General features: G+C 69.7%; 217 protein-coding genes, 5 tRNA genes, 1 other RNA gene, 1 pseudogene and 1 riboswitch. Of the genes and pseudogenes, 87 read left to right on the top strand and 137 right to left on the bottom strand.

Translation table 11 applies throughout. The features are described 5' to 3' along the window. Positions 1-130 precede the first annotated feature (130 nt). From ABT304_RS15825 to hutI, 3 genes are read left to right on the top strand one after another with little or no spacing between them, the layout of a single operon-like run. Positions 131-1,354 (top strand): allantoate amidohydrolase, encoded by a 1,224-nt coding sequence (locus ABT304_RS15825; protein WP_350716453.1) that lies wholly within the window; start codon positions 131-133, stop codon positions 1,352-1,354. Next, the gene (locus ABT304_RS15820; protein ID WP_350716451.1) at positions 1,351-2,646 is read left to right on the top strand and encodes a formimidoylglutamate deiminase; all 1,296 of its coding nucleotides are present in this window, start codon (positions 1,351-1,353) and stop codon (positions 2,644-2,646) included. Before ABT304_RS15825 ends, ABT304_RS15820 begins: the two co-directional genes overlap by 4 nt. Next, complete coding sequence (gene hutI / locus ABT304_RS15815; RefSeq protein WP_350716449.1) at positions 2,643-3,788, top strand: imidazolonepropionase; 1,146 nt, start codon at positions 2,643-2,645, stop codon at positions 3,786-3,788. The genes ABT304_RS15820 and hutI overlap by 4 nt, the downstream gene beginning before the upstream one ends. 1 nt (position 3,789) lies before the next feature. Here hutI and ABT304_RS15810 read toward each other — a convergent pair whose 3' ends face one another. After that, the gene (locus ABT304_RS15810; protein ID WP_350716447.1) at positions 3,790-4,362 is read right to left on the bottom strand and encodes a helix-turn-helix domain-containing protein; all 573 of its coding nucleotides are present in this window, start codon (positions 4,360-4,362) and stop codon (positions 3,790-3,792) included. Positions 4,363-4,380: 18 nt separating this feature from the next. On the opposite strand from ABT304_RS15810, the gene ABT304_RS15805 reads away from it, so the two are divergent. Next, positions 4,381-4,920, top strand: coding sequence for an arsinothricin resistance N-acetyltransferase ArsN1 family B (locus tag ABT304_RS15805; RefSeq protein WP_350716445.1), 540 nt, complete (start codon positions 4,381-4,383; stop codon positions 4,918-4,920). A 21-nt stretch (positions 4,921-4,941) separates the two neighbouring features. Here ABT304_RS15805 and ABT304_RS15800 read toward each other — a convergent pair. The 6 genes from ABT304_RS15800 to ABT304_RS15775 all read right to left on the bottom strand — a co-directional run bounded on the left by ABT304_RS15800 (position 4,942) and on the right by ABT304_RS15775 (position 8,821). Further along, positions 4,942-5,014, bottom strand: a tRNA-Glu gene (locus tag ABT304_RS15800). 162 nt (positions 5,015-5,176) lie between these two features. After that, positions 5,177-5,252: transfer RNA gene (locus tag ABT304_RS15795), tRNA-Glu, on the bottom strand. Positions 5,253-5,315: 63 nt separating this feature from the next. Beyond that, a tRNA-Gln gene (locus ABT304_RS15790) sits at positions 5,316-5,387 on the bottom strand. Positions 5,388-5,521: 134 nt separating this feature from the next. Beyond that, positions 5,522-6,460, bottom strand: a complete 939-nt coding sequence (locus ABT304_RS15785) for a CPBP family intramembrane glutamic endopeptidase (protein ID WP_160024566.1) — start codon at positions 6,458-6,460, stop codon at positions 5,522-5,524. 10 nt (positions 6,461-6,470) lie between these two features. Beyond that, positions 6,471-7,997, bottom strand: coding sequence for a glutamate--tRNA ligase (gene gltX / locus ABT304_RS15780; RefSeq protein WP_350716443.1), 1,527 nt, complete (start codon positions 7,995-7,997; stop codon positions 6,471-6,473). An 11-nt stretch (positions 7,998-8,008) separates the two neighbouring features. After that, positions 8,009-8,821, bottom strand: coding sequence for a fumarylacetoacetate hydrolase family protein (locus ABT304_RS15775; protein WP_350716441.1), 813 nt, complete (start codon positions 8,819-8,821; stop codon positions 8,009-8,011). Positions 8,822-8,891: 70 nt separating this feature from the next. Here ABT304_RS15775 and ABT304_RS15770 point away from each other — a divergent pair, with 70 nt between their 5' ends. The 3 genes from ABT304_RS15770 to ABT304_RS15760 all read left to right on the top strand — a co-directional run bounded on the left by ABT304_RS15770 (position 8,892) and on the right by ABT304_RS15760 (position 11,549). Then, complete coding sequence (locus ABT304_RS15770) at positions 8,892-9,737, top strand: 3-methyladenine DNA glycosylase (RefSeq protein WP_350716439.1); 846 nt, start codon at positions 8,892-8,894, stop codon at positions 9,735-9,737. 67 nt (positions 9,738-9,804) lie between these two features. Beyond that, positions 9,805-10,893, top strand: a complete 1,089-nt coding sequence (locus tag ABT304_RS15765) for an alpha/beta fold hydrolase (RefSeq protein ID WP_160024570.1) — start codon at positions 9,805-9,807, stop codon at positions 10,891-10,893. 47 nt (positions 10,894-10,940) lie between these two features. After that, positions 10,941-11,549 (top strand): pentapeptide repeat-containing protein, encoded by a 609-nt coding sequence (locus ABT304_RS15760; protein WP_350716437.1) that lies wholly within the window; start codon positions 10,941-10,943, stop codon positions 11,547-11,549. 7 nt (positions 11,550-11,556) lie between these two features. Here the strand turns inward: ABT304_RS15760 and ABT304_RS15755 are convergent, their stop codons facing one another. Beyond that, positions 11,557-12,126, bottom strand: a complete 570-nt coding sequence (locus ABT304_RS15755) for a TetR/AcrR family transcriptional regulator C-terminal domain-containing protein (protein ID WP_160024572.1) — start codon at positions 12,124-12,126, stop codon at positions 11,557-11,559. 111 nt (positions 12,127-12,237) lie between these two features. On the opposite strand from ABT304_RS15755, the gene ABT304_RS15750 reads away from it, so the two are divergent. From ABT304_RS15750 to ABT304_RS15740, 3 genes are all read left to right on the top strand, one after another. Then, positions 12,238-12,849 carry a biotin transporter BioY gene (locus ABT304_RS15750; RefSeq protein ID WP_350716435.1) on the top strand — a complete coding sequence of 204 codons (612 nt, stop codon included), beginning with the start codon at positions 12,238-12,240 and terminating at the stop codon, positions 12,847-12,849. Beyond that, a complete protein-coding gene (locus tag ABT304_RS15745; protein ID WP_350716433.1) occupies positions 12,846-13,535 on the top strand; it encodes an energy-coupling factor ABC transporter ATP-binding protein in 690 nt (229 codons plus the stop codon). Before ABT304_RS15750 ends, ABT304_RS15745 begins: the two co-directional genes overlap by 4 nt. A gap of 169 nt (positions 13,536-13,704) precedes the next feature. Continuing rightward, positions 13,705-14,307 (top strand): energy-coupling factor transporter transmembrane component T family protein, encoded by a 603-nt coding sequence (locus tag ABT304_RS15740; protein ID WP_350716432.1) that lies wholly within the window; start codon positions 13,705-13,707, stop codon positions 14,305-14,307. A 165-nt stretch (positions 14,308-14,472) separates the two neighbouring features. Here the strand turns inward: ABT304_RS15740 and ABT304_RS15735 are convergent, their stop codons facing one another. The 8 genes from ABT304_RS15735 to ABT304_RS15700 all read right to left on the bottom strand — a co-directional run bounded on the left by ABT304_RS15735 (position 14,473) and on the right by ABT304_RS15700 (position 23,493). Continuing rightward, the gene (locus ABT304_RS15735) at positions 14,473-15,879 is read right to left on the bottom strand and encodes an amidase (RefSeq protein WP_350716430.1); all 1,407 of its coding nucleotides are present in this window, start codon (positions 15,877-15,879) and stop codon (positions 14,473-14,475) included. Between the two features lie 9 nt (positions 15,880-15,888). Then, on the bottom strand, positions 15,889-16,848 hold the full coding sequence (locus ABT304_RS15730; protein ID WP_350716429.1) for a GNAT family N-acetyltransferase: 960 nt from the start codon (positions 16,846-16,848) through the stop codon (positions 15,889-15,891). A gap of 105 nt (positions 16,849-16,953) precedes the next feature. Further along, positions 16,954-17,493 carry an NADPH-dependent FMN reductase gene (locus ABT304_RS15725; protein ID WP_350716427.1) on the bottom strand — a complete coding sequence of 180 codons (540 nt, stop codon included), beginning with the start codon at positions 17,491-17,493 and terminating at the stop codon, positions 16,954-16,956. Between the two features lie 64 nt (positions 17,494-17,557). Next, positions 17,558-19,168, bottom strand: a complete 1,611-nt coding sequence (cimA, locus tag ABT304_RS15720) for a citramalate synthase (protein ID WP_350716425.1) — start codon at positions 19,166-19,168, stop codon at positions 17,558-17,560. Between the two features lie 176 nt (positions 19,169-19,344). Next, positions 19,345-20,850 carry a protein kinase domain-containing protein gene (locus tag ABT304_RS15715; protein WP_350716423.1) on the bottom strand — a complete coding sequence of 502 codons (1,506 nt, stop codon included), beginning with the start codon at positions 20,848-20,850 and terminating at the stop codon, positions 19,345-19,347. Between the two features lie 224 nt (positions 20,851-21,074). After that, complete coding sequence (locus ABT304_RS15710; RefSeq protein ID WP_350716421.1) at positions 21,075-22,154, bottom strand: branched-chain amino acid aminotransferase; 1,080 nt, start codon at positions 22,152-22,154, stop codon at positions 21,075-21,077. A gap of 103 nt (positions 22,155-22,257) precedes the next feature. Next, positions 22,258-23,313: a 3-isopropylmalate dehydrogenase gene (locus ABT304_RS15705; protein ID WP_160024582.1), complete on the bottom strand. Its 1,056-nt coding sequence runs from the start codon at positions 23,311-23,313 to the stop codon at positions 22,258-22,260. Between the two features lie 9 nt (positions 23,314-23,322). After that, the gene (locus ABT304_RS15700) at positions 23,323-23,493 is read right to left on the bottom strand and encodes a hypothetical protein (protein ID WP_350716419.1); all 171 of its coding nucleotides are present in this window, start codon (positions 23,491-23,493) and stop codon (positions 23,323-23,325) included. A 267-nt stretch (positions 23,494-23,760) separates the two neighbouring features. On the opposite strand from ABT304_RS15700, the gene ABT304_RS15695 reads away from it, so the two are divergent. Further along, positions 23,761-24,330, top strand: a complete 570-nt coding sequence (locus tag ABT304_RS15695; protein ID WP_160024584.1) for an O-methyltransferase — start codon at positions 23,761-23,763, stop codon at positions 24,328-24,330. Between the two features lie 19 nt (positions 24,331-24,349). On the opposite strand, the gene ABT304_RS15690 is transcribed toward ABT304_RS15695, so the two are convergent. After that, positions 24,350-25,045, bottom strand: coding sequence for a DsbA family oxidoreductase (locus tag ABT304_RS15690; protein ID WP_350716417.1), 696 nt, complete (start codon positions 25,043-25,045; stop codon positions 24,350-24,352). A 148-nt stretch (positions 25,046-25,193) separates the two neighbouring features. Between ABT304_RS15690 and ABT304_RS15685 the strand changes: the two genes are divergently transcribed. Together ABT304_RS15685 and ABT304_RS15680 are read left to right on the top strand one after the other, a co-directional pair. Then, on the top strand, positions 25,194-26,111 hold the full coding sequence (locus ABT304_RS15685) for an ABC transporter ATP-binding protein (RefSeq protein WP_350716415.1): 918 nt from the start codon (positions 25,194-25,196) through the stop codon (positions 26,109-26,111). After that, positions 26,108-26,941, top strand: a complete 834-nt coding sequence (locus ABT304_RS15680) for an ABC transporter permease subunit (RefSeq protein WP_160024590.1) — start codon at positions 26,108-26,110, stop codon at positions 26,939-26,941. Before ABT304_RS15685 ends, ABT304_RS15680 begins: the two co-directional genes overlap by 4 nt. A 129-nt stretch (positions 26,942-27,070) precedes the next feature. Here the strand turns inward: ABT304_RS15680 and ilvC are convergent, their stop codons facing one another. Genes ilvC through ABT304_RS15665 form a run of 3 tightly spaced genes read right to left on the bottom strand, consistent with a single transcriptional unit; the run spans position 27,071 to position 30,445 of the window. Then, positions 27,071-28,096, bottom strand: coding sequence for a ketol-acid reductoisomerase (gene ilvC / locus ABT304_RS15675; protein ID WP_350716413.1), 1,026 nt, complete (start codon positions 28,094-28,096; stop codon positions 27,071-27,073). Positions 28,097-28,130: 34 nt separating this feature from the next. Then, positions 28,131-28,694, bottom strand: coding sequence for an acetolactate synthase small subunit (gene ilvN / locus ABT304_RS15670; protein ID WP_141792540.1), 564 nt, complete (start codon positions 28,692-28,694; stop codon positions 28,131-28,133). Further along, a complete protein-coding gene (locus ABT304_RS15665) occupies positions 28,694-30,445 on the bottom strand; it encodes an acetolactate synthase large subunit (protein WP_160024592.1) in 1,752 nt (583 codons plus the stop codon). The genes ilvN and ABT304_RS15665 overlap by 1 nt, the downstream gene beginning before the upstream one ends. Positions 30,446-30,807: 362 nt before the next feature. On the opposite strand from ABT304_RS15665, the gene ABT304_RS15660 reads away from it, so the two are divergent. Continuing rightward, on the top strand, positions 30,808-30,999 hold the full coding sequence (locus ABT304_RS15660; protein ID WP_350716411.1) for a hypothetical protein: 192 nt from the start codon (positions 30,808-30,810) through the stop codon (positions 30,997-30,999). Further along, complete coding sequence (locus ABT304_RS15655) at positions 30,996-31,334, top strand: nitroreductase/quinone reductase family protein (RefSeq protein WP_350716409.1); 339 nt, start codon at positions 30,996-30,998, stop codon at positions 31,332-31,334. The genes ABT304_RS15660 and ABT304_RS15655 overlap by 4 nt, the downstream gene beginning before the upstream one ends. On the opposite strand, the gene ABT304_RS15650 is transcribed toward ABT304_RS15655, so the two are convergent. Beyond that, complete coding sequence (locus ABT304_RS15650) at positions 31,275-33,395, bottom strand: prolyl oligopeptidase family serine peptidase (protein ID WP_350716407.1); 2,121 nt, start codon at positions 33,393-33,395, stop codon at positions 31,275-31,277. The genes ABT304_RS15655 and ABT304_RS15650 overlap by 60 nt on opposite strands. Positions 33,396-33,449: 54 nt before the next feature. Here ABT304_RS15650 and ABT304_RS15645 point away from each other — a divergent pair, with 54 nt between their 5' ends. After that, complete coding sequence (locus ABT304_RS15645) at positions 33,450-34,787, top strand: ABC1 kinase family protein (protein WP_350716406.1); 1,338 nt, start codon at positions 33,450-33,452, stop codon at positions 34,785-34,787. Positions 34,788-34,790: 3 nt separating this feature from the next. On the opposite strand, the gene ABT304_RS15640 is transcribed toward ABT304_RS15645, so the two are convergent. The 6 genes from ABT304_RS15640 to ilvD all read right to left on the bottom strand — a co-directional run bounded on the left by ABT304_RS15640 (position 34,791) and on the right by ilvD (position 40,143). Beyond that, positions 34,791-35,201, bottom strand: a complete 411-nt coding sequence (locus ABT304_RS15640) for a VOC family protein (protein ID WP_350716404.1) — start codon at positions 35,199-35,201, stop codon at positions 34,791-34,793. Positions 35,202-35,234: 33 nt separating this feature from the next. Beyond that, positions 35,235-35,549, bottom strand: coding sequence for an SHOCT domain-containing protein (locus ABT304_RS15635; protein ID WP_350716403.1), 315 nt, complete (start codon positions 35,547-35,549; stop codon positions 35,235-35,237). A 112-nt stretch (positions 35,550-35,661) separates the two neighbouring features. After that, the gene (locus ABT304_RS15630; RefSeq protein ID WP_350716401.1) at positions 35,662-36,357 is read right to left on the bottom strand and encodes a GNAT family N-acetyltransferase; all 696 of its coding nucleotides are present in this window, start codon (positions 36,355-36,357) and stop codon (positions 35,662-35,664) included. Positions 36,358-36,391: 34 nt separating this feature from the next. Further along, a complete protein-coding gene (locus tag ABT304_RS15625; protein ID WP_350716399.1) occupies positions 36,392-37,636 on the bottom strand; it encodes an MFS transporter in 1,245 nt (414 codons plus the stop codon). Positions 37,637-37,727: 91 nt separating this feature from the next. Then, a complete protein-coding gene (locus ABT304_RS15620) occupies positions 37,728-38,291 on the bottom strand; it encodes a pyridoxamine 5'-phosphate oxidase family protein (RefSeq protein ID WP_350716397.1) in 564 nt (187 codons plus the stop codon). A gap of 4 nt (positions 38,292-38,295) precedes the next feature. Further along, positions 38,296-40,143 carry a dihydroxy-acid dehydratase gene (gene ilvD, locus ABT304_RS15615; protein ID WP_350716395.1) on the bottom strand — a complete coding sequence of 616 codons (1,848 nt, stop codon included), beginning with the start codon at positions 40,141-40,143 and terminating at the stop codon, positions 38,296-38,298. A 213-nt stretch (positions 40,144-40,356) separates the two neighbouring features. Here ilvD and ABT304_RS15610 point away from each other — a divergent pair, with 213 nt between their 5' ends. Both ABT304_RS15610 and ABT304_RS15605 read left to right on the top strand, forming a co-directional pair. After that, complete coding sequence (locus ABT304_RS15610; protein WP_350716393.1) at positions 40,357-40,641, top strand: type II toxin-antitoxin system Phd/YefM family antitoxin; 285 nt, start codon at positions 40,357-40,359, stop codon at positions 40,639-40,641. Continuing rightward, on the top strand, positions 40,625-41,038 hold the full coding sequence (locus tag ABT304_RS15605) for a type II toxin-antitoxin system VapC family toxin (protein ID WP_350716391.1): 414 nt from the start codon (positions 40,625-40,627) through the stop codon (positions 41,036-41,038). Before ABT304_RS15610 ends, ABT304_RS15605 begins: the two co-directional genes overlap by 17 nt. On the opposite strand, the gene ABT304_RS15600 is transcribed toward ABT304_RS15605, so the two are convergent. Then, on the bottom strand, positions 41,039-42,106 hold the full coding sequence (locus ABT304_RS15600) for a WD40/YVTN/BNR-like repeat-containing protein (protein WP_350716389.1): 1,068 nt from the start codon (positions 42,104-42,106) through the stop codon (positions 41,039-41,041). A 128-nt stretch (positions 42,107-42,234) separates the two neighbouring features. Here ABT304_RS15600 and ABT304_RS15595 point away from each other — a divergent pair, with 128 nt between their 5' ends. From ABT304_RS15595 to ABT304_RS15575, 5 genes are all read left to right on the top strand, one after another. Beyond that, complete coding sequence (locus ABT304_RS15595) at positions 42,235-42,990, top strand: HAD family hydrolase (RefSeq protein WP_350716388.1); 756 nt, start codon at positions 42,235-42,237, stop codon at positions 42,988-42,990. Then, positions 42,987-45,632: a glycoside hydrolase family 65 protein gene (locus ABT304_RS15590; protein ID WP_350716386.1), complete on the top strand. Its 2,646-nt coding sequence runs from the start codon at positions 42,987-42,989 to the stop codon at positions 45,630-45,632. The genes ABT304_RS15595 and ABT304_RS15590 overlap by 4 nt, the downstream gene beginning before the upstream one ends. Before the next feature lie 29 nt (positions 45,633-45,661). Beyond that, entirely contained in the window at positions 45,662-46,561 is a 900-nt protein-coding gene (locus ABT304_RS15585) for an EamA family transporter (RefSeq protein ID WP_350716384.1), read from the top strand. Between the two features lie 117 nt (positions 46,562-46,678). Continuing rightward, positions 46,679-46,936, top strand: coding sequence for a hypothetical protein (locus tag ABT304_RS15580; RefSeq protein WP_350716383.1), 258 nt, complete (start codon positions 46,679-46,681; stop codon positions 46,934-46,936). Continuing rightward, positions 46,933-47,856 (top strand): alpha/beta fold hydrolase, encoded by a 924-nt coding sequence (locus ABT304_RS15575; protein ID WP_350716381.1) that lies wholly within the window; start codon positions 46,933-46,935, stop codon positions 47,854-47,856. Before ABT304_RS15580 ends, ABT304_RS15575 begins: the two co-directional genes overlap by 4 nt. Here the strand turns inward: ABT304_RS15575 and ABT304_RS15570 are convergent. Genes ABT304_RS15570 through ABT304_RS15550 form a run of 5 tightly spaced genes read right to left on the bottom strand, consistent with a single transcriptional unit; the run spans position 47,853 to position 53,026 of the window. Then, positions 47,853-48,635 carry an ECF transporter S component gene (locus ABT304_RS15570; RefSeq protein WP_350716379.1) on the bottom strand — a complete coding sequence of 261 codons (783 nt, stop codon included), beginning with the start codon at positions 48,633-48,635 and terminating at the stop codon, positions 47,853-47,855. The genes ABT304_RS15575 and ABT304_RS15570 overlap by 4 nt on opposite strands. Beyond that, the gene (locus tag ABT304_RS15565; protein WP_350716377.1) at positions 48,632-50,227 is read right to left on the bottom strand and encodes an ABC transporter ATP-binding protein; all 1,596 of its coding nucleotides are present in this window, start codon (positions 50,225-50,227) and stop codon (positions 48,632-48,634) included. The genes ABT304_RS15570 and ABT304_RS15565 overlap by 4 nt, the downstream gene beginning before the upstream one ends. Beyond that, positions 50,224-51,339, bottom strand: coding sequence for a CbiQ family ECF transporter T component (locus ABT304_RS15560; protein WP_350716376.1), 1,116 nt, complete (start codon positions 51,337-51,339; stop codon positions 50,224-50,226). Before ABT304_RS15560 ends, ABT304_RS15565 begins: the two co-directional genes overlap by 4 nt. Beyond that, positions 51,336-51,959, bottom strand: a complete 624-nt coding sequence (locus tag ABT304_RS15555) for a hypothetical protein (RefSeq protein ID WP_350716374.1) — start codon at positions 51,957-51,959, stop codon at positions 51,336-51,338. The genes ABT304_RS15560 and ABT304_RS15555 overlap by 4 nt, the downstream gene beginning before the upstream one ends. Continuing rightward, the gene (locus ABT304_RS15550; RefSeq protein WP_350716373.1) at positions 51,953-53,026 is read right to left on the bottom strand and encodes a prenyltransferase/squalene oxidase repeat-containing protein; all 1,074 of its coding nucleotides are present in this window, start codon (positions 53,024-53,026) and stop codon (positions 51,953-51,955) included. The genes ABT304_RS15555 and ABT304_RS15550 overlap by 7 nt, the downstream gene beginning before the upstream one ends. A gap of 255 nt (positions 53,027-53,281) precedes the next feature. Between ABT304_RS15550 and ABT304_RS15545 the strand changes: the two genes are divergently transcribed. Then, positions 53,282-53,929: a hypothetical protein gene (locus ABT304_RS15545; RefSeq protein WP_350716371.1), complete on the top strand. Its 648-nt coding sequence runs from the start codon at positions 53,282-53,284 to the stop codon at positions 53,927-53,929. Between the two features lie 10 nt (positions 53,930-53,939). On the opposite strand, the gene ABT304_RS15540 is transcribed toward ABT304_RS15545, so the two are convergent. The 4 genes from ABT304_RS15540 to gatC all read right to left on the bottom strand — a co-directional run bounded on the left by ABT304_RS15540 (position 53,940) and on the right by gatC (position 58,085). Next, a complete protein-coding gene (locus tag ABT304_RS15540) occupies positions 53,940-54,704 on the bottom strand; it encodes an NYN domain-containing protein (protein ID WP_350716369.1) in 765 nt (254 codons plus the stop codon). A 98-nt stretch (positions 54,705-54,802) separates the two neighbouring features. Beyond that, the gene (gatB, locus tag ABT304_RS15535; protein WP_350716367.1) at positions 54,803-56,296 is read right to left on the bottom strand and encodes an Asp-tRNA(Asn)/Glu-tRNA(Gln) amidotransferase subunit GatB; all 1,494 of its coding nucleotides are present in this window, start codon (positions 56,294-56,296) and stop codon (positions 54,803-54,805) included. Beyond that, positions 56,293-57,789, bottom strand: a complete 1,497-nt coding sequence (gene gatA / locus ABT304_RS15530) for an Asp-tRNA(Asn)/Glu-tRNA(Gln) amidotransferase subunit GatA (protein WP_350716365.1) — start codon at positions 57,787-57,789, stop codon at positions 56,293-56,295. The genes gatB and gatA overlap by 4 nt, the downstream gene beginning before the upstream one ends. Further along, on the bottom strand, positions 57,786-58,085 hold the full coding sequence (gene gatC, locus ABT304_RS15525; RefSeq protein WP_091049380.1) for an Asp-tRNA(Asn)/Glu-tRNA(Gln) amidotransferase subunit GatC: 300 nt from the start codon (positions 58,083-58,085) through the stop codon (positions 57,786-57,788). The genes gatA and gatC overlap by 4 nt, the downstream gene beginning before the upstream one ends. Before the next feature lie 142 nt (positions 58,086-58,227). Between gatC and ABT304_RS15520 the strand changes: the two genes are divergently transcribed. Together ABT304_RS15520 and ABT304_RS15515 are read left to right on the top strand one after the other, a co-directional pair. Continuing rightward, the gene (locus ABT304_RS15520; RefSeq protein ID WP_350716363.1) at positions 58,228-58,737 is read left to right on the top strand and encodes a SigE family RNA polymerase sigma factor; all 510 of its coding nucleotides are present in this window, start codon (positions 58,228-58,230) and stop codon (positions 58,735-58,737) included. Next, positions 58,734-59,852, top strand: coding sequence for a hypothetical protein (locus ABT304_RS15515; RefSeq protein WP_350716361.1), 1,119 nt, complete (start codon positions 58,734-58,736; stop codon positions 59,850-59,852). Before ABT304_RS15520 ends, ABT304_RS15515 begins: the two co-directional genes overlap by 4 nt. An 11-nt stretch (positions 59,853-59,863) precedes the next feature. On the opposite strand, the gene ABT304_RS15510 is transcribed toward ABT304_RS15515, so the two are convergent. Both ABT304_RS15510 and ligA read right to left on the bottom strand, forming a co-directional pair. Further along, positions 59,864-62,140, bottom strand: coding sequence for a glycosyltransferase (locus ABT304_RS15510; protein WP_350716360.1), 2,277 nt, complete (start codon positions 62,138-62,140; stop codon positions 59,864-59,866). Positions 62,141-62,165: 25 nt separating this feature from the next. Continuing rightward, on the bottom strand, positions 62,166-64,280 hold the full coding sequence (ligA, locus tag ABT304_RS15505; RefSeq protein WP_350716358.1) for an NAD-dependent DNA ligase LigA: 2,115 nt from the start codon (positions 64,278-64,280) through the stop codon (positions 62,166-62,168). A 234-nt stretch (positions 64,281-64,514) separates the two neighbouring features. Here ligA and ABT304_RS15500 point away from each other — a divergent pair, with 234 nt between their 5' ends. After that, positions 64,515-66,011, top strand: coding sequence for a hypothetical protein (locus ABT304_RS15500; RefSeq protein WP_350716356.1), 1,497 nt, complete (start codon positions 64,515-64,517; stop codon positions 66,009-66,011). A gap of 6 nt (positions 66,012-66,017) precedes the next feature. Here the strand turns inward: ABT304_RS15500 and ABT304_RS15495 are convergent, their stop codons facing one another. Genes ABT304_RS15495 through ABT304_RS15480 form a run of 4 tightly spaced genes read right to left on the bottom strand, consistent with a single transcriptional unit; the run spans position 66,018 to position 70,410 of the window. Further along, positions 66,018-67,115, bottom strand: coding sequence for a hypothetical protein (locus ABT304_RS15495; RefSeq protein WP_350716354.1), 1,098 nt, complete (start codon positions 67,113-67,115; stop codon positions 66,018-66,020). A gap of 9 nt (positions 67,116-67,124) precedes the next feature. Next, complete coding sequence (locus tag ABT304_RS15490) at positions 67,125-68,123, bottom strand: uroporphyrinogen decarboxylase/cobalamine-independent methonine synthase family protein (RefSeq protein WP_350716352.1); 999 nt, start codon at positions 68,121-68,123, stop codon at positions 67,125-67,127. After that, entirely contained in the window at positions 68,120-69,220 is a 1,101-nt protein-coding gene (gene mnmA, locus ABT304_RS15485; RefSeq protein ID WP_350716350.1) for a tRNA 2-thiouridine(34) synthase MnmA, read from the bottom strand. The genes ABT304_RS15490 and mnmA overlap by 4 nt, the downstream gene beginning before the upstream one ends. Next, a complete protein-coding gene (locus ABT304_RS15480; RefSeq protein WP_350716348.1) occupies positions 69,217-70,410 on the bottom strand; it encodes a cysteine desulfurase family protein in 1,194 nt (397 codons plus the stop codon). Before ABT304_RS15480 ends, mnmA begins: the two co-directional genes overlap by 4 nt. Before the next feature lie 109 nt (positions 70,411-70,519). On the opposite strand from ABT304_RS15480, the gene ppk2 reads away from it, so the two are divergent. Further along, positions 70,520-71,410 (top strand): polyphosphate kinase 2, encoded by an 891-nt coding sequence (gene ppk2, locus ABT304_RS15475; protein ID WP_350716347.1) that lies wholly within the window; start codon positions 70,520-70,522, stop codon positions 71,408-71,410. A 4-nt stretch (positions 71,411-71,414) separates the two neighbouring features. On the opposite strand, the gene ABT304_RS15470 is transcribed toward ppk2, so the two are convergent. After that, complete coding sequence (locus tag ABT304_RS15470; RefSeq protein ID WP_350716345.1) at positions 71,415-72,230, bottom strand: phosphotransferase enzyme family protein; 816 nt, start codon at positions 72,228-72,230, stop codon at positions 71,415-71,417. Between the two features lie 647 nt (positions 72,231-72,877). Continuing rightward, the gene (locus ABT304_RS15465) at positions 72,878-74,149 is read right to left on the bottom strand and encodes an HNH endonuclease signature motif containing protein (protein WP_350716344.1); all 1,272 of its coding nucleotides are present in this window, start codon (positions 74,147-74,149) and stop codon (positions 72,878-72,880) included. 450 nt (positions 74,150-74,599) lie between these two features. On the opposite strand from ABT304_RS15465, the gene ABT304_RS15460 reads away from it, so the two are divergent. Further along, positions 74,600-75,139, top strand: coding sequence for a GNAT family N-acetyltransferase (locus ABT304_RS15460; RefSeq protein WP_350716342.1), 540 nt, complete (start codon positions 74,600-74,602; stop codon positions 75,137-75,139). A 12-nt stretch (positions 75,140-75,151) separates the two neighbouring features. On the opposite strand, the gene ABT304_RS15455 is transcribed toward ABT304_RS15460, so the two are convergent. From ABT304_RS15455 to obgE, 3 genes are all read right to left on the bottom strand, one after another. Then, a complete protein-coding gene (locus ABT304_RS15455) occupies positions 75,152-76,126 on the bottom strand; it encodes an endonuclease/exonuclease/phosphatase family protein (protein WP_350716340.1) in 975 nt (324 codons plus the stop codon). A 79-nt stretch (positions 76,127-76,205) separates the two neighbouring features. After that, complete coding sequence (proB, locus tag ABT304_RS15450) at positions 76,206-77,318, bottom strand: glutamate 5-kinase (protein WP_350716338.1); 1,113 nt, start codon at positions 77,316-77,318, stop codon at positions 76,206-76,208. 97 nt (positions 77,319-77,415) lie between these two features. Continuing rightward, a complete protein-coding gene (gene obgE / locus ABT304_RS15445; RefSeq protein WP_350716336.1) occupies positions 77,416-78,966 on the bottom strand; it encodes a GTPase ObgE in 1,551 nt (516 codons plus the stop codon). A gap of 151 nt (positions 78,967-79,117) precedes the next feature. Between obgE and ABT304_RS15440 the strand changes: the two genes are divergently transcribed. Next, entirely contained in the window at positions 79,118-79,972 is an 855-nt protein-coding gene (locus ABT304_RS15440; RefSeq protein ID WP_350716334.1) for an LLM class flavin-dependent oxidoreductase, read from the top strand. A gap of 66 nt (positions 79,973-80,038) precedes the next feature. Here ABT304_RS15440 and rpmA read toward each other — a convergent pair whose 3' ends face one another. Together rpmA and rplU are read right to left on the bottom strand one after the other, a co-directional pair. After that, complete coding sequence (gene rpmA / locus ABT304_RS15435) at positions 80,039-80,296, bottom strand: 50S ribosomal protein L27 (RefSeq protein ID WP_141803598.1); 258 nt, start codon at positions 80,294-80,296, stop codon at positions 80,039-80,041. A 36-nt stretch (positions 80,297-80,332) separates the two neighbouring features. Continuing rightward, positions 80,333-80,635 carry a 50S ribosomal protein L21 gene (gene rplU, locus ABT304_RS15430; protein WP_160024636.1) on the bottom strand — a complete coding sequence of 101 codons (303 nt, stop codon included), beginning with the start codon at positions 80,633-80,635 and terminating at the stop codon, positions 80,333-80,335. Between the two features lie 298 nt (positions 80,636-80,933). Here rplU and ABT304_RS15425 point away from each other — a divergent pair, with 298 nt between their 5' ends. The 6 genes from ABT304_RS15425 (at position 80,934) to ABT304_RS15400 (ending at position 87,493) form a co-directional block, all read left to right on the top strand. Continuing rightward, positions 80,934-81,716: a DeoR/GlpR family DNA-binding transcription regulator gene (locus ABT304_RS15425; protein WP_350716332.1), complete on the top strand. Its 783-nt coding sequence runs from the start codon at positions 80,934-80,936 to the stop codon at positions 81,714-81,716. A 166-nt stretch (positions 81,717-81,882) separates the two neighbouring features. Then, positions 81,883-83,202, top strand: coding sequence for an ABC transporter substrate-binding protein (locus tag ABT304_RS15420; RefSeq protein ID WP_350716330.1), 1,320 nt, complete (start codon positions 81,883-81,885; stop codon positions 83,200-83,202). Further along, positions 83,202-84,161, top strand: coding sequence for a carbohydrate ABC transporter permease (locus ABT304_RS15415; protein WP_350716328.1), 960 nt, complete (start codon positions 83,202-83,204; stop codon positions 84,159-84,161). Before ABT304_RS15420 ends, ABT304_RS15415 begins: the two co-directional genes overlap by 1 nt. Then, positions 84,158-84,994: a carbohydrate ABC transporter permease gene (locus ABT304_RS15410; RefSeq protein WP_160024640.1), complete on the top strand. Its 837-nt coding sequence runs from the start codon at positions 84,158-84,160 to the stop codon at positions 84,992-84,994. Before ABT304_RS15415 ends, ABT304_RS15410 begins: the two co-directional genes overlap by 4 nt. Next, positions 84,991-86,466 carry a mannitol dehydrogenase family protein gene (locus tag ABT304_RS15405; RefSeq protein ID WP_350716326.1) on the top strand — a complete coding sequence of 492 codons (1,476 nt, stop codon included), beginning with the start codon at positions 84,991-84,993 and terminating at the stop codon, positions 86,464-86,466. Before ABT304_RS15410 ends, ABT304_RS15405 begins: the two co-directional genes overlap by 4 nt. A gap of 124 nt (positions 86,467-86,590) precedes the next feature. After that, a complete protein-coding gene (locus ABT304_RS15400; protein ID WP_350716324.1) occupies positions 86,591-87,493 on the top strand; it encodes a type IV toxin-antitoxin system AbiEi family antitoxin in 903 nt (300 codons plus the stop codon). A gap of 1,108 nt (positions 87,494-88,601) precedes the next feature. Here ABT304_RS15400 and ABT304_RS15395 read toward each other — a convergent pair. Continuing rightward, positions 88,602-91,125, bottom strand: a pseudogene (locus ABT304_RS15395) (Rne/Rng family ribonuclease); the annotation flags it as partial. 479 nt (positions 91,126-91,604) lie between these two features. On the opposite strand from ABT304_RS15395, the gene ABT304_RS15390 reads away from it, so the two are divergent. Together ABT304_RS15390 and ABT304_RS15385 are read left to right on the top strand one after the other, a co-directional pair. Beyond that, positions 91,605-92,501 (top strand): ABC transporter ATP-binding protein, encoded by an 897-nt coding sequence (locus ABT304_RS15390; protein ID WP_350716321.1) that lies wholly within the window; start codon positions 91,605-91,607, stop codon positions 92,499-92,501. After that, positions 92,498-93,223 carry an ABC transporter permease gene (locus ABT304_RS15385; protein WP_350716319.1) on the top strand — a complete coding sequence of 242 codons (726 nt, stop codon included), beginning with the start codon at positions 92,498-92,500 and terminating at the stop codon, positions 93,221-93,223. Before ABT304_RS15390 ends, ABT304_RS15385 begins: the two co-directional genes overlap by 4 nt. 26 nt (positions 93,224-93,249) lie before the next feature. Here ABT304_RS15385 and ABT304_RS15380 read toward each other — a convergent pair whose 3' ends face one another. Together ABT304_RS15380 and ABT304_RS15375 are read right to left on the bottom strand one after the other, a co-directional pair. Then, positions 93,250-94,446 (bottom strand): winged helix DNA-binding domain-containing protein, encoded by a 1,197-nt coding sequence (locus ABT304_RS15380; RefSeq protein ID WP_350716318.1) that lies wholly within the window; start codon positions 94,444-94,446, stop codon positions 93,250-93,252. Between the two features lie 24 nt (positions 94,447-94,470). After that, positions 94,471-95,277, bottom strand: a complete 807-nt coding sequence (locus ABT304_RS15375) for a TIGR03936 family radical SAM-associated protein (RefSeq protein ID WP_350716316.1) — start codon at positions 95,275-95,277, stop codon at positions 94,471-94,473. A gap of 100 nt (positions 95,278-95,377) precedes the next feature. On the opposite strand from ABT304_RS15375, the gene ABT304_RS15370 reads away from it, so the two are divergent. Then, a complete protein-coding gene (locus tag ABT304_RS15370) occupies positions 95,378-96,367 on the top strand; it encodes an endonuclease/exonuclease/phosphatase family protein (protein WP_350716314.1) in 990 nt (329 codons plus the stop codon). Between the two features lies 1 nt (position 96,368). On the opposite strand, the gene ABT304_RS15365 is transcribed toward ABT304_RS15370, so the two are convergent. After that, positions 96,369-96,737 carry a nuclear transport factor 2 family protein gene (locus ABT304_RS15365; RefSeq protein WP_350716312.1) on the bottom strand — a complete coding sequence of 123 codons (369 nt, stop codon included), beginning with the start codon at positions 96,735-96,737 and terminating at the stop codon, positions 96,369-96,371. A gap of 48 nt (positions 96,738-96,785) precedes the next feature. On the opposite strand from ABT304_RS15365, the gene ABT304_RS15360 reads away from it, so the two are divergent. Next, entirely contained in the window at positions 96,786-97,208 is a 423-nt protein-coding gene (locus tag ABT304_RS15360; protein ID WP_350716310.1) for a GNAT family N-acetyltransferase, read from the top strand. Positions 97,209-97,259: 51 nt separating this feature from the next. Next, the gene (locus tag ABT304_RS15355) at positions 97,260-97,643 is read left to right on the top strand and encodes a RidA family protein (RefSeq protein ID WP_160024650.1); all 384 of its coding nucleotides are present in this window, start codon (positions 97,260-97,262) and stop codon (positions 97,641-97,643) included. Between the two features lie 192 nt (positions 97,644-97,835). Here the strand turns inward: ABT304_RS15355 and ABT304_RS15350 are convergent, their stop codons facing one another. From ABT304_RS15350 to ndk, 10 genes are all read right to left on the bottom strand, one after another. Beyond that, the gene (locus tag ABT304_RS15350; protein WP_350716308.1) at positions 97,836-99,806 is read right to left on the bottom strand and encodes a TIGR03960 family B12-binding radical SAM protein; all 1,971 of its coding nucleotides are present in this window, start codon (positions 99,804-99,806) and stop codon (positions 97,836-97,838) included. A 114-nt stretch (positions 99,807-99,920) separates the two neighbouring features. Next, on the bottom strand, positions 99,921-100,274 hold the full coding sequence (locus tag ABT304_RS15345) for a hypothetical protein (protein ID WP_350716306.1): 354 nt from the start codon (positions 100,272-100,274) through the stop codon (positions 99,921-99,923). Positions 100,275-100,376: 102 nt separating this feature from the next. Then, complete coding sequence (locus ABT304_RS15340; RefSeq protein ID WP_350716304.1) at positions 100,377-101,594, bottom strand: S8 family peptidase; 1,218 nt, start codon at positions 101,592-101,594, stop codon at positions 100,377-100,379. Positions 101,595-101,956: 362 nt separating this feature from the next. Next, positions 101,957-103,639: a S8 family peptidase gene (locus tag ABT304_RS15335; RefSeq protein ID WP_350716303.1), complete on the bottom strand. Its 1,683-nt coding sequence runs from the start codon at positions 103,637-103,639 to the stop codon at positions 101,957-101,959. 93 nt (positions 103,640-103,732) lie between these two features. Beyond that, positions 103,733-104,956, bottom strand: coding sequence for a rod shape-determining protein RodA (gene rodA, locus ABT304_RS15330; protein WP_350716301.1), 1,224 nt, complete (start codon positions 104,954-104,956; stop codon positions 103,733-103,735). An 18-nt stretch (positions 104,957-104,974) separates the two neighbouring features. Beyond that, complete coding sequence (mrdA, locus tag ABT304_RS15325) at positions 104,975-107,062, bottom strand: penicillin-binding protein 2 (protein WP_350716299.1); 2,088 nt, start codon at positions 107,060-107,062, stop codon at positions 104,975-104,977. 1 nt (position 107,063) lies between these two features. After that, the gene (gene mreD / locus ABT304_RS15320; protein ID WP_350716298.1) at positions 107,064-107,618 is read right to left on the bottom strand and encodes a rod shape-determining protein MreD; all 555 of its coding nucleotides are present in this window, start codon (positions 107,616-107,618) and stop codon (positions 107,064-107,066) included. Beyond that, positions 107,615-108,640 carry a rod shape-determining protein MreC gene (gene mreC / locus ABT304_RS15315; RefSeq protein ID WP_350716296.1) on the bottom strand — a complete coding sequence of 342 codons (1,026 nt, stop codon included), beginning with the start codon at positions 108,638-108,640 and terminating at the stop codon, positions 107,615-107,617. Before mreC ends, mreD begins: the two co-directional genes overlap by 4 nt. Before the next feature lies 1 nt (position 108,641). Beyond that, complete coding sequence (locus ABT304_RS15310) at positions 108,642-109,667, bottom strand: rod shape-determining protein (protein ID WP_160024659.1); 1,026 nt, start codon at positions 109,665-109,667, stop codon at positions 108,642-108,644. 240 nt (positions 109,668-109,907) lie between these two features. Then, the gene (gene ndk, locus ABT304_RS15305; protein WP_008358543.1) at positions 109,908-110,312 is read right to left on the bottom strand and encodes a nucleoside-diphosphate kinase; all 405 of its coding nucleotides are present in this window, start codon (positions 110,310-110,312) and stop codon (positions 109,908-109,910) included. 102 nt (positions 110,313-110,414) lie between these two features. Here ndk and ABT304_RS15300 point away from each other — a divergent pair, with 102 nt between their 5' ends. After that, positions 110,415-112,841, top strand: a complete 2,427-nt coding sequence (locus ABT304_RS15300; protein ID WP_350716294.1) for a Tex family protein — start codon at positions 110,415-110,417, stop codon at positions 112,839-112,841. Positions 112,842-112,923: 82 nt separating this feature from the next. Next, a complete protein-coding gene (locus ABT304_RS15295) occupies positions 112,924-113,289 on the top strand; it encodes a hypothetical protein (RefSeq protein ID WP_350716292.1) in 366 nt (121 codons plus the stop codon). A gap of 53 nt (positions 113,290-113,342) precedes the next feature. Here ABT304_RS15295 and ABT304_RS15290 read toward each other — a convergent pair whose 3' ends face one another. Then, entirely contained in the window at positions 113,343-114,038 is a 696-nt protein-coding gene (locus ABT304_RS15290) for a pyridoxamine 5'-phosphate oxidase family protein (RefSeq protein ID WP_350716291.1), read from the bottom strand. Positions 114,039-114,111: 73 nt separating this feature from the next. On the opposite strand from ABT304_RS15290, the gene pdxR reads away from it, so the two are divergent. Continuing rightward, the gene (gene pdxR, locus ABT304_RS15285) at positions 114,112-115,560 is read left to right on the top strand and encodes a MocR-like pyridoxine biosynthesis transcription factor PdxR (RefSeq protein WP_350716289.1); all 1,449 of its coding nucleotides are present in this window, start codon (positions 114,112-114,114) and stop codon (positions 115,558-115,560) included. Here pdxR and ABT304_RS15280 read toward each other — a convergent pair. Genes ABT304_RS15280 through ABT304_RS15270 form a run of 3 tightly spaced genes read right to left on the bottom strand, consistent with a single transcriptional unit; the run spans position 115,557 to position 117,700 of the window. After that, entirely contained in the window at positions 115,557-115,826 is a 270-nt protein-coding gene (locus ABT304_RS15280) for a competence protein CoiA family protein (protein ID WP_160024663.1), read from the bottom strand. The genes pdxR and ABT304_RS15280 overlap by 4 nt on opposite strands. Positions 115,827-115,836: 10 nt before the next feature. After that, positions 115,837-116,268, bottom strand: coding sequence for a DUF4233 domain-containing protein (locus ABT304_RS15275; RefSeq protein WP_350716287.1), 432 nt, complete (start codon positions 116,266-116,268; stop codon positions 115,837-115,839). After that, a complete protein-coding gene (locus tag ABT304_RS15270) occupies positions 116,258-117,700 on the bottom strand; it encodes a bifunctional folylpolyglutamate synthase/dihydrofolate synthase (RefSeq protein WP_350716285.1) in 1,443 nt (480 codons plus the stop codon). Before ABT304_RS15270 ends, ABT304_RS15275 begins: the two co-directional genes overlap by 11 nt. 102 nt (positions 117,701-117,802) lie before the next feature. Here ABT304_RS15270 and ABT304_RS15265 point away from each other — a divergent pair, with 102 nt between their 5' ends. After that, positions 117,803-119,620 (top strand): M48 family metallopeptidase, encoded by a 1,818-nt coding sequence (locus ABT304_RS15265; RefSeq protein WP_350716283.1) that lies wholly within the window; start codon positions 117,803-117,805, stop codon positions 119,618-119,620. 101 nt (positions 119,621-119,721) lie between these two features. Here the strand turns inward: ABT304_RS15265 and ABT304_RS15260 are convergent, their stop codons facing one another. After that, entirely contained in the window at positions 119,722-120,591 is an 870-nt protein-coding gene (locus tag ABT304_RS15260; RefSeq protein ID WP_350716281.1) for a GNAT family N-acetyltransferase, read from the bottom strand. A 79-nt stretch (positions 120,592-120,670) separates the two neighbouring features. On the opposite strand from ABT304_RS15260, the gene valS reads away from it, so the two are divergent. Then, complete coding sequence (gene valS, locus ABT304_RS15255) at positions 120,671-123,298, top strand: valine--tRNA ligase (RefSeq protein ID WP_350716279.1); 2,628 nt, start codon at positions 120,671-120,673, stop codon at positions 123,296-123,298. 149 nt (positions 123,299-123,447) lie between these two features. Here the strand turns inward: valS and ABT304_RS15250 are convergent, their stop codons facing one another. The 5 genes from ABT304_RS15250 to ABT304_RS15230 form a co-directional block, all read right to left on the bottom strand. Then, complete coding sequence (locus ABT304_RS15250) at positions 123,448-124,368, bottom strand: prolipoprotein diacylglyceryl transferase (RefSeq protein WP_350716277.1); 921 nt, start codon at positions 124,366-124,368, stop codon at positions 123,448-123,450. 116 nt (positions 124,369-124,484) lie between these two features. Further along, entirely contained in the window at positions 124,485-125,777 is a 1,293-nt protein-coding gene (clpX, locus tag ABT304_RS15245) for an ATP-dependent Clp protease ATP-binding subunit ClpX (protein WP_160024669.1), read from the bottom strand. Positions 125,778-125,877: 100 nt separating this feature from the next. Then, the gene (locus ABT304_RS15240; RefSeq protein WP_091049270.1) at positions 125,878-126,483 is read right to left on the bottom strand and encodes an ATP-dependent Clp protease proteolytic subunit; all 606 of its coding nucleotides are present in this window, start codon (positions 126,481-126,483) and stop codon (positions 125,878-125,880) included. Positions 126,484-126,487: 4 nt separating this feature from the next. Beyond that, on the bottom strand, positions 126,488-127,096 hold the full coding sequence (locus ABT304_RS15235; protein ID WP_350716455.1) for an ATP-dependent Clp protease proteolytic subunit: 609 nt from the start codon (positions 127,094-127,096) through the stop codon (positions 126,488-126,490). Positions 127,097-127,271: 175 nt separating this feature from the next. Further along, positions 127,272-128,258 carry a lipase family protein gene (locus tag ABT304_RS15230; protein ID WP_350716276.1) on the bottom strand — a complete coding sequence of 329 codons (987 nt, stop codon included), beginning with the start codon at positions 128,256-128,258 and terminating at the stop codon, positions 127,272-127,274. 209 nt (positions 128,259-128,467) lie between these two features. Between ABT304_RS15230 and ABT304_RS15225 the strand changes: the two genes are divergently transcribed. Beyond that, complete coding sequence (locus ABT304_RS15225) at positions 128,468-129,235, top strand: hypothetical protein (RefSeq protein ID WP_350716274.1); 768 nt, start codon at positions 128,468-128,470, stop codon at positions 129,233-129,235. Positions 129,236-129,306: 71 nt separating this feature from the next. On the opposite strand, the gene tig is transcribed toward ABT304_RS15225, so the two are convergent. The 7 genes from tig to ABT304_RS15190 all read right to left on the bottom strand — a co-directional run bounded on the left by tig (position 129,307) and on the right by ABT304_RS15190 (position 135,464). Then, positions 129,307-130,695, bottom strand: a complete 1,389-nt coding sequence (gene tig / locus ABT304_RS15220; protein ID WP_350716272.1) for a trigger factor — start codon at positions 130,693-130,695, stop codon at positions 129,307-129,309. Positions 130,696-130,752: 57 nt separating this feature from the next. Next, a tRNA-Pro gene (locus ABT304_RS15215) sits at positions 130,753-130,825 on the bottom strand. Between the two features lie 35 nt (positions 130,826-130,860). Beyond that, positions 130,861-130,934, bottom strand: a tRNA-Gly gene (locus tag ABT304_RS15210). 105 nt (positions 130,935-131,039) lie between these two features. Further along, positions 131,040-132,116 carry a PP2C family protein-serine/threonine phosphatase gene (locus tag ABT304_RS15205; protein WP_350716270.1) on the bottom strand — a complete coding sequence of 359 codons (1,077 nt, stop codon included), beginning with the start codon at positions 132,114-132,116 and terminating at the stop codon, positions 131,040-131,042. Between the two features lie 66 nt (positions 132,117-132,182). Then, positions 132,183-133,025 carry an Fpg/Nei family DNA glycosylase gene (locus tag ABT304_RS15200; protein WP_350716269.1) on the bottom strand — a complete coding sequence of 281 codons (843 nt, stop codon included), beginning with the start codon at positions 133,023-133,025 and terminating at the stop codon, positions 132,183-132,185. Positions 133,026-133,032: 7 nt separating this feature from the next. Then, complete coding sequence (locus tag ABT304_RS15195) at positions 133,033-133,551, bottom strand: ribose-5-phosphate isomerase (protein WP_350716267.1); 519 nt, start codon at positions 133,549-133,551, stop codon at positions 133,033-133,035. A 641-nt stretch (positions 133,552-134,192) separates the two neighbouring features. Beyond that, complete coding sequence (locus ABT304_RS15190; protein ID WP_350716266.1) at positions 134,193-135,464, bottom strand: HNH endonuclease signature motif containing protein; 1,272 nt, start codon at positions 135,462-135,464, stop codon at positions 134,193-134,195. 595 nt (positions 135,465-136,059) lie between these two features. Between ABT304_RS15190 and ABT304_RS15185 the strand changes: the two genes are divergently transcribed. Further along, on the top strand, positions 136,060-137,106 hold the full coding sequence (locus ABT304_RS15185; protein ID WP_350716264.1) for an inositol monophosphatase family protein: 1,047 nt from the start codon (positions 136,060-136,062) through the stop codon (positions 137,104-137,106). A gap of 10 nt (positions 137,107-137,116) precedes the next feature. On the opposite strand, the gene ABT304_RS15180 is transcribed toward ABT304_RS15185, so the two are convergent. Genes ABT304_RS15180 through ABT304_RS15170 form a run of 3 tightly spaced genes read right to left on the bottom strand, consistent with a single transcriptional unit; the run spans position 137,117 to position 139,273 of the window. Next, positions 137,117-137,689 (bottom strand): LURP-one-related family protein, encoded by a 573-nt coding sequence (locus ABT304_RS15180; protein ID WP_160024677.1) that lies wholly within the window; start codon positions 137,687-137,689, stop codon positions 137,117-137,119. A 19-nt stretch (positions 137,690-137,708) separates the two neighbouring features. Further along, positions 137,709-138,353, bottom strand: a complete 645-nt coding sequence (locus ABT304_RS15175) for a class I SAM-dependent DNA methyltransferase (RefSeq protein ID WP_350716262.1) — start codon at positions 138,351-138,353, stop codon at positions 137,709-137,711. Further along, positions 138,350-139,273: an alpha/beta hydrolase gene (locus ABT304_RS15170; protein ID WP_350716260.1), complete on the bottom strand. Its 924-nt coding sequence runs from the start codon at positions 139,271-139,273 to the stop codon at positions 138,350-138,352. Before ABT304_RS15170 ends, ABT304_RS15175 begins: the two co-directional genes overlap by 4 nt. A gap of 45 nt (positions 139,274-139,318) precedes the next feature. On the opposite strand from ABT304_RS15170, the gene cls reads away from it, so the two are divergent. The 3 genes from cls to ABT304_RS15155 are packed head-to-tail and all read left to right on the top strand — an operon-like array spanning position 139,319 to position 142,022. Then, positions 139,319-140,767, top strand: a complete 1,449-nt coding sequence (gene cls, locus ABT304_RS15165; RefSeq protein WP_350716258.1) for a cardiolipin synthase — start codon at positions 139,319-139,321, stop codon at positions 140,765-140,767. A 50-nt stretch (positions 140,768-140,817) separates the two neighbouring features. Then, a complete protein-coding gene (locus ABT304_RS15160; RefSeq protein ID WP_350716256.1) occupies positions 140,818-141,291 on the top strand; it encodes a thioredoxin family protein in 474 nt (157 codons plus the stop codon). Next, positions 141,288-142,022 carry a cytochrome c biogenesis CcdA family protein gene (locus ABT304_RS15155; protein WP_350716254.1) on the top strand — a complete coding sequence of 245 codons (735 nt, stop codon included), beginning with the start codon at positions 141,288-141,290 and terminating at the stop codon, positions 142,020-142,022. The genes ABT304_RS15160 and ABT304_RS15155 overlap by 4 nt, the downstream gene beginning before the upstream one ends. Here ABT304_RS15155 and ABT304_RS15150 read toward each other — a convergent pair. From ABT304_RS15150 to ABT304_RS15115, 8 genes are all read right to left on the bottom strand, one after another. Further along, the gene (locus tag ABT304_RS15150) at positions 142,006-142,773 is read right to left on the bottom strand and encodes a 2-phosphosulfolactate phosphatase (RefSeq protein ID WP_350716252.1); all 768 of its coding nucleotides are present in this window, start codon (positions 142,771-142,773) and stop codon (positions 142,006-142,008) included. The two genes, ABT304_RS15155 and ABT304_RS15150, sit on opposite strands and share 17 nt — an antisense overlap. 61 nt (positions 142,774-142,834) lie before the next feature. Beyond that, entirely contained in the window at positions 142,835-143,266 is a 432-nt protein-coding gene (locus ABT304_RS15145) for a hypothetical protein (protein WP_350716250.1), read from the bottom strand. Position 143,267: 1 nt separating this feature from the next. Beyond that, positions 143,268-143,678 (bottom strand): RelB antitoxin-like protein, encoded by a 411-nt coding sequence (locus ABT304_RS15140; protein ID WP_350716248.1) that lies wholly within the window; start codon positions 143,676-143,678, stop codon positions 143,268-143,270. Between the two features lie 79 nt (positions 143,679-143,757). After that, on the bottom strand, positions 143,758-144,384 hold the full coding sequence (rdgB, locus tag ABT304_RS15135; RefSeq protein WP_350716246.1) for an RdgB/HAM1 family non-canonical purine NTP pyrophosphatase: 627 nt from the start codon (positions 144,382-144,384) through the stop codon (positions 143,758-143,760). Further along, positions 144,374-145,081: a ribonuclease PH gene (rph, locus tag ABT304_RS15130; RefSeq protein WP_350716244.1), complete on the bottom strand. Its 708-nt coding sequence runs from the start codon at positions 145,079-145,081 to the stop codon at positions 144,374-144,376. Before rph ends, rdgB begins: the two co-directional genes overlap by 11 nt. 9 nt (positions 145,082-145,090) lie before the next feature. After that, a complete protein-coding gene (locus tag ABT304_RS15125; RefSeq protein WP_350716242.1) occupies positions 145,091-145,849 on the bottom strand; it encodes an SGNH/GDSL hydrolase family protein in 759 nt (252 codons plus the stop codon). Between the two features lie 73 nt (positions 145,850-145,922). Further along, a complete protein-coding gene (locus tag ABT304_RS15120; protein ID WP_350716241.1) occupies positions 145,923-146,762 on the bottom strand; it encodes a hypothetical protein in 840 nt (279 codons plus the stop codon). After that, positions 146,759-147,688, bottom strand: a complete 930-nt coding sequence (locus ABT304_RS15115; RefSeq protein WP_201451081.1) for an ABC transporter ATP-binding protein — start codon at positions 147,686-147,688, stop codon at positions 146,759-146,761. Before ABT304_RS15115 ends, ABT304_RS15120 begins: the two co-directional genes overlap by 4 nt. A gap of 133 nt (positions 147,689-147,821) precedes the next feature. Here ABT304_RS15115 and ABT304_RS15110 point away from each other — a divergent pair, with 133 nt between their 5' ends. Together ABT304_RS15110 and ABT304_RS15105 are read left to right on the top strand one after the other, a co-directional pair. After that, entirely contained in the window at positions 147,822-148,982 is a 1,161-nt protein-coding gene (locus tag ABT304_RS15110; protein WP_350716239.1) for a sensor histidine kinase, read from the top strand. Further along, on the top strand, positions 148,979-149,665 hold the full coding sequence (locus ABT304_RS15105) for a response regulator (RefSeq protein WP_350716237.1): 687 nt from the start codon (positions 148,979-148,981) through the stop codon (positions 149,663-149,665). Before ABT304_RS15110 ends, ABT304_RS15105 begins: the two co-directional genes overlap by 4 nt. A 142-nt stretch (positions 149,666-149,807) precedes the next feature. Here the strand turns inward: ABT304_RS15105 and ABT304_RS15100 are convergent, their stop codons facing one another. Both ABT304_RS15100 and murI read right to left on the bottom strand, forming a co-directional pair. Further along, complete coding sequence (locus tag ABT304_RS15100) at positions 149,808-150,578, bottom strand: MBL fold metallo-hydrolase (RefSeq protein ID WP_350716235.1); 771 nt, start codon at positions 150,576-150,578, stop codon at positions 149,808-149,810. Next, complete coding sequence (murI, locus tag ABT304_RS15095) at positions 150,575-151,432, bottom strand: glutamate racemase (RefSeq protein WP_350716233.1); 858 nt, start codon at positions 151,430-151,432, stop codon at positions 150,575-150,577. The genes ABT304_RS15100 and murI overlap by 4 nt, the downstream gene beginning before the upstream one ends. Positions 151,433-151,550: 118 nt before the next feature. Between murI and ABT304_RS15090 the strand changes: the two genes are divergently transcribed. The 4 genes from ABT304_RS15090 (at position 151,551) to ABT304_RS15075 (ending at position 155,318) form a co-directional block, all read left to right on the top strand. Continuing rightward, positions 151,551-152,549, top strand: coding sequence for an alkaline phosphatase family protein (locus ABT304_RS15090; RefSeq protein WP_350716231.1), 999 nt, complete (start codon positions 151,551-151,553; stop codon positions 152,547-152,549). Positions 152,550-152,591: 42 nt separating this feature from the next. Continuing rightward, on the top strand, positions 152,592-153,641 hold the full coding sequence (locus ABT304_RS15085; protein WP_350716229.1) for an alkaline phosphatase family protein: 1,050 nt from the start codon (positions 152,592-152,594) through the stop codon (positions 153,639-153,641). Between the two features lie 75 nt (positions 153,642-153,716). Next, positions 153,717-154,943 (top strand): FAD-dependent monooxygenase, encoded by a 1,227-nt coding sequence (locus ABT304_RS15080; RefSeq protein ID WP_350716227.1) that lies wholly within the window; start codon positions 153,717-153,719, stop codon positions 154,941-154,943. Between the two features lie 30 nt (positions 154,944-154,973). Further along, a complete protein-coding gene (locus ABT304_RS15075) occupies positions 154,974-155,318 on the top strand; it encodes a hypothetical protein (RefSeq protein WP_350716226.1) in 345 nt (114 codons plus the stop codon). A 112-nt stretch (positions 155,319-155,430) separates the two neighbouring features. Here the strand turns inward: ABT304_RS15075 and ABT304_RS15070 are convergent, their stop codons facing one another. Beyond that, positions 155,431-156,378 carry a PLP-dependent cysteine synthase family protein gene (locus tag ABT304_RS15070; protein ID WP_350716224.1) on the bottom strand — a complete coding sequence of 316 codons (948 nt, stop codon included), beginning with the start codon at positions 156,376-156,378 and terminating at the stop codon, positions 155,431-155,433. 90 nt (positions 156,379-156,468) lie between these two features. On the opposite strand from ABT304_RS15070, the gene ABT304_RS15065 reads away from it, so the two are divergent. The 4 genes from ABT304_RS15065 (at position 156,469) to ABT304_RS15050 (ending at position 160,078) form a co-directional block, all read left to right on the top strand. Then, positions 156,469-157,407 (top strand): ABC transporter ATP-binding protein, encoded by a 939-nt coding sequence (locus ABT304_RS15065; protein WP_350716222.1) that lies wholly within the window; start codon positions 156,469-156,471, stop codon positions 157,405-157,407. Beyond that, a complete protein-coding gene (locus ABT304_RS15060; protein ID WP_350716220.1) occupies positions 157,404-158,147 on the top strand; it encodes an ABC transporter permease in 744 nt (247 codons plus the stop codon). The genes ABT304_RS15065 and ABT304_RS15060 overlap by 4 nt, the downstream gene beginning before the upstream one ends. A 13-nt stretch (positions 158,148-158,160) precedes the next feature. Further along, entirely contained in the window at positions 158,161-159,375 is a 1,215-nt protein-coding gene (locus tag ABT304_RS15055) for a sensor histidine kinase (RefSeq protein ID WP_350716219.1), read from the top strand. A 79-nt stretch (positions 159,376-159,454) separates the two neighbouring features. After that, positions 159,455-160,078 carry a response regulator gene (locus ABT304_RS15050; protein WP_141792431.1) on the top strand — a complete coding sequence of 208 codons (624 nt, stop codon included), beginning with the start codon at positions 159,455-159,457 and terminating at the stop codon, positions 160,076-160,078. A gap of 5 nt (positions 160,079-160,083) precedes the next feature. Here the strand turns inward: ABT304_RS15050 and ABT304_RS15045 are convergent, their stop codons facing one another. From ABT304_RS15045 to ABT304_RS15035, 3 genes are all read right to left on the bottom strand, one after another. Continuing rightward, positions 160,084-160,359: a MoaD family protein gene (locus tag ABT304_RS15045; protein ID WP_008358635.1), complete on the bottom strand. Its 276-nt coding sequence runs from the start codon at positions 160,357-160,359 to the stop codon at positions 160,084-160,086. A gap of 32 nt (positions 160,360-160,391) precedes the next feature. Continuing rightward, positions 160,392-160,820 (bottom strand): M67 family metallopeptidase, encoded by a 429-nt coding sequence (locus ABT304_RS15040; RefSeq protein WP_160024702.1) that lies wholly within the window; start codon positions 160,818-160,820, stop codon positions 160,392-160,394. Positions 160,821-160,903: 83 nt separating this feature from the next. Beyond that, positions 160,904-162,736 (bottom strand): ABC transporter ATP-binding protein, encoded by a 1,833-nt coding sequence (locus ABT304_RS15035; protein WP_350716217.1) that lies wholly within the window; start codon positions 162,734-162,736, stop codon positions 160,904-160,906. Between the two features lie 73 nt (positions 162,737-162,809). On the opposite strand from ABT304_RS15035, the gene ABT304_RS15030 reads away from it, so the two are divergent. Then, positions 162,810-163,238: a MarR family winged helix-turn-helix transcriptional regulator gene (locus ABT304_RS15030; RefSeq protein ID WP_350716216.1), complete on the top strand. Its 429-nt coding sequence runs from the start codon at positions 162,810-162,812 to the stop codon at positions 163,236-163,238. Here ABT304_RS15030 and ABT304_RS15025 read toward each other — a convergent pair whose 3' ends face one another. Both ABT304_RS15025 and clpS read right to left on the bottom strand, forming a co-directional pair. Then, on the bottom strand, positions 163,239-163,829 hold the full coding sequence (locus tag ABT304_RS15025) for a DUF2017 domain-containing protein (protein WP_091049194.1): 591 nt from the start codon (positions 163,827-163,829) through the stop codon (positions 163,239-163,241). After that, complete coding sequence (gene clpS, locus ABT304_RS15020) at positions 163,829-164,122, bottom strand: ATP-dependent Clp protease adapter ClpS (protein ID WP_201451084.1); 294 nt, start codon at positions 164,120-164,122, stop codon at positions 163,829-163,831. The genes ABT304_RS15025 and clpS overlap by 1 nt, the downstream gene beginning before the upstream one ends. Positions 164,123-164,148: 26 nt before the next feature. Between clpS and ABT304_RS15015 the strand changes: the two genes are divergently transcribed. From ABT304_RS15015 to ABT304_RS15005, 3 genes are read left to right on the top strand one after another with little or no spacing between them, the layout of a single operon-like run. Then, on the top strand, positions 164,149-165,453 hold the full coding sequence (locus ABT304_RS15015) for a nicotinate phosphoribosyltransferase (RefSeq protein ID WP_350716214.1): 1,305 nt from the start codon (positions 164,149-164,151) through the stop codon (positions 165,451-165,453). 45 nt (positions 165,454-165,498) lie between these two features. Continuing rightward, the gene (locus tag ABT304_RS15010) at positions 165,499-166,074 is read left to right on the top strand and encodes an isochorismatase family protein (protein WP_350716212.1); all 576 of its coding nucleotides are present in this window, start codon (positions 165,499-165,501) and stop codon (positions 166,072-166,074) included. Positions 166,075-166,129: 55 nt separating this feature from the next. After that, complete coding sequence (locus ABT304_RS15005; RefSeq protein ID WP_160024708.1) at positions 166,130-167,374, top strand: MFS transporter; 1,245 nt, start codon at positions 166,130-166,132, stop codon at positions 167,372-167,374. 13 nt (positions 167,375-167,387) lie between these two features. Here ABT304_RS15005 and ABT304_RS15000 read toward each other — a convergent pair whose 3' ends face one another. Then, the gene (locus tag ABT304_RS15000) at positions 167,388-167,990 is read right to left on the bottom strand and encodes a TetR/AcrR family transcriptional regulator (RefSeq protein WP_350716210.1); all 603 of its coding nucleotides are present in this window, start codon (positions 167,988-167,990) and stop codon (positions 167,388-167,390) included. A gap of 59 nt (positions 167,991-168,049) precedes the next feature. Between ABT304_RS15000 and ABT304_RS14995 the strand changes: the two genes are divergently transcribed. After that, positions 168,050-169,567: a flavin-containing monooxygenase gene (locus ABT304_RS14995; protein ID WP_350716208.1), complete on the top strand. Its 1,518-nt coding sequence runs from the start codon at positions 168,050-168,052 to the stop codon at positions 169,565-169,567. Positions 169,568-169,589: 22 nt separating this feature from the next. On the opposite strand, the gene ABT304_RS14990 is transcribed toward ABT304_RS14995, so the two are convergent. Then, entirely contained in the window at positions 169,590-170,129 is a 540-nt protein-coding gene (locus ABT304_RS14990) for a DUF1697 domain-containing protein (protein ID WP_350716206.1), read from the bottom strand. A gap of 58 nt (positions 170,130-170,187) precedes the next feature. On the opposite strand from ABT304_RS14990, the gene ABT304_RS14985 reads away from it, so the two are divergent. Beyond that, positions 170,188-170,661, top strand: coding sequence for a MarR family winged helix-turn-helix transcriptional regulator (locus ABT304_RS14985; protein ID WP_160024712.1), 474 nt, complete (start codon positions 170,188-170,190; stop codon positions 170,659-170,661). Here the strand turns inward: ABT304_RS14985 and ABT304_RS14980 are convergent. The 5 genes from ABT304_RS14980 to ABT304_RS14960 form a co-directional block, all read right to left on the bottom strand. Further along, a complete protein-coding gene (locus ABT304_RS14980; RefSeq protein WP_350716204.1) occupies positions 170,658-171,416 on the bottom strand; it encodes a copper homeostasis protein CutC in 759 nt (252 codons plus the stop codon). The genes ABT304_RS14985 and ABT304_RS14980 overlap by 4 nt on opposite strands. Before the next feature lie 104 nt (positions 171,417-171,520). Next, positions 171,521-173,302 (bottom strand): DEAD/DEAH box helicase, encoded by a 1,782-nt coding sequence (locus ABT304_RS14975; protein ID WP_160024714.1) that lies wholly within the window; start codon positions 173,300-173,302, stop codon positions 171,521-171,523. Further along, positions 173,299-173,577 (bottom strand): DUF3039 domain-containing protein, encoded by a 279-nt coding sequence (locus ABT304_RS14970; protein ID WP_160024715.1) that lies wholly within the window; start codon positions 173,575-173,577, stop codon positions 173,299-173,301. The genes ABT304_RS14975 and ABT304_RS14970 overlap by 4 nt, the downstream gene beginning before the upstream one ends. Before the next feature lie 21 nt (positions 173,578-173,598). Next, entirely contained in the window at positions 173,599-174,165 is a 567-nt protein-coding gene (locus ABT304_RS14965) for a YqgE/AlgH family protein (RefSeq protein WP_160024716.1), read from the bottom strand. A gap of 175 nt (positions 174,166-174,340) precedes the next feature. Continuing rightward, a complete protein-coding gene (locus ABT304_RS14960; protein ID WP_350716201.1) occupies positions 174,341-174,871 on the bottom strand; it encodes a hypothetical protein in 531 nt (176 codons plus the stop codon). A 125-nt stretch (positions 174,872-174,996) separates the two neighbouring features. Between ABT304_RS14960 and ABT304_RS14955 the strand changes: the two genes are divergently transcribed. Beyond that, the gene (locus ABT304_RS14955) at positions 174,997-175,686 is read left to right on the top strand and encodes a TetR/AcrR family transcriptional regulator (protein WP_350664140.1); all 690 of its coding nucleotides are present in this window, start codon (positions 174,997-174,999) and stop codon (positions 175,684-175,686) included. Between the two features lie 18 nt (positions 175,687-175,704). Here ABT304_RS14955 and ABT304_RS14950 read toward each other — a convergent pair whose 3' ends face one another. From ABT304_RS14950 to ftsE, 14 genes are all read right to left on the bottom strand, one after another. Then, the gene (locus ABT304_RS14950) at positions 175,705-176,745 is read right to left on the bottom strand and encodes a DUF3048 domain-containing protein (protein WP_350716200.1); all 1,041 of its coding nucleotides are present in this window, start codon (positions 176,743-176,745) and stop codon (positions 175,705-175,707) included. Between the two features lie 99 nt (positions 176,746-176,844). Then, a complete protein-coding gene (locus ABT304_RS14945) occupies positions 176,845-177,612 on the bottom strand; it encodes an SDR family NAD(P)-dependent oxidoreductase (protein ID WP_350716198.1) in 768 nt (255 codons plus the stop codon). 107 nt (positions 177,613-177,719) lie between these two features. Next, on the bottom strand, positions 177,720-178,871 hold the full coding sequence (locus ABT304_RS14940) for a glycerophosphodiester phosphodiesterase (protein ID WP_350716196.1): 1,152 nt from the start codon (positions 178,869-178,871) through the stop codon (positions 177,720-177,722). A 76-nt stretch (positions 178,872-178,947) separates the two neighbouring features. Then, the gene (locus tag ABT304_RS14935; RefSeq protein ID WP_350716195.1) at positions 178,948-179,859 is read right to left on the bottom strand and encodes a glycerophosphodiester phosphodiesterase; all 912 of its coding nucleotides are present in this window, start codon (positions 179,857-179,859) and stop codon (positions 178,948-178,950) included. Positions 179,860-180,087: 228 nt separating this feature from the next. Beyond that, positions 180,088-181,023 (bottom strand): YwqG family protein, encoded by a 936-nt coding sequence (locus ABT304_RS14930; protein ID WP_350716194.1) that lies wholly within the window; start codon positions 181,021-181,023, stop codon positions 180,088-180,090. Between the two features lie 18 nt (positions 181,024-181,041). After that, complete coding sequence (locus ABT304_RS14925; RefSeq protein WP_350716192.1) at positions 181,042-181,449, bottom strand: HIT family protein; 408 nt, start codon at positions 181,447-181,449, stop codon at positions 181,042-181,044. Next, positions 181,446-182,273: a hypothetical protein gene (locus ABT304_RS14920; RefSeq protein WP_350716191.1), complete on the bottom strand. Its 828-nt coding sequence runs from the start codon at positions 182,271-182,273 to the stop codon at positions 181,446-181,448. Before ABT304_RS14920 ends, ABT304_RS14925 begins: the two co-directional genes overlap by 4 nt. A 37-nt stretch (positions 182,274-182,310) precedes the next feature. Next, positions 182,311-183,192, bottom strand: coding sequence for a phenylalanine 4-monooxygenase (locus tag ABT304_RS14915; RefSeq protein WP_350716189.1), 882 nt, complete (start codon positions 183,190-183,192; stop codon positions 182,311-182,313). A 222-nt stretch (positions 183,193-183,414) separates the two neighbouring features. Then, positions 183,415-183,786: a transfer-messenger RNA gene (gene ssrA / locus ABT304_RS14910) on the bottom strand. 94 nt (positions 183,787-183,880) lie between these two features. After that, positions 183,881-184,360: an SsrA-binding protein SmpB gene (gene smpB, locus ABT304_RS14905; protein ID WP_350716188.1), complete on the bottom strand. Its 480-nt coding sequence runs from the start codon at positions 184,358-184,360 to the stop codon at positions 183,881-183,883. A 53-nt stretch (positions 184,361-184,413) separates the two neighbouring features. After that, positions 184,414-185,685, bottom strand: a complete 1,272-nt coding sequence (locus ABT304_RS14900) for a peptidoglycan DD-metalloendopeptidase family protein (RefSeq protein ID WP_350716186.1) — start codon at positions 185,683-185,685, stop codon at positions 184,414-184,416. A 76-nt stretch (positions 185,686-185,761) separates the two neighbouring features. Further along, a complete protein-coding gene (locus tag ABT304_RS14895) occupies positions 185,762-187,027 on the bottom strand; it encodes a murein hydrolase activator EnvC family protein (RefSeq protein WP_350716184.1) in 1,266 nt (421 codons plus the stop codon). A 23-nt stretch (positions 187,028-187,050) separates the two neighbouring features. After that, entirely contained in the window at positions 187,051-187,959 is a 909-nt protein-coding gene (gene ftsX / locus ABT304_RS14890) for a permease-like cell division protein FtsX (protein ID WP_160024728.1), read from the bottom strand. A gap of 61 nt (positions 187,960-188,020) precedes the next feature. Beyond that, positions 188,021-188,710, bottom strand: a complete 690-nt coding sequence (ftsE, locus tag ABT304_RS14885) for a cell division ATP-binding protein FtsE (protein WP_008358693.1) — start codon at positions 188,708-188,710, stop codon at positions 188,021-188,023. A gap of 74 nt (positions 188,711-188,784) precedes the next feature. Here ftsE and ABT304_RS14880 point away from each other — a divergent pair, with 74 nt between their 5' ends. Then, complete coding sequence (locus ABT304_RS14880) at positions 188,785-189,408, top strand: hypothetical protein (protein WP_350716182.1); 624 nt, start codon at positions 188,785-188,787, stop codon at positions 189,406-189,408. Between the two features lie 208 nt (positions 189,409-189,616). Here the strand turns inward: ABT304_RS14880 and ABT304_RS14875 are convergent, their stop codons facing one another. The 6 genes from ABT304_RS14875 to ABT304_RS14850 form a co-directional block, all read right to left on the bottom strand. After that, the gene (locus ABT304_RS14875; protein WP_350716180.1) at positions 189,617-190,318 is read right to left on the bottom strand and encodes an alpha/beta fold hydrolase; all 702 of its coding nucleotides are present in this window, start codon (positions 190,316-190,318) and stop codon (positions 189,617-189,619) included. Between the two features lie 4 nt (positions 190,319-190,322). Further along, positions 190,323-191,441: a peptide chain release factor 2 gene (prfB, locus tag ABT304_RS14870; protein ID WP_350716178.1), complete on the bottom strand. Its 1,119-nt coding sequence runs from the start codon at positions 191,439-191,441 to the stop codon at positions 190,323-190,325. Positions 191,442-191,595: 154 nt separating this feature from the next. Continuing rightward, positions 191,596-192,399: a C40 family peptidase gene (locus ABT304_RS14865; protein WP_350716176.1), complete on the bottom strand. Its 804-nt coding sequence runs from the start codon at positions 192,397-192,399 to the stop codon at positions 191,596-191,598. A gap of 2 nt (positions 192,400-192,401) precedes the next feature. Next, positions 192,402-192,564: riboswitch (cyclic di-AMP (ydaO/yuaA leader) on the bottom strand. Between the two features lie 227 nt (positions 192,565-192,791). Further along, positions 192,792-193,472: a response regulator transcription factor gene (locus tag ABT304_RS14860; RefSeq protein WP_176884042.1), complete on the bottom strand. Its 681-nt coding sequence runs from the start codon at positions 193,470-193,472 to the stop codon at positions 192,792-192,794. 14 nt (positions 193,473-193,486) lie between these two features. After that, positions 193,487-194,404, bottom strand: coding sequence for a non-homologous end-joining DNA ligase (gene ligD / locus ABT304_RS14855; RefSeq protein WP_350716174.1), 918 nt, complete (start codon positions 194,402-194,404; stop codon positions 193,487-193,489). Next, positions 194,404-195,372 (bottom strand): ATP-dependent DNA ligase, encoded by a 969-nt coding sequence (locus ABT304_RS14850; protein ID WP_350716173.1) that lies wholly within the window; start codon positions 195,370-195,372, stop codon positions 194,404-194,406. The genes ligD and ABT304_RS14850 overlap by 1 nt, the downstream gene beginning before the upstream one ends. Positions 195,373-195,482: 110 nt before the next feature. On the opposite strand from ABT304_RS14850, the gene ku reads away from it, so the two are divergent. From ku to kynA, 7 genes are all read left to right on the top strand, one after another. Further along, positions 195,483-196,337 (top strand): non-homologous end joining protein Ku, encoded by an 855-nt coding sequence (gene ku / locus ABT304_RS14845; RefSeq protein ID WP_350716171.1) that lies wholly within the window; start codon positions 195,483-195,485, stop codon positions 196,335-196,337. A gap of 110 nt (positions 196,338-196,447) precedes the next feature. Next, positions 196,448-196,807, top strand: a complete 360-nt coding sequence (locus ABT304_RS14840; protein ID WP_160024737.1) for a YciI family protein — start codon at positions 196,448-196,450, stop codon at positions 196,805-196,807. Next, positions 196,804-198,123, top strand: a complete 1,320-nt coding sequence (locus ABT304_RS14835) for an RNA polymerase sigma factor (RefSeq protein WP_350716169.1) — start codon at positions 196,804-196,806, stop codon at positions 198,121-198,123. Before ABT304_RS14840 ends, ABT304_RS14835 begins: the two co-directional genes overlap by 4 nt. A gap of 8 nt (positions 198,124-198,131) precedes the next feature. Continuing rightward, positions 198,132-198,947, top strand: a complete 816-nt coding sequence (locus ABT304_RS14830) for an alpha/beta fold hydrolase (RefSeq protein ID WP_350716168.1) — start codon at positions 198,132-198,134, stop codon at positions 198,945-198,947. A gap of 206 nt (positions 198,948-199,153) precedes the next feature. Then, entirely contained in the window at positions 199,154-199,786 is a 633-nt protein-coding gene (gene kynB / locus ABT304_RS14825; RefSeq protein ID WP_350716166.1) for an arylformamidase, read from the top strand. Beyond that, the gene (gene kynU, locus ABT304_RS14820) at positions 199,783-201,039 is read left to right on the top strand and encodes a kynureninase (protein WP_350716164.1); all 1,257 of its coding nucleotides are present in this window, start codon (positions 199,783-199,785) and stop codon (positions 201,037-201,039) included. The genes kynB and kynU overlap by 4 nt, the downstream gene beginning before the upstream one ends. Further along, positions 201,036-201,836, top strand: a complete 801-nt coding sequence (gene kynA / locus ABT304_RS14815; protein ID WP_350716162.1) for a tryptophan 2,3-dioxygenase — start codon at positions 201,036-201,038, stop codon at positions 201,834-201,836. Before kynU ends, kynA begins: the two co-directional genes overlap by 4 nt. Before the next feature lie 20 nt (positions 201,837-201,856). Here kynA and ABT304_RS14810 read toward each other — a convergent pair whose 3' ends face one another. From ABT304_RS14810 to ABT304_RS14800, 3 genes are all read right to left on the bottom strand, one after another. Next, complete coding sequence (locus ABT304_RS14810) at positions 201,857-202,777, bottom strand: methylenetetrahydrofolate reductase (RefSeq protein ID WP_350716160.1); 921 nt, start codon at positions 202,775-202,777, stop codon at positions 201,857-201,859. A 71-nt stretch (positions 202,778-202,848) separates the two neighbouring features. Beyond that, the gene (locus ABT304_RS14805) at positions 202,849-203,757 is read right to left on the bottom strand and encodes an HpcH/HpaI aldolase/citrate lyase family protein (protein ID WP_350716158.1); all 909 of its coding nucleotides are present in this window, start codon (positions 203,755-203,757) and stop codon (positions 202,849-202,851) included. A 113-nt stretch (positions 203,758-203,870) separates the two neighbouring features. Then, complete coding sequence (locus tag ABT304_RS14800; RefSeq protein ID WP_350716156.1) at positions 203,871-204,455, bottom strand: ArsR/SmtB family transcription factor; 585 nt, start codon at positions 204,453-204,455, stop codon at positions 203,871-203,873. Positions 204,456-204,522: 67 nt separating this feature from the next. Between ABT304_RS14800 and ABT304_RS14795 the strand changes: the two genes are divergently transcribed. Together ABT304_RS14795 and ABT304_RS14790 are read left to right on the top strand one after the other, a co-directional pair. Beyond that, on the top strand, positions 204,523-205,824 hold the full coding sequence (locus ABT304_RS14795) for an MFS transporter (protein ID WP_350716154.1): 1,302 nt from the start codon (positions 204,523-204,525) through the stop codon (positions 205,822-205,824). A 59-nt stretch (positions 205,825-205,883) separates the two neighbouring features. Next, a complete protein-coding gene (locus ABT304_RS14790; RefSeq protein ID WP_350716152.1) occupies positions 205,884-207,941 on the top strand; it encodes an MSCRAMM family protein in 2,058 nt (685 codons plus the stop codon). Here the strand turns inward: ABT304_RS14790 and ABT304_RS14785 are convergent. Further along, positions 207,901-211,851: an NAD-glutamate dehydrogenase gene (locus ABT304_RS14785; RefSeq protein ID WP_350716151.1), complete on the bottom strand. Its 3,951-nt coding sequence runs from the start codon at positions 211,849-211,851 to the stop codon at positions 207,901-207,903. The genes ABT304_RS14790 and ABT304_RS14785 overlap by 41 nt on opposite strands. Positions 211,852-212,035: 184 nt before the next feature. Between ABT304_RS14785 and ABT304_RS14780 the strand changes: the two genes are divergently transcribed. The 3 genes from ABT304_RS14780 to ABT304_RS14770 all read left to right on the top strand — a co-directional run bounded on the left by ABT304_RS14780 (position 212,036) and on the right by ABT304_RS14770 (position 214,754). Then, complete coding sequence (locus tag ABT304_RS14780; RefSeq protein WP_350716149.1) at positions 212,036-212,509, top strand: DUF2505 domain-containing protein; 474 nt, start codon at positions 212,036-212,038, stop codon at positions 212,507-212,509. 51 nt (positions 212,510-212,560) lie between these two features. Further along, positions 212,561-213,037 carry a DUF2505 domain-containing protein gene (locus ABT304_RS14775; RefSeq protein ID WP_160024749.1) on the top strand — a complete coding sequence of 159 codons (477 nt, stop codon included), beginning with the start codon at positions 212,561-212,563 and terminating at the stop codon, positions 213,035-213,037. 124 nt (positions 213,038-213,161) lie between these two features. Then, positions 213,162-214,754, top strand: a complete 1,593-nt coding sequence (locus tag ABT304_RS14770) for a lysyl oxidase family protein (protein WP_350716147.1) — start codon at positions 213,162-213,164, stop codon at positions 214,752-214,754. Between the two features lies 1 nt (position 214,755). Here the strand turns inward: ABT304_RS14770 and ABT304_RS14765 are convergent, their stop codons facing one another. Both ABT304_RS14765 and ABT304_RS14760 read right to left on the bottom strand, forming a co-directional pair. Then, a complete protein-coding gene (locus ABT304_RS14765) occupies positions 214,756-215,100 on the bottom strand; it encodes a DUF6912 family protein (protein WP_350716145.1) in 345 nt (114 codons plus the stop codon). Between the two features lie 15 nt (positions 215,101-215,115). Next, a complete protein-coding gene (locus tag ABT304_RS14760) occupies positions 215,116-216,570 on the bottom strand; it encodes a wax ester/triacylglycerol synthase family O-acyltransferase (RefSeq protein ID WP_201451087.1) in 1,455 nt (484 codons plus the stop codon). A gap of 92 nt (positions 216,571-216,662) precedes the next feature. Between ABT304_RS14760 and ABT304_RS14755 the strand changes: the two genes are divergently transcribed. The 3 genes from ABT304_RS14755 (at position 216,663) to ABT304_RS14745 (ending at position 218,761) form a co-directional block, all read left to right on the top strand. Then, on the top strand, positions 216,663-217,037 hold the full coding sequence (locus ABT304_RS14755; RefSeq protein ID WP_160024752.1) for a hypothetical protein: 375 nt from the start codon (positions 216,663-216,665) through the stop codon (positions 217,035-217,037). Next, a complete protein-coding gene (locus ABT304_RS14750; RefSeq protein WP_350716143.1) occupies positions 217,034-218,377 on the top strand; it encodes a hypothetical protein in 1,344 nt (447 codons plus the stop codon). The genes ABT304_RS14755 and ABT304_RS14750 overlap by 4 nt, the downstream gene beginning before the upstream one ends. 123 nt (positions 218,378-218,500) lie before the next feature. After that, positions 218,501-218,761, top strand: a complete 261-nt coding sequence (locus tag ABT304_RS14745; protein WP_091049065.1) for a helix-turn-helix domain-containing protein — start codon at positions 218,501-218,503, stop codon at positions 218,759-218,761. A gap of 91 nt (positions 218,762-218,852) precedes the next feature. Here ABT304_RS14745 and ABT304_RS14740 read toward each other — a convergent pair whose 3' ends face one another. After that, positions 218,853-219,341 (bottom strand): MarR family winged helix-turn-helix transcriptional regulator, encoded by a 489-nt coding sequence (locus tag ABT304_RS14740; RefSeq protein ID WP_350716141.1) that lies wholly within the window; start codon positions 219,339-219,341, stop codon positions 218,853-218,855. Positions 219,342-219,423: 82 nt separating this feature from the next. Between ABT304_RS14740 and ABT304_RS14735 the strand changes: the two genes are divergently transcribed. Then, positions 219,424-221,298: an FAD-binding protein gene (locus ABT304_RS14735; RefSeq protein ID WP_350716140.1), complete on the top strand. Its 1,875-nt coding sequence runs from the start codon at positions 219,424-219,426 to the stop codon at positions 221,296-221,298. Next, complete coding sequence (locus tag ABT304_RS14730; RefSeq protein WP_350716138.1) at positions 221,295-222,203, top strand: LLM class flavin-dependent oxidoreductase; 909 nt, start codon at positions 221,295-221,297, stop codon at positions 222,201-222,203. The genes ABT304_RS14735 and ABT304_RS14730 overlap by 4 nt, the downstream gene beginning before the upstream one ends. On the opposite strand, the gene ABT304_RS14725 is transcribed toward ABT304_RS14730, so the two are convergent. The 3 genes from ABT304_RS14725 to sigE form a co-directional block, all read right to left on the bottom strand. Then, positions 222,200-223,609, bottom strand: coding sequence for a S1C family serine protease (locus ABT304_RS14725; protein WP_350716136.1), 1,410 nt, complete (start codon positions 223,607-223,609; stop codon positions 222,200-222,202). The genes ABT304_RS14730 and ABT304_RS14725 overlap by 4 nt on opposite strands. 70 nt (positions 223,610-223,679) lie before the next feature. Further along, positions 223,680-224,147: an anti-sigma factor gene (locus ABT304_RS14720; RefSeq protein WP_160024758.1), complete on the bottom strand. Its 468-nt coding sequence runs from the start codon at positions 224,145-224,147 to the stop codon at positions 223,680-223,682. After that, positions 224,144-224,740 (bottom strand): RNA polymerase sigma factor SigE, encoded by a 597-nt coding sequence (gene sigE, locus ABT304_RS14715; protein WP_502890346.1) that lies wholly within the window; start codon positions 224,738-224,740, stop codon positions 224,144-224,146. Before sigE ends, ABT304_RS14720 begins: the two co-directional genes overlap by 4 nt. Positions 224,741-224,918: 178 nt before the next feature. On the opposite strand from sigE, the gene ABT304_RS14710 reads away from it, so the two are divergent. Beyond that, a complete protein-coding gene (locus ABT304_RS14710; RefSeq protein WP_160024760.1) occupies positions 224,919-225,554 on the top strand; it encodes an O-methyltransferase in 636 nt (211 codons plus the stop codon). The last annotated feature ends 146 nt before the right edge of the window (positions 225,555-225,700 follow it).

Raw genomic sequence — 225,700 nt, 5'->3', positions numbered from 1 at the left:
CGCTCGACGTAACGCGTGCGTGCGCCGGCGGTGGCCTGTCCCCCGCTGGTCGAGCCGCCGGAGCCGCTAGGCGGAGGCGTGTCGAGACCAACACGACTCCTTCTCTGAACGACCTGAACCAAGGACCTGAATGACTCTCGACGTCGTCACCCTGCTCGACGAGATCGCCGGGATCGGCCGCGATCCCGTACGCGGCGGCTACTCCCGGCATGTCTACGAGCCGGCCGAGCTGGAGCTGCGCGAGTGGTTCCGGCGTACGTCCGCAGGGCTCGGCCTCGAGGTCGAGACCGACCGCAACGGCAACATCTGGGCTCACTGGGGCGGCGGGGGCGGCGCGATCGCGATCGGCTCCCACCTCGACTCGGTTCCGGGCGGGGGCGCCTACGACGGCCCGCTCGGGGTCGCCTCGTCCCTGGCCGCGGTCTCGGCGCTGATGGAGGAGGGCTTCGTGCCGGCCCGGCCGGTGACGATCGCCGCGTTCGGCGAGGAGGAGGGCTCGCGGTTCGGCATCGCGTGCCTGGGCTCGAAACTGATGACCGGTGCGCTGTCCGGCGAGGCGGTGGCCGCGCTCACCGACGAGGCCGGGGTGACGTACGCCGAGGCCTGCGGAGCGGACGGGATCGACCCTGCCGGGCTCGGCCGCGACGAGGAGCGGCTGGCGAGCCTGGCCGCCTTCGTCGAGCTCCACGTGGAGCAGGGCATCGGGCTCGCCGATCTCGATTCCCCGGTCGCCGTGGCCTCGAGCATCCTCGCCCACGGCCGCTGGAAGCTGGTCTTCTCCGGTGAGGGCAACCACGCCGGCGCGACCCGGATGCGCGACCGGCGCGACCCCGTCGCCGCGATGGCCGCCGCGGTCCTGGCCGCCCAGCGCATCGCGTCGGCCCACGACGGTGCCGACTCCGCCCGGGCCACGATCGGCCGCCTCACCCCGATCCCGGGCGGCACCAACGTCATCGCCTCCCGGGTGGATGCCTGGCTCGACGTACGCGGCGACACCGACCCGCAGACCCGAGCCCTCCTCGAGGAGATCCTGGCTGCCTCGCACGCGGCCGCCGAGGAGCACGGTTGCACCCTGGAGGTGACCGAGGAGTCGTACGTCTCCACGGTCCATTTCGACTCTGACCTGCAACAACGCCTGGTCGGCGCGCTGGGCGGCGTGCCGGTGCTCGCCACCGGCGCCGGCCACGACGCTGGCATCCTCGCCGCCGAGATCCCCACCGCGATGCTCTTCACCCGCAACCCCACCGGCGTCTCCCACTCCCCCTACGAGACCGCCACCGACGACGACTGCCGGGCCGGGGCGAGGGCGCTCACGGACATCGTCCGACTGCTGGCGAGCGAGACCCGCGGATGACCCGGATCCATGCCGCGCGGGCGCTGGTCGAGGGCCGCGAGCTCACCGACCTCGTGATCGAGGTGACCGAGGGCCGGATCACCGCGATCACCCCCGGCGGGAGCGCCGAGACCGCCGACCTCCGCCTCGGCACCGTGCTCGCCGGCTCCGGCAACGCTCACTCCCATGCCTTCCACCGCGCGCTGCGCGGCCGGACGCACGACCAGGGTGGTGACTTCTGGCGCTGGCGCGAGCAGATGTACGCCGTCGCCGACCGCCTCACTCCCGACTCCTACGAGCGCCTGGCCGAGGCCGTCTTCGCCGAGATGCTGGTGACCGGCTGGACCACCGTCGCGGAGTTCCACTACGTCCACCACCGCCCGGACGGCACGCCCTACGTGGACCCCAACGCGTTCGGCACCGCGCTCACGAGGGCCGCGAGCAGCGTCGGCATCCGGCTGACGCTTCTCGACACCCTCTATCTGACCAGCGCCCCGGGCAAGCCGCTCCTCCCCGAGCAGAGCCGCTTCGGAGACGGCACCGCCGAGGCCTGGCTCGAGCGCTGGCAGCAGCTTCATCAGACGCACGCCGTCGGTGCGGCCATCCACTCGGTACGCGCCGTCTCCCCCGACGACATCGCCCTGGTCGCCGAGCGACTGCCCGCCGAGGTGCCCCTCCACGTCCACGTCTCCGAGCAGCCCGCGGAGAACGAGCAGTCGCTCGCCGCGTACGGACGGACGCCCACCCAGGTCCTCGCCGACGCCGACGCGCTCTCCCCGCGCACCTGGCTGGTCCACGCCACGCACCTGACCGACACCGACATCGCTCTCATCGCAGCCAGCGGCGCCGGGGTGGCGATGTGCCCGACCACCGAGGCCGACCTCGGCGACGGCATCGGACCCGCCCGCGAGCTGGCCGACGCAGGCGTACGCATCGCGCTCGGGTCCGACCAGAACGCGGTCATCGATCCCTGGCTCGAGGTGCGCGGCCTGGAAGCCGGCGAACGGCTGCACAGCCGGCAGCGCGGACGCTTCTCCCCCGCCGACCTCGAGACCACCCGCGCCGGCTCCGGCTACGCCGCCTCCGGCCTCCCGGGCGGCCTCCGGATCGGAGCCTGCGCCGACCTGGTGGAGATCGACCCCGATTCGGTACGCACCGCCGGAGCCGCCCTCGACCAGCTCGCCCTGGTGGCGACCGCCACCGACGTACGTCGCGTCGTGGTCGGCGGGCGTGTGGTGGCCCAGGACGGTCGCCTCGCGGACGGTCGCGACCCGGCCACCATGTTCACAGAAGCCTTGAAGGAGCTCGGATGAGCCTGTTGCTGACCAATGTCGGCGAGCTGACCACGCACACCGAGGAGCACGGCACCGTCCACGACGCCGCCGTGGTGATCGAGGACGGCCGGATCGCCTGGATCGGTCCGGCCGACCGCGCCCCGGCAGCGGACACGCGGGAGGATCTCGACGGTCGCGCGGTGCTCCCGGGCTGGGTCGACTCCCACACCCACCTGGTCTCGATGGGCGACCGCGCGGAGGAGTTCGTCGACCGGATGGCCGGCCGGCCCTACGAGGCCGGCGGGATCATGCGTACCGTCGAAGCCACCCGAGCCGCCTCCGACGACGACCTCCGCGCCCGGGCGCGCTGGCTGCGGGAGGAGGCCTACCGCGGCGGCACCACGACGATCGAGGCCAAGACCGGCTACGGCCTCGACGTCGAGACCGAGCAGCGCCTGGCCCGGATCAGCGCCGAGCACGCCGAGGTGGTCACCTACCTCGGCGCTCACGTCGTCCCCGCCGGCGTTGACCGTCGCGCCTACATCGACCTCGTGACCGGCCCGATGCTCGCTGCCGTCGCGCCCTATGCGACCTACATCGACGTCTTCTGCGAACAGGGCGCCTTCGACGTCGAGGAGTCCCGCGAGATCCTCGAGGCCGGCCGCGCCGCGGGGCTCGGCGTCAAGCTCCACGGCAACCAGCTCGGCGAGTCCGGCGGCGTCCGGCTGGCCGTCGAGCTGGGCGCGACGAGCGTCGACCACTGCAACCACCTGAGCCCGACCGACGTCGACGCCCTCGCCGGGTCGGACACCGTCGCCACGCTCCTTCCCGCCTGCGACCTCTCCACCCGCGAGCCCTTTCCCCCGGCGCGCGAGCTGGTCGACGCGGGCGTCACGATCGCGATCGCGTCCAACTGCAACCCCGGCTCGTCGTTCACGACCTCGATGGGGTTCTGCGTCGCCACCGCCGTGCTCCAGCAGCGCCTGACCTTCGAGGAGGCGCTCTGGGCCGCGACGGTCGGCGGCGCCACCGCGCTCGGGCTCGGCGACTCGGTGGGACGGATCAGCGTGGGCGGCCGCGCTGATCTGCAGGCTCTCGACGCGCCCTCCGCCAAGCATCTGGCCTACCGCCCCGGGGTTCCGCTCACCCACAAGGTCTGGAGCGGCGGCAACCCGGTCTGACTCACCCGCGCCGCTTGCCGATCACGACCAGGTAGCGGCACGGCTCGTCGGTCGGGTTGACGAAGACGCAGTCGGCAGGCGGCCCGAGCTGCAGGCAGTCACCCGCGTCGAGTTCGTGGACGAGGTCACCCTCGACGAACCGCAGATGCCCCGAGAGCACCCAGATCTGCTGCTCCTTGAAGTGGTACGCCGAGGCCGGCGAGGCCACCGACGCACCGGCCGGGAACTCCACCTCGACCAGCTCCAGGATCCCGTGCGCGGGCGGCGAGACGGCGCGGCGTACGTAGCCGGTCTCGGGGTCCGTCCACTCGGTCTGCTCCGCGCGCCGGGCCACGCGCACGGCATCCCCCTCGGCCCGCGCGATCAGCTCCGACAGCGTCAGTTCCAGCGCCCCGGAGAGCCGGGTGAGCAGGACCGCGGTCGGCTGCGCCTCGCCCCGCTCGATCTTCGAGATCATCGCCCGGGACACCCCGGACGCCTCCGCGAGCCCCGCGACGGTCATCCCGAGCGACTCCCGCGCCGACCTGATGTTGGACGCCAGGGCCTCACCGAACTTGTCACTATCGTCAGCCACGTGACTACTATAGGAGACATGTCTCCTGCCTGGACCATCCGCCACGCAACGACCGCGGATGCCGCCGCCTGCGCGGCGATCTACGAGCCGTACGTCCGCGACACCGTCATCTCCTTCGAGACCGAGCCGCCGACGGTCGAAGAGATGGCTCGCCGCATCGAGTCGTCCCTGGCCGAGCACGCCTGGCTGGTCCTGGAGACCGAGGGCGAGGCCGGTCCGGAGGTCCTCGGCTATGCGTACGCCACCCAGCACCGCACCCGCGCCGCCTACCGCTGGGCCTGCGACGTGTCCATCTACCTCGACCGCGACCGGCGTGGCAACGGCGCCGGCAAGGCCCTGTACGCAGCCCTCTTCCCCTACCTGAAGGAGCGCGGCTTCCACCGCGCGCTCGCCGGGATCGCCATCCCGAACGAGGCCAGCCTCGGGATCCACCGTTCCTTCGGCTTCACCGAGGTCGGGACGTACCGCAGGATCGGCTGGAAGTTCGACGCCTGGCACGACGTCACCTGGATGCAGCTCGACTTGGACCCGGAGAACCAAGAAGCCCCGAGTCAGTGACTCGGGGCTTCCCGTGCGTTGTACCCCCGACCGGATTTGAACCGGCGTTACCGCCGTGAGAGGGCGACGTCCTAGGCCGCTAGACGACGGGGGCTTGCACCTCCCGCGATGACCTTTCGGCCTCGCGGGCAGGAGAAACATTACCGGATGACCAGCCGATCCCCCACATCGGGACCCCTCCGCGCCGCGGCCATATCCGCGCCCCCGGCAGAAATGGCGAAGAGCCCCGAGTCAGTGACTCGGGGCTCTTCCTGCGTGGTACCCCCGACCGGATTTGAACCGGCGTTACCGCCGTGAGAGGGCGACGTCCTAGGCCGCTAGACGACGGGGGCTTGCAGCGGGTGAAACCTTAGCGAACCGCTTCGGTGACTCCCAAATCCTCCAGAGAGGATCCGCTGGGCTACTAGGACTCGAACCTAGAATAACTGGACCAGAACCAGTCGTGTTGCCAATTACACCATAGCCCATCGTCTTGATTGACTTAGCCTCAGAGGCCGCCAACAAGAGCGATCTGGCCCTCAGGATTTCTCCCTCGAACCGAGAGGAAACATTACCGGCGAGGGCCCCAGGCTACGAAATCGGCACGCCCCTGGCCCCATTTTCAGGCGCTCTTGGTCGTGGTCGAGAGGCCGGCCGATCGCGCGGCCCACACGGTCAGCGCCAGGAAGACGCCCGACTGGACCAGGGTGACCGGGATCCGCCACCACGACCCCTCGGTGGTGTTGAGCACCGTCGAGATGTCGCCGAAGGCCACGGCCATGCCGAGGCTGACGAAGTTGTTGAGGACATGCATCGCGATGCCCGCCTCGATGCCGCCGGTGGCGATCACGCAGATGCCGGCGACGATGCCGAAGGCGAACCGGTCCAGGAACAGCGGCAGATCCTGGGAGCCGTGGGCGAAGGCGAACAGCAGCGCGGTGATCGTCACCGAGACCGTCCGGGCGCCCATCATCCCGCCGAAGAGCGAGCCGAAGGTCTGGAAGATGTAGCCGCGGAACAGGTACTCCTCCCCCGCCGCCTGCAGCGGGGTGAGCAGCACGATCACGAGCACGAAGTCGCGCATCGTGCTGGTGTAGGGATTGAGCGTGCTGGGCCCGAGGTCGTCGCCGGGGATCGGCAGCCGGGAGGCGATGATGACCGTGACCACCATCGTGATCGCCGCGATCCCGAGGCACTGCAGCAGCCACGGCCAGCGGATCCGCCGCTCGACCGAGGCCAGCCACCCCGGCCGCAGGCCGTGCAGCGCCCAGCACAGCAGCATCGCCGCCGGGATCGCCCCGGCCAGCGAGAGCAGCAGGAAGGCCAGCGACTCCGGGGTGACGTTCTCCACGTCGGAGACGTTGGCCATGCCGGTGGCAACGTTGTCGCCGGTGAGCATGAAGAAGAGCTCGAACCCGACCAGCACCACCGCCGGCGAGACGAAGAAGACACACAGTCCGATCAGGATGAGTCCGATCAGGGGCCGCCCCCAGCCACTGCGCCCGCTGCGCTGTACCTGGTAGTACGCCAGTCCCGACGGCGGCTCCACGACCGTGCTCATCCTGTCCGACCTACTTCCCGAGAACCGCCTTCAGGCGCCCCAGCGTACGCTCCCGACCGAGCAGCTCCATGGATTCGAACAGTGGCGGGCTGATCCGCTTGCCCGTCACCGCGACGCGCACCGGGCCATAGGCCTTGCGCGGCTTGAGCCCGAGACCGTCGATCAGGGCCGCGGTCAGGGCGTCCTGGATCTCGGCCGTCGACCACGCGTGGAGACCCACGAGCGCGTCGTACGAAGCCCGGACGACACCCAGGCCCTCCTCGTCGAGCAGCTTGGCGGCGTCCTCCTCGTCGAGCGCGAAGTCGGCCTCCGGGACGAAGAGGAACCGCAGCATGTCGGAGGCCTCGCCCAGCTTGTTGATCCGCTCGGCGACCAGCGGCATCGCGGCCTCGAGCATCTGCGCGTCGGCATCGTTGACCGGGTCGCTGATGATCCCGTCGGCCTTGAGGTAGGGAATCACCCGGTGGGTGATGTCCTCGACCGGCAGCAGCCGCATGTGGGAGGCGTTGATCGCCTCCGCCTTCTTGATGTCGAAGCGGGCCGGGTTCTTGACCACGTCGTGGATCTCAAAGGCCTCGACCATCTCCTCCATGGTGAAGATGTCGCGGTCGGCCGCGATCGCCCAGCCGAGCAGCGCCACGTAGTTGAGCAGCCCCTCCGGCAGGAACCCCTCCTCGCGGTACTTCAGCGCGTGCGCCTCCGGGTCGCGCTTGGAGAGCTTCTTGTTGCCCTGGCCCATGACGTACGGCAGGTGGCCGTACTCCGGTGCCCGCTCGGCCAGGCCGACCTCGACGAATGCGTCGAAGAGCGCGATCTGCCGAGGGGTCGAGGACAGCAGGTCCTCGCCGCGGAAGACGTGGGTGATGTTCATGGTGGCGTCGTCGACCGGCGCGGTGAGCGTGTACAGCGGGTCGCCGTTGGCGCGCGCGAGCGCGTAGTCGGGGACATGCTTGGTCTCGAAGGTCACCTCGCCGCGGACGAGATCGTTGAAGGTGATCGAGCCGTCGGGCATGCGGAACCGCGGGACCGAGGAGCGGCCCTCCGCCTCGTACGCCTTGATCTGGTCCTCGCTCAGGTCACGGCAGTGGTTGTCGTAGCCCTGGGCCGGGGCCTCGCCCTTGATCCCCTCCGCCTTCGCGGCCTTGTAGGCGGCCAGGCGCTGCTCGTAGCGGGCGGTGGTCTCCTCGCCGGTGCAGTAGCACTCGTAGACGTGGGACGAGGCGCGCAGCCGGCCGAGCGCGTCGGCGTAGATCTCCGAGCGCTCCGACTGGCGGTAGGGGCCGTAGGGGCCGCCGACCTCGACGCCCTCGTCCCAGTCGAGGCCGAGCCAGCGCATCAGGTCGATGAGCCCGTCGTAGGACTCCTGGGTGTTGCGCGCCTTGTCGGTGTCCTCGATACGGAAGACGAAGGTGCCACCGTGGTGGCGGGCGAAGGCCCAGTTGAACAGGGCGGTGCGGACCAGGCCGACGTGGGGCGACCCCGTCGGTGAGGGCGCCATCCGGACCCGGTAGTCCTTGGGCTCGAGTGAGCCGGTCATTCCATTGCCAGTCAACGCTGTGCCACCTTGTTGGTCAGAGCTCCGAGCCCCTCGACGAAGATCTCGATCTCGTCGCCGGGCTCCATGGGGCCGACACCCTCGGGGGTGCCGGTGAGGATCACATCGCCCGGCAGCAGCGTCATCACGCTGCTGATGTGGGCGATCAGCTTCGGGATGTCGTGGACGAGGTCCTTCGTGGACCCGTCCTGGACGACGTCACCGTTGAGGAAGGTCTGGATGCGTACGCCGGCGGCGAGCTGCTCCAGCTCGACGTCGGTCTCGATCCAGGGGCCGAGCGGGCAGAAGGTGTCGTAGCCCTTCGCCTGGGAGAAGTGCTTGAGCCGCCGCTGGATGTCACGCGCGGTGACGTCGTTGGCGACCGTCATCCCGTAGATGACGTCCTTCACCTTCTCCACCGGTACGTCGCGGCAGATCCGGCCGATCACGATCGCGAGCTCGCCCTCGAAGTGGAGGTCTTCGACCCCTGCCGGCCGCTGGATCGCGTCACCGGGGCCGCAGACCGCGGTGTTGGGCTTGATGAAGAAGAGCGGCTCCTCCGGCACCTCGTTGCCGAGCTCGGCCGCGTGCTTGGCGTAGTTGCGGGCGACCGCGACCACCTTGCTGCGCGGGATCACCGGCGCGAGCAGCTTGACGTCTTCGAACTTGTGGACCTGGTCGGTGATGTTGACACCCGAGAACAGCGGGTCGCCCTGGAGCGCGACGACGGTCGCGTCCTCGCTGAGCTGGCCGTAGCCGTCGAGGTCCCCCATGACGACGCCGAACTGGGGCTCGCCACCCTTGGTCGTGAATCTGGCGATGCGCACGTGCTGAGCCTATCCGGACCAGTCGCCACGATTCACTTCACTATGCGCCGCCTTCGTAGGCTTGTACGTCGTGGAGGTGCTGTCGCGTTCGGAGTGGACCGCTCGCGCGGCCGCTCACCGCGCGCGCCTGGCGCCCTATGTCGAGCCGCATCTCGCCCGCCGCGGCGCCCGGGTCAAGCACCCGGTCAACGACTTCCTCTACACCTACTACTCCTACCGGCCCGCCCAGCTGCTGCGCTGGCACCCGGGGTTCGGGGTCGTCCTGGAGGATGCTGCGGAGTACGAGTCGCTGCGCGGCTACACCTCCGGCACGGTCTCCTCCGACTTCCTCGCCGACAAGCGCCTGCTCGTCGAGACCCTCCTCAAGCTGCTCCGCGCCACCGCCTCCCGCGACGCCAACTTCGGCTGCTTCGGCCTCCACGAGTGGGCGATGGTCTACCGGCTGACCCCGGAGCAGGTACGCCACGCCGACTGGCCGCTGCGGCTCGGCACCACCGGCACCGACCGCGTGGTCGAGTCCCACCGCATCGCGTGCAGCCACTTCGACGCGTACCGCTTCTTCACTCCCCCGGCTGCGCCGCTCAACACCCTCTCCCCGCGCTCCGACGACCGGGCGGCCTTCGAGCAGCCGGGCTGTCTGCACGGCAACATGGACCTCTACAAGCACGCCTTCCGGCTCTCACCGCTGGTCTCCTCCGACCTCGTCGCCGACTGCTTCGAGCTCGCCTGGGACATCCGCACGATGGACATGAAGGCCGCTCCGTACGACCTCGCCGAGCTCGACCTCGACCCGATCCGCATCGAGACGGCCGCCGGGAAGCAGGAGTACGCCGCCGCTCAGCGTGCCTTCGCCGAGCGCGCCGCCCCGCTCCGCGAGCGCCTGGTCACCGAGTGCGAGCGGCTCCTCGAGGGGTAACAGACGTCACACGCTGTGCGCGCTCCTCCCGGCGTGACCCGGGAAGGCGGGTTACGTTAAGCCCACAATGGCCATCCTCCCCCACCCCCGACAAGCTGCCGCCTCGATCGCCACCACGGTCGGCGCCGCCGCGGGGAACGTCGCGCACTCGCTGCTCTACGGCGGGCTCGCCGACCTCCGGCCGATGCCGCGTACGTTGATCGACGACGGCAACCGACGCGAGCTCTACCACTACCGGCCCGTGGCGGGGACGACGCCGGAGGGCGACCCGGTGCTGCTGGTGACGCCGCTGGCGGCGCCGGCGATCTGCTACGACCTGCGGCGCGGCTGCTCGGTCGTCGAGCATCTGGTGGGGACGGACCGGCCGACCTACCTGGTCGAGTACGGCGAGGTGAACTTCGCCGACCGCAGCCTCGGCATCGAGCACTGGATCGCGCACGTCGTGCCGGAGGCGATCCGGTCGGTCTCCGAGCACGCCGGCGGGCGGCCGGTACACGTGGTCGGCTGGTCGCTGGGCGGGATCTTCACGATGCTCGCCGCCGCGGACGCCCCCGACCTCCCGATCGCCTCGCTGGCGGTGCTCGGCTCGCCCTGCGACGTACGTCAGGTGCCGTTGATCGCGCCGCTGCGGCCGCTGCTCAACCTGCCGCCGGGCAACCTGGTCACCACTGCCTACCAGGCCTTCGGGGGTGCTCCGAAGCCGCTGGTCAGGTGGGCTTTTCAGATCTCCTCGGTCGACAAGATGTTCACCAAGCCGGTGGCGAAGCTGTCCAACCTGGCCGATCGCGAGTTCCTCGCCCAGCTCGAGGCGGTCGACCGGTTCACCGACAACATCATCGCCTACCCGGGGCGTACGTTCGGGCAGCTCTACCACCACTTCTTCCGCACCAACGCGCTGTTCAGCGGGCAGATCGACCTCAGCGACGAGCACTCCGTCTACCTGCGCGACGTCAAGCAGCCCACACTCGTCGTCGCCGGTGCCAACGACGGCATCGGTCCGGTCGCCTCGGTCAGGCCGCTGGTCGACCTGCTCACCGGCGCCGAGGAGCTCCGCTTCGAGATCGTCCCCGGCGGCCATCTCGGCCTGCTCACCGGCCGCGCCGCCCGGGACAACACCTGGCCGCTCCTCGACGAGTGGTTCACCCAGCACGACTGAGAGCTCGCGCAGCCGGAGTGTCGGTGGCGGGTGGCAGGGTGTGCGCCATGCCGAACCCACCCGCCGAGGCGAGCGACGAGCACTTCCGCAACGAGGACTGGTACGCAGCCGATCTCACCGGGGCCCGGTTCGTCGACTGCGTCTTCACCGATGTCGATCTGACCGAGGCGACGACGTCGGCGGCACTCTTCGAGAACTGCACCTTCCACGGCGGCCGGTTCAACGCCTCGACCCACGTCGGGTCGGCGTTCGTCGGCTGTGACTTCCGGCGTACGAACTTCTTCGACTCGACGTTCGAGGGCTGCAAGCTCAGCGGGAGCGAGTTCTCGAACTGCACCCTGCGGCCGCTGAAGGTCACCGGCGGCGTGTGGCGCGGGGTCTCGTTGCGCGGCGCGAACCTCGCCCGGCTCGACCTGTCCGGGCTGGACCTCCGCGACGCCGACCTGTCGCTGGCCGACCTCACCGGCGCGGTCCTGCGAGACACCCGGCTCGACGGAGCCACGCTCCAGGAGACGAAGCTGCACGGTGCCGACCTCCGCGGGGCCGGGCTCGACCGGGTCGACCTCACGGCCGCATCGCTGCGCGGCACGAAGCTCGACCTCGCCGGCGCCGTGATGCTCGCCGAGCAGCACGGCGCGGAGGTCGACGGGGTCTGAGCGCCCCTCAGCGGTCGGCCGAGGCCTCGCGGACGGCCTTGGCCATCGAGATGCCGGCGGCGATCAGGCCGAGGCCGGTGACGAAGTCGTCGGTGTCGCGTACGTCGTCCTCGATGGCGCCCGCGGCGGCGGCCTGGAGGTGGGTCTGCTCGTCGACGGCGTGACCGTAGACGAAGTGGAGCAGGGTGCGGGCGGCGACCGGGGCGAGATCGCCGAGGCCGCCGTCGCTCAGCGCCGCGACGAGGTCGTCGTGGGGCTGGGTCGCGCCCAGCCCGAAGGCCCAGACGGTGGCGACGACCTCGGCGCCGTCGCGGTAGGCCAGCAGCGAGTCGCGCAGGTCGGTGCAGATGCCGGTGACGCGTACGTCCCAGGCACCCGACGGTTCGTGCCGCCCCCGGAGCAGGATCTCGTCGGCCACCGCTGCCAGCAGGGACTGCTTGTTGGCGAAGTGGTGGTAGAGCGCGCTGGGGCGTACGCCGAGCTCGGTGCCGAGCCGACGCATCGTCAGGTCGGCGAGACCGTAGTCGTCGAGGACCTGCAGCGCGCGGGCGACGACGTCCTCACGGCGGTATCGCATGTTGCTCCCAGGGGCCGGGTGGTGGGACGAAGTGGACGAAGACGTACGTCGACCTTAACCTGAACACCGTTCACCTGACCAAGGTTCAGGTCTGAGTACGCAGGAGCGAGTATGACCGAGTCCCCCACCAGTGCGACGTCGACCCCGGAGGCCGACGAGTCGAAGCCGGCCCGTTTCACCACCACCGACATCGCCCTGATCGCCGCGTTCACCGGGCTGATCTGCGCCTCGACCCTGGTCGGCGACATTCCGACCGGCACCGCCGTGCCGATCACCCTGCAGACCTTCGCGGTCGCGCTCTCCGGCGCGCTGCTCGGTCCCCTGCGCGGGTTCCTGGCCGTCGCCCTCTACCTGCTGCTCGGCGGCATCGGGCTGCCGGTCTACGCCGACCACACCTCCGGCTTCGCGAAGTTCGCCGGGATCTCCGGCGGCTACCTGATCGCGTTCCCGCTGATGGCGGCGCTGGTCGGCTTCCTGGTCAAGTACGTCGCCGGGCCCGCCCGCACCCGCGCCGTCGTGGTGTTCCTGTGCTCGATCGCCGGCTCGATCCTGATCGTCCACCCCCTCGGCATCGCGGGGATGATGATCTACTCCGGCGAGCCGCTGAGCACCGTGTGGAAGTGGGACCTGCCGTTCTGGTTCGGCGACCTGGTCAAGACCGGGCTCGTGGCGATCGTCGCGGCCGAGGTGCACCGAGCCTTCCCGAACCTCCTGCGCCGATGATCGAGCTCGATGCCGCGGGGGTCGCGCTTCCGGAGGACGAGGGCGGCCGGGTGCTGCTCTCCCCCACCTCGCTGACGCTCACCGAGCGGCGGATCGCGATCATCGGCGGCAACGGCTCCGGGAAGTCGACGCTCGCCCGGCTGCTGAACGGCCTGGTGTCCACGACCTCGGGCCGCGTCCTGGTCGACGGCCTCGACGTCGCCCGCAAGGGCAAGGAAGTACGCCGCCGGGTCGGCTTCTGCTTCACCGACCCGGCCGCTCAGCTGGTCATGCCGACCTGCGTCGAGGACGTCGAGCTGTCGCTGCGGCGGCTGGTGCGCTCCTCGTCGGAGCGGCACGCCCGGGCTCTCGAGGTTCTGGCGCGGTTCGGGCTGGACGGGCTGGCAACGCAGTCGGTGCACACGTTGTCGGGCGGGCAGCGGCAGCTGCTCGCACTGGCTGGCGTGCTCGCCGCGGAGCCGTCGATCGTCGTCGCCGACGAGCCCACCACGCTGCTCGACCTCGCCAACACCCGGCTGGTCGCCGACGCGCTCTTCGGGCTCTCGCAGCAGCTCGTCCTGGTCACCCACGACCTCGACCTCGCCGCGCGGTGCGACCGCGCGCTGGTCGTCGCGGACGGGGCGGTCACCTTCGACGGATCGGCTCCGGATGCCGTCGCGCACTACACACAGTCGGTGGGTGTGTGATGGTCGCGGGCGCGGCGCACTTTCCCGCCATGGCGGGGTTGTGCGGGCGGGCGGCGGCCCGGCGGGCGGCAGAATCCCGCCATGGCGGGATTCTGCTGGCACCTGACGACCGCAGCCGCGGCATTTTCCCGCCATGGCGGGAAAATGCCGCCGCGGAACGGGGGCGGCGTTGAGCTACCTACTCGGCGCCTACCTGCCCGGCGACAGCCTCCTGCACCGGGCCCCCGCCGGTGCGAAGCTGCTGGGGCTGCTGGTGTTCAGCACCCTGCTCGTGGTACTCCACGGGCTGGTCGCCACCGGGGTGCTCTTCGGGATCGCGGTCGTGGTCACGCTCGTCGCCCGGCTGCCGATGCGGCAGGTGGGGCGGGCTGCCCGCGGCGTACTCCTGATCGCGCTCGTCCTCTCCGCGCTCCAGGGCTACGCCCACGGATGGCCGCGGGCGGTCGAGGCCGGCGTCGACCTGATCTCCCTCGCGCTCGGCGGTCTCATCCTCACCGCCACGACCGAGGTCAACGCGATGCTCGACCTGTTCACGCGGCTCATCACGCCGCTCAAGCCGATCGGCGTGAACCCGGACGGGGTCGCCCTCGTGATCGGCCTGGCCATCACCAGCATCCCGGCGAGCATCGCCCTCCTCCTCGAGACCCGCGACGCGGCTCGCGCTCGCGGGATCCGGCACCCCAGGGCGTACCTCTCCCCCTTCGTCATCCGCGTCGTCGCCCGCGCCCACGAGACCGGCGACGCCCTCAAGGCCCGCGGCCTCGGCGACTGACCCCTGCCGAAGCGTCACCCCGGTCGGCCGAAGCGTCGCTGACCCCTGCCGAAGCGTCACGTACGTCGGGCGAGACGGCACCATGTGCCATCTCGCCCGACCTAACTGACGTCTCGCCCGACGCAACTGACGTCTCGGCCGACCTAACTGACGTCTCGGCGCGGGTCACCAGCCGGGCGGGAGGCGGTGGTCCCAGAGGGCGGCGTCCTCGATCTGGGCCGCGAGGGAGAGCAGGAGGGGCTCCTCGGCGGGACGGGCGGCGAGCATGACGCCGACAGGAAGACCGGACGGGGTCCAGTGGAGGGGCAGGGAGATGGCGGGCATGCCGGTGACGTTCCAGGCGGAGGTCCAGGGGGTGAACGCCTTCTGAGCCTCGAAGTCGGCGGCGGGGTCGGCGTCGTCACGGATCGCACCGACCTTCGGCGGCGGGGTGGCCAGGGTCGGGGTGAGCACGGCGTCGTAGGGCGCCAGCGCCTCCAGGGCCATGGCGGCGTACCGTCGTAGCTCGGCGATCGCCAGCCCGAACTCCGGGCCGCTGAACGCCTCTCCTCGCTCGGTGAGCCAGCGGGTCAGCGGCCGGATCTGGGATCGCTGATCCGGGGTGAGGTTGACGACCGACATCGCGGTCCCGACCGCCCAGACCGTCTCGAAGACCGCGACCGCCTCGACCGGCAGCGGCCGCGGGATGTCGACGATCTCGTGGCCCAGCGATTCCAACAAGGCAGAGGCGTTCTCCCAGGCGGCGACGCACTCGGGATCGACCGAGGTCGGGGCGATCAGCGGCTCGATGAACCGGGCGATGCGCAGCCGCCCCGGCGGCCGCTCGCACGCGTCCAGGAACGGGAGCGGCTCCTCGGGAGCCCAGAAGGGATCACCAGTACGCCGCCCCGCGAGCACGTCGAGGAAGGCCGCCGCGTCGCGCACCGTCCGAGCGATCGGACCGGCGGTGGCGAGTCCGGCGGCGTCGCCGTACATGGGCGACGGGGAGATCCGTCCGCGCGTGGGCTTGAGGCCGACCAGCCCGCAGCACGAGGCCGGGATCCGGATCGAACCCCCGCCGTCGGAGCCCTGCGCGACCGGCACCAGCCCGGCGGCGACCGCGGCGGCAGCACCTCCGGAGGAGCCGCCGGCAATCCGCGTACGGTCCCAGGGCGTGACGGCGGGCGGCGCCACGTCCGGCTCGGTGTAGCAGGGCGAGCCGAACTCGGGAGTGTTGGTCTTCCCGAGCGAGATCATCCCGGCCGCCTCGATGGAGAGGGTGACGTTGTCGGAGATGTCGGGTACGAAGTCGGCGAAGGCAGCCGACCCGAAGGTCGTACGCACCCCGCGGGTGAGGTTGAGGTCCTTGATCGCGGTGGGTACGCCCCACAGCGGTGAGGCACCGACCGGCTTGACCACGAGCTCACGAGCGCAGGTCGAGATCCGCTCCTCGGCCACGGTGACGAAGGCGCCGACATCGTCGAGCCTCGCGATCCGGTCGAGGTAGTGCTCGGCGAGCTCTCCCGGGGAGACCTCGCATCGATGCAGCAGCTCTCCCTGTTCCAGGGCGGTCAGATCATGAAGCTCGGCCACCCCTGCAGACTAGTGGCCCGAGCGCCACTCGTCCTCGAGCATCGCGTAGTGCACCAGTGTCGTCCACTCGCCCTTGAACCACTCGGCCTCGCGCTCGACGGCTTCCTTCCGCATCCCGAGCCGCTCGACCACCCGCGCCGAGGCGGTGTTGCGCTCGTCGACCCGGGCGGTCACCCGGTGCAGGCCGAGCCCGTCGAACGCCAGCCCCAGCAGCGCCCGCGCGGTCTCCGTGGCGAAGCCGCGGCCGCTGAACTCGGGGTTGAAGGCATAGCCGATCTCCCCCGACCGCTGCTCCTTGCTGTGCCAGAAGAGCACCACGTCGCCGATCAGCCGGCCCTCGTGCTCGACGGCGAGGCAGAGCACCTCACCCTCGCGGCGCAGGACGGAGAGACGCCTCTCGGCTGCGTACGCCTTTCGCAGCTGCTCGCGGTCACGCGGAACCGGTGGGATGTAGCGGCACACCTCCTCGAGCGAGAGATAGGCGTGCAGATCGTCGAGGTCGCGCTCGACGTCGATCGGGCGCAACGCCAGCCGCTCGGTGGTGACCGGATAGTCCGGAGCCAGAACGGGCTCGGCGAGCTCCTGGAAGACACTCAGATGCAGCCCCGCCGGCCCGTCGAGACGGGCGTTGAGCGACTCCCACGGGGTGCGAGTGGGTGGCGCGACGAGGGTGGCGCCGCCATCGACGAGCCGGGAGGCGACGGTGGCGGAGTCCTCGACCTCGAACGCCACCCGGACGTGCCCGGCCGCCGGCTGCCCGACCTCGACCTCGTCGATGTAGGCGTGCTGGGCGGAGTTGGCGAGCTCGAGCGTGGCCAGGCCGGCGTCGAGGATCGTCACATGAGCCTCACCCGGGCCAGAGAAGGCGGCCTGCTCCGGCAGGCCGAGGGTGTCGCGGTAGAAGGCCACCGCCTGCTCGTAGTCCTTCGCCTCGACCACCAGTCGGAGCTGCTTCACGGGTCCACTCATGAGCGAAACGTACGGCCGAATCGCTGGTCACGCACGCGATAAATCACCAAGGGCAGGTCTCCCCCCGCAGAGACCTGCCCTCGTGGTGCGCTGCCTGGTTGGGGCTCAGGCGGCTGCAGGCTGGAAGCCCGCGAGCTTCTCGACGGCCTCACGGAAGCGGCCCTGGGCCTCGGCGTCGGTGAAGACGTCGATCTCGTGGACCGGCTGGGAGACGATGGCGTCCTCGACGACGACGGCGCCGCCGATGCCGGCCGAGCGGGCTGCGTCGGCGTGGGACCACTTGGCACCGTAGGGCGTCGGAGCGACGCCGACGACCGAGAGGATCTTGCCCTTGAGCACGCCGGCGGCGTAGGGGCGCGAGAGCCAGTCGATCGCGTTGTTGATGACGGCGGGCATCGTGCCGTTGTACTCCGGGGTCACGATGAGGACGCGGTCGGCCTCGTCGATCACCTTGCGGAGCTGGCTCACGGCCTCGCCCGGGTCGGCCTCGAGGTCCTCGTTGAAGAACGGCACGTCCGCCAGTCCGTCGACGATCTCCAGGACGACACCCTCAGGCGCTTCGGCGACGAGCTTCTCGGCGAGCTTGCGGTTGATGGAGTCGGCGCGCAGGCTGCCAACGAGTACGGCGATACGGGTGTCGGTCACGGGTTCTCCTCGTAGGACGCGGATAGTTCAATGTTGAAGTGTTCAACGCCCGCGTCCCGGGGATTCATTCCGTGACAGCAGCCTCCGACGGTGTGGTCTCGCCCACATGCCGGCGCAGCCCGAAGGTGAGCCCGTCGACCAGCGCCTCCCACGATGCCTCGATCACGTTCGACCCGACCCCCACCGTCGTCCACGACGTCGAGCCGTCGGAGGTCTCGATCAGCACCCGCGTCCTGGCATCGGTGCCGTGTCCCTGGTCGAAGAGGCGCACCTTGAAGTCGATCAGGTCGAAGTAGGCGACCACCGGGAAGGCACGCGTGATCGCGGCCCGCAGCGCCTGGTCGAGCGCGTTGACCGGGCCGTTGCCCTCGCCGGTCTCGACATGACGTACGCCGTCGGCGTGGATCTTCACGATCGCCTCGGTGGTCGAGCCGGTCTCGGCACCACCACCGCGGGCCTCGGAGATGACCCGCCAGGACTCGACGTCGAAGAAGGACGGCCGGGCGCCCTCGACCTCCTCGATCAGGAGCAGCTCGAAGGAGGCGTCGGCCGCCTCGAACGTGTAGCCACGCTGCTCGGCCTCCTTGACCCGCTCGGTCACCCGGGCCACCAGGTCGCGGTCGTCGGAGAGGTCGTAGCCGAGCTCGCGCCCCTTCAGCTCGATCGAGGCCCTCCCGGCCATGTCCGAGACCAGCAGCCGCATGTCGTTGCCGACGCCGGCCGGGTCCATGTGCTGGTAGAGGTTGGGGTCCACCTTGATCGCGGAGGCGTGCAGCCCGGCCTTGTGGGTGAACGCGGAGGCACCGACGTACGGCTGACGGCCCGCGGGCGGCACGTTGGTCACCTCGGCCACCGCGTGCGCGACGCGGGTCGCCTCGCCGAGCAGCCCCGTGGGCAGCACCTCGCGGCCCAGCTTCAGCTGCAGGTTGGCGACCACGGAGACGAGGTCGGCGTTGCCCGTACGCTCCCCGTAGCCGTTGATGCAGCCCTGGACGTGCATCGCGCCGGCGTCCACGGCGGCCAGCGAGTTGGCGACCGCACACCCGGTGTCGTTGTGGCAGTGGATGCCGACCGCTCCCTGGGTGGCGCCGCGGACGTCGTGGACGACGTCGGCCACCCAGCCCGGCAGCATCCCGCCGTTGGTGTCGCACAGCGCGACCACCTCGGCGCCCGCCTCGTAGGCGGTCTTCAGGACCTCGAGCGCGTAGTCGCGGTTGGCCCGGTAGCCGTCGAAGAAGTGCTCGGCGTCGAGGAAGACCTGCTGGCCCTCTTCGCGCAGGTGGGAGACCGTGTCGCGGATCATCGCGAGGTTCTCCTCGAGAGTGGTGCGCAACGCGAGCTCGACGTGACGGTCGTGGGACTTGGCGACGAGGGTGACAACCGACGCCCCGGAGTCGCGGAGCGCGGCGACCTGCGGGTCGTCCGCAGCCCTCACACCGGCCCGGCGGGTCGACCCGAACGCCGCCAGCCGCGCGTGCTTGAGGTCGAGCTCGGAGACTGCCCGCTTGAAGAACTCGGTGTCCTTCGGGTTCGCTCCGGGCCAGCCGCCCTCGATGAACCCGACGCCCAGACCGTCGAGGTGCCGGGCGATCGCGAGCTTGTCGGCGACGCTGAGGTTCAGGCCCTCCTGCTGCGCACCGTCGCGCAGGGTGGTGTCGTAGACGTGGAATTCCATGGCTCTGTGTCCTCGGGTCCTCGGGCTGGGCTGGGTTGGGCTGGGCAACAAAAAACCCTCTCGGGAACGAGAGGGTGGCGCGTCGGGCAGGTGCTCGACGCGCTAGCGAATGATGATGACGTACGTCGTCATAGCCCTGATACTGCCACGAAATCTTCGTCCATGGGACGGGCGTCTCACCAGCCGAGGAGCTCGACCCACCACGGCTCGTCGCCATCGGAGAACTGCGAGCCCTCGTCGGCGAGGGTCTGGATCGGGAAGAGCGCCAGAGTGACGACCACGGCGAACCCGAGGATCCACGGCACCCATCGCGCCGAGATCCGGTGGACCGCCTTGGTCACCGGGTCACGCAGCCGGTCGCGACCGGAGCCGGTCCACAGCGCGCCGACGAACGCCAGGCCGGCGAAGCCCAGCGTCGCCTCGAGGGAGAGCTGCAGGGCGAAGCCGATCAGCACCGCCGCCACCACGAACCCGAAGCCCCACACCCCGACGACGAACGTCTTCGGGAGCGAACGGACCAGGCGCCAGGGAGCGCCGATCAGCAGTCGGGGCGCGTCATGCCACTTGCGACCGCGATACCACCGCCACCGACGCAGATCGCCGGCGGCAAGCGTGCCGGCGCGGATCAGCCACGCCGCGCCGAGCACGGCCCAGAAGCCGACGCTCGGGAACGCAGCGATGACGCCGACGGCGAAGGCGAGCAGGCCGAGCCAGACGGCACCCCGGCGCAGCTTCTCCAAGCCGCTGTCCTGGCGCGGGCCGAGCTTCTGGATCGGGGTGAACGGCGCAGCCGGCGTGGTGGCCTTCTCGCGCTCGGCCCGGTCGCTCAGCGAGAGCTGCTCGACCGGCCGGTGCACGAACGGCCGGCGCGGCGTACGCAGCCACTCGCGCACCTCGTCCAGCGTCGGGCGGTCCGCGGGGTCGGGCGACAGCGCCTGGCCGAGCAGCCCGCGCAGCGGCTGCGGCACCCCCTCGAGGTCGTGCTCACCGCGCCGGGCGCGGTCCATCAGTTTCATCGAGTTGCCCTCGCCGAAGGGCGGGCGGCCGGTCGCGGCGTACGCCACCACGGAGGCCCACGAGTGCACGTCCGAGGCCGGGGTGGCCGGGTCGCCGACCGCGATCTCGGGCGGAAGGTAGCCGGGGGTGCCGATCAGCAGGCCGGTCACGGTGATCTTCGGGTCGTCGGCGACGCGGGCGAGCCCGAAGTCGATCAGGATCGGGGTGCGCCCCTCGACGATGATGTTGGCCGGCTTGATGTCACGGTGGAGGACACCGACGGCGTGGCAGTCGGCGATGCCCTCGGCCAGGTCGCTGGCCAGCTGCTCGACGTCCTCGCGCGACAGCGGCCCCTCGTTGATGATCTTGTCGTGCAGCGTCGGCCCCGGCACGTAGCGGGTCGCCAGCCACGGCACCTCGCCCCACGGGTCTGCGCCGACCACTCCGGCCACCCACCTGCTCCGCACCCGCTGTAGCGAGGAGACCTCGCGCGCGAGCCGATGGCGGCCCTCCTCATCCCCCACGAACTGGGTACGCAGCACCTTCAGCGCCACCCGCTCACCGCTCGTGCGGTGGCTGGCCAGATGGACCCGTCCCATCCCGCCCTGCCCCAGCAGGGAGAGCAGGTCGTAGTCACCAACGGTGTCCCGTTGGGTCGCCGGGAGACGGCGAGGGGCTGTCGTCACGAGACAAACCTTATCCGCCACAGCCGACACCCCGCCGAGACGACCGGAGCGAGGTCGAGCGGCGAGCTTGCTCGTCCGCTCGCGCCGAGCGAGGGAGTAACCGCGCGAAGCGCGGAGGCGTCAGCTACGTCGGCCGAGGCGTCGCTCCCGTCGGCCGACATGGCACCGATCTGCCATGTCGATTCGCGGGAGTGACGCCTCGGCCTGCGTACGTGACCTCTGGGCTAGACGATCTTGCGCATCCAGCCGAAGGTGTCCTCGGCCCGGCCGAACTGGATGTCGACGAGCTGCTTGCGGATGGTCTTCCAGACCTCGCCGTCACCGGCGGAGGCGATGGAGCCACCGTTGTAGACGAGCTCACCGACCGGGGTGACGACGGCGGCCGTGCCGCAGGCGAAGACCTCGGTGATCTCGCCGGACTCGACGCCGGACTTCCACTCGTCGATGGCGAACTTGCGCTCCTCGACGGTGTAGCCGAGCTTGCCCGCGAGCTCGATGATGGAGGCGCGGGTGATGCCCTCGAGGATCGTGCCGGTCTCGGGGGTGACGATCCGGCCGTCGGCGTGGACGAAGTAGAGGTTCATGCCGCCGAGCTCCTCGACGTACTTCCCCTCCTGCGCGTCCAGGAAGACCACCTGGTCGCAGCCGTTGGCCGAGGCCTCGGCCTGGGCGACCAGGGAGGAGGCGTAGTTGCCGCCGGTCTTGGCCGCGCCCATGCCGCCGCGGCCGGCGCGGGTGTAGTCCTCGGTGAGCCAGATCCGTACCGGCTTCACGCCGCCCTTGAAGTAAGAGCCGGCGGGCGAGGCGATGACCATGTAGGTCACGTGCTGGGCCGGGCGCACGCCGAGGAACGACTCCGAGGCGAACATGAAGGGCCGCAGGTAGAGGCTCTTCTCATCGCTCTCCGAGGCCTCGGGCACCCAGCGCTGGTCGACCTTGACGAGGTCGAAGACGGTCTGCACGAAGTCCTCGATCTCGAGGACGGGCAGTGCGAGCCGCTCGCTGGAGCGGGCCATCCGGGCGGCGTTGGCCTCGGGCCGGAACGACCAGATCGAGCCGTCAGCGTGCCGGTAGGCCTTCATCCCCTCGAAGATCTCCTGGGCGTAGTGCAGCACGGCTGCCGACGGGTCCAGGCTGAGCGGTGCGTACGGCTCGATGCGACCGTTGTGCCAGCCCTGTTCGGGCGTCCACTCGACGGTGAGCATGTGATCGGTGAAATGGTTGCCGAAGCCTGGGTTCGCCAGGACCTCCGCGAGCTGCTTGTCGGTGGCCGGTTGGGTCGACAATGTGGTGCTGATCTCCATGACCATGAGATTAGTCCTGTTCTGCGGTCGAAACGTAAGTGATGAGGACAGACGAAGGGCCGGGCGCAGAAACTCTGCGCCCGGCCCCTTCGGGGATGAGCGGCTAGCCGGCTACGCGGGCGGCGATCGCGTCGCCGACCTCGGAGGTCGTACGTGGCTCGGTGCCGCGCTCGGAAAGGTCGGCGAGCACGGCGGCGTCGATGGCGGCGGCAGCCTCGGGGTGACCGAGGTGCTCGAGCAGAAGGGCCCCGGACAGGATGGCCGCGGTGGGGTCCGCCTTCTGCTGGCCGGCGATGTCGGGGGCGGAGCCGTGGACCGGCTCGAACATCGAGGGGAACTCCCGGGAGGAGTTGATGTTGCCGGAGGCGGCCAGGCCGATGCCACCGGTGATGGCAGCGGCCAGGTCGGTGATGATGTCGCCGAAGATGTTGTCGGTGACGATCACGTCGAAACGGGCCGGGTCGGTGGCGAGGAAGATCATCACCGCGTCGATGTGGAGGTAGTCCACGGTGACGTCGGGGAACTCCTCGGCGACCTGCTGGGTGATCCGCCACCACAGCGAGCCGGCGTTGACCAGCACGTTGGTCTTGTGGACCAGGGTCAGCTTCTTGCGCGGGCGCGCCTGGGCACGGGCGAAGGCGTCGCGTACGACCCGCTCCACGCCGTAGGCGGTGTTGACCGAGGTCTCGGTGGCGACCTCGTGCGGGGTTCCGACCCGCATCGCGCCACCGTTGCCGGTGTAGAGGCCCTCGGTGCCCTCACGCACCACGACGAAGTCGATCTCGCCCTTGTCGAGCACGGCCGGCGACAGCGGGGAGATCGCCCCCGGGAAGAGCCGCGACGGGCGCAGGTTGACGTAGTGGTCGAGCTCGAAACGGAGCTTGAGCAGCAGCCCGCGCTCCAGGATGCCGGGAGGCAGGTTCGGGTCGTTCGGCTTGCCGCCGATCGCGCCGAGCAGGATGGCGTCCTGCTCCTTGATCTCGGCGAGAACGGACTCGGGGAGCACCTCACCGGTGGCGAGATAGCGCTCGGCGCCGAGGTCGTAGCGGGTCTGCTCGAACTTCACCGGAGAGGCGATCTCGAGCACCTTCAGCGCCTCGGCGGTCACCTCCGGTCCGATGCCGTCGCCGGGGATCACTGCGAGGTTGGTCGTAGACATACGGCGAGACTAGTTGTCGTCGGGCAGCTGGCCGCCGTTGTCCCGCAGGTCGAGCGCCTGCTGCACCGCAGCGATGGTGTTCTCGACGCTGTGCGGGTTGTCGGGGTCGTGGCTAGCCGGGCCCCACTCGCGGCTCCACTTGTTGTGTTCGGCCGGGCTTTCGGGGTACATCGCGTACATGGCTTCTTCCTTCACACTTCGGGTCAACAGAGGGGTGTGGGAGAGAAGCCGGGGTCTTTAGAAGACGGAAGCCACCGCGACGAGGTGGCTTCTCCTGCGGTCGTTACCGCCGGGCCCCGTCGCGGCACTCGAGTACGAGAAAAATGCTCCGCATGGTGTTCTGACGTTAACCCGGGAGACGCTTCCAGAGAGCAGATCTGGACGAATGGTCCGCCATCCGAGACACCCGTGCGCGCGCTCACACGTGATATCGGGAAGACTGGCCCTGTGAGTGCACCCCCAGAGCTTCCGGACATCGTGACCCGCGCCTTCGACGTCTCCCGTCGCGCGGGCTATGTGTCGTTCTGCCGCAACGAGACCGGGCGGCTGCTGGCGACTCTGGCGGCCACCCGAAGCGGCACGATGGCGGAGTTCGGCACCGGTTGCGGTGTCGGCACCGCGTGGCTGCGAAGCGGCGTACGCGGCCAGGCCGCCCAGATCGTCTCCGCCGAGCTCGACGAGCACCTCGCCAAGGAGGCCGCCGAGATCTTCGCCGACGACGCGCAGGTCGAGGTCATCGCCGCCGACTGGGGCATCCTGCGCGACCGTGGCCCGTTCGCGCTGCTGTTCCTCGACGCCGAGACCCCCGGCGGGGTCTCCCCCGACCAGCTCTCCGACCTGGTCGAGGAGGGCGGCATCGTCGTCATCGACGACCTCATCCCCACCGACCTGTGGCCGCCGATCGTCTACGGCCGCGTCGACAGCCTGCGCGAGTCCTGGCTCACCGACGAGCGCTTCACCACCGTCGAGGTCATGGTCGCCGCCGACACCAGCGTCCTGCTCGCCACCAAGCGCTAGACCGTTCCGGCCCGGCGGCTCAGATCGCGCAGCCGTCGGGACCGCAGGCGTCGCCCTCGCCGACGAGCGTGAGCGCCGGCTTGGTCTCGGCGTGCACCTTCTCCAGGAGCTGACTGAACAGGTCGGTCGGCTGAGCACCTGACACGCCGTACTTCCCCTCCACGACGTAGAACGGCACCCCGGTCGCCCCGTAGGCGCGGGCCTGGTCGATGTCGGCCTGCACGTCGGCGGCGAACTCGTCGCCCGCGAGGACCTCGTCCACGCGGCCGGCGTCCAGACCGACGTTCACCGCGGCCTGCTTCAGGACGGCGTGGTCGCCCATCGACTCACCGCGGGTGAAGTACGCAGCGAGCAGCTCCTCCTTGAGGACGGCCTGCTTCCCCTCGGCCTTGGCCAGGTGGAGCAGCCGGTGGGCGTCGATGGTGCGCGCGTGCGGAGTGTCCTCGTGACGGAACTCGAGACCGGCCGCGGCGGCAGGCACGTTGGCCTGCTTCATCAGCTCGCGGGCCTGGTCGACGGAGGCGCCGAACTTCTTCGCCAGGGCCTCGACAGTGGTCTCGACGGGCACCTGCGGTGCGCTCGGGTCGAGCTCGAAGGAGTGGTAGACGATCTCGACGTCGTCGCTGTGCTCGAAGCGCTCCAGGGCTTCCTCGAGGTGGCGCTTGCCGATGTAGCACCAGGGACAGACAACGTCGGACCAGACATCAATACGCATGCCCAGAGAACGTTTCGTCCGGTACGAAACATTCCACAGCGGACCGATCTACCCCGAGACGGTCTCAGGGGAGATCAGGGGAAGGGCCAGGCACCCGCCAGGGATCTGCCCGACGCGCCCGGGGGTCGCCTGGCACCAGGCTCGGAGCATGATCCAGATCGATGCCCTCTCCAAGAGGTACGGCAGGTTCACGGCCGTCGACAACGTGACCTTCACCGCCGAGCCCGGTCGGGTGACCGGCTTCCTCGGCCCCAACGGCGCCGGTAAGTCCACGACCATGCGCATCCTGGTCGGACTCACCGATCCGTCCTCCGGCAGCGCTCACCTGCTGGGCCGCCACTTCTCCCAGCTGCCCAACCCCGGTCGCGAGGTCGGCGTGCTGCTGGACGCCTCCGCCCAGCACGGCGGGCGCACCGGCCGCGAGATCCTCACCCTGGCCGCCCGCACCATGGGGCTGCCGAAGTCGAGCGTCGCCGAGACCCTCGACCGGGTCAGCCTGACCGAGGAGGAGGCCGGTCGTCGCGTACGCAACTACTCACTCGGGATGCGGCAGCGGCTCGGCATCGCGACGGCTCTGATCGGCGACCCCGAGGTGCTGATCCTCGACGAGCCGGCCAACGGCCTCGACCCGGCCGGCATCCGCTGGATGCGCGACCTGCTGCGCGGCTTCGCCGACGACGGCGGCACCGTGCTGCTCTCCTCGCACCTGCTGCACGAGATCGAGGTGATCGCCGATGACATCGTGGTGATCGGCAACGGCCGGATCGTGGCGCAGGGCACCAAGCAGGAGCTGCTCACCAGCGGCGAGACGTACGCCCGCTCCAGTGACCCCACCTCGCTCGGCCGGGCCCTCCAGCGGGCCGGCCACACCGCCGAGCTCACCACCGAGGGGGCCGTCCTCAGCGACGCCGACCTCACCACCGTCGGCCAGATCGCCTTCGAAACCGGGCTCGTGCTGACCGAGCTCCGCGCCGCCGACGGCGCCGGCCTGGAGGAGATGTTCCTCCAGCTCACCGCCGAGACCCAGCGCGACCACCTCGAGACCCCGGAAGGGAACGCAGCATGACCACCACGACCCTCGCCCCTGAGCCGGCCACGCCGGCCGGACGCAACCCCGAGGCGGTACGCCGCCGCGAGCGGGCCGTGCCCGCCCCGATCCCCTTCGGCCGGATCGCCGGCGTCGAGCTGCGCAAGATGTTCGACACCCGATCAGGGTTCTGGCTGATGGCCAGCCTCGTCGTGCTCTCGCTGGCCGCGACCGCGGTGACGATCATCTTCGTCGACGCCGACAACCTCGACTACGAGGGCTTCGCCAGCGCCTGGGGCATGCCGATGTCGGTGGTCCTGCCGATGATCGCGGTGCTGGCGGTCACCAGCGAATGGAGCGCCCGCAGCGCACTGACCACCTTCACCCTGGTTCCCGGCCGCGGCCGCGTCATCGCCGCGAAGGCCCTGGTCACTGCCGTGGTCGGCGTCGTCGCCATCGCGGTCGCGGCGGCCGTCGGGGCGCTCGGCTACCTCGGCGTGGCAGCCGTCATGGACCTCGACCCGGTGTGGAACATCTCGTTCACCGAGCTCGCCCAGGTGACCCTGGCCAGCGAGATCGGCATGTTCATGGGCTTCATGCTCGGCACGGTCTTCCGCAGCTCGCCGGGTGCGATCGTGGCGTACTTCGTCTACGCCCTCGTCCTCCCCGGCGTCTCCTCGGCGCTCGCCTCGACCAACACCTGGTGGGCCGAGCACGCCACCTGGTTCGACCTCAACTGGGCGACGATGAACCTCTACTCCGAGATGACCGACAAGATGTGGGCTCAGCTGGGCGTCGCGGGCCTGATCTGGCTCGTGGTCCCGATGCTCGTCGGCCTCCGCCTGGTCCTCAAGTCCGAGGTCAAGTAACCCGCCGAGTCGGCGCATCTGTCCCACCCAAAACCGCCCAGTCGGCGCGTCTGTCCCAGAGTCCTGGGACAGACGCGCCGACTCGGGCCCGTTTTCTGGGACAGTTGCGCCGACTCGGCGAACTTCGGGTCAGCGGGCGGCTGAACCCTCGGTGTAGTCGTCGTCGGACTGGCTCCACGAGAAGTGGGCGCGCAGGGCCTTGCCGGTGGCCTCGATCGGGTGACCGGCCTCCTCCTCGCGCAGCTTCTGGAACTCGGCCGCACCGTTGTCCTGGTCGGCGATGAAGCGGGCGGCGAAGGAGCCGTCCTGGATCTCGGCGAGCACCTGCTGCATGGTCTCCTTGACCTGCGGGCCGATGACGCGCGGGCCGGAGACGTAGTCGCCGTACTCAGCGGTGTCGGAGATCGACCAGCGCTGCTTGGCGATGCCGCCCTCCCACATCAGGTCCACGATGAGCTTGAGCTCGTGGAGCACCTCGAAGTAGGCGATCTCGGGCTGGTAGCCGGCCTCGGTGAGCGTCTCGAACCCGGCCTGGACCAGGTGGGACACACCGCCGCAGAGAACGGCCTGCTCGCCGAAGAGGTCGGTCTCGGTCTCCTCGGTGAAGGTCGTCTTGATGACGCCGGCGCGGGTGCCACCGATGCCCTTGGCGTACGACTTCGCGAGGTCCCACGCGGAGCCGGAGGCGTCCTGCTCCACGGCGATGATGTCCGGGATGCCGCGGCCGGCGACGTACTCACGACGGACGGTGTGACCCGGCGCCTTCGGCGCCACCAGGATCACGTCGACGCCCTCGGGCGCCTTGATGTAGCCGAAGCGCACGTTGAAGCCGTGGCCGAAGACGAGAGTCTTGCCGACGGTCACGTGGGGCGCGAGCTGGTCGTTGTAGAGACCACGCTGGTGCTGGTCGGGGGCGAGGATGACGATCACGTCGGCCTCGGCCGCGGCGTCGGCCGGCGCGAGGACCTTGAAGCCCTCCTCCTCGGCCTTGGGGGTCGACTTCGAACCGGGCTGCAGGCCGATGCGCACGTCCACACCGGAGTCACGCAGGTTGAGCGCGTGGGCGTGGCCCTGGCTGCCGTAGCCGATGACGGCAACCTTCTTCGCCTGGATCGGCGCGAGGTCGGCGTCGTCGTCGTAGAAAATCTCAGCCACGAGGGCTTCTCCTTTAGTTGTGTTTGATAGGGGTTCAGACCGCGGAAGGCGGAGCGGGCACAGCCACGGATCGCAGGCTGCGCTCGGAGATCGACCGGGAGCCGCGGCCCATGCCGACCATGCCGGACTGGGAGAGCTCACGGATGCCGAAGGGCTCGATGACCCGGAGGAAGTCGTTGAGCTTCCCGGTGTTGCCGGCGAGCTGGACGATGACCGTGTCGGTGGACACGTCGACGACCTTCGCCCGGAAGAGCTGGATGGTGTCGAGCACCTGGCTGCGGGTCTCCGTGGTGGCGGTGATCTTGACCAGCATGAGGGCGCGCTGGACGCGCGTCTCAGGCTCGAGCTCGACGATCTTGATCACCTCGACCAGCTTGTTGAGCTGCTTGGTGACCTGCTCGAGGGGGGTGTTCTCGAGATTGACCACGACCGTCATGCGGGAGAGCTCGTCGTGCTCGGTCGGACCGACCGCGAGAGACTCGATGTTGAAGCCGCGACGCGAGAAGAGCGCGGCCACGCGGGCCAGGACGCCGGGCTTGTTCTCGACCAGGACGCTCAGCGTGTGCTTGCCGCCGGTCTTCACGGGCTGAATGCTCATCACAGGTCGTCCTCGTCGAACTCGGGCGCGAGGTCGCGCGCGTACTGGATCTCGTCGTTGGAGGAGCCGGCGGCCACCATCGGCCACACCATGGCGTCCTTGTTGACCCGGAAGTCGACGACGACGGGCATGTCGTTGATCTCCATGGCCTTCTCGATGGTGGCGTCGACGTCGTCGGCGGAGTCGCAGGCCAGGCCGACGCAGCCCATGGCCTCGGCCAGCTTGGGGAAGTCAGGGATGCGCTTGGGCTGGCCGTGGGACTGCAGGTTGGTGTTCGAGTAGCGCTCGCCGTAGAAGAGCGTCTGCCACTGGCGCACCATGCCGAGGTTGTCGTTGTTGATGATGGCGACCTTGATCGGGATGCCCTCGATCGCGCAGGTGGCCAGCTCCTGGTTGGTCATCTGGAAGCAGCCGTCGCCGTCGATCGACCACACCGTGGAGTCCGGGCAGCCGACCTTCGCGCCCATCGCGGCCGGGACGGAGTAGCCCATCGTGCCGAGGCCGCCGGAGTTGATCCAGGTGTTGGGGTGCTCGTAGCCGATGAACTGCGCGGCCCACATCTGGTGCTGGCCGACACCGGCGGTGAAGATCGTCTCCTCGCCGGAGATCTTGCCGAGCCGCTCGATGACGTACTGGGGGGAGAGGCCCTCGGCGGGGAGGTCGTAGCCGAGCGGGTACGCCTTCTTGATCCCGGCCATGAACGCGACCCAACCCTCGTAGTCGCCCTCCTTGCCGGCTTCCTTCTCGGCGGTGAGCACCGCGATCAGGTCGGTGAGGACCTCACGCACGTCGCCCACGATCGGGACGTCGGCGTAGCGGTTCTTGCCGATCTCGGCCGGGTCGATGTCGGCGTGGATCACCTTGGCGTTGGGCGCGAAGGAGTCCAGGTTGCCGGTGACGCGGTCGTCGAAGCGGGCGCCGAGGCTGATGATCAGGTCCGACTTCTGCAGGCCGGCGACGGCGGGGACGGTGCCGTGCATGCCCGGCATCCCGAGGTGCTGCGGGTGGGAGTCGGGGAAGGCGCCGCGCGCCATCAGGGTGGTCACCACCGGGATCCCGGTGAGGGTGGCCAGCTGCAGCAGCTCGCGGTGGGCACCGGAGCGGATGGTGCCGCCACCGACGTACAGGACCGGCTTCTTGGCCTCCAGCATCAGGCGCGCCGCCTCGCGGATCTGCTTGGCGTGCGGCCTGGTCACCGGGCGGTAGCCCGGCAGGTGGAGCTCGGTCGGCCACCGGTAGGTGGTGGTGGCCTGCAACGCCGACTTGGTGACGTCGACGAGGACCGGACCCGGCCTCCCGGAGGAGGCGAGGTGGAAGGCCTCAGCGACCCGCAGCGGGATCTCCGCGGGGTCGGTGATGAGGAAGCTGTGCTTGGTGACCGGCATCGTGATGCCGCGGATGTCCGCCTCCTGGAAGGCGTCGGTGCCGATCATCGCCGCGCCGACCTGGCCGGTGATGGCCACCATCGGCACGGAGTCCATGTTGGCGTCGGCGAGCGGGGTGACCAGGTTGGTCGCGCCCGGGCCGCTGGTGGCCATGCAGACCCCGACCTTGCCGGTCGCGGCGGCGTAGCCCTGGGCGGCGTGGCCAGCGCCCTGCTCATGACGTACGAGAATGTGGCGGATCTTCGAGTCCATCAGCGGGTCGTACGCCGGAAGGATCGCTCCTCCTGGAATGCCGAAGATGTTCTCGGCTCCCGCTGCTTCCAGCGACTTGATCAGGCTCTGTGCGCCTGTCATCTGCTCGCTCATGTCCGCCGTCCTACTCATCGGAGCTTCTACTCATGGGATCTCGTGGTGGGCTGCTTGTGCAACAAAAAACCCTCCGGCCCGGCGGGCAACGGAGGGAGACGCGTCGTCTGGGGCCAGTGGCTCCTAGGCGACGCGCCTGATAAGTACGAGAATGCTGTTCAGCATGCCCACACGTTAACCCCATGTGTCGCGCCGTGTCACCACACCCTATCGCGCGTCCCATGATCTGAGATCACCGTCCCAGTATCTGTCAGTCGTTCGATTGCGGATCTCAGGGTTCTCACCGAGGCGACCGGCCCGCGGCCGTCGATACGCTGGCCGGACACATGGTTCTCGGGTCCGACTGCCCTACGGAGGCAACGATGTCGACCGACGAGAAGCAGAAGTCCCCATGGCTGCCGCCACGCTGGTTCATCCGCGCCGCGTGGTGGTTCCACCGCCGGTTGTACGCCGCGGGCGGAGCCCGCTTCCTGCGCCGCCCACGCGCCGACCGGGCCGGCATGCTCCGGCTGACGACGGTCGGGCGCGCCGCACCGGACAGGAGCGCTCGGTGATCGTGTCCTACGTCCCCGACGGGTCGAGCTACGTCACGTTGGCGATGAACGGCTGGGCTGACCCGCCGCCCGCCTGGTGGCTCAACCTGCTGGCGCACCCCGATGCCGTCGTCGAGACCGTCGACGGCCGGCAGCGGGTTCGCGCCCGGGAGGCCACCGGGCCCGACCGGGAGCGGCTGTGGGAGGTGCTCGCGGCCTCCGACGACGGGTGGGGTGAGCTGGACGACTTCGCCGCCCGCCGCTCGCACCCCACTCCGGTCGTGGTCCTGGAGCTCTCAGACCAGTCCGAGCCGCTCGCGCAGGAAGGTCCAGGCGAAGGCGGAGAGGTGGGCTGACTGGGCGTTGTTGGCGGCGCCGCCGTGGCCGCCCTCGATGTTCTCGTAGTAGGTGACGTCCTTGCCGGCGGCGGCCAGGAGCGCGGCCATCTTGCGGGCGTGGCCGGGGTGGACGCGGTCGTCCTTGGTGGAGGTGGTGAGCAGGACGGGCGGGTAGGTCCTGGCGGCGTCGAGCAGGTGGTAGGGCGAGAAGGTCCGGATGTACTCCCACTCCTCCGGCACGTCCGGGTCGCCGTACTCGGCCATCCAGCTCGCTCCGGCGAGAAGATGCGAGTAGCGCTTCATGTCCAGCAGCGGCACCTGGATCACGACCGCGCCGAACAGCTCGGGATAGAGGGTGAGCATGTTGCCGGTCAGCAGCCCGCCGTTGGAACCGCCCTGGATCCCGAGGTGGTCGGCGTCGGTCACGCCGGTCTCGGCGAGGTGGCGGGCGACCGCGGCGAAGTCCTCGTACGCCTTGTGCCGGTTCTCCTTCAACGCCGCCTGGTGCCAGGCCGGGCCGTACTCCCCTCCCCCGCGGATGTTGGCGACGACGTAGACGCCGCCCTCGCTGAGCCAGGACCTGCCGACGCCGGCGGAGTAGCCCGGCGTCATCGGGATCTCGAAGCCGCCGTAGCCGTAGAGCAGCGTCGGCGCCGGTCGACCGCTGCCGGCGAGGGCAGTCTCGGCACCGACGATGAAGTAGGGGATCCGGGTGCCGTCCGCCGAGGTCGCGAAACGCTGCTCGGCGCGGAGGCCCTCGGTGTCGAACCAGGCCGGCGCCGACTTGAGCGGCTCGATCGTCTCCGCGCCGATCTCGGTCAGCCCGTACGTCGTGGGGGTCAGGTAGCCGCTGGTGACGACCCAGACCTCGTCGGACTCGACCGCGTCGACGGCACGGGTGCCGACGGCGGCCACCGGGTCGGTCGCGGGGAACTCCGAGCGCGTCCACTCGCCAGAGGGTGACGGCGTCAGCACGTGCAGCTGGTTCTTGACGTCCTCGAACACGTTGAGGACGAGGTGGTTGCGGGTCCAGGTCGCCCCGGCGAGGGAGGTCTTCGCGGTGGGCTCGAAGAGCACGATGAGATCGCGCTCACCGGCCAGGAACCGCTCCGCGTCGGCCGCGAGCAGCGAGCCGGCGGCGTACGTCGTTCCGGCGACCGTCCACTCCTCGCGCAGCTCGATGACCAGCCACTCGCGGTGGAAGCCGGCCTCGGCCGAGTCGGGGATGTCGAGCTTGGTGAGGGTCTGCTCGGGGGTGCCGGGGTCGGTCGCGACGTACGTCTCGGACTTGTAGAACGCGATCGAGCGGCTGACCAGGTCGCGCTCGAAGCCGGGGGTGTGGATGCGGCGGGCGGAGATGTACATGTCCTCGTCGGTGCCCTCGTAGACCACCGCCGCGTCCTCGAACGGGGTGCCGCGGCGCCACAGCTTCACGATCCGCGGGTAGCCGCTCGGCGTGAGCGATCCCGGGCCGAAGTCGGTGTAGACGTAGACCGCGTCGGGGCCGCACCAGGAGAGCGCGCCCTTGGCGCCGCCCTGTTCGACGGCGCGGGTGAAGCCACCGTCCGCAGGTGCGACGAACGCCTTCTCGACGAGGTCGAACTCCCTGGTCACGTCGGCGTCCGAGCCGCCTGGGGAGAGGTCGACGAGCACCTTGCGCCACGGCTCGCCGGGCTCGGGGCGCAGCACCGACGCGCCGTGCCAGACCCAGCTCTCGCCCTCCTTCTCGGCAAGCGCGTCCAGGTCGAGCAGGATCTCCCACTCAGGATCGTCGGTGCGGTAGGACTCCGGCGTGGTGCGCCGCCAGATGCCGCGCTCGTGGTCGGCGTCGCGCCAGAAGTTGTAGAGATGCTCGCCGAGGCGCGAGACCTCGGGAACCCGGTCGTCGGAGTCGAGGACCTCGAGGATCTGCGCCTCGATCTTGGCGAAGACGGGATCGGCGCCGACGCTCGCGTGCGCCTCGTCGTTGCGGGCCCGGACCCAGGCCAGCGCCTCGACCCCCTCGACCTCCTCCAACCAGCCGAACGGGTCCTCCCCGGCGGGGTCGAGCGGGGTCACGATCGTCTGCTCAGAGGTCATGCCGGAAGGCTACTTCGCGGTGTGCAAGTTGCAGCCGACAGGCACACTAGCCTCATGAGTGACGCGGAGGGGTCGTCGAAGGGGTTGCCACGGCGAGCGGCGACACGGACGGCGAAGCTGGCCGCGCTGCCGATGGGGTACGCCGGGCGCAAGGCCCTCGGGCTCGGGAAGCGGATCGGGGGCAAGCCCGCCGAGGCGGTGCTGGCCGATGTGCACCAGCGTACGGCCGACCAGCTGTTCCGCACCCTGGGCGAGCTCAAGGGTGGCGCGATGAAGTTCGGGCAGATGCTCTCGGTGATGGAGGCGGCGCTGCCGGAGTCGCAGGCGGCCCACTACCGCGCCCAGCTCACCCGGCTCCAGGACTCCGCTCCCCCGATGCCGACCGGGATCGTACGCGGCCTGCTGGCTCGGGATCTGGGACCCGACTGGTCCGAACAGCTGGTCGAGCTCTCCGACGAGCCCGCGGCCTCGGCCTCGATCGGGCAGGTGCATCGGGGCCGGTGGGCGGATGGTCGCGAGGTCGCGGTGAAGGTGCAGTATCCGGGCGCCGACGAAGCACTGCGCGCCGACCTGCGCCAGATCGGCCGGGTCGCGGCGATCGGCAACGCGGTGGTTCCCGGGATGGACGTCAAGGCACTGGTCGCCGAGCTGCAGGAGCGGGTGGTCGAGGAGCTCGACTACCCGAAGGAGGCCGAGGCCCAGCACGTCTTCGCCGAGGCGTACGCCTCCCATCCCCTCATCGACGTACCCGATGTCGTCGCCGTAGGCCCCTCGGTGCTCGTCACCGAGTGGGTGGAGTCGGAGGGCTCGATCGCGAAGGTGATCGCCGAGGGCACCCCCGAGGAGCGCGACCACTACGGCGAGCTGCTCGCCCGGTTCTGGTTCTCCGCGCCCGGGCTGACCGGGATGCTCCACGCCGACCCGCACCCCGGCAACTTCCGGGTCCTTCCCGATGGCCGCATGGCCGTGCTCGACTTCGGGCTCGCCGCGCGGCTCCCGGAGCGGGGCTTCCCCGAGCCGATGGGGCGGCTGATCCGGATCGCCGCGACCGGCGACGCGGACGCCCTGGTCGCGGGCCTGCGCGAGGTGGGCTTCATCCGCGAGGGCATCAAGGTCGAGCCGCAGCACGTGCTCGACTACCTGGCGCCGTTCGTGACCCCGGCGCTGGAGGAGCGCTTCCGGTTCACCCGGGAGTGGATGCGCGAGGAGTTCAAGCGGATCAACGACCCCAAGGATCCCGCCTACACGGTCGGCCTCAAGCTCAATCTGCCGCCGTCCTACCTGCTCATCCACCGGGTCTGGCTCGGTGGTCTCGGGGTGCTGGCGCAGCTCAACGCGGAGGCGCCGTTCCGGGAGATCCTCGAGGAGTATCTGCCCGGGTTCGCGGGCTGAGGGTCAGGGCAGCACGGTCTGCCCGACCGGGCCTGGGTTGTAGGCGATCTCCCAGCGCACGCCGTCGGGGTCGGCGAAGTAGCCGGTGTAGCCGCCCCAGACCCGCTCCTCGGCGGCCGAGGCGTCACGCCCGAGCGACCGGGCGAGCTCCAGGACGCCGTCGACCTCCTCGCGGGTGGCGACGTTGTGGGCGAGGGTGAACGGCGCGACGCCGTCGGCGACGGCGATCGTGCCGACCTCCTCCTCGAACTCGCCCCGGTCCCACAGCGAGAGGATGACGTGCTCACCGACGCGGATCATGAGCACGCCGTCCGCCTCCATCTCGGGAGTCCAGCCGAGCCCGTCGACATAGAACGCCCGGCTCGCCGCCACGTCGGCGACGGCCAGGGTGATGAAGCTGATGCGCTGGTCCATGACAGCCACACTGCCATGGACCAGCGGAGGCCGTCAGGCCTCCTTCGTTCGACCCGGCTTCTCGCGCAGAACGTCCCGGCGAGCCCGGTACTCGTTCTCGTCGATCTCGCCCGCGGCGTACCTCTCGGCGAGCCTGGCCTCGCCCGCGCGCCGCGGCCCTTCGGCCACCCGCTTGCGGTTGTAGAGGACGACCGCGGTGATGATCGCCGCGATCACCAGGAACCACAGGATCGGGAAGATCGGCCAGAACACCGGCGGCCCGCCCCCGTCCTGCCATGGCCCGTTCTCGCGCCACGGACCCCAGTGGTCGTCGGCCACCACGGTGGCCACTGTCTCGTTGATGCTCATTGCTCGTGTCCAATCTGTCGGGCTTGCCTACGCCCTCAGACTGCTGCGAACAAGCCGCCGACACATCGGCTCAGGAGCGGGGGCCGCGTACGCAATCGTGCGTACGCAGCCCCTACCCGATCCGGAGCCGGCTGAGCTGGTGCCCGTGCTCGTCGAAGTTCGCGGGGTCGAGCCAGCGCTCGTGGCTCTCGCGCACCTTCGGCCACTCCTCCGCGGTGACCGAGAACCAGTCGGTGTCGCGGTTGCGGCCCTTGACGACCATGTGGTTGCGGAACCTGCCCTCGTAACTGAACCCGAGTCGCTCCGCGGCTCGCCGGGACGGTTCGTTGAGCGAGTCGAGCTTCCACTCGAAGCGCCGGTAGCCCAGCGTGTCGAACGCGTGCCGCATGAGGAGATGGATCGCCTCGGTCGCCGCCCTGGTGCGGGCCAGTGCGGACCCGAAGAGCACCCCGCCGACCTCGATGCTCCCGTTCGCCGGGTTGATCGCGTGGAAGCCCGCGACACCGCTCGCCCTGCCCTCTCCCGGCCCCTCCTTCGGGACGAACGCGAACGGCACGACGTCGGCCGCGTCGACGAGCCCCGCCAGGTGCATCCACAGGTCCTGCAGCGAGGTCGGCATGGTGATCGGCCGGTAGGTCCACAGCTCGGCGTCGCCGGGGCCGCAGACCGCGGCGTAGAGGTCCGAGTACTGCGCCGACGAGAGCGGCGCGACCCGGACGTAGCTTCCCTCGAGAGTCACCGGCTCGGGCCACGGCCGCGCCTTCCAACCTTCGACGACAGCACCTGCGGGATAGGAGAAATCGGTCACGGCGGTCATTGTCTCCGACCGCCGTGCCCGTTGCTCAGGAGGCGGCCGCGTCCACCGTGGCGAGCGAGCGCCGGGCACTGCCGAGGGCGAGCATCCCGACCAGGCAGCCCAGGAGCAGCACCCCGGCCAGGACCATCACCGACTCCACCGCGAACCTGTCCGCGAGCGGCCCGAAGACGATCATCGAGACCGGCATCGACACCGACATGACGATCCCGTAGAACCCGAACACCCGGCCGCGCATCGAGTCCTCGACCTGCTCCTGCAGGACCGTCGCGGCGGGCACCAGCAGCGTCTGGAAGAGGATGCAGATCACCAGGCCGGCGACCGAGAACACCCAGAAGTCGGTGGAGACGCCCAGCCCGATGACGAGCACCCCGACACCGACCGAGGCGGCCACCATCAGCCGCACCCGGCGCTTCACCTTGGGTCCGAAGACGGCCATCAGCGCGCCGCCGACGACCATCCCGACGCTCCAGAACAGCTCGTTGACGCTCAGCATCCAGACCTCGTCGCCGAAGCTGCGCGTGATCATCAGCGGCGTGAGGTGCGCCGGGGCGCCCGCCATGAACATGACGACGGCCACGAGGCCCATCACCCAGCGCACCGAGGCGTTGCCCCTGACGTACCGCACCCCGGCGAGGAGGTCGCCGAAGTAGCTCACCGGTTCGGTCGAGCGGACCATCCGCGCCACCGGCACCAGAAGCAGCAGGAGTACGCCGGCCACGGCCGTCACCACGTCGATGAAGAAGACCGCGACGATGCCGGTGCTCGCGTAGACCGCGGCGGCCACCGCCGGCGCGAACAGCATCATCCCCGACTGGATCGTCTGCTGGGCCCCGTTGACCCGCATCAGGTGCTCGGCCGGGACGATCTGCGGGAGCATGGCGTTGACCGCCGGCCCCTGGATCCCGGCCAGCGCCGAGCGGACCGCCATCGCGACGAAGATCATCCACAGGTCACCGACACCGCTCAGCATCAACAGCGCGAGCACCAAGGTCGCCACCGCGATCGCCGAGTCGGCCCCGATGATCAACAGCTTGCGCGAATGCCGGTCGGCCCATACGCCGCCGAAGACCGACACCACCGCCTGCGGCAGCATCCCGGCCGCGACGCTCAGGGTCAGCACCGCGGCAGACCCGGTCTCGACCGTGAGGTGCCACATCACCGCGTACCCGACGATCATCGATCCCAACGACGACACCGTTTGGCCGCCGAGGAAGACCAGCAGATTCCGCTTCCATCGATCCGACTTCTGAGCCGACTTCTGATTCGACATCGCAACCACTCCCGCATCAGGTGGGCCGCCGTGTCGGCCCCTCACCCATGCCACGAACGGATGGTGTCCGTTTCGACAGCTGCGGAGACGGCTATTCGGATGCCGGGTCGAAGTCGAACGCCGGGAGCCCGTCGAGACTGGCCAGGTTCTTCCGGCGCCGATACTCGGCCGAGCCCTCGACTCCCTTCCGCTCGAAGTACGCCGGGAGCAGGTCGCGCTCGCCGACGTACGACATCAGCGGGACGGCGTAGCCACAGGAGTCGGAGACCCGCTCGATGTCGACGACGACGACCGCCCGGGCACCGGGAAGGTCCATGAAGCGGCCGGCCAGGTCGGCGTACTCCTCGTCGTAGCGGGTCACGACCCGGCCGCGCCCGTGGAAGCGGACGATGTTCGGCGCCCCGTCGAAGGCACAGAACATCACCGTGATCCGGCCGTTCTCACGCACGTGCGCGATCGTCTCGCTGCCGCTCCCGGTGCCGTCGAGCCACGCGAAGGTGAGCTCGTCCAGCATCCCGAAGGTGCCCGGGATGCCCCGCGGAGACAGGTTGACGTGGCCCTCGTCGGAGAGCGGTGCGGTGGCTACGAAGAAGACGACCTGACGATCGACGAACTCCCGCAGCCGGCCCTCGACGCGGGCATGGACCTTTCCCACGCCCTTACTCCGGCACGAGGCGGTAGGCGCCGTCGGAGGCGGAGGTGGCCATCGAGGCGTACGCCCGCAGCGCCGCGGAGACCTTCCGGTCGCGGTTGGCCGGGGTGTAGGGCTTGTCCCGCTTCTCCTGAGCGGCGCGACGCTGGTCGAGGACCAGGTCGTCGACGTCGAGGGAGATCGAGCGGTTCGGGATGTCGATGGAGATCGGGTCGCCGTCCTCGACCAGGGCGATCAGGCCGCCGCCGGCCGCCTCCGGGGAGACGTGGCCGATCGAGAGGCCGCTGGTGCCGCCGGAGAAGCGGCCGTCGGTGATCAGCGCGCACTTCTGACCCAGACCGCGGCCCTTGAGGAACGAGGTCGGGTAGAGCATCTCCTGCATACCCGGCCCGCCCTTCGGGCCCTCGTAGCGGATCACCACGACGTGGCCGGCCTCGACCTTCTTGGCGAGGATGCCCTCGACCGCGGCGTCCTGGGACTCGAAGACGATCGCGGTGCCGGTGAACGTCAGGCAGTCGTCGGGGACCCCGGCGGTCTTCACGACACAGCCGTCGGGCGCGATGTTGCCCGACAGGATCGCCAGCCCGCCGTCGGCGGAATAGGCGTGCTCGAAGTCGCGGATGCAGCCCTCGGCGGCGTCGGTGTCCAGGCTCGCCCAGAGGTTCTCGGTGGAGAACGCCTCGGTCGTACGCACCCCGCCCGGTGCGGCGAGGAAGAGGTCGAGCGCCTCCTGGCTGGGGTTCTCGGCGCGGATGTCCCAGGTGCCGAGCCACTCGTCGATGGTGTCGGAGTGGATGGTGTGGACGTCCTCGTTGAGCGCGCCGCCACGGCGCAGCTCGCCGAGCAGGGCAGGGATGCCGCCGGCGCGGTGGACATCCTCCATGTGGTACTTCGGGCTGTTGGGCGCGACCTTGCTCAGGCACGGCACCCGACGCGAGATCGCATCGATGTCGTGCACGTTGAAGTCGAGCTCGGCCTCACGCGCGGCCGCGAGCAGGTGTAGGACGGTGTTGGTCGAGCCGCCCATGGCGACGTCGAGGGCGACCGCGTTCTCGAACGCGGACCGGTTCGCGATGCTCCGTGGCAGGACGGACTCGTCGCCCTCCTCGTAGTAGCGGCGGCACAGCTCGACGATGGTGCGGCCCGCCTCCTCGAAGAGCGCCCGGCGCTTGGCGTGGGTGGCCAGCGTCGACCCGTTGCCGGGCAGGCTGAGGCCGATGGCCTCGGTGAGGCAGTTCATCGAGTTGGCGGTGAACATGCCGCTGCAGGAGCCGCAGGTCGGACAGGCGGAGCGCTCGACCGTGTCGAGCAGCTCGTCGCTGACCGCCTCGTTGACCGAGAGCACCATCGCGTCGACCAGGTCGAGCTTGTCGTGGACCAGGCCCTCGACGGCGACCGTCTTGCCGGCCTCCATCGGGCCGCCGGAGACGAAGACGACCGGGATGTTGAGGCGCAGGCTGGCGAGCAGCATGCCGGGGGTGATCTTGTCGCAGTTGGAGATGCACACGATCGCGTCGGCGCGGTGCGCCTCCACCATGTATTCGACCGCGTCCGCGATCAGCTCGCGGCTCGGCAGCGAGTAGAGCATCCCGGCGTGGCCCATCGCGATGCCGTCGTCGACGGCGATCGTGTTGAACTCCTTGGCCACTCCCCCGGCCTCCTGGATCTTCTCGGCGACGATCTTGCCGAGGTCACGGAGGTGGACATGGCCGGGCACGAACTCGGTGAACGAGTTGGCGATCGCGATGATCGGCTTGCCGAAGTCGTCATCGGTCATGCCGGTCGCGCGCCACAGCGCGCGGGCACCCGCCATGTTGCGGCCCGAGGTCGAGGTTGCGGAGCGAAGAGTGGGCATGCCAGAAGGCTAGACCCGTTGGCGTAGTCCTCTGACGCCGCGCCACGCGGTGGACGAATCGATCGTTCACGACCTGCCTGCGGCCGACGGGTGTCAGCGGAACGCCGGCGCCAGGCGAAGCACGGCAAGAGCAGATCCGAGCGTCTCCACCTGCCTGACGGTGGCGTCGGTCCGCATGGGCCTTTTCTAGCATCTACATGCTAGATTTACCTCATGAAGACGATCACGATGACCGAGCTGAACCAGCGGATCTCCGCGGTGACCCGAGCCGTCATCGAGGACGGTGAGTCCTTCCGGGTGACCAACAGGGGGCGCGCGGTGCTACGTCTCGTGCCCGAGGTCCAGGGCTCGGACAACCCAGTGGAGGCGCTGGTCAACGCCGGTTTGGCAACTCCTCCGAAACGACCACACAGACGTCTCTCGGGCCGTGCCGCCGTCGCACTCTCCGGCGATCTCGACGACATCCTCGATGAGGTCAACAGTGACATCGATCTCTGAGCGGACGTGGTACCTGGACTCGTCCGTCGCGCTCCGCGCCCTGCTCGGACACAGCCAAGCCGCCGCGGACTGGTACGACGAGCGCTGCGACAACGGCGACGTCTTCCTCTCTTCGCGGCTGCTGCACCTCGAGATGACCCGAGTGCTTCGCCGCGATCAACTCCCTGTCTCGATCGTCGATGACTTCGTCGACGAGCTCACGTTGTTGACCATCGACGACGTCCTCGTCGACGAGGCCAGAGCGATCGAACCCCACATCAAGTCATTGGACGCGATCCATCTGGCGTCGGCGCTGCGCGTCGGGACCGAGAACGTCACGGTCGCCACCCACGACAGCAACATGCGTAAGGTCGCCGAACTCCTCGGGTTCGCGGTCCATGACCCCGTGACCGACTGATCACACCTTCGAAGCCCTGACCACCAGCACGTCGGGGATGTCGCGGAGGATCTCGCGCCAGGTCTCGCCGGCGTCGGCAGACGCCCAGACCGAGCCGTTGCGGGCGCCGAAGTAGACACCGGCCACCTCGTGGTCGTCGGCGCACATCGCGTCGCGCATGACGCCCACGTAGAAGTGGTCGGGCAGGCCCTTGTCGAGCGCCTCCCAGTGGTCCCCGGCGTCGCGCGAGCGCCACACGATCGGCTTGGCCTCCGGCGGGTAGCGGGACTCGCCGGCGCCGATCGGGAAGGTGAAGATCGTGTCGGGCTCCTGCGGGTGGACGACCATCGCGAAGCCGAAGTCGGTGGGCAGCCCGTCGGCGATGGACTTCCAGGACAGGCCCTCGTCGTCGGAGCGATAGACCCCACCGTGGTTCTGCAGGTAGAGCCGCTCGGGACGGGAGGAGTGGCGGGCGACCTTGTGGACGCACTGGCCGAACTCGGGATACTGCTGCCCCTCGGGCAGGAAGACCGCGATGATGCCGTTGTTGCGGGCCTCCCAGGTCTCCCCGCCGTCGCGGGTCTGGTAGACGCCGCCGGTCGAGATCGCCGCGGTCACCGAGTCGGGGTCGGTGGGGTGCGGCAGGATCGTGTGGAACGCCTGCCCTCCGAAACCCTCGTTCCACTCGGTGCGGTGCGGGTGGTCCCACAGCCCGCGCACCAGCTCGAAGCTCGCCCCACCGTCACGGGACCGGAAGATCGCGCCGGGCTCGACACCCGCCCAGATCGTGCCTTCCGGGAGGCCGGGCTGGAGCTGCCAGACCCGGGCCAGGCTCGCGTCGACGTCCTCGGGGAACGACATCGAGGTCTCGGTCCAGGTCTCGCCGCCGTCGGCCGAGGCGCGCACCAGCGCACCCAGCCACAGCGAGGAGCATCCGGCAAGGACTCGCCCGGTCCCGGGCTCGATCATGGCGGAGTAGATCTCCTCCATGTCATGGTGCGGACCGGTGAAGTCCCAGTCCTGCCGGGCGTCGTCAGAGCGCCCTATCCACAGACCCTTGCGGGTCCCAACCAGCAGCTGCGTACCCATGTCTTCCAGCATCCACCCGCCCGGCGTCTGTGGCCAGGAGATTTCGCCGAAAGAGCGGTGAGGGAAAACACCACCGCCAGCGGGGCCTGATTCTTCGGCCTGGGCCGCCCAGCCCCTAGCCTGAAGTCATGACCAGACCTGTTGCCTGGGAGACGTTCACCGCGATCCTCTTCGACCTGGACGGCGTGATCACGCCGACCGCGGTCGTGCACATGCGTGCGTGGGAGGAGATGTTCAACGCCTACCTGCAGGAGAAGACCCCGGGTGCGCCGGCCTACACCGACCAGGACTACTTCGCGTACGTCGACGGCAAGCCGCGCTACGACGGCGTCCGTGACTTCCTCGCCTCCCGCGACATCCGGCTTCCCGAGGGCACCCCGGACGACGCGCCCGAGCTCGAGACCGTCTGCGGTCTAGGCAACCGGAAGAACATCGCCTTCAACATGGTGCTCGAACGCGACGGCGTCGAGGCCTACCCCGGCTCGGTGCGCTTCCTGGACTATCTGACCACCCTCGACGTCCGGCTCGGCGTGGTGTCCTCGTCGGTCAACGCGCCGACCGTGCTGAAGGCGGCGGGGCTGCTGGACCGGTTCGAGACGGTCGTGTCGGGAGCCGTCGCAGATGAGCAGGGGCTTCCCGGCAAGCCTGCGCCGGACACGTTTGTCTACGCCGGTAAGGTCCTCGGAGCCACCCCGAGCGAGGCCGTCGTCCTCGAGGACGCCGTCTCCGGGGTGCGCGCCGGCAAGGCAGGAGATTTCGCGCTCGTCGTCGGGGTGGACCGTGGCGCAGGCCACGACACCCTCACGGCCGCCGGCGCCAGTCTCGTCGTTTCCGACCTTGCTGAACTTGTCCCAGACGACCCTGCTCGAGGAGCACAGCAGTGAGAACCAACGTCGGCCCGAACCCCCTGGACCGGGCCCGTTACCCCATCGACCCGTGGCGGCTGGTGGAGACGAGCTACTCCCCCGACGACCTCGGCCTGACCGAGACGATCTTCAGCGTCGCGAACGGCTATCTCGGCATGCGCGGCACCCCCGAGGAGGGTCGCCCGACCTACGCGCACGGCACCTTCATCAACGGGTTCCACGAGACCTGGCCGATCCGCCACGCCGAGAACGCCTACGGTTTCGCCAAGACGGGCCAGACCATCGTCAACGCCCCCGACGCCAAGATCATGAAGATCTACGTCGACGACGAGCCGCTGACCTTCGGCACCTCGGACCTGGAGGAGTACGAGCGGGTGCTCGACTTCCGCGAGGGTGTGCTGCGGCGGCATCTGGTGTGGCGTACGCCCTCGGGCAAGCGGGTCGCGATCAAGTCGACCCGGATGGTGTCGATGACGCAGCGGCACCTCTCGATCCAGACCCTCGAGATCACGATGCTGAGCGGCGCGGCGCCGATCGTCGTCTCCTCCCAGCTGCTGAACCGGCAAGACGGCAAGGACGAGTACCACGTGCCGTCGGCGGCGCTGGGCGAGGGCATGGACCCGCGCAAGGCCTCCGCCTTCGACACCCGCGTCCTGCTCCCCCAGATGTCGGTCGCCGACGAGGAGCAGATGACCCTCGGCTACCGGTGCGCCAACTCCGGGATGACGATCGCGGTCAGCGCCGCCCACCAGATCGAGACGCCGGACCCGGTCGAGACCGTCGTCCGCGCCGAGGACGACCTGGCCAAGACGGTCTTCCGGGTCGACGCGACCGAGGGCAGCACGCTGCGGTTGCAGAAGACCGTGGCGTACCACACCTCCCGTGGGGTGCCGGTGCGCGAGCTGGCCGACCGCTGCGGACGTACGCTCGACCGGGCGATCCGCCTGGGCGTCGGCCACTTCGAGCGCGACCAGCGCAACTGGTACGACGAGTTCTGGTCCGCCGCCGACGTCGAGATCTCCGCCGCCCGTACGGAGGACGACGAGGACATCGCCGCGGCCCAGCAGGCGATCCGGTTCAACCTGTTCTCGCTGGCCCAGGCGACCGCCCGCACCGACGGTCTCGGCGTCCCTGCGAAGGGGGTCACCGGCTCGGGCTACGAGGGGCACTACTTCTGGGACACGGAGTGCTACGTGATCCCGTTCCTCTGCTACACCCAGCCCGAGGTCGCCCGCAACGTGATGCACGCCCGCTCGGTGATGCTCCCCGCGGCCCGGCAGCGAGCCTCGGAGATGGCCGCGAAGGGGGCGCTGTTCGCCTGGCGCACCATCAACGGGCAGGAGGCCTCGGCCTACTACGCGGCCGGCACCGCGCAGGTGCACATCGACGCCGACATCGCCTTCGCGCTGATGAAGTACGTCTACGCGACCGGTGACATCGGCTACCTCATCCGCGAGGGCGTCGACATCCTGGTCGAGACCTCGCGGATGTGGGCCGATCTCGGCTTCTGGCGCCACAACGGCGAGCCGTCCTTCCACATCCACGGCGTGACCGGGCCGGACGAGTACACCACGGTGGTCAACAACAACCTGTTCACCAACGTGATGGCCCGCTACAACCTGGAGAAGGCCGTCGAGACCATCGAGATGCTCCGGGCGGACTATCCGCGCGAGTATGCGCAGGTCATGGGCCGGCTCGACATCTCGCCCGACGAGGTCGAGGAGTGGGGTCGCTGCGCCGCCGCGATGCACATCCCCTACGAGGAGGGGCTCGGCATCCACCCGCAGGACGACAACTTCCTCGACCGCGAGGTGTGGGACCTGCCCAACACCCCGGACGAGGTACGTCCCCTGCTGCTGCACTACCACCCGCTGGTGATCTACCGGTTCCAGGTGCTCAAGCAGACCGACGTGGTGCTCGCCCTCTTCCAGCAGGGCAACCGGTTCACCCCCGAGCAGAAGCGGGCCGACTTCGAGTACTACGACCCGATCACCACCGGCGACTCGACGCTGTCGGCCGTCGTGCAGTCGATCGTGGCGGCCGAGGTGGGCTACCAGGACGACGCGCTGCGCTACTTCTACGACGCGCTCTACGTCGACCTCCACAACATGCACGGCAACACCGTCGACGGGATGCACATCGCCTCCACCGGCGGCGTGTGGGGCGGTCTGGCGTTCGGCTTCGGCGGCATGCGCGACTACGACGGCAAGCTCTCCTTCGACCCGCGCCTGCCGGTCGAGTGGGGCTCGCTGGTCTTCCGGGTCCAGTGGCACTCGACCCGGATGCAGGTCGCGCTGACCAGCGACCAGATCGTGTTCACCGTCGTGGACACCCCGGGCGAGGAGTACGACATCCCGATCAGCGTCCGCGGCGAGGAGTTCGTGGTCTCCAAGGGCTCGCCGGTCATCGTGCCGCTCGCCGACCAGGGGCCGCGGATCAGCAAGCACCTCGACGAGGAGCCGCACGGTGGCATCCGCCCCGACGGATCGCGGATCACGGCCACCGTGCCCCCGCCGATCCCGCCGGAGCTCTACGAGCAGGACCATGTCGAGCATGCGATGGTCCCGCAGGAGTCGCGGCGTGGGTCCGAGCGGCTCGCGGAGGAGGCCAACAAGGCCATCAACCTGTCCAACGTCTCGCAGACGGACTCGGCGCAGTAGCGGTCTTTACGTGGTCCTAGACTGACCGGGTGGTCACACGCTTCTCAACCGGTGGAGGCTCTCTCCGGGCGAGGCTGGCCCACCCGGTCGTCCTGGTCCTGATCGGGATCGCGTCGGTGCAGGTCGGCGCGACCTTCGCCAAGTCGCTCTTCGACGAGGTCACCCCGACGGCCATGGTGTGGCTGCGGCTGACGCTGTCAGCGCTGATCCTGCTGGCGATCACCCGGCCCCGGGTCCGTGGCCTCGCCCGCCGCGACTGGCTCGTCGTGGTCGCCTTCGGGGCCTCGCTCGGGCTGATGAACTGGGCCATCTACCAGTCCTTCGCCCGGCTGCCGATCGGGATCGCGGTCACCATTGAATTCATCGGTCCGCTCACCATCGCGCTGGTCACCTCGCGGCGCGCCCGCGACCTGGTCTGGGTCGCGCTGGCGGCCGCAGGGGTGGTGCTGCTCGGTCTCGAGCCCGGCCGGATCTCGATCGTGGGCGTGCTGTTCGCGCTGCTCGCCGGTGCCTGCTGGGCTGCGTACATCGTGCTGTCGAAGGCGACCGGAGCGCGGTGGGAGGGGCTCGACGGGCTCGCTCTGGCCTCCACGGTCGCGGCGGTGGCGCTGACGCCCGCGGCCATGGCGTACGCCGACGGGCTGGGTTCTCCGCACGTGTGGCTGGTCGGGCTGATGGTGGGCCTGATGTCCTCGGTGATCCCGTACTCCCTCGATCTCGTCGCCCTGCGTTCGATCAAGTCGGGGCTCTACGCGATCCTGATGTCGCTGGAGCCGGCCGCCGGCGCGCTGGCCGCGATCCTGATCCTCCACGAGGGGCTCTCTGTCCTGCAGTGGCTGGCCATCGCGTGTGTCGTGGTCGCCTCCGCGGGCGCGACGCGCACCGGCAAGCCCGAGCATCACGTGCCGGCGGAGTCCACCCCGGTGTAGTGCCGTGTTTCACACAAGCGACATCGGAACGTCACTGACTCCGAACGTTGAGGTCACTACAGTTCGGTGACAACTCCCCCTCGCCGCCCGGTCCCGCCAGTCCTTGGAGTTGCTCCGTTGTCGACCATCACCGCACCCGTACACACCGCTGCCGTCGCCCAAGTCGCCGCCCTCGTCGCCGCTCGCACCGCGGGGCGGATGGTCGGCCCGTTCCTACGACCTATCCAGCTGCTGCTCGCCTGGCCGGTGGCCTCCCAGCTCGTCGCCCGGCACAACGCCAAGGCCGCCGAGGAGGCGCTCCTGCTGCGGCGTGCCGAGCGTGAGGATGTGCAGAACTATCTCCAGCTGCTCGCTTCGGAGAGAATGACTGCATGAGCATTCCACGGGCGATGGCCGAGTCGACGGTCGCGTTCCGGGACGTGCTCTCCGACGATGGCACCCTGATCCGCGCGTGGACCAACGACCCCGAGGGCGTGATCGAGGGGCCGACGGTGCTGCTGTGCAACGGCCTCGGCACCAGCCCCTGGAACTGGCCGGCGCTGCTGCACACCTCGTGCGGCGTACGCGTCGTCTCCTGGCAGCACCGCGGCACCTCCGGCTCGGCGCGGCCGAAGGATCCGGAGCAGACCACCTCGAGGCACTTCGCCGAGGACGCGCTGTCGGTGATGGACGCCTTCGCGCTCTCCCGGCCGGTCGTGATGGGCTGGTCGATCGGGGTCAACACCGCGTTCGAGCTGGCCGCGGACCATCCCGAGCGGGTCTCCGGCATCTTCGGTGTCGCCGGGGTGCCCGGCGACACGTTCAAGTCGATGCTGGGGCCGCTGCGGCTGCCCGCCCCCGCGGCCGCGATCGTGACCCGCACCGCCTCGAGGGTGCTGTCTCGCACCGGCTCCCTGATCACTCCCCTGGCGGCGCGCCTTGAGCTCGGCCCGCGAGCGATCGAGGTGTTCTCCAAGGCCGGTCTGATCGGCAAGGTCCCTGATCCCGAACTCGCCGCGGCCGCGCTGGCGGAGTTCCTGACCACCCCGGTCGAGTGGTACTTCCACCTCGCGCTGCGCACCTCCCAGCGCCGCCCGGTCTCGCTGCGCCGGATCAAGGTGCCGGTGGTGCTGGTCGCGGGCACCCGCGACCTCATCGCCGGTGCGCGTCACATGTCGAAGGTCGCCGCCGGGGTCAAGAACGGCACGTTCGTCGAGCTCGAGGGCACCCACTTCGTACAGATGGAGCAACCCGACCGCGTCCACCAGCTGCTGCTCGCCTTTCTCACCCGGGTCTCCGAGCACCAGCGCGTCTAGGGCGCCGAGACGACGCCGGTGACGGTGGCCCGGCGGGCGGCGCGGCGCAGGGTGGCGAGAACGGCGGGACCGAGCAGGGCGATGGCGACCGCGGTGGTGATCGCGCGCACGGTGTCCCAGCTGCTGGTCGAGGTGACCAGGGTGTAGCGCAGGAACGTCGCCAGGTTCTCGCCGACCGCGGCACCGGGTTCGTAGGAGAGGTTGCCGCTCGCGCCGGGCACCGTGACGCCGGTGAGCAACGGCCAGCCCTGCAGGTTGAGCAGGAGCCCGTAGGCGTACGAGGCGAAGATCCCGTACGCCGCCAGCAGCCCGATCTCCCGGCAGCCGCTCGCGCGTGGCAGGAGCCCGGCCCCCATCGCCACCCAGGCGGCGCCGAGCATCTGGTAGGGCAGCCACGGTCCGACGCCGGCGGTGACGAGCGCGGCGACGAACAGGCTGGTGCAGCCGAGGACGAACCCGAAGGCCGGACCGAAGACCCGGCCGCCGAGGATGAGCATGAAGAAGACCAGCTCCACCCCGCCGGTGCCGGCGGAGACGGCGCGCAGAACCGCCTCGATCGCGCTGAGCACGCCGAGGACCGCGATCATCCGGGTGTCGATCCCGCCCGCGGAGAGCTCGCTCAGCAGCACCACCAGCATCAGCGGAATCAGCGCCAGGAAGATGAACGGCGGCTGCACCCGGTCGTAGCCGTGGAGCAGCAGCGGCCAGCCGAACATCATCAGCCCGGCCACGGAGATGACCACGAGCAGGACCGCGGTGCGGGGCGAGAACCTGATCATCTCTGGCCCACCGCCGCGACGATCTCGCGTACGTGCAGCCAGCCCGGGCCGAAGACCTTGCTCACCTGCGGCGCGAACGCCGGCGACTCCGCCGTGACGGTGCGTACGTCACCGGCGGAGACCACCTCGCCGTCGGCGAGCACCACCACGTCGTCGGCGGCCTCGGCGACGAACTCGACGTCGTGGGTCGCCACCAGGACCGCCTTGCCGGCCTCGGTGAGCTCGCGCAGGATCTCGGACAGAGCGTGCTTGGCGGCATAGTCGAGGCCGCGGGTGGGCTCGTCGAGGAGCACGACCGGCGGGTCGGCGCTCAGGATCAGCGACAGCGCCAGAGCCAGGCGCTGGCCCTCGGAGAGGTCGCGCGGGTGCTGGCCGTCGGGGATGCCGGGGACGAGGCTGTCCAGGATCTCCCTGGTCCGCGGGCCACCCGCGTCGCACTCCTCAGCGACCGTCTCCAGGTAGAGCAGGTCGGCCGCGGTCTGCGGCAGCAGCCCGACGAGCTCGCGTCGCTCGTCGGGTTCGAGGGTCGCCGGATCCTTGCCGCCGACGTCCACCGAACCGGCCAGCCGCTTCTGGGTCCCCTGCAGCGTCCACAGCAGCGTCGACTTGCCCGAGCCGTTGCGTCCCATCAGCGCCGTCACCCGCCCCGCGGGCAGCTCGATCGAGACGTCGTGCAGGACCGGTGTACGTCCTCGAGTGACAGTGAGAGAGCCGGCCCTCAAGCCGACGAGGCCGCTGGTCGAGCCGCCGGAGCCGCTAGGCGGAGGCGTGTCGAGGCCAACACGGTCAGCAAGCGCCACCCCCCGCGCCCGCCGCCTCGCATCCCGCACCGTCAGCGGCAGCGGCGACCAGCCGAGCTCACGGCCGAGCTCGACGAGCGGCGGCACGATGGGCGAGGTCTCCAGAATCTCGGCGGGGTCGCCGACGGCGACGGAGCCGTCGCCGACGAGGAGTGCGATGCGGTCGGCGAACGGTACGACCCGCTCGAGCCGGTGCTCGGCGAGGACGACGGAGGTGCCGAGGTCGTGGACCAGCCGGGTGATGGTGGCGAGTACGTCCTCGGCGGCGGTGGGGTCGAGGGCGGAGGTGGGTTCGTCGAGCACGACGACCCGGGGGTGGGTGGTGAGCACCGAGCCGATCGCGACGCGCTGCTGCTGCCCGCCCGAGAGGGTACGCAGCGACCGCTGCCGTAGCTCGGCGATGCCGAGCAGGTCGAGGGTCTCCTCGACCCGGCGCCGCATGGTCGCCGGCGGGAGGCCGAGCTGCTCCATCCCGTAGGCGAGCTCCTCCTCGACCGTGTCGGTGACGAACCCGGCCACCGGGTCCTGCCCGACGTAGCCGATGATCCCGGCGCGCTCGCGCGGCGGCGTACGGACGATCGAGGTGCCGTCCAGCAGGACGTCACCGTCGAGCACACCTCCGGAGAAGCGCGGCACCAGGCCGGCAAGCACGCCGAGCAGGGTCGACTTCCCCGAGCCGGTCGGGCCGGAGACGAGCAGCAGCTCGCCCTCCTCGATGGTGAGGTCGACGTCCTTGAGCACGTGCTCGGAGGAGTCGGGCGGGGTGAACGTGATGCCTCGCAGCTCGATCATGCGACTGCCTCCTGGTCAACGAGCGATGATGCCGGTAGCGGGGCGGCGACGGCCGGGACCAGCCCGACGAGCACCCCGGCCATGGCGATCAGCGTGACGTCCGGGACGGTACTCACCCCCGGGAAGGCGACCGGGACCTGGTAGCGGGCGACCCACCAGCCCACGGCGCCGACCACGATCCCGCTCAGAGCCACCACGACCTCCGGCCAGCGCCATCGGTCGGGCCGGTAGACGGTCCGCGTCACCCGGCGGCCGGCGAGCGCCAGCCCACCGGCGGCGGCGCCGACGCCGAGCGCGAGCATGGTGGCGGCCAGCCAGCCTGGCGTGGTGCCGTCCAGCACCGCGTAGACGCCGGCGCAGAGCCCGACGAGCGAGACCAGCATGAGCGCCGAGGTGATCCGCCTGGTGGCGACCGGGACGCCGGCCGTACGTCCGTAGCCGCGCGTGTCCATGCCCGCCGCCAGCGCCATCGACCGCTCCAGGGCGTCCTCGAGCACCGGCACCAGGAAGCGGCGCAGGCGCCTGACGTTTCCGGTCGCACCGGCACGCAGCCGTTGCGCGGCGCGCACCCGCTGCACCGACTCGGCCAGCTGCGGCAACACCGTCACGGCCACCACGACAGCGGTGCCGATCTCGTAGAGCGCCGGCGGCAGCGAGCGCAGCAGCCGCTTCGGGTTCGCCAGCGCGTTGGCCGCGCCGACGCAGATCACGATGACGCCCAGCCGCATCCCGTCATAGAGACCGGCCAGCAGCGCCTCGCGCGTGAGCGGCCCGAGCAGCCGGATCCCCAGCACCCACTCCGGGAGCGGGATCTCGGGCAGGTCGAGGATCACGTGACCCGGAACGGCGCCCAGCAGCACCCGGAAGAGCACCCGGGTCACGACGATGAAAACCGCGAGGCCGATGTAGAGCCGGAACGCCTTCGCCCACGGTTGCTCGCCACGACGGGCGGCGACCACGACCGACACCACCCCCACCACGAGCAGGAGCAGCAGCGGATTGATGGTGAAGGAGGCGTACGCAGCCATGCCGATCGCCCACACCCACCAGGCGACGGGGTGCAGATCACGGGGCAGGTGCGCGACCGCGGCCGTACGAAGCATGGCGCTCATCGTCGGCGCCACCACACGGCACCGGCGACGGTGAAGAGTGCGACGATCCCCGCGGGCGCGACCCAGGCGGGCAGATGCTCGGTCTCGGAGGCGGAATCCGTCGGCTCCTCCGGAGATAACTCCGGCGACGGGCTTGAGGGCGCCCCCACAGCATCCCCAAGCTCCGTCGCCGGAGCGGTAACGACATTGTCGTCTATCCACGTGAACGCAACACCCTGCCCGGAGGTCACGCTGATTTCGGTAACATTTCTGGAGGCATAGCTCCAGGCCCCCGAATCGTCGCTGATCCACAGCGACCAGTACGCGTCGGCAGGCGGCATCTGGGCGCAACCGGCGGCTTTCGGCCGCTCATCGATGCGACATACGACGCTGGGCATCGAGGTCACATAGGTGAGTGGATGTCCCGCCTTCTCGAAGAGGTCGGCGCCGGTGTCACCCTCCTCGGGCTGGACACAGGTGACCTCGGGGTCGCCACCCAGAGCGTTGGGCTCGACGACGACGGTGACCCCGTCGCACGCCTGAGGGGACGACGCGGAGACGGAGGAGACGGAGGTGAAGACGGGGGCGGCGGCCCCGGCGAGGATCGCCAGAGCCACCGCAGCGGACCGCAGGATCAGCACGAGCTCTTCGCGGTCGCATCCTTGGGCAGGAAGACCAGCGACGGCAGCGCCTGGGCGGCGGCGAGGCGGTACATCCCCTCGGACTCCTTGGTCAGGCCCTTGGTGTTGCCCTCGGTCAGCGCGGCGTCGTCATAGGCCACCGCGCCGGCGTCGTCGCCACAGGTCACGACGTGGTCGGCGACCCAGCTGGCCGCCTTCTCCGCGGCGTCGGTCTCACCGGCGCGACCGAACGCCCACCCGGCCAGGCCGGTGGTGTTGGAGTTGGCGATGTTGCCGGTGGCCGCCTTGAACGACCCGTCCTCTGCCTGGGTCTCCTTCAGCCAGTCCACGCCGGCCTTGACGGCCTTCTCCGCCTCCGGGGACGCGACCCCGGACAGGGCGATCAGCGCGAACGCGGTGGCGTCGGCGTCCGGGACGGCCTTCGGGTCGGCGTCGCAGGTCTGGTCAGCGGCGGTGGGGTCGGCCGCGAAGGTGACCCGGAACCACCCCTCTTCGCACTGCTGCCCGGCCAGGAACTCCGTCGCCGCCGCGGCCTTCTCGCTCTCGGCGTTGTTCAGTGCCCACACGGCGTACGACTGTCCGATGGTGTTGGAGTAGTCGGCCGCCTTCTTGTTCTTGGGGTCGAGCTCGTCGGCGATACGGCCGTTCTCGGCGACCGTGCCCTCGAGCTGCTTCAGCAGACCGGGGTCGGAGGCGTCGACGTTCTGCTGGAGGACCAGCGCCTTCGCGGTGGCCCCGGCCGAGGTGACGGTGCCGAACCCGGGCGAGGTGTAGGCCAACTTGTTCTCCATCACCGCCGCGGCGATCGTGGAGATCTCCTCGTCGTAGCCGCCGACCTCTGCCAGCGCGATCCCGATGTCGGCGCTGAGCCCGAAGTCGTCGGTGCCGTACTGCGCGTTGCGGGCCACGCCCTCCGGCGCCTGGGCGACGAGCCAGTCGGCCACCGAGGTGGACACCTTGGCGTCGTAGGTGGGCTTCTCCCCCTCCTCGACGGCTTTCTCGCCACAACCGGCGAGCGAGGTGAGGGCGAGGGTGGCGGCGATGCCACCGAGGACGGTCTTCTTCATGGTTCCTTCCGCGCTGTTCGTCGGGAAGGCCCAGGGCCGACCCGCTGCTTTCCACGACAGCGTCAGGTCAGTACGCGTCCGTCGGCAGGTGCTCCGGCTCGCTCAGGACACTCTCGGTGCCTGGGCCTACGGTTGCGGGTCAGCGCCGGGATTCGACCGGCTTCCCCCACCACGGCGTGTGTTGATTGAGACGCCCCATCCTATGCCGGGCGGGGGCCTCTTGCGGGATCGCCGACGAGCAGTCACTCTGTCCCCATGCGCCACAGGATTCTCGGCCTTGTCGCAGCATCGATCTCGGCCACCCTTCTCGCCCTATCCCCGACCACGACGGCCGGCGCGCAGGAGGCACGGACATCGGTCACGTACGCCGATCTGGTCGCCATGTTCGGCGAGAAGGTCGGCGACCGGAGCACCGTCGAGACCGGGTTGCCCAGCCTCAACCGCGCGATGGCCGATGCCGGGATCACCACCGCCTACCGGCAGGCGGCGTATCTGACCACGCTCGCCAACGAGAGCTCCTTCCACCACGACGCCAAGGGCCGCGACAAGCGAAAGTTCACCGGCCGTGGCTACATCCAGCTGACCGGCGAGGCCAACTACACCGACGCCGGCGCCTACTTCGACATCGACCTGCGCCGCCGTCCCGAGCTCGCCCGGTCGCTGGACTACAGCGCGCCGATCTCGCGGTGGTACTGGACCGTCGCCCGCGACATCAACCCGCTCGCCGACGCCCTCGACATGGGTGGGGTCAACGCGGCGATCGGCTACCCCCGCAACAAGGAGGAGGACACCGAGCGCTGCCGCGACTTCAAGGCCGCGCTGAAGCACCTCCACGGATCGGTGCCCAAGGGGATCAAGTGCGCCCGCCCGAAAGCAGCCGACGACTCGGTGGCCAAGCGCTAGAAGACGTACGTCACTTCTTGGTGCGCTTGTCGCTGACCGCGATCGCGGAGGTGCCCTCGTCCTTGAGCTCGAAGAGGTCGATCGCCTTGATGAGCTTGGTCCAGGTGGCGTACCCGTAGTTGCGCGGGTCCTCGGAGGACTGGTTGCGGATGCGGGAGACCACGGTGCCGACCAGGGCCCAACCGTCGTCGTCGGCGGCAGCGGCGATGGAGTTGCGCAGCAGCTGGATCAAACGGGCGTTGCGCTTCAGCGCCTGCCCGTTGGTCGCCGAGGACGACTGCTTGCGGGTGCGCGTGGTCCCGGGCTCGGTGTCGGCCTCGGTCTCCTCCTCGGAGCCGCCGAGCTTCTCCACCACCGTGAACCGGGTGCAGGCGCTCTTGAACGGCGCCGGCGTCTTCTCCCGGCCGTAGCCGTAGACCGCGCGGCCCTTCTCCCGCAGGTAGTGCACCAGCGGGGTGAAGTCGGAGTCGGAGGAGACCAGCGCGAACGCGTCCGGGATCGCCGCATGCAGCAGCTCGACCGCGTCGATCGCGAGCGCCATGTCGGAGGCGTTCTTGTGCGCGGTCAGGTCGAACTGCTGCATCGGCCTGATCGCCGCGTCGTGCAGCTCCTCGATCCAGCCCTTGAGCTCGGACTTGGTCCAGTTGCCGTAGGCCCGCCGGATCGTCACCTCGCCGTACTCGGCCAGGTCGTTCAAGATGTCGTCGATCTTCGAGGCAGGCGCGTTGTCGGCGTCGATGAGCAGTGCGATGCGGAAGGGCTCGGTCACGGTCACGCCGGACAGTCTGCCAGTGCACCCCATCGCCGAGTCGGCTCATCCTGACCAAAACCACCGCCGAGTCGGCGCGTCATGACGCGCCGACTCGGCGGGTCCTAGGCGAGCTTCTCCAGGATCAGCTCGCGGACACGCTTGGCGTCGGCCTTGCCGCCGGTCGCCTTCATGACCGCGCCGATGAGCGCACCGGCTGCGGCCTGGTTGCCGCCGCGGATCTTCTCGGCGACCGCGGGCTGGGCAGCGATGGCTTCGTCGACGGCTGCGCCGAGCGCGCCGTCGTCGGAGACCACGGCGAGCCCACGGGCGTCGATGATCTCCGAGACCGTGCCCTCACCAGCGAGAAGACCCTCGAAGACCTGACGGGCCAGTTTGTCGGTCAGCGTCTTGGCATCGACCAGCTTCTGCACCTCGGCGACCTGCACCGGGGTGACACCGAGCTCGGCGAGCTCGACGCCACGGTCGTTGGCGCTGCGGGAGAGCTCGGCCATCCACCACTTGCGGGCCGCCTGTGCGGAGGCACCTTCGGCGACCGTCGCCTCGATCAGCGACAGCGCGCCGGCGGCCCAGACGTCGCGCATCTCCAGGTCGGAGTAGCCCCACTCGACCTGCAGGCGGGCCCGCTTGTCAGCGGTGCGCTCCGGCAGGCTCGCCCGCAGCTCCTCGACCCACTCGCGCGACGGCGCGACCGGGACGAGGTCGGGCTCGGGGAAGTAGCGGTAGTCGTCGGCGTCCGACTTCGCCCGGCCGGCCGAGGTGGTGCCGGTGTCCTCGTGGAAGTGGCGGGTCTCCTGGAAGATCGCCTCCCCCGCGTCGAGGATCCCGGCGTGGCGCGACATCTCGAAACGTACGGCCCGCTCGACCGAGCGCAGCGAGTTGACGTTCTTCGTCTCGGTGCGGGTGCCGAGCTTGCCCGAGCCCTTCGGGGACAGCGACAGGTTGACGTCGCAGCGCATCGAGCCCTGGTCCATGCGTACGTCGGAGACACCCAGACCCAGCAGGATCTCGCGCAGCGCGGCGACGTAGGCCTTCGCCACCAGCGGCGCCTTGGCACCGGTGCCGAGGATCGGGCGGGTGACGATCTCGATCAGCGGGATGCCGGCCCGGTTGTAGTCGACCAGCGAGTAGTCGGCGCCGTGGATGCGGCCGGTCGCGCCACCGATGTGGGTGGTCTTGCCGGTGTCCTCCTCCATGTGGGCGCGCTCGATCTCGACCCGGAAGGTCTCCCCCTCGACCTCGACGTCGAGGTAGCCGTCGTAGACGATCGGCTCGTCGTACTGCGAGGTCTGGAAGTTCTTCGGCATGTCCGGGTAGAAGTAGTTCTTCCGGGCGAACCGGCACCACTCCGCGATCTCCCCGTTCAGGGCCAGACCGATCCGGATCGCGCTCTCCACGGCCTTGGCGTTCACGACCGGCATCGAGCCGGGCAGGCCGAGGCAGGTCGGGCAGACCTGCGAGTTGGGCTCGCCGCCGAACGTCGCCGGGCAGCCGCAGAACATCTTGGTGTTGGTGTTGAGCTCGACGTGGACCTCGAGGCCCATCGCCGGGTCGTAGCGCTCCAGCACCTCGTCGAATCCGACCAATGTCTCGGTCATCGGGCCACCTCCAGCTTGTCGATCGAGAGCACCTGGCCGACGGCGCCCTCGAGGGCGGCACCGACGCGGTAGAGACGGGCGTCCTCCAGGACCGGAGCCAGGAGCTGTACGCCGACGGGCAGCCCGTCCACGTCGGAGACCCCGGCCGGGATGGAGATGCCGGGCGTGCCGGCCAGGTTGGCCGGGATGGTGGCCAGGTCCTGTGCGTACATGGCGAGCGGGTCGTCGAGCTTCGCGCCCAGCGGGAACGCGGTCGACGGGGAGGTCGGCGAGACCAGCACGTCGACCTGCTCGAAGGCCTTCTTGAAGTCCTCGATGATCAGGGTGCGGATCTTCTGCGCCTGACCGTAGTAGGCGTCGTAGTAGCCGCTGCTGAGCGCGTAGGTGCCGAGGATGATGCGGCGCTTGACCTCGTCGCCGAAGCCGGCGTCGCGGGACGCCTTCATGACGTCCTCAGCCGACGGGTCGCCGTCGGGGGTGACCCGCAGGCCGTAGCGCATCGCGTCGAACTTGGCCAGGTTGGAGGAGCACTCCGCCGGCAGGATCAGGTAGTAGGCCGCCATCGCGTGCTGGAAGCTCGGCGTGGAGACCTCCACGACGTCGGCGCCCATCTTGGTGAGCAGGTCGACCGACTCGTCGAACTTGCGCATCACGTCGGGCGCCCACCCCTCGCCGGCGAGCTCCTTGATGACGCCGACCTTGACGCCCTTGAGGTCGCCGGTCGCGCCGGCACGGGCCGCGTCGACGAGCCCGGTCACCGGGGTGGTCGTCGAGGTGGAGTCGAGCGGGTCGTGGCCGCCGATGAGCTCGTGCAGCAGGGCGCTGTCGAGGACCGTACGAGTCACCGGACCGACCTGGTCCAGCGAGTTGGCCAGGGCGACCAGGCCGTAGCGGGAGACGGACCCGTAGGTCGGCTTCACGCCGACGGTGCCGGTGACGGCACCCGGCTGGCGGATCGAGCCGCCGGTGTCGGTGCCGAGCGCCAGCGGGGCCTCGAAGGCGGCGACGGCTGCGGCCGAGCCACCACCGGAGCCGCCGGGGATCCGGTCGAGCTTCCACGGGTTCTTCGTCGGGCCGTACGCGGAGTGCTCGGTGGAGGAGCCCATCGCGAACTCGTCCATGTTGGTCTTGCCCAGGATCGGCAGGCCCGCTGCCTTGATCTTCTTGACCACGGTCGCGTCGTACGGCGGAACCCAGCCCTCGAGGATCTTGGAGCCGCAGGTCGTCGGCAGGCCGATGGTGGTCAGCACGTCCTTGACCGCGATCGGCACACCGTCGAGAGCGTGCAGCGCGTCGCCGTTGGCCCGGCGCGCGTCGGAGGCGGCGGCCTGAGACAGCGCACCCTCGGCGTCGATGTGCAGGAAGGCGTGGACGGCGCCGTCGACCGCGGCGATCCGGTCGAGGTGGGCCTGGGTCAGCTCGACCGAGGTGGTCTCACCGGCGGCAAGGGAGTCGGCCAGCTCGGCTGCCGACTTCAGGATCAGGTCGCTCACTGCTCGTCCCCCAGGATCCGCGGTACCGAGAATCGCTGCTCCTCGACGGCAGGCGCACCGGAGAGCGCCTGCTCCGGCGTCAGACCGGGCACGACGACGTCCTCACGGAAGACGTTGGTCATCGGAAGCGGGTGGGAGGTGGCAGGCACGTCGTCGCCGGCAAGCCCCTGGATCGAGGCGACGGACTCGAGGATCACCTGCAGCTGCGGGGCAAGGTGATCGAGCTCGGCGTCGCTGAGGTCGATGCGGGCGAGGTCGGCCAGGTGCGCGACCTCGTCGCGGGTGATTTCTGGCATGCCGCACATCCTAGGCGGCAGAACGCCCAACTCTCACCTCGGCCGGGCCCGTGCCCGAGGGGAGTTCGACACACATACAACCGATCGGTGGCCTCACCGCGTCCTCAACCCTGACAATCGGCTCGAGAGATCGGATGGATCGATGGCGAGACCCCCAACCCAGGAGCAGTTCGACGAGTTCGCCCAGGTCGCCTGGCCGCGACTCTATCGCTCTGCCTACCTGCTCGTCGGGGACCACGCCAGCGCGGAGGACCTGGTCCAGACGGCGCTGGCGAAGACCTACGGCAGCTGGGGCCGAGTGCGCACGCTCGAAGCCGCCCCGGCCTACGCCCGGCAGGTGCTGTTCAACACCGCGATGAGCTGGTTCCGAAAGGCATCGTGGAACCGCGAGCGGCCCACCGAGGTCCTCCCCGACCTCGGTCACGAGAACGATCCGACCACCCGCTCGGTGCTGCTCGACGCGGTCTCCGCGCTGCCCCCGCGCCAGCGCGCGGTCGTGGTCCTCCGCTTCTACGAGGATCTCGACGTACGCCGCACCGCAGACCTCCTCGGCTGCTCGGAGGGCACCGTGAAGAGCCAGACCTCCTTCGCCCTCGACAAGCTCCGCACGATCCTCGGCGACCCGACTCTCACCCTGGAGGCGACCCAGTGACCGACAACGACCTGCGCACGCTGCTCCGCGATGCCGCCGACGAGGTCGCCGTGCCTCGTCTGGCCACCGACGAGCTCCACCTCCGTGCTCGCGCCGTCCGCCGGCGCCGCCGGGCCCGCTGGGTCGCCGGGGTGGCGGCTGTCGCGATGGCCGGCGCGATCGGGACGTACGCCCTGAGCGGAACGCTCGGCGGCGACGAGCCGCACATCGCCGCCGCCGAGGGAGACCCTCGGGGGTGGGCGGTCGCCGAGGGCGGCAGCGTCCACTTCGGCGACGGGAGCGTGGTGACGTACGGCGGCACGGTGAACGACTTGCGCTACACCTCCGTCGGCCTACTGGCTCGCAGCACGCAGTCCAACGCGCGCCTCTCGCTGATCACGACGGCCGGCGTACAACCGCTCGACCTCGGTGACGTGAGCGACCGGCTGATCGGCACCGACCCGGACTCGCCCTACGTCTCCTGGACCGTCGAGCACGGTGACGGCTGGCTGGTGCGCGTCGTCGACCTCGGCAGCGGCGAGAAGGTCGCCGACGTCCCGATCTCCGGGAAGTACACCTGGGCGGGCTGGAAGACGCCGCCCGTCGCGGTCGACGGCGAACACGCGTACGTCGCCCTCGACGACCGCACCCTCGACGTCGCCTGGCGCAACGGGCGGGTCTCCACCTCGAAGGGCCTCCCGGGGAGCTACACCACGGAGGTGATCGACGGCCGCGCGGTGACCGTGGACGACCGGGCCAAGACGCAACGCGTGGTCGAGGTGGCCAGCGGCGAGGTGCTCCTGACCAATCGCTACGCCGACTTCGCCGGCGGGATGGTCAGGCTCACGCTCTCACCCGATGGCAACCACGCCATGGCAGCTCCCTACGCGATGTGCGATGAGGACGACAACTGCCGCTATGACGAGGCAGCTGCGAGCGTCCACGACCTCGGACAGGGCACCGAGACCTCGGTCGAGCTCGGCGACAAGATCGGCTGGACCCCTGAGGGGCAGCTGATCCGGGTGACCGGGACGAGTGTGGAGATCTGTGACGAGGTCGGTCAGGAGTGCGCCCCGACGCCGGTCACGTTGACGAAGCGCGTCGACACGATCAGCGGCACGATGAACCAGTCCTGACCCCCACAGCCCTACTGCGCCTTGTTCGGGCCGCCGCCGTTGGACGGCTTGTCGGTCGGCCTACCGCCCGAACCGGGCTGGGTGGGCGCCGCCGGGGTCGGGTCGGCACCGCGGGTGGGGGCGGTGGAGGGCGTCGGGTCGGTGGTCTGGGTCGGCCGGGTGCTGGCGGTCGCACCGGCCCCGCTGGGCGTGGACTCCGGAGCCTGGGTGGGGTCGGTGGTCGGGTCCTCCCCCGCGTCCGGACCCGGGCTCCGCTCGCCCGACGGCTCCGTGTCCCCGCCCTGCGGCTTCTTCTCGAGCGCCCCGTGGACATCGCCGACCTCGGGCACCTCCGGGCTGCCCACCGGCGCCGCGAGCGCGACCAGTCCGGCGAGCAACACCGAGCTGAAGGCCAGCACCAGTCCACCGCGCCGAGCGGCGGGCGCTGCGGCGGCGCTCCAGGCCCAGATCCGCTCCCGACGGCGTCGCAGGTCGGCGGGCAGGTCGCTGCGGATCGCCGCCCAGCTGTTGATGGGGGCCAGCAGGTAGCCGACACCCTGGAACGCGAGGAGCACGGCGATGGCGACGCCGGTCGCCCCGCCGCGCACGCCGACCACGAGGGCCATGACGAGACAGATCGACGCCGCGACGGTCTCCACCAGGTTGCCCCGAATCACGTCCCGCACCCGCGGCTGACCCTTGATCTTCGGCGTACGCAGGAAGGTGCCCTCGCGCGAGACCAGCCCGAGCCAGGAGGCCCGGGCGACGGTCACCCCGAGCGCCAGCCAGAGCCCGAACGCGCCGAGCGCGTCGCGCCAGGAGGCCCCGCTGCGCAGGCGGACCAGGGCGATCGATCGGGCCGCGCCGAAGAGCACCAGCGCGACGGTGGCGAACAGGAGGAGCCCCGAGAGGCGGCGTACGACCAGACCCCCACCCAGCATCAGGTCGAGAGCGCCCGAGATCAGGAAGAAGGTGAACAGCGCTCCGGCGAGGTCGCCGAACCACTGCAGCCCGCCGACGAGGTAGGCCCAGCGCTGCGCCAGGGTCATCTGGTTGTCCTCGGTGCGACGTCCGGGCAGCAACGAGCGCCAGTGCATGCGCAGGATCTGGATGCCGCCGAAGCACCACCGGAAGCGCTGCTTCTTGAGCGTCTCGAAGGTCAGCGGCATCACGCCGCGGCCGTAGGAGCGGTCGACGTGCATGCCGTTGTAGCCCATCTTCAGCAGCCTCAGCGACAGCTCGGCGTCCTCGGTGATGCACCACTCGTCCCAGCCGCCGGACCGGACCAGCGCGGAGGCGCGGATCAGTCCCATGGTGCCGCCGAAGATGGCGCCGTTGCGCTCGTTGCGAGACACCTGGCTGACGTCGAAGAAGTAGCCGTAGGAGTGGTAGAGCCGGCGGAAGTACGCCGAGACGTCCCAGTCCCGGTAGTCCTGCGGTGTCTGCACGAAGGCCACCGACTCGTCGCTGAACAGCGGGGCGTTGTGGGCCAGGAAGTCGGGGGCGACGTGATAGTCGGCGTCGACGATCCCGACGACCTCTGTGCGCGGGTTCATCCGGGTCAGCGCGTAATTGAGCGCCCCGGACTTGAACCCGGGCCAGTTGGCCAGGTGGATGAAGGTGACCCCGTCGTACTGCTCGCAGAAGTCCTGCACCGGCCGCCACAGCGCGGGGTCGTCGGTGTTGTTGTCGATGACCAGGATCTCGTACGCGTCGTAGTCCAGCTCGAGCATCCGCTCGAGGGTCTCGATGACCATCTCCGGCGGCTCGTTGTGGGTCGGGACGTGCAGGCTCACGAACGGGCGGTGCCAGCCCGGGTGGTGCTCGCCGCGCACCGGCCACCCGCGCCAGCGGCGCCGGGCGAGCACGTCGACCATCTCCCACAGGTAGCCCACGCCGATCACGAAGACGAAGACCTCCAGCACCCACAGCAGGCTCGACAGCGTCGTCGTCCACGCTCCGGGGTGGACCGTGACCGTCCACAGCCCCACGTAGGTCAGGTAGAGCAGACCCACGTCGATGGTGAGCGCCCAGGCGACCAGGCCGCGTACGTCCCAGTCCCGCGCTGCGGGCAGCCAGGCCAGCAGCGAGGCACCGAGGACGACGGCCCCGATCGCGGCTCGGACGGCGTCCTGACCGAGCAGCAGGCCGGCCCCGAGGGCGACCACCGCGGTGAGGGTCGCCGCGAGGACCGCGGTGCCCGCGGAGAGCGAGCCGGCACGCGGCGTACGGATGGTGAACAGCAGCACGGTCGCCGGGACCAGCAGGACCGCGGCGACCGTGAGGAGTGGGGGAAGAGCGTCGAGCACGACGCCACACTATGGGGGGTATTTTCTAGCCGAGTCCAGTCGGGCCGCTCTCGAGCAGGATCTTGAACGCCGCCTCATCGAGGATCGGCAGGCCCAGCTCCTCGGCCTTGGCGGCCTTGGAGCCCGCGCTCTCGCCGACCACGACGTAGTCGGTCTTCTTCGAGACCGACCCCGCGGCCTTGCCGCCACGGCTGATGATCGCCTCCTTGGCGCCGTCGCGGGAGAAGTCCTCCAGCGACCCGGTGACCACGATGGTCAGCCCCTCGAGCGTGCGGGCGACCGACTCGTCGCGCTCGTCCTCGAGGGAGACCCCGGCCGTACGCCACTTCTCGACGATCTCCTGGTGCCAGTCGACCTGGCGCCACTCGACGATGGCCTCGGCGATGATCCCGCCGACGCCCTCGGTGGCGGCCAGCTCCTCCTGGGAGGCCGCCCAGATGGCGTCCAGCGAGCCGAACTCCGTGGCCAGCGCCCGGGCCGCGGACGGGCCGACGTGGCGGATGGAGAGCGCGACCAGCACCCGCCACAGCGGGACCTGCTTGCGCTCCTCCAGGTTGCGCAGCAGTCCCAGCGCGTTGGCGTTGAGCACCCGGTCGCCGGCCCCGGCCTCCTTCTCGGCCTTCTTCGCGGCCCGGGTGAAGAACGCCGTGGTGGCGAGCTTGGCCTCGTCGAGCGAGAAGATGTCGCCCTCGTTGGTGATCACCTCGGCGGCCAGCAGCGCGTCCGCCGCCTCGTAGCCCATCCCCTCGATGTCGAAGGCACCTCGTCCGGAGGCGAAGAAGACCCGTTCCCGCACCTGCGCGGGGCAACCGCGGTGGTTGGGGCAGCGCAGGTCCTTGTCGCCCTCCTTCTGCTCGGCGAGCGTGGTGCCGCACGCGGGGCACTCGGTGGGCATCACCCACTCCGGCAGCCCCTCGGGTCGCAGCGGCAGCACCGGGCCGAGGATCTCCGGGATCACGTCGCCGGCCTTGCGGAGGATGATGGTGTCGCCGGGGCGTACGTCCTTCCGCTTCACCTCGTGGGCGTTGTGCAGCGTCGCGCGCTCGACGGTCGAGCCGGCGACCTTGGTCGGCTCCATGACGCCGAAGGGAGTGACCCGACCGGTGCGGCCCACGCCGACGTCGATGGCGAGCAGCTTGGCGTTGACCTCCTCCGGCGGGTACTTGTAGGCGATCGCCCACCGTGGCGCGCGGCTGGTCGAGCCGAGACGGCGCTGCAGCGAGATGTCGTCGACCTTGATGACGACACCGTCGATCTCGTGCTCGGTGACGTCGTGGCGGTGCTCGCCGAAGTAGCTGATGAACTCCTCCACCTCCGCGAGGGTCTTGAGCACCTTGACCCGCTGGGAGGTGGGCAGCCCCCAGGCCTTCAGAGCGTCGTACGCATGCGACTGGGCGACCGGCTGGAAGCCCTCCCGGGCGCCGATGCCGTGGCAGACCATCCCGAGCGCGCGGGTCGCGGTCACTCGTGGGTCTTTCTGGCGCAGCGACCCGGCGGCGGAGTTGCGCGGGTTGGCGAACATCGGCTTGCCCGCGTCGACCAGCGAGGCGTTGAGCTTGTCGAAGGCCTCGATGGACAAGAAGACCTCGCCGCGCACCTCGACCAGCTCGGGCACCGGGAACTCGTCGGTGCCGGTGAGCCGGTGCGGGATCGACTTGATGGTGCGTACGTTCGGGGTGACGTCTTCGCCGGTGCGGCCGTCGCCCCGGGTCAGCGCCCGGACCAGGCGGCCCTTCTCGTAGAGCAGGTTGATGGCCAGTCCGTCGACCTTGAGCTCACACAGCAGCTCGGCCTCGCCGGCGCCGTCCTTGGCGATCCGGGCGTGCCAGCCGGCGAGCTCGTCGAACGAGAAGACGTTGTCGAGCGACTCCATCCGCTGCAGGTGGTCGACCGCGGTGAACTCCGTCGAGAACGTGCCACCGACCTTCTGGGTCGGCGAGTCGGGGGTGCGCAGCTCGGGGAACTGCTCCTCGAGCTCGTTGATCCGGCGCCACTTCTGGTCGAAGTCGGCGTCGGAGAGCGTCGGCTCGTCGAGCACGTAGTAGCGGTAGCGAGCGTCCTCGATCTGCTCGGCGAGCTCCTGGTGCTCGTTCTTCTGCTCGGGGCCGGCGTCGGTCACGTCATCGTTCACGGGCACCATCTTGCCTGGTCCCGCCGACAATTTCTGACGCCATACCCACCCGGGCGTTTTCGGCGTTTCATCGACCCGAACGACACTCAACCCCCTCAATATCGACGCAACCGATCAACACCTGGGTGACGCGAGTCACGACAGAGGGTAAAGACGGCTACCTTCCCCCGCGTCGGGCAAGGCGGGCCGACACCAGTCCCCCAATGACCGCCTTGTGAGGTCTCCGTGTTTTCTCGGATCGTGGTGACGCTGTCGACGGCGCTCGCGCTGGTGCTGGCCCCGGTCGGCGCCACGTACGCGCTTGGGCTGGGGAGCGCCTTCTCCGACGCCGAGGTCGAGGTGTCGATCCTCGAGCAGTCGAAGGACGGCGTGGTCCTCAGCGTCCACGGCACCGACTACACCGGCAAGGATCCGGGCATCGAGATCGCCCTCAACCCGGTCGGCTACCGCGGATCAGGCACACGGAGCACCTTCGTCAAGTCGGTCGTGATCAACCCCGACGACCCCGAGGACTGGACCTACACGTTCACCCTCGACGCCGCGCAGGTCGCCCAGCTCGACCCCGGCACCGACTACCAGATCATGACGATGCGTGCTGGTGGGCGCGACCTCTACGACTCGGCCGATTCGCGGGCGGTGGACGTCCCCTTCGACTTCGACGCGCTCTCCGAGCCCAGCAGCTCACCGACCCCGGACGAGCCCTCGGACGACACCGGGTCCTCGGACGGCTCGGGCTCCGGATCCGGCTCGGGATCAGGCTCTGGCGGCGGTACGTCCTCGGGTCGACCCGCAGCCGGCGACTCCGGCGACGGCGCCGATGCCGGCTCCGGTGAGAAGCCGAGGAAGAAGGCGTCCAAGAAGCCGTGGAGCGCGCCCGAGGAGCCACCGACGGCCAAGGGTCTGAGCCTGACCGGGGTCGACGACGCCTCCGTGGACGCCGAGGACGTGATCCACGCCGAGGCCTCCGGCTTCAAGCCCAACGAGACCGGCATCAGGGTCGTCGTCTACTCGACCCCGCTGGTGCTCTCGACCAGCGTCAAGGCCAACGGTCGCGGCGTCGCGAAGTGGTCCGGCCGACTTCCCAAGGACATCGGCCTCGGCAAGCACACCCTCACCTTCCAGGGCTCGGTGAACCGCGGGATCTCCTTCGTCGTGACCGGCACGCCGAGCGACGGCGAGTGCGTCCAGAGCGGCTGCGGCCCGAAGACAGAGGCGCTCGAGCTGGCCGCACCGGCCGAGAAGGGCGGCGTCGGCCCGCTCACCTGGATCATCGTGGCCTCGATGATCGTCCTCGCGCTCGTGGCCAGTGCCGTCGCGATGCTCTCCGGACGGCGCAGGCGTGAGCGGGAGTGGGACGAGCCGGGCTACGCCCAGGCGCCGCGGTACCCCGCCGACCCGCGACAGGCGTCGGGACCCTACCCGGCCCACGCTCGCCAGCAGCCCCATCCCCGGCCCGAGCCTCCGCTCCCGCGCCGGCTGCCCGAGGGCCAGGAGCCGATCCGGCGCCAGCCAGGTCCTCGCCAGCCGGGACCGCGCCAGCCCGATCAACACCAGCCCGATCCTCGCCAGCCCGTTCCGCATCGGCCGAGCCACCGTCAACCGAGCCCCCAGCACCTGGAACCGCAGCACGCGGCTCCCCAGCAGCAGCCCGCTCATCGCCAGCCGCGTCCGCCCGAGTCGTTCGCACCGCCGAGCCAGCGGGGCCAGGCCTACGAGGGCCAGCGGGTCGCCGGGCGCTGATCGCGCTCAGTCGACCAGCGACTCCCCTCGGCTGGCGGTCTCGGCCGCAACCGTCGGCCACAGCGTCCCCAGCGCCACCTCGAGCCCGGACAGGACCGGGTCGAGGTCGTCACCGGGGAACGGTGCGGGCGCCTGCTCGCGTACGACCGCGCAGAAGGCCGGGAAGTCCCCCTCCGCCTCATGGCAGCGCACGGTCTCGGCCGACCCGTCGGTCCAGCCGTCGTAGCCGTCGGTGTCGCCCTTGGAGCAGGTGAGGGTCGTCGGGCACTTCCGCTTCCCGGCGGGCAGGTTCGGAGCATGGACCGCGGTGATCGTGCCGCCGCCAGGGGTGGTGCCGACGACGCCGAAGGCACCCTTGCCGTAGCCCGCGACGTCGGCCTTCTCGAAGGAGTCGACGTCGGCGTACGCCTTGGTCTCGAGCAGTCCCGCCGCGATCGCGCCGGCGGTCAGCGCGACCTCGTCGGTACCGTTGGCGCCTTCCGAGGGAAAGCCACTGACCTGCGCCTTCGTCATCTTCATGGTCGTCTTCGTGCCGAGGCGCGGGTCGGTGACCAGGGCGATGAGATCGTCCACGTTCACCTCGAGATCGAGCTTGCGGGGGTCGCCGGTGATCTTCTCGCCGACGTACGCGGCCCGGCGCTCCTCTCCCCCGGACGTGTGGGAGACCATCAGCTGACCGGGAGTGCCGTCGTCGGTGGCGACGTCCCAGGCGACGGTCGCCGTGCCGGTCTCGGCCTTCACCTCGACACAGCCGGACATGCCGTCGTGACACCAGGTCGAGAGCAGGTCGTCGTCGACCGGGCCGGCCTTGACCTCCAGCGAGTGGTCGTCTTCCCACAGGAGCACGGCGCCGACCTCGTCCTGCTCGAAGTAGAGGTCGCCGCCCTCGAACTCCTCCGGCTGGACGGGCACGCGCTGGAGCGTGATCGCCGCGATCGCCTCGGGCGTCGCGGGCTGGTCACCTGGCCGCAGATCGGCCGGGTCGATGCTCGCTGTCTGCGTCGGTCTGGGCTTCTCGCCCGCGTCGTCTGCCTGACGGGCCTCGTTGCCACAGCCGGCGAGCAGAAGAGCCGCGGCCAGAAGTGCCGTCCCCCATTTTTGCATGAGGGGACCCTACGCCAGGTGACGCGCGCTTTCGGTGAGGATTCGCAGGACGGTGCGAGCCCATCGTCCGTCGGCGCCGGCGAGGCCGCATGCGGGCGTCAGCACGATGTCGTGTGCAGCATCCAGCCCGAGCATGTCGAGCCACCGCTCCACGGTCTCGGTGACCGACTTGTCGGTGGGCGCGGGGCCCGCCGGAGAGATCGCGGGGACCACGCCGAGCGCGACCGTGTCGCCCGCCTCCAGGGCCGTGGCCAGGTGGTCGTGGTCGGCGGCGGTGAGCTGGGTCAGGTCGACGCTGATCCCCTTCGCGCCGGCCTTGCGGAGCAGGTCCAGCGGGGTCCCGGGTGCGCAGGAGTGCACCCACGGGATCGCGCCCTCCTCGGTGATCGCGCCGAGCACCCACTCCAGCGCCTGGGAGGCCTCGGGGAAGTCGATGCTGCGGTGCTTGCCGAACCCGGAGGCGGTCGGCACCTGGGCGTTGAGCACAGCGCTCAGCGCCGGCTCGTCGACCTGGACGACCAGCGTGTCCGCACCCGGGAGGCGGCGGCGTACGTCACGGATGTGGGTGCGTACGCCGTCGGCCAACGCCTGCGCCAGATCACGCCGGGCGCCGTGGTCGGCGAGAAGCTTGTCACCGCGCGGCCGCTCGACGGTGGCGGCGAGGGTCCAGGGTCCGGCGACCTGGATCTTGAACGCGCCGCCGCCGGAGGTGAGCGGAGAGTCCTGGACCAGCTCCTCGATGACGTCGAGGTCCTGGGCGAGCAGGCTGCGGGCGCGCCGGTGGTCGACCCCGGCGGAGCCGGAGGTGCCGGTCAGGCGCCAGCCCGCGGGCTGCAGGTCGGCGTCGAGCCCTTCGAGGACCGCCAGCGCCCGGCCGGTCATGTTCGCGATCGCGCCACGCGCGGGCAGCTCGGGAAGGTGCGGCAGGTCGGTGAGCTCGCCGAGCACGACGCGACAGGCCTCTGCGTAGTCCTCACCAGGCAGCGACCCGACTCCGGTAGCCCTCACGCGAGAGCCACCCGGCGGGTGTTGGAGATGGTGACCGAGCCGACGACGCGGGTGCCGTCGTAGATGACCGCGGCCTGTCCCGGCGCGATGCCGTAGGCGGGGTCGAGCAGCTCGATCTCGGCTCCCTCGGGGACCACGGTCACCCGGGCCCGGTGCTCGTCGCCGTGTGCGCGCAGCTGGACGGTGCCCTCGAGGACGCCCTCGGGTTCGCGTCCGGCCCACCGCGGCCGGATCCCGGAGAGGCCGTCGACGGCCAGGTGCTCCCGGGGCCCCACCGTGACCGTCCCGGAGACCGGCTCGATGTCGAGCACGAACCGCGGCTTCCCGTCGGGCGCGGGCTTGCCGAGGCGTAGGCCCTTGCGCTGCCCGATCGTGTAGGCGTACGTCCCCTGGTGCTCGCCCAGGACCTCACCGGTCTCGTCGACGATGGGCCCGGACTCGTTGGGGGCCCGGTCGCCCAGCTTCTCGCGCAGCCAGCCGGCGTTGTCGCCGTCGGCGACGAAGCAGATGTCATGGGAGTCCGGCTTGTCGGCGACGAGCAGGCCACGGCGAGCGGCCTCCTCACGCACCAGCGGCTTGGGGGTGTCGCCGAGCGGGAACAGCGAGTGCTCGAGCTGGGCCTGGTCGAGCACGCCGAGCACGTAGGACTGGTCCTTGCCGGCGTCGACGGCGCGGTGCAGCTCGACGAGCCCGTCGTCACCCGTCCGCAGCGTCGCGTAGTGGCCCGTCGCGACCGCGTCGAAGCCGAGCGCGAGCGCCCGGTCCAGCACGGCGGCGAACTTGATCTTCTCGTTGCAGCGCAGGCACGGGTTGGGGGTGCGCCCCTCGGCGTACTCCGACATGAAGTCCTCGACCACGTCCTCGTGGAAGCGGTCGGAGAGGTCCCAGACGTAGAACGGGATGCCGATCACGTCGGCGGCGCGGCGGGCGTCGTTGGAGTCCTCGATCGTGCAGCACCCGCGTGCGCCCGAGCGGTAGGAGGCCGGGTTGCGCGAGAGCGCCAGGTGGACGCCGGTGACGTCGTGGCCGGCCTCCTTGGCGCGGGCGGCGGCGACGGCCGAGTCCACTCCCCCGGACATGGCGGCGACCACTCTCATCGCTGCAACCCCGCAGCCCGGCCGCGCTCGACCGCAGGCCCGATGGCCGCGACCAGCCGGTCCACGTCCTCGGCCGTCGTGGTGTGGCCGAGCGAGAAGCGCAGCGAGGAGCGCGCCTGCTCGTCCGACTGGCCCATGGCCAGGAGCACGTGCGAGGCCTGAGGTACGCCGGCCGAGCAGGCCGCACCGGTCGAGCACTCGACCCCGGCGGCGTCGAGCAGCATCAGCAGCGAGTCGCCCTCGCACCCGGGGAAAGCGATCTGGGCATTGTTGGGCAGCCGGTGGCGGCCCAGCGGCGCGAGGGCAGGACCGTTGAGGTGGGAGTCCGGAACGACCGCCAGCACCTGCTCGACCAACTGGTCGCGCAGAGCGCCGACCCTGGTCGCGTACGCCTCCTGCTCCTTGACCGCGAGCTCGACGGCGGCCGCGAAGCCGACGATGGCCGCGGTGGCGTGGGTGCCGCTGCGTACGTCTCGCTCCTGGCCGCCCCCGTGGACCAGTGCGGTCAGCTCGAGCTCACGGCGCACGACGAGCGCACCGGCGCCCACCGGGCCACCGAGCTTGTGGCCGGTCAGGGAGAGCGCGTCGACGCCGCTGGTCGCGAAGTCGACCGGCACCGCGCCGACCGCCTGGACGGCGTCGGAGTGGACCGGGATGCCGTACTCGGCGGCGATCGCGGCGATGTCGGCCACGGGCTGCAGCGTGCCGACCTCGTTGTTGGCCCACATCACCGAGATGAGCGCCACCGACGCGGGATCGCGCTCGATGGCCTCCTGCATCGCGGCGAGGTCGATGCGGCCGGTCGCGTCGCACGGGATGAGCTCGACCTGAGCTCCCTCGGTCGACTCCAGCCAGTGCAGCGGGTCGAGAACGGCGTGGTGCTCGACGGTGGAGGCCAGGATGCGGGTGCGGGCCGGGTCCTGGCCGCGGCGGGCCCAGTAGGCCCCCTTGAGCGCGAGGTTGTCCGCCTCGGTGCCACCGGAGGTGAAGACGACCTCACCCGGCCGGGACCCGAGCGCCGCCGCGATCCGTTCTCGGGACTCCTCCAGCACCCGGCGGGCACGGCGGCCCGATGCGTGCAGCGAGCTCGCGTTGCCGACCAGTGCCAGCTCCGCGGTCATCGCCTCGATCGCCGCCGAGGCCATGGGCGTGGTGGCGGCGTGGTCCAGATAGACGGTCCGGGGGTTCATCGTCTACCAAGGGTACGGCGCAGCGGGTGTGCTCCACGAACCGCCGTCGACGGTCCCGGGCGAGCTGCCGCGCTACCTGACGTTCACCTCGGATCTCTAGGTTCGTGCCATGTCCCAGGGATTCCGCGAATACATCGACAACCTGATCACCGAGGGTCACACGATCGGCGAGGATCACGATGACGACCCCGTACTCCTGGACCCGGCCGGCAAGGCCGTCGACACCTGGCGCGAGAACTATCCCTACACCGAGCGGATCGCCCGCGAGGTCTACGACGAGCAGAAGTACCTCCTCCAGGTCGAGCTACTGAAGTTCCAGCGCTGGAACGACCGCGTCGGCGGCAAGCACGTGCTGATCTTCGAAGGCCGGGACGCGGCCGGCAAGGGTGGCACGATCAAGCGGTTCATGGAGCACCTCAATCCCCGCTACGCCCGCACGGTCGCGCTGTCCAAGCCGTCGGACCGGGAGTCGCAGCAGTGGTTCTTCCAGCGGTACGTCCAGCACCTGCCCACCGCCGGCGAGATGGTCCTCTTCGACCGCTCCTGGTACAACCGCGCCGGCGTCGAGCGCGTCATGGGCTTCGCCTCCGACGACCAGTACGAGCAGTTCATGCACCAGGTGCCGCTCTTCGAGCAGATGCTCGTCGACTCCGGCATCACGCTCACGAAGTTCTGGTTCTCGGTGGGACGCTCGGAGCAGCGGACCCGCTTCATCATCCGCCAGATCGACCCGGTACGGCAGTGGAAGCTCTCCCCGATCGACGTGCAGTCGCTGGACAAGTGGGACTCCTACACGGCGGCCAAGAAGGAGATGTTCCGCCGCACCGACACCGACTGGGCGCCCTGGACCACGATCCGTTCCAACGACAAGAAGCGCGCCCGCCTCAACGCGATGCGCTACTTCCTAGCCCACCACGACTACGACGAGAAGGACCCCGAGGTCGTCGGCACCCCCGACCCCCTCATCGTCCAGCGAGGCATCGACGCCGTCGGCGACTGATGGATCAGCCCGGCCACGGGATCCGTCTCAGGTGAGCCTCGATCGCATCGTCGAGCGCAGTCGAGCCGTCCCTCCTCAGCGGAAGAACCGATGCGTACGCCGCGACGAACGCTTCCCGCACGTCGACCGGTGTCGGCTCCCAGTCGTGGTAGCGAGTTCCGAGCAGGACGGCGGCCTGGGCGAGGTCATCGATCCGGCGACGGTAGCTCGCCTCCTCCAGGTCCAGGACCGCGGCAATCTTGCCGCCTGACCAGAGGATGTTCGCCGACCTGAAGTCGTTGCCGACCAGCTGGGCCGCGTGTGCCAGCGGCTCATCGGTAGGGATCCGCTCCGGGTAGTCGGCCATCGCGGCATGCATCCTCGCGAGCATCTCACCCGCAGCCCGGATCTGGACGGGATCGGTGACGTCCAACAGCTCCCCATCGACCACCCGCTGAAGCCCGAGCGAGAACCCGTCGACCTCCACCTGGACCCTGCCGTCCCGAGCCGCCTGCGGCATCGACACAGGTATCCCACGCTCGCCCAGCCACACCGTGAGCCGAGCGATCGCCGCCAAGCGCGCGAACACGCCCGGACGCATCGACCACTTGGCGATCATCCGAGAGCCGTCGACGACGAGCCACGCCAGACAGTTGGCATCACTGATCACCAACCGCTCGCACGCGGCCACCCTCAGCCCCCAGTGCTCGGCCAGTACGCCGGTCACCCAGTCCACCGCCTCGGTTGCGGAGGCGAAACCGAACCGCTCGATGAGCGTGGCTCCTGGGTCGGCCGACTCCCAGAGCATGCTGATCTTCGGCAGCTCTTCGGCTTCGGTCATGGGTCGAAGTCAAGCAGGCGGGTCTGGTCGTTATGAGGTGTCGCGTGGTGCTCGATCTCGATGGGCTGATGGCCGCCGACCCGTTACGGAGGGTGTTCTCGCCGGTTCCCGGAGTAAAGGACGGCCTTCGGCCGCCGGCTTCGCCGGCCGCTTCGCGGTCCTTGACACCGGGCTCCGCCGAATTTTGGCTGGCTATCGGGTCGGCGGCGGGGTGTGGCGCGAATTCATGGGTTGCGTACACGCTCGGGGACCGGCGTTGGTGAGTCCTCGAGACCGGAGGCCTCCTCGTGCTCTTACAAGACGATGACACCTTGTGAACGCTTCACAAGGTGTCCAGGATCATGGGTTATGACGACGCGACGCGTAGGGCGGACGCTGCTGCTTCAGCTGGCTACTGGCCATGCCCGTTTCAGGCGGGTCGCCTGGGCGGGCGAGCAGGGTCATCAGGTGGCGATTGATACGCCGCGGACTTGCAGCACCGCCAACTGCAGCGCCGGCCGGACCAGCACTGCCCGCCGCAGAGCATCGGCAGGTTCGCCAGCCGGCGGGAATGGCACGACAGGACGGTGGGTGAGGACGCAGTTCAGCGATCGACCCATCGTGGGCCCGGATGAGCACGGGCACGGCCACGCAGGCCAGCCCGGGGATCAGTCGGTTCGGGTGCGCCTGGCGAACCGGATCCGCCCATCCGGGAGCCGCTCATAGACGTAGTCGGGATCATGGATCCGGCGATGATCACTCGCACACAACAAGACCATGTTCGCCATGTCGGTCTTTCCACCCTCGGACCACGGTTTCAAGTGATGCGCCTCGGTCCACACCGCTGGCGCGTCACAGTCTTTGGCCTGGCAACACTTGTCCCGTAACCGGAGCGCTCGATGTTGGACCGGGTACGCCAACCGGGCGGTGCGGCCGAGGTCGAGGATCTCGGAGTCGGTGCCCAACACCACCGGGACGATATCTGCGTTGCAGGCCATCCTCCGGGCTTCGGCGGCGGTGATCTGCTCCCCGTCGAACCCGAGGGCGGCGGTGCCGAGGTCCTTGCGGAGGTCCTCGAGGCTCATGGTGATGAACACCGTGGTGCCGTGGCCACCGTGGCGGGGCAGGTTGTTGACGTCGTAGGTCTCGATGACCCGGGCGAACGCCTGGCCCAGCAGCCGGTCGTAGGGCGCTTTGCGGCCCTTGTCCTCGGCCGAGAGCTTCCTCGGCTGGGCCAGCGAGTCCAACAGGGTCCGCAGCCGCATCCCGATCGCACGGGAGACCCGGGCGTGGATGTCGATGGTGCCGTCGCCGTTGTCACGGGAGGAGAAGAAGGTACGCCGTTGGGCGTGCTCCTCTTCGCGCTGGAGCGCCTTGGCTTCGGCCTGCTCGAAACGTTCCGGGTCGATCTCGGCGAGGATCCGTCGTCCGACGATCTTCAACTCGTTCGCCGTCAGGCTGGTGGCGTAGTCAGCCAAGAGCTTCTCGGCCAGGACCAGGTCCTCACCGCTGGCGGCGGGGTCGGCCTCGATGGCATCGAGGGCTTGGGTGATCACCCGCGCTTTGTCCTGAGACACGACACCTTCGGCGAGGCCGTCAGCGACGAGGTCGTACTTGGTCACTGCAGCCGCGAGTTTGATCTGGGAGCGAGCCACGCCCTTGTCGACGAGCAGTTCGGTCCGCATCCACCCGGAGGCGTCTTTCGCGCCGGTCTCCTCAGCGATGTCGCCAGCAGATGCGAGCACTCGCAGCTTCAATGCCGCTTGTTGGGCTTGGAGTTTCTCCAGCCGCTCGAGGAGGTCCTTCTTCTGGTCCGTGCGCCAGTAGGCGGGATCGGTGGCGAGGAGGTCGTGGAGGGCGGTCTCGATGGCGGCCAGGGCAGCGTCGATCGCGTCGCCGGGGTTGGTGCCCCAGTGGTCGATCGAGCGGCCGAGACTCATCGCTGTCCTCTCCTCGGAGGTGTGCTGTGATGGGTCTGATTCTACGCTCACCATCCCGGTCTGGCTACCTATTTTCCCTGATCAAAGCCCGTTTTCGCGGTGATCGAACGATCTCGTATCTGTGGATGGTAAGTGGCCCGAAGGGCCACCCTCCCACCCCATCAACCTCACCCGTCCCAAGCAAGATTCCGCTGCGCCACACCCGGGCCGCCGCCCCGATAGCCAGCCAAATCTTTTCTCGATCTGGTCCGGGGTCCAGGACCGCCGAAGGCGGCCGGCGAAGCCGGCGCCCGAAGGGCGTCCTTGACGCCGGTCCAGATCGAGAAGACCCTCCAAGAACGGGTCGGCGGCCCACCCCAACCCCGAAAACACAGCACCCCACGAACCAGAACCACCCACGTACCCCAAAAAGAACCTGCCCAACCCCGAACCCAGCTACCGTCCAAAGGCATGAAACCCCTCGGCGACGTCCCCTGGCCCCCAGCGCCGATCCACACCGAGCGCCTGATCCTCCGACACACCAAACCCGAGGACAGACCGGGACTGGTAGAGCTCCTCTCGGATGAGCGAGTGCAGGCGTACCTCGGCGGCCCGCAGCACACCCGAGAAGAGCTGGAAGAGCTGATCCCGGAGGATCCGAACACCAGGCCCGGAATCTTCGCCGTCGAGCACGAGGGCGAGTTCATCGGAAGGATCACGGTCCAGCGCCGCGATCGGGCGTGGGCGCACCACGTACGCGAGGAGGGCGACGAGGTCGAGCTCGGCTATGAGTTTCTTAGGACATCGTGGGGCGCGGGCATCGCGACAGAAGCGACCAGAGCCGCGCTCGGCTGGATCGAGAAGACGCTCCCAGGCGAGCCGGTCGTGCTCACCACCCAGGTCGCCAACGAGCGCTCCCTGCGCCTGGCCCGCAGGCTCGGGTTCGTCGAGGTGGAGCGGTTCCTGGGCTTCGGTGCCGAGCAGTGGTTCGGGGTGCTCAAGAGCAGCTAGCCCGGCGGAGCCTCACTCCTCGGGAGTTCCGAGGTAGGCGACCAGCGCCAGGTGGTCGGAGCCTGGCACCTCGACCGTCTCCGTCGCCAGCGCGACCAGGTCATCCCCGATCAGGACGTGGTCGATCGCGGTCGACGGCGGAAGAGGTACGCCGGCGAACCCCTCGGTCGGCCAGGTCGGCTGCCATCCGGCGTTGCTGGCCCGGGCCGCGTCCTGCAGGTCTGCGTCGTCGAGCAGCCGGCGGACCGTGTGGTGGTCGAGCGAGGCGTTCAGGTCGCCCAGGACCAGGTCGGGCTTCTCCGCGGCCGCCTCCTCGATCATCAGCTCCTGCTCGGCCGGCCAGGATGCGAGCGTGGGCGGCGCCGGATGCGCGACGACGACCCGCCGCTCCCCCACGTCGGCGACCCACGATCCCATCTCCGTCGCGATCCGGCGCGACTTGGTGATCGGCTGGTCGGCGAAGATCATCGTGCCCGCGGTGCCGGGGGCGGCCTCGCCGATCCAGTAGGGCAGCTGGTCGCGCAGCGTCCTCGACAGCTTCGCGAACGCCTCCGGGGTGATCTCCTGGATGGCGAGCACGTCGACCTTGTGCGCACGCACCGTCTCGACCACGACGTCGGTGTCGCCCTTGCCCTCGAGGAGGTTGGTGGTCATCACGGTCAGCGGCTCACCGGCGCTGGTCGCGCGGGACCCCGCGTAGAGCGGCGCCTGCCAGGCCACGTGCACCGCCAACAGCAGCGCGACGACCCCGGCGACGACCGCGAGCCGGATCCGCCCGGGGCCGCTGGCCAGCCAGACCAGGACCAGGACCGCGACCAGGCACAGGGCGTACATCCCGACGCCGAAGGGCGCGAACGCGGCCAGACGCACCGCCCGCAGGTCCGTGCTCGCCAGCGCCCGGGAGAACGTGATCGCCAGCGCCGGCAGGCCACAGAGGACGAGCACTCCCCACGCCAGCGCCAGCGGCACCCACCGAGCTCGGCTCACGCCGCCACCTCCGTAGCGCAAGCGCCAGAGTACGGAGCCAGCCGCGTGAAGGGCTCGACGGTCGCTCGCTGGCGCTCGCTCATAGGACGACCAGGTCGTCGCGGTGGATGACCTCCCGAGCGTACGCAGCCCCGAGATTGGCTTCGAGATAACCCGAGGATCGCCCGGCCAGCCGCGGGATCTCGTCGGCGTCGTAGTTCACCAGGCCGCGCGCGACGGCCACGCCCGACGGGTCGAGGACGTCGACCGGGTCACCGGCATGGAACGCGCCGGAGGAGCCGGTGACCCCCGCGGCGAGCAACGAGGCACCACGGCGACTGATCGCGGCGACCGCCCCGGCGTCGACGGTGATCGAGCCGACCGGCTCGGTGGCGTGCTGAAGCCACAGCAGCCGCGCCGGGCGCCGCTTGCCGACGGAATGGAACAGGGTGCCGACCGGCTCGCCCGCGAGCGCGGCCTCTGCCTGAGCGGCAGAGGTCAGCACGACCGGGACCCCGTCGTCGACGGCGATCCGGGCGGCCTCCAGCTTGGTCACCATCCCCCCGGTGCCGACCCCGGCGGCGCCGGCCTTGCCGATGGTCACGCCGTCGAGATCGGCCAGCGAGGCGACCTCGTCGATCCGCTGCGAGCCGGGCTGGGACGGCGGCGCGTCGTAGAGCGCATCGACGTCGCTGAGCAGCACCAGCAGGTCGGCCTTGACCAGGTGGGCCACCAGCGCCGCGAGCCGGTCGTTGTCGCCGAACCGGATCTCGGAGGTGGCCACGGTGTCGTTCTCGTTGACGATCGGGAGCACACCCAGGTCGAGCAGCTTCGACAGCGTCGCGTCGGCATTGCGATAGTGGGCCCGCCGGTTCAGGTCATCGACTGTGAGCAGCACCTGACCTGCGATGATGCCGTGCCGGGCGAGCTCGTCGGTGTAGCGGTGAACGAGCAGCCCCTGCCCCACGCTCGCCGCCGCCTGCTGCTTGGCCAGCGCCCGCGGACGCTTGGCCAGCCCCAACGGCGACAGTCCGGCCGCGATCGCACCCGAGGAGACCAGCACGACCTCCGCCCCGGTGGCGCGGGTCTTGGCGAGTACGTCGACCAGCGCGCTGACCCGGGCCGGGTCGATGCCTCCCGCAGCCGTGGTCAGCGACGATGACCCGACCTTGACCACCACCCGGCGTGCCCCGGTCACGACCTCGCGCTGCACCGATCCCCCTCGTACGTCAGCCTTCACACTTCGCTGCGCCGGATCCTACCGGCGCTCGCGCCGGACGAAGCGCACGTTTCCGCTGGTCGAGCGCGCGCTACCGCTCCGACTCCGCCGACGGGTCGTTCTCGGCCCAGTCGCGGTCGGGGTCGTCCTCCCCGCCGATCTCGTACGCCACCGGGCCGGCCCCGTCGCGCAGCCGGCGGGCGACGTCGGCCCTGGCTTCGTACTCTTCCTTGGTCTCCATCCCGGCGTCGATCTCGCGCCGGCGGGCGGCAGCGGGGCGCTCCTCGTAGAAGCGCTGGTCCTCGCCGCGGCGGCCGAGCATCTCGGCACCGGTCTCGATCGAGGGGCGGAAGTCGAAGACGACCGCGTTGGCCGGGTCGCCGATGATGACGGTATCGCCCTCCTGGGCCCCGAGCTCGACCAGGCGCATCTCGACGCCGAGCCGGTTGAGGCGGTCGGCGAGGTAGCCCACGGCCTCCTCGTTCTCGAAGTCGGTCTGGCGAACCCAGCGCTCGGGCTGCGGGCCACGGACGAGGTATTCGCCGTTCTTCGACACCTTGACCGTGAAGCCGTTCTTGCCCTCGGCACCCTCGGGGCGCAGCACGATCCGCGTCGGCGGGACCACCGGGACGTCCTTACGCGAGGCGGCCACCAGTTCGGCCATCGCGTAGATCAGCTGCTGGGTGCCTTCACCCGAGGCCGCGGAGATCTCGAAGACCTTCATCCCGCGCTTCTCGAACTCGCCGATGGTCATCTCGGCGATCTCGCGGCCGTCGGGGACGTCGACCTTGTTCAACGCGACCAGCCGGGGCCGGTCCTCGAGGCCTCCGTGGCGGGAGAGCTCGTTCTCGATGACGTCGAGGTCGTCGATCGGGTTGCGGCCCGGCTCGATGCTCGCGGTGTCGATGACGTGGACGAGCGCGGCACAGCGCTCGATGTGGCGCAGGAACTCGTGACCGAGGCCGCGACCGTCGGCGGCACCCTCGATCAGGCCCGGTACGTCGGCGACGGTGAAGGTGATCTCGCCGCCCTTCACGACACCGAGGTTGGGCACCAGGGTCGTGAACGGGTAGTCGGCGATCTTCGGCCGGGCGCGCGAGATCGCCGCGATCAGCGACGACTTGCCGGCGCTCGGGAACCCGACCAGGCCGATGTCGGCGACGACCTTGAGCTCCAGCCCGATCTCTCGCGCCTCGCCCGGCTCGCCGAGGAGCGCGAAGCCGGGAGCCTTGCGCTTGGAGGAGGCGAGTGCCGCGTTGCCGAGACCGCCACGGCCGCCCTCGGCGATGACCAGCTCGGAGCCTGGGCCCACCAGGTCGGCCAGGACGTTGCCGCTCATGTCGGTCACCACGGTGCCGTCGGGGACCGGAAGCACCATGTCCTCACCGTGGGCGCCGTTCTTGTGGTCGCCGGCGCCCTGGCCGCCGTTGGGGGCCTTGCGCTTGGGACTGTGGTGGTAGTCGATCAGGGTGGTCACGTCGGGATCGACGCGGAGGATGATCGATCCGCCCGGGCCGCCGTTGCCGCCGTCGGGACCGCCGAGCGGCTTGAACTTCTCGCGGTGAACCGACGCCACCCCGTGTCCGCCGCGACCGGCCTCGACGTGGAGGGTGACGCGGTCGACGAAGGTGGGTACAGCCATGGCTCCAGCCTACCGACGGCACGCTCTACAGTTGCTATCCGCGATCCGCCCGCCCGCAGGCCTGCCGAGTCGGCGCATCTGATCCCGTGTCTCGCGAAGCGAAGCGAGCGAGAGGGATCGGATGCGCCGACTCGGCACTAAGTTTGAGCCCATGCGAGTAGGAACTGTGATGTGGCCGATCGAGGACTGGCCGGCGATGGGCGAGCGTTGGGTCCAGGCCGAGCAGCTCGGGTTCGAGACGGCGTGGGTCTATGACCACCTGGCCTGGCGCGGACACAGCCCGTGGGACGAGGCGTTCACGTCGATGGCGGCCGCGGCCGCGCTCACCTCCACGATCCGGCTGGGCACGCTGGTGACCACCCCGAACTTCCGTACGCCGATCCCGACCGCCGCCGCGATCCGCAGCCTCGACCGGATCTCCGGTGGCCGCGTGACGATCGGCATCGGCGCGGGCGGCGACGACCACACCTCCGACGGGGACGTGCTCGGGCGGGAGTTCACGCCTCGCGAGCGCGCCGACCGGTTCGCGGAGTGGACCCGCACGGTCGACCAGCTCCTGCGCGACTCACCGGTGACGATCGACGGCGAGCACTGGCAGACCCACGAGGTGACCGTCTCCCCCGGTCAGGTGCAGCAGCCTCGCACCCCGCTGTGGCTGGCCGGCAACGGCCCGCGCGGGATCCGGCTCGCCGCCGAGGTTGGCGACGGGTGGATCGCCAACCCGCAGAGCGACGACCCGAAGGCGTACGTCGCCCAGCGGCTCGACATGCTCCGTACGGCCTGCGAGAAGTCGGGCCGAGACTACGACGTGATGCCGAAGCTCTTCATGTCCGGCTTCACCGACGAGCCGTGGACCGAGTCGGCCGACGCGTTCGAGGACCTCGTCAGCTCCTACGCCGAGATCGGGATCACCGACATCGCCCTCCACTGGCCGCGGCCGGGTACGCGCTGGGAGGTCCCGTGGGACACCTTCGAGGCGATCGCACAGCGCGCGACGGAGCTCTGAGACAACCCAAAACCCGAAAGGGCGCTCCCCCAGCGGGGAGCGCCCTTTCGAAGAAGTGCTATCGACTCAGGCGTCAGCCGGAACGATGTTGATCACGCGGCGGCCGCGGCGCTTGCCGAACTCGACCGCGCCCGGCTGCAGGGCGAACAGGGTGTCGTCGCCGCCACGGCCGACGTTGGTGCCGGGGTGGAAGTGGGTGCCACGCTGGCGGACGATGATCTCGCCGGCGCTGACGACCTGGCCGCCGAAGCGCTTCACGCCGAGGCGCTGTGCGTTGGAGTCGCGACCGTTCTTGGTGCTTGCCGCACCCTTCTTGTGTGCCATCTTCTCAGTCCTTTAAGTGTCTCTAGAACGCCGGAATCAGGCGTTGATCGCGGTGACCTTGACCTGGGTGTACTTCTGACGGTGACCCTGGCGCTTCTTGTAGCCGGTCTTGTTCTTGTACTTCTGGATGATGATCTTCGGGCCCTTGGAGGCACCGACGATCTCAGCAGCAACCGAAGCCTTGTCGAGGCCGGTCGAGGTCACGTTCTCGCCGTCGACCAGGAGGACCACGGGCAGCGAGACGGCCGAGCCGTTCTCACCGTCGAGGCGGTCGATCTCGATGACGTCGCCGACAACGACCTTCTGCTGCTTGCTGCCAGCCTTCACGATCGCGTACACCGCGGTCTCCTTCATTGCTCCGAACTCAAAGTCTTGTGTCGACCCGCGGCAAGGCAGACCGGACCCCGAAGCGATAGGTGCCAGCAGATGCCTGCAGGAACGGCGCACTGCGCACGCCGAGATTCAATCTTACGTACGCGACGAGGTAGCCGCAAAACGCCGCGGCACCGTCCACCCGACACCGTCGCCACGGGCGCCTGCGGCATGGTGCCTCAGAAGGCCCCGATCGCACCAACCGGGCGCCCGGTTCGGCCCCAACCCCTACGAACCGGGCACGATTCCGGGCATGATGGCGCCCATGACGTCGACCGAACCGTCGCTCGCGAACCAGGCCCGGCAGGAGGAGATCCTGGCGCGCGCACGTACGACCGGCCGGGTGTCGGTGACCGATCTCGCGCCCGATCTCGGGGTGAGCGTCGAGACGATCCGGCGCGACCTCAAGGTGCTCGCCGACCGCGGTGTCGTGGAGCGGGTCTACGGTGGCGCGGTCGCCCTGGAGAGCGGCAGCTTCGAGACCTCGCTCGAGTTCCGCGCGGGCCGCGACGTCGACGAGAAGCACCGGATCGCCCGGGCCGCCCTCCAGCACCGGCACGGCGCGGAGACGATCTACATCGACGAGGGCACGATGCCGCAGTTCCTCGCCGAGGAGCTGCTCGGCCAGGGGCCCGCGACGATCATCACCCCCTCGCTCCCGGTGGCCACCCGTCTCTCCGCCGATCCGGACCTCACCGTGATCATCCTGGGCGGGCGGGTCCGCACCATCACCCGGGGCGTCGTGGACCAGTGGGCGACCCGGATGCTCGCCGATCTGGTGATCGACCTGGCCTACATCGGCGCCAACGGGATCTCCCGCGAACAGGGTCTGACCACCCAGGACCCCTCCGTTGCCGCGGTCAAACGCACCGCCATCGAACGCTCCAGGCGGCGGATCTTCTTCGGCGCCCACACCAAGTTCGGGGCCTCCAGCCTGTGCCGTTTCGCCGGCGTACGCGACTTCGAGCTGCTCATCACCGGCACCGAGCTGCCGGCGTCCGAGGCCCGCCGTTTCTCGGCACTCGGACCCCGGGTCATCCGGGCCTGAGATCGGGCGGCAACCGGGCGCTTCGGGCGCAGCGACCGGGCTAGGGGGTCCGGCGAGAATTACGCCATCGTGGTCCGTGACGACAGTCACACTGCGAGGAGGCAGATCGATGCGGGTACGGAGACGGACCTCCGCAGCGCTGACAGCGCTATCACTGTGCACGGTTTTGTTGACGGCATGCGGCACCGGCGGCCTGGGCGCCGGCGGGACGAGCGCGGGCGAGCACAGCATCACGGTGCTGATGGTCAACAACCCCCAGATGCTCGAGCTCCAGGAGCTCACCGCGGAGCACTTCACGAAGGAGACCGGGATCGAGGTGAACTTCGTGGTCAAGGTCGAGCAGGACATGCGCGACACGGCGAGCACCGAGTTCGCCAACCAGTCCGGGATCTATGACGTGGCGACGCTGTCCAACTTCGAGATCCCCTACTACGCCGAGGCCGGCTGGATCTCGGACATGGAGAGCATCGCGAACGACCCCGAGTTCGACCAGGACGACATCCTGCCGCCGATGACCGAAGCACTCTCGGCCAACGGCAAGGTCTACGGCCAGCCGTTCTACGGCGAGTCCTCGTTCCTGATGTACCGCAAGGACCTGTTCGAGAAGCACGGCATCGAGATGCCGCCGAACCCGACCTGGGAGCAGGTCGCCGGCTTCGCCGCCCAGATCGACGAGGCCGAGGCCGACATGCGCGGCATCTGCCTGCGTGGCCTGGCCGGCTGGGGCGACAACCTCGCCTCGATCACGACGGTGGTCAACACCATGGGCGGCACCTGGTTCGACGAGGACTGGAACGCCCAGGTCAACAAGGGCGGCTTCAAGAAGGCGGCCAACTTCTACGTCGACCTGGTCCGCGAGCACGGCGAGGCCGGTGCCGCGACCTTCAGCTTCCCGCAGTGCCTCAACGCCATGCAGCAGGGCAAGGTCGCGATGTGGTACGACGCCACCTCCGGTGCCGGGTCGCTGGAGGCCGAGGAGTCGCCGGTCAAGGGCAAGGTCGGCTACGTCGCCGCCCCGCACGACCAGACCGAGAACGCCGGCTGGCTCTACACCTGGGCCTGGGCGATCCAGAAGGCGTCACGGCACCAGGAGGACGCCAAGAAGTTCGTCGCCTGGGCCTCCAGCAAGGATTACGAGCAGCTGGTGATGGCCGACACCGAGAACGACACCGGCGGGCCGACCAACGTTCCCGCGGGCAAGCGGGCCTCGACCTATGAGGATCCCGAGTACCTCGAGGTGGCCGGCTCCTTCGCGACCCCGACCATGAACGCGATCAAGAACGCCCAGGCCGACAACCCCGGCGTCCAGAAGCGGCCCTACAACGGCATCCAGTTCGTCGGGGTTCCGAGCTTCACCGACTTCGGCACCGAGTGCGCCAAGCAGCTCAGCAGCGCCATCTCGGGCTCGAAGACCACCGACGCGGCACTCGACCGCTGTCAGTCGCTCGCCCAGGCGTACGGCGACGTCCAGAAGGAGAAGCAGTGATGGCCACCGTGACCGCACCACTCCGCGAAACGACTGAGCCGACGGCGACCCGGCCGCCCGAGGCGTACCGGAAATGGGGTCGGGAGTCGTGGAAGCTGCGCGCGCCGCTGCTGCCCGCGCTGATCTTCCTGATCGTGGTGACGCAGCTGCCGTTCGTGGCGACGCTGGTGATGTCGTTCATGAACTGGAGCGCCCAGCCCGATGCCCCGGAGCGCAGCTTCGCCGGCTTCGACAACTTCAAGACCGTGTTCACGACGCCGGCCTATCGTACGGCCGTCCTGAACACGATCGAGATGACCGTGGTCGTCGTCGGGGTCAGCGCCGTGCTCGCCCTCGGGATCGCGATGCTGCTCAACCACGCGTTCATCGGACGAGGTCTGGTGCGCACGATGATGATCGCGCCGTTCCTGATCGTGCCGATCGCGGCCGCGGTCTTCTGGGGCAACGGCATCCTGATGACCGGCTTCGGCCTGGTCGACGGTGTGCTCGGTCAGCTCGGGGTGCCCGGTGCCCAGGACATCGCGTTCCTCACCGACCATCCGAAGCTCGCCATCGAGATCGAGCTGATCTGGCAGTGGACACCGTTCATGATGCTGATCCTGCTCGCCGGCCTGCAGTCGCAGGACCCCGAGGTGCTGGAGGCGGCGAGCATCGACGGCTGCAACGGGTGGCAGACGTTCGTGCACATGACGCTCCCCCACGTACGCCGCTATCTCGAGCTCTCGATCGTGCTCGGCACGATCTTCATCGTCCAGAACTTCGACTCGGTCCTGGGTATGACCGGTGGGCTGAACTCCACCAACATCCCGTACGCCGTCTACGAGACGTTCTACTCGGCCAAGGACTACGGGGTCGCCTCCGCGCTGGGCGTCGTCGTGGTCATCGGCTCACTGATCATCGCGACCTTCGCGCTCCGCGTCGTGTCGTCCCTGCTGACCGACGAGGAGGCAAGCCGATGAACGCATGGAACCGGCAACGGGTGGCGAAGATCGTCATCCCGATCGCAGCGTGGCTGGTCGGCATCATCTTCGTGATCCCGATCCTCTACATGGTGCTGACCTCGCTGCACGCACCGCAGGACGCCCAGACGTACCCGCCGAGCTGGGGTGCCCCACTGACCCTGGACAACTACACCGGCCTGTTCACCTCCGCGAACCCGATCACCCCGGCGCTGATCAACTCCGTCATCACCAGCGTGATCTCGACGCTGCTGGTGCTCGCCCTGGCCATCCCGGCGGCGTACGCCCTGGCGATCAAGCCGGTGAAGAAGTGGTCGGACGCGATGTTCTTCTTCCTGTCGACGAAGATGCTGCCGATGGTCGCGGGGATCCTGCCGATCTACCTGTTCACGACCCAGGTCATCAAGATGCCCGACAACGTGATCATCCTGATCCTGCTCTACACCGCGATGAACCTGCCGATCGCGGTCTGGATGATGCGCTCGTTCCTGGCCGAGGTGCCGCCCGCGATCATCGAGGCCGCCTCGATCGACGGCGCTTCCACGTTCCGGATCCTGACCCGGATCGTGGCGCCGATCTCGATGCCGGGGGTCGCGGCCACGTCGCTGATCTGCTTCATCTTCGCCTGGAACGAGCAGCTCTACGCCAAGGTGCTGACGTCGGTCGCCGCGCAGACAGGCCCGGTCTTCGTGAACACGCTGATCCAGACCGAGCACGCCTACCTCGCCGAGCTGGCCGCCGGGGCGACGCTGATCTCGCTGCCCGTGCTCATCGCCGGGTTCGCAGCTCAGGACAAGCTGGTGCAGGGGCTCTCCCTCGGGGCGGTCAAATGACTCACGCTCGACTCACGTCGGCTCGGCTCGGCGAGCTGTCTGCGGCCGTCGCCGTCCCCGCCTACGACCGCTCCGCCGTCACCCCCGGGATCGTGCATCTCGGGGTCGGTGGCTTCCACCGCGCCCACCAGGCGCGTTACGTCGACGACCTGCTCGCCTCGGGCGTCCGCGACTGGGGCATCGTCGGGGTGGGGCTGATGCCCCAGGACGTACGCATGCGGGATGCTCTCGCCGCGCAGGACCATCTCTACACGCTCGTCGAGCGGGCGCCGGACGGGGGCGTGCGGGGTCGGGTGATCGGCTCGATCATCGACTACCTCTTCGCCCCCGACTCCCCCGCGGACGTCCTGGAGCTGCTCACCGACCCGCGGATCCGGATCGTGTCGCTGACCATCACCGAGGGCGGCTATCACGTCAACCAGGCGACCGGCGGCTTCGACGCCTCCGACCCCGCCATCCAGGCGGACCTGGAGCCCGGGGCCGTGCCGTCGACGGCGTTCGGGTACGTCGTGGAGGCGCTGGCGCGCCGTCGGGCCAAGGGGATCGCGCCGTTCACGGTGATGTCGTGCGACAACATCGCCGGAAACGGTGAGGTCGCGCGCGGGATGCTGTCCGCGTTCGCTTCCCTGCGCGACCCGGCACTGGGTGACTGGATCGGGTCCGAGGTGGCCTTCCCGAGCTCGATGGTGGACCGGATCACCCCGGCCACGACCGACGCCGACGTCGAAGAGGTCGGTTGGCGGTTCGGGATCGGGGACGCCTGGCCGGTGGTCAGCGAGCCGTTCTCCCAGTGGGTGCTCGAGGACCACTTCCCGCAGGGACGGCCGCCGTTCGAGCAGGCAGGGGTCGAGATGGTGCCCGATGTGGAGCCGTACGAGCTGATGAAGCTGCGGCTCCTCAACGCCAGCCACCAGGCCCTGTGCTACCTCGGCTATCTCTCCGGCTACCGCTACGCCCACGAGGTCTGCACGGACCCGCTGTTCGTCGACTTCCTGCTCGGCTACATGGCGCAGGAGGGCACCCCGACCCTGCCGGAGGTGCCGGGGGTAGACCTGCCGGGCTACCAGCAGGAGCTGATCTCCCGCTTCGCCAACCCCTACATCCGCGACACCCTGGCGCGGCTGTGCGCGGAGAGTTCCGACCGGATCCCCAAGTGGCTCGTGCCGGTCATCACCGCTCAGCTGAGTCGTGGCGGCTCGGTTCGTCGCTCGGCGCTCGTCGTCGCCTCCTGGGCCCGGTACGCCGAGGGCGTCGACGAGCAGGGCGCGCCGATCGACATCGTCGATCGGCGCCGGGCCGATGTGACGGCCCGCGCGATCGCGCAGCGCGAGGACCCGCTCGCCTTCCTCCGCGACCCCGATCTCTTCGGCGACCTCGTCGACTCCCCTGAGTTCACCGAGCCGTACGCCGAGGCGCTGGCGTCCCTGCACGCTGTCGGGGCACGGAAGACCCTCGAGATCTGGGAGGACTGACACACAGTTCGTACGGTCCGGGCGGGTCGGCAGGGATATGAGGTTGAACCGTGTGCCTCGATGCACCAGGTTGGACCTCACTCGGGCGGCTGACCTGCCCAGACGTCGACCGCTGAGGTGAACTGTGTGCGCCGCTCCCGAACTGACGGATGTCCTCCGCGTACGTGGCGGAGCCACCACCCGCAAGGAGTTGCTCGACCTGGGACTGCGCGACGAGTTGGACGCGGCCCTGGTTGCCGGGAAGCTCGTCGTGCTCACCGGCGCCCGGGTGGCACTTCCCGGGCTCCCCGACGACAAGTCGGCGGCACTCGCGCTCGGCGGGGTCGTCTCCGGGCTCAGCGCCGCACGTGTGTGGGGCTGGTCGCTGAAGCACGAGCCGACCGAGATCGAGGTGACCGTGCCGCGCAACAGCTCGCGCAAGGCGCGATCAGGTGTGGTCGTACGTCGCCGCGATCTTCCCGGCGACGCCATCGGTCCGGGCGCGATCACCTCCCGTGCCCGGACCGTCGTGGACTGCGCCCGGCAGCTCCCGTTCGACCAGGCGCTGTGCGTCGCGGACTCGGCGCTGCGAGACGGCTTGGTCACCGGCCTGACCCGCGACGACCTGGTCGCCGCGGCCGAGTCCTTGCCTCGCACCGGGCGGCAGCGCGCGTTGGATGTCATCGCCGTCGCCGATCGGCGGGCAGCAAATGCCTTCGAATCGGTGACGAGGGCGATCGTGCTCCCGATCGCCGGGCTCTCGGTCACGCCCCAGGGTGATCTGGGCTTCAGCGAGGCCGGGGCAGAGCAGTACGGAGACCTCGTCGATGCTCGCCTGCGGCTTCTCATCGAGTGCGAGTCGTGGGCCTACCACTCCGGCGAGGAGCCGTTCCGGCGCGACATCCGCCGCTACACCGATCTGGTCGCGCGGGGCTGGACCGTCCTCCGCTTCGTCTGGGAGGACGTGATGCAGCGTCCGGACTACATACGTCGCCAGGTCGAGCGAGTCGTCGAACGCCTCGGTGGTCGTCGGGCCGTCCCGCGTTGACGAGGAGGGCGCAGCGGGAACGCCGAAGCCCCGGCTCCCGCTGGTGCGGTCGCCGGGGCTCCTGAGCGTACGTCAGCTGTCGTCTGCCCTTCGGGCGGTCACTCGGACGTCTCGGACTGCGCGGTGTTTCGGCTCGCGCCGCCGCGGGTGCGGGTCACGACCTTCGGCGCGGGGGTCGAGGCGGTGCCGTTGCTGACGATCGGCGCCTCGGACTTGGTCGCGGTCATCACCGCGCCCTCGCCGGTGCTCACGACCTCGCGGCGGGCGCCGCGGCGCTGCCGGGTGACCACCTTGGGCTTGGAGTCGACCGGCTCGGCCGCAACCGGCTCGGCCACGATCGGCTCCGGCTTCGACTCGGGCTCGGACGCCTCGGGCTCGACGGCCGGGGCCACGGGAGCGGGCTTCTCCTCGGCGACCGGCTCAGTCGCAACCGGCTCGGACGGCGCCGGCTCCGGCTTCGACGCGGTCGAGCTGCCGACGACGGCGGCCAGGACCGGACGGCCGGTGGTGGCGGCACGGCGGGTGCGCGTACGCGTGGTGACCTTCGGGGCCTCCGGCTCGGCCGGGGTCGTCGGCTCGGCGGGAGTCTCGGCGACCGGAGTCTCGGCGGCCGGGGACTCGGCGGGCGTCTCGACCGGCTCGGTCACCGGGGTCGATGCCTTGGACCGGCGCGAACGGGTGCGGGTCGTGACCTTGGGAGCCTCGACCGTCGCCGGCTCGGCCGCGGCCTCGACGGGCTCCGTGACCGGGGACTCGGCGGGGGTCTCGACCGGCTCGGCGACCGGGGCAGACGCCTTGGACCGACGCGAACGCGTGCGGGTCGTGACCTTGGGACCCTGGGCGGGCTCGGCGGGGGTCTCGACGGACTCGACGACCTGGGCAGCCGGCTCGTCGGTCTTCTCCACGCTGTCGCTCTGTCCGGCCATGGCGGCGAACTCGGCGGGCGTGGGGGTCTTGGCGGACTCCTCGACGGGCTCGGCGCGGTGCTCGGTGCCGATCTCGTCCTTGCCCTTGCCGCGGCCACCGCGACCGCCACGACGGCGCGAACGCGGCTCGTCGGGGGCCACACCGGAGGACTTGCCGGCCTCGACCGGGTGCTCGTGGATCACGAGGCCACGGCCGCCACAGGCGTCGCAGTTCTCAGAGAAGGCCTCGAGCAGGCCGGTGCCGATCCGCTTACGGGTCATCTGCACCAGGCCCAGCGAGGTGACCTCGGCGACCTGGTGACGGGTCCGGTCGCGGCCCAGGCACTCGACCAGGCGACGGAGCACCAGGTCACGGTTGGACTCGAGGACCATGTCGATGAAGTCGACGACGATGATGCCGCCGATGTCGCGCAGCCGGAGCTGGCGCACGATCTCCTCGGCCGCCTCGAGGTTGTTCTTGGTAACCGTCTCCTCCAGGTTGCCCCCGGAGCCGGTGAACTTGCCGGTGTTGACGTCGACGACGGTCATCGCCTCGGTGCGGTCGATGATCAGCGAACCACCGGAGGGCAGCCAGACCTTGCGGTCCAGGCCCTTCGCGATCTGCTCGTCGATGCGGTACGCGGCGAAGGCGTCGGCCTCACCGTCGTACTTCTCCACCCGCTCCTCGAGGTCGGGGGCCACCGACTGGACGTAGTCCTTGACGGTCTCCCACGACGAGTCGCCGGAGATGACCAGCTTGGCGAAGTCCTCGGTGAACAGGTCGCGCACGACCTTGAGGGTCAGGTCGGGCTCGCCGTAGAGAAGCTGCGGGGCGTTGCCGTTGGCCTTCTTCTCGATGTCCTCCCAGCGCGCCTTGAGCCGCTCGACGTCACGCGTGAGCTCGTCCTCGGCGGCGCCCTCGGCAGCGGTGCGTACGATCACGCCGGCCGTGTCGGGGACGATCTCCTTCAGGAGGGTCTTGAGGCGGTTGCGCTCGGTGTCGGGCAGCTTGCGGGAGATGCCGGAGGTCGTGCCGTCGGGCACGTAGACCAGGAAGCGGCCGGCCAGCGAGATCTGCGAGGTCAGGCGGGCGCCCTTGTGGCCGATCGGGTCCTTCGTCACCTGGACGAGCACCTTCTGGCCGGAGGTCAGCACCGACTCGATCTTGCGGGGCTGGCCCTCCTTCCAGCCGAGCGAGGCCCAGTTGACCTCACCGGCGTAGAGCACCGCGTTGCGGCCCTTGCCGATGTCGATGAACGCGGCCTCCATGGAGGGCAGCACGTTCTGGACGCGGCCGAGGTAGACGTTGCCGATCAGGCTGGTCTGGCTCTCGCGGGCGACGTAGTGCTCCACGAGCACCTTGTCCTCGAGCACCGCGATCTGGGTGAGGTCCTCCCGCTCGCGGATCACCATGACCCGCTCGACCGACTCGCGGCGGGCCAGGAACTCGGCCTCGCTCACGATCGGGGCGCGACGGCGCCCGGCCTCGCGGCCCTCGCGGCGGCGCTGCTTCTTGGCCTCCAGGCGGGTCGAGCCCGCCAGCGCGGTGATCTGGTCGTCACCGGTGCGGCTCTGGCGAACCTTGGTGACGGTGTTCTCCGGGTCGTCCCCGGCGGCGGCGTCGCCCGAGGCCTCGCCGGCCCGGCGGCGACGACGGCGACGGCGCGAGGAGGTGCTGCCCTCGCCCTGCTCGGCGTCGGAGTCCTTGCCGGCGTCGTCGCTCTCGTCGGTGTCCTCGGACCTGTCCTCGGTGTCGGACGCGTCGGAGCCGTCGGCGTCGCCGTTGGCACCCTTGCGACGGCGGCGGCCGCCACGGCGGCGGCGACGACGACCGTTGCCGCCACCCTCACCGTCGTCGGCCGAGCTCTCGTCGGACTCGTTGCCGGTCTCGGACTCGGTCTCGGGCTCGGTGTCGGTCGCCTCGGGCTCCTCGTCGGCGGCCTTCTCCTCGACCGGCGCCGCGTTGCGCGAACCGCGCTTGCGGGTCCGGGTCGGGGCCTCCTCCTTCGCCACCTCAGCGGCGGGCTCGGCGGCGGGCTCGGCGGCCTGCGGCTCCACCTCGGCGGGCGTCTCGACAGCGGCGACGACCGGCTCCTCGACGGGCTTCGGCTCGGCCGCCTTGCGCGTACGCCGGCGGGTGGTCGTCTTGGTCGGCGCCTGGAACAGCACCGCGGGGGCCGGCGGACCGGCCTGCTCGGCCTCGGTCTCCTCGAGAGTCTCGTCGGCGACCTCCTCGGCGGGGGTCTCGACGGGCGCTACGGGCTCGACGACGGGCGCGGCGGCCTTCTTGGCGGCCGTCTTCTTCGCGGTGGTCCGCTTGGCGGCGGTCTTCTTCGCCGCCGTCTTCTTGGCCGGAGCCTCGACGGTCTCGGGGGTCTCGGAGGTCTCGGCCTCCGGCGCGGCGGTGGCCTCGGTGGTCTCGACCTCGACCGGAGCCGGAGCGGCAGCCTTCTTGGTCGTACGCTTCCGGGTCGTCTTCTTCGCCGCCGTCTTCTTGGCGGGGGCCTCGGCGGCCTCGGCGGCCTCGGCGGGCGCCTCGGCAGCCTCAGCCGGGGCCGCGGCGGCCTTCTTGGTCGTGCGCTTGCGCGTGGTCTTCTTCGCCGCGGTCTTCTTCGCGGGGGTGGTCTCGCCGGTCGCTTCCGCGTCGGTCGTGGGGGTGTCGGTCACCGGAGCCTGCGCTGTTTCAGCGTCGTTCTCGGTGTTCTCGACAGTGGTCTCGTCGGCCATGCCGTTCTCCTCATCCAGGACCTTCACAGGTGCCGGATAGTCAGGTGCCGGGAAACGGGCGCTGCGCAGTATCTAACTTTTTCCACGTAGCAGCCGCGTCGCGGCGCAAAGCTTGTCAGGGCGGCGGCATCCTCCGCAGCGGTGCGTCACAGGCAGCGGTTCGTCACCTGCCGCGGTCGCTCGGCCGTCCGGGACCTTCCCGGGCGAGTCGCTCTCACTGACCTGCTAGGCCTGCGTCGCGGTCTGGTGACGCCCTACCTCCTGTGTGCCGGAGTGCGGCCCCGGAGGACCCACGCCGGCGAGGCGTCGTCGGACTGTCCATTCCTCGGGCGGGCCCGATTGTTTGAGCAGTCGTCTCGGAGTATCGCATACACCCTGTCAACAGATCGATATCCGGGACGACGTACGCCCCTGGACGGACCTGCCAGATCATCCCTCGGGCTGATTCGCGCGCCGGGCCGCGCGCCTAGGCTCGGCCCGTGATCCAGCTGCGCAACCTCACCAAGAGGTACGGCGACAAGACCGCCGTGGACGACCTCACCCTCGATCTCGAGCCCGGCTCCGTGACCGGATTCCTGGGCCCCAACGGCGCCGGGAAGTCGACCACGATGCGTCTCATCCTCGGCCTCGACGCCGCGACGTCGGGCACCGCGACCGTCGACGGCAAGGCGTACGCCGACCTCGACCGTCCCGCGCACACCATCGGCGCGCTCCTGGACGCCAAGGCGGTCCACCCGGGCCGTTCGGGACGGGACCACCTGCGCGCGATGGCTCGCAGCCAGGGCATCGCGGACCGCCGCGTCGACGAGGTCCTGGAGCTGACCGGCATGACCGCTGCCGGCCGCCGCCGTGCCGGGACGTACTCCCTGGGCATGAGCCAGCGCCTCGGCATCGCCGGCGCGCTCCTCGGCGATCCCAAGGTGCTGATGCTCGACGAGCCGGTCAACGGCCTCGATCCCGACGGCGTGCGCTGGATCCGTACGCTGCTGCGCGGCCTCGCCGCCGAGGGCCGCACCGTCTTCGTCTCGTCCCATCTGATGAGCGAGATGGAGCAGACCGCCGACCGGCTCGTCGTCCTGGGCCGCGGGCGCCTGGTCGCCGACGCACCGATGGGCGAGTTCCTCTCCCCCAGCGGCACCCGCGTACGCGGCCCCGAGCTCGGCCCGCTCGCCGAGCTGCTGGCCGGTCAGGAGGTCACCTGGAACGGCGAGAACGAGCTGACCGTCGCGGTGCTGTCCACCGCGGAGGTCGGCACGCTCGCCCATCGCGCCGGGGTGCTCCTGCACCTGCTCGAACCCGTCGAACCGACCCTCGAGGAGTCCTACGTGAAGCTGACCGCGGATGCCGTCGAGTACTCCGCCGGAGGTGCCGCATGAGCGCCCTCGCCCGGGTGGTGAGCTCGGAGTGGCTCAAGATCCGGACCGTACGCTCCTCGCTCTGGTTCCTCGGCGGCGCCACCGCGATCATGCTGCTGACCTCGCTGCTCCAGGCCGACGACGGCGACCCGTCGGCCGTCGCCTCCACGGCGTCGGTGATCGGGTCGACGCAGTACTTCGTCCAGTTCCTCGCCGCCGCCTTCGGCATCCTCGCGATCACCGCGGAGTTCGCGTCGCGCTCGATCACCGTCACCTTCGCGTGTACGCCGTCGCGGACCCGGGTGCTGAGCGCCAAGGCGCTGGTCGTGGCGGCGAGCGTGCTGGTGGCCGGGGTGGCCGTGGCGGGGCTCGGGCTGCTGGCCGCGGCGATCCGGCTCGGGGAGCTCGGCGACCTCACCGGCGACGACGTCGCACTCGTCCTGCGGCTCGGCGTGTTCCTGGCACTGCTCGCGACCGTCGGCCTCGGTTTCGGCGGCCTGTTCCGCCGCACAGCCGGCGCGCTCTCCTTCGTGCTCTTCCTTCTGCTGCTGATGCCGGAGCTGCTCGGGCTGCTCGCCCAGCGGTTCGGCTGGTCCTGGCTGGAGACCGCGATCGACTACACCCCGGCACCGGCCGGGTACGCGCTCGTCGAGGGTGACTGGCTCTTCGGCGGCGTACTCCTGATCTGGGCGGTCGGGCTGGTCGCTGGCTCCGCCTGGGTGCTGCGCCGCCGCGACGTCTGACGCTCTCCTTTGCGAAGCGGTCGTCCTTAGGGGAGCCGCGCGTCCTTCATCTGCCGCGAGGCGTACACGTTGGTGATCACCACACCGTCCAGCCAGGCGGTCAACCGCTCCGCCTCGGCCTCCAGCGCCGCCCGGCCCGCGGCGCCGATGTCGTGGCGGAGGATCACCCGCACCGTCGCGTCCGCGTCCTGAACCCAGCAGCCGACGATCCGGCCGTCCCACCAGGCGGTGTTGCCGGCGTTGCCGTTGGAGTCGAAGAGGTACGCCACGTCCTCGGCGTCCAGATAGAACCCGCGCTCCTTCCACCCCATGACGGTGGGATCGAGCGTGGGCAGCAGCGCGGCCCACGGCTCGGTCTCGGGCTCCGGAGAGGTGGCGATCGGGTCGTCGGGAAGGACCCATCCCGTGCCACCGCCCTCGAGCCCGACCTCCGCGGCGCCGACGGCGGCGAGCGCGGCCCGTACGGCCGTCTTCGTGGACCCGAGCCACCAGACCACGTCGGCCTCGGTGCCCGGACCGAAGGTCCACAGCCAGCGGCGGACGAGCTCGGCGTAGCCCTCGGCAGAGGCGAGCGGGGCCGGCACCTCGTCGAGCCACGACTCGGTCAGCGTCCAGGCAGGCTTGTTGAGCCGCCAGTGGCCGAGGTTGGTCGCCCGCATCAGCCGGCCCTGCGCGGCGAGGGTGCCGATCACCCAGCGGCCGATCGCGAACTCACCGCCCCACTTCTTGCAGGGCGAGCCCATCCGGAAGCGGGCGTCGAGCTCCGGGACCAGCTCGCGCAGCTGCGTCGTGGTCCGTGGCTCTCCGTCGGCCAGCGCGGCCAGCGTCGCCGCGTACGCCTTCTCGATCCAGCCGTCCTGGTCCTCGTGAATCCCGCCGGCGGTCAGCCACTTGTGAAGGTTCTTCTCCTCCTGGGCGGCCACCCGGGCCGAGGCGCTCCCCAGCGCGGCCGGCAGCAGGTCGCGCGGGAAGGCGAAGAGCGTACGCCGCATCGCCAGCTGCTTGACCAGCGACCGCTCCTCGTAGAGCGCCCGATCGACGTCCGCGACGCCGAGGTCGTGGACCCGCGCGTGCAGGGCGAGGTGGACGGTCGCGGCCTCGGTCGCGTGCCAGGCGGTCATCGCCTGCGTCGCGGCCGCGACGTCGGGGTGCCTGTGGGCGGGGGCGAGTCCGTGCCGGCGGGCCAGCCTCGCCCGGCGCTCACGGTCGGTGACCATTCTCATCGGCAGAGCCTCACCCCAGGCACGTTAGTGGAGCGGGTCGCCGATCGTGCCGGAAGCCTCGTCGAAGACTCCCTGGCTGAGCCGGGTCAGCAGCGGCAGCCCACCGTGCTCGGGGCCGACCTTCAGACCGCCTACGCGCTCCAGGCCAGTGACGACGTCGTCGGGACGTACGGTCGGGGTGCCGTGCTTGAGCAGGAGCTCCAGCCGGGAGCCACGCGCCGCGCTTCGCGCGGTTACTCCCTCGCTCGGCGCGAGCGGACGAGCAAGCTCGCCGCTCGACCTCGCTTCGGTCGTCTCGCGGGGCGCCGAGCTGAGGCGTACGACCGCTCCCCGGGCATCGAACTCGCGCAGGCCCTTCTTGGTCATCCGGGAGACGATGACCTCGTCGGCTCCGAGGAACGCCTCGACGGCCGCAGCGGCGTCCTCCGGTGCCGTCGGCAGGTCGATGATCCACTCGCTGCCGGTGAGCAGGTCGGCCAGCGCACCCTTGGGCGAGGTGGCGGTGTCCACGACGTCGATCAGGTCGAGCCCGTCGGGCATGACCTCGTCCAGAGCAGCCTTGGTCGCGGCCGGGTCGACCGTCTCGCGCAGTCCCAGCTCGACGTACTCGGCCTCGCTCGCCGCTCCCGTCGGGGCGGCGCCGGCGTAGGAGATCCGCGGGTGCGGGTTGAAGCCCGAGGAGTAGGCCACCGGGATCCGGGCCCGCGCCACCGCGCGCTCGAAGGCGCGGCTGAAGTCGCGGTGGCTGGTGAACCGGAGCCGGCCGCGCTTGGCGTAGCGGATGCGGAGGCGCTGGACCGGCGGGGCCTGCTGTTCGGGCTGTTGACGCACGAGGTCGATTATGTCGGTCCGGGGGCGCGATCACCCATCCGGCGAATGGAAAGCGAACGGTCTGTAACGGTTTGCGCACCAAAAATGGGAGACTCGCGCGGTGAGCCACCACAGAAGCAGGAAGTTCTCGGTACGCCTCAAGGAGCTTTTGCCGATCTTCGCGGTGGTTCTGACGGTCGGCGCCATCGCCGCCCTGACCGTCCTCGCGCCCCGGCTGAGCGACTCCAGGCAGGCCTCCGCGGACGTCTCCTCCTCGCCGAGCCCCGACCCCGAGGCCAGCCCGTCGGCCTCCGCCTCTGCATCGTCGAAGCCGCTGCCGACCTTCAAGACCCTGGACGCGCCGCCGGCGATCGACAAGGCCCCGAAGAAGCCGAAGATCGACCCGTGCGCGGTCCCGCGCAACCTGACCGTGATGACCTTCAACATCAAGGGCGGCCGGGTCTCCCCCGGCGAGCTCGGCGGCATCGCGAGCGTGATCCGGGCCTCGGGCGCCGACGTCGTACTCCTCCAGGAGGTCGACCAGAACCGACGCCGCTCCGGCAACGTCGACCAGCCGGCGATCATCGCCTCGCACCTGGGTATGCAGTCGGTCTTCGGTGCCAACGACTACATCACCGACCGCGGTGGCTACGGCACCGCGATCCTGTCGCGCTTCCCCATCGCCGAGTCCGGCAACACCCACCTGCCCAACCGCGACGGCAAGGAGCAGCGTGGCGTGCTCCGGGCCAACATCATGGTCGAGGGCCAGCGACTGGTCGTCTTCAACACCCACCTCGACCACACCTCCGACTCGCTGCGGCAGGCCCAGATCGGTGCGGTCATGGCCAAGGTGGACGCCTACGACGGCGCCAAGCTCCTCGGCGGCGACCTCAACGCCGGCGACGGCTCCAGCGTCCTCGGCGCCGCCCTGGCCACGCTGTCCGACGCCGGCGCCTCTCTCGGTGCCAGCCACGACGGCGGCGGCCGCGTCGACTATCTGCTCCCCAACTCCTGGCTCTCCGCCGGCGACGGCAACGTCACCCCCACCGGCCTCTCCGACCACCACGCCGTCAGCATCGACTTCGCCATGCGCGGCGCCGCGGACTGCTGAGTCAGTAGCGCTCGACCGACACGGTCCGCTCGGGCGGGTCGTACGCCTCCGGCCAGAAGTCGGTGACACGTGTGATCCGCCCGGCGTCGATCTCGAGGAACGTCTGCGACTCACCCGACTCGTCGCCCATCCGCCAGTCGAACCAGACCACCGCGCGCTCGTCGTCGGCGATCACCACCTTCGGCGTCAGGTGCCACTCTCCGGGGTAGGTCTGATTGAACTCGAGGAACGACGCGCGCCCCTTGATCAGCTCGCGCGTCTGCGGCATGTCGTAGACGACGTCGGTGGCCAGCAGCGCCGTCCAGGCGTCCCAGTCCCGCGCCTCGAGGAGCTCGAGGTATCTGCGTCCCAGTGCACTGTTGTCCGACATGGCGGCAACCTACCGGTGGTCGAGCGCGCGCGTGGGAGACTTCCCGCCGTGATCGAGTTGCGCCCAGCGGTTGTTGCTGACGTCCCCTCGCTTCTGGAGCTGTGGGAGGTGGCCGCGGAGAACGACTCGCGGCCGACGGACTCCGCGGTGAAGGTCGAGACGCTGATCGCGCGCGACCCGGAGGCCTGCACGGTCGCGGTCACCGAGGAGGGCCGCATCGTCGGCTCGTTGATCTCCGGCTGGGACGGCTGGCGCGCCCACCTCTACCGGCTGGCGGTCCACCCCGACGTACGCCGCCAGGGGCTGGCCCGCCGCCTCCTGGCCCACGCCGAGACCCGCCTCGTGGCGCTCGGCGCGGGCCGGATCGACGCGATGGTCCTGGAGGGCAACGACCTGGGACAGTCGCTGTGGAAGAGCTCGGGCTACGAGTCGCAGCCCGAGTGGCGCCGCTGGGTCCGCCCGGTCGGCTGAGCGGCGGGTAACCGGTCGCCAAAGGGACCGAGTCGGGTCTACCTTCAGCGGATGGATTTCCTGACTCCCGAAGACCTTCCCGCACCCGCCGGCTACAGCCACGCGGTGATCACCGACCCCGGCGCCCGCCTGGTCGTGACCTCGGGCCAGGTCGGCGTCACCGACGAGGGCGCCGTGGCCGACGGCTGGGAAGCGCAGACCCGGCAGACCTTCGTCAACCTCGGCGTGGCCCTGGCTGCTGCGGGCGCGAGCTGGGCGGACGTGGTGAAGCTGACCTACTTCGTCGTCTCCACGACCGAGCTGCCGCTGATCCGGTCGGTGCGCGACGAGTTCGTCGACCTCGCGCACCCGCCGGCCAGCTCGCTGGTCCAGGTCGCCGGCCTCTTCCGCCCCGACGTACTCATCGAGATCGAGGCGACCGCCGCCATCAGCTGACCGGTCAGCCAGATCAGGTACGCCGACTCATTCAGACGGACACCGGGCTGTTCGATGCCCTAGCCTCCGCGCCAGGAGGGCAATGGTCGTCAAAGGCCCGCATGTGAGGGGAAGTGACAGCTGAAGTCGCGCCGGTCCCTGCCACTTCCGTGCACATGCGGGAAAGTGACGCCTCCAGACGAGTCGTACGACTCAGACCACGCTGAGCGGCAGCAGCTTCTTGCCGGTCGGGCCGATCTGGATGTCGGTGTTCATCTCCGGGCAGACGCCGCAGTCGTAGCACGGGGTCCAGCGGCAGTCCTCGACCTCGATGTCCTCGCCGTCGGCGACGGCGAGGGCGTCTTCCCAGTCGGCCCAGAGCCAGTCCTTGTCGAGGCCGGAGTCGAGGTGGTCCCAGGGGAGGATCTCGTCGTACTCACGCTCACGGGTGGTGTACCAGTCGAGGTCGACGCCGGTTCCGGCGAGACCGGTCTCGGCGGCGGTCATCCAGCGGTCGTAGGAGAAGTGCTCGCTCCAACCGTCGAAACGGCCGCCGTCGCGCCAGACGTGCTCGATGATGCGGCCGACCCGACGGTCGCCGCGGGACAGCAGGCCCTCGACGATGCCGGGCTTGCCGTCGTGGTAGCGGAAACCGATCGCGCGGCCGAACTTCTTGTCGGCACGGACGACGTCGCGCAGCTTCTGCAGCCGCTCGTCGGTGGTCTCGTGGTCGAGCTGGGAGGCCCACTGGAAGGGGGTGTGGGGCTTGGGTACGAAGCCACCGATCGAGACGGTGCAGCGGATGTCGTTGCGGCCCGAGACCTCGCGGCCCTTGGCGATGACCTTCTTCGCCAGCTCGGCGATCTGGAGGACGTCCTCGTCGGTCTCGGTCGGCAGGCCGCACATGAAGTAGAGCTTCACCTGGCGCCAGCCGTGGGAGTACGCCGCACCGACGGTGCGGATCAGGTCCTCCTCGGTGACCATCTTGTTGATCACCTTGCGCATCCGCTCCGAGCCACCCTCGGGGGCGAAGGTCAGGCCGGAGCGACGGCCGTTGCGGGAGAACTCGTTGGCCAGGGTGATGTTGAAGGCGTCGACACGGGTCGACGGCAGCGAGAGCGACACGTTGGTGCCCTCGTAGCGGTCGGCCAGGCCGGTCGCGACGTCACCGATCTCGGTGTGGTCGGCCGAGGACAGGGACAAGAGCCCGACCTCCTCGAAACCGGACTTCCGGATCCCGTTCTCGACCATGTCGCCGATGGTGGTGATCGAGCGCTCGCGCACCGGGCGGGTGATCATCCCGGCCTGGCAGAAGCGGCAGCCACGGGTGCAGCCGCGGAAGATCTCCACGGAGAACCGCTCGTGGACGGTCTCGGCGAGCGGCACCAGCGGGTTGCGCGGGTAGGGCCAGGCGTCGAGGTCCATCAGGGTGTGCTTGCGCACCCGCCACGGGATGTCGGGGCGGTTGGGGACCACTGCCTCGATCTGGCCGTCGGCGGCGTAGTTCACGTCGTAGAACTTCGGGACGTAGACGGCGCCGGAGACGGCGAGTCGCCGCAGCAGCTCGTCGCGGCCGCCGGGGCGACCGTCCTTCTTCCACTCACGCACGACCTCGGAGATCTTGAGCACGACCTCCTCGCCGTCGCCGAGCACGGCAGCGTCGAGGAAGTCAGCGATCGGCTCCGGGTTGAACGCGGCGTGGCCGCCGGCGAGCACCACCGGGTCGTCGTCGCCGCGGTCGACCGCGTGCAGCGGGATCCCGGCGAGGTCGAGCGCGTTGAGCATGTTGGTGTAGCCGAGCTCGGTCGAGAACGAGAGCCCGAACACGTCAAACGCCTTCACCGGACGGTGGGCGTCGACGGTGAACTGCGGGATCGGCCCGTGCTCGTCGCCCTCGCGCATGATCTTCTCGAGGTCGGGCCACACGGCGTAGGTGCGCTCGGCGGCGATCCAGTCACGCTCGTTGAGCACCTCGTAGAGGATCTGGACACCCTGGTTGGGCAGGCCGACCTCGTAGGCGTCGGGGTACATCAGCGCCCACCGCACCTCGACCTCGTCCCACTTCTTGACGGTCGAGTTGAGCTCCCCACCGACGTACTGGATCGGCTTGGACACCAGCGCCAGGCGCGGCTCCAGCCGAGGGAAGACAGACTCAGGAACGAGGTCGCTCTGGGCGACGGTCACGATGGGCACCTCAAAGCTCGGGAACGATCAACCCCAAGCGTACGCCGCCTCCTGACTCCCCTACCAAACCTGGCGTCGCGAGGACAGAATGCCGGGGACGCGACCGGTTGCGGTTCAACACTCCACACGCAGGACATGGCGCCACTCCATGCCATCGACCTCGACCGGCACCACCCAGAGCGTCGTCCGAATACGGTCGCCGGGTTGAAGACAGGCCGGTCGGCCGTCCGCGTCGACGCCTGCGGAGTCACCCCACAACACGTCGGCGGGAACACCCACGGTCCAGCCGTCATCGAGCTCGCACGAGATGACCGGATCTCCAGCCACACAATTCGCCGGCTCCGGCTGGGCCTGGGCATGACGCTGCCCGAGCTGGTAGGTGACGAGCGGAGCGACGAATGCCCCGAGGACCATCAGCCACACGAACCACACAGGACGGGAGCTGAGCCAGCTCATCGAATCAGTCACGAGGCTGGAGTCTCACACGGCATCGAGTCGAGCGGAGCGGAAATGGGTGTTGGGGCCGCCCCTCCCGGACGGCCCCAACACCCTGACCTCAGAGCCGTTGGCTCAGAACAGCGTGGTGAGCAGCAGGTTCGGCGAACCGGTGCCCGGGTTGGTGACCACGTCAGGGGTGGCGGCGCCGGTCAGGCCCGTGGCGACGTCGGCCGGGGTGGCCGAGGGGTTCGCCTCGAGGAAGAGCGCGGCGGCGCCGGCGACGTGGGGGGTCGCCATCGACGTACCGGAGATGGTGTTGGTCGCGCCGTCGTTCCAGGCCGAGGTGATGTCGACGCCGGGGGCGAAGATGTCGAGGCACTCACCGGTGTTGGAGAAGTCCGCGGCGGCGTCGGTGTCATCGGTGGCACCGACGGTGATCGCCTCCGGGACGGCCGCCGGCGAGGAACCGCAGGCGTCGGAGCTCTCGTTGCCGGCCGCGACGGCGTACGTCACACCGTCGGCGATCGAGGCCTGGACGGCCGCGTCGAGAGCGGCGTCGTTGCCGCCGCCGAGCGACATGTTGGCGACGGCCGGGCCGTCGGTGTGGTTCTCCGTGACCCACTCGATGCCCGCGACGACGCCCTCGGTGGTGCCGGAGCCCTGGTCGTCGAGGACGCGGACCGGAACGATCGTCGCCTCCTTGGCCAGACCGTAGGTGGTGCCGGCGACGGTGCCCGCGACGTGGGTGCCGTGGCCGTTGCCGTCGGTCGGGTCGGTGTCGCCGTCGACCGCGTCGAAGCCCTCACCGATCCGGCCGCTGAACTCCGAGTGGTCGGTCGCGACACCGGTGTCGATGATGTAGGCGGTCACGCCGGCACCGGTCTGCTCGTAGTGGTAGTTCTTGTCGAGCGGCAGCGCGGCCTGGTCGACCCGGTCCAGGCCCCAGGTCGGGTCCGCCTGGTCGCCCTGGGTGGTGTAGCGGTGGTTGGCCTGCACGTAGGCCACGTCCGGGTTGGAGCGGACCTCTTCGAGCGCGTCCTTGTCGAGCGAGGCCGAGAAGCCGTTGAACGCCGTGTTGAAGACCTCCCGTACGTCGCCACCGGCCTCGCGGGCGTCGCTGCGCACCGACTTGGCCTCGGACCTGGCCACGTCGCTGCGACCCTGCTTCTCCATCACGACGATGTACTCACCCTCGATTGCGGTCGAGGCGTCCGTGCCGCGCAGCGGTGCCGGACTGTCCGCGGCACCTGCCGGGACGGTGAAGGCGATCGCCGAGGCTGCTGCTCCCACAGCTACGGCGGAGATGACTGCCGGCGCCTTGAAGGCCCGGTTCTTGATGGTTCGGTTCACGAACTGACTCCCGTCATCGTGCGGCCCGATGGGGCCACAACCATTCATTGCACCGGACTTGGGAACCGCCTGTAGGTGGTCCCACGCGCAGACGTCGCACGTGCCGGCCGAACGCCCTGCGCCCTCCCTACGGCCGCAACCCGAAGCGTTCGGTCAACCACGTAATCACGTTACGTAGGACCCGTAACGACCCAACTCTTCGCATTGCAGCAACGTGCAGATACCAAAGGTGAACGCCTATAAACAGGGCATAAACAAGGTGGGAAAAATGGTCTGTAACCCAACACACCGAGCCGCCCGCGTTACGCGAGCGACCCGGCGTGGTCAGGCCTCAGGTCAGGCCTTCAGATGTACGCCCGAGATCAGGCGATGGAGGTGTCGTCGATCAGGAAGCTGGTCCCGAGCGAGGAGTCCTCGGTGCCGGTGAACGTCAGCGTGACGGTGCTGCCGGCGAAGGACCCGAGCGAGAACGACTTCAACGAGTACGACGAGCTCGCGTTCAGGTTGGAGTACGTCGCCAGCGTCGTCGACCCGACCTTGACGGTCAGCTTGTCGTAAGCCGTCGAGGTGGTCGTCTCGTTGGTGATCACCCGCAGGTAGAACGACAGGGTCTTGCCGGTCGTGGGCAGGGTGACCGACTGCGACAGCGTGTCGGTGCGGGCGGTGCCATAGCCGTTCAGCCACGCCTTGTAGGAGCCCGTACGCGCCGGCGCGCCGCTCGAGTTGTCGATCACGCCGGAGGAGGCGGTCCAGCCGGTCGCGCCCGACTCGAAGCCCGGGTTGGTCAGCAGGTTGCCCGTGGTCGGCGGGTCCGTCGGGTCGGTGCCACCGCTCCACAGCGAGTACAGCAGGCGGTTGGGTGAACCGGTCCCGGGCGAGGTGACCACGCCGGTGGTGGCGTTGGCGTTGATCGCCGAGGCGACGGCGGAGGCCGATGCCGTCGGGTTCGCCTGCAGGTAGAGCGCTGCCACTCCGGCGACGTGCGGGGTCGCCATCGACGTACCGGAGATCGTGTTGGTCGCCGTGTTGGAGGTGTGCCACGCCGAGGTGATCGAGGAGCCCGGGGCGAACAGGTCGACGCACGAGCCGATGTTGGAGAAGCTCGACCGGGCGTCGGTGTTGGTCGTCGAGCCGACGGTCAGGGCTCCGGCCACCCGGGCGGGCGAGCCGTTGCACGCGTTCGCACCGGAGTCGTTGCCCGCGGCCACGGCGTAGGTGACGCCGTCCGCCATCGAGCTGGAGACCGCGGAGTCGAGGGTCGAGGACACCCCACCACCGAGCGACATGTTGGCGACCGCCGGACCGGAGGTGTGGTTGGAGGTCACCCAGTTCACACCCGCGATCACGCCGGCGGTCGTGCCGGACCCGGAGGCGTCGAGGACGCGGACGGGCACGAGGGTGACGTTCTTGGCGACACCGTACGTCGACCCGCCGACGGTGCCGGCGACGTGGGTGCCGTGGCCGTTCTCGTCCTCGGTGCTGGACCCGATGGCGGTGTAGCCGGAGGTCACCCGGCCACCGAAGTCCGCGTGCGCGGAGCGGATGCCGGTGTCGATGATGTACGCCTTCACACCGGAGCCGGTGTAGTCGTAGTGGTAGTTCGAGTTCAGCGGCAGGTTGCGCTGGTCGATCCGGTTGAGCCCCCAGGTCGGGTTGGCCTGGTCACCGCTGGCCTTCACGACCTGGTTGGCCTCGATGTAGTCGACATCGGGGTTGCTGCGGAGCGCGTCGAGCGCATCGGAGTCGAGCGTGGCGGAGAATCCGGTGATCGCCTTGTCGTAGGCGTACTTCACCGAGCCACCCTTCTCCTTGGCGAGCGCCCGGGCGTCGGCGGCGTTGGCCTTGGCCGCCGCGCCGTTGCCCTTCATCACGACGATGTAGGAGTTGTCGATGGCCGTCGACTTCTCGGCACCGATCAGCGGTGCCGGACTGTCGGCTGCGCCGGCGGGACCGGACATGGCCAGGATGGTGGTGGCCGCACCGACGGCGGTGACCGTCGCTGCTGCCAGTGCGCCGAGGCGCTGGATTCTGTGGGGTCGGTTCACGATTACTGCTCCCGTCGTCAAGCAGCCTCGGGATGAGGGCTGCAAGGGGTAACAGATGCCCTGTAGGGCAACCGGGAGGGAACGTAATCGAGTTTAATTTCGATGAAACGCGACATCTTTTCGCACTGCAGCAACCTGCAGGCGATCACGCGAGCGGAGGTCCTGAAGTGGTCCGGACCGGTCCAGACCGGTGCGCCGCGAACGGGCCGAGATGCCGAGCAGCAGACCCACCGCCAGCAGCGCCGCGATCATCGAGGAACCACCGTAGGAAACCAGGGGCAGCGGGACCCCGGTGACCGGCATGATGCCCAGGCACATGCCGATGTTCTGGAAGCTCTGGATGCCGAGCCAGCACACGATCCCGGCCGCCGCCACCCGCCCGAAGAGGTCGTCGGTACGCGCCGCGATCCGTAGTCCGCGCCACAGGACGACACCGATCAGCCCGATCACCAGCAGCGAGCCGACCAGCCCGAGCTCCTCCCCCACGACCGTGAAGATGAAGTCGGTGTGCTGCTCGGGGACGAAGCCCGCGCGGGCCTGCGAGCCCTGGAACAGACCCTGCCCGAAGATCCCGCCGTCGCCGATCGCGATCCGCGCCTGCTGGACGTTGTAGCCGGCCCCGCGAGGATCCAGCGACGGATCGGTGAACGCCATGAACCGGTTGATCTGGTACTGCTTCAGCACCCCGGTCGCGACCACCGTCGTCGCACCCGCCACGCCGGTCAACGCCAGCAGTGCGAGCCATCGCCGCGGTGTTCCCGCGGCCGCGAGCACGCAGAAGACCGTCACACCGAGCACCAGCGTGGTGCCGAGGTCGGGCTGCAGCAGGACCAGGACGATCGGCACCGCCGCGACCAGGATCATCGCGACCACGTCGCCCAGCGACACCCGTGCCCGCCAGCGGCCCTCGCTGCGCTCGGCGAGGACCAGCGCCATCGCGATGACGACGGCCAGCTTGGCCAGCTCCGAGGGCTGGACCTGCACCGGCCCGAGGTTCACCCACGACTTCGACCCGTTGACCGTGGAGCCCATCACCAGCACGAGCACCAGCCCCACAACCGCGCCCAGGTAGACCACCGGCGACAGGAGCCGGACCCAGCGGTGGTTGGTGGCGACCACGCCCACCATCAGCACCAGCCCGGCGGCCACGTTGATCGCCTGTTTGCGCAGGTAGGCGGTGGTGTCGCCACCGGTGATCGCGTCCCGGTGGATGGTCGCGGACCAGACCAGCAGCACCGAGAGCGACACCAGGACCAGCACCGCGCCCAGGAGGACCAGGTCGATGCGGCGTACGAAGGCCATCACGTCGTTCTTCATGCTCTGCCCCTCAACCCCTCAGTCCTTCGGGGCGACGATCGAGCCGTCGGCGCCGAACGCGGGCAGATTCCTGGGTGGGTCGATGCCCCGGATCGCGGCCTTGTCGGGCCGCACCTCGGCGCCGCCCTCCTCGATGCCGTAGAGCGACTCCCACAGCTTGCGTACGGCATCGCCCACCGAGCCCGAGCCGGTGCCACCCTGGGAGATCGTCATGATGACGACGTACTTCTTGTTGTACGTCGCGACCCAGCCGGTCGTCTGCTTGCCGGTGACCTCGGCGGTGCCGGTCTTGCCGCGCACCTTCACCTCGTCGAGGGGGAACCCGCCGAACTTCCAGGCCAGGGAGCCCGACTGGGGAGTGCCGAGCAGCGCCTCGTTGACGTAGTCGATGCTCTTGGCCGACATCTTCACCTTGCCGGCGACCTTGGGATCGATCTTCTCGACCACCGTCCCGTCGCCGCTGACGACCGCCTTCCCGATCCTGGGCTCGTACAGGGTGCCGCCGTTGGCCAGGGATGCGTAGGCCCGAGCGAGCTGGATCGGGGTGACCATCGTGTCGCCCTGGCCGATGGAGAAGTTCACCGCGTCGCCGGTGCGGTAGTAGTTGCCCTCGATGCAGAACTCGTGGGCGAAGAGCTGCAGGAAGTCGGTAGGGGCGTTCTTCTTCTCGTCCATCCGGCAGTAGTAGCCCTTCATGGCCTGGTAGTACTCGGCCTTCCACTTCCGGTCCGCGATCCGGCCCGTCGACTCCCCCGGCAGGTCGATGCCGGTGCGCTTGCCGAAGCCAAAGGCCTTGGCGGTCTCCACCAGTGGGTCCTTGGCGTTGACGTCGGCGGGGTTGGATCCGTACTTCTGCCAGTAGTGGACCCCGACCTGGTAGAAGAACGTGTTGCAGGAGACCTGGAGCGCCTTGGCGAAGTCGATGTAGCCGTATGCCCCCGACTCGTAGTTCTTGAACACCCGGTTGCCGACCTGGAGCCCGCTCGAGCAGTTGAGCAAGGTGTCGCGGCTGTAGCCGTTGTTGAGCGCGCCGACCGTCATGAACGGCTTCCACGTCGAACCCGGCGCGAACTGACCCTGCGTCGCCCGTGGCAACAGCGGGTAGCCCGCCTTCTCGGAGTAGAGCCTGTCGAGCTGCTTCTGGGTGATCCCGCCGACCCATTCCTCGGGGTCGTACGTCGGCTGGTTGGCCATCGCGACCAGTCGACCGGTCTGCGCCTCCATGACCACGACCGAGCCGGAGTCGGCCTCGAAGTTGCGGCCGGAGATCTTGTCGAAGGTGTTGCGCGCGGTCTCGATCGACTCGGCGAGCAGCTTCTCGGCACGGCCCTGCACCTTGGCGTCGATGCTGGTCACCAGCGTGTCGCCGGGCTGGGAGGCGACCGAGTCGCCGCGCCCGATCTCTCGGCCGAGCGAGTCGACGGTGACGGTGTCGTAGCCGGGCATCCCGCGCAGCCACTGGTCGTACTCCTTCTCGACACCGGAGCGACCGACCATCGAGGTGATGTTGAGCGACTCGTCGCCGCGCTCCTTGGCGTTGTCGTTCTCGTCCTCGGTGATCGGGGAGAGATAGCCGAGCACGCCGGCGGCGTTGATGCCGAAGGGGCTCGGGTAGGAGCGCAGCGTCTGCTTCTCCGCGACCACCCCGGGGAAGTCCTCCGGCTGCTCGAGGATGCGCAGCGCGGTCGACTCGGAGACGTCGGTGGCGATCGGGACCGGCTGGTAGCGGGTGCCGGACCAGTTGGCGATCGCCTCGTTCTGCTTCTTCGGCGACACGTCGACGGCCTTGGCGACGCGGGCCATCAGCGTCTTCCTGTCGTCGTCGTCGAGCCCGTCGAGCACGCCCTGGTCGAGGCTGACCACCCAGGCGGAGCGGTTGGTCACCATCGGCCGGCCCTGGGCGTCGACGATGATGCCGCGCACCGGCTGGCGCACGATCTCGCGCTTGGACTGCGAGGCCGCGGCGGCCTGATAGGCGTCGCCGTGGCGAACCTGCAGGTAGAAGAGCCTGACCCCGAGCGTGGCCAGCAGCGAGAAGACGAGCGCCTGGATCACGATCAGCCGCAGCCGGCTGACCTGCGCCGTGGAGAGTCGACTCGCCGCCATCTCAGATGTCTCCCTTGCCGATCAGCCACAGCAGGGCTGGGATCAGCAACGGCGCCAGCAGCAGGTCGTAGCCCACGCTGATCGCCACGGTCGGCAGCAGCGTCAGCGGCGCCTCGCCGAGGATCAGGCCGCTGACCGCGAAGATGCTGACGCCGATGAACGCGCAGGTGGCCACTGTGGCCATCACGGTCATCGCGTTGGGACGGCCCAGACCACCGTGGATGCTGCCCTCGCCGATGCTGCCTTCGCGGACGCGGCCGGCGACGTAGCCGACGATCAGGAGGGCCAATGCCCAGCGGCCCGCGGTGTGGTCGGCGGGCGGGGCCAGATCGAGGAGTACGCCGGCGGCGAACCCGGTCACCAGGCCGGCCTGCCCGCCACGGGTGAGCGCGACCGCGAGGACGACCAGGAGCGCCAGGTCGGGGGTGATCCCGCGGATGGCGAAGGCCGGCGCGACGCTCAGCTGGAGGACGACGGCGATGACGACCAGCATGCCGACCAGGACGTTGCGCAGCACCGGAGCGGCCCCGGAGGCACGGCCTTCCATCTCGCTCATCGCAGCTCTCCTTCCGGTGTGACGACGGCGCGGTCGCTCATGGTGTCGCCCGGCACCACCACACCGACGACGTCGAGCGAGCCGAAGTCGACGTACGGCTTGATCCGGACCGTCTGCGAGGAGTCACGCACGCTCTCGAAGCTGTCGGTCACCTCGCCGATCGGCAGCCCGGAGACGTACGGAGCGGCCCGGCCGTCACCCCAGGTGATGACCGTGTCGCCCTTGAGGGGGGTGGTGGTCTGGTCGACGAGGTCGAGGGTCAGTAGACCGGCGTTGGCGCCTCCGGCGATCGCGCCGGAGCCCCGGACCATGCCGACCTGACCGGACTTCTTGCCGCTGCGGTCGTCACCGCCGACGCGTCCGCCGACGACCGAGGCGGCATCGACGATCAGCAGGACCGTCGCCGAGGTCTTGGTGACCCGCAGCACCCGGCCGACCAGGCCGTCGCCGGTCACGACCGACATGTCGGACCTGATCCCGGCGGCGCTGCCGGCGTCGATGGTGACGGTGCGGTTGAAGGTCTGGGCGGGGCCGTAGGCGGTGACCCGCGCCGGCACCATGGCGTAGCCGAGGTCCTCGGCGGCGCGGGTGATCGACTCGTACTCGGCGAGCTTGGCGCGGCCGTAGTCGGTGACCTCGACCTGGCGGCGCAGCGTGGAGTTCTCGGCCTCGAGCTTCGCGACCCGGTCGCGCAGCTCGTCGCGGGTGTCGAACCACTCCGGGATGTCGGTGAACGGGCGGGCCACCATCGCCGCGCCGGTCTCCAGCGGGGAGATCACCTCGCCGACCGCGGCGCGGGCCGGCTCCAGGACGGGGGTCTGGTCGAGCGTGGCCAGTGTCGCGCAGCACAGGATGAGCGCGATCAGCCAGGAGCGCTTCGGCCCACCGCCGCCGGCCTTCGTCTCGAGGCTGCCGCGGCGGTTGAGCCTCTCCCGCGGCGTACGGACCACGGGTTTGGGGCCTTTGCGTTGTTCCAGCCCTTTGCGCAGACGTTCGCTGGGGCGGGGGCTCAGCAACGACACGTCACCATCTCCTGTTCTCGTTCACCAGGACGGGGCGGAGCACGTCGTAGTCCTCGACGCAGCGGCCGGCGCCCATCGCGACCGAGGTCAGCGGGGACTCGGCGACGTGGACGGGCATGCCGGTCTCGTGGCGCAGGCGCTCGTCGAGCCCGCGCAGGAGGGCACCACCGCCGGTCAGCACGATGCCGCGGTCCATGATGTCGCCGGCCAGCTCGGGCGGCGTCTGGTCGAGGGTGGAGCGGACCGCGTCAAAGATGTCGTGCAGCGGCTCCTCGATCGCCTTGCGCACCTCCGCGCTCGAGACGGTCACGGTGCGCGGCAGGCCGCTGACCAGGTCGCGGCCCCTGATCTCGGCCTCGGGCTCGTTGGGCAGCGGCCAGACCGACCCGAGGGTCATCTTGACCTCCTCGGCGGTGCGCTCGCCCAGGAGCAGCGCGTGCTCCTTCTTCAGCCAGGTCATGATCGCGTTGTCGAGCTGGTGGCCGGCGGTCCTGATCGACTGCGAGGTGACGATGCCGCCGAGGCTGATGACCGCGACCTCGGTGGTGCCGCCGCCGATGTCGACGACCATGTTGCCGGTCGGCAGGTGCACCGGGAGCCCGGCGCCGATCGCGGCCGCCATCGGCTCCTCGATGATGTTCACCATCCGGGCGCCGGACTGGTAGCCGGCCTCCTTCACCGCGCGGATCTCGACCGCGGTGATCCCGGACGGGACGCAGATGACCATCCGCGGCTTGGCGAAGTAGCGGCGGCGGTGGACCTGATGGATGAAGTAGCGGAGCATCTGCTCGGTCGCCTCGAAGTCGGCGATCACGCCGTCCTTCAGCGGTCGCAGCGCGACGATGTCGTCAGGCGTACGTCCCAGCATCTTCTTGGCCTCATGGCCGACGGCGACCATCTCGCCGGTGTTCTTGTTGAGCGCGACCACACTCGGCTCATCGACAAGGACACCCTTGCCGCGGACGTAGACGAGTGTGTTTGCGGTGCCGAGGTCCACCGCCATGTCACGTCCAATGATGCTCGCCATACGTCCTCGCGTTCCCGGGGCGCCGCGTCGGGGATCTGTGCTGCAGGATGCGGGCCTGCCGACGAGGCTACGAAGGTCCGAGCCCCAAACCGGAGAGGCTCGCCGAAACCGCAACGATACGGGGTGCATCCACGCCGCCGAAGCCGGGGATACCTGGTTCCGGACACCGTCGAGAGACCGGTGGAACGAGAGATCGCGCCGGTGGATTCACCGGCGCGATCGTTCACTTCCTCGGGCGGTTCAGGCGCCGAACCAGAGCTTGATCTCGCGGTCGGCCGACTCGGGGGAGTCGGAGCCGTGGACGAGGTTCTCGCGGTTGGAGAGGGAGAAGTCGCCGCGGATGGTGCCCGGGGCGGCCTTGCGGCCGTCGGTGGCGCCGTTGAGCGCGCGGACGACCTCGATCGCCTCGTCACCCTCGAGGACGGCGGCGACGAGCGGTCCGGAGGTGACGAAGTCACGCAGCGGCGGGTACCACGGCTGCTCGACGTGCTCGGCGTAGTGCTCGTCGGCCATGCCCGCGTCGATGGTGCGGTGCTCCAGTTTCACGATCGAGAGGCCCTTGGCCTCGTAGCGGGACAGGATCTCCCCCACCAGGCCCCGGCGGACGGCGTCGGGCTTCAGGATCACGAACGTGCGCTGCGTCATGGGGGCGAGCGTATCGGGGCGGGCCGGTCCGGGCACGTTCGGGCCCGTCGCCGTCGAGCCACGTTGAGACCATGTCGGTGGGATGCGGCAGGATGGCGCTCCGTGACGACAACCCCATCAGCTCCGACGCTCGCAGACTCGATGGCCGCCATCCCGGCCCGCATCGCCGAAGATCTCGGGGTGCGCCCGGCGCAGGTGACCGCAGCGGTCGCCCTGCTCGACGAGGGCTCGACGGTGCCGTTCATCGCGCGCTACCGCAAGGAGGTGACCGGCGGCCTCGACGACGCCCAGCTGCGTACGTTGGAGGAGCGTCTCGGCTACCTGCGCGACCTGGAGGAGCGGCGTGCGGCCGTGCTCGCCGAGATCGCGAAGCAGGACAAGCTCACCCCCGAGCTGCAGGCCTCGATCCTCGCCGCCGACACCAAGGCGCGGCTGGAGGACATCTACCTGCCGTTCAAGCCGAAGCGGCGCACCAAGGCGATGATCGCCCGCGAGAACGGCCTCGAGCCGCTGGCCGACGGGCTGCTCGGTGACCCGTCGCAGGACCCGAACGTGGTGGCCGAGGGCTTCCTCGGCGAGAACGTCCCCGACGTGAAGGCCGCGCTCGACGGCGCTCGCGCGATCCTGGTCGAGCGGTTCGGTGAGGACGCCGACCTGATCGGCACGCTGCGGGAGCGGATGTGGAAGCAGGGCCGTCTGGTGACCCGCGTCCGCGAGGGGCGCGAGAACGACCCCGCCGCGGCGAAGTTCTCCGACTACTTCGAGTTCTCGGAGGCGTACGCCTCGCTGCCCTCGCACCGCACACTGGCCGTCCTGCGCGCGGAGAAGGAGGAGGTGCTCGACGTCACCCTCTCCCCGTACGCCGAGGAGCCGGAGCCGGGCGAGGTGACCGACTACGAGCGCTCGATCGCTTCCCGTTTCGGGATCACCGACTCCGGCCGGCCGGCGGACAAGTGGCTGGCCGAGACGGTGCGGTGGGCGTGGCGTACGCGGATCCTCTTCCGCCTCGAGCTCGACATGCGCACCCGGATCCGCACCGCCGCCGAGGAGTCCGCGATCGCGGTCTTCGCCGACAACCTGCGCGACCTGCTGCTGGCCGCGCCGGCCGGCACCCGGGCGACGATGGGCCTCGACCCCGGCATCCGGACGGGCGTGAAGGTGGCCGTCGTGGACGCGACCGGCAAGGTGGTCGACACCTCGACGGTCTACCCGCACGAGCCGCGGCGTGACTGGGACGGATCGCTGGCGACGCTGGCGAAGCTGTGCACGAAGCACAAGGTCGACCTGATCGCGATCGGCAACGGCACCGCCTCGCGCGAGACCGACAAGCTCGCCGCCGACCTGCTCAAGCTGCTGCCGGACCTGAAGATGACCAAGGTGATGGTCTCCGAGGCGGGCGCCTCGGTCTACTCCGCCTCGGCCTACGCCTCCGCCGAGCTACCTGATCTCGACGTGTCCCTGCGTGGGGCCGTGTCGATCGCGCGCCGTCTTCAGGACCCGCTGGCCGAGCTGGTGAAGATCGAGCCGAAGTCGATCGGCGTCGGGCAGTACCAGCACGACCTGCCCGAATACGGCCTCTCCAAGTCCCTGGACGCCGTCGTCGAGGACTGCGTGAACGGCGTCGGCGTCGACCTCAACACCGCCTCGGCTCCCCTGCTGCGCCGGGTCTCGGGGATCACCGAGTCGCTGGCTTCGGCGATCGTCGCGCACCGGGACGCCAACGGGCCCTTCCGCACCCGCCGCGAGCTCACCAAGGTGGCGCGGCTCGGCCCGAAGGCGTTCGAGCAGGCGGCCGGGTTCCTCCGGATCCGCGGCGGCGACGACCCGCTCGACATGTCCGGCGTGCACCCGGAGGCCTATCCGGTGGTCAACCGCATCCTGGACAAGGCGTCGGCGGACATCGGGTCGCTGATCGGCAACACCTCTGCGCTGAAGTCGCTGAAGCCGTCGGAGTTCGTCGACGAGAAGTTCGGTCTGCCGACGGTCACCGACATCCTCGCCGAGCTCGAGAAGCCCGGACGCGACCCGCGGCCGGAGTTCCGTACGGCGACCTTCTCCGAGTCGGTGCACGTGATCGCCGACCTGCGTCCCGGCATGGTCCTGGAGGGCACCGTCACCAACGTGGCCGCCTTCGGCGCCTTCGTCGACATCGGCGTCCACCAGGACGGCCTGGTCCACATCTCCGCGATGTCGGACAAGTTCGTCGAGGACCCGCGCGACGTGGTCCGCTCCGGTGACGTGGTCCGCGTCAAGGTCCTGGAGGTCGACGAGGCCCGCAAGCGGATCTCGCTCACGCTCCGGCTCAACGACGACGCTCCCGCGGATGCTCCCGCCAAGGGCGAGTCCGGCCGCTCGGGTCGCCCCGGCGGTGGCCAGCGTGGCCAGGGCAAGGGCGGACCCAAGGGCGGCGGCAAGAGCGGCGGCGGGCGCCCCGGCGGCAACCGTGGTGGCCAGGGTGGCGGGCGCGGCTCGTCCGCTCCGGCCAACAGCGCGATGGCCGACGCGCTGCGGCGCGCCGGGCTCTCCTAGGCGGTGGCCGGGGAGGAGATCTGCACGAGACCTGCACATCTCCTCCCCGCATCCTCCCGGCTCCGCGTCCTAGGTTCGGAGCATGACCTCCAAGAACCTGTACGTGCTCGGCGGGATCGCCACCGCTGGGACCGCGATCCTCCTCGTCCTCGGCGCCGGCGCGCTCGGGATCATCGGCGACGGCGGGCGCGCAGACATGATGTACCTCGCCCCGATCGGCATCGTCGTCCTCGGTGCGCTCGTGTTCCGGTTCCGGCCCCGCGGGATGGCGCTCTCCGACGGCGCCGCCGCCGTCGCCACCCTGGTCGTCGGCCTGATCGCGATCATCGCCGGGCTCCATGACGACTTCGACGGCGCCCGGGACGTCGTGATGATCAGCGCGATGTACGCGGCGATGTTCGCGGCTTCGGGCTGGTTGTTCTGGCGATCCACCTCGCTCGCCCGGTAGTCCAGGGAGTTTCCGTCGGTCTACCAGCCGGTAACGGACGGAAACTCCCCGGACTATCCCACCTCGGCGCCCAGCTGGGCGGCGCGGCGTACGACGTCTGCAGGGGGCGCGCTGTCCGCGTCGTCGGCCGTTACCGGGGTGCCAGCGACTCGGTGGATCGGGATCACGCCGGCCCAGGTTCCGGAGTCGATGTCGGCGGGGTCGTCGACCGGGCCCTCGGCGCGCGCCTTCATCGACGCCTCGGCGAGCGGGAGGGCGAGTACGGCGGTTGCGGCGAGCTCCTTGCGGGTGGCCGGACGCAGGGTCTCCCAGCGCCCGGGGATCATCTGATCGACGACCAGGGCGAGGGCGCGCTCGCGCTCCTCCGGGTCCTCGACCAGGCGGGCGCGGCCGATGACCACGGCCGAGCGGTAGTTCATCGAGTGGTGGAACCCGCTCCGCGCCGCGACCAGACCGTCGAGCTCGGTGATCGTGACGCACACGTCGCGCTCCAGCGCCCGCGCGAGCCAGCCGGCGGCCACCGAGCCGTGCAGGTAGAGCGACCCGCCTGCGTCCGGGCCGTCGAGATCGAAGCCGTACGCGGTGGGCAGGACGACCGGGTGGGCCTCCTCGCCCGACCCGACGGTGACGCCCAGGTGCGCGATGAGCGCCTCGCCGAGGAATGCGTGCAGGCGCTCGCGGTCGGGGACGGCGCGGTTCTTCCCGCGGCTGATCCGGGTGCGTGGGGTGGGTGACAACATCGTGCTCATGGCACCATCCTGGTAGCGAAGTGGCCTGCACGCACGGGCCAATTCTGACCTACTCCGACAGGCCATTCGACCGATGCTTCCCGTGACCCTCGACCGCACCTCCGGCGAGCCGCTCCCCGCCCAGCTCGCCGCCCAGGTGCGCGCCCTGGTCCTCGCCGGCACCCTGGGGACCGGCGACCGGCTGCCCTCGAGCCGTGCGCTCGCGGCAGACCTGGGCGTCTCGCGGGCGGTGACTGAGCAGGCCTACGACCAGCTCACCGCCGAGGGCTGGCTCGAGGCCCGCCGCGGATCCGGGACGTACGTCACCGCGACCCGCCCGACGGGCGTGACGTCTCGGCCGACGGGCGTGACGCCTCGGCCGACGCGGGCGACGTCTCGGCCGACGGGGGTGACGTCTCGGCCGACGGGGGTGACGTCTCCGCGCTCCGCGCGGTCACTCCCTCGCTCGGCACGAGCGGACGAGCAAGCTCGCCGCTCGACCTCGCTCCGGTCGTCTCGGCTGGATACGGGCACACCGTTCTTCGACCCGCGGTTGGAGCCGGGATGGCGGCGGGCGTGGCGGGAGGTCTCGGTGGCCACTCCCCCGCGTGGCTACGACGATCCGCGCGGGGTGCTCGAGCTGCGCGAGGCGCTGGCGGCGAGGCTCGGACGCACCCGCGGCCTGGACCTCGACCCCGACGAGATCATCGTGACCGCGGGCACCACCGACGGGCTCCGCGCGCTCCTGCCGGAGCTGCGCCATGGGCCGGTCGCCGTGGAGGATCCGGGGTACCGGGCGGCGGCCGAGACGGTGCTCACCTACGGTCGCGAGGTCATCGACCTGCCGGCAGTGGACCGGGTCGCCGACCTGGGGCCGGCGGTCGCGGCGTACGTCACTCCGGCGCACCAGCACCCGCTGGGACGCGTCATGCCGGCGGCCGACCGGCTGGCTCTCCTCGAGGCCGCTCGACGGGCGGACGCGGTGGTGATCGAGGACGACTACGACTCGGAGTTCCGCTACGACGTCGCGCCGGTGCCCGCGATGGCGACGCTGGACCGCGGCCGCGTGGTCTATCTCGGCACCGCGGCGAAGTCCGTGATCCCGACGCTTCGTCTCGGCTGGCTGGTCGCGCCGCCCGACCTGCACGAGCTGATCGTGCGCCGCCGCACCATCACCCACGCCGGCGCCGCCTGGCCCTCGCAGCGCGCCCTGCTGACGCTGCTCCGCGACGGCTGGCTGGACAGGGCCGTACGCTCCGCCCGCCGCGTCTACGCCGAACGCGCCCCGCGGGTGGCGGAGGCGATGAGCCCGTATGCCACCCTCGCCGGCCCGCTCGCCGGGATGTACTCCACCTGGCTGCTGCCCGAGACGGATGCGCGCAGAGCCCGTGACGCCGCCCGAACCGCCGGCTTCGAGATCAACCTGCTCTCCACCTACGCGCGCTCCAGCGGCCTGACCGGCCTGGTGATCGGGTTCGGCGGCGTGACCGACGCGGAGCTCGATCAGGCGCTCGCAGCGCTCACCGGGGCCCTCGCGCGCTAGCGGCCCGGTGCGTCGTCCTCGATCAGGTCGAAGAGGTTCTCGAGGCTGTCCGGGTCGTCCTCGCCACCGCCGACGGCCCACCCGGAGCTGGTACGCCGCAGCTGCGCGCCGACGAGCCGGCACGACTCCCCGGCCTTGTGCGCGTAGTGGGCCGTACGCGTCCGCGGCCGCCGCAGCACCAGTGCGTTCCCGCACGCCGGGCACAGTGCCCAGTCGGTCGCCGTCTCGTCGTCGGTCGCCATCTGAAGCTCGTCGCGCTCCTCCACGGCAGCCAACCTACCTGGGCTCGGCCTCTTCGCCGGCCACTTCCGCAGCGTCGTCCTCAGCGCTGTCCTCGGCGGCGATCCGGTCGAACGCCTCGAAGGCCGCGGCCCGCTCGCGCTCGATCTTGCGACCGAGGATGTCGGCCATGCCCCACAGGACCGCGAAGATCACGCCGACGACGAACATGATCGAGATCAGGAAGCCCATCCCGATCGCGACGACCTGCAGCGCCCAGCCGAGCCAGTAGGCCCAGGGGCGGCGCAGCAGGCCGGCCACCACGATGCAGGCCACGAAGAACCCGAGGCCCAGCGGGAGCGCCAACCCGGCGGAGACCCCGCCGATCGAGATCATCACGGGCGCGGCCAGCGCGACCGCGAGTCCCTCCATCGAGACGATCGCGGCGCACATCCCGCGCCGCGGCGACTTCTCCCGCTCACTCGCCATCTGCGTCCGCCTCCAGGTAGGCCTCCAGCTCGGGGTCGGCGGTCGGCACGACCCGGGCGGTCGCGGCCGACCGGGCGGCCGGGCCACGCGAGCCCAGCAGCGTACGCGCCTCTCCGGCGGTCACCACGGAGCCGGTCACCAGCACCGCGCCCTCGGAGATCGAGCCGCCGCCGGAGGACTCCGACAGGCCGATCGCGGCGTCGATGGCGTCGGCCAGACGCGGCACGACCGAGACCCGCTCCTCGCCGTAGAGGTCGACGGCGATCTTGGCGAGCTCGATGGCCGGGAGGGCACGCTCGGTGGAGTTCTGGGTGACGACGAGGTGCTCCAGCACGGGCTCGAAGGCGGCGAGCAGGCCCTCGACGTCCTTGTCGCCCATCACCCCGATGACGCCGACGACGCCGGAGAACGAGAAGGAGTCCTCGAGCGCGGCGACCGTCGCCTCGGCACCGGCCGGGTTGTGGGCGGCGTCCAGCAGGACCGTCGGGGACGACCGCATGATCTCCAGCCGCCCCGGCGAGTCGACCTTGGCGAAGGCGTCGCGCACGAGCTCGTCGGCGAGCACGGTGTCTCCCAGGAACGCCTCGACCGCGGCCAGCGCCGTCGCCGCGTTCTGCGCCTGGTGGGCGCCGTAGAGAGGCAGGAAGAGGTCTTCGTACTCCCCCCGCAGCCCGCGCAGCGTGAGGATCTGTCCGCCCACCGCCGGGGTGCGGGAGACGACTCCGAAGTCGGTGCCCTCCCACAGCAGCCGGGCGCCGACCTCCGCCGCGTGCTGATCCAGCACCGCGGCGACCTCGACGGACTGCTCGGCGATCACGGCGACCGCCCCCGGCTTGATGATCCCGGCCTTCTCACGCGCGATGGCGACCGGGTTGTCACCGAGATACTTGGCGTGGTCGACCGCGATCGGGGTCACCACCGCGACGTCGGCGTCCGCGACGTTGGTCGCGTCCCAGCCACCGCCCAGCCCGACCTCGACGACGGCCACGTCGACCGGGGCCTCGGCGAACTTGGCGTAGGCCATCCCGACCATGGACTCGAAGAACGAGAGCGGGTGCGGCTGGTCGTCGTCGACCATGCCGAGGTAGTGGGCGACGTCGTTGAACGCGGCCACGAACTCGTCGTCGGTCAGGGGCTCTCCGTCGATCGAGATCCGCTCGTTGATCCGCTCGACGTGGGGCGAGGTGAACCGCCCCACGCGCAGGTCGAGGGACCGCAGCAGCGTGTCGATCATCCGGGAGGTGGAGGTCTTGCCGTTGGTGCCGGTCAGCTGGATGATCCGGAACGCGTTCTGCGGATCACCGAGGATCTCGAGCAGGGCGCGGATCCGGTCCAGGGAAGGCTCGAGCCGGGTCTCGGGCCAGCGCGACTGCAGCGCTTCCCAGACCTCCTCGATCGTGGCCGCCAAGCGCGGCGCGGGAGTCTCACTCATCGGGTCGAGTCTATGGCGTACGCGCTTCCCAGCGAATTGCCAGACCCGCTACCCTCCCACTCATCTCGGACTGAACCCCATCCCCCACAAGGTCCACCATTCATGCGTACGCTCCGGGCTGCTCTCGCGGTCTCGTTCCTGGCCGTTGCCTACGTCCTGGCTGCCTTCGCGCTGGTCGGTCAGCAGATGGCCCCACGGCGACGCCCCAGGACCTCGGGCGACCCCGGCGGGCTCGTCCTCACCGAGCAGGAACAGCCCGGGCTGTGGGCGGAGGTCCGCGCGCTGGCCGCCACCGCCGGGACCCGCGCCCCCGACGAGATCCGGCTGGTGCCGGAGGTCAACGCGGCGGTCAGCGAGGAGACCAGCCTGCTCGGGCTCAGGACCGGGACCCGGCGCATGTTCCTCGGCGTACCTCTCCTCCAGGGCCTCTCCCGCAACCAGCTGCACGCGGTGCTCGCCCACGAGCTCGGCCACCACAGCACCAGCCACACCCGGCTCGGCGCTCTCATCCACCGGAGTCGCCTGGCGATCGCCGAGGTCGCCGCGGGCCTCTCCAACCCGCTGGTGAAGCGACCGTTCCGGACGTACGCCCGCCTCTTCTTCTCCCTGACCCGCCCGCTCGCGCACGCCCACGAGATCGACGCCGACCGGCTCAGCGCGACCGTCGCCGGGCCACGGACCGCGGCCACCACGCTGCGCACCCTCCCCGCGCTCGACGCCGCCTGGCACATCTATCTGGAGCAGTACGTCGAGGCCGGCACCCACTACGGTCTGCGGCCCACGCGCTTCTTCGACAACTTCACGAACCTGATGAGCGACCCCGAGCGGCTCGAGGAGCTCGCCAGGATCAGCGCTGCGCCGCTCGAGGCGAAGACATCGGCCTACGACTCCCACCCACCGCTGTCGGAGCGCATCGAGCGGTTGGAGTCGATGGCCTCCGCGGACGAGGCGGACAAGTCGGGCAACGCCGCCAGCATCCTGCGCTACCCGTCCCAGAACTTCCTCGCCCTCGAGGACAAGACGTTCGCCGGCTCGGGTCTGACCCCGGCGCCGATGGCCGAGATCGTGAGCGTCGCCGGCGCCCGTGCGGCGGCGATCAACGCCGAGACGCTCCTGAACGCGATGCAGGACAACCAGATCGAGCCGGCCACCGTCCGCGGGGCCCTCGACCTGATCGCCTCCGGCAACCTCGACACGCTCCTGGACCTGGTCGAGGTCGAGTCCACTCCGGAGCAGGCCGCCGAGGCGAAGCGGAAGGTCATCGCCCGGCTCCTCGGTGCCGCCATCGCCCACGAGCTGGTCGGCGAGGACAAGGCGCGCTACGAGCTCAGCTGGGCCGGCCCCTGGCGGCTGGTCGACATCGCCGGCCAGGAGGTCGACCCCGAGGAGCTCGCCTACGAAGCCCTCGGCTCCCCCGGCTACGCCGCCGCGCTGCGCGCCTGGGTGCATCAGCTCGACGCGCAGGTCGACGCCGAGACGCCGGCGCCAGCTGACGCCGAGACGCCGGCTCCGACGACGCCCGACGGCTACATCGGCGCCTTGGCCCCGATCTCCGGCGAGGGCTTCCGTACGCTCCTGGTGACCGAGACCGGCCTGATGCTGCTCAAGCCCTCCGGCTCCGACCGGCTCGCCACGGGCCTGGCCTCGGTGACGTCCGGCTCGCCCGGCAGGAAGCTGATCCAGCGCGCCCTGGACAGGTCTCCCGCCGAGCTGGCCACCGCCGCCAACGCCACGTATCTCCCCTGGGACCAGATCCGCGCCCTCCACCTCAAGCAGAGCAGCAGCGGCCGCCGTTCCGCCGACATCACCACCGCCACCGGCGGAGGCTGGTCCCTGCGCTGGACCAACGCCGCCGAGTCGGAGGGCCACATCTGGCCGGCCGTCGACCACTACCTCGGCCGCCGCTTCACCGTCGACTGAGACGCCGAGTCGACTCATCCTGACCGCAACCCGCGCCGAGTCGGCTCGTTCGAACGAGCCGACTCGGCGCGGAATCTCGTCAGTTCGAGCCGACTCGGCGGTCAGTCGACGATCGTGTGGTTGGCCATGTCGACGACGGGGCGGTAGCCGATCTTGGCGTAGACGTGGTTGGAGACGGGGTTGTCGGCGTCGGTGAACAGGCACAGCCGGGTGCCATCGGCGCCGAGGAGGCGCGAGGCCTCGGCGGTCACCGCGGTGCCGTAGCCGTGGCCCCGCTGCTCCTTCGGCGTGTAGACCGGCGCGATCCGGACCACGCCGTGCGCCGGCGGGGTCGCGCCGACCAGGGACACGACCTCACCGTCGACCTCCCACAGCAGCAGGAACTCCTCGATCCGGCGCCGCACCTCGTCCTCGCCGACCGCTGCGTGCTCGTGGGCGTACGCCTTGTTCGTGGACTGCTCCCGGGCCGCGTGCCCGAAGTCGGCCAGCCAGTCCCGGCACAGCTCGAGGTCGTCGTACGTCGCCGGGCGGGCGTGCCCGGGCACGCCGGACGGCATCACCAGCGTGCCGAGCTCGTGCAGACGCGACGCCATCGCGACGCTCACCCGCCCGCCCGCGAGCCGCGCGGTCTCCTCGGCCACCGTCCGGGCAGCCGGGAGCGCTCCGTTGGCCCCACCGGCGTACTCGCCTCTCGCGTGCAGGGCACGCGCGAGCTCGAGCGCCGCCGACTCGGGCATCGGGCAGACGTAGAGCGGGTACGGCTCGAAGTTGGCCGTCCGCATCGCCGCGCCGACGACCCGGTCTCCCTCGCGAGCGACGGCGAACCAGCGGTACGGTCCCTCCTGCTCCACCCGGGTGGCCTTCTCCGCGTTGGTGGCGAGCACGTTGGCGGTCACCGGCTCGCCGGCGAGATAGTCCTTGGCGACGGCGAGGAACTCGGCTGCGTCGGTGAAGAAGTCGATGGTGCCCATGACCGAAGCATGGCGAGTGTGCAACGCCGGTCTCAACCGGTTTCGCGCCAGCCCCCGCGCGCCCATAGGATTTGGTCCCATGACTGAGACCACGCCCACGCAGACCGCACCGGAGACGACTACGCCCGCTGAGCAGCGCGTAGTCGCCGTACCGGACAAGCCGGTCCTCGAGGGTCTGGAGGCCAAGTGGGCCGAGCAGTGGAAGAACGAGAAGACGTACGCCTTCGACCGCACCCAGCCGCGGGAGAACGTCTACTCGATCGACACCCCGCCGCCGACCGTCTCCGGCAGCCTGCACGTCGGCCACGTCTTCTCCTACACCCACCCCGACCTGATCGCCCGCTTCCAGCGGATGAACGGCAAGTCGGTCTTCTACCCGATCGGCTGGGACGACAACGGTCTGCCGACCGAGCGCCGGGTCCAGAACTACTTCGGCGTCCGCTGCGACCCGAGCCTCCCCTACGACCCCGACTTCACCCCGCCGGAGAAGCCGGACCCGAAGCGCCAGATCTCGATCAGCCGGCCCAACTTCGTCGAGCTGTGCAACCAGCTGGTCGTCGAGGACGAGAAGGTCTTCGAGGACCTGTGGCGCACCCTGGGTCTCTCCTTCGACTGGGACCAGCAGTACACGACCATCGGCAAGGTCTCCCAGACCGCCTCGCAGAAGGCGTTCCTGCGCAACCTCGCCCGCGGCGAGGCCTATCTGCAGGAGGCGCCGACCCTGTGGGACGTCACCTTCCAGACCGCGGTCGCCCAGGCCGAGCTGGAGGCGAAGGACTACCCCGGCTTCTTCCACCGCGTCGCCTTCCACCGCGCTGACGGCACCCCGGTCCACATCGAGACCACCCGCCCCGAGCTGATCCCGAGCGTCGTCGCCCTGATCGCGCACCCCGACGACGACCGTTACAAGGACCTGTTCGGCAGCACCGTCACCAGCCCGATCTTCGGCGTCGAGATCCCCGTCCTGCCTCACGAGGCCGCGGAGATGGACAAGGGCGCCGGCATCGCGATGTGCTGCACCTGGGGTGACCTCACCGACGTCCAGTGGTGGCGTGAGCTCAACCTGCCCGCCCGCGCCCTGATCGGCCGCGACGGCCGCTTCTCCCGCGAGACCCCGGAGTGGATCACCACCGAGGCCGGCGCCGCCGCGTACGAGGACCTGAAGGGCAAGACCGTCCACTCGGCCCGCGAGGCCGTCGTCGCGATGATCCGCGAGTCCGGTGACCTCGACGGCGAGCCGAAGAAGACCCAGCGGATGGCCAACTTCTACGAGCGTGGCGACAAGCCGCTCGAGATCGTCGCCAGCCGGCAGTGGTACATCACCAACGGCGGCCGCAACCCGGAGCTGCGTGAGCAGCTGCTGTCCCGCGGCGGTGACCTGACCTGGCTGCCCGAGCACATGCGCCACCGCTACGACAACTGGGTCGGCGGCCTCAACGGTGACTGGCTGATCTCCCGCCAGCGCTTCTTCGGCATCCCGTTCCCGGTCTGGTACGCACTCGACGCCGAGGGCAACCCCGACTACGACAAGCCACTGCTGCCGAGCGAGGACCAGCTCCCGATCGACCCGTCCACGGACGTCCCGGCCGGCTACGAGGAGGCGCAGCGCGGCAAGCCCGGCGGCTTCCAGGGCGACCCGGACGTCATGGACACCTGGGCGACCTCGTCGCTGACCCCGCAGATCGCCGGCGGCTGGGAGGCCGACCCCGACCTGTTCAGCCGGGTCTACCCGATGGACCTGTGCACCCAGAGCCACGAGATCATCCGCACCTGGCTCTTCGGCCGCATCGTCCGCGCCCACCTCGAGGACGGCACCGTCCCGTGGAGCCACGCGATGATCGCCGGCTGGATCCTCGACCCCGACCGCAAGAAGATGTCGAAGTCGAAGGGCAACGTCGTCGTCCCGACCGAGATCCTCGAGAAGTTCGGCGCCGACGCCGTTCGCTGGCGGGCCGCACTGACCCGCCCGGGCATGGACTCGCCGTTCGACGAGACCCAGATGAAGGTCGGCCGCCGGCTGGCGATGAAGATCCTCAACGCCTCCAAGTTCGTCCTCGGCAACGTCGGCGCGACCACGCTGAACCCGGTCGCGATCACCCAGCCGGTCGACTGCGCGCTGATGGCCCGTCTCAAGGAGACGATCACCAAGGCGACCGACGCATTCACGGCCTACGACTACTCCACGGCGCTGGAGACCTCGGAGAAGTTCTTCTGGGAGTTCTGCGACGACTACCTCGAGCTGGTCAAGGAGCGTGCCTACGACGAGGACGGCGGTCTCGCCACCGAGTCCGCTCGCGCGACGCTCGCCACGGCTCTTCACGTCCAGCTGCGCCTGCTGGCGCCGTTCCTCCCGTACGTCACCGAGGAGGTCTGGTCGTGGTGGCAGACCGGTTCCATCCACACCTCCTCGTGGCCGCGTGAGCTCGAGCTCGGCACCGCTGCCGCGGCCGACCCGGCCGCGCTCGATGCCGTCGCGGCGACCCTGACCGGGATCCGCGGAGCGAAGTCGACCGCGAAGGTGAAGATGCGTCACCCGCTGGCCAAGGCCGAGGTCACCGGCCCGGCCAAGCTGGTCAAGGACGCCGAGGCCGCCGCACCGGACCTCAAGCGGGTCGGCAACATCGTCGGCGACCTCTTCTTCACCGTCGACGAGAGCGCGACGGAGATCTCCGTCACCGCCGAGCTGGCGGAGGTCCCCGAGGACTGAGCCTCAGACCGACGGAGCCCAACGACGGAGCAGGCCCCGGACCGCGATGCGGTTCCGGGGCCTGCTTCGTCCCTCACTCCAGCCAAGCGTCCGGGGGGACTCGCTCGGCCGGTCACTCTGGCGTGGTGCGGTCGCCATCGGAGTGATCCCTACTGCACCGACTTCTCGGCACAAGTCTGGTCGTCCTTGCTGCCTTCCTTCGGCTCCTCCGGCTCCGGTGCGTCCGTCGTCTCAGCCTCGGACGGCTCGGTGTCGGACGGCTCAGCGGATTCGGTGGTGGCCTCGGGTTCGGCTGCGGGCGACGACCCTACCGGTGTCTTCGGCTCAGCGCACGCCTCATCGCACTCCGGCGTGGCCTCGGGTTCAGGAGCGTCGTTCGCTCCTGGCAACGTCTTGACGTCCTCGGCGATCGCGGCGGTGAGCTCGCAGGCGTCCTCGAGGACCCGTTCGGCCTCGGACTCCTTCTTGGTCGACTCCGCGTCGGGCTCCTTCGACTCCGAGGTCGCCTCATCGGTCTCCCGGTCCTCCTTGGGCTCCTCCAGCGGAAGATCCTCGACCGGGACGCCGGCGTCGGCAGCGATCAGCTGCCGCAGGAACATCGGCACGGCCTCGTCGACGGGGCGGGCGTCCTCCTCGGCCACGAACGGCCACAGCAGCGGCGCCATGATCCCCGGGATCGGCCCCGCGGAAGGAACCAGCGTGGGCGGCTTGCCGTTGCCCTCGTCGGGGTCGGCGGGCGTCGTCGGCTCCTCGGAGGGCGGTGCTTCGGGCTGCTCAGCGGGCGCGGACGGCGCCCTGTCCGGCTTCTCTTCCTCGCGGCTCTTCGGCGGGGCGGAGTCCTCCGGGTCGCTCTTCCGGTCCGTTTCGGGCGTGTTGCTGGGGATCGTCGACACCCCGGAGACACCGGGAGACGGCGCCGGCGGGATCACGGTGAAGTCGGCCTGGCCCGAGAGCGTACGCGGCACCCGGTGCAACGCGGAGATGTCCGGGCTGAGGGTCTGGATGACCACGAGCAGACCGATGAGCACTACGGCGGCGTAGGCCATCACCGGGCCCCTCTGGAACCTCACGTGCCCACTTCCCTACCGAGTGACGGAGCTGGAAAGGTACAGATGATCATCAGTGCGTATTGTGTCCGACCGCCCGGGCCAATACCGACCCGGGCGGCGAAAATGACCCAAACGGGCTACGCGGACTTCTTCTTGGTTTCCTTCTCGCGAGGAACGAGCGTCGGCATCTCGCCGTCGTCGACCACCTCGCGGGTCACGATCACCTTGCCGACGTCGCCGCGGGAGGGCACGTCGTACATCACGTAGAGGAGAACCTCCTCGATGATCGCCCGCAGGCCACGGGCACCGGTGCCACGCTCGAGGGCCTTGTCGGCGATGGCGGTGACCGCGTCCTCGGTGAACTCGAGGTCGACGCCGTCGAGGTCGAAGAGCTTCTGGTACTGCTTCACCAGCGCGTTGCGCGGCTCGGTCAGGATCTGGACGAGCGCGGCCTGGTCGAGCTTCTCGACGCTCGCGATCAGCGGCAGCCGGCCGATGAACTCCGGGATCAGCCCGAACTTGGTGAGGTCCTCGGGACGCACCAGCTTCAGCAGGTCCTCGGACTCCTTCTCGGCCTTGCCGCGCACCTCGGCGGTGAAGCCGAGGGTCTTCTTGCCGACCCGCTGTTCGATGATGTGCTCCAGACCGGCGAACGCGCCACCCACCACGAAGAGGATGTTGGTGGTGTCGATCTGGATGAACTCCTGGTGCGGGTGCTTGCGGCCACCTTGCGGCGGCACCGAGGCGGTGGTGCCCTCGATGATCTTCAGCAGCGCCTGCTGCACGCCCTCACCGGAGACGTCACGCGTGATCGAGGGGTTCTCGGCCTTGCGGGCCACCTTGTCGATCTCGTCGATGTAGATGATGCCGGTCTCGGCCTTCTTGACGTCGTAGTCGGCGGCCTGGATCAGCTTGAGGAGGATGTTCTCGACGTCCTCACCGACGTAGCCGGCCTCGGTCAGCGCGGTGGCGTCCGCGATCGCGAACGGGACGTTGAGCATCCGGGCCAGCGTCTGCGCCAGGTAGGTCTTGCCGCAGCCGGTCGGGCCGATCACCAAGATGTTGGACTTGGCGACCTCGACCTGCTCCTCCTTGGCGTGCTTGCCGGGGCCCTGCGGGCCGCCGGGCTGCAGGCCGGCCTGGACGCGCTTGTAGTGGTTGTAGACCGCCACGGCGAGCGACTTCTTCGCCTGCTCCTGGCCGATGACGTAGGAGTTGAGGAAGTCGAAGATCTCCTTCGGCTTGGGGAGGTCGGCGATCTCCACCTCGGAGCCCTCGTTGAGCTCCTCCTCGATGATCTCGTTGCAGAGGTCGATGCACTCGTCGCAGATGTAGACGCCGGGACCCGCGATGAGCTTCTTGACCTGCTTCTGGCTCTTCCCGCAGAAGGAGCACTTCAGCAGGTCACCTCCGTCGCCGATGCGTGCCACGAGTGGCCTTCCTTCCCCGACTTGTGCTGCTAGGTCCGAATAGTTACTGACGGTACCCCGCGCCGCGCCTTCAATGTGGGAGCGGCGCGGGGCCCGATGGTCAAACGAGAGCCGGCGTCTTGAGCGACTCGAGCACCGAGTCGATCAGGCCGTACTCGACCGCCTGCGCGGCGGTGAGGATCTTGTCTCGCTCGATGTCGTGGCTGACCTCGTCCATCGACTTGCCGCTGTGGTCGGCGATCATCTTCTCGAGCAGCTCACGCATCCGCAGGATCTCGTTGGCCTGGATCTCGATGTCGGAGGTCTGGCCGAAGGTGCCCTCGGTGTAGGGCTGGTGGATCAGGATGCGGCTGTTGGGCAGCGCCATCCGCTTGCCGTGCGCACCAGCGCCGAGCAGGATCGCGGCGGCCGAGGCGGCCTGACCGATGCAGACGGTCTGCACGTCCGGCTTGATGAACTGCATCGTGTCGTAGATCGCGGTGCAGGCCGTGAACGAGCCACCGGGGCTGTTGATGTAGATCGAGATGTCCTGGTCCGGGTTCATCGACTGCAGGCAGAGCAGCTGGGCGATGACCGCGTTGGCGACATCGTCGCTGATCGGGGTGCCCAGGTAGATGATCCGGTCCTCGAAGAGCTTGGCGTAGGGGTCGATCCGGCGGACGCCGTACGACGTACGCTCCTCCCACTGCGGGATGTAGTAGTTCATGTCCTCAGTCCTTCTTGTGGGCGGGGCGGCCCTCGTCGGAGGCTTCCTTGGCGCTCTTGATGACCTGGTCGACCAGGCCGTAGTCGAGCGCCTCGGCAGCGGTGAACCAGCGGTCACGGTCGGCGTCGACGGTCACCTGGTCGACCGTCTGGCCGGTGTGCTCGCTGATCAGCTCCAGCAGCACCTTCTTGATGTGCAGGGACTGCTGGGCCTGGATCTTGATGTCGGAGGCCGAGCCACCCATGCCCGAGGAGGGCTGGTGCATCATGATCCGCGCGTGCGGCAGCGCGTAGCGCTTGCCCTTCGCGCCGGCGCAGAGCAGGAACTGGCCCATCGATGCGGCCAGACCCATGCCGACGGTCGCCACGTCGTTGGGGATGTAGTTCATCGTGTCGTAGATGGCCATACCGGCATCCACGGAGCCACCGGGCGAGTTGATGTGAAGGAAGATGTCGGCCTCGGGGTCCTCCGCGGAGAGCAGCAGGAGCTGCGCACAGATCGCGTTGGCGTTCTGGTCGCGGACCTCGGAGCCGAGGAAGACGATGCGCTCCCGCAGCAGTCGGTTGTAGATGTTGTCGTCGAGAAGGCTCAGACCGCCGCCGTTGCCGCCCAGGCTCGGGGAGAGCCCTGGGGCACCGGCATGAGCGTCAGCCGCGCTGGAGTCGATGTTCACAGGATCGACACTAGCCGCCACATCCAGTTGTTCCACGGCTGGTGTGCCATTGTTCGCCGACGGCAGAACTATTGGCGATCGCGTCGCAATCCGCGCGGCACCGCGATCCCCACGGCTACGCCAGCCAGCGCAGCAGGGCGTCGTGAACCGCCGGATGGTTCGACAGCGGCGTCTCGGCGGTCGAGAGCGTGAAGCGCTCCGCCGTCGGGAACAGGTCGCGCACCCGCCGCGACCGCAGCGGCGTCTTGTGCCGCCACCACAGCATCTCCCCGAAGAGTCGCCCGACCCGGTTGGGGCGCGAGGTCGCCTTGTCGGTGACCAGCAGATAGTCCACATCCGGGCGCGGCGGCAGCATCGCCTCGTCGGCCCCGACGACCGCGATCCCGGCGAGGTGCTCGTCGAGCTGTTTGCCGACCCCACCCGAGATCGGGGCCGAGGTGACCGCATAGGGCGTCGTGCCGAGCGCGATCAGCTCCGAGACGTACGTCGTCCACGGGCGTGCCCCGGCGGTCGCCACGCCGAGCGCGTTGCGGGCGATCAGACCACCACCGGCGTAGCCGACCAGGACGATGCGCGGCTCCGCCGCGAGGGCGTCGACGCACTCCTGGATCCGGCTGCTGAGCGCCACCGCGGCGGGCACCGACTTGCTGCCGGCCGACACGTGCATGTGCAGCGGCATCCAGCCGAGCAGCTCGGCGAGCCGGTCGGCGTACGTCGCCCCGGTCGCCTGCGACCCCTCGTCCCAGACGGTCTCGTCCTTGCCCGCCGGCGGAATCAGGACCAGGATCCGAGGGCTCGTCCCGACCTGGCGCTGGGCGGCGGCCCACTCCTTCGGGCTGACCATGCGACCCTGGTGCTGGACCGCGACGGCGGGTCCGGAGTCGGTGTTGACGACACCGCGGATGATCGGCGTCGCGAGCGCGAACGGAGCCGCGAACGGGCGACGGGCGAAGGCCGTGATGCGCCAGGCGAGCTTCGCCAGACCGACGAGGCCGGCCACCTTGCTCTGACCGCGGTCGAGCAGCTCCTCGGCGTCGGGGTCCACCGGAGCGTCCTCGACGTTGAGGACCACGGCGCGGACGGTCTCAGGGCTGGAGGTCACGCTGGCAGCGTAGGGCCTACGCCGGGCCGACAGGATCACCTGTGCCCACTGTCCGGCCCGTCTGTGTCTCAGATCACAACGCCGCGACCACACTCAGTACGTTTGCGTTCACTCACGCTTCTGGTGTCCGTGATGCTGTTGTTACTGGTGTTGCGTGACGACAGCGGCCCTCGCGGGTTACCGTCGGATGCGGAAGGGGGTGTCTGTGCGTGGCTGATGAGACCGACGAGAAGGAAACGCACTGCCAGTCGTGCGGCGATGCCCTGCTGCCCGGGGCCATCTACTGCATCGGCTGCGGAACCCCGCTCCTGGCTCCCCCGGAGCAGCACCGTCCGCTCTTCGTGGACGAGCTCGGCGACGACGCGACCACGGGTCGCAGCACGCGGGGATACTTCTTCGACGACCCCGCCTCGCCGCCCCCGGCGCAACGGAAGGGCCGTACCGCGCCGATCCTGGTGATGATCGTGGTGCTGGTGCTCGTCGCCGGAGTGCTCGGGTTCATCTTCGGCAAGGACGGGGCCGGACCCGTGCAGTCCGAGGCGGAGCCGGAGCCCTCGACCAGCCCCACGAGCGAGCCGTCGAGCGTGCCCTCCGTGGACCCGAACGCCCCGCCGGAGCATCAGCTGCTCCGCATCTCCCGCCTCGACACCGAAGCGGCCACCAAGCTCATCGGCACCTGGATCCCGCAGCTGGCGGCGGTCGGTGCCGGGGACGGCGGCGACGCCGACTGGCACCAGGCGCTGACCCGCTACCAGAAGATCAAGACCGCCCACCCCGAGGCGCTGCTCCTCGACACCGGCGAGTGGCCGAGCTCGTACGTGAAGCCGGGGATGTACGCCGTCGTGGTGCCCCACCCCAGTGACACCTCCACACCCGCGCTGGAGTGGTGTGTCGAGCAGGGCCTGTCGAAGACCGACTGTGCGGCCAAGCATCTGGAGGTCTCCGGCGACCCGACGGACAACTTCGACGCCCAGTAGCGCCGACTCGGACGAAAACGACAGCGCCCCCGCCGCGAGGCAGGGGCGCTGTGACGTACGTCTGAGGGTGATCAGGCGTCAGCCTTCTCGGTCTCCTCGGGGGCCTCGGCCTCAGCCTCGGGCTCGTCCTCACCGATGGTGCCGTCGGGGCGGAGGTTCTTCAGCTCGACATGGTTGCCGGACTCGTCGGTGACCTTGGCGGCCTCGACGAGCTGGGCGAGCGCCTTGCCGCGCAGGATCTCCTGGACCAGCTCGGGCACGTGGTTGTGCTCGAGCATGTGGTTGACGAACTCCTGCGGGTCCTGGCCGGACTGCTGCGCGCGGCGCATCATGTGCTCGGTCAGCTCCTGCTGCTCGACCCCGATCTCCTTCTCCTTGGCGATCTGGTCGAGGATCAGCTGGGCGGCGACGGCGTCACGAACGCGGCGCTCGAGGTCGGCCTCGAACTCCTCGATCGTCTGCTCCTCGTCCTCGAGGTACTTCTCGAAGGTGAGGCCGGCGAAGCCGAGCTGCTGCTCGATGCCCTCGCGGCGCGCGTTGAGCTCGTCGGTGACGATGCTCTCGGGCAGCGGGATCTCGAGCTGCTCCAGGAGCGCCTCGAGGACGGCGTCACGGGCGGCAGCAGCCTGCTCGAGGCGCTTGCCGTTGCCGAGGCGGGCGCGGACGTCCTCCTCGAGCTCCTTGACGGTGTCGAACTCGCTGGCGAGCTGGGCGAAGTCGTCGTCGTACGCCGGGAGCTCCTGCTCCTGCACCTGGTTGACGGTGACGTTGACGTCGACCTCCTGGCCGATCAGCTCACCGCCCACGAGGGTGCTCTTGAAGTCCTTGGACTCGCCGGCGGACAGACCGACGATGGCCTCGTCCAGGCCGTCGAGCATGCCGCCCTTGCCGACCTGGTAGCTCATCCCGACGGCCTCGGCGCCCTCGACGTCCTCGCCGTCCTTGGTCGCCTTCAGGTCGATGACCACGAAGTCGCCGTCGGCGGCGGCGCGCTCGAGGTCCTTCAGAGTGCCGAAGCGCTCGCGCATCGCCTGGATCTGCTCCTCGACGTCAGCGTCGGTGAGCTCGATGTCGTCGACCTTGGCCTCGATGCCCTCGTAGTCGGGCAGCGTGATCTCGGGCTTGACGTCGACCTCGGCGGTGAACTCCAGGGTCTCGTTGTCCTCGAGCTTGGTGACCTCGATCTCGGGCTGCGCGAGCGGCTCGAGCGAGTTCTCCTGGAGGGCGTCGAAGTACATCTGCGGGAGGACGTTGTTGACCGCCTCGGAGAGCACCGCGCCGCGGCCGACCTGCTTGTCGATCACCTGGGGCGGGACCTTGCCCCGGCGGAAGCCGGGAACGTTGATCTGCTTGGCGATCTGCTTGTACGCCGCGTCGAGGCTCGGCTTGAGCTCCTCGAAGGGCACCTCGACGGTCAGCTTGGCCCGGGTCGGGCTCAACGTCTCGACGGCGCTCTTCACAGGGTGTCTCCTGTCGTTTGTTTCTGAGAATGATGTCGCGTGCAGGGCAATGAAATGTCGGGGCGACAGGACTCGAACCTGCGGTCTCCTGCTCCCAAAGCAGGCGCGCTAGCCACTACGCTACGCCCCGTCAAGGGCCCCTCCCCAATCAGCGGGAATGGCACTTGGAGCGGATGACGGGAATCGAACCCGCGTAATCAGTTTGGAAGACTGAGGCTCTACCATTGAGCTACATCCGCGCACGCGAGAGCCAGGGCCCTCGTGCGACCTGCGAAATCCTGCCATAGATCTGGCTCACACCTGTAACCGGCTCCCCTACCGGTCGGTTCGCAGCGTTGGTTTGGTCACCGTCGCCCGACCGCGACGAGGGCGCGATCGTCGGAGCTGGCGCTCAGTCCCTCGAGCAGGCGGCGCGCTCCCCCACCTCTGCCGGTGACCGCGAGGTGGTCGGCGGTGGCGACCAGGTCGGCGATGCCGCGCTCGAGGTCGACACCCCGCGCCTCCACGACGCCGTCGGTGTAGAGCATCACCATGTCGCCCACCCCGAGCACTCCCTCGCAGGCGTCGAACTCGACGTCGTCGATGAGCCCCAGCACCGGGCCGTCGCTCTCGGCCTCCTCCCAGCGGCCGGTGGCGGCGCGGCGCAGGAGAGCGGGCGGGTGGCCGGCCGTACGGATCTCGTACGCGCCGTTGTCGAGGTCGATCGAGAGGTAGACCGCGGTCGCGAAGCCCTCCTGCCAGTCCTGACGGAGCAGGTAGCGGTTGGCGGCGGGCAGGAACTCGGCAGGCGATACGGCGCCGAGGAGGCCGCCGAACGCACCAGAGAGCTGAAGTGCTCTGGTGCCCGCACGCTCCCCCTTGCCGGAGACGTCGACGACGACGATCTCCAGCCGGTCGGCCTCCCGCGCGGCCACCACGAAGTCGCCGGCGAACCGGGTGCCGCCCGCCGGCAGGACGGCCGAGTCGGCGAGCCATCCGTGAGGCATCGGCGGGATCGCACCCTGGTCGAGCTTGTGGGTCAGGTCGAGCAGCATCATCTCGTCGCTCAAGCCCCCGACACCGAGGTAGGTGCGGCGCATCGCGACGAACAGCACGATCGCGCCGAGCAGGAAGTGCACGCCGATGGCGGCGGCATCCCGGTCGGAGAGCGTCACCTGGCTGGCGGCGACCACGATCATCACCATCACGAAGACCACGAACCAGCTGAGCGTACGGGGCCCGAGCAGCACCGCTCCGAGCAGCAGCGGCACGGTGAGGACCGCCACCGGGACCACCTGCAGCCAACCTGTCTGAGCCGCCGCGAGGACCGTCAGGACGATGGTCAGCAGCCCGAGCCACAGCACCGCTCGCAGCTCCGGGTCACGGAACCTGCGGCGGATCGCGTTGCTCCGCAGGCGGTCTGCGAAGGCATGGCTCGACATGGCCTCACTCTAGGTCTCGAGGTGGGGGCTGCGTGGTCGTTCTCGCAGGCCGGAGAGTAGTGCGGGCTACTTCTTTACGCTCGTCCGGGGCCGGTACGTGCGCTGGCACTTCGGGCACCAGAACAGGTTGCGCTGCTGCAGCTCGGTGGTCCGTACGCTCGTGCCGCACACCAGGCAGGGCTGGCCGTGCCGGCGGTAGACGTAGACCTCGCCGCCGTGGTCGTCCTGACGCGGGGGACGGCCCATCGCCTCGGGGGTGTGCTCGTCGCGGACGGTGTCGATGCGGTTCCTCTGGACGCCGAGCTTCATGAGCTCGACCAGGTCGTCCCAGATGGCGTCCCACTGCTGCCTGCGCAGGGTGTTGCCGGGGCGCATCGGGTCGATCCGGTGTCGGAAGAGCACCTCGGCCCGATAGACGTTGCCCACGCCGGCCAGGACGGACTGGTCCATCAGCAGCGCGCCGATGGTCGTACGGCTCCGGCTGATCCGCAGCCACGCGCGCCCCGGGTCGGCGTCGTCGCGCAGCGGGTCCGGCCCGAGCTTCGCGACCACCGCGTCACGCTGGGCCGCGGTGACGAGGTTGCAGGTGTTGGCGCCGCGCAGGTCCGCGTACGTCTCGCTTCCGGTCAGCCGGAGTCGGACCTGACCGACGGGCAGCGGCGGCTCAGTGACGTACGGCTTCAGGTCGAGCTTGCCGTAGAGGCCGAGATGGATGTGGACGTACTGCTCCCCCGGGAACTCGAGGAAGAGCTGCTTGCCCCACGCCTCGGCCCCAGCGAAGACCTGGCCGTCCAGCAGCGCGGCGGAGTCGGCGAACCGGCCCTGCGGGCTGCTGACCCGGACCTGCTGGCCGGCGAAGGCGTCGCTCAGATCGAGCGCGAGACGGTGGAGGGTGTGCCCCTCGGGCATCCCCGGATCAGTCCTGGTCCTCGGCGGGCCCCAGGCCCTTGGCCGAGTCGGGGAGCGGCGGACGTACGCCGTCGGCGTCGTAGGCGTGGAGCTGGTCGATGCGGCGTACGTGCCGCTCGTCCTCGCTGAACGGCTCGGCCAGGAAGATCTCGACGAACTTCGTCATGTCCTCGAGGCTGTGCATCCGGCCGCCGACCGCGACCACCTGGGCATTGTTGTGGTCACGGGCGAGCTTGGCGGTCTCCTCGCTCCACGCGAGGGCGCAGCGGATGCCGGTCACCTTGTTGGCCGCCATCTGCTCACCGTTGCCCGACCCCCCGATCACGACGCCGAGGCTGTCCAGCCCCTGCTCCCGGTCCCGGGCCACTCCCTCGGCCGCCCGGATGCAGAAGACCGGGTAGTCGTCGAGTGCGTCGTAGACGAACGGGCCATGGTCGACAGGCTCGTAGCCGAGCTCCGTCAGACGGTTGATCAGGTGGGACTTCAGTTCGAGACCGGCATGGTCACAGCCGATGTGGACGCGCATACGCCCATCCTCTCCTACCTGTTGCTCATCTTCGGACTTGGCGGGGTTGGTGTCTCTTGTCGGGCTGGGCCGCCGACCCGTTATGGATGGTGTTCTCGCCAGATCCCGGCGTCAAGGACGGCCTTCGGCCGCCGGCTTCGCCGGCCGCTTCGCGGTCCTTGACACCGGGCTCCGTCGAGAATTTTGGCTGTATATCGGGTCGGCGGCGGGGTGTGGCGCGGATTCCTTGGGTTGCGTACCGGCTTGGGGTCTGGGGCCGGTGACTACTGGTAGTGGATGGTCTCCTCGTGCTTTTACAAGACGATGACACCTTGTGAACGCTTCACAAGGTAGCCCGGAGCACGGGGCGACGACCGCAGCAGAGTGGACGCTGCTGCCTCAGCTGACTACTGGCCACGCCCCGTTTCAGGCGGTCGCCTGGACGGATGGGCAGGGTCATCAGGTGGCGATAAATGCGCCGTGTACCGGTAGCGCCGCCCGATGGCAGCGCCGTCCGGATCAGCACTGCCCGGCGGAGCATCGGCAGGTTAGCCACCCGGCAGGAGTGGCACGACAGGACGGTGGGTGTGGACGCAGATCAGCGATCGGTCCATCGTGGGATCGGATGAATACGGGCACGGCGGCGCAGGCCAGCCCGTGGATCAGCTGGTTCGGGTGCGCCTGGTGAACCGGATCCGGCCGCTCGGGAGCCGCTCATAGGTGTAGTCGGGATCGTGGATCCGACGATGATCACTCGCACACAACAAGACCATGTTCGCCAGATTCGTGAGGCCGCCCTCGGACCATGGTTCCAGGTGGTGGGCTTCGGTCCAGGCTGCTGGTGCGTCGCAGTCTTCGGCTTGGCAACACTTGTCGCGTAGCCGGAGCGCGCGGTGTTGGACCGGATACGCCAACCTCGCGGTGCGGCCGAAGTCGAGGATCTCGGAGTCGGTGCCCAACACCACCGGCACCAGATCTGCGTTGCAGGCCATCCGGCGAGCCTCCGCGGCGGTGATCTGCTCCCCATCGAAACCCAGGGAGGCGGTGCCGAGGTCCTTGCGGAGATCCTCCACGCTCATCGTGATGAACACCGTGGTGCCGTGCCCACCGTGCCTGGGGAGCTGGTCGACGTCGTAGGTCTCGACCACCCGGGCGAACGCCTGACCCAGCAACCGGTCATAGGGGGCTTTGCGGCCCTTGTCCTCGGCGGAGAGCTTCCTGGGCTGAGCCAACGAGTCCAGCAGGGTCCGCAACCGCAGCCCGACCGCACGGGAGACGCGGGCGTGGATGTCGATGGTGCCGTCGCCGTTGTCACGCGAGGAGAAGAACGTACGCCGCTGGGCGTGGTCTTCCTCCCGCTGCAACGCCCTGGCCTCAGCCTGCTCGAACCGCTCCGGGTCGATCTCAGCGAGAATCCGGCGGCCGACGATCTTCAACTCGTTCGCCGTCAACCGGGTCGCGTAATCGACCAGCAGCTTCTCAGCCAGGACCAAGTCCTCGGCACTGGCGGCGGGATCGGTCTCGATGGCGTCGAGGGCCTGGGTGATCACCCGGGCCTTGTCCTGGGACACCACACCCTCAGCGAGACCGGCGGCCACGAGGTCGTACTTGGTCACTGCCGCCGCGAGTTTCACCTGGGAGCGAGCCACGCCCTTGTCCACGAGCAGCTCGGTCCGCATCCACCCCGAGGCGTCCTTGGCACCGGTCTCCTCGGCGATGTCACCGGCAGATGCGAGCACTCGCAGCTTCAACGCAGCCTGTTGGGCTTGGAGTTTCTCCAACCGCTCCAGCAAGTCCTTCTTCTGGCCCGTGCGCCAATAGGCCGGATCGGTCGAGAGGAGATCTTGAAGGGCGGTCTCGATGGCCGCCAAGGCAGCGTCGATCGCATCCCCGGGGTTGGTGCCCCAGGGGTCGATCGAGCGGCCGAGACTCATCGCTGTCCTCTCCTTGGAGGTGTGCTGTGATGAGTCTGATTCTACGCTCACCCTCCCGGTCTGGCCATCTATTTTCCCTGATCAGAGACCACTTTCGCGGTGAGCGAACATCCTCGTTTCTGTGGATGGTAAGTGGCCCGGAGGGCCACCCTTCCGCCCCATCAACCTCACCGGTTTCAAGCAAGATTCCGCTGCACCACACCCGGGCCGCCGCCCCGATAGCCAGCCAAGTTTTTCTCGACGGGCCCCGGTGTCAAGGACCGCGAAGCGGCCGGCGAAGCCGGCGGCCGAAGGCCGTCCTTGACTCCGGGGTTCGTCGAGAACACCCTCCAAGAAGGGTCGGCGGCCCACCCCAACCAAGAAGAACAGCCGAAAAAGCAGTCCCCGAAAGACAAACCCCCCGATAGATTCCCCCACCGTGGACCACTGGACGACGATGGACGAGATCCTCGCGGCACGATCAAGGTTCGAATCAGCGATCGAAGGCTGGACGCCCCCGAACGCCCACGGCGTAGGCCTCCGCCCATCGACAGCACCCGACCACAGGCCAGAGCATTTCCCCCTGGTCAACGCCTACGGCCACCGCCTCCCGGCCGTGGTGATCGCAACAGTCGTCGGACACACGAGCGGCACCGCGGCGTACAGACTGTCCCGAGAAGACCTCGAGAGGGCGATCGAGCTGATCTCGCCCGCGGAGGCGTACGTCGACTATGACCATCCCAACCTGTGGAGCTGGCGCGACAAGATCCTGCCCAGCCTGGACGAGGATCCCGAGGCAGAGGTCGTGGCGGTCTTCATCGGCGACGAGCCGGAGCAGCAACCGGACCCGGCGATCGACTCCTTCCGGGCGGCGTTCCCGGACGAGGCCGTCGCGATCGCCGCGGCCACCGCCGGGGCGGCCGTCGTCAAGCAGATGTACGGCACCGATCTCAGCCACTTCGACAAGTCCCCCACGGACTTCGCGACCGAGGCGGACATCGCCTCGGAGAAGGCGATCCGGGAGACGATCGCGTCGTACCGGCCCGACGACGCCTTCGAGGGCGAGGAGACCGGGCGCAGCGGGGACAGCGAGCGGCGATGGTTGGTCGACCCGCTCTGCGGGACGCTCAACTACGCCGCCCAGACCCCGCTCGCCGCGGTGAACGTCGCGCTCGTGACACCCGACGGCATCCAGGCGGCTGTAGCGGCCGACCCGATCAGCGAGGAGATCTTCTGGACCGACGGCACCTCCGCCCGGCTGCGCCAGGGCGGCGGCGACACGGCCCTCACGCCGACCCCGCGCACCCGGCTCGTCGACATCCAGTGCGATGGCCCGCTAGACCGGCCGTTCGTCGGCGGGCAGCTCGTCGCCGACCCGCGTCTGCGAGCCCAGTTCGGCCCGCGGGTGATGTCCTCCACGCTCGCGGTCGCCTGGGTGGCGGCCGGACGGCGAGCGGCGTACGTCACCGACGGCTACCTCGAGGGGAGCGTCCACTTCACCGCCGGCATCGCGCTGTGCCAGGCCGCCGGCTGCGTCGTCACCGACCTCAACGGCGACCCGATCCACACCGGCCGCGGGATGATCGCCGCGGCCGACGCGGCCACCCACCGGCTGCTGCTGGACCTGGTCCGTCCGCACCTGGCGGCGGCGGACGGACCCTGAGCCGAACGGCTCAGCGCTGCATCAGCGCGTCCATCGCGACCGCGAGAGCAGCGGCGACCCGGAAGTCGACGCGCGGGTCGTGGACGGTGACCGTGTACTTGTCACGGAAGGCGAAGCGGCGCTCGATCGAGATCAGCGGCTGGCCCTCGGAGGACACGTAGTCGAAGTGGATCGGCAGGAAGTCGAGCTCGGTGAAGCGGCGCAGGATGGCGATGACCTGGTTGCGCTCCTGACCGGTGCCGGAGTAGCCCGGACCCTCCACCTGGAAGGTCGAGCGCAGCAGGCTCTTGCCGAAGTCCTTGCGGAAGAAGCCCAGCGCCGCACCGCTCGGGTCAGTGACGTCGTAGCCGGCGTTGAGGTCCATCACCGCGCGCGCCTTGAACGCGAAGACGGCCTGCGACTTCGACTCGTCGGCGTAGAACGTCACCTGCTCCTTGAACGCCAGCCGCTTCTGCTGCGCGAAGGCGAGCACCTGCCCCTCCGAGCCGTCGGCGTTGGCGGCCTGGGCGACGTACTTGTTGGCGAAGGGCGTCACCTTCTGGCGGAGGAAGAAGCGGGGTACGTGGTACGGCTGCTGCGTCATGGGCGCAACCTATCGGTCGTCAGCGACGGCGCGCGACGAGATACGCCTGCGGCGTCCGCTCCCAGTCCTCGGCGGAGCGCACCACCGTCCCGGTGACCTCGAAACCCGCCTCCTCGAGCAGGGCGCTGGTCGCTTCGACCGGGAGCCGGTAGCCGTCGAAGGTGACGTCGTGGCCGTAGGCGCCGATGTGGCGTACGTGCTCGTCCCCGACCTGGAAGGCGGTCACGAACCGTCCGCCGCGACGGGTGACCCGGGCGAGCTCGGCGATGACCTCGGGCCGGCGCGCTGGCGGGGTGTGGATGAGCGAGTACCACGCCAGCACCCCGGCGAGCTCACCGTCGCGGAGCGGGAGACGGGCCATGTCGCCGACCTCGAACCGGAGCGCCGGATGCCGCTCCTTGGCCTGCGCGATCATGCCCGTCGACAGGTCGACCCCGAAGACGTCGATCCCCCGCTCGGCCAGATAGGCCGTCACCCGACCGGGCCCGCAGCCGATGTCGCCGACCAGCCCGCCACCGTCCTTGCGTACGTAGCTGATGAACGTGTCGAGCACACCGGCGTCGAAGGAGGTCTCGGTCATCGTCGGGTCGACGATCTCGGCGTACGCCTTGGAGACGGTGTCGTAGGCGGCCCGGACCTCGGTGACGTCGTAGGGCTCCGTCACTGACGTCCCCGCGAACTGTGCTGGTTCACGCTGTGCTGGTTCATGCTGTGCTGATTCAAGAAGGCAGCGGTCATCGCCATCACCGATTCCGCGGCGGGGAAGGTCTGGCCGTGGCGCCAGAAGCCGTGGATCTGGCCGACCGCGCGGAACGCGACCACCTCGACGCCGAGGTCGGCCAACCGGAGCGCGAAGTCCTCGTTCTCGTCGGTGAGGATGTCGCCCTCGGCGCTGACGATCAGCGTCGGCGGCAGGCCACGGAGCTCCTCGTCAGAGGCGAGATACGGGCCGAGGTCGGGATTGCGGAGATCGGCCTCGGTCGAGGCGTACTGCTTCCAGTACCACGCCGCCTCCTCGTTCCAGCCGTCCTCCATGGCGTAGCCCGGGGTGCTCATCGACGGGTCGAGGAACGGGTAGACGAGCACCATCGCGCCGAAGACACCCGGGTTGCGAAGAGCCGCGACGAGAGCGAGGTTGCCGCCGGCGCTGTCGCCGTGGACGTACACCGGCAGCGTGCTCAGCAGCGGGTCGTTGCCCAGCCACTTGACGACCGCGTCGACATCATCGGGAGCCGCGGGATAGGGGTCCTCCGGAGGCCTGCGATAGTCGACGGACAGCACCCGCAGCCCGCTCCGGTTGGCCAGCCGCCGGCACGCGGCGTCGTGGACCTCGACGTCGTTGAAGACGAAGCCACCACCGTGGAGGTGGACGATCACCCCCTCGCGTACGTCCTCGGGGGTGTAGAGCCGGCACGGAACCCCGTCGGCGTCGATGCCGGTGACCTCCGCGACCCCCTCCTTCGCCTCGGCCGCGGCCATCTTGCGGGCCTGATCACGCTGGGCGGCCACGTCGACCTCCCAGACCGGCGGTGACGCCTCCTCGGCGGCGATGGCACGGCGGGCGGCGGGGAAGAGTCGAACCATGTCAGAAGATTCCCACACGAGTGGCGGTGGTGCATGCTGATGCGCATGACAGTGGCGGGGGTCATGGGGACCTCGATCTACATCATCGACCTGCTGGTCAAGGTCATCGCGCTCGGGGTGGTGCCGAAGAACCGGCGTCCGAGCAGTGCGATGGCGTGGCTGCTGGCCATCTTCTTCATCCCGGGAATCGGCCTGATCGGCTACCTGCTGCTCGGTCAGACCCGGCTCGACCGGCGGCGTCACGAGCGGCAGCGGGCGCTCAACGAGGAGGTGCTGAGCTACGTACGCGGCCTACCGCGGACGCCGCACGAGAAGACGATCTCCGAGGTCGACGTGGCCACGATCGAGCTGAACGAACGGCTCGGTTCACTGCCTGCCAGGGCCGGGAACCGGATCGATCTGATCGGCGACTACGCCGCCTCCATCGAGGCGATGACGGCCGCGGTGGACGAGGCCGAGACGTACGTGCACGTGCAGTTCTACATCACCGCCTGCGACCACATGACCGAGCCGTTCTTCGACGCCCTCGACCGGGCCGCGGCGCGTGGGGTGAGCGTACGGCTACTCCTCGACCACCTGGGCTCACGCGGCATCCCGCTCTGGCGCCAGCTCGTCAAGCGACTCGACGCCTCCGACATCGACTGGTACCCCCTGCTGCCGATCGATCCCCTCCGCGGCCAGATCCGCCGCCCCGACCTGCGCAACCATCGCAAGCTCCTGGTGGTCGACGGCCGGGTCGCGTTCATGGGATCGCAGAACCTCATCGAGCCCGGCTACAACAAGCCCAAGAACCACCGGGCCGGCCGGGAGTGGGTCGAGCTGAACGCCCGGATCGAGGGTCCGCTGGTGACTGCGCTGAACGTCGTCTTCGCCAGCGACTGGGACACCGAGACCGGCGAGCTGCTGCGGTCCGAGCTGGCCGCCACCGCACCGCGCGCCGGGGACGTGACCGGTCAGATCGTGCCCAGTGGACCGGGTGTCGACGCCGAGAACAACCTGCGCGCGTTCACCCACCTCATGTACGCCGCCAGGAAGCGGATCTCGATCACCAGCCCCTACTTCGTGCCGGACGAGTCGCTGCTGTACGCCGTGACGACGGCCGCCCGCCGTGGCGTCGAGGTCGAGCTCTTCGTCAGCGAGGGCAAGGACCAGTTCATGGTCTTCCACGCCCAGCGCTCCTACTACGAGGCGCTGCTGGAGGCCGGTGTCCGCATCTACCTCTACCCCAAGCCCGCCGTCCTGCACTCCAAGCACTTCAGCATCGACGACGAGGTCGCCGTGCTCGGCTCGAGCAACATGGACATGCGCTCCTTCGCGCTCAACTACGAGATCTCGCTGATGCTCTTCGACGGCGAACCGGTGGCACAGCTGCGGAAGGTCGAGGACGGCTACCGGGCCATCTCGCGCGAGCTGCTGCTCGAGGAGTGGCTCGCGCGGCCGAAGGTCGCGGCGTACGTCGACAACGTGCTGCGCCTGACCGCCGCTCTTCAATGAGGTCGGTGCACCCACCAGTCCGGGGAGAGTTGCGCTCCGAACCCATGCCCGTGAGCACCCGATTCCTGGCCCTGTTGACCATCCTCTGCGCGGTGACCGTCGGCTGCGGCGCGACGGAGACCGCCGATGACTCCGCATCGCCCTCCACCAGCGCGAGCACGCCGCCCACCTCGCCGGCCGCCGGAGACGACTCCTCCCCCACGTGCGAGGCAACGGGACGCTATGCCGACTACTCCGAGGCGGCCGTCGCCGACGAGTGCTACACCGACACGATCCTCTTCTTCCACGCGCCCTGGTGCCCCGAGTGCCGCGGGTTCGAGGAGGCGATCAAGAGCGGTGAGGTGCCTGAGGGCGCCCAGATCCTGAAGGTCGACTACGACTCCTCGACCGACCTGCGCAAGCAGCACGGGGTGACGATCCAGTCGACCTTCGTACGCGTCGACCCTGCCGGCAAGACGGTCAAGCTCTGGTCCGGCTACGGCCAGGACAAGTCGGTCGACACCATCCTCGAGAACACCCAGTGACGCTGCTGCTCGCGTCGTTCCTCGCCGGGGCGCTCTCGGTCCTCGCCCCCTGCGTGGTGGCGTTCGTGCCGGCCATATTCTCCCGTGGGTACGGCCTCTCCCGCGGGACCGGCGAGCGCCGGCCGTGGGTGGCGGTGGCGGCGCTCGGTGTCTCCGTCATCGTGTTCAGTGTCGTGCTCAAGTCGACAACCCTCTTGATCGACGTCCCACCACGGTTCTGGAGCGTCCTCTCGGGCGTGATCGTGGCGCTCTTCGGTGTGGTGATGATCTGGCCACGGCTGTGGGACGCGGTGGCGTTCCGGCTCGGGCTCGGCTCGCGCGCCCAGGAGCGTCTGGCCCGGGCGAGCACCCGTCGCGGGATCGGCGGCGACATCCTCCTGGGCGCGAGCATGGGGCCGGTCTTCAGCGCCTGCAGCCCGACGTACGCCTTGATCGTGGCGGCCATTCTCCCGGCTGAGCCGCTGCGGGGACTCGGCTACCTGCTCGCGTACGTCGCGGGCCTGACGCTCCTGCTGGCCGCGGTCATGGCGGGCGGCCGGGCGCTGATCGCCAGGCTCAGGTGGGCGATCGACCCCGAGGGCGCCTTCCACAAGGTGCTCGGTGTCGTCCTGGTGCTCATCGGCGTCGCGATCGCGACCGGGCTGGACAAGGCTTTGCTCACGCTGCTCGTGGAGCAGGGGCTCTTCGACTGGCAGATCGGTCTGGAGGGCCGGCTCAGCACGGATCAGTGAGCCGGTCTGCGGCCGACACGAACGACTGGCCGCGCAGGAGCGGAACCACCGACGAGCCGTCCACCTCGGAGGCCACGACCACGTCGTCGGCATAGCCCTTCGCGGTCAGCTCCCGGCCGCCCGCGCAGGCATGGAGCGCGTCCGGAAGATCGGCCGCGCGGAAAGCGTCGCGCGCCATCGCGGCCTCGGGCGAGAGGTCGCTCGGGTCGAGGGCGGCCAGCACCGCCCCGGCGCCCCAGAGGTCCTCGACCGCAGGGCGGAGCGTGCCGTCCTGCCAGCGCTCCCCCGACGCGATGAAGGCGACGCTCGCGCCCGCGGCGCAGCGGGGAGCGAGCCACTCGGCGACCGCGATGCGGTTGCGGAGCGAGGCACCGACGACCGTGGCACCGCCGTCGGCGAGAAGACTGCTGATCGTCGACCCGTTGGGCGAGGGCAGCACGAGCCGCCGGACACCCTCGGCCCGGTGCAGCGAGGCGGGCGAGAGCGAGGGCCGGCCGGGGACCGCGTCCTGACGCTGCACCGCGAGTACGGCGTCACGCTCACGTGCGTACGCCTCCGCCCGGTCGTCCCGCCACCGGAACGGAAAGACCTCGATCCCGCGCTCGACGGCGACCGTCAGGGTCGTGGTGAACGAGAGCACGTCCACCACGACGGCGATGTCCACCGGCCCGATCGCCTCGGCGCCCACCGGCCCCCACTCGAGCCGGAACCGGTAGGCGTGCTGACGGTGCTGCGCGTCGAAGGCGGTCACGCGCCGAGGCTAACCGGCCCGTTCACCCCGCCGCGATCGACCTTGGCGTCGTGCTCATGGTTCACGAGCCGCGGGTATAGAAGTCGGCCAGACGTTGGATGGCTTCCGCCTTGGTCATCGCCCGCACCTCCGCCTCGGGGATGTGTGCCTCCTGGATCAGGACCCGGAGCACTCCCAGCGGGATGGCCTCGCGCGGCTCCGGCATCTGGCTGCGCGCGGGAAGGGTCTTCTCCTCCACGCATGCCCAGAACTCCTCGGCGGTGACCTCGAGCTGATCCTTGAGGATGTGGCCCCAGATGCTCGGCCCGTAGTCCGTTCGGTCGACGGGATGACTGATGCGCGTGTAGAGGATGCGGCCGTCGGGAACGGCGAGCTCGTAGTTGACGTGATGAGTGCCGCGCTTGCCGGTAGCCCGCCGGCGCTCGATCCATCCTTCGGTGACGCAGAAGGACTGGTGGTCGACCCTCGTCGCCGGACGTCTGCGCTCGACCATGTCAGGCCAGCAGCCAGTCGCGTAGCTGCTCGTCGGAGGCCAACCCCACGATCTGCACCAGGCCCCAGTTGTCGGCGTGGTTGGGCGCGGCGTGCAGCCGGTCGACCCAGTCCTCGGCGTAGTCGCGAAGCGCGTCGACCATCTCCTCGACCGCCTCGTCGAGCGTGACACCGTCGGCAGCCACCGGCAGACCCGGGATGAAGATCGACCACGCGTCGTTCTCTGCGACTGCGACCGCACCCGAGGGACGAACGCTGATCAGGAAGTGGACCAAGCGGTCCGCGTCCACCGCCGCCACCCGGCGCGCCCCACGCGAAACGGTCGCCGGGCGGCCGCCATCTGCGGCGTCGAGCATGTCCTTGAAGTGCTCTCGTGCCTCGCGGGCACTCTGGTAGTCCACTGACGCACCCATACAGCCTCCCTCCACGGCATGTGTACACAGTGTACACGGCGTGGCTGAATCGACCGCCGCCCAGACATGAGCAAGCGGATCAGGCGAGCAGCTTCGCGATCTGTGGGGAGATCTCGCGCATCGCGCGGCCACGGTGGGAGATGGCGTCCTTCTCCTCGATCGACAGCTCCGCAGACGTACGTCCGTCCTCGGTGTCGACCGCGACGAACAGGACGTCGTAGCCGAAGCCGCCATCACCGCGGACCTCGCGGATGATCCGGCCGTCCATGCGGCCCTCGACCACGATCTCGCCACCGTCCCAGACGAAGGCGATCGCGCAGGCGAAGTGGGCGCCGCGGCGCTCGTCGGGGACGTCGGAGAGCTGAGCCAGGAGCAGCTCGTTGTTGCGCGCGTCGGACTTGGGCGGACCGCCCCAGCGCGCCGAGAGCACCCCGGGCATCCCGTTGAGCGCGTCGACGCAGAGACCCGAGTCGTCCGCGACGGTCGGCAGGCCGGTGGCCTTGAAACCGGCCCTGGCCTTGATCAGCGCATTGCCCTCGAACGTCGGTGCGTCCTCGACCGGCTCGTCGTAGTGGGTGACGTCGTCGAGGCCGACGACCGAGACCCCGGGCACCAGCGGCGAGAGGATCCGGAACATCTCCTCCAGCTTCTTGGCGTTGCGCGAGGCGACGTGGATGCTGGGCTCGTTCCTGGGCTCAGCCGGCAAGTGCGGCCTCCTGCAGCTTGGTCAGGTCGGCGCAGCCCTTCTCGCCCAGTGCCAGCAGGGCGTCGAGCTCGGCACGGTCGAAGGCGGCGCCCTCGGCGGTGCCCTGCACCTCGACGAACTTGCCCTCGCCAGTCATCACGATGTTCATGTCGGTCTCGGCGCGCACGTCCTCCTCGTAGGGCAGGTCGAGGCGCGGCACACCGTCGATGATCCCGACCGAGATCGCGGCGACGGAGCCGGTGAGCGCCTTCGAGACACCCAGCGAGGCGACCGCGTCGGCCAGCGCGACGTAGGCGCCGGTGATCGCGGCCGTGCGCGTCCCACCGTCGGCCTGCAGCACGTCGCAGTCGATGTTGATGGTGTTCTCGCCGAGCGCCTTGTAGTCGATGACGGCGCGCAGCGAGCGCCCGACCAGCCGGGAGATCTCGTGCGTACGTCCGCCGATCTTGCCCTTCACCGACTCGCGCGAGGAGCGCTCGTGGGTGGCGGCGGGGAGCATGGCGTACTCAGCCGTCACCCAGCCCAGCCCGGAGCCCTTGCGCCAGCGCGGCACGCCCTCGGAGGCCGAGGCGGCGCACAGGACGCGGGTCTTGCCGAACTCGATGAGGACGGAACCGGCCGCGTAGTCCAGCCAATTGCGGGTGATCTTGATGGGGCGCAGCTCGTCGTCGGCGCGCCCGTCAGCTCGTGTGGTCACGGGACCACCCTATGCAACGGTCTCCCGTGCCCACGCCCGGCGTACGACCCACGGGCCCAGATCCCGCGCCCGGCGCCCCATCCAGGGCACGCCCTCGCCCGCCATCCAGGCCAGGTCCTGCCGCCAGGTGGTCGGCAGCCCGCCGGCCGGCTCCAGCGACGGCGGCTCGAAGGAGAGGCCGTACGCCACCAGCTGCTCGCCGAACGCACGAGCCATCCGCCGGTGGCCGAGCTCGGAGGGGTGCAGCCGGTCGGCGGCCCAGAACCTTCGCTCGTGCAGGTCGGGAACCGCACCCAGGTCCAGCCGCAGGCTCCCGTAGGTGGCATGGACCTCGTCCCAGATGGCGTTGAGGTCGGCCGTACGCCGCTGGATCGACCGCTTCACCCAGCCAGGCATCGGCCACATCACCGAGTGGTCGTGGAAGCGCGCCGTCATCAGCAGCGCACCCTGGCCCGCGAGCGCGTCGGCGCAGGTCATCAGGTCGCTGCGGAGACGCTCGGTGTCCCAGCTCGACCGCATCACGTCGTTGACCCCGACGATCAGCGAGGCCACGTCGGGCCGGTGCGCCACCGCATCGGCGAGCTGCTGCTCGACCACGACGGTCGAGGTCGCGCCGATGACCGCGGTGTTGCAGAAGGAGATGTCGTACGTCTGTCTCAGAGCCTCGGCGAGAAGCCTGGCCCATCCTCGCCAACCCTCAACGGTGGGGTCGCCGAGGCCAACGGTGGCGCTGTCACCGAGCGCCGCGTAACGCAGGTAGGTGCCCACGTCTGACAACGGTGACGGGGGTGGGTGCCGAAGCACCCACCCCCGCGTGTCGTGTCGCGAACAGTCCGATGAACTACTTCACCTCGGACTTGATCACCCGGTAGGCGCCCAGCACGACCGGGACGACCACCCACAGGAAGATGCTGCAGATCAGTGCGAGCACCTGCTGCGTACCGGGGTCGGGCAGCTGCGCCCCGTCCGGCGTCATGCCGCCGGTCCCCATGAACGGCGACATCGCGTAGCCCATGTCGATGAAGGGAATCACGTCGGCGGCCCAGTCGAAGATGAAGAACAGCGTCGACCACACCATCAGCGGCAGGATCAGCTGGTCGACGTAGACGACCACGATCGAGAACGGCGTGCTGAGCAGGCACATCGCGATGCCGAAGGCGCTCACGAAGTAGAGCAGCTGCTGCGCGATCGTCCAGGCCAGAATCTCGCCGTTGATGGTCCAGCTCGCGTCATAGCCACCGACAGCGGCGGCGAGCGCGTTGCCGACGATGCCGCACAGCAGCGCGACAGCGATCAGCGCGATCGCGAGGGCGACGACGGCGACCAGCTTGGCCGCCATCACCCGCAGCCTGCTCGGCTCGAGGCTGAAGGTCACCATGTTGGTGCGCTGGCCCCACTCCTGGGTGACGATCATGATCGCCAGCACCGGAGTGAGCAGGGAGAGCGGGATCGTCAGGATCGAGGACCAGGCGGAGAGACCAAGCGTGAAGGTCTCGTTGAGCGCGGCCACCAGGACCACGATGCCCATGACCAGCAGCAGCATGCCTGCCGAAATGATCAGCAGGGCGCGGCCGGCACGGGTGTCGGTCATCTTGCGCCACTCGACCAGCAGCAGCCGGCCGAACGGCACCTTGGTGACCGCCGGGAGCGGGGTGGACGGCGCTACGGATACGGCGCTCATGCGGAGACTCCTTCGGCGTGGATCTGGGTGGTGCTCTCGCGCTGGGTCTCGGCGGTGAGCTGCAGGAAGATGTCCTCGAGCCCGGCGCCGCCGTCACGCAGGTCGGTGAGCACGACGTTGGCCTCCAGAGCGGCCTTGCCCACCTCTGCCGGGGCGGCGGAGACGCGCATGCCGGTGCCGATCGGCTCGACGCTGTAGCCCTTGGCCTTGAGCGCGACGGTGAGCGCCTCATTGTCCAGGGAGGTGACCAGCGACTGGCCAGCAGTGCCCTGGCCGGCGAGGATGGCGTCCTTGGTGCCCTCGGCCACGATGCGGCCGTTGCCGATGAGGATCAGCTCATCGGCGATCTGCTCGACCTCGTGCAGCAGGTGGGAGGAGAGCAGGACGGTGCCGCCGCGGTCGGCGTACTCCTTCAGCAGACCACGCATCCAGCGGATACCCGCAGGGTCCAGGCCGTTGGCCGGCTCGTCCAGGATCAGCACCTTGGGGTCACCGATCAGCGCGTGCGCGATGCCGAGACGCTGCTTCATGCCCAGCGAGTAGTTCTTGATCCGGCGCTTCGCCTCCGACGGCGTCAGCGAGACCAGCTCGAGCATCTCGTCGACGCGCGACTTGGGCAGGCCCATCGTCATCGCGGCGAGCGTGAGCACCTCGCGGCCGGTGCGGCCGTCGTGCTGGGCGCTGGCGTCGAGCAGGACGCCGACGTGGCGGCCCGGGTTGGGGAGGTCGGCGTAGAGACTGCCGTTGATCGTTGCCCGACCCTTGGTGGGGTTGGTCAGTCCGACCATGATGCGCATGGTGGTCGACTTGCCCGCGCCGTTCGGGCCGAGGAAGCCGGTGACTTTGCCGGCCTCGGCGGTGAACGACACGTCGTCGACCGCGGTGAAGGTCCCATAGACCCTCGTCAGTCCTTCGACTTTGATCATGTCGTACATCCTGCCGTGCCTCCGGCGCAGACTGCATCGGACATACGGATGACCCTCGACCCGACGAAAGTATGGGTCCTGGCGCGACCGCGGGATCCTGTGTCCCCGACCTCGGGTGACTAGCGTGTACGCCGTGCAGCAACCGTCACCTGAGGCCTATCAGCCACGCCTGAGCCTGTGGGGGCACGTGTGGCGATATCTCCTCGCGCTGGGGATCAGCGCCATCGGCCTGATATCCAGCACCGACGGGTGGCCGGAGTGGCGCTTCCTGCTCGACCTCGGCCTCGGCGTCGTCTCCATGGTCCTGGTCTTCTGGCGCCGCCGCTGGCCGGTGGCGATCGCCACGTTCACCATCGTCGCCGGGGCGTTCTCGATCCTCTCCGCCGGGGCGTCGAGCCTCGCTCTGGTCTCGCTGGCGACCCGGCGCCGCTGGCGCGAGATCATCCCGATCTCCCTGCTCAACGTCGCCGCCGGCATGTTCTGGTTCGCGGTCATGGAGACCACCCCCACCGAGGAGATCCCTGGCATCCCGCTGTGGGGCTTCAACCTCGGCGCCAACGTGGTGGTCATCGCCGCGATGGTCGCGTGGGGCATGTACATCGGCTCCCGCCGTGAGCTGATCGCGACGCTCCGGCTCCGCGCCGAGACCGCCGAGGCCGAGCAGGCGCTGCGCGTCTCCCAGGCCCGCGAGACCGAGCGCCGGCGGATCGCCCGCGAGATGCACGACGTGCTCGCCCACCGCATCTCCCACATCTCCATGCAGGCCGGCGCGCTCGCCTATCGCGAGGACCTCTCCGCCGACCAGCTGCGGGCCGAGGTCGGCACCATCCGCGACGGTGCCCACCGGGCGCTCGACGACCTCCGGACCGTCCTCGGCGTGCTGCGAGGAAACGGCGAGGATCCTGAGACCGCGCCCCAGCCGACGTACGCCGACCTCGGCCGCCTCGTCGAGGAGGCCCGCGAGGGCGGCATGAACATCACCTTCGACGACGACGTCGAGGGATCGCCGCCGGAGGCGGTCGGGCGGTCGATCTACCGGGTCGTGCAGGAGGGCATCACCAACGCCCGCAAACATGCGCCCGGGGCGGCCCTGAAGGTGTCCCTGCAGGGCTCGGAGGAGCACGGGATCGAGGTGCTGCTGCGCAACCGGCTCGGCTTCGACTCCAACACGCCGGGCGCCGGGCTGGGCCTGGTCGGGCTCACCGAGCGCGTCGACCTGGCGGGGGGACGCCTCACGCACCGCACGGAAAAGGATGTCTTCATCCTCGAAGCATGGCTACCGTGGGGCCAGTGAGCAGCCCAGGGACCAGCCCAGAGAGTCCGGTCAAGATCAAGGTGGGGATCGTCGACGACGACCCGCTCGTACGCTCTGCCCTCGGGCTGATGCTCGGCGGTCAGGCCGACATCGAGGTCGTCGGCGAGGCCACCGATGGCCAGGAGGCGCTCGCTCTGGTCCGTACGTCCGCCCCTGACGTGGTGCTGATGGACATCCGGATGCCGCGCATCAACGGCCTCGAGGCGACCCGCCGGGTGCTCACCGAGCCCAGGTCTCCGAGGGTCATCGTGCTGACCACCTTCGGTGCCGACGAGTACGTCGTCGACGCCCTCGCCGCCGGCGCCGACGGGTTCCTGCTCAAGGACACACCCCCGCCCGAGATCGTCGCGGCGATCCGCGCGGTCGCCTCGGGCGAGCCGATCCTCTCCCCCAAGGCGACCCGCACCCTGATCACCCGGCTCCGCGCCGAGCCGACCGGCGAGCGCGCCGCTGCCGCCAGCCGCCGGCTCGAGGCGCTCACCGAGCGCGAGCACGAGGTCGCCCTCGCCGTCGGGCGCGGGCTGAGCAACGCCGAGATCGCCAAGGAGCTCTACCTCTCGATCCCGACCGTCAAGGCGCACGTCTCGCGCCTCTTCGACAAGCTCGGCGCCACCAACCGGGTGCAGATCGCGATCACCGTGCATGACGCTGGCCTGGTCTGACCCCGCCCCGCAGGTCGAGCCGCCGTCGTGAGGAACGAGCGACGGCGTGTCGAGACCAACATGGTCCTCTCCGCGCTCGATGGGAAGGTGTTGGTCTCGACACGCCTCCGCCTAGCGGCTCCGGCGGCTCGACCAGCGGGGCTCAGACTTCGTACACAGCCCCCGTCGCCGCCAGCTCGGTCGGACCGTCGTACGCCGAGCGCGCCTCACGGAGGGCGTCGGCGGAGTCGTGCCAGGGCGGGACGTGGGTGACGACCAGCTTCTTCACATGAGCCTTGGTGGCGTACTCCCCCGCGTGAACGCCGGTGATGTGCACGCCGGGCGGGTTGTCGACGCCGTCACGGAAGGCGGCCTCGCAGACGAACAGGTCGGCGTCGGTGGCGATGTCGAGCAGCGCCTCGGTCTCGGCGGTGTCACCGCTGTAGGCGATGACCTTGCCGTGGGCCTCGATCCGCAGTCCGTACGCGTCGACCGGATGCTCCACGGCCGTGGGGATGATCGTGAACGGACCGAGGTGGATCGGCCCGGTGTAGGTCGAGAACGCGAACTCCTCGCGCATCCCGGGACGCTTGGGCAGGTCGTACGCCTTCGCCAAGCGCCGGCCGGTGCCCTTGGGGCCGTAGACGGGGATCGGCGGCTGCGGGCCGGTGGGGTGCCACTTGCGAAGCACGTAGTAGGAGGTCATGTCGACGCAGTGGTCGGCATGCAGGTGCGAGAGCAGGACGGCGTCGATCAGCAGCGGGTCGATGTAGCGCTGCAGGACCCCGAGCGCACCGTTGCCCATGTCGAGCACGATCCGCCACGTACGTCCGTCCTCGTCGTCGGCCTCGACGAGATAGCAGGAGGCGGGGCTGTCGGGCCCGGGATAGGAGCCCGAGCATCCGATGACGGTCAGCCGCATCCCGGCGGTCATCCCATCCCTCCGGCGAACTGCTGGGCGGCGGCGAGCTCCGGTCCCAGGAACCGAGCACCGATCGCCTTGAACTCGGCGGGGTTGCCGGTGGTGAGGAACGTGTAGGTCGGCTCGCCGCCCTCGCGCATCAGGTCGTTCTCGGCGAGGACGCGGTAGACGTCCTTCGCCGACTCCTCGGCACTGCTGACCAGCGTCACGTTGTCGCCCATCACATAGGAGATCACACCAGTCAGGAGCGGATAGTGGGTGCACCCGAGGATCAGCGTGTCGACCCCGGCGCTGGTCAGCGGGTCCAGATATTCGTGGGCGGCGGCCAAGAGCTCGTCGCCACCGGTGATGCCGGCCTCGACGAACGGGACGAACTGGGGGCACGCCTGGGTGTGCAGCGAGACGTGGGGAGCCGCGGCGAAGGCGTCGTCGTACGCCATAGACTCCGCGGTCGCATGGGTGCAGATGACCCCGATCCGACCGGTGCGCGACGCCGCGACGGCCCGGCGGGTCGCCGGCAGGATGACCTCGACGACGGGCAGCGGCTTGTAGCGCTCCCGGGCATCGCGCAGCATCGCGGCCGAGGCCGAGTTGCAGGCGATCACCAGCGCCTTCACGCCCTGCGCGACGAGATGGTCGAGGCACTCCAGGGCGTACTCGCGCACCTCGGCGATCGGCTTGGGCCCGTAGGGTGCACGGGCGGTGTCGCCGACGTACAGGATCGACTCGTGGGCGAGCTGGTCGATCACCGATCGCGCCACGGTGAGACCGCCGAAGCCCGAGTCGAAGATCCCGATCGGGGCGTCGCGGTCGGGCTGGGCTGAACCCAGGGGCGAGGGCGAACCCAGGGACGAGACGGACTGCACGATCGTCAAGGCTAGGCCCAAACAGCGCAACTTCGCAGTGCTGGGGGTCACTCGAGACATACCCGAGATCCATCTCACGTTCATGAGCGGGCCGGATCAGTGTTGTTAACGTCCGGTTATGACGATTTCTCGGCGCTCGCTGGTGCTGATGGTCCTGATCACCCTGTTGGGCGTCACCTTCGCGGTCGTCGAGCTGCCCGGGCGGCCCGCACAGGCGGCGACCACGAAGCGAGTGCTGGCGATCTCCGTCGACGGTCTCAGCGTGACCGCGGTCGAGAAGCTCGGCCCGGGCAACCTGCCCAACATCTACCGGCTGATGCGCGGCGGCGCCTCGACCCGCCAGGCGCGGAGCGAGTACGAGCAGAACGTCACCCTGCCCAACCACACCTCGATGATCACCGGCCGCCGGATCACCCGGTCCGCGCACGGCCACGGGGTCACCTGGAACACCGACCGGTCATGGATGACCGTGCAGGAAGCCGCCGGGCACCCGGTCTCATCGGTCTTCAGCCAGGTCGAGCGCACCGGCCGGAGCAGCGCGCTGTTCGCGTCGAAGTCGAAGTTCGGCATCTTCGACCGCTCCTGGCCCTCGATCGACCGGTTCGTGGTCGACAGCGACGCCGACCTGGTGAACCGGGCGGCCGCCGACCTGGCGACCAGCAAGCGTGCCTTCACCTTCGTGCACCTGGGCTCCCCCGACCACTACGGTCACCGCGACGGCGGAATGAGCGCGGCCTACCGGGCCTCGGTGATCCGCACCGATGCCCGCATCGGCAGGCTGCTCAAGACGATCGACTCCTCGACGACGCTGAAGCGGTCGACGTACGTCATCCTCACCGCCGACCACGGCTTCAAGGCCGCCGCCAGGGACCACGGCGCCCACCTCTACTCCAACTACCGGATCCCGTTCGTCGTGTGGGGTCCCGGCGTCGCCCGCGGCGCCTCGCTCTACCGGCTCAACCCCGACTACCTCGCGCCGGGGACGACCCGGCCGACGTACGCCGGCAGGCAGCCGATCCGCAACGGCGACCTCGGCAACCTGGCCCTGGACCTGCTCGGCCTGGGCCCGATCCCGGGCAGCACGCTGAACTCAACTCAGTCACTAGACATTCGCTGAGCGTTCGCCCGGGGTGCCATCGGGTTCACTTAGGGTGTGCCGGTGCGTCGCCTCTTCCCTCTCGTCTCCTTCGGCATCTTCCTCGTCGTCGTGCTCGTCGTGGCGTTCACCGCCCTGCCCGACCGAGACAACGGCGGCGGCGGCGGTGCCGACGACAGGGGCGATGGCCGCGTCCGTGCGGAGCGTGAGCCCACCCAGGTCGGCCGCAAGGTGCTCGCGATCTCGATCGACGGGCTCAACCCGGATGCGCTCGCGAAGCTGGGTCCGGCGAAGACGCCCAACATCCACCGGCTGATCGACGAAGGCGCTTCGACGCTCAACGCGCGCACCGCCTACGAGAAGAACATCACCCTGCCCAACCACACCAGCATGGTCACCGGCGACCCGATCGACGCCGACGACGGCGGCCACGGGGTCACCTGGAACGTCGGCGACCCGTCGAAGTCGATCTCGAAGAATGAGGAGTCGGTGTTCACCGTCGCCCACGAGGCCGGGCTCAGCACCGGGGTCTTCGTGACCAAGCAGAAGTTCGAGCTGTGGCAGCGGGCCTGGGAGGACGACATCGACCTCTACGTACCGATCGACGACCACGACGAACTGGTCCCGGAAGCCGCCGAGGATCTCGCCGACGAGCGGCGGGACCTCACCTTCGTACACCTGTCCCTCCCCGACGCCGCCGGGCACGCCTCGGGTGGGATGTCGCCGGAGTATCTGGAGGCCGTCGAGGAGTCCGACGCCCAGGTCGGCGAGTTCCTCGAGGTCATCGACGCCGATCCGGGGCTGAGGAAGGAGCTCGACGTCATCCTCACCGCCGACCACGGCTTCAAGCCTGGCATCACCAGCCACTCCGAGAAGGTCTACGAGAACTACCGGATCCCGTTCATCGTGTGGGGCCCGGACGCCGGCGCCGGCACGGACCTCTACGAGCTCAACGCCGACGACTACCGCGACCCCGGCAAGGACCGGCCCGACTACGAAGGCCCTCAGCCCGTACGCAACGCCGACCTCGGCAACCTGGCTCTGGATCTCCTCGGCCTCGGGCCCATCGAGACCAGTGACATCGGCACGGAGCAGACCCTCGACGTCAAATGATGTTTGCCGTAACCGTCCACGAGCACACACGCCCCTGAGGTACGTTTCGAACGTAACCTCCCCAAGGAGCGTGCGATGTCAGTCACCCGGATGGCTCGGGCAGCTTTACGCAGGGATCGTCGTGCCCGGCAGGTCACGATCATCGGCGCCGGCATCGGCGGCCTGACTCTCGCCGTCGAGCTGCGCCGCAGAGGCATCGGTGTCGAGGTGTACGAGGCCGCGACCGACCCACGCCCGGACGGCGACGCCGTGCTGCTACCGGCCAACGCGACCCGGCTCCTGGAGCGCATCGGACTCGAGCCGGACCTCGGTGAGTCCGCGGCGACCGTCGATGGCTGGGTCTGGCGCGACGGCCACACCGGAGCCGCGATCGGCCGGGTGCTCTCCGCCGCGGAGTACGCCGACCGTGCCGGGGCGCCCTGCTACGGCCTCGGTCACGCCGACCTGCACGCGCTTCTGAGCGAGACGTTCGGCACCGAAGGGCTCCACCTCGGCCACCGTCTGATCGGTCTCACCGATCCGGGCGACGGCCCCGCGACCTTGGAGTTCGCCGGCGGCGAGTCGGTCGAGGCCGACCTGGTCATCGGCGCCGACGGCGCCGGGTCGATGCTGCGCGAGCACGTCGTCGGCTACGACGACGCCCAGTTCTCCGGCTGCATCGCCTGGCGCGGGATCGTCCCGCGCTCGCAGCTCACGCTGCTCCCCGATCCTGGCCGGGTGCAGGTGTGGACGGGTACCGACGGCCACCTGATGCATCATCCGATCGGCGACGGCGACCACGCGTTCCTGCTGGTCAAGCGACAGCTCGGGCCCTGGACACCGGACTCGTGGTCCTGGCCGGCCGACCCGGACGAGCATGTCCATGCCTACGCCGGCTGGCATCCGGCCGTGGTCCAGATGATCTCCGCGGCACCGTGCTCGGAGCACTGGGGCCTCTTCCACCGGCCGCCTCTGGCGACCTGGTCGCGCGGCCGGGTCACGCTGCTCGGCGACGCCGCGCACCTGATGGTCCCCTATCACAGCCAGGGTGCCGCCCAGGCGATCGAGGACGCGATCGTCCTCGCCGACTGTCTTCTCGCCGACGACGACACGGACCGCGCCCGCACGACCTACGAGGTACGCCGCCGCGACCGCACCCGCCGCATCCAGATCGCCTCGCTGGCCGCCGCCGACGTTCTCCACCTCCCCGACGGCCCCCGCGCGCAGGCCCGCAACAAGCGGCTCGGGTCAGGCGATGCGTACGACCGTCATCTCGCCTGGATCCACGACCACGACGTGACCGCCTCCGACCACCGCCCGTAACCCCGGGGCCTGCTGCCGCGTTGCCCAGGAGTGAGAGCCTTCCTCGGACGCACGGGGTTCCTGGCGCTCGGCATCTGGGCGATGTACGCATCCGCCGTCGCCGTAGCGCTGGTGCAGCTCGGCGCCGAGCCCGACGCCGGCAGCCTCTGGTCGGGCCGCCCGATGGCCCCCGGCAGCCCCGCCGCCCTCATCGAGAAGCACGACTGCTGGAGCGCCGAGGCCCCACGTGACATGACCGGCAGGCTCCCCGGCCACGCCATCGTCGCCATCGGCCCCGCTCCGCGCTACGTCGATGCCCACCTCACCGGCAAGGCGCTCGACCAGGTCTTCTCCGGCGAGGACCACGGCCTCGTCGTCTACGCCTTCTGCCGCTGAGCTTGCCGCTCGGCGACTGTGTGGGAGGGAGTGGGGTAGTCCAGGGACTTTCCGTCCATTACTGACCAGTAGAACGACGGAAACTCCCTGGACTACCCCGACAGGACCGACGTCATGCCCAGAGCTGGCCCTCGAGGCCTTCCTCGGCGTCGTCGATGGTGCCTTCGTACGCCCCGGTGGAGAGGTACTTCCAGCCGCCGTCGGCGACGACGAAGGCGATGTCGGCCTTCTCGCCGGCCTTGAGGGACTTGGCGGCCTGGGCGAGGGCGGCGTGGAGGATGGCGCCGGTGGAGATGCCGGCGAAGATGCCCTCGAGCTCGAGGAGCTCGCGGACCCGACGGACCGCGTCACGGGGGCCGACCGAGAAGCGGGCGTCGATCAGGGAGGCATCGTAGAGCTCGGGGACGAAGCCCTCGTCGAGATTCCTGAGGCCGTAGACGAGCTCGCCGTAGCGCGGCTCGGCGGCCACGATGCGTACGTCCGGCTTGGCGGCGCGGAAGTAGCGGCCGACACCCATCAGGGTCCCGGTCGTGCCGAGCCCGGCGACGAAGTGGGTGATCGAGGGGAGGTCGGCGAGGAGCTCGGGGCCGGTGCCCTCCTCGTGCGCGAGGGCGTTGGAGGTGTTGCCGTACTGGTAGAGCATCTCCCAGTCGGGGTGCTCGGCGGCGAGACGCTTGGCGACCCTGACGGCCTCGTTGGAGCCACCGGCGGCGGGCGAGGAGACGATCTCGGCGCCCCACATCCGCAGCAGCTGGCGACGCTCCTCGGAGGTGTTCTCGGGCATCACGCAGACGATCCGGTAGCCCTTGAGCTTGGCCGCCATGGCCAGCGAGATCCCGGTGTTGCCGGAGGTCGGCTCCAGGATCGTGCAGCCCGGGCGGAGCCTGCCGTCCTTCTCGGCCTCCTCGACCATGCGAAGAGCCGGGCGGTCCTTGATCGAGCCGGTGGGGTTCCGGTCCTCGAGCTTGGCCCACAGACGTACGTCGGGAGAGGGCGAGAGGCGGGGCAGCCCCACCAACGGGGTGCCCCCGACCGACGCCAGCAGGTTGTCGTAGCGCATGGGGTCCATCGTCGCATCAACCGATCGACTGATGCCCACTCGCGCCGATCGCCCGATCCGTGAGACCGCGTCACCGACCAGGCTGAAGGTATGCATCAGGAGCGAGAACCAGCGGTCGTCGTGGACGGCCTGCGCAAGACCTATGGCGAGAAGGTGGCGGTCGACGAGATCAGCCTTCACGTCGAGACCGGAGAGATCTTCGGCATCCTCGGCCCCAACGGAGCAGGCAAGAGCACGACCGTCGAGTCGATCGCCGGGCTGCGGGTCGGCGATCGCGGCCGGATCCGGGTCCACGGGATCGACCCGTGGACGGATCGCGCCGCCGTGACGGAGGTGCTCGGCGTACAGCTCCAGGAGGCGAAGCTGCAGCCGAAGATCACCGTGCAGGAGGCGCTGGAGCTGTGGAGCGCCTTCTACCCCGAGCCGGAGCCGTGGGCGCCGCTGGCCGAGCGGCTCGGCCTCGGCAGCCACCTCGGGCAGCGGTTCGAGAACCTATCCGGCGGTCAACAGCAGCGGCTCTCGATCTCGCTGGCGCTGATCGGCCGGCCGCGTGTCGTCGTCCTCGACGAGCTCACCACCGGCCTGGACCCGCGGGCCCGCCGTGAGGTGTGGGACCTGGTGCGGGACGTACGCGACCGGGGTGTGACCGTCCTGCTGGTCACCCACTCGATGGAGGAGGCGCAGACGCTCTGTGACCGGATCGCGATCGTCGACGCCGGCCGGATCCGGGCGCTGGACACCCCGGCCGGGCTCATCGACGCCGCCTCCGCCGCCACGATCACCACGTTCGAGACCACGGTCGCGGTCGACCTGGCCTCGCTGCGCGAGCTCGTCGGCGTCACCGCGGCGCGCGCCGAGAACGGCACCGTCACCGTCGAGGGCGCGGAGGGAGTCGCGCTCGCGGTCATCGAGGCCCTGCGTACGCAAGGAGCGGCTCCGCTCCGACTCCGCGTCGCCGCGGGCAGCCTCGACGCCGCCTATCTCGACCTCACCGACACCTCGCCCGACGCCATGGAGGCGCTCCGATGACCAGCCCGACCGTCGCCGTGATCCGTACGGAGTCCCGGCTCTTCGCCCGCGAGCGGCTCTCGCTCTTCTGGATCGTCCTGTTCCCGAGCCTGCTGCTGGGAGTCCTCGGGCTGATCCCGAGCTTCCGCGAGGACAGTGCCGACCTCGGCGGCCGGAGCCTGATCGATGTCTACGTCCCGGTCACCGTGCTGCTCTCGATGATCATGGCGGCGATCATGACGATGCCGCCGACGCTGACCGGCTACCGCGAGAGCGGGGTCCTGCGGCGACTCGGGACCACGCCGGCCCGCCCCGCCTCGATCCTGCTCGGCCAGGTGCTGGTGCACGCCGTCGCGGTCGCGGCCTCCTCGGTGATCGTGATCGTGCTCGGCCGGGTGGCGTTCGGGACCCCGCTCCCGGAGTCGCTCGTCGGATACGTCGTCGCCTACGTCCTGGCGCTGGCCGTCTCGCTCGGGATCGGCGCAGCGATCACCGCGGTCTCCCCCAACGCGAAGACCGGGCAGGTGGTCGGGATGGTGGTCTTCTTCCCGTCGATGTTCACCGCGGGGGTCTACTTCCCGGTCGAGGCCTTCGGCGGCACCGCCCGCGACATCATCTCGTTCACGCCCTACGGCGCGGCCTCCAACGCGCTCAACGACGCCGCCGGCGGCGCCTTCCCCCAGCTGGTGGATCTGGCGGTGATGGGCGGCTGGGCGGTCGTGCTCTACCTGATTGCCGTGCGCGCCTTCCGCTGGGAATGAGAAGGTCCTCCACATGACCTCGGCTGTCGGGCACGAGCAGCGCTGGGAGCGCAACCTCAAGGTGCTGCCCTTCGTGCTGCTCGCGCTCGCCACCGCGATCAGCGTTGCGACCTTCCCCGAGATCGGGCCGCAGTCGCCGGGCGCGCGCGTGATCTTCGGGATCCTCGTGGCGGCGACCGCGGTGTGGGCGTGGCGATGGATGTACGTCTACGGCCGCCCCCATCCTGTCGGCTACATCGGCCGCACGGCACTGGCCGCGGTGCTGACCGCGATGCACCCACTGTTCTGCATCTTCGCCTGGATCGGGTTCTTGGACGCCTTCGACTCCTTCCGCGGTCGGTGGCGATGGGTGGCGATGGCGGCCACCGCAGCGATCATGGCGATGGGTCAGACCGGAGGTCCGCCCCCATACGACAACCCGTGGCAGAGCCTGCTGCTGCCGCTGTTGTTCGTGCTCAACTTCGGTCTGGCCTCCCTCATGGGCCGCTACAGCGAGCACCTCGACGCCGTCAGCAGGGAGCGCGCCGCGACGATCGACCGCCTCGAGGAAGCACTCACCGAGAACGCCCGGCTCCAGCAGGAGCTGCTCGCCCAGTCACGCTCGGCCGGCGTACGCGACGAGCGCGAGCGCCTCGCCCGCGAGATCCACGACACCATCGCCCAGTCCCTGGCCGGCGTCGTGGCCCAGCTCCAGGCCGCCGAGGGATCCGCGGACGCCCAGGACGTACGCCGCCGGGTGGCCCGGGCGACCGAGCTGGCCCGCACCGCGCTGGTCGAGGCCCGGCGGTCCGTGCAGGATCTCACCCCTGCCGAGCTGGCCGACGCAGGCCTCGCCGACGCCCTGTCGAGGCTGGTCACGAGCTGGCGCGACGACCATGGTGTCGAGGCCTCCTTCGTCGTCGTCGGCGATGCCACGGCGCTGCACTCCGAGGTCGAGGCGACTCTGCTGCGGATCGCCCAGGAGGCGCTCGCCAACGTCGCCAAGCACGCCTCCGCGCAACGGGTCGGCGTCACGCTCACCTTCGACGAGTCCGAGGTCATGCTCGACGTCCGCGACGACGGCTCGGGCTTCGACCCCGCGGCCCCGGTCCGCGGCAGCTCGTTCGGCCTGGGCGTCATGCGCGACCGCGCCCAACGCCTCACCGGCAGCTTCACCGTGGAGTCCGCCCCCGGCGACGGCACCGCCGTCTCCGCCCGCATCCCCGCCCTCGCCCGAGGAGCCGCCTGATGCCGAGACGTCACTTACGGAGATCGAGACGTCAGTTGTGGAGATCGAGGCGTCAGTTCCGGCGAACCGAGGAGGCCGCATGATCCGGATCGTGGTCGCCGACGACCATCCAGTCGTACGCGACGGAGTGGCCGGAGCGCTGCAGACCGAGTCGGACTTCGACGTCGTCGGCCAGGCCAGCGACGGGGCCGAGGCGCTCGCTCTGGTGGATTCGCTGGCGCCGGACGTACTCGTCCTCGACCTGCGGATGCCCGGCACGGGAGGGGTCGAGGTGATCGAGGGGCTCCGCGCACAGGAGTCCGGGGTCGGCGTACTCGTGCTGACCACCTTCGACACCGACTCCGACGTCGTCGCGGCGATCGAAGCCGGCGCCACGGGCTATCTCCTCAAGGATGCACCGACCGCCGACCTGGTCGCTGCGGTCCGCGCGACCGCGGCGGGCGAGACCGTCCTTTCCCCCGCGGTCGCGACCCGGCTCGCCTCGAGGCTGCGGTCCCCCGGCCCGACGGCGCAGCTCAGCCCCCGCGAGCGCGAAGTGCTCACCCTGGTCGCCCGCGGCACCACTAACCGCGCGATCGCCGCGAAGCTCTTCGTCAGCGAGGCGACGGTCAAGACCCATCTGGGTCACATCTTCGACAAGCTCGGGGTCACAGACAGAGCTGCCGCGGTCGCACGAGCGTACGACCGCGGCATTCTGGGCTGAAGGGTTCAGCAGCCGCCGGCGACGGCGGGAAGCACGACGACCTGGTCGCCGTCCTTGAGCTCGGCGTCGAGACCGCCGATGAAACGTACGTCCTCGTCGTTGATGTAGACGTTGACGAAGCGGCGCAGGTCACCGTTGTCGATGAGGCGCTCCTTGATGCCGGAGTGGTTCGCCTCGAGGTCGTCGATGAGCGCGCTCAGGGTCTTGCCCTCGGCGCTGACTGCCTTCTCACCGGCGGTGTAGGTGCGGAGGATGGTCGGGATCTTGACCTCGATGGCCATGGGTTCGTTCTCCTAGATGTAGGTGTTGCGCGTCACGACAACGTCGGGACGATGCTGATTTCTTCCTCGGTGACGGTGCCGTCGACGATCCGGTAGGACCGGAACTCGACCGGACCCTCGTCATTTCCGTGCTCTCGGGTGCTGACCAGCACGTAGTGAGCGTTCGGCTCCATCGCCAGCCCGATGTCGGTGCGGGACGGGTAGGCCTCGGTGGCCGTGTGGGAGTGGTAGACGACCACCGGCTCCTCGTCGTTCGCGTCCATCTCCTTGTAGAGCTGGAGCAGATCGGTCGAGTCGAACTCGTAGAAGGTCGGCGAGCCGGCGGCGTTGATCATCTCGATGAACCGCTCCGGCCGGTCGGACCCCTCAGGGCCCGCGACGATCCCGCACGCCTCGTCGGGATGGTCGCGCTTCGCGTGGGCGACGATCGCGTCGTACGTCGCCTGGTCGATGGTCAGCACGCTGCTCAGCGTATGCGCCCGAGCACCGGATCCTGAACGTGACCGGCCCTCGGACGCGGTCCGCCTCGTGCACCGGATCCGTGCTAGGCCGCCGCCGTCAGACCGCCGCGTACGAGGTCGGCGTAGGCACCGGCTCGCAGCAGCAGCTCCTCGTGGGTGCCGACCTCGACGACCCGGCCCTGGTCGAGCACGGCGATCTGGTCGGCGTCGCGAACGGTGGAGAGGCGGTGGGCGATGGTGATCGTCGTACGCCCCTCCGCCAGTCGGTCCAGGGCGGCCTGGACCTCCCGCTCGGTGGTGTTGTCGAGCGCGGAGGTGGCCTCGTCGAGCACGAGCACCCGCGGGTCTCGCAGCAGCGTGCGGGCGATCGCCAGCCGCTGTTGCTCACCGCCGGAGAAGCGGTGGCCGCGGGAGCCGACGAGCGTGTCGTAGCCGTCGGGGAGCCCGACGATCAGGTCGTGGATCCGGGCCGCACGGGCAGCTTCCTCGATCTCGGCGTCGCTCGCCTCGGGGCGCGCGTGGCGCAGGTTGTCGCGAACGCTCGCATGGAGCAGATAGGTCTCCTGGGTGACCATGCCGACGTTGGCGGCCAGGTCGGCGAGGGTCAGGTCGCGAAGGTCGACCCCGTCGAGCAGCACCCGGCCAGAGGTCGGGTCGTGCAGCCGCGCGACCATCCCGGCCAGCGTCGACTTGCCCGATCCGGTGGCCCCGACCAGTGCCAGCGAGCCGCCGGCGGGCACCCGCAGCGAGATGTGGTCGAGGACGGGTTGCGAGCCGTCGTAGGAGAACCCGACGTCGTCGAGGACGACCTCCCCGCGAGCCTCACCCAGAGGCACCGGTGAGGCCGGGTCGTCGATCTCGACCGGTAGGTCGAGGTACTCGAAGATCCGCGAGAAGAGCGCCAGGGAGGAGGTCACGTCGACCCCGACGTTGAGCAGGCCCATCAGCGGCCGGAAGAGCGAGCCCTGGAGCGAGACGAAGGCGACCAGGGTCCCGATGGTCAGCGCACCGGAAGTCGCCGGGAAGCCCGCGGCGAGGTAGAGCGCGGCCGGAACCGCGGCGAAGACCACCTGCATGGTCGCCATCCGCCACCGCCCGGCGAGCTGGCTGCGTACCTCCAGACCGACGAGGTCGTGGGAGGTCTGCTCGAAACGGGAGGCCAGGGCCGGCGCGGCACCGAGCGTCTTGGTCAGCAGGATTCCGCTGACCGATAGCCCCTCCTCGACCTGCACGTGCAGGTCGGCCATCTTCGCCTGACGCTGCGTCGTGACCGCGTAGCGCATCTGCGCCACCTTGCGGGTCGTCCACACCGCCGGCGGCAGCACCACCAGCGAGATCAGCGCGAGCCGCCAGTTGAGCGCCATCATCGCGACCACGGTGCCGACGACGACCGTGACGTTGGCCGCGATCGAGGTGGCGGTGGACGTGACCACCGACTGCATCGAGCCGATGTCGTTGACCATCCGCGACTGCACCTCGCCACCCCGGGTACGGGTGAAGAAGTCGAGCGACTGGCGCTGCAGGTGCCCGAAGAGGTCGGTACGCAGCCGGTGCATGACCCGCTGGCCGACCTCGGTCGAGATCAGCGTCTGGGCCACGCCGAGGGCGGCGGAGGCGATCGCGACGAGCACCATCGCGGCGACGCTGAGCACGAGCAGCGTGGTGTCGCGCTCGGGCAGGGCGGTGTCGATGACGTGCTTGACCAGGAACGGCTGTGCCAGACCGATCACCGAGCTCACCACGATCAGCGCCACGACGAGAAGCAGGCGCCCACGGTAGGGCGCGAAGAGGCGGGCGATCCGCCGCAGCGAGACCGGCTGGGCCTCGAGCTGGGCGCGATCGGCGCGCTTGCTGCCGGGATCACGGCCGGATCGGCCGGATTCGCCGGAAGGTCTGTACGGGTGCGGCTCACTCATTCGAGCACCTCGATCCTATTTACTGAGGTTTGCTCACAATGAGGCAACGCACGATGGCGTTAGGATTATTCCTGTGGACGAGACCGCCGACCTGCTGATGGCGGCAGCGCGCACCCTTCGCCGCCGCTTCGGCGACGCGACCGCCCGCTGGGGCGTCACCCCCTCGCAGGCCCGCGCTCTGCGGATGGTGCTCGCCGCCGATGAGCCGATGCGTCTCTCGGCGCTCGCCGAGAGGCTCCGCATCGTCCCCCGGTCGGCCACCGAGGTCATCGACGGCCTCGAGCTCCACGGCCTGGTCGTGCGCCAGCCGGATCCCGCCGACCGTCGGGCGGTCTGCGTGGTCGCGACCGAGGAAGGCGTACGCCTGGGACGACTGATCGAGGATGCTCGTCAGCAGGCGGCCGACGAGCTCCTGCGGCCCCTGCCCGAGGAGGACCGGAGGACGCTCACCCGAATCCTGGTCACCCTGCTGGACGGTCGTGCAGCCGAACGCTCGCCGTAGTCAGGACGCCGCCCACAGCGCCTCGACCATGGTCTCCTGCAGGATCCCGACCCACTGGTAGATCCCGTAGACCTGGCCGGCGGGATCGTCGTCGGGCAGCGAGTCCCAGAAGTCCTCGTCGCCCTCCTCGACCCCGAGCCGGGTCGCCAGCGCGAGCCGGATGTCGGTGAAGGAACGCATCCACGCCTCGGCGTCGGGGATCGGCAGCTCGACGTCGATGACCAGCCCGTCCTCGTCGAGCTCGGGCGGGAGACCCGCCTCCTCGAGCGAGTCGATGATCGTGGACGCGGCCCGCGCCTTGCCGTCGCGCAGCCCACCCTCGGTGAACCGCCGAAACTCCCCGGCGGCCTCTTCGTCATTCCCGTACGCAGAGGGGAAGAGCCGCTTCAGGACCGGGTCCTCGGGCTCGGTGGTCGGCCCCGAGAAGTCGAGCAGGGCCTCGAGCGGGTCGTCGCTCTCGGCAGGCGCGGCGACCTCGTTGCGCAACAGCTCGACGAGCTGCGAGGCCAACGAACGGAGCAGGTCGGCCTCGAACCCGGAGAAGGTCGCGATGATCTGCTTGCTGCGGCGGTGGTAGCTGAACCCGCCCATCACTCCTGCTTCTCCAGTGTCGCCCACAGCCCGTACTCGTGCATCGCCTGCACGTCGCGCTCCATCTCCTCGCGTGACCCGGAGGAGACGGCCGACTTGCCGTCGTTGTGCACCTCCATCATCAGCTTCTCCGACTTCTTCTTGGAGTAGCCGAAGTACTTCTGGAAGACGAAGGTGACGTACGACATCAGGTTGACCGGGTCGTTCCAGACGATGGTCACCCATGGGGTCGACGGTGCGACGACGTCGTCGATCTCCGGCTCGTCGAGCTCCACGGGGCTTGGCGCGCTCATGCGGTCCATCGTGCCACGATGTGCCCGTGGACTCGACAACGGACTCGGCGACGGCCTCGACCGCGCTCCTGACGGATCACTACGAGCTGACCATGCTCCAGGCCGCCCTGAAGGCGGGCACCGCAGAGCGTCGCGCCGTCTTCGAGCTGTTCCCCCGGCGCCTGGCCGGCGGGCGCCGCTACGGCGTGGTGGCCGGGGTCGGGCGGGCGCTCGACGCCCTCGAGGCGTTCCGCTTCGGCCCGGAGCAGCTGGCCGTCCTGGAGGGCGTCGTCGACGGCCCGACCCTGGAATGGCTGGCCGGCTACCGCTTCACCGGCGACATCTGGGGGTACGCCGAGGGCGAGACCTTCTTCCCGCACTCGCCGCTGCTCGTGGTCGAGGCCAGCTTCGCCGAGGCGGTCGTCCTGGAGACCGTGCTCCTCTCGATCTACAACCACGACTCGGCCATCGCCACCGCGGCCTCCCGGATGACGCTCGCGGCCGGTGAGCGCCCCTGCATCGAGATGGGCTCGCGCCGCACCCACGAGGCGGCCGCGATCGCCGCCGCCCGCGCGGCCTACGTGGCCGGCTTCACCGCCACCTCCAACCTCGCCGCCCGCGCCCGCTTCGGCGTGCCCACGACCGGCACCTCCGCCCACGCCTTCACCCTGCTGCACGACACCGAGGAGCAGGCCTTCCAGGCTCAGGTCGCCTCCCTCGGCAAGGGCACCACGCTGCTCGTGGACACCTACGACATCGCCGAGGCGGTGGCGAAGGCGGTCGAGATCGCCGGTCCCGAGCTCGGCGCGGTGCGGATCGACTCCGGCGACCTGGGGCTCCTCGCCCATGACGTACGCCGCCAGCTCGACGACCTCGGCGCCACCGAGACGAAGATCATCGTCACCAGCGACCTGGACGAGTACGCCATCGCCGGCCTCGCGGCCGCCCCGGTCGACGGCTACGGCGTCGGCACCCAGCTGGTCACCGGCTCCGGCCACCCGACCGCCGGCTTCGTCTACAAGCTGGTCTCCCGCGAGGGCGCCTCCGGGGATCTGGAGCCGGTCGCCAAGAAGAGCGCGTCCAAGGCGTCGATCGGCGGCCGGAAGTACGCCCTGCGCCGCCGCAACCGCAAGGACGTCGCCGACGCCGAGGTGATCGGCATCGGCACCGCACCCGAGGGCGACGGCAACGACCGGCCACTGCTCACCCAGCTGGTCAAGAACGGTGAGGTCGTGGGCCGTGAGCCGCTCGACAACGCGCGCGAGCGCCATCGCGCCTCGGTCGCCGAGCTCCCCGTCATCGCCCACTCGCTCCTGAAGGGCGATCCGTCGATCCCGACGCTCTTCCAGTGATGTCTCGCAGGGCCGGTCTCGCCGGGCCGGTCTAGGCTGGCGGACATGACGCGTGCACTGATCGTGGTCGACGTACAGAACGACTTCTGCGAGGGCGGGTCCCTGCCGGTCGACGGCGGGGCCCGGGTGGCCTACGACATCGGTCAGCTGCTGCGGGAGCGGGCGGCGAGCAAGGACCCGGAGCAGACGTACGGGCTGGTCGTGGCCACCAAGGACCACCACATCGACCCGGGCGACCACTTCGGCAACCCGCCGGACTACGCGGACTCCTGGCCGGCGCACTGCGTGGTCGGCACCGACGGTGAGGCCTTCCACCACAACCTCGACCCGGTCACCTTCGACGAGATCTTCCGCAAGGGCGAGTACGCCGCGGCCTACTCCGGCTTCGAGGGCGCGTCCACCGGCGGCGCCAATCTGACCGACTGGCTCCGGGCCCACGGCGTCGAGGAGGTCGACGTGTGCGGGCTGGCGACCGACTACTGCGTACGTGCCACCGCTCTCGATGCGCGAGCCGCCGGTTTCCACACCACGCTGCTCGCCGATCTGACCGCCGGCGTGGCTGCGGCGAGCACTTCGGCTGCCATCGAGGAGATGCGATCGGCCGGGATAACGGTCTCGTGACAGAATTGAGAATTTTGGGCAGATAGAAATCACCCGAAGGTCTATTCTCTCTCGAATGGCTCGGATCTCGGCGACAGCCCCCCTTCGCGAACCCCACTTCCGCTGGTTCTTCGCGTCACGATCGATCAACCTGGTCGGCAACTTCATGGCGCCCGTCGCCCTGGCCTTCGCGGTCCTGGAGATCAGTGACGCGCCGATCGCGATCGGCGCCGTCCTCGCGGCCCGCACCATCCCGATGATCGTCTTCATGCTCATCGGCGGCGTGCTCGCCGACCGGATGGGCCGTGCCCGGATCCTGTTCGCCTCCAACCTGGTCTCGGGGCTGAGCCAGGCGGCCGTCGCCGTCCTCGTCATCGCAGGTGTCGCCGAGCTGTGGCACCTGATCGCACTCTCCGCGCTCAACGGCATCGTCTCCGCCGCCGGCCTGCCCGCCCAGCAGGGGATCATCCCGCTCGTGGTGCCTCGCACCATGCTGCAGGAGGCCAACGTGCTGATGTCGCTGACCCGCGCGATCGTCGCGGTCGCCGGTCCCGGCACCGCCGGCCTGCTCGTCCTCAGCGTCGGCGCGGGCTGGGCGCTCGCGCTCGACGCCGCCACCTGGATCATCGCGGCTCTGCTGCTACTGCCGGTCAAGATCAGCGGCGCGGTCGGCAAGGCCTCGGTCATCGGCGATCTGCGCACCGGGTGGGACTACTTCCGCTCGACGAGCTGGCTGTGGCTCTGCGTCGGCGCCGCGACCATGCTCAATGCGCTCTATGAGGGCGGACTCCTCACGCTCGGCCCGCAGCGGGCCGAGGGCTCGGGCCTGGGGGCGGGTGGCTGGGGTCTGATCCTCACCTTCCAGGGGATCGGCGTGCTCGTCGCGACCCTCGTGCTGATGAAGGTGCGGCTCGAGCGGCCGCTGTTCTACGGCATGATCGGCATGGCCCTGTTCGGGCTGCCGATCGCCGCCCTCGGCTTCTCCACCGACCTCGCCGTGCTGTTGCCCGCAGCCGCCCTCTCCGGCGCCGGGATCCAGGTCTTCAGTCTCGGCTGGCAGCTCTCGATGCAGGAGAACGTCCCCAGCGACCTGCTCTCCCGTGCCTCCTCCTACGACCAGCTCGGCACCTACATCGCCATCCCCGTCGGGCAGCTGGCGATGGGGCCGCTGGCCGCTGCGTACGGGATCGAGAACATGCTCGCGATCGCCGGCATCGCCTACGTGGTGATCTCGCTGGCGACGCTGCTGAGTCCGGCCGTACGCCGCCTGAACCGGGTCTCCTTCCCTGCCCCCGAGCGCAACGGCGCCCCGGCCCACTAGGGACTCGCGCGACCTACGACGCAGGCGTCGCACTCTCCAGCAGCGACCGCAGCAGGTCGACCAGGCTGGTGACCGATAGGTCGGGGTCGAACGCACGCTGGACACCGAGCCCGATGCCGAGCGAGAGCAGCTGGACAGCGGCGTCCTCGGCCGGTGAGGCCAGGGTGAGACCGAGGTCGGCGGCCTGCTGCTCGATGAGGCCGGCGATGGCCGCGGTGAGCTCGCGGCGCCGGCCGGCGAGCTGCTGGCTCACCTCGGGGACGCGGCGGGTGCTGGTCGCGAACTCGACCTCGAGCGCGGTCCAGCCGACGTCGCCGATGTTGGCCTCGGCCCACGCCGCGAAGGCGTCGATCCTGCCCTCGACGGTGTCGACGCCGCTGACGGCGTCCGCCAACGACTGCGCTCGCTCCCGGTGGATCACGTCGAGCACGGCCAGGCCGAGCTCGTGCTTGGTCGAGAAGTTCGAGTAGACCGCGCCCTTCGAGAAGCCCGCCGTGGTGGCGACCTTGTCGAGCGAGGTCGCGTTGTAGCCGTCGGAGAGGAACATCCCGTGGGCGGTCGCGATGAGTCGCTCACGCGTCTGCGCGTGCGACTCCTTGCGCGTGATCCGGCCCACGGGTCAGATCTTACCTGCTCGACCTACCGTCGGTATTCAAATACCATTAGTATCCCAATATGAGTCGACGACGCGCACGCACGAGCACCCACCACGAGGTCGTCGTCATCGGCGCCGGCATCTCCGGCATCGCGGCCGCGATCAAGCTGCGCGAGGCGGGCGTCGAGGACGTCGTCGTCCTCGAGAAGGCCGACACCTACGGCGGCACCTGGCGGGCCAACACCTATCCGGGGTGCGCGTGCGACGTACCGTCCAACCTCTACTCGTTCTCGTTCGCGCCCAACAGCGACTGGTCCCGGGTCTACGGCAACCAGCCGGAGATCCTCGCGTACATCGACGGGGTGGCCCGGGATCGCGGCCTCGAGGACATCACCCGGTTCGGGATCGAGGTCCGCGGCGCGACCTGGAACGCCGAGTCCGCCGGGTGGCGCCTGGAGACCAGCGACGGCGAGATCACCAACCGCTTCCTGGTCGCCGCCGCCGGGCCGTGGAACGAGCCGAAGATCCCGGACCTGCCCGGTCTGGCCGACTTCCCCGGCGAGGTCTGGCACTCGGCCCGGTGGAACCACGACGTGGCCCTCGACGGCAAGCGGGTGGCCGTGATCGGCACCGGTGCGTCGGCGGTCCAGTTCGTACCCGAGGTCCAGAAGCAGGTCGCCGACCTGCACCTCTTCCAGCGCACCGCGCACTGGGTGCTGCCCAAGGTCGACCATCCGGTGCCGGACGCGGAGAAGTGGGTCAAGCACCACGTGCCCTTCTTCGAGAAGGCGCTCGGCGCGGTCGAGTACGCCGCCATGGAGGCCGTCGGTATCGCCTTCCGCCGCCCGCAGCCGCTGATGCAGGGCCTGCAGCAGATCGGCCGGGCCTACCTGCGCGCCGTCGTCCAGGACAAGGAGCTCCGGGCGAAGGTGACGCCCGGCTACCTGCTCGGCTGCAAGCGGATCCTCTTCTCCAACAACTATCTCCAGTCGCTGACGAAGCCGAACGTCGAGGTGCACGCCACCGGCGTCGAACGGGTCGAGGGCGCACGCGTGATCGGCACCGACGGCAGCACGGCGGAGGTCGACGCGATCATCCTCGGCACCGGCTTCCACATCCTCGACATGCCGGTCGCCGAGCTGATCCATGGTGCCGACGGCCGCACGCTCGCCGAGCACTGGGCAGGCTCCCCCAAGGCCTACCAGGGCACCTCGGTCACCGGCTTCCCCAACGCGTTCGTGGTGCTCGGCCCTAGCCTCGGCACCGGTCACGGCTCGGCCTTCGCCGTCGCCGAGTCGCAGGTGGCGATGATCACCGAAGCCATCACGACCGCCCGCGCACAGGGCTGGTCGAAGCTCGACGTGAGGCCAGAGGCCCAGGCCGCGTACGTCGCCGACGTGCAGGCCGCGCTCGCCGGCACCGCCTACAGCGGCGCGTCCTGCCACAGCTACTTCATCGACGCCAACGGTCGCAACAGCTTCTCCTGGCCGTGGTCCACCGGCGAGCTGGTCCGCCGGATCAGCCGCTTCGACCCGGCCGACTTCGAGTTCACTCGGCGATCGGTGGTCGAGCCTGCCGAGACCGAGGTTCCCGCCTGACCGCATCGAGGCGCGGCAGGGCTCACGCCCACTTGTCGGCGAGCGTGCGGATCACGTTGACGTTGCGGTTGGTGCTGATGGCGATGTGGCGCTCGACGACGGCGTTGGTGATCTTCGTCTGATGGAAGCCTTCGGTGAGCAGGTGCACGGCGCGGCCGATGACGTAGACCCGCTCGTCCTCCCCCGCTCGAGCGACCAGCGCGTCCCGGGAGCCGGAGTCGGTGAGCTCCTTGCACAGGAACACGAACTGCTTGCCCTCGTGACCCATCCCGACCGCCGCGGCGTCGTTGGCGATCACCTTCAGCTCAGCGGGCGTCACGCAGATCGTCGGCACCTCGAAGAATCGGTCGGCCGCGAAGGCCTCCTCCAGGATCGCCTCCATCTCGGCCCGGTCGCCGACCGGGTGGTCGAAGCGTACGTTGCCCGTGTTGATGTAGGTCTCGACGTCGGTTCCGCCCGCCCTCACCACGGCGGCTGAGATCGCCTGTTTCGGGAATTTCCGGGTCGCACCGAGGTTGATGGCGCGCAGGAACGCGATCCAGGTGTGCCGTTCCGTAGTCATTCTCAGATAGTCTCCACCCGTTCACCGCGCCGCAACCCCCAACTCTGGATTCCGATCGATGCCTTCACAGCAGCTGCTTCCCTCGGAAGCCCCGACCGCCTCGGGCTCCGCTTCGGCGAAGACCCTGGACCTCTCCAGCGACCTCGTCGTCTATGCGGCACGGCTCATGCGCCTGGTCCGCCGAGCGCTCGACCTTCCGGCCAGCGTCCGGGTCCTCACGATCCTCGACGCCATCGGACCGCTGGGCATCACCGACCTGGCCCGCGCCGACGGCTGCTCGCAGCCGACCATGTCGGCCCAGATCGCCCAGCTGGTGGAGACCGGCCTGGTCAGCAAGGAGCCCAACCCCGCGGACGCGCGGGCGAGCCTGGTGACGCTGACTGATGCCGGTCGCGCCGACCTCGCCGACGTACGCGAGCGCATCTCCCACCTCATCGCCGAGCGGCTGGAGTCGCGTCACCGCACCCAGGCCGATCTTGAGGGCGCCGTCGCCGTCCTGCGTGACCTGGTCGAGGGCGACTCCCCCGCCTAGGCCAAGGCGGCGGCCGCTGCGGCGACCACATCGGGATCGGTCACCCAGTGACCGCCGTCGTCGGCGACTCCCAGCGCCACCCCGCGGGTCGTGACGACCCGTCGCTTGGCGGAGAGGTGCACGCCCTCGACGCCGAGCCCCGCGAGCGCCCTGATGGCGTCCACGGTCACCCCACCTCCGGCCAGTACGTCCGGTCCGCCGACCGCGACCATCTCGGCGATCTTCGCGGCCCCGGCCGCAGCGGCCGGCGCACCACCTGAGGTCAGCACCCGGTCGACCACGCCGTCCAGTGCCCGGATCGCGGCGACCGGGTCCGCGCTGAGGTCGATCGCCCGGTGGAACGTCACCGTCGCCTCGTACGCAGCGGCAGCACCCGCCAGCTCCCGGACCAGCTCCACGTCGGGCTCCCCGTGCGGGGTGAGCGCGCCGATCACGATCCCGTCGGCCCCGGCCGTCAGGACCATCTCGACCTCGCGTACCAGGAGCTGCCGCTCCTCGGCGGAGTAGCCGAAGCCTCCCGGCCGCGGCCGGACGAGCACATGGACGCCCTGCCAGCCGTCATCGGCGTCGACACCTCCGACCTCGTCGAGGACTCCCTCGACCAGGCCCTGCGACGGGGTGACGCCACCGACCTCGAGGGCGGAGCAGAGCTCGAGCCGGGTGGCTCCGCCGGCACGCGCGGCGCGCGCGCCGTCAACCGAGGTCACCGCGATCTCGAGCGCGGTCGACGGGCGGTCTGTCTTGACTCTTGTCATGGCTCGAGTCTGCCGGACGGGGTAGTCCAGGGAGTTTCCGTCCGTTACTGGCGAGTAGACCGACGGAAACTCCCTGGACTATGTCTCCAGGCGGGCCGCAAACCTCAGGCCGAGCCGCGCGCGGCCCAGTCGCGCAACGTGTCGATGCGGGCCTTGAGCTGGTCGGCGTTGGCGACCGCGGCCGGCGGGCCGCCGCACTCCTTGCGGAGCCTGTTGTGGGTGACTCCGTGAGGCGTCTTGGTCCGGTGGTGCCAGGCGGCGACCAGGCCGTTGAGCTCGCGGCGGAGCACGGCGAGCTGCTCGTGGGCGGCGACCGCGGCGACGGGCTCGTCGGCAGCGACCGGCGCAGAGGCCGACTTCTGCTTGCGGGCCCGGTCGCTCTGCCGCTGCTGGAGCAGCGTCTTCATCTGGTCGGCGTCGAGCAGCCCGGGGATGCCGAGGAAGTCCATTTCCTCCTCGGAACCGACGTGCACCTCGCCCGAGTGGCCGAACTCGCCGCCGTCGAAGAGCACCCGGTCGAAGCGCGCCTCGGAGCCCATGGCCTCCCAGGCTCCCAGCTCCTCCTCGGAGGCGCCTTCCTCGGCGTTGGCCGCGGCCATCAGCGCGTCCTCGGCGGCGAAGATGTCGTCCTCGCTGGTGACCTTCTTGCCGAGCACGTGGTCGCGCTGCAGCTCCAGCTCGGAGGCGAAGCCGAGCAGGTTCGGGACGGACGGCAGGAAGACGGAGGCGGTCTCACCCCGCGTACGAGCACGTACGAAGCGCCCCACCGCCTGCGCGAAGAAGAGCGGCGTCGAGGTGGTGGTCGCGTAGACCCCGACCGCGAGCCGGGGCACGTCGACGCCCTCGGAGACCATCCGGACCGCGACCATCCAGCGGTCGTCGGACTCGGAGAACTTGGCGATCTTCTTCGAGCCGGCCTTCTCGTCGGAGAGCACCACGGTCGCGCTCTGCCCGGTGATGGTCTTCAGCGTCTTGGCGTAGGAGCGCGCCGAATCCTGGTCGGTCGCGATGACCAGCCCGCCCGCGTCCGGGACGTGGCGCCGCACCTCGGTCAGGCGCTTGTCGGCGGCAGCGAGCACGGACGGGATCCACGATCCGGCCGGGTCGAGCGCGGTCCGCAGCGCCTGCGAGGTCAGATCCTTGGTGAGCGGCTCGCCGAGGTGGGCGGCGATCTCGTCGCCGGCCCGGGTGCGCCACTGCATCTGTCCCGAGTAGGCCATGAACAGCACCGGGCGGACGACGTGGTCGCGCAGCGCCTCGGCGTAGCCGTAGGTGTAGTCGGCCGCCGAGCGCGGGATGCCGTCCTCGCCGGGCGCGTAGGTGACGAACGGGATCGGGTTGGTGTCCGAGCGGAACGGCGTTCCGGTCAGCGCCAGCCGTCGCGCGGCCGGCTCGAAGGCCTCCCGGACCCCCTCGCCCCACGAGAGCGCGTCGCCGGCGTGGTGCACCTCGTCGAGGATCACCAGCGTCTTGAACCGCTCGGTGCGGATCCGCATCGCGAGCGGGTTGACCGCCACCCCGGCGTACGTCACCGCGATCCCGACGTAGTCGGCCGAGGTCTTGCCCTGGCCCGCGGAGTAGGTCGGGTCGATCGGGATCCCGGCCCGGGCGGCGGCCTCGGCCCACTGGACCTTGAGGTGCTCGGTGGGGGCGACGATGGTGACCCGGTCGACCAGCCTGCGGCCGAGGAGCTCGGCGGCGACGGTCAGCGCGAAGGTCGTCTTTCCGGCCCCGGGCGTCGCGACGGCGAGGTAGTCACGGGGCTGTTCGGACAGGTACTTGGACAGCGCCTCCTGCTGCCAAGCACGCAGCTTGGGCGCAGTGCCCCACGCGGCCTTGTTGGGCCACGCGGGTGTGAGGGCGCCGGGAAGCTCGGCGCTACTCACTCGTCGTCGCCCTCGCCACCGCTAGGCGGCATCCCCTCGAAGATCTCTTTGCAGTCGGGGCAGACCGGGAACTTGGACCCGTCGCGGCTCGGCACCCACACCTTGCCGCACAGCGCGACCACGGGCGTGCCCATGACCATCGCCTCGGTCAGCTTGTCCTTCTCCACGTAGTGGGAGTAGCGGTCGTGGTCACCCTCCTCGGTGGGGACGTCCTGCTCGCGGATGTCCTCCCGTTCCTTGACGGCTTCTTTCGTGCCGAATCCCAGGATGCCCATGCCCCCAACCTTACTAGCCCGCTAATTCAGTTCGGGGTCGGGCGGTCGCGTGGCGTGGAAGGCCAGCTCACCGGGCTGGCGCCGGAGCACCGCTGCCCACATCGAGCTCACGTCGTCGAGGAAGGAGTCGTACGGCTCGCCGTCGACCACATACCAGGACCCTTCGTCCACCTCACCCTGGAGCTGAGCCGCGCCCCAGCCGGCGTATCCGGCGAAGATGCGCAACCGCGACAAGGTGCCGTCGACCAGTTCGACGGGCGTGTCGAGGTCGAGCAGCCCGAGGCGTCCGACGACGGGCCGGAAGCCCAGCGGCGGGTCGTCGGAGTCGACCAGGAGCGCGACCGCGATCGCGGAGTCCTTGCTCACCGGGCCGCCCTGGAAGAGGACGTCGGGATCGGCGACGGAGGTCGCCCACGGATGCAGCACCTCGGCGACCGGCACGGGTGATGGCCGGTTCAGCACCACGCCGAGCGCACCGTCGTCGTTGACCTCGATCAAGAGCACCACGGTGTCGACGAAGTTGGGGTCGCGAAGCTCCGGGGTGGCCACCAGCAGCCGCCCGGCGCGTACGTCCTTCTGCTCCGTCATGACGCCATGATCGCACCACCTCGGTCACGCCACCCGCAACAGGAAACCAACAATGCCCGCTTCTCGGGACGAGACAGGCAAAGGCCCCGGGGCCGGCACTTAGGGAGGTGCGGAGGGAGTCCGCGGAGGGAGCGCACCGGCGCCCGGGGCCTGGTCAGACGGCCCGTACGCAGCTTCAGGCTGCCGAGCGGACCGCTCGGAGCATGTCGACGAGGCCGGCGAAGGGCCCGCGCTCGACGACTTCGGCAGCCGGTGCGTACTCGGCACGGGCACGCGCCTCGATCATCGAGCCGAGACGGACGCACTCGGCGTCGGCGAAGGCGCCGCGGCCGGCCATGACGGCGAGGGTCAGGTGCTCCTTGGCCTGCGACTTGGCCAGCGCGGTGGCCATCGCCTCGTCGACAGGAAGCGCGTGATAGCGGTCGAGGACCGTGCGGATGCCGGGCAGGTCGTCGGCAGCGCCATGCCAGGCCCGGACGACGGCGTCCTCGAGGTCCATCGGCTGGTTGGCGAGCTCGCTCTCGATGCGGCCGGACAGGCGGGTGTGCCAGCGCAGCTGCAGGGCGGCGAGCAGGTCGAGCTCGTCGGTGAAGGTGTCGGTGACGCCGGGAAGATCCATGGGCAGCAGACCGTCTCGACGCTCGTCGATGACGGCGACCACGCCGCGGAGGATCTCCCCGCGCTTGTGATGGCTGGTCCAGCTCATTTGTCGGCTCCTTGCGGAAGGTGGGCACTCACATACCGTGAGTACGTACCTATAGTACGGGACATACTGACGGTATGGCCAACACCTGGGACGGTGATTCCGAACACGGCCGTTAGAGTGGACGGGTGGCAAAGTCGTCCGTGAGCAAGCTCGTCCCCAAGGTTCCTCCGCTTCCGTCGGTGCCGGGGATGTCACGGAGGCAGCAGTTCTCCGCCTCGACCAAGAAGACGCTCGTCGAGGTCGCCGAGAGACTCTTCACCGAGCACGGCTACGCGAGCACCTCGCTGGACGCCATCGTGGCCGGAGCCGAGGTCACCAAGGGTGCGCTCTACCACCACTTCAGCGGCAAGCAGGCGCTCTACGAGGTCGTCTTCGAGAAGGTCGAGGCCGCCACCGCGCAGAGCATCGATGCCGCCATGCGCGAGACGAAGGACCCCTGGGAGCAGGCCCGGGCCGGGCTGCGTACGTTCCTGGAGGCCGTCCAGCAGCCCACCTACCGCCGCATCGTCGTGCAGGAGGGTCCGGCCGTCCTCGGCTACCAGCGCTACCGCGAGCAGGAGGAGCGCTCCACCTTCACCGTCGTCGAGGACATCGTCGCCGCCGTCCTGCGGGCCGGTGACCGGACCGTCGACGACGAGATGGTGGCGACCTTCGCCCGGCTCTTCTTCGGGGCGATGTCGGCGGCCGGCGAGTCCGTCACCGAGGCCAGCGACCCCGAGGACGCGGCCGAGCGCATCGAGCTGGCCGTGACCTACCTGCTGACCGGGGTCCAGACCCTGGCCAAGCAGGGCGTCAAGGTCGAGGACATGCGCTGAGAGCCCGATCTCTGGGCACTACCTGACGATCACGCCACCGGGCTCGACCTGACCGTTGCCCTTCGGGATCAGATCCAGCCAGACCTTGCCCGGCGGGATCTCGATCGCGGCGCCGCTGGCGTCGGTGAACGTCACCGCGCCCTTCTCGCCCTTCTTCACCCAGGTCGCCTCGACGATCTGGCCGGCGCGCATGATCCACGCCTTGCCTCGGCCGGTGAAGTGGGAGACCGGCACGATCGCGCCGCCCGGGTCCTTGTAGGGGGCGATGGTGGTCTTGGTCTGCGCGACCACGACCGTGTCGGCGAGGAACTGGCCGCTCTTGGACATGTAGTTGTTCTGCAGGCGGTACTTGCCGCCTTTGAAGACCCAGTTGTCCGTGCGCGCCTGGGAGAACTTCACGTCGACGGCCTTGGCGGGCTTGCCACCGGTCAGCTTGGTGGTCGCGTCGCCCCAGGGCATGAAGTCGCCGGGCCGCTTCGCCTTGCCGTCCTTGGCGGCCGCGTTGCCGGCCTTCGCGACCTTGCCGACGACGCTGTGCAGGAAGTCGTGGGGCTTGCTGGTGTCACGTACGACGTAGGGGGTGGACATGTCGATCCACGAGATGTCGTGCTTCTTCAGCTGCGCGAAGGTGTACGGCGCCGCGCCGCTGGTCATGATCTTGGCATTGATCGGCGCGGCGATTCCCGCGTCGGTCGCCCGCATCGAACGGACCGGACCGGCCTCCTTGGGAAGCTGGGAGTAGTACGCGACGGCCAGCCGGGTCACGCCACCCTCGACCAGCTCCTGGACGACCATGTCGGCCTTGGCGAGACCGTACTGCGGGTCGCTGGCCGCGGTGTTGTCGATCTTGACGATGTAGGCGGGGTGCTTGCGTGCGGCGGTCTGCCCCTCGGGGAGCTCGACGCCCGTCAGCGGCTCGTGGTCGGGCTCAGCGGGCGCCGACGGCGACGGCTTCGCATCCGTGGGCTCCTCCGAGGACCCACAGCCGGTCAGGACCAGACCCGCGGCGGTCAGCGTCGCCGCTGCTCGCAGGAGGAACCCCGGGCGGGACGTACGCATCATCGATCTCCATCTGAATCGGCTCAGTACCAAGACGAGTGTCAGACGGTAATCGTTGCGGTCGACGGGCCCGCGCCCGGGGTTCCTTCTTCGGAGGACTCAGGCGACGGTGGCGCCACCGTCGACGTAGAGGGTCTGGCCGGTGATGTAGGACGCCTCGTCGCTGGCCAGGAAGGCCGCGGCGGCGGCGATGTCGGCGGGCTCGCCGACGCGCTTGACCGGGTTGGCGTCGGCCGAGAGCTTGCGGAACTCGTCCACGTCGAGGCCGAGGCGGGCCGCAGTCTGGTCGGTCATCTCGGTGGCGATGAACCCCGGCGCGATGGCGTTCACGTTGACGCCGAACGGGCCGAGCTCGAGCGCCAGGGTGCGGGTGAAGCCCTGCACGCCCATCTTGGCGGCCGAGTAGTTCGCCTGGCCGCGGTTGCCCAGGGCCGAGGTGGAGGAGACGTTGATGATCTTGCCGTACTTCTGCTTCACGAAGACCGCCTGCGCGGCCTTCGACATCAGGAAGTGGCCCTTGAGGTGGACGTTCATGACCAGGTCCCAGTCGTCCTCGGTCATCTTGAAGAGCAGGTTGTCGCGGGTGATGCCGGCGTTGTTCATCAGGATATGCAGGCCACCGAGCTCCTCGACGACGCGCGCGACCGCGGCCTCGGTGTCCGCAGGCACGGCGACGTTGGCGCCGATGCCGACCGACTTGGCGCCCGCGGCCAGCGGAAGCTTGGCGGCAGCCTCAGCGGCGGCGGCCTCGTCGAGGTCGATGATCGCGACCGAGGCACCCTCCTCGGCGAAACGCGTGGCGACTCCGAAACCGATCCCGCGCGCTGCACCGGTGATGACTGCGACGCGTCCGTCGAAACGACCCATGACTCAAACTCCTTTGGTTGTGACCAGGCCCACGAACACGTGCGGCCCCCGCCGACAATAGCGAGGGCCGTACGTCATGTCGCGAGGTGTCTACTGATTGGTAGCCACTACTGGTTCGCCAGCCAAGCGTCGCGCGCGGCCACGCCCAGGTCGGGGTGGTCGGTGAAGAACGCGTCCACACCGGCGTCGAGGTAGGGACCGACCTCGCAGCCGAGATCACCGATCGCGATCGGGTCGGTGCCGGCGCGGCACTCGGTGGGCAGGTACTTGTTCTCGGCGCGCATGGTCCAGATGACGGTCGGCAGCCCGACGCGCTGGGCACGGTCGGCGAGGTCGGTGGCCTCGCCCAGGGTGCCGTCCGCGTTGCGCGGGATGAAGTAGAACTTGTACGGCGCCACCTGGTCGGCGTACCGCTTGATGCCGCGCAGACCCTTGTCGGTGACCAGGTAGTCGTTGGTCACGCCGGTGCCGGCCACCACCTGATCGTAGGGCGCACCACCGAAGTCGACCAGCTGCACCAGCTTGGTGTCGACCATGCGGTTGAGGTCCTTGAGGTTGCTGACCTCGAAGGACTGGATGACCGCCGCGGCGCGCTTGCCGCCGAGGCCGTGGCGCTTGAGGCTCTTCGCGAGCGGCTCCTCCAGCGAGAGACCGATGGAGTCGAAGTACGTCGGGTGCTTGGTCTCCGGCGCGACGCCGATAGTGCGGCCGGTCTCGGCCTCCTTGGCGTCGACCAGGTCGAGCACCTCGTCGAGGGTCGGCACCTCGTAGAGGCCGTTGTACGCCGTGTTAGCCGGACGGTCGCCCGGGATGCGCTCCTTGGCGCGCAGCGTCTTGAGCTCGGCGAGGGTGAAGTCCTCGGTGAACCAGCCGGTCAGCGCGTTGCCGTCGATGGTCTTGGTCTTCTTCCGAGTCGCGAACTCGGGGTGGTCGGCGACGTCGGTCGTGCCGGAGATCTCGTTCTCGTGGCGGGCGACGAGCACGCCGTCCTTGGTCGAGACCACGTCGGGCTCGATGAAGTCGGCACCCTGCTGGATGGCCAGGTCGTACGCCGCCAGGGTGTGCTCGGGCCGGTAGCCGGAGGCACCGCGGTGACCGAAGACGATCGGGTCGGCCTGCTTGTGCTTGGCCGCCTGGGCGGCGGTCGTGGTGGGGGCCGTCGCGGAGGCGGGGTGCGAGACCAGAACGGTCCCGGCGGCGAGCGCCGCGGCGGCGGCAAGCGCGAGAGTACGCATGCGAGTGGGGTTCAGCGTGATCATGCCCAGATCACACCGGCCCCGGGAGTCGCTGGGGCCGGTGTGCGGTGAACGTGGCGTGACGATCTGCCGAAGCGACTCAGGCGGCATCGCCCAAGTCTAGGGACGGCGTACGCCGCCCGGCGATCACTTCACGGAGCACGTCGGGGTTGTTGGTGATGATGCCGTCGACACCGCGGTCCAGGACGGCGCTCATGGTCGCGGCGTCGTCGACCGTCCAGGAGTGGATGTGCATACCGAGCGCGTGCACCCGGGCGACGTAGCCCGCGTCGAAGGAGCCGAAGTGCGGGTTGATCTGGTCGGCCCAGGTGTAGCTGTCCAGGTCGGCGTAGGCAGGGGTGCCGAGCAGGCCGACCGGCACCTCGGGCTGGATGCCCTTGTACGTCTTCATCGAGCCGAAGTCGAAGCTCTGCACGGCGAGCCGGCCGGCGGCGACGGCGGAGTCGATGTAGCCCGGGAACGAGTCGAACTCGGCCGCGACCTTCTTCTCGATCCCCGGGTAGAGCGCCGGCGACTTGAGCTCCATCAGGATCCCGGACCGTGTCGGCCGCACCTGCTCGACCATCTCCTTCAGCGTCGGCACCGGCTCGCCGGCGTACTCCTCGCTGAACCAGGAGCCGGCGTCCAGCGTCTTGATCTCGGCGAGGGTGAAGTCCTTGACGTTCCACGGCGAGCGGCCGGGGAAGCGCTGCTCGACGTCGGTGGTGCGTGACAGGGTGGTGTCGTGCATCAGCACGAGCTCGCCGTCCTTGGTGGCCTGCACGTCCGACTCGATCCAGTCGGCCCGCTGCTCGATACCGACGGCGAAGGCCGCGAGGGTGTTCTCCGGGGCGTACGCACTCGCTCCCCGATGGGCCGTGACCGTGATGTCATCGGCCCGGTTGGCCTCCACGGCGTTGACCGCCACCGGAACGATCATCGTGCCTGCTGCCAGCGCGACGCCGGCCAGTGTTGAGGTGAAGGTCTTGGACGCGACGGACGACAGCGACATTGCGCACTCCCGGGATCAGTGGACAACAACTGATCTCGAGTGAATCGGTCGCCGCCGACCTCGCCCCGACGACTCGATGGCCGAAGCCGTACGCCTCGGTGAACTCGGTTCGGCACCCGCTGCTCGGCAACGACCTCACCGCCCGCTATGACGGAGGGTCCGACCTTGTGAATGCTTCACAAGGTCGGACCCTCCGTCATAGCGATGCTCTCAGCGTCGGCCCACCAGTCACTGCATGTAGCGCGCGATCGGATGCGTCCAGTCTGCAGTGCAGTAGTAGGTCTGTAGGGCGTACCCGCGGCCGATGTCCAGATCCGCGGCCAACTGGCTGAGTCGCCGGTCGGCGTAGGAGGTCTTGCCCGCGTCCTCGATCGGCCGCCAGGTCTCGGTCCCGTCCCACTCGTCGTCGAGCTGGATCAAGGCATCGAGGGCAGCTCCGCACTCGCATCGGAAGTAGTCAGGGCCGGCAGGACCCCAGAACGACGCTGAACCCGCCCAGCCGCCGACCTTGATGCCTTGTGCCACCGCGAGCATGTTGTAGGTATAGGCGGGATCCTCACCAAGAGCCTCGCAGCGCTGGACGGCCTCGACGAGTTCTGCGGGCAACCAGTCGGTTGTCGGATACTCGGTGATCTGTTCCGGGTTGACGACGCACCGCGCCGGGACGATCTCCGTCCATACGCGTTCCGGGGGCGGCGCGGGCGGGTCTGCCAGCACCGCCTTGACGTCCGAGGATGCCCGCCAGAACACCTGGAGATGCCCGTCCGCCGTATGGTCGTCCGCCTCGATCCCGAGCGTCGGACACCACATCATCTGAAGCAGGTCGACGCCGGGCGGGTGCGGGAGGGACGGAGCATCGCGCAGATACACCTGAACACCCGCGATGAGCGGGAGCGGGTCCGGGCCGTCCTGGTCGAATGCATGGTCGCCGGGGCACAGCGGCCAGGGCTCATCGGCAGGCCACAGCATCGGCCCGCCGACCGAGCTCTCGAGCACAGACGGGCTGCCGGGGCGCGGATGCAGCCTGGCCGCATCTCGAGCCAGCCCAACGATCCGGGGATCGATGTCCGCGAACGCCACCGGACGCGGGTTGGTGGTCAGCCTAGGCACGTCGATCTCCTCCGATGGTCGAGCACGGTTCGAGGCGCGCGGATCGTCCCACACCCTCACCGCCCACACCAGTCAGCCCAGCACAGCACGCAGCCGGTCGGCGTACTCCTTCTGCTCACCGGCGGCGTACTTGTGGCGGGGCCAGAAGAAGCCCTTGAGGCCGTCACCGCGGGTGCGGGGGACGACGTGCAGGTGGAGGTGTGGGACGGACTGGCTGACCACGTTGTTGACCGCGACGAAGCTGCCCTGGGCGCCCAGTCCCTCCACGACCGCTGCGGCCAGGCGCTGGGCGTTGGCGACGAAGCGTTCGTGCAGGTCAGGAGGGAGATCGAGGAGTGTGGCGAGATGCTGTCTGGGCACCATCAGGATGTGACCCTTCTGCACCGGCCGATGGTCGAGGAAGGCCAGGAAGCCCTCGTCCTCGAAGACCACCTCGGCCGCCAGGTCACCCGCGACGACGTCGCAGAAGACACAGCTCACGATTCGTCTCCCCACGACAGCGTCGCGACCACGAGGTCGACGGTCGGCAGCGCCAGGTCGGCGAGGTCGGGGTGCGGGAAGGAGTAGATCAGCCGCGACTCGTAGAGCCGGTCTGGTGAGGCCACCCACCGCTCCCCCACCGTCGTCGTCTCGGCCTGCAGCGGGTGCCGCACCATGCCGAACGGGGCGGGTCGGCTCACCGCGACCGCCAGCCCGGCCGGGCGCCGCCCGACCCGCTGCAGCCAGTAGGCCAGGAACGCCGCCCCCTGCTCGACGGCCGCGTCCTTGGCGGCAGCCATCCACTGTGCCCAGTCGGGCTGCTCGACCCTGGACCGCTGCACCTTCGGGAGGACCTTGGCGGCCAGGTCGGCGAGCTGGTAGTCGCGTACGTCCTCGTCGGACATGTCCACGACGTACCACTCCTGTGCCTTCGGCAGCCGCAGGTCGACGTGCGGCTTGGGACCGATCGCCTTGAGCACGTCCTTGATGCCCGCCCGGAACCGGTTCGGGCCGGCCGGGTCGAAGGTGACGTACGCGATCTCCTCGATGTTGGCGGTGAGGAACTCCCGCAGCCCGTCGGCGTTGCGCAGTTGCGCGCGCCGGCGGGTGTCCTCGGCGAGGAAGGTCTCCAGCGCCTCCTGGGAGGAGAAGAGCATCGCCTCGTACGGTGGCCGGTTGCCGCGATCCCCGGGAAAGACCCTGATCCGGGCCTCGTCGAGCTGGGGAACGACAACCTGCCCCGTACGCAGCGCGGCACCGACCGCGTCGGCGTCGGCGGCGGCGAGCGCCGCCTCCAGCGCGCGGTTACGGTAGCCGTCGATCATCATCCGAGGCTAACGCCTCGGAACCGGTCGAAACGGTCTAGACGGCACCGAGACGCTGTGGCGTGTCGTCGTCGCAGGTCGCGAAGAAGTTACCGACCTCATCGACCATGTGGCTGAACGACTCCGCCGCGAAGAGCACCGGCTGATAGTGGGTGATGTCGTAGTCGACCGTCGCCATCTGGGCGAAGTCGAGCGGACGTACCTCCACCTCGTGCATCTCCTCGATCTCGCCGTAGGAGGAGAGCAGCCCGGCCCCGTAGGCCTTGATGTCACCGTCCTCGTACAGCACGCCGAACTCGATGGTGAACCAGAAGACGTCGGCGACGACCTGGAGCGCCTCCCTGGTCTGGACACGACGCGCGGCGGCGCCGGCCAGGCGCTTGACCTCGGCGACCTGAGGATCGGCGAGGAGGTTCCCGTGGCCGATCACCTCGTGGATGATGTCGGGCTCCGGGGTGTAGAGCGGCACGGCGTGGTGACGCAGATACTGCGTCGAGTGGAACTGCCCGTCGGCCAGGCTCCCGTAGAACTCCTCCAGCGGGACGATCCCCGCGGCCGGCACGTACTCGAAACCGGTCAGCGGCTTCAGGCCGGCGCTGACCTCGTCGAGCTGTGGCACCCGGTCCTGGGGGAGGTTGAGGGCCTCCACGGCCGCGATGTAGTTGCGGCAGGCGTACTTCGCGTGCAGCGGCGCGATCTCACGGCACACCGTGCGCCAGATCTCGTTCTCCGTGTCTGTGTAGTCGATCCGGGGCACCGGCTGCCCCGGCTTCCAACCGAGCGCCGCGCCAGCGATCTCGCTGCGTCGTGCCCGGTAGTCCTGGTCTGCGAACCCGGGGTGGTTGTCCCCCAGATGCACCTCGACCTGCCCATCCTCACCCACGGTGACGGGCGAGTAGAGCTGTCCTTCCTCGAACATCCTTACCTCCATGTGACGTACGCCTCACAACCCTATCGCGCACGCAAGAGAAGTCATCTCGCCAGGGAGGTGAACAACAGGAAGTCTTCCGCCCACCGAAACATCAACCATACGGAACCAAGGGGGTGCGGGTGGCGAAGCCCCCGCCGCGACGCGAAGCGTCGCCTGAAAATGACAAACCGACGTGGCCCTCCGAATGGAGGGCACACGTCGGCCAAAGGTTTGTGGAGCTGCGGGGAATCGAACCCCGGTCCTCGAGCGCCGTGCCAGGTCTTCTCCGGGTGCAGTCTGTGGGTGGCGTTCTCTCATCCCCGGGGCTCGACGCAGACACGTCCCCGACAGGCTCAGCCGACTAGATGTCCCTCATGCCCCGTCGGCATGTGCATGAGGTGGAGTCTCCTAGATGACGCCTGGATCCGAGCCGGAGACGGATACTCGGTCAGACGCTTCGATCACCGCGTCAGGCGGCGAGAGCGAAGGAACTGCGCTTAGCGTTGGCAGTTATTGGTTTCCAGCGATCGTTTACGAGATGACGCTGGCTCCTCGACCCGCTTCCCCTGGGAGCAACGTCCCAAGTCGAAACCGATCAGCCCCTTTTGATTTGTCAATGCCCGTTGTGCAGGCAGTAAGAGAACACTACAGCCCCCCGCCAGCATTCCCCACTCGGTTATTCGCCGGCGGAAACCCGTCAGCCCTTCATCCCCTTGAGCTTCCGGCCGACCTCGACCTCGGCCTCCCGCTTGGCCGTACGCTCGGCGATCGTGTTGCGCTTGTCCCACGACTTCTTGCCCTTGGCGACGCCGATCTCGACCTTGGCGCGACCGTTGAGGAAGTAGAGGGCGAGGGGGACGACGGTGAGGCCCTTCTCGGAGACCTTGCGCTCGATCTTGTCGATCTCGGCACGGTGCAGGAGGAGCTTGCGCTTGCGGCGCGCGGAGTGGTTGGTCCAGGTGCCGTTGAGGTATTCGGGGATGTGGATCCCGTGGATCCAGGCCTCGCCACGGTCGATGTCGACGAAGCCGTCGACCAGGGAGGCGCGACCCTCACGCAGCGACTTCACCTCGGTGCCCTGCAGGACCATGCCGGCCTCGTAGGTGTCCTCGATGTGGTAGTCGTGTCGCGCCTTCTTGTTCTGCGCGATCATCTTGCGCCCCTGCTCCTTCGCCATTCCTCCATTCTCTCAGGCGCAGGGTCATGACCGCGAAACGTTTAGGGACCGAGTCACAGACCCAGCAGCGGCATCGGGTCGATGATCTCGCCGTCCCGGAGGATCATGAAGTGCAGATGGCATCCGGTGGACCAGCCGGTCGTCCCGGCGAGCCCGATGACATCGCCGCGCGCGACCGTGTCGTCGACATCGCTCCGGTACGCCTCGAGGTGGTTGTAGACGGCCGTGTAGGAGTGCCCGTTGATGTTGCCGAGGAACAGGTGCAGACGGTTTCCGTACGCGTCGTTCCACTCCTGCGCGATGACCGTGCCCGACTCGGCAGCGCGCAGGGGCGTGCCGCAGGGGGCGTGCAGGTCGACGCCATCGTGCAGCTTGTACTCCCCCGTGGTCGGGTGGGTGCGCATCCCGTAGGGCGAGGTGACGTAGGAGTCCGCGACGGGCATCGCCAACATGCCCACGAGCGTGTCGACGGTCCGGTTCTGCGCGCCCTCGGCGAGCCCGGCGATCTTCTCCTTGAGCGCCGCATCCTGCTTCTCGAGCTCGGCGAGGACCTTGCGATCCTCCTCGGCCAGCTCGGCGGCCTTCGTCCTGGCCGCCGCGGTCCGCGTCACCAGGGCCGCGATCTCGTCGCGGGCCTCGGCCGCGCGGACTCGGAGCCGCTTGACCTCGGCGACCTTCCTGGCGGCGGTCCTCTCGGTGGCCCCCACCGCCGCGGTGGCCCGGCGCTGGCCGCGTTCGCGACGGGCGACCAGTCGCTCCCCGGCCTGCAGCCGCTCCAGCGTGCTGGCCTTCGAGGAGGTCACCGCGTCGGTGTAGTTGCGCCGTCGCATCAGCTCCTCCAGGGTCGCGCCCTCGAGCAGCGCCGAGAACTCCTGGAGCCGCGGGTCGCCGACGGCGGTGAACTCCTCCAGGATCGTGTCGCGCAGGTCCTCCTGGGACTCGGTCGCCCGTTTCCGCGCGGTGCGCAGGTCCGTACGCGCGGCCTCGAGCACGGCTCGCTGCCGCTCCAGTGACGCCTCGGCACGGCGGTGCTCACGGGCGGCCGCCCGCAGGCGTACGTCGGTCTTCTCGAGCCGGGACCGGGCGCCGGCCAGCTTCTTCTGGGCGGCGGCCAGGGCCCTGGTGGCCCGCTGCAGGGCGTCGCTGGAGTGCTCGACGGCGTGCTGGGCCGCCTCCTTCTCCTTCTCGATCTGCTCCTGCTGGTCCTCGAGCGAGTCGTCGGCTCGGGCGAGCGGGGTGATCAGCGTCCCGGCGAGCACGCAGCCGATGAGCAGCGCGAGCAGGGGACGGCTCAGACGGATGGCGCCGAGTCGCGCGGGGTGCACAGCATTGCCTCCGGTGGCAGTGGGGGATGACCGGACGAGCAGGAGACGATACCCCCCAGGGCTCAGCCGCGAGGGTTCAGCCCAGCAGTGGTGCCGGGTCGACCGGGGTGCCGTCGCGCAGGATCGTGAAGTGCAGGTGGCAGCCCGTGGACCAGCCGGTGGTCCCTGCGTACGCCACGGTCTCACCGCGCCCGACGGACCCTGAGGTCCTCGCGTAGCTCGAGATGTGGTTGTAGACGGCGGTGTAGGAGTGCCCGTTGACCTTGCCGAGATACAGGTGCAGGCGGTTGCCCCACACGCTGGAGTACGAGGTCGAGATGATCTGTCCCGAGTCGACGGCGAGCAGCGGGCGGCCACAGGGGGCGGAGAAGTCGGTGCCGTTGTGCAGCGAGACGTAGCCGTAGATCGGGTGCTTGCGGATGCCGTAGGGCGAGGTGACGTAGGTGTCGGTCACCGGCGGTCCGAAGAGCCCGCCGACCGACCCCACGTTGCGGTCGGAGCCGGAGCCCGCCGAGGCGAGCGACCGGATCTTCGAACGCAGCGCCGACTCCTCGGCCTCGAGCTTGCGCAGCTCGGCGGCGTCCGCCGCCCGGGCCGCCTCGGCCGACTGCTTCGCGGTGGCCGCCTGGTCGGCGAGCGTGGACATCTCGGCGTGGGCGGCGGCGGCCTGGTCCCGGAGCGAGTCGACCTCGGCGACCAGCTGCCGGGCCTCCTTCTCCTTGGCGGCGATCGCGTCGGTCGCCTCCTGCACCTCGCCCTCGCGGACGACGAGCATCGTCTCGGTCGCCTCCATCCGCTGGAGGGTGGCGTCCTGCCCCGCGGAAGCCGCGTCGACGTACGTCTGCTGGCGCATCAGGTCCTCGAGGGAGCCTCCGGAGAGCAGGGCCGCCGCCTGGGCGAGCTGCGGGTCTCCCCCGGTGAACCGGGTCAGGATCGCGTCGCGCATCTCCTCGCGCTGAACCTTCACCTCGGCCTGGCCCTCGGCGAGCTCCCGCTTCGCCTCGGCGAGCAGCAGCTTCTGCTCGGCGAGCTCGGCCTCGAGCTTGGTGTGCGCGGCCTGCACCTCGACGAGCTTGGCGTTGAGCTCATCGAGGCGGGTCCGGGCCTGGTCGAGCTTCTTCCGGGCCGCGGCGTACGTCGCCGACGCCTTGCGCAGGCCGGCGCTGGAGTGCTCGAGATCCTCGGCGGCGGCCTTCTGGTCCTGCTGGACCTTGCGCTGCTCCTGCTCGAGGCGGTCCTTCTCGTCGGCAGAGGAGGGAAGGGTGGGCGAGAGCAGCACGGCGGCCACCACGGCGCAACTGAGCACAGCGGCGAGCGAACCGGCACGGGGGAAGGCGTGCACGGCTCGACGGTAGGGGATCCGGGTCAGACCTTGATGTATTTGCGGGTGAGCAGGAGTGTCGGGACGAGCGTGAGCAGGATGCCGAGGATCGCGACGATCGCGAAGGAGCTGAAGAACTCTTCCCAGCCGACCCACTGGGTCACCGCGGTGGACGAGAGCCGCTGCTCGACACCGAAGTACATCACTGCGGCCAGCGCGATCCCGGACAGCCCGATCCCGACGAGGGCCACCACGAGCGACTCCAGGAGGAACGGCAGCGCGATGTAGAGGGTCGAGGCACCGACCAGTCGCATGATCCCGATCTCACGACGGCGGGCGAAGGCCGCCAGCCGGATGGTGTTGGCGACCAGCAGCAACGCCGCGATGACCAGCACGATCGCTCCGACCAGCGCCGCGCTCTGCAGCCCGTCGACCGCGGCCAGGATGGGCCCGGTGACCTCGTGGACGTCACCCACGTGGTCGATGCCGTCCAGGCCGGCGACCGCCTCGATGATCTCGGCGGAGTGGTGGGGATCGGTCATCGTGACCCAGTAGGACTCCCACATGTCGCTGGACTTGACCACCGGGTCGGGACCGCTGACGCCTTCGACATCGAGAGCCTGCAGCCGCTCGTAGGCCTGCTCCTGGCTCTCCTCCTCGATCTTGTCGACGTACCTGTTGTCCTCGAGGGCGTCGGTGATGACCTTCTTCTGGCTGTCGTCGACGGCACCGGCGCACTGCGGGTTGCGGTCGTTGGCGCCGTTGCACATGTAGAAGGTGATCTGCAGCTCGTCGCCCCAGACCTCCTCGGTCAGCTGGGCCTGCTCACGCAGCAGCAGGCCGACGCCGGCGAGGGTGAGCGAGACGAGCAGCGTCAGGGCCACCGCGACGTGCATCGACAGGTTGCGGCGTAGCCCCTGGCGGAGCTCGGTGAATACATAGCGCAGCTGCATGGCGGGTCGAGGAACCTTTTCTGGGTTGTAGAACCTGGTCGAAGGTGAGGGGGTCCGGGGCTCAGAACTGAGCGCCGTAGCCGCCCTGGACCTGGTCGCGTACGAGGTGGCCGTGCTCGAGCTCGATGACGCGCTTGCGCATCTGGTCGACCATCTGGACGTCGTGGGTCGCCATCACGATCGTGGTGCCGGACCGGTTGATGCGGTCGAGCAGGCGCATGATGCCGACGGTGTTGCCGGGGTCGAGGTTTCCGGTCGGCTCGTCGGCGATCAGGATCATCGGCCGGTTGATGAACGCGCGGGCGACGGCCACGCGCTGCTGCTCACCACCGGAGAGCTCGTCGGGCATCCGGTCGCCCTTGCCGTCGAGACCGACCAGCTCGAGCGTCTCCGGGACGCGCTCCCGGATCTCGCGGTTGGAGTGACCGGTCACCTGCATCGCGAAGGCGACGTTCTCGGCGACGTTCTTGTTGGCCAGGAGGCGGAAGTCCTGGAAGATCGTGCCGACCTGGCGGCGCAGCCGCGGCACCTTCCAACCGGCGAGCCGGTTGATCTCCTTGCCGGCGACGTAGACCCGCCCGGTGGTCGGGCGCTGCTCGCGCAGCATCAGCTTGAGCGCCGTCGACTTCCCCGAGCCGGATTGGCCCACGAGGAAGACGAACTCCCCCTTCTGGATGTCGATCGAAAGGCTGTTGAGGGCGGGGCGCGCCTGCCCTGGGTAGGCCTTGCTGACCTTCTCGAAGCGGATCACCGCACCGAGGGTAGTGCAACGGTGGTGGGCTCAGCACTTCGGCTCGGACATACCTGCCCCTGTACTCTGACGGCGTGCGCTCTGCAGTCCGGATCCTCATCGGTGCCGTAGTCCTCACCGCGATCGCGGTCGGGGTCGGCGTACTCACCCTGAAAGACGATGAGCCCGAGGTCCCCGAGGTGAAGGGCGACCTGAGCACCGCGGACACCACCACGATGCACGTACGCCGCGGCGCGTTCTGCGACCGCGTCCCGACCGAGGACGCGACCGAGGCACTCGGCGGCGCCGCCGCCGAGAAGAAGGCCTACGGCGACGGCGACCAGACCGCCATCTCGGGCCAGGTCAACGACGTCGCGCAGGAGTACGGCTGCATCTGGACCGGGCCGGAGGACTCGGCCACCTCGGCGCGGGCCTGGGTCTTCGCGCCGCCGGTCACCCTGGACTGGGCCACGCAGATGACCAAGAGCGTGCCCAAGGGCTGCAAGGCCGCTTCGACCCCTGCGTACGGGAAGCCGTCGGTCGCCCTCACCTGCACCGACGCGAAGAAGCAGACGAAGGTGGTCCACCGCGGCCTCTTCGGCGACGCCTGGCTCTCCTGCGAGCTCACCGGCAAGGCCGGCGAGGCGCCCGCGACGGTCCAGAAGCGCGCCTCCCGCTGGTGCCTGGTGACCCTCACCGCGGCCGCCGCCGACGCCTGAGGTTCTCGATCGAGATTCGGTCCGGGGCGAGTCGTTTGCGCCGACCTAAAGTCGAGTGCTTTAATCGACTTAGTCGCTCGGGCCGGGTAGGCACTTCACCGGGCGGCGCGCGCCGCCGCGGGCACTGAGTCAGAGCAGAGCCGGCTGGCGAGAGCGGGTGGGGTCCTTAGGGATGGGGATCCCACCCGCGACGCGGGACGCGTCGGATTCAGGACCGCGACGCGAGCCAGGCCAGGACGGTGTCGGCGAACTCGCCCGGCTGGTTGCGGTGCACGAAGTGACCGACGTCGAAGTGGACGAGGTCGGCCTGCGGGATCCGCTGGGCGACCTTCTCCAGGTCCGACTGCGGGATGTGGCTGTTGCCGCCACCGGCCACGATCAGGGTCGGCATGGGCAACAGCTCGAGCTGCTCCCACATCCACGCGTCGTACATCGTCGCCTCGACCAGCAGGGACGCGATGCACTCCCAGTCGTGGGGCATCGGCCGTGCCGGGCGCCCGGGCGACCTGCGCGGGCGCGGCGCGGGTGGCACCACGTCCTCGATGATCAGCCGGGAGACCAGGTCGGGCCGGTGCATCGCGACCAGGAGGGCGACGTTGCCGCCGGTCGAGTGCCCGACGACCACGGCGCCCGAGATCCCGAGCGCGTCCATCGCCGCGATGACGTCGTCGGCGATGAGCCGGTGGGAGTACTCCGAGGCCCAGTCCGAGTCCCCGTGCCCACGCATGTCGAAGGCGTGCACCCGGTGGGCATCCGCGAACGGCGGCACCACACCCTGCCACCGCTTCGCACTGCCACCGAGCTCGTGCAACAGCACCATCGGCACCCCGTCCTCAGGGCCGTAGGCGTCAAAGACGTACGCCGCGCCTCGGCCTGGGAGTGGAAGCCTGGTGCGCGTCAGCGCAACCATCAGGTCAGTTCTGTTCGGCCTTCTCGGCACCGCGGCGCCACCGGATGCCGGCCTCGAGGAACCCGTCGATGTCGCCGTCGAAGACCGCCTGCGGGTTGCCGACCTCGTAGGTCGTACGCAGGTCCTTGACGATCTGGTAGGGGTTGAGGACGTAGTTGCGCATCTGGTCGCCCCACGAGGCGGCGACGTCGCCCTTGAGCTCCTTGAGCTGCGCCTCCTCCTCGGCCTTCTTCAGCGCGAGCAGCTTGGCCTTGAGGACGATCATCGCGGCGGCCTTGTTCTGCAGCTGCGACTTCTCGTTCTGGCAGGAGACCACGGTGCCGGTCGGGATGTGGGTCAGCCGGACCGCCGAGTCGGTGGTGTTGACCGACTGGCCACCGGGGCCCGAGGAGCGGTAGACGTCGACCTTGATGTCGTTCTCGTCGATCTCGATCTCGTCGGTCTGCTCCAGCACGGGCACGACCTCGACCGCGGCGAAGGAGGTCTGGCGACGGCCCTGGTTGTCGAAGGGGCTGATCCGCACCAGACGGTGGGTGCCGGCCTCGACGGAGAGGGTGCCGTAGGCGTAGGGGGCGTGAATCGCGAAGGTGGCGGACTTCAGCCCGGCCTCCTCGGCGTAGGAGGTGTCGAAGACCTCGACCGGGTACTTGTTGCGCTCGGCCCAGCGGACGTACATCCGCATCAGCATCTCGGCGAAGTCGGCGGCGTCGACACCACCGGCGCCGGAGCGGATCGTCACCAGGGCCTCGCGGGAGTCGTACTCCCCCGAGAGCAGGGTGCGGATCTCCAGGCTCTCGACAGCCTTCTTCACCCGGCCCAGCTCGGCCTCGGACTCGGCGAGCGAGTCGGCGTCGCCCTCCTCCTGGGCCATCTCGACCATCAGGCCGAGGTCCTCGATGCGGGTGCGGAGCTCGGTGAACTTGTTGAGCTCGCCCTGCAGCAGGGAGAGACGTCCGGTGACGCGGGTGGCGTTGTCCTGATCGTCCCAGAGGTCGGGCGCGGCGACCTGCTCGCCGAGGTCGGCGATCTCCTTGCGCATCGCGTCCAGGTCCAGCACCTGGCCGATGGTCTGCATCGTTGCCTGGAGCTGCTTGATCTCGGTGTCGAATTCGGGGCCTGCCACGTCTTACAGGTTACTTGACCGGTGGTTCGCCGCCCGATTCGCCGACCCCACTGCGCCAACCTCCTCGGGCTCCGCTCCGGAAAATATGCGCTCGCCCTCCGGTACGGGGAACCGGAGGGCGAGCGCCAGGGGGATATATGGGTCCCGAGAAGCCTCAGGCCTGGTGGGTCGAGCCGGCGAACCAGCCGTCCCAGGCAGCCTCTTCACGAACAGATGCGCCCGGCTTGGGGGCGTGCAGCATGATCGCCTGACCATTCTCCCAGCGCAGGAAGATGCCCACGTGGTAGACCGGGCTACCCCAGAACATCAGGTCGCCGCGCTGGATCTGGTCGTTCGGGATCGTCGGCAGCGCAGCCGCCTGGTCGCGCGAGACCCGGGGGAGCTCGATGCCGGCGGCACTGAAGGCGTACTGCGTCAGGCCGGAGCAGTCGAACGAGCTCGGACCGGTGGCACCCCAGACGTACGGGTCGCCGATCTGCTCCGAGGCGACGCTGATCGCCCGCTCGATCTTGCCCTCCTGGCTCGCGGCGAAGGCCTTGGCCTCAGCCTCGGCCTTCTTCTTCGCCTCCGCGGCCTTCTTGGCGGCGATCGCTGCCTTGCGCTTCGCCTCGGCGGCCTTGCGGGCTGCCTCGGCCTTGCGCTCCTGCACCTCGACAGCCCTCTCGAGCTGCTTGATGTCGGTGAGCATCGCCGTGGGCGTGGCCGAGGCCTCCAGGGTCGGAGCCTCCACCACCTTGGCCGGCTCGACGGAGGTGGTCTCGTGGGAGGCCGGCGCGGCGTTGGCGGCGGGGACTGCCACCAGGGCACCGGCGGCGATACCGCTGGCGAGGGTGATGCGGCCGAGGAGCTTGCCGTGGCCACTGAGGGATCCTGCGATCGTCCGGGCGATCGAGACGTTCGGCGACCGGAACGGGCGGGGCGCGCCTCGATGGGCAGGATGAGATACGGACTTGGACATGCGTGAGTTCCTTCCCACGCCTGCGAGGTGAGCTGTCGGGTTCGGGCTAGAAGGTTGCCCGGCCATCGTCGCGATGGCTTCACCCCAAGCGACCGTCCGAGTTAGTCGCGTGGAACTTGGGTCCCCCGCTCCTGTCCCATACGTACTGCTGAGTGTGAGGGTAAAGGGGGTTCAGTAGTAGGGGCCGGCGTCCGGAGGGACAGGATTCGGCGTGTACCGGGGCCGGTCGTGCGTTCTGCACGGCTCATCCAAGGTGACATGCGATCTGGAACGGATCCAATCCCGAATGGCCGAATCTGAAGCACAATCGGCGTGTTCACGCGTGACTTTGCCGTCGTTTGTGAAACATCTCACGCACTGAACACGCGTATGACACCGTGTCGAGCTTGCGTTTACTCCGCTGCTTCGAGACGGAAACCGACGCCACGCACGGCGACGACCTTCTCCTGCACACCGGCCGCCTCGAGCTTCTGGCGCAGGCGTCCGACGGTGACGTCGAGCGTCTTGGTCGAGCCGTACCAGTTCTCGTCCCAGACCTCGGCCATCAGCCGGTCGCGGGAGACGACCTTGTCGCGGGAGGCGGCCAGGACGGCCAGGAGCGCGAACTCCTTGCCGGTCAGGGTCACCTCGCGCTCGCCGGCGTAGACCCGGTGGGCAGCCACGTCGATGCGCAGGGCGTCGTCGTCGGCGCCGGGCTCGACCGGGCCCGAGCGGCGCAGGAGGGCGCGGACTCGCGCCTGGAGGACGGCCAGCGCGAACGGCTTGGCCAGGTAGTCGTCGGCGCCGGCGTCGAGCCCGACGACCAGGTCGATCTCGGCGTCACGGGCGGTGAGGATCATGATCCCGCCCTCGTAGCCGTTGTCGCGAGCGGCCTTGCAGACCTCGAGCCCGTCCATGTCCGGGAGGCCCAGGTCGAGCAGCACCAGCTCGGCGTCGTACGGAGGTGCCAGCAGCTCCAGCGCCTTCTTGCCGGAGTCGACCCAGGTGACGTCATAGCCCTCACGCTGGAGCGTGCGCACCAGGGGAGCAGCGATGTCCTCTTGGTCTTCTACGACAAGCACGGAGTTCGACATGAAGAGAACAATAGTTACAGCCCCGTAGGGCTTGTGAAGAGATCCCCCCTTTCAGATAAGCGCGTGATCACATTGTTAGGTCCGAGCTGGTCGATACCGAGCGGATCCTCGGCCCCTTCGGCGACCTCGTCCCAGGTCACCGGGGCCGCGACCGTGGGGATCGTCTTGCCCCGCAGCGAGTAGGGACAGATCGTCGTCTTCGATCCCGAGTTCTGCGACCAGTCCAGGAAAACCTTGCCTGACCTGCGGCTCTTGGTCATCGTCGCGGTCACCTTGCTCGGGTGGGCCTTCTGGAGGTCCTCGGCGATCTCCTTGGCCAGCGCCGTGGCGACGTCCGGCTCGACGGGCTCCGGCAGGGCGGCGTACAGGTGCACGCCCTTGCTCCCGCTGAGCACCGGCGTCGCGGCGAGGTCACGGGCGGCCAGCGCCTCGCGCACCAGCAGCGCCACCTCACAGCACTCCTGCAGGCCGGCCGGCTCACCGGGGTCGAGGTCGATCACGATCCGGTTCGCGCCTGCCGGGGTGCCATCGCTGCCGACCGTCCACTGGTGGACGTGCAGCTCCAGCGCGGAGAGGTTCGCGGCCCAGGTGAGCGCGGCGAGGCTGTCGAGGATCGGAAAGGTGAGTGTTCCCTCCCTGTGGTCGGCAGTTCGGGATCCCGTTGTCGGAACGATGACCGTACGGACCCAGCTGGGCGTGCCGGCGGGTGCGTTCTTCTCGAAGAACGACATGTCGCCGACACCGTGCGGCCAGCGGATCCTCGTCACGGCACGGTCCTGGAGCTGCGGCAGGAGCGCCGGCGCGACCTGGGCGTAGTAGTTGAGCACCTCGCCCTTCGTCATGCCCGTGCGTGGATAGAGCACCTTGCTGAGGCTGGTCAGGGTCAGAACCCGGCCGTCGACCTCGACGCGTACCTCTTCTCGTTCGACCATCACAGATCCTCCGGCTCGATGTCCTCGCGGATGCCGATGAAGCTCGGCTGTCGCAGCCGGCCCTTGTAGCTCGCCGCAGCGACGGCAGTGCCGTGGGTCTCCACCTCGACGACCAGGAGCGGCTCGACCCAGTGGGTGCCCCGAGCGTCCAGCGACGGCACTCCCCCGTCCGGGTCGACGTCGGGTCCGGCGAAGGGGCTCCGGCTGGTCTCGCGCAGCAGCTCCCCGAGCCGCTGGGCCCGCTTGCCGGTGATGCCGCTGCCGACCCGCCCACGGTAGATCAGGCCCTCGGGCGTCGGCTGCCCGACGAGCAGGGCGCCGAGTCGTTCGGTGCCGCCCTCGGTGCCCACCTCGGGTCGCCAGCCGCCGACCACCAGCGAGGCCCGGTAGCGGTGGGCCAGCTTGATCCAGTCCTTGCTCCGCTCCCCCGGCCGGTAGCGACTGCCGCGCCGCTTCGACACGATCCCCTCCAGCCCCTGCTGCTTCGTGACCTCATGGAGCATCTGGCCATCGTCGTAGGTCGCCGGCACCTGCCAGGAGCCCAGCTCGCCGGCGGCGTCGAGGGCCTCGAGGATCTTGCGACGCTCCGCCCAGGGCTCCTCGATGAGCAGCCGCCCGTCGAGACGGAGCAGATCGAAGACCATGTACGTCGCGGGGATCTTCTCCGCGAACCGCGCCGCCCGGCGGACGTCGCGGTTGTGCATCCGGTCCATCAGCACCCGGAAGTCGGGCAGCCCGGCGTCGTTGAGCGCGATCACCTCACCGTCGACGACGATGTCGCGCGTCGGCCCGGTCGCGATCTCGGGCCAGGCGGGGGTGGCGTCGTTGCCGTTGCGCGTCGCGAGGCGGGTCTGCGTACGTCCCTGCTCGGACTCTCCGACCAGCCTGATGCCGTCCCACTTGACCTCATGGACCCACTCCTCCCCCGGAGGAACGTGGGCGCCGGGCGTGGCGAGCATGGGCCGCATGCCTCCATCTTGCCTCCAGGAGGCCGTGTGACGCGTGGGGTTAAGGGGTACCGCGAAAACGGAATACGGCAGATACTGGGCAAGACGTTGCCGTTACGGAGGGAGTCACCATGCGTGCGATCTGGAAGGGCGCGGTGTCGTTCGGGCTGGTCAGCGTGCCCGTGAAGCTCTATTCGGCGACGGAGTCCCACGACGTCTCCTTCCGTCAGGTACACCAGTCCGACGGTGGCCGGATCCGCTATCAGCGGATCTGTTCGATCGACGGCGAGGAAGTGCCCTACTCCGAGATCGCGAAGGGCTATGAGACCGAGGACGGCGAGATGGTCGTGCTCACCGACGACGACTTCGCCAACCTGCCGACCACCTCCTCGCGTGAGATCGCGGTGGAGAAGTTCGTGCCGAGCGACCAGATCGACCCGATGCTCTTCGAGAAGAGCTACTACCTGGAGCCGGAGAACACCGGGGTCAAGCCCTACGCGCTGCTGCGCCAGGCCCTGCTCGAGGCCGACCGGGTCGCGCTGGTGACCGTCGCCCTGCGGCAGCGCACCACGGTCGCGGCGCTCCGGGTGCGGCCGACCGACAACGGCGACGTGATCGTGCTGCAGACGATGATGTGGCCCGACGAGATCCGGGTGCCCGACTTCAAGGTCGAGGCCGGCGAGATCAAGGACTCCGAGATCAAGATGGCCAACATGCTCGTCGAGACCCTCGCGGGCGACTTCCATCCCGAGGAGTTCTCCGACGACTACGCCAGCGCCGTCGAGGAAATGGTGAAGGCCAAGATCGAGGGCGGCGAGGTCGAGCGGACCCCCACCTCCACCAAGACCTCCGGCGAGGTCGTCGACCTGCTCGCCGCCCTGCAGCGCTCGGTCGCCGCGGCCAAGAAGTCGCGCGGCGAGGAGGTCCCCGAGGAGGCCGAGGAGAAGAAGACGACAAAGAAGTCGAAGGCATCAAAGGCGTCGTAGGCGACACGTACCGAAATCTCTGGTGCGGGCGTGTCGAAAGCGGCAGGCTCTTCTCGACGCGTAGGCGACGACGCGCAACGGACGCGACGCCGACACGCAAGGAGACGCAGATGCGCTACATGATGTTCGTGAAGATGGCCCCCGACGCCGGTCCGCCCCCGGCCGCGCTGATCGAGGCGGTGGAGGCCGAGATCAAGCAGCAGTACGCCGACGGCATTCTGCTCGACGCCGACGGGCTCGGTCCCGCGGTGGAGATCCGGCTGACCGCTGGGGAGGTGACCCACATCGACGGGCCCTTCGCGGAGGCCAAGGAGGTCGCCGGCGGGTTCTCGCTCTTCGAGGTCCGCTCGCCCGACGAGGCGATCGAGCTCGGACGCCGGATGATCCAGCTCCACGAGGAGCTGTGGCCGGGGCAGGACGTGGCCGTGGAGATGCGGCCGCTGTTCGGTCCGCCGACCCCGGCTGAATGAGCTCGCCCACCGAGGACGCGATCGTCGCGGTCTGGCGCAACGAGTCCGTACGTCTCCTCGCCGGTCTGGCGCGGATGACGCACGACCTCGACCTGGCCGAGGACCTCGCCCAGGATGCCCTTGTCGCGGCGCTGGAGCAGTGGCCGCACGAGGGCATCCCTCGCAACCCCGGCGCGTGGCTGATGTCGATCGCGAAGCGGCGCGCGATCGACGGGTTCCGCCGTGACGAGGTGCTGCGCCGCAAGGTCGCCCTGCTGGGCCATGAACTGGAGGAGGGTGAGATGCCTGACCTGGCTGCCGCGGTCGACCACATCGAGGACGATGTGCTGCGGCTGATGTTCCTCTCCTGCCATCCGGCGCTGGCGCCCGACTCCCGCACGGTGCTGACGCTGCGGCTCGTGGGCGGTCTGACGACCGCCGAGATCGCCCGGGCCTACTTCGCCAAGGAGTCTGCGGTCGGCCAGCGGATCTCGCGGGCGAAGCGCACCCTGGCCGAGGTCGAGGCCTCGTTCGAGCTGCCCACCGGCGAGGAGCGGACGGCGCGGCTGCGCGACGTGATGCAGACGATCTACCTGGTCTTCAACGAGGGCTACGCGGCCACGTCGGGGCCGTCATGGACTCGCCCCGAGCTGTGTCTGGAGGGGATGCGGCTGGCCCGCATGCTGGCCGCGCACGCCCCGGGCGATCCCGACGCGCAGGCGCTGCAGGGGCTGCTGGAGATCCAGGGGTCACGACTCGCGGCCCGGGCAGACGCCGAGGGTCACCCGGTGCTGCTCGAGGACCAGGACCGGACCCGCTGGGACCAGCTGCTGCTGCGCCGTGGCCTGGCCGCGGTCGACCGGGCGACGGCGCTGGCCTCCTCCGGCACGCCCGGCGGGAGCTATCTGGTGCAGGCGATGATCGCCGCGTGCCACGGCCGCGCCCGGCGGGCCGAGGACACCGACTGGGCCGAGATCGCACGCCTCTACGACATGCTCGCGACCGGCGTCCCGGGCGCCGTCATCGAGGTCAACCGGGCGGTGGCGCACGGTCGCGCCTTCGGTCCCGACGCCGGGCTGGCCATCTTGGCGGCACTCCCCGAGGGAGCGCTTCCCGGGTCGCATCTGCCCGCCGGCGTACGTGGTGACCTGCTGCACCGAGCCGGACGACACCGCGAGGCCGCGGCGGCGTTCGACGAGGCGGCCTCGTTGACCACCAACGCCGGCGAACAGGAGCTTCTCGAGAAGCGGGCGGCCGCGTGTCGAAGCGACGAGGTCTCGTCCGACGCGTCAGTATCAACCGGGTCTCCTGGGGCTCGACCACCGCGAGAGAAGTGAGCAGAACGATGACCACGACCACCACATCCGCCGACGGCACCACGATCGCCTACGACGTCGTCGGCACCGGCCCGGCGCTCGTCCTGGTCGACGGAGCCATGTGCTACCGCGGCTTCGGGCCGTCGAAGGAGCTGGCCGACGCGTTCTCGGACCGGTTCACGGTCTACCGCTACGACCGTCGCGGCCGCGGCGACAGCAACATCGCCAAACCTGCTGCCGCCGGCACCATGGAAGCGGTCGAGCAGGAGGTCGCCGACCTGGGGGCGGTGATCGAGGCGGCCGGCGGGCACGCCCATCTGCTGGGCCTGAGCTCGGGTGCGTTCCTCGCCCTGGAGGCCGCGCGGGCCGGGCTGCCGATCGACAAGATCGTCGCCTACGAGGCGCCCCTCATCCTCGACGACACCCACCGTCCCAACGACGCCGACCTGGCGCAGCAGGTCGAGAAGCTGGTGGAGAAGGGCAAGCGGGCCGCCGCGATCGAGCTGTTCATGCGCGTGGTCGGCATGCCGCTGGTCGCGGTCAAGATCATGCGTCTCACCCCGGCCTTCAAGAAGCTCACCCCGGTCGCCCACACGCTGGTCTACGACCTGGGCATGTGCGTGCCGTTCCAGCAGGGTCTTCCCCTGCCGGGCGGCTACTTCAAGAACGTGTCGGTACCCGTGCTGTCGATGGCGGGCAGCAAGAGCCCGACCTACATGACCAACGCCCAGCAGGCCATCGCCAAGGCCGTCCCCGAGGGCCGCTTCGCCGTGCTCGACGGGCAGGACCACATGGTCAAGGCGTCGGCGTTGGCTCCGGTGGCGACGGAGTTCTTCTCCGCCTGAAGCGCCGAGTCCGCGCTTCGCGCGGTTACTCCCTCGCTCGGCGCGAGCGGACGAGCAAGCTCGCCGCTCGACCTCGCTCCGGTCGTCTCGGCTCGTCATGACGCGCCGACTCGGCGGGATGATCGGTCATCATGCGCCGACTCGACGGGATGACCTGTCACGACGCGCCGAGTCGACGGAAAATCGGGTCGTCTAGGCTGCGGAACATGGCGCAACTGTGGGACATCTCACCACCCGTTCACGTCGGCTCGCCGGTCTTCCCCGGTGACCACGCGACCGAGGTCGGCTGGACGTTTCGGATCGGCCCCGGCTGCCCGGTCAACGTCGCAGAGATCTCGGTGTCGGCGCATGTCGGCGCGCACGCGGACGCGCCGCTGCACTTCACCGATGGTGGCACGCCCGCCGGCGAGATGCCGCTGGAGCCGTTCCTCGGTCCGTGCCGCGTGGTCGACGTCTCGAGGGTGCGGCCGCTGGTCACCGTCGACGACATCGACGTCACGGATCTGCCGCCGCGCGTGCTGTTCCGGACGTACGCGACCCAGCCGACGACCTGGGACGACGACTTCTGCGCGATCGACCCGGCCCTGATCGACCTCCTGGCCGCCCACGGCGTGCAGCTTGTCGGCACCGACGCGGCCAGCCTGGACCCGTCCTCCTCCAAGGATCTTCCGGCCCACTTCGCGACCCACCGTCATGACGTACGCATCCTGGAGAACCTGCTGCTCGACGAGGTTCCCGCGGGCGACTACGAGCTGATCGCGCTCCCCCTCAAGCTCACCACCGCCGACGCCGCGCCCGTGCGGGCCGTGCTCAGGCCGATCAAGGAGACTGCCGAATGAACCGCGACGATGCTGTCGCACTGGACCAGGCCGACCCGCTGGCTCCGCTGCGGGACCTCTTCGACCTGCCCGAGAAGACGATCTACCTCGACGGCAACTCGCTCGGCGCGCTTCCCCGCGCCACCGCCGGCCGGGTGGCCGAGGTGGTCACCCAGGAGTGGGGCCAGGGGCTGATCGAGTCCTGGAACACCGCGTCCTGGATCACCCTCCCCCAACGCGTCGGCGACAAGATCGCCCGGCTCGTCGGCGCCGGTCAGGGCGAGGTCGTGGTCGCCGACTCGACCTCGCTCAACGTCTACAAGGTGCTCGCCTCGGCGCTCTCGATCGCGTCCGTCGACTCACCTGAGCGCCGGGTCGTGGTCAGCGAGCGGAGCAACTTCCCCACCGACCTCTACATCGCCTCCTCGCTGTGCCGCGAGCGCGGCTACGAGCTGGTGCTGGTCGACTCCCCCGACGAGATCGAGGGGCTGCTCGACCGCACCGCGGTGCTGATGCTGACCGAGGTCAACTACCGCACCGGCTACCTGCACTCGATGGCCTCGGTGACGGCAGCCGCCCACGAGCACGGTGTGCTCGCCGTCTGGGACCTGTGCCACTCGGCCGGCGCGGTACCGGTCGACCTTCGCGGCGCCGACGCCGACTTCGCGATCGGCTGCGGCTACAAGTTCCTCAACGGCGGCCCCGGCTCGCCGGCGTTCCTGTGGGTCAACCCGCGCCACGTCGACCGCTTCGAGCAGCCGCTGTCGGGCTGGATGGGTCATGCGGCGCCGTTCGAGATGTCGCCGGGCTACCGGCCCGCGGAGGGTGTCTCTCGCTACCTGTCCGGCACCCCCGCCGTCATCGGCATCTCCGCCCTGGAGTGCGGCGTCGACACGCTGCTGGCCGCCGAGGCGTACGGCGGTCTCGAGGCGATCCGGGAGAAGTCGCTCGCGCTGACCCGGCTCTTCGCCCACCTCGTCGCGTCCCGGCTTCCCGGGTTCGCCATCGAGTCCCCGTTGGACGACAGCCAGCGGGGCAGCCAGCTGTCGCTGAGCGTCGCCGACGACGCTGCGTACGCGATCGTGCAGGCGCTCATCGAGCGCGGTGTGGTCGGCGACTTCCGAGCAGGCACGCCGGACATCCTCCGTTTCGGCGTCACCCCGCTCTACACCCGCTACGTCGACGTCTGGGACGCCGTCGACCACCTGGTCTCGGTGATGGACAACGACGAATGGCGCGACGAGCGCTTCTGGACCCGAGGAGCAGTCACATGAGCAGCACGCAGGACCTTCCGATGGACTACTCCGACTACCTCCACCTGCCGGAGGTGCTCGGCGCGCAGCACCCGCTCTCGGGCGACCACAACGAGATGCTCTTCATCGTGCAGCACCAGGCGATGGAGCTGTGGATGAAGCTCGCGCTGCACGAGCTGACCGAGGCTCAGCGCCTCCTCGCCGAGGATGCGGTGCGCCCGGCGTTCAAGGGGCTGGCCCGGGTCTCCCGGATCATGGAGCAGCTCGTGCACGCCTGGGACGTCCTCTCGACGCTGACCCCGACCGAGTACGACAAGTTCCGCCCCTACCTGGCCACCGGCTCGGGCTTCCAGTCGTGGCAGTACCGCTGCATCGAGTTCGCGCTCGGCAACAAGGCCGCCTACACGCTCCGTGTGCACGAGGGGCGGCCGCACGAGCAGGATGTGCTGGCCGCGTACGGACGTCCGTCGCTCTACGACGAGTCGCTCCGCCTGCTGGCCCGGCGCGGCTTCGACATCCCCGCCGACCATCTCGACCGGGACTGGAAGCAGGAGTACGCCGCCTCCGACGCCGTCGAGGCGGCCTGGGGCGAGGTCTACCGCGACCCGGAGAAGCACTGGGACCTCTACGAGCTCGGCGAGGAGCTCACCGACCTGGAGACCGCCTTCCGGGTCTGGCGGTTCCGGCACGTGACCACCGTCGAGCGGATCATCGGGTTCAAGGTCGGCACCGGCGGGACCTCGGGGGTCTCCTATCTGCGCAAGCAGCTCGACATCATCCTGTTCCCCGAGCTGTGGGCGATGCGTACGGGGCTGTAGACGCTCCGCGCCGACCGACCTCAGCGTGCGAGCTTGCCGCGGAGCCGTTCGGCCAGACGTACGGAGGCCTCGATCTCGACCTTGCGGATCGAGACGGACTCGATGTTGATGCCGAACGGCACGCCGAGCTGGCGGCAGAAGGACATCAGCTCGATCGCCGTCGCCTCGGCCTGCTCGAGCGAGGCGTCGAGGGTGTCGGTGGCGTGGCGCAGCTCGTTCTCGATCCAGCGCGGGACGTCGACGCCGAGCCAGCGGAGGAACTCGAGGGTCTTCATCGAGCCGCAGACGGAGAAGGTGAACACGATCGGCACCGGCTGCAGGCCACGGGTCTCGCACTCGTAGCGGTAGTCGGAGACGAGGTTCTTGGCGGCGTTGACGTCGTAGACGACCTGGGTGACGAAGTAGGAGCAGCCCGCCTCCTGCTTGGCGATCAGGCGAAGGTGCTCGTCGCCCTTGGCCGTGTGCCGCTCAGGGATCGCGACGGCGCCCAGGAGCAGGTCGGGGTTGGCCTCGTTCCGGATCTGCTGGGCACGGCGCAGGCTGGTGGCGACCCGCTTCTCACCCGAGGAGGCGCCGACGAAGACCGACAGCGCCTTGGCCGGGTCCTGGGTCTTGACCCAGTCGCGCAGCGTCGGCTCGTCGTACTTCCCGGTGGCCCGGTAGACGACGGCCGGCACGTCGAGACCGGCGAGGTTGCGCTCGAGGAACTCGGCGGGATCGAGGGTGCGTACGAACGGGAACGGCCGCTCCTCGGGGTTGCGGTCGGACTCGTCGTCGATGTCGTAGAGGATCAGCCCGTCGACATCGAGGGGCCGGATCCGCTCGAGCGTGACCTCCGCGATCTGCTGCACCCTCTCGGGTGCCGTCGTCACCCTCGGCGGGGTGACGGCGAACAGGAGAATCTCACCGGCCCGGTCATTGATGCGCTGCTGCAGATCCACGACATCAACGCTAGCCGAGCCGTGCCGACCCGGCGCGTCTGTCCCACCCCAGAGCGCCGAGTCGGCGTCGATCAGTAGACGCTCGGCCCCGAGGTGGGGGCGTCGTAGGCCTCGGTGTCCGGCTTGATCTTGAACAGCTCGGCGCGGCGCTTGATCGTCTCGGCGCGGGCCAGACGAGGCTTGTCGCTGCCGTCGCGGATCACGCGGCCACCCTCCTCGAACTTGTGGAGGAACTCGTAGGCCCAGGTCACGTCCGACGGGGACGGGCTGAACGACTCGTTGATCACCGCGGGCTGCTCGAGATCGAGGCAGAGCTTGCCGGTCATACCCATCGCGACGCCGTCGGCGCCCTGCTCACGGAGCAGCGGGTGGCTGCTGCCGACGGTCGGGCCGTCGATCGGGCCCGGGAGGTTGCCGATCCGCGAAGCGAGAACGAGCTTGGTCCGCGGGTAGGCCATCGCGAGCGGGTCGTTCTCCGCACCGGTGTCGCGGCGGTAGTCACCCGAGCCGAACGCGAGCCGATAGGCGCCGCGGGCGCGAGCGATCGTCGCGGCGTCCTCGATCCCCAGCGCCGACTCGAGCAGCGGGATCACCGGGGTCGAGCCGCCGAGCCGCTGGAACGTGTCGGTCACCTGGTCCGGCGATTCGGTCTTCGCCAGCATCACCCCGGCGAGCGTCTCGATCCCGGCCAGCGCCGCGAGGTCCTCGCTCCAGTCCTCGGTGGTCCAGTCGTTGATGCGTACCCAGGCACGGCCGCCACCCTTGAGCCAGCTGGTCACGTTCTCGCGCGCCTGCGACTTGAGGGAGGTGTCGATCGCGTCCTCCATGTCGAGGATGATCTGGTCGGCTCGGCTCAGCTGGGCGTCATCGAAAATCTCCGTACGCATCGCGGAGACCAGGAGCCAGGACCGGGCGTTGTGGCCCTCGACTCGGTTGGCTTCGCGGACCTCGCGCTTCTCGGCGATCTGGCTCGTGCTCATCGTTCGTCTATCTCCCTACTGGCGTCCTGGAATGGCCGCGACTTCGGACGGTAAACCAACTTCTCGGTGACTCGCGAGTAGGAGCAGGCCTGAGGCGCGCGTTGAGACATGACTCACGTCGCCGCCTCCGGATCGGGCTCACCGGCCAGGTCCGGCATCGGCTGGACGATCTGGTAGACCGAGTAGAGGTCCCGTTCCTCGCCGGACGGCTGGCGGCCGGTGTCGCGGTAGCGCGCGACGATCTGGTTCAGCTCCTGCTGCAGCTGGAGCGCCTCGTCGCTGGTCAGCCGCAGGGAGGACTCCGACACGTAACGCTTCGCGGGATCGTCCTCCGGAGAGACCTTGAAGGCCTCGTCGACCAGGTGGTGGCCCCAGGCGACGGAGCTGCGCTGGAACACCGTGTACGCCGCCTCGCCTCCCGGCTGCTGGACCATCTCTCTCGGGCTGATGGTGATGTCGTCGTCGGTGAGCCGCCAGACACGGTCTCGCTTGTCCCGACCGGCGTCGGGGTCGACCTCCACCAGGCCGTACTTCGCCAGCTGTCGGAGGTGGAAGCTGGCCTGGTTGGCCGGGATGCCGGTGCGCTGCGCGACATCCGCGGCACGGAGGGATCCCGCTGCGGAGAGCTCGTGCAGCACCCGGTTGCGGGTCGGGTGGGCGATCGCGCGCAGGATCCGCGGGTCGTCGTACGTAGCCATGGCCGCAGTCTACAGAATTCCGCAACACATATTGCGCAACATATCTTGCGCACTCTATGGTGCGGGTATGCCCTCCTACCGCGAGCTCGCCCGCAACCACGACTTCACCGCCCTCTGGATCGGTGCCACCGTCGCCGAGCTCGGCACCCGGGTGAGCCTCTTCGCGATGCCCCTGGTCGCCTACGCGATGACCGGATCCGCCTTCTGGGCCGCGTCCGCGGAGGCGATCCACCTCATCGGGATGGTGGGCATGCTGCTGCCCGCCGGGGTGATCGCCGACCGCCGCCATCGGCTGCGGATCATGCGGTTCGCCCACGGCTCGGGCACCGTCCTCTACGCCTCGCTCGCGGTCGCCGGGATCCTCGGCTCGCTCACCCTCCCTCATCTGCTCCTCGTTGCCCTCCTCACCGGAGCGCTCAACGGGCTCTTCCTCCCAGCCGAGAACTCAGCGATCAGATCGGTCGTCGCGGCCGACGACCTCCCGACGGCCCTCTCCCAGCAGCAGGCACGCCAGCACATCGCCGGACTGCTCGGCGGGCCGCTCGGCGGCGTGCTGCTCGGCGTCACCCGCTGGGCGCCGTTCGCCGGAAACGCCATCGCGTACGCCGCCGGCTGGCTGCTCCTCGGACGCGTCCGAGCCGACCTCTCGGCCCCGCCGGCCCTCGCCCGTGCGCCTCATGAGAAGGCCTCGGCCGACCTGGTCGCGGGGCTGCGCCACAGCTGGCAGCAGCCATTTCTACGTACGCTGCTCTTCTTCGGGCCCGCCGCCAACCTCGCCGTCAACGCGCTCTTCTTCATGGCCCTGCTGCGACTGATCGAGGCTGGGTTCCCGGCCTGGCAGATCGGGCTGGCCGAGGCGGCGATCGGAGCGTGCGGGATCCTCGGCGCGCTGGTCGCTCCCTGGCTCATCGACAGGATCCCGACGGGCAGACTCACCGCCCTGGTCGCCTGGAGCTTCGTGCCGCTCTCGATCCCGCTGGCGTTCTGGACCCACCCGGCGGTGATGGCCCTGGCGGTCTCCGTCGGTCTCTTCCTCAACCCCGCCGGCAACGCCGGCGTCTCGGCGTACCGGATGGCGATCACCCCACCGGAGCTGGTCGGACGCGTGCAGTCCGCGGCCCAGTTCGTCTCCATGCTCTCGATCCCGCTGGCGCCCGCGCTGGCCGGGGCACTGCTCGCCGGCACCGACGGCACCACCGCGGTCCTCGCGGTCACGGCGCTGGTCGCTCTCGCCGCTCTCATCCCCACGCTCGCCCGTTCGGTGAGGTCGATCCCGCGCCCCGCGGACTGGCAGACCCTGCCCTCGAACGACGACAACCTCAGCCACACACGCACTTCAGAGCGTAAAAATCCGGTTCCGCAAGGCTAACCTTCTCAAAGTCCCCCAACGCAACGTTTTGCTCCTCGGAAGCAAAGGATCCCCTCGCAATGCTCAACCGGGCCTGTCTGGCTTTGGCACTTCTGGCCGGCGTGTTCGTCGCGGTGATGTCCCCGGGACCGGCTCACGCCGTGACCGACTCGTGGGCCGAGTGGGCGCCCGTCTCCGGGACGTCCAACGACTACTCCACGACGATGACCCAGCGTTCCGCGGGCTTCCCCGCGGCTCAGATGGCCAGCGACTCCCGGGCCAACGTCGCCCTCCCCAGCGGCGCGAGCACGTTCCTCGACACCAGCACACCTCCCGGAGCGAAGTACGGATCGAGCCGCGGCTCGGCCTACATCAACCTGCGCCCGAAGGCCGACACCCCGACCGGCGCCTCGACCACGACGTACGCCTTCGAGAACCCCACGCCCGACACCGGCTGGGCCTTCGTGCTCGGTGACATCGACTCCGACCAGGTCCAGGTCCAGGCGACCGACGAGAACGGCGAGGACGTCCCGGCCACGGAGATCTCCTCATGGTTCCAGGGATCGTTCAACTACGCCGGCGGCACCGACCAGCCGACCTGGAACCCGGCGACCTCGACGCTGACCGGCAACCCCACCGCCACCGACACCAACGGCGCCAGCGGCTGGTACGAGCCCGACATCCGGCTCACCAGCCTGACCTTCGTCTTCACCCGCCGGGCCGGGTTCCCGGTCTACCAGACCTGGTTCGTCAGCCGGGCGCGGCCGATCGGCGGCACCGTCGCCGACGTGTCTACCTCCGGGTCCTGCCCGGTCGAGAGCTCGGTGCTCACCCTCGTCTCGCCCTACGGGGAGACGCTGGCCACCACGAGCCCCGCCGCCGACGGCACCTACTCCTTCGGCGACTTCGCCACCCAGGACGGCTACACCGTCCGGCTCAGCCAGCCCGACGGATGCGCGATCGTCGGGCAGACCGAGGCGACCGTCAGCAACCGCGGCGAGGACGGCGACCCCGCCTCCCGGGCCGACTTCGAGGTGCGCCAGGTGATCCCGCAGGCGATCAGCGGCACCGTACGCGACGACGCCGGCGCTCCGGTCCCGGGCGCGACCGTGACCCTCACCCGGCCCGACGGGACCACCGCGACCACGACCACCGGCACCGACGGCAGCTACCTCTTCGACGACAACGCGGTCGGCACCGGCTACTCGGTGACCCTGACGGTGCCCGAGGGCTACACCGCGGGCCCCGACGGCACGACCCGCTCCGACATCACCGTCGACGACACCCCCATCACCGACCAGGACTTCGTGGTCGACCAGCTGGCCAGCGTCTCCGGCACCGTGACCGGCGGCGGCAGCGGGCTCGGCGGCGTCCAGGTGCGCCTGGTCCCCGCCGGCGGCGGCGACCCGATCACCACCGTCACCGACGGCGACGGCAACTACCGGCTCGACGGGGTGCCGCCCGGCGACTACACCGCCGAGATCGACGCACCCGAGGGATACACCGGCGCCACCACGCGACCGGTCACCGTGGCCACGAGTGACGTCACCGGGGTCGACTTCGACCTCACCCGCCCCGGCACGATCACGGGCAGGGTCACCGACGCCTCCACGGGAGACCCGGTCGCCGGAGTCACCGTCACCGTCGACGGGCCCGACGGCCCGGTCACCGCCACCACCGACGACGCGGGCGGCTACATCGTCGAGGGTCTCCCTCCGGGCGACTACACCATCACCGTCACCGCACCCGACGGGATGCGGGTCGTCGGTGAGGCCTCACGTACGGTCACGATCACCTCGGCCGGCGAGATCCGGGGCGGACAGGACTTCAGGGTCGACGAGGTCCCCTCGCCGAGCCCCACACCGGACCCGACCCCGACCCCGGACCCGACCCCGGATCCCACGCCGACCCCGGACCCGACGCCCACGCCGGACCCGACCGACATGCCGATCCCCGGCGGAAATGAGAATCCGCCGGCGGCCCCGAACCCGGGACCGCCGACGGAAACCTCACCTCAGAGCTCACTGCCGGATACCGGCGGCCCGTCGTGGGTGTTCGCCGCGCTCGGCATCTCGCTCCTGCTCGCCGGCACGGTGCTCACCGTGACAGCGCGTCGAGCGTCCCGAACGCGAGGTTGACCTCCTCGTTGACCGCTGAGGTCGCCCAGATCTCCCACCGCAGCGGGTGATCCACGATGGCCTCGGGGAACCGCTCGCGGATCGCGGTCGGGAAGTACGCCACCAGGCGCTTCGTCATCTCCGGGTCCGCGGCCGGGTCGGGGACGCCCTCGGCGACCAGCTCGCGCCGGCGTTCGATCTTGGTCCAGGCGAGCACGACGGCGAGCTCGGGGGCGGTGAGCCCCTCCCCCGCCTCCAGACGGCGCGCGACCTCGGTCGAGGAGGGCAGGCCCTCCACGTCGCGGTCGAGCAGGCCTGCGGTGACCCACTCCGCGATCTGGCGCTCGTGAGCCTCCAGGAGCTGCGGGGCCGAGGCCACCGCACGGGTCAGGGTCACGTTGTGGGCCTCGTTGTCGGCCAGCACCAGCGCGGCGACCTCGTCGGTCATCTCCTCGAGGAGCTCGTCACGCGCGGCCAGCGTCAGCGAGCCCGCGCGTACCTCCCGGTCCAGCAGGATCTTGAGGTTGACCTCGTGGTCGGAGGTGTCGACACCGGCGGAGTTGTCGATCGCGTCGGTGTTGATCAGCCCACCCTTGCGGGCGAACTCGACGCGGCCGGCCTGGGTGATGCCCAGGTTGCCGCCCTCACCGACGACCCGCACCCGCAGCTCGGCGGCGTCCACACGGACCCCGTCGTTGGCGTGGTCACCGGCGTCGGCGTCGGTCTCGCTGGACGCCTTGACGTACGTCCCGATCCCGCCGTTCCACAGCAGGTCGACCGGCGCCCGCAGGATCGCGCTGATCAGCTCCTGCGGCGTGAGCCGCTTGACGTCGGTCGCCAGACCGAGCGCCTGCCGCACCTCGGGGCTGATCGGCACCCACTTCAGCTGCCGCGACCACACGCCGCCGCCCGCCGAGATCAGTGAGGTGTCGTAGGACTCCCAGGTCGACCGGGGCATCTCGAAGAGCCGCTTCCGCTCCCGGAAACCCACCGCCGCGTCGGGCGTGGGGTCGATGAAGATGTGCCGGTGGTCGAAGGCGGCCACGAGCCGGATGCGGTCCGAGCGGAGCATGCCGTTGCCGAAGACGTCACCGGACATGTCCCCGACGCCGACCGCGGTGATCTCATCGGTCTGCGGGTCGATGCCGAGCCGCTTGAAGTGGTGCTGCACCGAGACCCAGGCGCCACGCGAGGTGATGCCCATGGCCTTGTGGTCGTAGCCCGCCGAACCGCCGGAGGCGAACGCGTCGCTGAGCCAGAAGTCGTACTCCGCCGCGACCGAGTTGGCCAGGTCGGAGAACGTCGCGGTGCCCTTGTCGGCGGCGACGACGAGGTAGGAGTCGTCGGCGTCGTGGCGCACCACGTCGGGCGGCGGCACGATCTCACCGTCCACCCGGTTGTCGGTGACGTCGAGGAGACCACGCAGGAACGTGACGTACGCGTCCGGACCGGCCACGCCCTTGGGGACGAAGCCGCCCTTCGCGCCGCCCGGCACGATCACGGTGTTCTTGACCTGCTGCGCCTTCGCCAGCCCGAGCACCTCGGTGCGGAAGTCGTCGCGCCGGTCGCTCCACCGCAGCCCACCACGGGCCACGGCGTCGAAGCGCAGGTGCACGCCCTCGACGTCGGGCGAGTAGACGAAGATCTCGTACGCCGGCCGCGGCAGCGGCAGGTCGGGCAGCTGCTGCGGATCGAACTTGAACGCGAGGTAGCTGCGCCCGCGGTAGTAGTTGGTCCGCGTCGTCGCCTGGATCGCGGTGACGTAGCTGCGCAGGATCCGGTCCTGGTCCAGGCTCGCCACGTCGTCGAGGGCCTCGATGATCGCCTCGGCCCGCTTCGTCTCGTCACGCGTGGTGAGCGTGGGGTCGAAACGGGTCTCGAACAGCTCCACGATCTGCCGGGCGATGCCCGGGTTGGTGCACAGCGCGTTGCCGATCGAGAAGAACGAGTTCGGCGTACCTGCCTGGCGCAGGTAGCGGCCGTAGGCACGCAGCATGGAGACCTGACCGTGGTCGAGACCGGCCAGGACCAGCGCGTTCAGCCCGTCGATCTCGCTGCGACCGGACCAGGCCTGGTGCAGCGCGGCGACCAGCTGGGTGGGCGTGCCGACCGGCGTGCCGGCGTAGGCGAGGCCGAAGTCGTAGATGTACCACTCCTCCGACCCGGACGTGCCGACACCCTCGAGGTCGTAGGGCCGCTCGTCGGTGACCTCGAACCCGAACGAGGACAGGATCGGGAGCATCAGGGACAGCGAGAGCGGGCCACCGGTGCGGAAGATCTTGATCCGGAACCCGCCCGGGCTCTCCGGGTCCTTGTAGAAGGAGAAGTCGACCGCCTCGCCCTGGTGCGAGAGCATCTCGAGCCGGGTCAGGTCGGCGGCGCCGGTGTCGGCGTCGAAGTCCTCCTTGTATGCCTCCGGGAAGGCGTCGAGCACGTGCGCGAGCCGGGCGGCGCCGTCCTCGCCCGCGTGGGCGATGACCGCGCTGACCAGGTCGTCGCGCCAGCTCCGTGCGGCCTTGCGCAGCCGCGACTCGAGGCTGTCGACCAGCCCCGGGGTGTCCAGGGCCTTCCCCAGCGACTCGGTGGTGCCGTGGACCACGAAGTGCACCCGGGCGGTGGTCGACTCGCTGATGCGTACGGTGAACTCCAGGTCGGTGCCGCCGAGTGCGTCGAGAAGAACCTTCGAGAACCGCTCACGGACCGTCGTGTTGTAGCGGTCACGCGGCAGCGAGACGAGCACCGAGACATAGCGACCGTACGTGTCGGGCCGGACGGCCACCCGCAGGATGCGACGCTCGATCGCTCCCAGCGCGGCCTCGGCGAGGTCCATCAGCTCCTCGGTGGAGGCGTGGAAGAGCTCCTCGCGAGGGTAGGACTCCATCGCGTCGAGCATCGCCTTGCCGGTGTGGCTGCGGGCGTCGTAGCCGGTGTGGTCGAGGACCGCGGCGACCTTGCCGCGTACGACCGGGATTCGGGTCACCGACTGCCGGGCCGCCTTCGTGGTGAAGAGGCCGAGGAAGCGGTGCTCGCCGATCACCTCACCGGCGCCGTTGAAGATTTTGATGCCGACGTGGTCGAGGTAGGCGGGCTCCCCGACGGTCGAGCGTGAGTTGGCCTTGGCCAGGACGAGCATGACCTTGTCGCGGGCGTGGGCGGCGACCTTGGGCGGCATCTTGCCGTGGTCGGGTGCCTGCGGCGGGTCGGCGCGCAGGATGCCCAGGCCGGTGCCGGAACGACCGCGCAGGTAGTCGCCGTCGAGGCGGTACTCGCGGTAGCCGGTCAGCAGGAAGTGGTCTTCGGCCAGCCAGGCCAGCAGCTCGGCGGCCTCGGAGGCCTCCTCGCGCGGCACGCTGTTGGGCGGGGTGTAGCGCAGGCCAGCCGCGATCTCCGCCAGCCGGCGGTGCAGCCTCGGCTCGTCCTCGACGACCTCGCGTACGTCCTCGAGGACTCCCTCGAGGCCCGAGACGATCTCCTTGGCGGCGTCGGGCGCGAGACGGTCGATCTCGATGTGCATCCACGACTCGCTGATGTCGCCTTCGTTCACCCCCTCGAGCGCACCGGTCACGTCACGGGCGACGTCGATGACGGGGTGGACGACGAGATGTACGTCGAGGCCACGACGGTAGAGCTCGGTCTTGACCGAGTCCACGAGGTAGGGCATGTCGTCGACGACGATCTCGACGACGCTGCGGCCTCCGGCGGACCAACCGTCTGCGGCGGTGGTCGGGGTGAGGATGCGCACGGCGGCGGTGCCCTGCGGGCGGTTCGCCGCCAGCGCCAGATGCGATCCCACCGCGCCGGCGAGATCAGCCTCGCTGCGGCCGGTGAGCTCCTCAGGGGCTACATGGCGGAAGTAGGTGGTGCTCGGCAGGCGGTTCTGCAGGACGTTCTGCTGAGCTTGGACAGGTTTGATATGCGTCTCCGTTGACACACCAGTCACGGTATCCCGCGAGGGCTCTGAGTAGGCGGCTCGATCCGAAGGAATCGCCGATGTGAGTCATAGGCTCACGACCTCCCAGCACCCTGGGGGTAAAGAGCATACTCCTGGAATGTGTCCGTTCTCTCGGCGGCTCTGTTGATGACTCTGACCGCACTAGGCGTCATGATGTGTGGTTATGAGCAAGAAGCTGTCGATCGACCTGGCCTACGACGCGCCGATCGCAGCCGTCTCGGGGATGCTCGCCGACGCGGCGTTCCGCGAGCAGGTCTGCGACGCCCAGCACGCGCTGTCCAAGAGCGTGGCGATCACCGGTTCGACGGTGAGCATCCGCTACGCCCAGGCGGTCAGCGGAGTGCCCGGGTTCGCGAAGAAGTTCGTCGGCGACACCATCGAGGTGCACCAGGACGAGATCTGGTCGGCCGACTTCACCTCCGGCGACCTCAAGGTCACCCTTCCGGGCAAGCCGGGCTCGCTCTCCGGCATCGCGCGGCTGGCCGAGAACGGCACGAAGACCATCGAGACGGTCACCCTGACCGCTACCGTGAATGTGCCCCTGGTCAGCGGAAAGCTGGAGGATCTCATCCTCTCGATCTTCAAGAAGGCGCTCGAGAAGGAGCATGAGGTAGGCACCCGCTGGCTCGCCGCCTGAGCCTCCTCATCCCCCGTCCCAACCCGCAGAAGAGCCCCAAAGGATTCGGCAATGACGACGACCCTTCAGCACGAGCTCGTCTACGACGCCCGCATGGGCGAGGTGTCCGCGATGCTCGCTGATCCGGGCTTCCGCGAGCGGGTCGCCGACGCCCAGGGAGCGCTCCGTCGCCGGGTGACCATCGGCGGTGCGCCGCGGGAGGTCCGGATCGACCGGGTGCAGTCGACCGTCGGCGTACCCTCCTTCGCGAAGCGCATCGTCTCCGGCGACCTCACCGTCCATCAGAACGAGGTCTGGTCCTCCGACACCGTCGCCGTCGTCGACATCACCGTCCCCGGCGGCCTGGCCACCCTGCGCGGCAACATCTCGCTGTCCGAGTCCGACGGGCGCACCACCGAGAGCGTGCGGCTGAACATCAAGGTGCCCGTGCCGCTGGTCGGCGCCAAGCTCGAGGAGTACGTCGAGGAGCTGATGCTCAAGGCCTTCGACCTCGAGCAGGCTGTCGGCGCGGCGTACCTCTCTCGGTGATTCTCTCGATCCGATGCAACCGGATCGAAAAGTTAACCGTCCCAATAGGTGACCGGCAATAAGTTGCCGGTTCTCGGTCCCCGGATCAGGAGGGATTCGGGCCACACACTGGAGGGGCATCTCGATGGTCAAACCTCGTACTCGCACTCGGCAGCTGGTCTCGGCCGGCATCGGGCTGGTGGCAGCCGCGCTCGTCGTCACGACGACGGTGACGGCGAACTCCGGCCCCGCGAGCGGCAGCACCGGCAAGGGAGCACTCAAGCTCGTGGCCGCCTCGGACACCGTCGAGGTCGAAGCCTGGGGCGGGGAGGCGTACGTCCAGCCGTCGGTCTGGCTGGCCGCCTACGACGCGGGCTTCGAGTTCCGCGCTACGCAGTCGGCCTATGACAAGCCGGTCAAGCTGACCAAGACCGTCATCCGGGGCAAGAAGCGCACCACCACGACCGCGCCGGCCGCGATCGTCGACGGCATGAAGGGCTTCAAGAACGGGCTCCGGGTCACCCTGAAGAACAAGTCCGGCAAGGTGATCCTCGACGAGAAGCACCCGCTCTGCCCCGGCGGCTACGACCGGCAGCGGGTGCAGACCGACGGCGCCACCGGCCCGGTCTACCCCGAGTTCTGCGGCGGCAACTGGTTCACCAAGGGCGTCCTGTACGGCATCGAGCGCGGCATGGCGGTACCGACCGTCTCCGACCTCGGCTTCCAGACGAAGGGCGAGACCGAGCTCGTCATGACGATGAGCATCGACAAGCCGGTCGCCGACTTCCTCGGGCTGTCGACGTCCAACCGCACCGCCAAGCAGAACCTGGTCATCGTCGACCAGTGCCCCGACGGCAACTGCGAAGGGGAAGGCGGGGAGGGAGGCGTCGGCATGGGCGCCATGGCGGCCCACGGAGCCGAGGACGACCAGGGCGCCCGCACCGTGGTGCCGCGAGAGACGCTGGAGGGCGGCGAGAACGGCCGCGGCCGGCTCCCGCTGGGCGGCGCCCGCGGCGAGATCACGCCGGGCAAGCCCACGAAGGACACCCTGCCCGACCTCATCTCGCTGCCCGCCTGGCAGATCTCGACCGAGGTCGACGAAGGCGGAACCGACCGCCTCAACTTCGCCGCCAACGAGTGGAACGCCGGCCCCGCGCCGATGATCGTGGAGGGCTTCCGCCGCGGCACCGCGCCGGTCATGGACGCCTACCAGATGTTCTACCGCGACGGTAAGCAGGTCGGGGTCAAGAAGACCGGCACCATGGAGTTCCACGAGGCCCCTGAGCACAACCACTGGCACTTCCTCGACTTCGCCAAGTACGAGCTGGTCGACGCCAAGGACAAGGTCGTCTCCACCAGCGGCAAGCAGTCCTGGTGCCTCGCGCCCACCGACCCGGTGGACCTGACCGTGCCCGGCGCGACGCTGCGGCCCAGCCAGACCGGCCTGGAGTCGGCCTGTGGCGAGAAGTCCGCACTCTGGCTGCGGGAGAGCATGCCGACGGGTTGGGGTGACACCTACAACCAGGCCCAGACCCAGGCCTTCGACCTGAGCAAGGTCAAGAACGGTACGTACCGGATCAAGGTCACCGTCAACCCCGACGGCAACCTCTACGAGCGGACCCGGGCGAACAACGTCAGCTACCGCACCGTCACCATCGGCGGCAAGGCCGGCGCTCGCACCGTCAAGGTCCCGCCGTATCAGGGCGTCGACACCGAGACCTGGTGGAACGAGGAGTGATCTAGCCGATCAGGTCGGGGATCTCCTGGGTCGCGAACCAGCCCAGATCCTCGTCGGGGTCCGCGCCGGCCGGGCGATCCGCCAGGTCGGCATGGACCGCGGCGACGAGCTTGAGCGGAACCACCTGATCGCCCAGAGCCGCAGGGGCGTCGACGACGATCACGACCCTGCGCCCGGGACCGGCCAGGAGCGCCGCCGAGTCGTCGGCGGCGCTCATCAGGGCGGCGTACTCGGCCTCTTCGCTGTCGTCGGGGGCCGCGTAGCCGTCGGCGGTGCCGGGCAGCTCGCCCTTGGCGTACCAGTCAGCGAGGAGCTCGAGCGTGGCGGGTACGTAGATGCGGGTCACGGGTCGGATTCTGCCTCACTCGCCGGAGTTCTTGACCACGCGCAGGCCCCGGGGCGCGCGGAACCGGCGTCCGGAGACGGTGTCGAGGAGCTCGTCGAGGGCCTCGCTGATGCACTGGCCGACCAGCGACGCGTCGGGCACCAGGTCGCGGTCGGCGGTGATCGCGAAGAAGACCTGCCCGTCGTAGGAGGTCACCCCGATCGCGAGGGTGTGCCCCTCGGCCAGCGGGTGGATCGGATAGGAGGCGACCAGCCGGGAGCCGGCGGCGTAGCGCGGCTCCTGCGGGCCGGGGACGTTGCACACCGAGAGCAGGTAGTCGTGCTCGCTCTCGGCGGCCACCCGGGAGCCGATCACGTGGAAGGTCGCCGGGGCGAAGCCGCTGATCCCGGCCAGCCGCTGCGCACTGACCGTGCGGGCGTGCGCCTGGTGCTGCTCGAAGGAGTAGGACACCTGGTGGAGACGGACCACCGGCGACGGCTCCGCGACCGGGAGCACCACGAAGTGGGGCGCCACCGCGGAGCCGAGCTGGGTGGGGTCGAGCTCCTCGTCGATCACCGAGACCGGCACCAGCGCCGGCACCTGGCGTACGCCGGCCAGGGACTGCTGCCGGGTCATCAGCCAGGCGCGCAGACCGCCGGTGACGGCAGCCAGGATGACGTCGTTGACGGTGCCGCCGTGGGTGTCCCGGATGCGGCGGAAGTCGGCCAGGTCGGCCTGGAGCGTGACCACGAGCCGCTGCTGGGAGAGCGTCCCGTTGAGCGGCGTCGGCCGCTCCGGCGTGCGGCGGCTGAGCGCCCGGGCGATGCCGACGCCCGCGTTCTGGACATCCTTGGCCACCCCGGTGACCCGCCCCAGGGCGTAGCCGCCCAGGCTGCGTGCCGTGCCGGTCAAGCCGCTGACCGAGGTAACCGCGTCGAAGACCGCGCCGGCGACCAGACGCGCGCTCGACTGCGGCTCCGGCGGCTCCCACAGGTCCGGCACGATCGGCCCGACCTCGGGCTTGTCGTCGAGGAGTAGCTGGACCAGGTCGACGGTCTCGGCGCCGTCGACCAGCGCCTGATGGGTCTTGGTGATCAGCGCGACCCGGTCCCCGGCCAGGCCCTCGATGACGTACAGCTCCCACAGCGGCCGGGAGCGGTCCAGGGGCCGGGAGACGATCCGTCCGGCGAGGTCGAGGAGCTGATCCATCGAGCCTGGACGGGGCAGCGCGGAGCGGCGTACGTGGTAGGTGAGGTCGAAACGGTCGTCGTCCGCCCAGACGGGGTAGGCGATGCGGCCGGGCACGACACGCACCCGTTGGCGGTAGCGGGGCACGAAGGCCAGCCGGTCCTCGACGTGCTCGAGGAACGCGCCGTAGTCGAAGCCCTCGGACTTGGGCTCGATCAGCTCGATGCTCGCCACCTGGTGCGGCACCGCCAGCGTCTCCCCGTCAAGGAAAGCCACCTCGCGTGGCCGAAGTCGGTCACTCACGCTGCCTCCTCATGCCCTCTCAGCCCCCTCTTTGGTTCATGTGCGATTGTGGCAGACGCCAGCTTGAACTTAGCCCACGAAACGGGGGAGCAATGCGCCTCACGGCCCGGATCATCGCGGTCGTGGCAGCAATCTGCGGGATCGCGTGCGCCGCGACAGCCTGCGGAAACGACGTCGCCACCGAGCCCAGCAAAGACAGCGACCCGGTGGTCGTCGAGATCAACTTCTCCGGTGACTCGGTCGACCCGCACGGGACCCAGATCGACGTCCCCGTCGGCCACGGAGTCGAGCTCGACGTGACCGCCGACGCCGCCGGCGAGATCCACGTGCACTCCGACCCCGAGCAGTCCGCCGCCTACGGTGTGGGCACCACGCGGATCAGCCTGGGCGCATTCGACATCCCTGGTCAGTACGAGGTGGAGTCACACACCCTCGGCAAGACCATCGTCACCCTCGAGGTCAAGTGATCCTCACCCACGGCGTGGGTGGTCGCCAGGACCTCCCGCTGCCGCTCGAGTACGTCATCGCGGGCGCAGTCCTCGCCCTCCTCGTCTCCTTCGCGCTGCTGGTGCTGACCACCAAGCGCGCCGCCGAGGGCCAGGTCGTCGCCCGGCAAGATCCACAGAGTCGGAACCCACGCGGATGGCCGGTGCCCCGTCTCGGGCGTGTCGTCGACTCCCCCGCCTGGATCGCACTGTGGCGTGTCGTCGGGCTGCTGATCTTCGCCTACTTCGTGCTGGTCGCCTTCGCCGGCTCCGACAACGCCAACAACCCCATCTTCGGGATGACGTACGTCTGGCTGTGGGTCGGCCTCGTCCCGTTCTCCCTGCTCTTCGGGCGGGTCTTCCGGGCGATCAGCCCGGCCCGCACGATCGTGGCCGGACTGACGTGGCTGCGCGGTGCCGGCGATCCGCCGCTGCGCCTGCCCGAGCGGCTCGGCTACTGGCCGGCGGCGTTCACGCTGCTCGCCTTCGCCTGGCTCGAGCTGGTCTACCCGGAGAACAACTATCTCGGCCCCGTACGTCTCTGGCTGGCCGTCTACCTGGCCGTGATGATCCTCGGCGGCGTGCTCTTCGGCGATGAGTTCCTGGAGCGCTGCGACCCGTTCGAGGTCTACTCGTCACTGACCGCGCGGCTGTCGGTGTGGGGACGTACGCAGGCCGGCAACCTGGTCCTGCGGACCCCGCTCGGCAACCTGGACACCCTGCGTCCGACGCCAGGGCTGGTCGCGGTCGTCTCGGTGCTCTTCGGCACCATCGTCTACGACTCCTACCGCGAGTCGCCGCCGTGGCTCCAGTTCGTGCAGAACCCGGAGATCTCGGGCAACACCGCCTACGTGATCAGCAACGTCGCCCTGATCGCGTTCCCGCTGCTCGTAGCCGGTTTCTACTGCGCCGGGACGATGATGACCGGCGTGGGGGACGTGCCGCGCCGGGCGCTGCCCGGCGAGCTGGCGCCGTCGCTGGTGCCGATCATCGTCGGCTACGTGGTGGCCCACTACCTCAGCTACTTCTGGGAGAGCGGGCTGGCAACGCTGCGCAACGCCTCGGATCCGTTCGGAAACGGAAGCGACTGGTTCGGAACGGCGGACCTGCCGGTCTCCTACTTCTTCGCCTTCCACGCCACGCTGCTGGCCGTCATCAAGGTGGCCGCGGTGATCACCGGACACGTGCTGGGAGTCTGGTCGGCCCACATCCGGGCGCTCCAGGTGCTTCCGCCGCAGCACCTGGTGACCGGGCAGATCCCGCTTCTGCTCACGATGGTCGGCTTCACTGTTGGTGGGTTGTATCTACTGTTCGCTGCCTAGCGCGTCTCTGCTTCACGGTTCACCCACCACGCATCCACAAAGCAGCGCAACAGTACCTAATGCGGACTAACAGGTTGGCTCGATGGTTTACGGCCGCTTGCAGAGTCTGGGAGACTGATCCTTATGTCTGGTACCCCCCGCTTCCTGACTCTTGCCGACGTCGCCGAGGTGCTCAACACCTCGAGCGCACAGGTCTATGCCCTTGTCCGCCGTGGTGAGCTCCCCGCCATCAAGATCGGCGGACGCGGCCAGTGGCGCGTTGAGTCCAGCGTCCTCGAGAAGTTCATCGATGACATGTACTCGCAGACCAAGGCCTTTGTGGCCGACCACCCGTTCGTCGAGGCCGAGGCGCCCGCGCCCGCTGCCACGCCGGACGCTTCTTGAGTCACAGCAACCTCAACCCCCACAACTAAACCTTCCCCACAACAACGCGAAGAGTTGCCAGGCATGCTGCCGAGCAGCTCTTCGCGTCTTTTCACGCCGTTGTGTCCTCGCCGGTGACCACCGCACAGGCATCCGGGCTGTGCGCAGGGGCAGCGCCGGCCGCCTTCCGGAGCAACTGGCGCAGCGTGCCACGCTCCTCGGGCTCCAGACCGGAGAGCACGCCCGCCTCGGCTGCCGCTACCTGGCGGCACAGCGCGGCGACAGCCTCCGCGCCGGCCTCGGTCGCGACCACCTGGCGCTGGCGGCGGTCGGCGGGGTTGGCACGCCGCTCGACCAGCCCCGCCTCGACCAGGTCGTCGACGAGGTAGGTCATCACGGTGCGGTCGATGCCCAGATGGGTCGCCAGGGCGAGCTGGCTGGGCTGGTCGCCCCGGACGACCGCACACATCGTCTCGTAGCCGCGCTGCCCGTGCGGGAACTCACCGATCGCGGCGTTGACGTGCTCCCGGTAGCCGCGCAGCAGGGTGCCGAGGCTCCATCCGAGGTCGGCATCGGTCTGCTCGTCTGCGTTCGTGGTCACGGGAACATCCTAGCAATTCGTGCTGTTGAACCAATCGTCTGTTTCACATACGATCTTCGTCACCGCGTATTGGAGGATGTGCATGACGATCGAACTGGGCGTCGCCCTCGCTGCCGGCCTCGCCCCGGAGCGACTACTCGCCCTGGCCCGCCGGGCCGAGGAGGGCGGCCTGGACCTGGTCGTGCTCGACCCCGGCGCCGACGATCCATGGACCGTTGCCACCTGGCTGCTCGGCAGCACCAAGGCGATCCAGATCGGGGTCGGCATCGAGGCGGCGGGCATGGCGGACCCCTCGGCCCCTGACGGATGGTCTCCCCAGGTGGCCGAGAAAGCGAGGCAGAACCTCGACCAGCTCGCCGGCGCCCGCCTGCTCACCGACACGTCCGCCTGGATCGTCGCTCCCGCAGGGGCGACCGCGGACTCACTGACCTCGTCGACCTCGCCGACCTCCGACGAGCTGAGCCCCGGTGGCCGTGCGGTGGTCGTCCCGGCCACGACCGAGGCCGAGGTCGACCGGGTCGCGGGGCTGCTCGCCGAGCTCGGCGGCCCGGCTTCGGGCAGGCCCCGGCGTCCCGCGGCGGTGCGCGCGCTGCGCCGGCCGGGGATTGCCTACGACGAGATCCCGGCGACCCTGGTGGCCGGCGCGGTGGAGCCGGGCGACCCGAGCTATCGCGGCGTGCGCTCGACCTATCTGCGCGGCGGGAGCCCGGGTCTGGTGCTGCGGCCGCGTACGCCGGCGGAGGTGTCCGACGCGATCGGCTTCGCCCGCCGCCACACCGATCTACCCCTCGGGATCCGCAGCGGCGGCCATGGCGTGAGCGGACGCTCGACGAACGACGGCGGGATCGTGATCGACCTGAGCGCCATGAACCGGATCGAGGTGATCGACCCGGCGCGGCGCCTGGTCCGCATCGGCCCCGGCGCCACCTGGAAGCAGGTGGCCGCGGCCCTCGACACGTACGGCTGGGCGATCGGCTCCGGCGACTACGGCGGTGTCGGTGTCGGCGGTCTGGCAACCGCGGGCGGCATCGGCTTCCTCTCGCGCGAGCACGGCCTGACCATCGACCATCTGATCGCGGTCGAGGTGGTGCTCGCCGACGGGTCGCTGGTCCGCGCCACCGCGACCGAGAACCCCGACCTGTTCTGGGGCGTACGCGGTGCCGGGGCCAACTTCGGTGTGGTCACCGCCTTCGAGCTCGAGGCCCACGAGGTCGCGGAGGTCGGTTCCGCCCAGCTGATGCTGGTCGTTCCCGACCTCGAGGAGGCGCTGCTCCGCTTCGGCGAGATCGCCACCTCCGCGCCTCGCGACACCACGGTGTTCCTGGTGACCGGCCCACCGCAGCCAGGAGGTTCGGTGATCCAGCTCTACGGGCTGGTCGACTCCTCCGACCCCGAGACCATCGTCGAGCGGCTCAACCCGTTCGCCGGCCTCGGCAGTCTCGTCCAGCAGCAGGTGGTCCTGGCCCGCTACACCGACGTCATGAACCAGGCGCCGGACGTCGGCAGCGACGGGCACCACGGCCATGGGGAGCCACACTCGCACTCGGGTCTGATCGGCGCGCTCACCCCGGAGTTCGCACGCGACGCGGCCGCCATGCTGCGTACGGGCGGTGTGCAGTTCTTCCAGCTGCGCACCATGGGCGGTGCGATCGCCGAGGTCGACCCGGGCGAGACCGCGTTCCCGCATCGTGATGCCGCGTTCCAGGTGACCGGTCTCGGCGGGAACCGGCGTGCGCTCGACGCAGCCTGGGACGGCTTGCGCAACCATCTGGACGGTCTCTATCTCAGCTTCGAGACCGACACCGACCCGGACCGGCTGGCCGACGCCTTCGGGACCCGGGCGCTGGATCGGCTGCGGGAGATCAAACGACGCTACGACCCGCAGAACCTGTTCCGCGACAACTTCAACATCGCACCACACTTCAACTCGAACAACGACCCGGCGGAGGAAGCATGAGCGACTACGGACACGACCTACTCTTCGGCACCTTCGTCACCCCCAGCGCACGGACGCCGCAACGCGTCGTCGACCTCGCCGTCACCGCCGACCGAGCAGGACTGGATCTGGTCACCTTCCAGGACCACCCCTATCAGCCGGCGCTCCTCGACGCCTGGACCCTGATCTCGTACGCCGCTGCGCGCACCGAGCACATCCACCTGGCCGGGAACGTCCTCTCCCTGCCGCTGCGCCCGCCCGCGACGCTCGCCCGTGCGGTCGCCTCCCTGGACCGGCTGACCGGAGGCCGCATCGAGCTCGGACTCGGCGCCGGGGCCTTCTGGGACGGGATCGCCGCGATGGGCGGTCGCCGGCTCGGCGCCGGCGCGGGGGTCGACGCGCTGCGCGAGGCGATCGACATCATCCGGGACGTGTGGGACACCGACAGCCCCGGCGGCGTCCACTTCCGCGGCGACTACTACGTCGCCGACGGCGTCAAGCGGGGACCCGCCCCCGCCCACGACATCCCGATCTGGGTCGGCTCCTACAAGCCCAGGATGCTCGCGCTGACCGGTGCGCACGCCGATGGGTGGCTGCCCACGATGGAGTACATCGAGGGTGGTCCGGCCGCGGTTCCCGGCCTCAACGAGCGCATCGACGAGGCGGCCGTCGCAGCGGGCCGCTCCCCCGGCGACGTACGCCGCCTTCTCAACGTCATGAACGTCTCGCTCCAGCCGGCCAGCCGCGGACTGCTCGACGGGCCGGTGGACCAGTGGGTCGAGGATCTGGCCGGACTCACCCTGGAGCACGGCTTCTCCGCGTACCTCATCGGAGGCGACGACCCTGCCATCACCGAGCGCCTCGGCGCCGAGATCGCCCCGGCTGTGCGGGAGCTGGTCGCGGCGGAGCGTGGCGTCGATGTCTAGGCGAGGTTCTCGGTCTGCGCCTCGAGCTTGATCTTGAGCTCGTGGCGGGCGCCGTTGCGCATCACCGTGAACTCGACCGTCTCCCCGGGCTGGTGGGCACGGATGGCGACGATCATGCCGATCCCGTCGGTGACGGTGACGTCTCCGACCTTGGTGACCCGGTCGCCGTCCTTGAGCCCACCGGCGGCGGCCGGCGAGCCGGCGTCGACCACCGAGATCAGCGCTCCGTTGTGATCGGCCGCCTGCACGTCGACGGAGGCGCCCACGATCGGGTAGGTCGCCTTGCCGGTCTTCAGGATCTGCGCGGCGGTCACCTTGACCTGGTCGATCGGGATCGCGAAGCCGACGCCGATGCTGCCGCCCTCGCCGCCCTCTCCCCCGCCGGCGGTCGCGATGGCCGAGTTGACCCCGATCACCTGGCCGACGAGGTTGACCAGGGGACCGCCGGAGTTGCCGGGGTTGATCGCCGCGTCGGTCTGGACGGCGTTGATGTAGGAGGTGTCGTCCTCGGTCTGCCCGGTGCTCACCGGGCGCTGGAGCGCACTGACGATGCCCGAGGTCACCGTGGAGCTGAGGCCGAGCGGCGACCCGATGGCGACGACGCCCTCACCGATCCTCAGCCGTGACGTGCTGCCGAGCGAGGCCGGCTCGAGCTCCTTGACCTCGGGAACGTCGAGGACCGCGAGGTCGTAGACCGCGCTGCGCCCGACGACGTCGGCCTTGTAACGGCGGCCCTTGTGGTCGACCACCTCGATGCTGCCCTTGGCCTTGGCGGCGTCGGCGACCACGTGGTTGTTGGTCACCACGTGGCCGTTCCGGTCGAAGACGAAGCCGGAGCCGGTCGCGGCGTCCTCGACGCCCTGGTACTCGGCGAAGATCTGGACCGTCGAGGGCAGCAGCGTCGCGGCCACCTTCACGATGCTGGCGTCGTCACCCTCGAGGGGCGCGTCGGTCTCGATCGAGCCCGGTTCGAGCCCACCGCCGGCCAGGCTGGACATGTCGTCCTGGTCCTCGAGTACGCCGCCGGCATAGCCGCCCAGCACGCCGAGCAGGAACGCGACGGCGGCCGCGAGCGCCCAGATCGGGCCGGGGACACGGCGGCGCTGCGAGGAGTCGGTCCGGGGTGAGGACGGTGGTGGCGCAGGCGGGCTGTCGAACCCGGGCAGGGAACCGCCCGGCGGTGGCGGCGGCACCATCGGCGGCACCATCGGCGGCAGCGGAGCGGTGTCGGCGGCCGGAGCCGGCTCGACGGCAGGTCTCGGCATGCCCGGCAACGGCACCTCGGCCGTGTCCCGCTCGTCGTCGACAAGGGCGTCGGGGGACGACTGCCCGGCCGGGGGCACGTCGGACGGTGGTGCCCAACGGGAGATCGGCCGCGACTGGTCGTCTTGTGGTTCCTGCGTCACGACACCCATTCTTCCCACTCGCCCCAACAATGGGCAGCCCGGGTCTCGTGTCGCGTCGTCAGACGGATGGTCAGCGGCGTACGTGGGCGACGACGGGGGCGCCCGGAGTGCCCGGGACCTGGGTGACCGCGGTGACCGGAAGATTCCTGGGAACCGGCGCGTCGGCCGGCGCGGCTGCGAAGGCGAACATGCCGAAGACAGCGGCACCGACAGCCCCGCCGCCGGCGGCGACCATCACCAACGTGCGCCGCATCGAGCGGGGGTCGGAGTAGGTCTCGTCGAGGTCGTCGGCGGGCCACATCGAGGCGGCCAGGACACCTCCGCGGAGCGAGCCCTTGAGGTCGGCCGGCGCGGTGACGCCGGGGTCGACGCTGAGGCCGGCAAGGCGTCGCTTGAGCCAGCCCTCGCGCTCCACCGCGCGGCGGCAGGCGCAGCACTCGTGCACGTGCGCCCAGGCCCGCTCCTCGTCTGCTGCCGGGAGCTGTCCGTCGAGAAGCGCGCTGATGCGTGCGCCGAGGTGGTTACCGAGAAGACTCATGAAGCCCCGCCCCACAACACCTTGGGCCCGGAGTGACGCAGTCGTCCGCCGCGCGGGGCGCGGTGGGCGAGGGTGTCACGGAGCATCGCCCGGCCGCGGTGGATACGCGAGCGGACGGTGCCGAGCTTGGCACCGAGGATCTCGGAGATCTCCTCGTAGGAGAGCCCCTCCACGTCACAGAGCACGACCGCGGCCCGGAAGTCGGGCGGCAGCGTGGCCAGCGCGCGCTCGATGTCGTCATCGAAGCGCTGGTCGGTGTAGGCCACGTCCGGCGTCGGGCCGCTGCTCGTCAAGCGCGAGGCGCGCTCGTCGGAGAGGGCATCGAAGCGGATCCGCTGCTTACGACGGGCCTGGTCGAGGAAGAGGTTGGTGGTGATCCGGTGCAGCCAGCCCTCGAAGGTGCCGGGGCTGTAGGTGTCGAGAGAGCGGAAGACGCGCACGAAGACCTCTTGGGTGAGGTCCTCCGCGTCGTGGCGGTTGCCGGTGAGACGGTAAGCGAGCCGGTAGACCCGGTCGGAGTGCTTCTCCACGATCTCGTCCCACGTCGGAACACCCGGCTCTTCGGTCGGGGTCTGCATGGGCTCCGCGGTCATGGTGCTCCTGTCGTCTGTCTCGCTGATCGCTGACATCTCCTACGGTAGATCGCCTGGGACCGGAAGGGCTGAGAGTTGCCTGTGAGGCTCCTATTTTTCCTCTTCCTGTGCTCTTCCAACGCACAAGTTGGATCAGGCGTTCCCGCACCGTTACGCGAAACAGGTTAGGTTTTGCGGTGTGACCAGCCCTGTCTCGACCGCAAGTTGGACCTACGCCGACGAGTTCGTCGCGGAGGACGACCTCCTCGCAGCCGCCCGATCCCGGGCCGAGGAGGTCGGAGTCGCACCCATCGGGCCGGGCGGCGGTGCGGCGCTGCGCTTCCTCGCCTCCGTCCTGGATGCGAAGAACGTCGTCGAGGTCGGCACCGGCACCGGTGTCTCGGGGCTGTGGCTGCTGCGCGGCATGCGCCCCGAGGGGGTCCTGACCACCGTCGACATCGAGACCGAGCACCAGCGGCTGGCCCGGCAGAGCTTCACCGAGGCCGGTTTCGGCCAGCGGCAGGCGCGGTGCATCGCCGGCGCCGCCCTCGACGTACTCCCCCGGCTCACGGACAACCACTACGACCTGGTCTTCGTCGACGGCGACAAGACCGAATACTCGGCCTACCTCAAGGAAGCGCTGCGCCTACTCCGTCCCGGCGGCGTCGTCGCCTTCGACAACGCGCTGTGGCACGACCGCGTGGCGGACCCGTCCGTACGCGACGAGGAGACCGCCACCATCCGCGAGCTCAACCAGCAGGTCGCCGACAACGACGGCCTCATCCCGCTGCTGCTCCCGGTGGGCGACGGCCTCCTGCTCGCCCGCAAGATCTAACCCAAGCGTCACGTACGTCGGCCGAGATGGCATCTGCATGCCATCTCGGCCGACGTTGGGGGGCGCACGGCCCCCGGGGGTGGGGGGTGGTGAGGGACCGAAACCGGCGAGGGGGTCAGCGCGGGGCACCCAACGGGGGAGGGCCC

This window comes from Nocardioides sp. NPDC000445, from assembly GCF_040300245.1.
Taxonomy (GTDB): domain Bacteria; phylum Actinomycetota; class Actinomycetes; order Propionibacteriales; family Nocardioidaceae; genus Nocardioides.
This window is presented reverse-complemented; position numbering and strand designations above follow the sequence as displayed.

Excerpts from the sequence above, each read along its gene's own strand:
- ABT304_RS15825 (WP_350716453.1), top strand. The coding sequence starts at position 131 with ATGACTCTCGACGTCGTCACCCTGCTCGACGAGATCGCCGGGATCGGC.
- ABT304_RS15820 (WP_350716451.1), top strand. The coding sequence starts at position 1,351 with ATGACCCGGATCCATGCCGCGCGGGCGCTGGTCGAGGGCCGCGAGCTC.
- hutI (WP_350716449.1), top strand. The coding sequence starts at position 2,643 with ATGAGCCTGTTGCTGACCAATGTCGGCGAGCTGACCACGCACACCGAG.
- ABT304_RS15805 (WP_350716445.1), top strand. The coding sequence starts at position 4,381 with ATGTCTCCTGCCTGGACCATCCGCCACGCAACGACCGCGGATGCCGCC.
- ABT304_RS15785 (WP_160024566.1), bottom strand. The coding sequence starts at position 6,460 with ATGAGCACGGTCGTGGAGCCGCCGTCGGGACTGGCGTACTACCAGGTA.
- gltX (WP_350716443.1), bottom strand. The coding sequence starts at position 7,997 with ATGACCGGCTCACTCGAGCCCAAGGACTACCGGGTCCGGATGGCGCCC.
- ABT304_RS15765 (WP_160024570.1), top strand. The coding sequence starts at position 9,805 with ATGGCCATCCTCCCCCACCCCCGACAAGCTGCCGCCTCGATCGCCACC.
- ABT304_RS15760 (WP_350716437.1), top strand. The coding sequence starts at position 10,941 with ATGCCGAACCCACCCGCCGAGGCGAGCGACGAGCACTTCCGCAACGAG.
- ABT304_RS15755 (WP_160024572.1), bottom strand. The coding sequence starts at position 12,126 with ATGCGATACCGCCGTGAGGACGTCGTCGCCCGCGCGCTGCAGGTCCTC.
- ABT304_RS15750 (WP_350716435.1), top strand. The coding sequence starts at position 12,238 with ATGACCGAGTCCCCCACCAGTGCGACGTCGACCCCGGAGGCCGACGAG.
- ABT304_RS15745 (WP_350716433.1), top strand. The coding sequence starts at position 12,846 with ATGATCGAGCTCGATGCCGCGGGGGTCGCGCTTCCGGAGGACGAGGGC.
- ABT304_RS15730 (WP_350716429.1), bottom strand. The coding sequence starts at position 16,848 with ATGAGTGGACCCGTGAAGCAGCTCCGACTGGTGGTCGAGGCGAAGGAC.
- cimA (WP_350716425.1), bottom strand. The coding sequence starts at position 19,168 with ATGGAATTCCACGTCTACGACACCACCCTGCGCGACGGTGCGCAGCAG.
- ABT304_RS15710 (WP_350716421.1), bottom strand. The coding sequence starts at position 22,154 with ATGGAGATCAGCACCACATTGTCGACCCAACCGGCCACCGACAAGCAG.
- ABT304_RS15705 (WP_160024582.1), bottom strand. The coding sequence starts at position 23,313 with ATGTCTACGACCAACCTCGCAGTGATCCCCGGCGACGGCATCGGACCG.
- ABT304_RS15700 (WP_350716419.1), bottom strand. The coding sequence starts at position 23,493 with ATGTACGCGATGTACCCCGAAAGCCCGGCCGAACACAACAAGTGGAGC.
- ABT304_RS15690 (WP_350716417.1), bottom strand. The coding sequence starts at position 25,045 with ATGCGTATTGATGTCTGGTCCGACGTTGTCTGTCCCTGGTGCTACATC.
- ABT304_RS15685 (WP_350716415.1), top strand. The coding sequence starts at position 25,194 with ATGATCCAGATCGATGCCCTCTCCAAGAGGTACGGCAGGTTCACGGCC.
- ABT304_RS15680 (WP_160024590.1), top strand. The coding sequence starts at position 26,108 with ATGACCACCACGACCCTCGCCCCTGAGCCGGCCACGCCGGCCGGACGC.
- ilvN (WP_141792540.1), bottom strand. The coding sequence starts at position 28,694 with ATGAGCATTCAGCCCGTGAAGACCGGCGGCAAGCACACGCTGAGCGTC.
- ABT304_RS15665 (WP_160024592.1), bottom strand. The coding sequence starts at position 30,445 with ATGAGCGAGCAGATGACAGGCGCACAGAGCCTGATCAAGTCGCTGGAA.
- ABT304_RS15660 (WP_350716411.1), top strand. The coding sequence starts at position 30,808 with ATGTCGACCGACGAGAAGCAGAAGTCCCCATGGCTGCCGCCACGCTGG.
- ABT304_RS15650 (WP_350716407.1), bottom strand. The coding sequence starts at position 33,395 with ATGACCTCTGAGCAGACGATCGTGACCCCGCTCGACCCCGCCGGGGAG.
- ABT304_RS15645 (WP_350716406.1), top strand. The coding sequence starts at position 33,450 with ATGAGTGACGCGGAGGGGTCGTCGAAGGGGTTGCCACGGCGAGCGGCG.
- ABT304_RS15640 (WP_350716404.1), bottom strand. The coding sequence starts at position 35,201 with ATGGACCAGCGCATCAGCTTCATCACCCTGGCCGTCGCCGACGTGGCG.
- ABT304_RS15635 (WP_350716403.1), bottom strand. The coding sequence starts at position 35,549 with ATGAGCATCAACGAGACAGTGGCCACCGTGGTGGCCGACGACCACTGG.
- ABT304_RS15625 (WP_350716399.1), bottom strand. The coding sequence starts at position 37,636 with ATGTCGAATCAGAAGTCGGCTCAGAAGTCGGATCGATGGAAGCGGAAT.
- ilvD (WP_350716395.1), bottom strand. The coding sequence starts at position 40,143 with ATGCCCACTCTTCGCTCCGCAACCTCGACCTCGGGCCGCAACATGGCG.
- ABT304_RS15610 (WP_350716393.1), top strand. The coding sequence starts at position 40,357 with ATGAAGACGATCACGATGACCGAGCTGAACCAGCGGATCTCCGCGGTG.
- ABT304_RS15600 (WP_350716389.1), bottom strand. The coding sequence starts at position 42,106 with ATGGGTACGCAGCTGCTGGTTGGGACCCGCAAGGGTCTGTGGATAGGG.
- ABT304_RS15595 (WP_350716388.1), top strand. The coding sequence starts at position 42,235 with ATGACCAGACCTGTTGCCTGGGAGACGTTCACCGCGATCCTCTTCGAC.
- ABT304_RS15575 (WP_350716381.1), top strand. The coding sequence starts at position 46,933 with ATGAGCATTCCACGGGCGATGGCCGAGTCGACGGTCGCGTTCCGGGAC.
- ABT304_RS15570 (WP_350716379.1), bottom strand. The coding sequence starts at position 48,635 with ATGATCAGGTTCTCGCCCCGCACCGCGGTCCTGCTCGTGGTCATCTCC.
- ABT304_RS15565 (WP_350716377.1), bottom strand. The coding sequence starts at position 50,227 with ATGATCGAGCTGCGAGGCATCACGTTCACCCCGCCCGACTCCTCCGAG.
- ABT304_RS15560 (WP_350716376.1), bottom strand. The coding sequence starts at position 51,339 with ATGAGCGCCATGCTTCGTACGGCCGCGGTCGCGCACCTGCCCCGTGAT.
- ABT304_RS15550 (WP_350716373.1), bottom strand. The coding sequence starts at position 53,026 with ATGAAGAAGACCGTCCTCGGTGGCATCGCCGCCACCCTCGCCCTCACC.
- ABT304_RS15545 (WP_350716371.1), top strand. The coding sequence starts at position 53,282 with ATGCGCCACAGGATTCTCGGCCTTGTCGCAGCATCGATCTCGGCCACC.
- gatB (WP_350716367.1), bottom strand. The coding sequence starts at position 56,296 with ATGACCGAGACATTGGTCGGATTCGACGAGGTGCTGGAGCGCTACGAC.
- gatC (WP_091049380.1), bottom strand. The coding sequence starts at position 58,085 with ATGCCAGAAATCACCCGCGACGAGGTCGCGCACCTGGCCGACCTCGCC.
- ABT304_RS15520 (WP_350716363.1), top strand. The coding sequence starts at position 58,228 with ATGGCGAGACCCCCAACCCAGGAGCAGTTCGACGAGTTCGCCCAGGTC.
- ligA (WP_350716358.1), bottom strand. The coding sequence starts at position 64,280 with ATGGTGCCCGTGAACGATGACGTGACCGACGCCGGCCCCGAGCAGAAG.
- ABT304_RS15495 (WP_350716354.1), bottom strand. The coding sequence starts at position 67,115 with ATGCAAAAATGGGGGACGGCACTTCTGGCCGCGGCTCTTCTGCTCGCC.
- mnmA (WP_350716350.1), bottom strand. The coding sequence starts at position 69,220 with ATGAGAGTGGTCGCCGCCATGTCCGGGGGAGTGGACTCGGCCGTCGCC.
- ABT304_RS15480 (WP_350716348.1), bottom strand. The coding sequence starts at position 70,410 with ATGAACCCCCGGACCGTCTATCTGGACCACGCCGCCACCACGCCCATG.
- ppk2 (WP_350716347.1), top strand. The coding sequence starts at position 70,520 with ATGTCCCAGGGATTCCGCGAATACATCGACAACCTGATCACCGAGGGT.
- ABT304_RS15470 (WP_350716345.1), bottom strand. The coding sequence starts at position 72,230 with ATGACCGAAGCCGAAGAGCTGCCGAAGATCAGCATGCTCTGGGAGTCG.
- ABT304_RS15465 (WP_350716344.1), bottom strand. The coding sequence starts at position 74,149 with ATGAGTCTCGGCCGCTCGATCGACCACTGGGGCACCAACCCCGGCGAC.
- ABT304_RS15460 (WP_350716342.1), top strand. The coding sequence starts at position 74,600 with ATGAAACCCCTCGGCGACGTCCCCTGGCCCCCAGCGCCGATCCACACC.
- obgE (WP_350716336.1), bottom strand. The coding sequence starts at position 78,966 with ATGGCTGTACCCACCTTCGTCGACCGCGTCACCCTCCACGTCGAGGCC.
- ABT304_RS15440 (WP_350716334.1), top strand. The coding sequence starts at position 79,118 with ATGCGAGTAGGAACTGTGATGTGGCCGATCGAGGACTGGCCGGCGATG.
- rpmA (WP_141803598.1), bottom strand. The coding sequence starts at position 80,296 with ATGGCACACAAGAAGGGTGCGGCAAGCACCAAGAACGGTCGCGACTCC.
- ABT304_RS15425 (WP_350716332.1), top strand. The coding sequence starts at position 80,934 with ATGACGTCGACCGAACCGTCGCTCGCGAACCAGGCCCGGCAGGAGGAG.
- ABT304_RS15415 (WP_350716328.1), top strand. The coding sequence starts at position 83,202 with ATGGCCACCGTGACCGCACCACTCCGCGAAACGACTGAGCCGACGGCG.
- ABT304_RS15410 (WP_160024640.1), top strand. The coding sequence starts at position 84,158 with ATGAACGCATGGAACCGGCAACGGGTGGCGAAGATCGTCATCCCGATC.
- ABT304_RS15405 (WP_350716326.1), top strand. The coding sequence starts at position 84,991 with ATGACTCACGCTCGACTCACGTCGGCTCGGCTCGGCGAGCTGTCTGCG.
- ABT304_RS15385 (WP_350716319.1), top strand. The coding sequence starts at position 92,498 with ATGAGCGCCCTCGCCCGGGTGGTGAGCTCGGAGTGGCTCAAGATCCGG.
- ABT304_RS15380 (WP_350716318.1), bottom strand. The coding sequence starts at position 94,446 with ATGAGAATGGTCACCGACCGTGAGCGCCGGGCGAGGCTGGCCCGCCGG.
- ABT304_RS15365 (WP_350716312.1), bottom strand. The coding sequence starts at position 96,737 with ATGTCGGACAACAGTGCACTGGGACGCAGATACCTCGAGCTCCTCGAG.
- ABT304_RS15355 (WP_160024650.1), top strand. The coding sequence starts at position 97,260 with ATGGATTTCCTGACTCCCGAAGACCTTCCCGCACCCGCCGGCTACAGC.
- rodA (WP_350716301.1), bottom strand. The coding sequence starts at position 104,956 with ATGAAGAACGACGTGATGGCCTTCGTACGCCGCATCGACCTGGTCCTC.
- mrdA (WP_350716299.1), bottom strand. The coding sequence starts at position 107,062 with ATGGCGGCGAGTCGACTCTCCACGGCGCAGGTCAGCCGGCTGCGGCTG.
- mreD (WP_350716298.1), bottom strand. The coding sequence starts at position 107,618 with ATGAGCGAGATGGAAGGCCGTGCCTCCGGGGCCGCTCCGGTGCTGCGC.
- ABT304_RS15310 (WP_160024659.1), bottom strand. The coding sequence starts at position 109,667 with ATGGCGAGCATCATTGGACGTGACATGGCGGTGGACCTCGGCACCGCA.
- ndk (WP_008358543.1), bottom strand. The coding sequence starts at position 110,312 with ATGACGCAGCGCACGTTCGTGATCCTGAAGCCCGACGCCGTCCGCCGG.
- ABT304_RS15295 (WP_350716292.1), top strand. The coding sequence starts at position 112,924 with ATGACCTCCAAGAACCTGTACGTGCTCGGCGGGATCGCCACCGCTGGG.
- ABT304_RS15290 (WP_350716291.1), bottom strand. The coding sequence starts at position 114,038 with ATGAGCACGATGTTGTCACCCACCCCACGCACCCGGATCAGCCGCGGG.
- pdxR (WP_350716289.1), top strand. The coding sequence starts at position 114,112 with ATGCTTCCCGTGACCCTCGACCGCACCTCCGGCGAGCCGCTCCCCGCC.
- ABT304_RS15275 (WP_350716287.1), bottom strand. The coding sequence starts at position 116,268 with ATGGCGAGTGAGCGGGAGAAGTCGCCGCGGCGCGGGATGTGCGCCGCG.
- ABT304_RS15270 (WP_350716285.1), bottom strand. The coding sequence starts at position 117,700 with ATGAGTGAGACTCCCGCGCCGCGCTTGGCGGCCACGATCGAGGAGGTC.
- ABT304_RS15265 (WP_350716283.1), top strand. The coding sequence starts at position 117,803 with ATGCGTACGCTCCGGGCTGCTCTCGCGGTCTCGTTCCTGGCCGTTGCC.
- ABT304_RS15260 (WP_350716281.1), bottom strand. The coding sequence starts at position 120,591 with ATGGGCACCATCGACTTCTTCACCGACGCAGCCGAGTTCCTCGCCGTC.
- valS (WP_350716279.1), top strand. The coding sequence starts at position 120,671 with ATGACTGAGACCACGCCCACGCAGACCGCACCGGAGACGACTACGCCC.
- ABT304_RS15240 (WP_091049270.1), bottom strand. The coding sequence starts at position 126,483 with ATGAACTACTACATCCCGCAGTGGGAGGAGCGTACGTCGTACGGCGTC.
- ABT304_RS15205 (WP_350716270.1), bottom strand. The coding sequence starts at position 132,116 with ATGTCGAGCCATGCCTTCGCAGACCGCCTGCGGAGCAACGCGATCCGC.
- ABT304_RS15200 (WP_350716269.1), bottom strand. The coding sequence starts at position 133,025 with ATGCCCGAGGGGCACACCCTCCACCGTCTCGCGCTCGATCTGAGCGAC.
- ABT304_RS15195 (WP_350716267.1), bottom strand. The coding sequence starts at position 133,551 with ATGCGCGTCCACATCGGCTGTGACCATGCCGGTCTCGAACTGAAGTCC.
- ABT304_RS15190 (WP_350716266.1), bottom strand. The coding sequence starts at position 135,464 with ATGAGTCTCGGCCGCTCGATCGACCCCTGGGGCACCAACCCCGGGGAT.
- ABT304_RS15180 (WP_160024677.1), bottom strand. The coding sequence starts at position 137,689 with ATGACGCAGCAGCCGTACCACGTACCCCGCTTCTTCCTCCGCCAGAAG.
- ABT304_RS15170 (WP_350716260.1), bottom strand. The coding sequence starts at position 139,273 with ATGGTTCGACTCTTCCCCGCCGCCCGCCGTGCCATCGCCGCCGAGGAG.
- cls (WP_350716258.1), top strand. The coding sequence starts at position 139,319 with ATGACAGTGGCGGGGGTCATGGGGACCTCGATCTACATCATCGACCTG.
- ABT304_RS15145 (WP_350716250.1), bottom strand. The coding sequence starts at position 143,266 with ATGGTCGAGCGCAGACGTCCGGCGACGAGGGTCGACCACCAGTCCTTC.
- ABT304_RS15140 (WP_350716248.1), bottom strand. The coding sequence starts at position 143,678 with ATGGGTGCGTCAGTGGACTACCAGAGTGCCCGCGAGGCACGAGAGCAC.
- ABT304_RS15120 (WP_350716241.1), bottom strand. The coding sequence starts at position 146,762 with ATGAGCGCCGTATCCGTAGCGCCGTCCACCCCGCTCCCGGCGGTCACC.
- ABT304_RS15115 (WP_201451081.1), bottom strand. The coding sequence starts at position 147,688 with ATGATCAAAGTCGAAGGACTGACGAGGGTCTATGGGACCTTCACCGCG.
- ABT304_RS15100 (WP_350716235.1), bottom strand. The coding sequence starts at position 150,578 with ATGACCGCCGGGATGCGGCTGACCGTCATCGGATGCTCGGGCTCCTAT.
- ABT304_RS15090 (WP_350716231.1), top strand. The coding sequence starts at position 151,551 with ATGACGATTTCTCGGCGCTCGCTGGTGCTGATGGTCCTGATCACCCTG.
- ABT304_RS15080 (WP_350716227.1), top strand. The coding sequence starts at position 153,717 with ATGTCAGTCACCCGGATGGCTCGGGCAGCTTTACGCAGGGATCGTCGT.
- ABT304_RS15070 (WP_350716224.1), bottom strand. The coding sequence starts at position 156,378 with ATGCGCTACGACAACCTGCTGGCGTCGGTCGGGGGCACCCCGTTGGTG.
- ABT304_RS15065 (WP_350716222.1), top strand. The coding sequence starts at position 156,469 with ATGCATCAGGAGCGAGAACCAGCGGTCGTCGTGGACGGCCTGCGCAAG.
- ABT304_RS15060 (WP_350716220.1), top strand. The coding sequence starts at position 157,404 with ATGACCAGCCCGACCGTCGCCGTGATCCGTACGGAGTCCCGGCTCTTC.
- ABT304_RS15055 (WP_350716219.1), top strand. The coding sequence starts at position 158,161 with ATGACCTCGGCTGTCGGGCACGAGCAGCGCTGGGAGCGCAACCTCAAG.
- ABT304_RS15050 (WP_141792431.1), top strand. The coding sequence starts at position 159,455 with ATGATCCGGATCGTGGTCGCCGACGACCATCCAGTCGTACGCGACGGA.
- ABT304_RS15045 (WP_008358635.1), bottom strand. The coding sequence starts at position 160,359 with ATGGCCATCGAGGTCAAGATCCCGACCATCCTCCGCACCTACACCGCC.
- ABT304_RS15035 (WP_350716217.1), bottom strand. The coding sequence starts at position 162,736 with ATGAGTGAGCCGCACCCGTACAGACCTTCCGGCGAATCCGGCCGATCC.
- ABT304_RS15025 (WP_091049194.1), bottom strand. The coding sequence starts at position 163,829 with ATGGGCGGGTTCAGCTACCACCGCCGCAGCAAGCAGATCATCGCGACC.
- clpS (WP_201451084.1), bottom strand. The coding sequence starts at position 164,122 with ATGAGCGCGCCAAGCCCCGTGGAGCTCGACGAGCCGGAGATCGACGAC.
- ABT304_RS15010 (WP_350716212.1), top strand. The coding sequence starts at position 165,499 with ATGACGCGTGCACTGATCGTGGTCGACGTACAGAACGACTTCTGCGAG.
- ABT304_RS15005 (WP_160024708.1), top strand. The coding sequence starts at position 166,130 with ATGGCTCGGATCTCGGCGACAGCCCCCCTTCGCGAACCCCACTTCCGC.
- ABT304_RS14995 (WP_350716208.1), top strand. The coding sequence starts at position 168,050 with ATGAGTCGACGACGCGCACGCACGAGCACCCACCACGAGGTCGTCGTC.
- ABT304_RS14990 (WP_350716206.1), bottom strand. The coding sequence starts at position 170,129 with ATGACTACGGAACGGCACACCTGGATCGCGTTCCTGCGCGCCATCAAC.
- ABT304_RS14985 (WP_160024712.1), top strand. The coding sequence starts at position 170,188 with ATGCCTTCACAGCAGCTGCTTCCCTCGGAAGCCCCGACCGCCTCGGGC.
- ABT304_RS14980 (WP_350716204.1), bottom strand. The coding sequence starts at position 171,416 with ATGACAAGAGTCAAGACAGACCGCCCGTCGACCGCGCTCGAGATCGCG.
- ABT304_RS14970 (WP_160024715.1), bottom strand. The coding sequence starts at position 173,577 with ATGGGCATCCTGGGATTCGGCACGAAAGAAGCCGTCAAGGAACGGGAG.
- ABT304_RS14965 (WP_160024716.1), bottom strand. The coding sequence starts at position 174,165 with ATGACGGAGCAGAAGGACGTACGCGCCGGGCGGCTGCTGGTGGCCACC.
- ABT304_RS14960 (WP_350716201.1), bottom strand. The coding sequence starts at position 174,871 with ATGAGCTGGACCAGCCATCACAAGCGCGGGGAGATCCTCCGCGGCGTG.
- ABT304_RS14950 (WP_350716200.1), bottom strand. The coding sequence starts at position 176,745 with ATGCGTACGTCCCGCCCGGGGTTCCTCCTGCGAGCAGCGGCGACGCTG.
- ABT304_RS14945 (WP_350716198.1), bottom strand. The coding sequence starts at position 177,612 with ATGGGTCGTTTCGACGGACGCGTCGCAGTCATCACCGGTGCAGCGCGC.
- ABT304_RS14940 (WP_350716196.1), bottom strand. The coding sequence starts at position 178,871 with ATGATCACGCTGAACCCCACTCGCATGCGTACTCTCGCGCTTGCCGCC.
- ABT304_RS14935 (WP_350716195.1), bottom strand. The coding sequence starts at position 179,859 with ATGTCGCTGTCGTCCGTCGCGTCCAAGACCTTCACCTCAACACTGGCC.
- ABT304_RS14920 (WP_350716191.1), bottom strand. The coding sequence starts at position 182,273 with ATGATCGACGGCTACCGTAACCGCGCGCTGGAGGCGGCGCTCGCCGCC.
- ABT304_RS14915 (WP_350716189.1), bottom strand. The coding sequence starts at position 183,192 with ATGTTCGAGGAAGGACAGCTCTACTCGCCCGTCACCGTGGGTGAGGAT.
- smpB (WP_350716188.1), bottom strand. The coding sequence starts at position 184,360 with ATGGCGAAGGAGCAGGGGCGCAAGATGATCGCGCAGAACAAGAAGGCG.
- ftsX (WP_160024728.1), bottom strand. The coding sequence starts at position 187,959 with ATGCAGCTGCGCTATGTATTCACCGAGCTCCGCCAGGGGCTACGCCGC.
- ABT304_RS14875 (WP_350716180.1), bottom strand. The coding sequence starts at position 190,318 with ATGGTTGCGCTGACGCGCACCAGGCTTCCACTCCCAGGCCGAGGCGCG.
- ABT304_RS14865 (WP_350716176.1), bottom strand. The coding sequence starts at position 192,399 with ATGTCCAAGTCCGTATCTCATCCTGCCCATCGAGGCGCGCCCCGCCCG.
- ABT304_RS14860 (WP_176884042.1), bottom strand. The coding sequence starts at position 193,472 with ATGTCGAACTCCGTGCTTGTCGTAGAAGACCAAGAGGACATCGCTGCT.
- ligD (WP_350716174.1), bottom strand. The coding sequence starts at position 194,404 with ATGGTCGAACGAGAAGAGGTACGCGTCGAGGTCGACGGCCGGGTTCTG.
- ABT304_RS14850 (WP_350716173.1), bottom strand. The coding sequence starts at position 195,372 with ATGCGGCCCATGCTCGCCACGCCCGGCGCCCACGTTCCTCCGGGGGAG.
- ku (WP_350716171.1), top strand. The coding sequence starts at position 195,483 with ATGCGTGCGATCTGGAAGGGCGCGGTGTCGTTCGGGCTGGTCAGCGTG.
- ABT304_RS14840 (WP_160024737.1), top strand. The coding sequence starts at position 196,448 with ATGCGCTACATGATGTTCGTGAAGATGGCCCCCGACGCCGGTCCGCCC.
- ABT304_RS14835 (WP_350716169.1), top strand. The coding sequence starts at position 196,804 with ATGAGCTCGCCCACCGAGGACGCGATCGTCGCGGTCTGGCGCAACGAG.
- ABT304_RS14830 (WP_350716168.1), top strand. The coding sequence starts at position 198,132 with ATGACCACGACCACCACATCCGCCGACGGCACCACGATCGCCTACGAC.
- kynB (WP_350716166.1), top strand. The coding sequence starts at position 199,154 with ATGGCGCAACTGTGGGACATCTCACCACCCGTTCACGTCGGCTCGCCG.
- kynU (WP_350716164.1), top strand. The coding sequence starts at position 199,783 with ATGAACCGCGACGATGCTGTCGCACTGGACCAGGCCGACCCGCTGGCT.
- kynA (WP_350716162.1), top strand. The coding sequence starts at position 201,036 with ATGAGCAGCACGCAGGACCTTCCGATGGACTACTCCGACTACCTCCAC.
- ABT304_RS14805 (WP_350716158.1), bottom strand. The coding sequence starts at position 203,757 with ATGAGCACGAGCCAGATCGCCGAGAAGCGCGAGGTCCGCGAAGCCAAC.
- ABT304_RS14800 (WP_350716156.1), bottom strand. The coding sequence starts at position 204,455 with ATGGCTACGTACGACGACCCGCGGATCCTGCGCGCGATCGCCCACCCG.
- ABT304_RS14795 (WP_350716154.1), top strand. The coding sequence starts at position 204,523 with ATGCCCTCCTACCGCGAGCTCGCCCGCAACCACGACTTCACCGCCCTC.
- ABT304_RS14790 (WP_350716152.1), top strand. The coding sequence starts at position 205,884 with ATGCTCAACCGGGCCTGTCTGGCTTTGGCACTTCTGGCCGGCGTGTTC.
- ABT304_RS14780 (WP_350716149.1), top strand. The coding sequence starts at position 212,036 with ATGAGCAAGAAGCTGTCGATCGACCTGGCCTACGACGCGCCGATCGCA.
- ABT304_RS14775 (WP_160024749.1), top strand. The coding sequence starts at position 212,561 with ATGACGACGACCCTTCAGCACGAGCTCGTCTACGACGCCCGCATGGGC.
- ABT304_RS14770 (WP_350716147.1), top strand. The coding sequence starts at position 213,162 with ATGGTCAAACCTCGTACTCGCACTCGGCAGCTGGTCTCGGCCGGCATC.
- ABT304_RS14755 (WP_160024752.1), top strand. The coding sequence starts at position 216,663 with ATGCGCCTCACGGCCCGGATCATCGCGGTCGTGGCAGCAATCTGCGGG.
- ABT304_RS14745 (WP_091049065.1), top strand. The coding sequence starts at position 218,501 with ATGTCTGGTACCCCCCGCTTCCTGACTCTTGCCGACGTCGCCGAGGTG.
- ABT304_RS14735 (WP_350716140.1), top strand. The coding sequence starts at position 219,424 with ATGACGATCGAACTGGGCGTCGCCCTCGCTGCCGGCCTCGCCCCGGAG.
- ABT304_RS14730 (WP_350716138.1), top strand. The coding sequence starts at position 221,295 with ATGAGCGACTACGGACACGACCTACTCTTCGGCACCTTCGTCACCCCC.
- ABT304_RS14720 (WP_160024758.1), bottom strand. The coding sequence starts at position 224,147 with ATGAGTCTTCTCGGTAACCACCTCGGCGCACGCATCAGCGCGCTTCTC.
- sigE (WP_502890346.1), bottom strand. The coding sequence starts at position 224,740 with ATGACCGCGGAGCCCATGCAGACCCCGACCGAAGAGCCGGGTGTTCCG.